Below are 229593 nucleotides of genomic sequence, written 5' to 3' on the forward strand. Positions count from 1 at the left end.
TTCTATCGCGTCGACCAGCCACGGCGCGGTGACATGATCGTGATGGAAGTGGGGCGGACGGTTTATCCGAATCATACCGGGATCTTTCTCGGCGCCGATCCGGCACTGCCAGGTGAGAATGCGGCGACGTTTGGCCCGGGCCATTCCTGTTGCAGCACCTGTACGGCAGGCCTTCAGAGGTCATTGTTTTCGGTGGACCGTGGCTTGATAGAACCCGCTTGATTCTGAGGCATAAAGAGATTCAACTAAATATAACTCGGAAAATCTTTAAGCGTCGCTAGGCTTCATCGCAGCACACCTTCTTACTTGTGTTGCTAGAGCAGCGAGGATTCCGCTGTAATCTGAGCCGTCCAATTTTTTGGATTGATTTAAATAATTATCGTACACAGCGTCATCTAGATAGGCAAACGCTTGAATTTTAAGTTTTGACGCTGATGTTGATCCAACGGCTTGCATCTCAAGGTTTCGATCTTTTGAGGTAATTACGGCGTCGCCAAGTTCTTTGTATAACGATTTTGCTTCATTGCAATACTGCGCTCGAACTTCGAGTGTTCTAACTCTTAAAGCGGCCTCCTTCTCCTGAGCGGACCTCACACTTTCCAATGCTATTAGATGATCCTGTTTGAGCTTTTCCACTGTGAGCAGGTGCTCTTGTTTTGTGTTTTCTAAGTCAATATTGGATTTGTTATTTGAATACGTTGCATAGCCCGTAGCCAGGGAAGTTGCGACTACAGACACGATTGCCACCCAGTTGGAGCTGCTCATTTGTTTTTCGGTACCGTGGGAATGAAGGGAAGGATGGTACCGAATGGACATGTTTAACGCACCTGGCAGATCCCAGTACAGCACGTCCAATTTTCCTTTTAAGTCCTCAGTGTTACAGTCCGCTCAAACTATAGAGAGGTCAGCATGCGGTTTTTATAGGAGAACTCGCGGAGTTTGACGCGCGCGATCGGATCACCGGCGGCCAGGTGCATCAGATCCGTGAACTGGTGATCAAGTACCAGATTCCCCGGGTGATCATCGAAACCAACGGGCCGGGCGGCATCAGCCAAACCCCTGTGCGCATTGGCCGAATAGTCGGGAAACCGACAGAGACAAGGCGGGACGATTGGCGCCCAGATGCGGGCGTGCATGAAGTGCAAGTTGACTATTAAGCCCGCCACCACCCAGGGGCGCAGCATGACAGTCCAAGCAGGTCCATCCGAAAAGCGTTACGCCGGCAACGGTGTTACATCCATCTACACCATCCCGTTCCTGCTGATCGAAGCCGGCGACCTTGAGGTCTTCCTCAATGGGGTAGAGATCACCACCGGTTTCACGCTTACCGGTATCGGAACCCCCGAAAGCACGGCGACCTTTTCGGCGGCGTATCCGCTTGGGGATCTGTATTTTGTCCTGAATGTCCCGGCGCAGCGGCTGGTGGACTATCAGGACAACGGCGACCTGCTCGCAACGACACTCAACCGGGATTTTGACCGCATCTGGCAGGCCATCAAACAGGCCTTCCGGAGCATCGGTCGCTCGCCTGTCCTTGGCGAAAGTGACGTAGACGGGGCAGGCGCCTATCAGGCAAAGGGAAACCGGCTCGCCCACCTCGGCGACCCAATCGATGACCAGGACGCGGCGACTAAACACTGGGCGCGTGAGTACCTGACGGCGCTGATCAGTGCCATTCAAGGCCCTATCAACAACGCGCTGAACATCTTCTACAAGGGGCCGGACAACCTGAACTACGTGGTTCAGGACTTGGCTGTAAAGCGCTGACCAGTAACGTCGTGAATATCGCGGTCGTGGCCGATAACGCCCTGTAAATACAGGTGTTTTAGGCTCAAATTAGGTTCCGGCTTCGGGCACCATGAATATCAAGGGCTTGCAAGAGATACCTCATGCAGGCCCTTTGTTTTTTCCGCAATCAAAAAGCAATTCGTGATCGTCAATCACTCTTGGGGTTTACCTTCCCCCTTTGCATTCGGATGTACTGTTCCGTCATCCCGATGGTTGTATGTTCCCTGACCTCTCGCAGACTCCCTGGCAATTCCTCCTTATCAATCTCCCGCTGTGATATGACAACCGTTCATCGCTCAACTACGCTGGCTTACGGGTCCGTCTCTGACACTTGGGCGTAAGGAAACAGGCGCATGCGAAGCAGGCTGCTGGCGGTATCGATGGTGGTGGCCGCGGCGCTGTGGAGCGGGCTGGGCTGGGCGCTCGATGAGGCGGCAAAACCGGCCGATGAAGCGGTCGAGTTGAAGGTCGCCAACCGCAGCATCATGCTGTTTCGCGCCACGATTCTGGGTGAGGCGCCGGCGTCGCGGGTCAAGCGGGCGAAAATGGTCATCAGCGAGGCGCTGGATGAAGACGGCTCGCTGGATATCACCACGGACTCGATCCAGAACAGCTACATGGTGCTGATCGGTGACAAGCGCGCGTTCATTGTCGCGCCGCTGGATGTCGACAGCCTGGCCTATTCCTCGGTGCAACAGGCGGCCGAGGGTGCAGCGGATAAACTCCGTCAGGTGGTCAGCGAAACCCGTGAAGCGCGCAACCTCGACATGATGCTGCGCTCGCTGGCGCTGGTCGCCGTGGCCACGCTGATTTACCTCGGTCTGCTCTGGTGCCTGGCATGGCTGCGGCACAAGTTGCTGGCCAGACTCCCGGCATTGATGGATCGCCACACCCAGGCACTGAAGGTCGGTCGCGTGCAGTTGTTCGACGCGAATTTTCTCTACCCGCTGGTCAGTCGCTTGTTGTTGCTGTTGCGCTGGTTGGTGATTCTGCTGCTGAGCTATGAATGGCTCGGCTTCGTGCTGTCGCGGTTTCCCTACACCCGGCCGTGGGGCGAAAGCCTCAATAATTACCTGTTCGAACTGGCCGGTCACTTGCTGCAAGGTATCGTCGGCGCGATACCCGGCCTCGGTGTAGCGCTGGCGATTTTCTTTATTGCCCGGGGCGTGACCGTGTTTGCCCGACGCATCCTGCGGCGCATGGCCATGCCGGGGACGTTCAGTTGGCTGAACCACGAAACCCTGCAACCGACCCAACGCCTGACGGCTCTGGCGATCTGGCTGTTTGCTCTGGCCATGGCCTATCCGTACCTGCCCGGAGCTGGCACCGATGCTTTCAAGGGCTTGTCGGTGTTGATCGGTTTGATGATTTCCCTGGGCGCGACCAGTGTGGTCGGGCAGGCTGCCGCCGGTTTGATCCTGACCTACACGCGCACCTTGCGCCCCGGTGAGTTCGTCAAGATTGGCGAATACGAAGGCACGGTCACCGAAATGGGCATGTTCACCACGCGTATCCGCACGGGGCTGGGGGAGGTGCTGACGCTGCCCAATTCGATGATCACCGGCACCGTTACCAAAAATTATTCGCGCACCGTGCAAGGCCCGGGGTACGTCGTCGACACGGTAGTGACCATCGGTTACGACACGCCGTGGCGCCAGGTCGAGGCGATGTTGCTGGAAGCGGCGCAACGTACACCGGGGATTCTCGAAGACCCGCCGGCGCAGGTATTCCAGACCGCGTTATCGGATTTCTATCCCGAATATCGTCTGGTGGCGCAGGCGATTCCGAGCCAGCCGCGACCGCGCGCGGTGCTGCTGAGCATGCTTCACGCCAATATTCAGGACGTGTTCAACGAGTACGGCGTGCAGATCATGTCGCCGCATTATCTGGGCGATCCGCAACACGAGAAGCGGGTGCCGAAAGAACAGTGGTACACCGCGCCCGCACAACCGCCGAAGGATCAGTGACCGCTGCAAGGAGTTCGCGACATGCTCGATTTCATTCTGCACGCGCTACGCACTGATCCGGAAATCGCCGTGTTCCTGGCGATCGCGCTGGGTGTGTTTGTCGGGCGTATTCACCTCGGCAGTTTTCACCTGGGTTCGGTGGCCGGCGCGTTGTTGATGGGCTTGCTGATCGGCCAGATTGGCCTGGAAGTCCCGGCGGGATTGAAGTCGGTGTTTTTCGTGATGTTCATCTATGCCGTCGGTTTCAAGAGCGGCCCGGAGTTTTTTGGCAGCCTCAATCGCGGCACGCTGAAACTGGTGCTGCTCTCGGTGGTGCTGTGCGCCACGGCGCTCGGGACGATTTTGCTGATGTACTCGGTGTTCGATTTCGACGCCGGTTTTACGGCAGGACTGGGTGCCGGAGCGCTGACCGACACGGCGATCATGGGCACCGCCACCAGCGCGATCAATCAACTGACCCTCGATGCGGCCGCCAAGGCGCAACTCAACAGCCACATGGCAATTGCCTACGCCATCACCTATTTGTTCGGCACCATTGGCCTGATCGTGTTCGTGGGCAGCATCGCGCCGAAACTGCTCGGCGTTAATTTGCGTGAATCCGCCCGCGAGCTGGAGCTTGAGCTGGGTATCGCCAAGGAGGAAGAGGCGATCACCGTGCCCTACACGCGTATCGTCGTCAGGGCCCATCAGGTGGCAAGCAACGGTCAGGCGAATGGCCTGCGCATCATCGACTTTGAACAGCTGCATGACTCACTGACGGTCGAGCGCGTGGTGCGTGCCGGGCAGGTCACCGAGCGCGATGAGAACCTGGTGCTGATGGCCGGCGATGTCGTCGGGGTGTATGCGTTACGCGAGGCGGTCGGCACGCTCAGCCATTGGGTGGGGCCTGAGATCGACCATCCCGAATCCTTGTCCTTCTCGACGCGCGAAGCGGACATTGTCCTGACCTCGGCGGAGTTTGCCGGCAAAACCATCCATCAGGCCAGGACCCGGCTGGCCAGCGACGGGCGACTGGGGTGTTTCGTCAATACCATCTCGCGGCAGGGCTACGAACTGCCGTTGCTGCCCAACACGGTGTTGCGCCGTGGCGACGTGCTGACCCTGACCGGGCGTACCGCCAGTGTCGAAGCGATTGCCAAACGCCTCGGACGCATCCGCAAAAACAACTACAAAAGCGATATCGCCCTGCACACCCTCGGCATGGTGCTCGGCTCACTGCTGGGATTGCTGTCGACCCACATCGGCATGATTCCGGTAGAGCTGGGCATTGGCGGTGGGGTCTTGGTCGCGGCGCTGGTGATCGGCTGGTACAACTCGCGTCACCCGGAAATCGGCTCTTTGCCGCCTGCGGCGCAATGGGCGTTTTCCGAGTTCGGGCTGACTGCGTTCGGCGCGGTGGTGGGTTTGCTCGCGGGGCCGGCGGCGTTTGCCGCGATGAAAGAGCAGGGCCTGGCGCTGTTGCTGTCCGGCGCGGTGGTGACGATTGTGCCGCCGCTGGTGGCGTTGTACTTCGGCCGCTACGTGCTGCGCCTGCATCCGATGATCCTGTTTGGCGCGTTGGCCGGGGCGCAGACCGAAGCGGCGTCGATGAACAAGATCATTGAACAGTCCGGCAGCAATACGCCGGTGATTGGTTTCACCGTGTGCTACGCGATTTCAAACGTGCTGCTGGCGGTGTGCGGACCGATCATCGTGTTTGTCGCCGCGGGTTGATCCGCCGCTCAGAAACCACTTTCGCGCATCAATACCGCCAGCACATGGGTCGCACCGTCGCCCAGCAAACTGCGCCGTTCGCCTTCGATTTTCAGATGCCCGCGGGTCTCGCGCAGACTCGGCAACGGCTCATCCAGTTGAATCAACACCTGAAACAACGCACTGCTGGGGATCAGCGAGTGTTCGGCATTGGTCGTCGGCACCGGGCCGCCGAAACGCGATGACAACATGCGGTGCGACAACTGACTGGCGCGGGTGCTGCCGATCTGCACGACACGACCGGCGCGCGGCGTGGTCTGGCCGTCCGGGTAGAAACGCACGCGATCGCCGGTGGCCATGCGGTGCACCTGATCCTGAGCGACATAAGCGTCGACCTGCCAGCTGCGCGGATCAATCAGCATGCCCAGGGATTCCTGGCGACCGACCCATTGCCCGGGTTTCCAGTCCGGATTGACGTCCAGCCACACCCCGGGAAACGGCGTTTGCAGATTCAGCCGGGCGATTTCCGAGCGGGCGGCGCGAGCTTCTTCGAACTGCACGTTGAGGCGCTGGCGGGTCACGGCGTCTTCGGCCAGGCCACCGGGATCGGCGATCAGCCCGGAAAGCCGCGCCTCGTAGCTGCGCGCACTGGCTTCACTGGTCTGCAGGCGCGAAGCGATGTCGGGTTCGTCGAGGGTAATCAGGGTTTCGCCAGCCTTGACCGGCCCGTCCGGGTGAATCGATTGCAGGCGCGCCGGGTAGGGCGCGTACACCCGCAACTGATGCTCGGCACGGGCCACGCCGACCGCATCGATCTGCGTGCGCCAGGGGATCGCCAACCCCACCAGAAGCGCCAGCAACACCGCGTAAAACGCTAATTTGCGTCGGCCCGGAATCGCCGCACGGTTTTTCCACCAGTGACCCAGTTCGCGCATCACCGGCATCGCGATAAACCACGACAGTTCGACCATGAACAGAAAAATCCCCAGGACTTTGAAGAAAAACAGGTAGACCGCCAGCGCGATCCCCAGAAACAGCACCAGCCGATACACCCAGGTGATGATCGCGAAGGTCACCAGCAAACGCCGTTGACCGGTTGGAAACGTTTCCGGCCAGTCTTCCCGCAATCCCAGCAGATTGCGTCGCAACGTCACCCGCGCGAGTGCCGAAGCGCGTTCGTGCAGGTTGGGAAAGTCCAGCAGGTCGGAGAGGATGAAGTAACCGTCGAAACGCATGAACGGGCTGGCATTCAGTGCCAGTGACAGCAACCAACTGGTGGTCGCCAGATACAGCAGCGCATTGCGTAACGCGCCCGGATCGCACAACGCCCAGCCCAGCGTCGACAAGCCGGCCAGCGACAGCTCGGTGACGATCCCCGCTGACGCAATCGCCAGACGTTGCCGTGAGCGACTGAGTTTCCAGCTTTCACCGGTGTCGGTGTAGAGCATCGGCCACATCACCACAAAGGCGATGCCCATGTGCCCGACGCGCAAGCCCAGGCGTGTGGCAACCAAGGCGTGCCCGAGTTCATGCAGGGTTTTGGCGACGATCAGCGCCAAGGCAAAACTGAACAGGCCTTCGGTGGAAAACGATTCGACCACCGCCGAGGTGAACACGTCCCACTGCTGCAACACCAGAATGATCCCGAGCAGGCTCAGGCTCAGCACGAGCATTCCTGTGAGCGGATGAAACAGCCAGGCCAATGCCCGCGCCAGCACTTGCAACGGTTGTTGCGGGCGCAGCAATGGAATGCGGAAAAACAGGTAATGGTGCAGCCACCAGCGCCAGGTCAGCCAACTGCCTTCTTCGCTTTTGCTTTTCAGGCGCTCAAGCGCGGCGGGGCCGGCACGCAGCAACTGGTGCTGTTCGAGAAACTGGCGGAAATCGAGAATCTGTTCGACATCCGGTTTCAGCGGCGTTCTCTCGGCAATCTGCTCGCTGATCGTGCGGGGTGACTGCCCCCAACGCAGCAGGCACTCGAACTCCAGCCAGCCGATGCGGTAGAAACGGTTGATCACCGTGTCCTGAATCACCCACGCCGGTTCGCCATTGCTGCCGTGGGCCGCTTCGCTCAGGCGCAAATCTTCGCGCAGCGGCGGCACCGGCAGGTCGGCTGGATCGAGCATCACCAGCCACTCCAGGCGCGCAGCGTCGCCAAGGGGCGGCGCAGCAGGTAATAACCGAGCATCACCCGCCCGCCGTAAATCTTCGCCGTGCCGTGGAGGCCGAGACGCGCATGTTCCGGGGCACCCTCGATGCTGGCGAGCAAGCGATAAGCCACAACCCCTTCATCGCTGGGCCGTGCCTGATAGCTGGTTTCGAGGATCTGCCCTTTGAGCGGCGTCAGCGGATACGCAGTGAGGAACAGCGTGACTTCGGCGCCCGGTTCAAGCGCAATGGCATCGGCCACCGCCAATTGAATGAGCATGGCCGGTTGTGTCGGGTCAGCCACTTGCAGGATGCGCTCGCCAGTCACCACCGGTTTGCCCAGCCAATCGTTGGGGTCGCTGAACACCGCGACACCGCCGCGCGGCGACAGGACTTGCGTGCGTTTGAGCTGCGCCTGCACCGCCGCCAGTTCTGCCCGCCGTTGCTGCGCCCGACCGGCCAGCAAGGTCAGTTCGCTTTTGCTTTGCGCATTGTCGAAGGCCCGTTGGCTGGCCGCTTGCAATTCCGCATCGGCCACAGCGACTTCCTTGCCGAGCACTTCGGCGCGGCTGCGCAGGGTGGTTTCGTCGAGCGAAAACAGCGGTGTACCGGCATCGACCGGCTGGTTGGGACGCACCTGGATCTTTTCGATCACGCCATCGATCGGCGAGCTGATGATCTGCGCCTGACGCGAGACGATCTCGGTCGGCGCCAGTGCGCTCTGCCGCACCGGCAACAACAGCAAAGCCGCGAGCACGATCGCTGCGAGCAGCAGTTGCTTGCGATTCGGCCGCCAGCGACTGAAACGCTTGCGCCGGGTCAGCGCCGACCAGCAATACGCCCACGTCGCGACCAGACCTTTGAGGTGCTGCCACAACACCGCCGGCGGTTCCTGCTCCAGCAAGAGGATCAGCAGGCCGAGGCGTTGATTGTCGCGATCCTGCACCGGCACGCACCACAGCCCCGACGGCCACCATTCGTTCCAGCCTTCGGCGATGTCGGCGGGCGGAGTGGCGCTGTCCTGAGCGATCCACACCGGCTCGGCATCGGGCACTTGTGCCGCCACCCAGCGACTGGCGCGACGCAGCCAGACCAGATAGGGCGAGTCCTCGCTGGGCCGCGACAGGCCCGAAACGTTGAGCAATTCCAGCGACGATTCACGCTGTGCAAACACCAGCGCCTGATGAAACGGCAGCAACGGGTACAAGTCGTTGGCCATGCTGAACGCCAGGCTGTTCAGCGAATCGGCGGCCATGGCTTTGTCACGCAGTGCATCGAGTTCGAGCAGCAGGTGAGGGTGCGGCAGCGGCTCGTTCATCGTCATGGGCGCGCGTCTTGATCGAACTGCGCTGTGCCGCTCATGCCGGCCATCAGGTCCGGGTATTTGTTGTCGAGCCGGGCTTCCAGTTCAACGGTTTGCGCCACCGCATCGACGCGGGAGTTGATGCCGCTGACATGCGCCGGGTAAGTCTTGCCGGTTTCATGAATGCTGACCTGCAGTGGCAGGCCGGGTTTGAGATTTTTCAGCAGGTTTGACGGCACGTTCAGGCGCACTTTCAACGCACCGTCGCTGACCAGATCGAACAGCGGCGTGCCCGCCGTGACGGTTTGATAGGGCTTGACGTAAACCTTGGCCACCCGCCCGGAGAACGGCGCCAGCACCTGACAATAACTGCTCTGCGCCGCACCCATGGCCCGCGCGCCGTCAGCTTTCTGGACTTCGGTATTGGCCATCGACACTTCGATATCGCCCACCGCGTTGAGCTGACGCAATTGCTGTTTTGCCTGCAGGTTCTGTTTGGCCATGGCCAGCTCCGCCGCTGCGACTTTCGAACGCGCTTCGGCTTCACTGCAGTTGAAACGCGCGAGCAATTCGGACTTGCCGACCTGCTCGCTGAACCCGGCTTTCAATTCACCCAGGGTGCCGGCCATCTGGCTGGAGAGGGTGGTTTCCAGTTCAGCGGCGAGCAACACACGAATCGCACTGGCACTTTCAAGCGCAGGCGCGGACGGGGTTTCTTCGGCGTGGACGGGCAGGATCAGACAGGCCAACAACAGGGCCCCGAAACGGGACTCAAGGGCGATTTTGCGCATTCGGCGTTCCTTGCGAAGTGGCGGCGAGCAGACGTTGCTGTTCCTGTTCATTGAGCGTGCGCTGGATTTCCCAGGCCAGGGTCTTGATGTCGTGTTGCGAAATTTCCTTGGGCAGCACGTCCAGACCCACCGAGTTGTACATCCGGCCCCACGCGGCCTGGGCGCTGGAAAACGCCGCTTCACGTTGATAGCGCGAGAGCAGGTAACGGCCCTCGGAGCGGATCACTTCCAGTTCCGAGCCCAGCGCGCCTGTCTTCGCCGCTTGCGCATAGTCGAGCAGACTGCGATCGACGCGCAGGCTGTCTTCGGCAAACTCCACTTCCTGGCGGGCCAGTTGATAGCGCAAGGTGCCAACGCGCACTTGCGTGAGAATCGCCATCGACAATGCCACGCGACGGGTGTCGTCGGTTTCGCTCTGGGATTTTTCGGCGGCGTTCAGCGACGGCAATTGCAGCAGGCGAATGAGGTTCATCGACACTTGCAGACCGGTGCTCATCCAGTCGTTGTTGTAGAGGTATTTGTTGGAATCGTACTTGTAGCCGAAATCGACGCTGACGTTCGGCCACAGCTGCGCCTTGGCGATCTCCAGATCCTTCTGGTTGACGCGTTTGCGGTACCACTCTTCCATGATTTCCGGGCGGTTCTCCAGCGACAGCTGTTCGAGCCGCGCCATGCTCTGGCGCACCTCCGGCAGCGGCGGATCGGGCATGTCGGCGAGGATCATTTTCGAGCCCGGCGGCAAGGACATCAGCGCCGACAGTTCGGCCTGAGCGAACTCCAGATCCTGACGGCGCACGGTGAGCAGGTAGATCGAGTCGAGCAGGGCGCGTTGATAGGCGAGGATTTCCTGACGCGGCAGCAAGCCTCGGGTTTCCGCCTCGCGGGCTGAGGTCAGGGCGGTGTGAGTACGCATCAACAGCTTGTCGACTTCCGGCATCAAACGCTGGGCCCCGAGCGCGCGCCAATAGGCGTTGCGCACGTCCTGCAGGACGTTTTGCGCGACTTTGCGCCGACGTTCTTCGGCCATCAGGATCTGATCGGATTTTTGCTGGGTGCGGTAATAGGCGACGCCAAAATCCAGCAGGCTCCAGCTCAGACCCAGGCCATACACTTCGCGATAACGCTCTTCAGAGGTCGATGGACGCAAGCTGACCTGGCGATCTTCGATGCCGATCGAGGTGCCACCGGAATCGTTGTCACGTCCGGCATAACCGGCCGAGGCCACCAGACGCGGAAGCATTTCGTGGCTGGAGACATCGCGCAGGTCCGAGGCCAATGCGCTTTCCATCAGTTTGAGGCGATAGTCGAGGTTGTATTTCAGCGCCCGTGCAGCCGCTTCGTAAAAGGTGATGGGGGCCGTGACCGGCTCCTGGCCGGAATACATGCGTGACTGGTCAGCGATGATGCGCTGGCGGTTTTCTTCATCGGTGGAAGGTTTCGGGTCCGTGGACGAACAAGCACTGAGCAACAGTGCAGAAGCGATGGCGGTACTGAGAAGCCGGGTCGCATGTATACGCATGTTCATTCCTTTGCATTCTTGGCATTTTTCAGTTCGACGGCGTTATCGCGGCGAGCGCCGTTGCGCGGCATCGCGCAATTGCGCGCTGAAGCCCTTGGCTCGCGGTTTTTCAGCGTGTTTTTCAACGTGTGCAGGGTTGTGCGTCAGGTCTGCCGGGTTGAGGGTGAACAACGAGGGATCGCTCAGCAGCCCGTCGGCGCTCAACCCGGTCCGCCCCTGACGCCCCTGAATCCACAACTGATCCAGCTCACTTTCCAGACGGCTGGTCCGCACGGCTTGTGACACGAACTGGCCCGGCACCAGGCCCAGGCCATTGCCCACCGATTCACTGCTGAACTCACCGACCGACGCCAGGCGCAGGTTGCTGCCATCGACGCTCCACGCCGACAGCTCGGAGACTTGCGCCGCACGCTCGACCACTGGCGTGACGAAGATCGCCGGTTGCGGGTCGGGGATGAGGAAGTTGCGATTCAGGGTGTTCGGGTCCCGTTCGAGGTTGTCGCCGTCCGGCGCCGGGATGAACGGCGTGGCGATGTCGAGGGTGATCGCCAGTTCTGCCTGATCGCTGGCGCCGTTGCGGTCGTTGATGGTGTAGGTGAACACATCGCGCAGAATCTGCCCGAGACCGGCGGCGGCCAGAACGGCGGGGTTGTTCTGGTCGATGGTGTAGGTGTAGCTGCCATCGGCGTTCAACACCAGGGTGCCGTAAAGGCCAATGACCGGCTGGCCGATTACCCCAGCGGTCCCGGAATCCGCCTCGGCGCCCGTGCGGATACCGACCACTGTCAGACCGTCGTTGTTGTCGACGTCGCCATCGTTGGGCAACACGTTGCCGGTGGTTTGCGGGGCAGGGGCCTGATCGCTGGCGAAGCCGCTGTCGTTCTGCGCCACCGGTGCATCGTTGGCACCCTGGATCACCACGGTCAGGCGAGCATCCGAGGTCGCCCCGGCGGTGTCGACCATGCGATAGGTGAAGGTTTCGCTGAGCGTTTCACCGGCGGTGCGCAAGGCCTGCACCACCGGATTGTTGTTGTCGATGACGTAGGTGTAGCTGCCGTCGGCGTTCAGGGTCAGTTGCCCGTAGAGCCCGATCAACACTTGCCCGGCGCCAGCGGACTGGCCGGCCTGGTTGCTCACGCTCTGCACGTGTTTGCTTTCACCGTTGGCCACGCTGTCGACGTCGGTGTCGTTGTCGAGCACGTTGCCATTGGCATTGTTGCCCGGGGTGCCGTTGTTGACGCCGCCAGCCTCGACCGCTGTGGCGCGGTCATCAACGGCGACCGGCGTGTCATTGCGGCCATCGACGGTGATACGCAACTCGGCGGTGCTGGTGTCGCCCCAACGGTCGACAATGGTGTAGGTGAACACTTCGTTGAGGGTCTGACCGCTCTGGCGCAGGGCCTGAACGGCGGCCAGATTGTTGTCGACCGTGTAGGTGTAGCTGCCGTCGGCATTGATCAGCAGATCCCCGTAAAGTCCGCGCAGCGATGTGCCGACGCGGCCCACGGTGCCGATATCGCTGACCGTGCCGGTGTGGATGCCGATCACCGACAACGGATCACTTTCGGCATCGGTGTCGTTGCTCAAGACATTGCCGCCGGGATTGATCCCCGGTTGAGTGTTGTTGCTGCCCCCGGCCTCGACGGCCGTTGCGGTGTCGGTGTTGGCCACCGGCGCCGAATTGCGCCCGCGAATGATGATGTGGATTTCCGCCAGATCGGTCTGCCCGCCACGGTCGCTGACCTGATAGGTGAAACGTTCGTTGAGAAACTGCAGCGGCCCCAACGCCAGAACCGCCGGATTGCTCGAGTCGAGGTTGTAGGTGTAGCTGCCGTCCGCACCGATGATCAATTGCCCGTAGAGCCCGTTGATCAGCGTGCCGTTGCTGTTGTCGGTGCCTGCCGGGACAGCGGACAAACTGCCGCCGGCCAGTTCGGTGCCGAAACGAATGCCGGTGACGGTCTTGCTGTCGCCCTGATCGACATCGGTGTCATTGGGCAACACGTTGCTGCTCGGATTGACGCCATTGCCGTTGCCGTTGTCCGCCACGGCCACCGAGGTGTCGTTGACCGCGACCGGCGCATCCCAGGCGCCATCGATGCGAATGCTCAATTGCGCGGTGTCGGTGGCACCGGCGATGTCGCGCATACGATAGGTGAAGGTTTCCACCAGCGAATCACCGACTTTCAACGCCTGCACCACGGCCAGATTGTTGTTGATCACGTAGCTGTAAGTGCCGTTGGCATTGATCGTCAAGGTGCCGTACAAACCGTTGAAGGTTTGCGCGGTGCCGACGTTGGTGAAGGTGCCGCCTGCCGCTTCGCTGCCACCGCGAATCCCGGTGACCAGTTTTGCATCGTTGGCATCGACGTCGTTGTCGTTGCTCAACACGTTGCCGCTCGGGTTGACCCCCGGCGTGCCGTTGAACGTCCCGCCGGCCTCGACCGCTACGGCGCTGTCATCACTGGCGATCGGGTTGTCGTTGGCCCCGCGAACGATAATGGTCAGCGTCGCTGTGCTGGTAGCGCCCGCCAAGTCACGGATCTGATAGGTGAAGGTTTCCGTCAGGGTGTCGGCATTGCTGCGCAAGGCCTGGACCTGCGGGTTGAAGTTGTCGACCACATAGCTGTAACTGCCGTCTGCATTCAACGTCAGGACGCCGTAGTTGCCTTTGAACCCGGCACCGATCAGCCCGACCGAAGAGCCTTGATTGACGCCGGTCACGCTGAGCACTTCGCCGTTGCGGTCGACATCCGTGTCATTGGCCAGCACGTTGCCGCCGGGATTGAGGCCCGGCGTGGCGTTGTTCGCGCCACCCGCTTCGACGGCGGTATTGCTGTCGTCCTGCGCGACGGGCGTGTCGTTGCGTCCTTGAATGCTGATATTCAACGTGGCACGGTCGGTGGCACCTGCAGCGTCCCGGACCTCATAACTGAACGAATCGAGCAGGCTGTTACCGGCGCGCAAGGCTTGAACCGCCGCCATGCTGTTGTCCAGACGATAGCTGTAGCTGCCGTCGGCATTCAGCGTCAGCCAGCCATAGGTCCCGCGCAGTTCCGTACCGAGTGTGCCGGCCGTTCCGGTTCCGGCTTCAGTCCCGGTGCGTACCGAGGACACGGCGCGGGTTTCGCCATAGTCGTGGTTGGGCAGATCGCCGGGGACTTCGCCGCCGTCGACGTCGGTGTCGTTGTCGAGCACATTGCCGGTGGGATCCTGCCCCGGCTGGCTGTTGTTCAATCCACCGGCCTCGATGGCTACGCCGGCGTCATCGTTGGCGACCGGATTGTCGTTCTGCCCGCGAATCAGCACGATGATTTCGGCGGTATCGGTTTCCGGCGTCGCACCCACGCCATCGCTGACGGTGTAGGTGAAGCGCTCCAACAGCAGATCAACGTTGCGGCGCAGGGCTTGCACGTCCGGATTGCTGTTATCGACTTCGTAGACGTAGCTGCCGTCGGGGAAAATCGTCAGTGTTCCGTACAGCCCGGCAATCACTGTGCCGCCGACGTTCACCGCGACCGGTGTGCCCGGATCAGCGGTGGCGCCGGATTTGATCAGTGTGACCGTCAGCGGGTCGCCGTCGGGGTCGGTGTCATTGGCGGTGACGTCACCGGCAGGGTTGACCCCCGGAGTGGCGTTGCCAAGGCCGCCAGCCTCGGTGGCCACAGCGATCACGTTTTGCGCCACGGGTGGGTCGTTGACGCCGCGCACGGTGATGACAAGTTGTGCGGTGTCGGTAAGGCCGGTGGTGTCGGTCACCCGATAGGTGAAGAACTCGGTCAGGGTCTGCCCGGTGGCCAAGGCCTGAACCGCTGCGTTGGTGCTGTCCACGTCATAGAAAAACGAGCCATCGGCACCGATGCGCAAGGTGCCGTAGAGGCCCACCACGACCGTGCCGTTGGCCGACGTGGTGCCCGTCGCGACGCCACTCAGGACATCGACGCCCGGGTTGTAGCTGGCCTCGCTTTTGTTGATCACGCCGTTGACCTGCAACTGGCTGCTCGGTTGATCATTGGCATCGACGTCCTGATCGACACCGTTGCCACCCGGCTGAGTGATCGGCCCCGGACGACTGGGGAACTGAATGACGTTACCGCTCGGGTTGCTTTCCGACGCCGTGCCATTGGTTGACGCGGCTTGCGCCGAAGCCGCGTCGTCGCTGGCCACCGGGTTGTCGTTGGCGCCCTGAATGACGATGCGCAGCTGCGCGACATCATCCAGCCCGCCGGTGTCGGTGAGCCGATAGCTGAAAAACTCGACCAATTGCTGACCAGCGCTCAAGCGCTGCACCGTGGCGTTGCTGTTGTTGACCACGTAGCTGTACGTGCCGTCGGGGTTGATGGTCAACGTGCCGTAAAGTCCGGAAACTGCCGTCGCGCCGCTGACCGCAGTGAAATTGCCGGTGCCGGTTTCAGCCACCGGGCGAATGCCGGTCACGGTGCGGGTTTCACCATTGGCGGCACTGTCGACGTCCTGGTCGTTGGTCAACACATTGCCGGTGGCATTGCTGCCGGGCGTGCCGTTGTTGACACCGCCGGCCTCGATGGCCACGCCATCGTCGTCGATGCCTTGGGGCGTGTCGTTGGCGCCGCGAATGGTCACGGTCAGCGTGGCGCTCGACGTGGCACCGGCAAGGTCGGTCAGGACGTAATTGAAGCTGTCCTGCAAGGTCTGGCCGGAGAGACGCAAGGCCTGCACGGTGGCGTTGTTGTTATCGACGACATATTGATAGGAGCCGTTGCTGCCGATGATCAACTGGCCGTACAGACCATTGATCACCGTGACGCCCAGCACGGGCGTTTGAATGCCGGCGCCGGGCCCGACCGAAACCACATGCAGTTGATCGCCATTGGTGGCGATGTCGACGTCGGTGTCGTTGCTCAGCACATTGCCGCGCGGGTCGACCCCGGCGGACGCGTTGTTGAGGCCACCGGCTTCCACCGCCGTCGCCGTATCGTTGACGCCGAGCGGGTTGTCGTTGACCGCTGCGAGGACGATTTGCAGGGTGTCGGTGTCGGTCAGTGCATCGGTCGCTGTACCGGGAATGCCGTCGCCATCGGCATCGCCGTAGTTGCCACGGTCGTTGCTGACGACGGTCAGGGTGTCGGTGCCATTGAAGTTGGCATTGCCCAGATATCGCAGGCCGGCCAGTGCGGTGTTGATGTCGGTGAGGTTGCCGGTCAGGGTCAGGCTCGCCGTGTTCGCCCCGCTGACGGTGACGCCGGGCACCGCGGCGCCGAGGAACAGCGTGCCGTGGGTGACCGTCAGAATCACGCTGATCGTGCGGTCGTTGACGTTCGGATCGCGGTTGGCATCGACATCGGCAACGCTGATGCCGCCGATGCTCAGCACGATGTCTTCCTGGCCGTTTTGCGTGCCGGGGAGGGTGTTCACCGGCGCGTCGTTCTGTTCGACATAACCGGCGTTGGCGCTTTGCGTGTCTGCGTCACCCAGGGTGATGGTGACCTGGCCCAGCGTGCCGGCATCGCTGTCGACCCTCACACGCAGATCGCCCAGGGGTTGCGGATAGCTGACCAGCCCGGCGGGCACGTCGATGCGGAACACGCCCAGCGGCAGCACGCCGAAACGGTACTGGCCGTTGGCGTCGGTGAGCTTGGTGAATTGCAGGTTGTCGGCAGTGGTTGCCAGCAAGCCGTCGGCACCGGCCCAGGTCAGGGTCACGGTTTGTCCGCTCAGACCCGCGCCGTCCGGTGTGGCGCTGGCGGTGGGGCTGGCGGTGTCGTTCCACAACGTGCCGCTGATCACGCCGAGCCCGGCGTTGTCGCGCAAAATGTACTGGTTCGGCCCGACGGCGCTGCCATCGCGCTCCCCGGTAATGGTGCCATCGACCCCGACGCTGTTGCCGCCCCAACTGGTGAAGTCTTCCGGCAGGCTGCTCCAGGTCAGCGTCGCGTTGCTGCTGGCAACGATGGTTGAGTTGGGCAGGTCCACCGAGTAGCGCACCTGAATCTGCGCGCCGACGTCCAGTTGATCGAAGTTGACACTCAAGCCGCCACTGGTGCTGAAGCTGATCCCGGCCGGCAGATTTCCCGGGCCATAGCTCACGCCGTTGATGCTGACGCTGAGCAAGGTGTAATTGCTGCCGCCGGCAAAGTTATCGCTGAGGCGTGCATCAAATGCCGGCAAGCCGCCGTTCTGGGTAAAACTCAGTTGCACCGTGGCATTGCCGACGGTGCCGCCCGGGTTCGGGTTGAAAGCGACGATCTGTTTATCAAGACCGCTGAAACTGGGTTCAACCACGCGTTCGAACACCGTGTCACTGACTGCGCGTCCGGCACCGTTGACGATTTCCTGCGCGGTCACGGCCAGTTGCGCACCGGCGACGTTGGCGGCGATGTTGGTGACGCGCACGTTGAATTCGATGGAAATGCCTTCCAGGTCGTCATCGTTGCCATTGCCGTTGACCACGTTGCCGAGGTTGAACGTCACCACCTGACTGCCGTCGGGGTTGGTGACGATGGTCAAACGGCTTGGATCGAACACGCCTTGTGGCGCCAGACCCGAAAGATTCGGGGTGATCGGCAGGGCCTCCGGGCTGTTCTCGTTGCCGTCGATGTTCAGCGTGCCGCCGACAATCAGGTTGGCGTCGCTGGTCAGCCCACCGTTGGAAATAAAGGCGATGCGCAAGGCATTGACCAGCGCATCCGGCGAGATGAACTGCAGACCATTGGCCAGGGTTATCTGCACTTGATAGTTGGGGTTGTTGCCCTCGGGCACCAGCACCACCACGCGGTAGCGAATCACTTCACCGACGGTCACTTGTTCGACGACAGCGGTGGTCGGGTTCGGTGCTGCGGTGTCCGGCAAACCGCCGACGCGGGAAATCTCGATGGCCTGGGCTACCGGAATCAACAGGGTCGACAGGTTGCGGTAATCATTGAGGGTGCCACCGTTGAGCGTGCCATCGACGCCGCTTCGCTCACCGGCGTTCGTACCGTCGAGACTGGTCCACTGCACGCTGGCGACGTTGGTGATATTCGACAGGGCTGCCGCACTGGCGTTGACCACGCCGCGCAGTTGCAAAACGATGGAGCCGCCCTTGGCGATGTCGATATTGGCGCCACTGGCGGTGCGCAACTGGCCACCGACGATTTCAAACCCCACGCCGCCGTTGTTGGTCGCGCCGTTCTGATAGAGCACGCCGACCAGCGTGACGTTGCTCAATTGGGTCGGCAGAGTGTCGAGGAAGCTGATGTCGAATGCACTGAAATCGGTGCTGCCATTGCCATTGGTGATGGTGATGTTGAAGGTCACCGTGTCGCCCTGATCATAACCGCCGAGGCCGGAGGACGAAGTGATCACCTGATTGACCTGCAAGGTCGGCTCGCGCACGGTCACGGTCGGTTGCCCGCCAGTGAGTGCGACGGTGCGGTCCACGGCCACCGCACCGTTCGGGGTGTCGCTGTCCGGGTCGCTGAAAATCAGCTGCGCGTTGTTTTGCAGCGAGACGTTGGCCTGGTTGGCGATGACGTTGTTGGCCACCAGTTGCAGGCGAATGACAAAGGTGTTGTTGCCGGTCTGGTTGTCCGCCGAGACGCTGGAAACGCTGAACGTCCAGCGCCCGTCGACGCCATCGCCACCCAGGGCGCCACCGATTCCGGCGAAACCGCCGACCAGCACACTGCCGGCGAAGTCTGCGCCCAGTGCGCCGCTGCCGGCGCGGGTGGTGATGATCTGGTAGCCGAGGCCACCGTTGAAACTGGTGTCCAGGCGCATGCCCGGTGGGATCAGGTCTTCGATGCGCAGGTTCTGCGTAGTGCCTTCGGGCAACGTGACGACGATGTCGTAGCGCATGCTTTCGCCAATCACCAGATTGCTGCCAGTGGTGTGGGCGGCGCTGGAGTCGCCATTGTCCAGCGTGCCGTCGGCGAACACTTTGCCGATCACCGGCGCGGCAACTTGCTGACTGGCCAGGTCGGTGAGGTCGGTGGGGGTGAAGTCGGTGCCACCGTTGACGCTGGCGTAATTGCTCAGGGTCGCCGTGGATTGCAGGGTGCGACTGGTTTCGATGGTGGCGCTGACCACCACGTCATAGCTGATCACCACGACATTGGCACCACTGCTGTCGGCGGCTGTGCCACTGCGCCCGGCGAGCAGCGAGGCCTGACCGCCGGCATCGAGGAAAGTGATCTGGTTGCCGCTGACGCTGTAATCGGTACCCAACACCAGCCGGGTGCCGTCGCCGCGATAAATCTGCAGATTGGCCGCCGCCAGACTGCCGCCGACAAAACTCAGGCCGGCGGGGAGGGTGATGCTGGTGCTGACGTCGAAAGCGCCGCCACCGCCGCTGTTTTCAATCGCGGTGACCAGACGCAAGCGGTCGGCACCGTCGATGTTGTTGATGTTGCCGTCGACAGCGGAAAGGTCGGTGACACGGCCATTGAACGGCACGCCGGTGCTGCCGGGCGGGTTCCAGCTGCCGGTGGTCCCGGTCACCGTGCCGTTGGAGCCGGAAACCACGCCGTGTTTGATGTTGAGCACCGGTTCCGCGACGGAAACAATCGCCACCACGTCGGAAGAAATCAGCGTGCGGTCGGTGAGGGTGGTTTGCTGGCTCGATTGCGCGAGCACGTCCAGCGAACGCTGGTCGGCAAACGGCTGATCGCCGACGCGCACGGTGAAGCGAATGACGATACGGCTGCCGGTGGTGGCGTTGGTCGCAAAGCTGCCGAAATCGAAGACCACCGAGTTGCCATCGGCACTGGTGACGCTGACCACGCCACCGGCATTGGTGTTGCCTGCGCCGAGTTGCCATTGGCCGACATCACTGCCCGTGCCCCAGGTAATCCCGCTGACATTGAACAGCGGCAACGGCAGGTACGCGGTGAGTTTAAATTGCTCGTAATCACCGGTCACCAGGTCGTAGCTCAGCTCGAAGGTCACTTCATCGCCGGGGCGTAACTCGCCATTGCCAGGCGGTGTGCCGTTATTGACCTCGACCAGGTTGATATCGACGGTGCTGGTGGGAATGACGCTGGTGGTCGTCGAACCATCGGTTTCGCTTTCGCCGGTGAGGTTGAACTGATCCTGCAACAACGTGCCATCCACCGTTGCCGTGTTGCCGACTTCGTCGCCTTCGTTGATGTCCGGGTGCGGGTTGCCCGAAGGCGGTTTGTAGGTCTGGCCGACGATCGCCGAATAGCTCAACACCGCGACCACCGCCCCTTGCAGGGTGTCGTCGAAGGCCAGGTCACCGTTGAGCCAGCCGCGAATATTGAAGAACGCATTGCGCAGCGATTGAGCGATATCGAACACCATCGAGGTGCTGCCGTCGGCATTGTTGACCACGCTGGTGACCAGGGTAATGGTCTGCACCACACCGTTGAGGGTGACGGTGAGCGTCGGTGTGCCGCTGAGGGTCTGACCGTCGCTGAGTTGATCACGAATGACCAGTTGGCCTTCGTTGAAGAAATCTTTGCCGAAGGCGAAGTAGTCGGAAATCGCCAGATTGAGGGTGTATTGCAACGTGTCGCCAGGGCTGATGCCGGTGTGGCCGACGTCGTTCTGCATCGTCGCGGTCTTGAGCAGGGTGATCGATTTGGCGATGAACTGTGTGGCCTGGCCGGTGCCAGTGAAGTCGATGGAGGTATTGGGTGCGGTGAGGTCACGCGGATCCAGTGGCACCCATTGGCCCGATGCGGTTGGCGCGCCCAGGCTTACGGTCACCGAATCGCCGGTCACCGGGTTGATCACTGGCTGGCCATCGGCATCCACTTCTGGCACATAGAACGCAACCACGGTATCGGTCTTGGCGGTGAGGCTGGCGTACTCGACGGTGAACGAATTGATGTAAACGTCGTTGGCGGCAATCAGCACGGCGATCTGCGTGGCATTGGTCACCACCGTGCCGTCGTGCAGCGTGATTGAAGTCACCCGTCCGCCCGGCCCGGGGGTGATGGAATTGACCTGAATATTGTCCGGCAACGGTTGGGTGATGACGACATTGGTCAGCGTCTGGCCCGGTGCGGGCGTGGCCGACAGGGTCAGCGTGCGCACATAGTTGGGGCCGGTGGCGGTTTCGCCTTCCGGGGTGTTGATCGTTTCGCTGACGGTAATCACCGTCGGGTGCACGACGAAAGCCGCGGTGCCGGCCTGAATCAGGCTCGGGTCGTTGGTCGGGTTGTCCAGCGCATCGTTGCCGAATTCGAAGCCGCCGCTGGCGCGAATGGTCAGGTCGGGAGTGCCATTGGAAAACGCGGTGTCGGCCAGATTGCTCAGGCTCGCGGTGACCTGCACGCCGATCACCGGCTGCTGATTGGTCACGCTGGCGAAGGGCAGCTCGATGACCACCAGTTTGTCACCGGCGCGCATGCCGTACGTCGCCGCGTTGATGATCAGAAAGTTGCCGTTGGCGTCCTTGGCCAGCGGGTGCGTGGCGTTGCCGTTGGCATCGAACGTCACCACATGGGAGATCAGGTTTTGCCCAAGATAGGTGGCCGAAATGAAATTCACGCCGTCGTCGCCATCCTTGCCGGTGGCGGGCATCGCCAGGTTGATGAACGGCGCGAAACCCACCTGGGTCGAGGTATTGCTGAAGTTCACGGTGAAGGTGAAACGATCGCCCAGCAGCACATCGCTGCCGCCGGTGGACACCGTGGCGGTCGGCGCCGCATCGGCCAGCAACCCGTCAAAATCCGCCATGGCAAGGCTGCTGATGGCGATGCTTTTGTCGATGTCGCCAACCTTGGTTTCCAGGGTCCAGTCGCCGCCGGCCTTGCTGCTGCCGGTGTCGTTGCTGGACGCGCCGACATCGGCGCCGGTCCAGCGTGCCAGTTCGCTGACCAGGGTTTTCCCGGCAGCCCCCGCGCCGACGTCGCAGCCGTACAGTTGAATGTCCGCGCCTTGGGTCAGGTTGCTGCGCCATTGTTCGAGGGTTTTGCCCAGTGAGTCGATGTTGTCCGAACTGACGGTGCGGTTGCCCAGAGTGAATTGCCCGGACGCGCCATGGGACATGATCTGGATCGAGTCGACTTTGCCCAGTTGCGCCAACGCGGCGGAGATCGCCGCCAAACCGTCCTCACCGGCATTCACCACTATTGCGGTGACATTGCCGGGCAATTGCGCGAGTAACTGGTCGCGGTTCTCGATGCGGCTGTCGATCACCAGCAGGCTGCGGGCCGCTGACGGTGCCTGTTCGGTGGCGGCACGACCTTCGGTCGGTGTGGCGTGGGGGACTTGTGCATCCACCGCAGCGGGCGGGGCGGCCGGATCGGTGTGATGCTGCTCAACAGTTGCCGACGCAGCGGCACCGTCGAACAGGATTCTCGGCTCCAGCGCCAATGCCTGACGTTGCGGACGCAAATGTGCACCGCCAAATCCACTCCGTGAACCTTGCATGACCGGCCCTCATACTGCTTGCTGAATCCTTCCATTGAGTGCCGACGCCAAGCGACGGACTAATTCAGCGTAGGACGTTTCCTTGGACTTTCCAGGTTCTAAGGCGTTTGCTGGATAGAGGGTGCTTAAACATTCCCGTGCTGGTTAGCGAAGGCTGTGTGAATACCGTTCGTCGCCTTGTGACAGCGCGTATACCTGGTATTCAAGTGTTTAGTTATCGATCATCGCGAAATGCGTGACAATTTCCTGTCGGTTATATAGGAGATTTTTAACTGGCTGATTTTTATAAAAATTGGAGTTTTCAGGGATCTTCTTTGAATGTTTGCCTCAGGCGGAATCTTGAACTTGCCATTACGGATGATCAGATTTGTTCCGCTTGATTCTTGAAGCCGGGCGACTTTGTTTCTGGCCAACTGCTAATCACCTACTACCTTGAAATGGGCTTGTTCTTTGCGCTTCTGATTTAACGCATTCCTGCCATGAGGGCGCGTAGAAGATGCACTCAAAAACCGGGCTAGTTCGAAGAACTGATGTCCTGCATGGATGACTTCGACGAGGACGCGTCATGCATACAAGCCGCTACGTTCGCCGACTCCATGTTACTTCCCTGGCACTCAGCCTGGGCCTGCTCACCGGCAATACCTGGGCCGGGGGCATTCTGATTTACGAGGCGGGTCAGGAAGGTAACGGCCTGGCCAATGCCGGGGCTGCCGCGCTGGCCACTGATCCCAGCGTGCTGATGAGCAATCCCGCTGGTCTCACAGAGCTCAAGGGCACTCAGATCAGCGCCAATGGGCAGGTGATCCTCGGTGACATACGGTTCTCCCGCGACAGCAACAACCAGTTCGACGGGAACGAAGGCGGCAATGCCTTGCAGTACCTGCCGGGTGCGAGTTTGTTCATCAGTCACCAGATCGATGAACGCTCTGCCGTCGGTTTTGGCATGTACGGCAACTTCGGCCTGGCCCTGGATTACGATGACGATTGGGCCGGCCGCTACTTCAACCAGGAAGCGGCAATCATTGGTGTTTCGTTCCAGCCGACACTGGCGCACAAGTTCACCGATGACCTGTCGATCGGCATCGGCCCGCGCATCATGTACGCCTATTACCGGAATGAAACGGCGGTCAACAATAACCTGCTCGGACTGCGCGATAGTCCTGATGGTCAACTCGAATACAAGGACACCGACGTTGGTGCAGGCATCAACCTTGGCCTGCTTTATCGCTTGAGCGAGCGCACGCAGGTCGGCCTGGCCTACACCAGCAAGATCGATCTGGAATTCAAGGACAGCCCCAGTGTGCGCAAGGTCGACAACCCGATCATCAATGCGGCATTACGTCGACTGGATGTCGACTCGCTGGAACTGGACATGTCGGTGCCGCAAACCGTTCTGCTCAGCATCGCCCACGATCTGAATCCGCAATGGAAACTTCTGGGCAGTCTCGGTTGGCAGGACTGGAGCGAGTTCGGCGAAATCGGCGTGGAGGTCGACGCCAATGCAACCGGCGTCAGCCGCACCGCTAACCGCCGATACAAGGACACCTGGCATGCCTCGATGGGGGCGCAATACCAGGTGACGTCGCGTCTGCGCTGGAGCATGGGCCTGGGCTATGACAGCTCGGCGGTGGATGACAAAGATCGCACGGTCGACAACCCCATGGGCGATGCCTGGCGTCTGGCTACGGGCGTCAATTACCAGCTCGATGAAGGACTGGATGTGCACGCGGCCTATACCCTTGTATGGCTCGGCGATATGGAGGTTGACCAGACGAAGGCCCGTTCCGGGGAAACGCTGTCTGGCACTTACCGAAACGCCGCCCTGCACATCATCGGCGGTGGTGCGACGTGGCGGTTCTGAAGGCACGATATCTGTGTCTTGGTGCAATCCGTTTTTCTTGACTTCTCAAGGACGCCAAAATGAGCGCGGTGTTGAACAAGATCAAACATGAATTCATGAAAGTGCTCCCACCCACGATCTTTTTTTTCGTTATTTTGCATATCGTCGCTTTGATTCGTTCGCTCATGATCAAAGGGTCGGGGGTCGATCTTCCGGTTTCAGCCTCAGTGCTGATAGCGTCCCTCATACTCGGAAAGTCTGTCCTGGTAGCGGATATGCTGCCTTTCATCAACCGTTTTCCCGATAAGCCGCTGATCTGGAACGTGATCTGGAAGACACTGATGTATAACCTGGTCGCTCTGATCGTCCATTATCTGGAACGGCTCTACGACTACTGGAAAGAAGCCCCGAGCCTCTTGGATGCGAACTCCCTGCTATGGACTTCGATGAACTGGCCTCGTTTTTGGGCGGTGCAGATATTGCTCATCACGCTGATATTCATGTACTGCGTTATCGCAGAGTTGGCACGTGTCATCGGACATGATCGGTTAAAGGTGATGTTCGTGGGGCCGCTTGCGCCAATACAACGCTAGTGTTTCTTTCTCGCTCAACCCGACACAGGACAATGATGATGAAACGACTGCTATTGGGCGTTTTGCTGATGTCTTCAGGCCTTGCTCAAGCGGGCATTCCGCTGTTGAACGCAACATGCCCTGGCAATATCGAGATCCACGCTGACAAGGGCGGCCCGATCTATATCAACGGTAAAGAAGGGAAGCTGAAGAAATTCAACGATAACGCCTTCGAAGCCAAAGGCAGTGGCGTGACCATCTCGCTGACGATCATGCCCGACGGCTCACCTGATGTTTCATACACCGGCAAGAACAAAGCCAATGGCGTTTGCCAAGTGAAGGAAACGAAGTAGGCCGGGTTATTCCATGTCGGGGCCTGGATCGTAAGGGCATTCAGCGAACAGCAAAAAGGGCCGATTCAATCGGCCCTTTTTTTGTTCAGACGAAGGCTTGCCCGGTAAATCCTCTAGGCAAACGCTGAAGTCCGGCCATCGCGGTCAACCGCTCGATCCACTCGGAACGCCAGTCGGACGCCGTGTGCGCATCCTTTGAATGGCGAGCCGCGCGCCGCGCCGCATTGCGCTGATCTTTGCGCGCATCCTTGTAAGCGTCGGTATTGCGGCAGCTGCGGCACTTCACTCGATTGAGTTCGTTGCTGGAGGAGAGGTTGTTGCCCTTGTGCCCACAGGCCAGGTGCCCGTCGACTTTGAAATGAATGACCATAAGACGTCTCCTTGGTGACGTGTAAAGGTATTGACCTCACACGACCAAGGACGTTCTTTTTTCGCGCACCGTGAATCGATGACCTACCTGAAGCGTGGCAACGGCCGGTCGATCGGTTTGAGCGATGACAGGGTGCTGCGAATCAGCGGGGTATCCTTTTCGATATCGTTCAGCCGGTCGCGGATGCGCAGGGCGGTGGGGTGCCCGCCTTGATGGTCGACCCAGTCGGCGATCTCTTTGCAGGCGGCAGCGAGGCGTGCTTCGCGGGCATCGAGCAAGGTGAGGAGAGTGGTGATGGACTCTCTTTCGGACATGGAACACCTCCGTTCATTAATCCGCTCGGTGGCAGCAAAAAGCCCGCGAAGGGCGAGCTTTCTGCCGTTGGGGCGCTGCTCCTTCAGCTGTTTTTGAGTATAGACCCGTAAATCACAGCTATCAGCCCGACGACTCGGGGGCGGTCACTCGCGAGCTGGCGGCGTTGAGCCGGTGACATTCCTTGCGGGCGTCTTCTTCCCGGTCGTAGCCATCGCCGATGAAACCGCCGGTTCGTGTATCGCAGATGCGATACCAGCCCAGGGCTTCGGCGGGCTCATGGAGAGTTTCTCCGGCGCGCCGGCCGTGGATGACGATCTTGTTGCAGCGCTTCACGACGAATATGTCTTCCATGGCGTCACCGCGGCTGATTCGTACCAGATCAACTATAGAAGCCCTGACCAATCGTGCAAAAAATACACAGGTCAGTTCGTCGGGTGCAGTTGCCAGCCTGATGGGTGCCAGCGCAAGTGGTGAGTCGGATTCAACGCCTTAAGGAAGTCCTGATCGTGGGAAACGGCGACAATGGCGCCCGGAAATGACTGCAACGCTTGTTCGAACGCTTCCACCGAAGGCAGATCCAGATGATTGGTCGGTTCATCCAGCAGCAACAACTGCGCAGGATCCGCTCGCCACAAGGCCAGCGCCAGCGCGGCTTTCAGGCGCTCGCCACCGCTCAACGAAGCGCAGGGAGCCGTGGCGCGGCTAGCATCCAGCTGCAGGTGGGCGAGATAGCTGCGCAGGGTGCCTTCGGTCAGCGCCGCCCCTTGCATCATCAACTGTTCGGTGATGGAACGCTGATCGTCCAGTTGCGCCAGTTGCTGATCCAGGAATGCGAAGGGCACGTGAGTCGTGGCGGCTCCATCGACGGGTGCCAGTTCCCCGGCGAGCACTTTCAACAGGGTTGATTTGCCACAGCCGTTGGGCCCGCTGACAGCAATCCGCATCGGGCCGTGGATAGTAAGGCTCAGTGCGCCGTTTGACAGCCAGGGCAGCCGAGCGTCGATCAGCGTGCAGATCTGACGGTTGTTCGGCACCGCGCTTCCGGGCAGGTTGATCAGCACGCTGTCCTCGGGTTGCACCTTGGCGTAAGCATCGCGCACCTGGGCATCCAGTTCGGACTTGCGTGCCTGATGACCCTGACGGACATGCCCCATGATTTCCCGGGCAGCGCCCTTGATCGCCACGTATTCGAAACTGGCAATGTTGGCGGTTTCGGCGTTGCGTCGCGAGTTGGCGGCGTGGCGCTGTATGGTGTCGTGCTCGCGCCGTAGCCGAATTCGCTCGCGCTGGCGTTCGCTTCTGGCGTGGTCGAGACGTGCCTGCGCCGCGGCTTGGTGGATTCGCTGATGCTCGCGGAATGCCGAATAATTGCCACCGAATTCGATAGCCCCCGAAGCGCTCAACTCGACGATCCGCTGCATCCGGTCGAGCAGTTGCCGATCATGGCTGACGACGATCAAACCGGTGTGCCAGCGTTCCAGCGAGTTCATCAGCCATTGATGTCCCGATGCATCCAGATGGTTGGTCGGCTCATCGAGGACCAGCAACGGAGCCTGACTCAAAAACGCGCCAATCAGGGCGATGCGCGCTTGCTGGCCGCCACTGAGGTTCCCGGTGTGATCGGTGAAGGCAACTTCTGTCAGGCCGGCGTCATCAAGCAAGCGCCGCAAACGGTCCGCCAGATCCCATTGTTCACCAATGAGGTCGAAATCCTCGACTGATCCGCAGCCCCGGTTCATTCGCTCCAGCGCCTGAAGAATCGCGGCGCTGCCGGTGGTCTCGGCGACCGTCTCGCCGGGTGCCGCGACAAAGGTTTGCGCCACGTAGTTTGTCGCCACGGCTCGCGTCACGCTGCCGCTGGTGGGTTGCCAGAGTCCGGCGATCAAGCGCGCCAGTACGCTTTTGCCAACGCCGTTGCGCCCGACAATGGCGGTCGGGGTGTGATCGAATTTCAGATTGAGTGCAGTGAAAATCGTCTCGCCATTGGCGAACTGAAAACCCAGTTGATTCAGGGAGACGAGAGCAGGCGTACGCGAGACGTGAGTCATCGGCACCTCCAGAAAATGTCGTGAACACTGACAAGCGCCATGAACGGCGTGTCGCGATTACATTTTTGAAGGCTTAGTTGTTCACTTCTGCGGTCGTCCCGGGGAGGTAGGAGGGCGTAGCCTAGTCGAGACGGCCGAAGGCTTCAAGGCGTGTTTGCCTGCTCGACCATCCGCTCAAGGAACAGCGCCAGCGCGACTTCTTCCTTGCGCAGGCCCTTGCGGATGCGCGGTTTCGGCAACTCGGCCAAGGCGCCGAGCATGAAGTGCTCGACCACTGCCGGGTGGATGTAGCACTTGCGGCAGACCGCCGGCGTGTTGCCCAGTTGGCGGGCGACGCCCTTCACCATTTCGACCACATGCCGTTTGGCCTCGGTCTCGGATTCCCATTGCAGCTCCCGCAGAACCGCCAAAGCCAGGGCGCTGCCGGCCCAGGTTCGGTAATCCTTCGCGGTGAAGTCAGCGCCGGTCAGGGTTTGCAGGTAGGTGTTGACGTCAGAAGAGCTGACGGTGTGCCGCTCGCCATTTTCATCCAGATACTGAAACAGGTTCTGCCCCGGAATTTCCAGGCAGCGCTTGATGATCCGCGCCAGGCGCCGGTCCTTCACCGTGATCTGATGTTCGATGCCGCTTTTGCCGCGAAACTGGAACAGGATCGCGCTGCCGTTGACCTCGACATGCCGGCTGCGCAGGGTGGTCAGGCCGTAGGAGCGATTGTCCCGCGCGTATTGCGTGTTGCCGACGCGGATCAGGGTGGCGTCGAGCAGCGTGATGACGGTTGCCATGACTTTGTCGCGGCTGAAGCCCGGCGATGCCAGCAGCGCTTCCAGCTGTTTACGCAGCTTGGGCAGCGCCAGGCCGAATTCACGAAGACGCGAATACTTGTCCGCGTCGCGCACTTCGCGCCAGCGCGCGTGATAGCGATATTGCTTGCGCCCACGGGCATCGCGGCCGGTGGCTTGCAGATGGCCGCGCGGGTCGGCGCAGATCCACACGTCGACGTAGGCCGGTGGAACGGCCAGTGCATTGATGCGTTTGATCTCATCAGGATCGGTGATGCGTAGGCCTGCGGGGTCGAAGTAGGCGAATTTTCCGCGCAGTTTTTTGCGGGTGATACCGGGCTGCGTGTCATCGACGTAATGCAGATCCGAAGGCAACACCTCGGTGAGCGCAGTATCGGGCATGGCGGACTTCCTTCGCGGCAAATCAGGCTGTTAAAGCCATTGACCGCGCGTCGTGACGGTCGTGCCCGCGGATTTACGCCAGTACCGCGACAGCCTTGATCTGCGCCCACAACGACTGGCCCGGATGCACGCCGAGCTGATCCCGTGAATAGCGAGTGATGCGCGCCAGCAACGGTGTCCCGCCGGCATCGAGGCGAATGAGCACGTGGGCGGCGTTATCGGCCGGCTGTTCGCTGACGACCGTGACCGGCAGGCGATTGAGAATGCTGCTGAACTCGCTGTTTTGCAGGGTCAGGCTGATGTCGCGCGCGTGCACCTTGCACCGCAGTCGCTGGCCCGTCGTCATCGGCGCGTGGGTTACGCGAATGCTCAGTGACGAGTCCGGCAGTTGCAGGGTGAGCAATTGATAGTCGGCATCGTAGCCGCTGACTTGGCCTTCGATGATCACGCCGGCGTCGTTGTCCATGGCCAGGGGCAGGTCGAGCCGCGCCAGGGTTTCGCCAATCGGACCGCTGGCCAGCGCTTTGCCGTCGCTGAGCAGCACCAGGTGGTCGGCGAGCCTGGCCACTTCGTCCTGAGCGTGGCTGACATACAGCACCGGGATTTCCAGTTCGTCGTGCAGGCGTTGCAGGTAGGGCAGGATTTCGCTTTTGCGCTGACTGTCGAGGGCCGCCAACGGCTCATCCATCAGCAGCAGTCTGGGGCTGGTCAACAGCGCGCGGGCGATGCCGACACGCTGACGCTCGCCACCGGACAGATGCTGCGGGTGACGATCCAGTAAATGGCCAATGCCCAGCAGTTCGGTGGCTTGGGTCATGTCGACCCGGCGATGCGCCTTGGGAATGCGCTTGAGGCCGAATTGCAGATTGGCCAGCACCGACAGGTGCGGAAACAGGCTGGCTTCCTGGAAGACATAGCCGAGCGCGCGTTTGTGCGGCGGCACGAAAATGCCTTTTTCGCTGTCCTGCCAGACCTCGTCATTGATGCGGATAAAGGCTTGCGGCGCGCGTTCGAGCCCGGCGATGCAGCGCAGGCATGTGGTCTTGCCCGAGCCGGACTGACCGAACAGCGCGGTCACGCCGCGACCGGGCATCTGCAGATCGACATCGAGGCTGAAGCCCGACCAGGCCAGTTTCAGACGTGCATCAATCATCGATCAGCTCCAGCCCGCGCGGGTCTTGCGGCTGGAATACAGCGCCAGCAACACCAGAAACGAAAACACCAGCATCGCCCCGGCCAGCCAGTGCGCCTGCGCGTACTCCATGGCTTCGACGTGGTCGTAGATTTGTACGGAAACCACCCGGGTCTTGTCAGGAATATTCCCGCCGATCATCAGCACCACACCGAATTCGCCGACGGTGTGGGCGAAGCCGAGGATTGCCGCAGTGATGAAGCCGGGACGGGCCAGGGGCAGAATCACGCTGAAAAAAGTGTCCCAGGGATTGGCGCGCAAGGTCGCGGCCACTTCCAGTGGGCGAGTACCGATCGCGGAGAAGGCGTTTTGCAACGGCTGCACCACGAACGGCATGGAATAGAGCACCGAACCGATCACCAGGCCGGTGAAGCTGAACGTCAAGGTGCCAAGCCCCAGCCATTGGGTGAAATGCCCAATGAAGCCATTGGGGCCGAGGGCCAACAGCAGATAGAAACCGATGACCGTCGGTGGCAACACCAGCGGCAACGCGACAATCGCGCCGATGGGGCCGCGCAGCCAGGAACGGCTGCGCGACAACCACAGGGCAATCGGGGTGCCGACGACCAGCAGGATCGCGGTGGTCAGGGACGCCAGTTTCAGGGTCAGCCAGATCGCCGCGAAATCGGCACTCGTCAGCGACATTTACAGCTGATAACCGTAGGACTTGATGACCGCAGCGGCTTTCGGGCCTTTGAGGTAATCAACCAGCGCCTTGGCAGCGGCGTTGTCCTTGCCCTTGTTGAGGATCACCGCGTCTTGCTTGATCGGGTCGTGCATGCTCGCCGGAACGATCCACGCCGAACCGCTGCTGACCTTGCCGTCCTTGTAGATCTGCGACAGCGCGACGAAGCCCAGCTCGGCGTTGCCGGTGGATACGAACTGGTAGGCCTGGGTGATGTTCTGGCCTTCGACGATTTTGGCTTTGGTAGCTTCAGTCAGTTTCAGTTTTTCCAGCACCTGGGTGGCTGCCAGACCATAAGGGGCGGCTTTCGGGTTGGCGATGGACAGGTGCTGGTACTCGTTTTTCTTCAGGACGTCGCCTTTGGCATCGACGTAACCTTCCTTGGCCGACCACAGCGCCAGGGTGCCGATGGCGTAGGTGAAGCGCGAACCCTTGACGGTGTCGCCTTCTTTCTCGAGTTTTTCCGGGGTGGTGTCATCGGCCGAGAGGAACACTTCGAACGGCGCGCCGTTTTTGATCTGGGTGTAGAACTGGCCGGTAGCGCCATAGGCTGCGACCAGTTTGTGCCCGGTGTCTTTTTCGAAATCGGCGGCAATCGCCTGGATCGGCGCGGTGAAGTTGGCCGCGACAGCGACTTGCACTTCGTCGGCCTGAGCGGCGCCGATGGCGAATACCGCGAGCAGGGCAGGGGCAAAACGTGAGGCACGATTGATCATGTAACGGCTCCGTGGGTGGCAAGTGCAGTGGGCAGTTGTTATTGGATAGGTAGACTGCGCCGATGCGAGGGGGTGAAACGCTATATAGCGAAATATATAGCGAAATGCCGCCAAACGGAAAGCACTGCTTTGAAACCGGGTGAGGGCGCCACGCTCCTCACCCGTTCGAGTTCATCATCGCGTCAGTTTTGCCAGTGCGCCTTCAGCCAGTTGCCGGGTCAGTTCAGCGGTGCCGAGATCTTTGCCGAGCGTGAACGCCTGGCCGGCCCAGAGGTTGCTGAACTCCGCTTCACCCTTCGCGCGCAACGGCATCAAGGCACCGCCCGCCAGCGGAAAGGCAGGGGCCTTGTCCGACATCGGGCCCAGCTCCCGCATCACCCGATTGAGAATCCCCCGCGCCGGGCGCCCGGTAAACAGGTTGGTCACCGCCGTCTCGCTTTCCTTGGCGGTGCGCAAGGCCTTGTGGTGAGAGGCACTGACTTTCGCTTCAGGAGTAAACAGATATGCCGTCCCGACCTGAACCGCCGAAGCACCGAGCAGGAACGCTGCCGCCACGCCGCGCGCATCGGCAATCGCACCGGCAGCGATCACCGGCACATTCACCGCGTCGACCACTTGCGGCACCAGGGCAAACGTACCGACCTGACTGCTCAGGTCAGCGCTGAGGAACATCCCGCGATGGCCACCGGCCTCGTAACCCATGGCGATGATCGCGTCGCAACCGTTCTGCTCCAGCCAGATCGCCTCGTCGACGGTGGTTGCCGACGAGATGATTTTCGCGCCGGTGGCCTTGACCCGATCCAGCAGGGATTTTTCCGGCAGGCCGAAGTGGAAGCTCACCACTTCAGGGCGAAACTCTTCCAGCACTTCGCAGGCGGCCGCATCGAAGGGCGCGCGGTTGGACACCGGCGTCGGCGCATCGAAATCGACACCCAGTTCGCGATAGTAGGGTTCCAGCAGGTTTTTCCAGTCGCGGGCCTTTTGCTCATCGGGGGCAGGCGGTTGATGGCAGAAGAAGTTGACGTTGAACGGCTTGTTTGTGCCCTGGCGAATGGTCTTCAGTTCTTCGCGCAGTTGCTCGATGGTCAGCATCGCGGCCGGCATCGAACCCAGGCCACCGGCGTTGCACGCTGCGATGACCATGGATGAGTTGGTGGCACCGGCCATGGGGCCCTGGATGATCGGCAGTTCGATGCCGAACAGGTCAAGAATGCGGGTATCAGGCCATTGGCTCATAAAATAGCTTCTCCGACGACAAAACAGGGCAGGGACGGTAGCAGCCGGTTTTTTAACGCAAAGCCACCCCCATGACCAGCACAGATTTGTAGCTTGAACAGCCGGCGCTGGCTCGGCGTTCGGGCCCGATTGGCTAAAGGTCAAGTGGGGCAAAATGTTGCAGTGTGCTATTCCAGTCCCTCGACATCCTGAATTCCACCCGTGAGAGGCAGTCATGTTCAAAGGCATTTTGATCGACAAAGACGACAGCGGTTATCGCGCCAACCTGCAGGAGATCAACGACGAGCAGTTGCCGGAGGGCGATGTGACGGTTCGCGTCGCGTACAGCACGCTGAACTTCAAGGACGGCCTGGCGATCACCGGCAGCAGCCCGGTGGTGCGCAAGTTTCCGATGGTGCCGGGGATCGATCTGGCGGGCACCGTTGAAGTCAGTTCGCACCCGGACTACAAGGTCGGCGATGCGGTTCTGCTCAACGGCTGGGGCGTCGGTGAAAGCCACTGGGGCGGTCTGGCGCAGAAGGCGCGATTGAACGGTGACTGGCTGATTCCGCTGCCCAAGGCATTCACCGCCGCGCAAGCCATGGCCATCGGCACGGCCGGCTATACGGCGATGCTGTGCGTCATGGCGCTGGAGCGCAACGGCGTGACCCCGCAACAGGGCGAAGTGCTGGTGACGGGGGCCAATGGCGGCGTCGGCAGTTTTGCCATCGCGTTGTTGAGCAAGCTGGGCTACCGCGTGGTCGCTTCGACCGGTCGGGTGTCGGAACACGAATACCTGAAACAACTGGGCGCCGACGAAATCATTGATCGCGCCACCCTGTCCGAACCCGGCAAGCCGCTGGCCAAGGAGCGCTGGGCGGGCGTCATCGATTCGGTCGGCAGCCACACGCTGGCCAATGCCTGCGCCAGCACCCGGGCCGAAGGCACCGTGGCCGCGTGCGGTCTGGCTCAGGGCATGGATTTTCCGGCATCCGTGGCGCCGTTCATTTTGCGCTGCGTGACGCTGGCCGGGATCAACAGCGTGACCCAGCCCAAGGCGCGCCGCATCGAGGCCTGGGATCGTCTGGCGAAGGATCTGGATTTCGCGCTGTTGCCACTGATCAGCCATGAAATCGGCCTCGGCGAAGCCCTCGAAGCGGCGCCGAAGTTGCTCGCCGGTCAGTTGCGCGGGCGGGTTGTGGTCGACGTCAATCGCTGACACATTAGCGCCACCGCGGCCCGCCCGGGCCGCACTTCGAGCTAATGGAGTGGCGTTTTCGATGGATTTACCACAGCAATACGTCGATTCATTCACGGTTTCCGGCCTGCGCGTGCGCACCACCAACGCAGCCGAACACAACCCTGAAACCGCGCAGATCGGTCCGATGTGGGGACAGTTTTTTGCCAAGGGGCTGGCCGAGGTGATTCCCGGCAAACTGACCGAGTCGTCCGTGTATGGCGTGTATTCGGCTTACGAGTCGGATGCCTCCGGGGCATTCGATGTCACCGCCGGGGTGGCGGTGGCCGAGCCGTCGGCAGACCTCGAGACGATCCGGATCGAAAGCGGCAATTATCTGGTGTTCGAAGGGCGCGGCCCGCTGCCGGGAGCGGTCATCGAGACCTGGAGCCGGATCTGGCAGCACTTTGAAGCCAATCCGCAGATCGAGCGTCGATACGCCACCGACTTCGAGGCCTATACCGGCCCCGAATCGGTGGCGATTTATATCGGCCTGCGTTAAGCCGGCGTTTCGCGCAGCAACAACTCACGCTTGCGCTCCACGCCCCAGCGGTAGCCACTGAGATTGCCGTCGCTGCGCACCACGCGGTGGCACGGAATGGCCACCGCGAGGCTGTTGGCGCCGCAAGCCTGAGCCACTGCGCGCACGGCTTTTGGCGAGCCGATCCGCAAGGCGATGTCCGCGTAGCTGGCGGTGCTGCCGACCGGTATTTCCCGCAGCGCCTGCCACACCCGTTCCTGAAACGCCGTGCCGCGCACATCCAGCGGCAAATCCAGGCCGATGGCAGGCGCTTCGATGAAGCCGACGACGCGTGCGATCAGTTGTTCGAACTCGGCATCGGCGCCGATCAGGTTGGCCCGGCGAAACTGGTCCTGCAGGTCGCACACCAATTGGTGCGGATCGTCCCCTAGCAGAATCGCGCAGATCCCGCGCTCGCTCTGTGCCACCAGAATGGCGCCGAGCGAGCACTGGCCGACGGCGAAGCGGATGTCGTTGTTCTGACCGGCAGCCCGGAAGTCGCCGGGTTTCATGCCCAGCACCTGATCGGCCGCCTCGTAGAAACGGCTGTTGGAATTGAAGCCGGCGTCATACAGCGCCTCGGTCACCGTGCCGCCGTCTGCCAGGCGCTGACGAACCCGGCGCGAGCGATGCGCGGCGGCGTAACCTTTGGGCGTCAGGCCCGTTGCGGCTTTGAACACGCGATGAAAATGGAAGGCGCTCAGGCCGGCGGTCTCGGCGAGATCGTTGAGCGCCGGCAGACTGTCCGATGCTTCGATCTGGCGACAGGCTGCCGCGACGGTCGCAGCGTGTTGCGCGGCGACTTCGGTCTGATCCTTGCCCGCCCGTTTGCTGGGGCGATAGCCCGCAGCCTCGGCGTCTTCGGCGGTGTCGAAGAACTCGACGTTCTGCGGTTTCGGCAAGCGCGCCAGGCTGCTGGGGCGGCAATAGATGCCGGTGGTTTTCACGGCATAGACAAACTGGCCGTCCGCCCGAGGGTCGCGTGCGACGACAGCGGCCCAGCGTGGATCGTCTTCAGTGTTCAGCGAGGTGGAAAGCGTTTTCATGATGGAGAGTCCGTTGACCTGTTGAATTTCAGGTTAACCAGTGCCACCGGCCGGAACACTCCGACCCTTGCGGTCAAACTTTGCAGGATTATCCAGCGGTGCGAAACGTCAGGTTGAAACGCTGTTCGCCCAGGCGCGGGTGCCGGCCAGGCTTGATCGGCAGAATGCCGTGATAGCGCAGTCGGTCGACGCCGCCCCAGATCACCATATCGCCGTGCAGCAGCGAAATCTTCTGGCTCCTGTCGCCACGCGCGAAACCGCCGAACAGGAACGTTGCCGGCAAGCCCAATGACAGGGAAACGATCGGCGCTTCGTAGGCGGTTTCGTCTTTGTCCTGATGCAACGACATCTTTGCGCCTGGGACATAACGATTGATCAGGCAGGAATCCGGTACGAAGTCGGCAAATCCGGCGCGTTTCGCTGCGGCCTGGGCCAGTTCGCGAAACACCTCGGGCATGGCTGGCCAGGGTTGATGGCTCACGGGATCTTCGGATGAATAGCGGTAGCCGCTTCGATCGGTGATCCAGCCCAGTGCGCCGCAACTGCTGGTGGCCACCGACATGCTGAAGCCCCCGGGCGTCATCATGTGGCGCAGCGGTGCGCAGGCGATGATCGATTCCAGGGCCGGCAACAGCTGCTCGATTTGTGGCAAGGCAAAGCCGCGCAGCACCCAGGATTGCTCGCCGATCTGTTCGGCGCGCCGGGGCTGCTCGGATTCTATGTCGGCGAACAGATCGAAGGTGGTTTGCATGATCGTCAGGTCGCGTCGTGGAAGATGATGCCCAGAGTATGACGTTTTCCACTGTGCAGTCGGCTGACGCCGTGGCGCATGGTCACCCGATAGTTGCCGCGCACGCCTTTGACCGGGCGCTGGTTGACGGCAAAGATCAGCGCGTCGCCTTTTCTCAGGTCCATCACCAGCGGGCGGGACTGCATTCTTGGACGTTGTTCGGTCATGACGAACTCACCGCCGGTGAAGTCTTCGCCAGGTTCTGACAGAAGAATCGCCACTTGCAGTGGAAAGACATGCTCGCCGTACAGATCCTGATGCAGACAGTTGTAGTCCTGCGGGCCGTATTGCAGCAAGAGCGGGGTAGGCCGCAGTTGACCGGCGGCGTGGCAGCGCTCGAGAAATTCGCGGTGTTGCGCTGGAAAGCGCGCTGGCAGGCCCATTCGTTCATGCCAGCGGTTGGCCAGCGGCACGAGTCGCGGGTAAAGCGCGCTGCGCAGGCGTTCCACCACGGGGGGAAGCGGATAGCGCAGGTATTTGTATTCCCCGCGCCCGAAACCGTGGCGGGCCATGATCACCTGGGATCGAAACGGTTCACTTTGTGGGTAAAGCGCACTCAACCGATCGCAGGTGTCCGGGCGCAGCAGCGTGCGGATGACGGCGCAACCGTCCTGGTCCAGTTGCTGCTCCAGAGCAATCCAGTCGAGCGCATCGAGCGGGGAGGCGGGTGAGGGTGAGGGTGACATGCTGATTCCTTGGCTTACATTCAGGTATCAGTCTGGGCCGTCCACCCGGCCGCAACACTCCGCCGCTTGCGGTCGAATTTCGTCCGGGTCTTACAGGGCCTTGCTGACGCTGATGTCGCTGATCACATCGTCGCTCTGGCCGTGCAGGGCATCCAGTGCGGCCTTGGCTTCTTCCGGCGTGCCGTTTTCCAGTTGGGCGAACTCGAAGCGGCGTTCACCGTTGAGTTTGTACTTGATCACGTATTTGGTCGTTTGGGCCACGTTGATGCTTACCTGTCTGCGTTGGCGGAACCGCTCAGCTGAGTTTGGAGCTCGAGCGGCGAATGATCTTGATCGAATGCGTCAGGGTCGGCTTGCGGGTCACGCTGATCGCGCGGCGGTTGACGGTGTCGATGGTGATGTTCCAGAAACCGGTGCTCGGCGCGGTGATACGGGCCGGGAACGTGTCGAAAGCACCGCCGTGATAGGTGTGACGGCCGCCATTCTTGAAGCTGCGGAAGTTGGCGTCGTTCATCAAGCGGATGTTGCAGGTTTGCGAGCATTGAATGACGACGATGTCGTCTTCGTTGAGGTGCTCGCGCTGGTGAATGAATTTCATGGGCGCCTCCAGAAGGGCTTTTTCTACAAAATCAAAACGATAGCATTGTCGATTGGCGCAGTTTATCAGCCCGGACAGGTTATTATCCGGCCGTCGGGCACCGCTTTGACAATTAAAAACAGATATTCACGATTCCATGTGGGTTAAATGCAGCAGGCCTCGGAGAAAAACGGCATTCGTGCTGTCGGAGGGTCTTTATCGGAGGTTTTGTATGAAGTGGGGTGTGGTGATTCTGCCGTTGGCATTGGCAATGGGTGGTTGCGCAAGCGTTTCGGAAATCAATGAAACGCTGCCCACCATGGCCGTTATTTCCGGCAAGAAACCCCATGAGTATGCTCAGTGCCTGGCCGAAAAGCTGTCCGATAGCCGTGGCGCCTTGCAGGTAGAGCGGCACAAGGACGAAGTTCGGGTCATCGTTCCGGGCAAACTGGGATCGGGTCCGGCCGCGGTATTCGACATCGAGGATCGTTCGGGTGGCAGCAGCATCAAGCTGCACGAGCGGATGTCCAATGTGCCGCTGCGTCCATGGGATGTGCGCAAAGCTGCCACGGCCTGTATTTCCGGCTGATAGACTGTCAGCCGTCAGCATTGATGCCGTCACAGCGTTGCTGTGGCGGCATTGTCATTTCTGGAGAGGTGAATGAAGAGAGAGCAGGTGCGGGAGCGACACAAGGAAGGGCTCATTGCGGCGACCCATGTGATCCAGAATCCGGCGAATCCGGGGGAGTGGATCGTGTTTTTCAAGAAAAGCGCCGGTCGCAGTTACTTCCTGGTCGACGATAACGACGAAGTCGAGTCCTTCAACCGGCTCGACGACCTGATCGAGGTCGTGCGCGGGCTGGGCATCAAGTTCGCCGAAATTCACATGTAAGGCTATTTGCAGACCACTACCACGCTGCGGGTTTTGTAGTTACCGACATCGACGCCCAGCGTCTTGTCGTCTTCCTTGGGCGCCGGTGTGCCGTCGGTCCCGACGATCCGATAACCCGTTCCAGCACAGGACGCGTCAGCTTTTTCATAACAGCTTGCCCAGGAGTTGGCTTCGCCGGAGCAGTCGATGCTCAACCCTTGTTCACCGTTGTTCAGGTAGGTGGTCTGTGAGGTGGCACAACCGGCCAGGGCCGCGAGCGCAATCAGGGGCAGGAAGCTGATGAAGGGGCGGTTGATCATGGCAATGTCGTCTTCGAGGAGGAGGGGGCTAGACGCTATGACAGCGCCGGCATGAAAAGGTTATAGCGATTGGCCACTTCTTTGTGTGCAGCCCAAAAAAAGCCCTGCGCGAAGGCAGGGCCGGGATTCGTCGTCGCCGATCAGTCTTGATCCTTGCCGCGACGCTTCGGTGCAGGAGGTGTGTAATCAAGCACCGCGGCCACTTCAATCGCCATTGCTTCGGTGGGCAATGGGCCGGACACATCTTCGCCGTTGGCAGCGGTGATATGCCACTGGCCATCTTTCGCCTTGTCGACGGTGTACCCGTTGATGATTTTTGCTGCGGACATCTAGCGGCCTCGTTGGCTGGTTCAAAGGCAGCATGATAACGGTAAATGGGCGAACGGGCGCAGGTCGATGAGGTGTTCCTGGATCTTTGGGCTACGCTGATTGCGCAGCCTCTGTGTGCGGATTGAACTATCCGCCAGATTATTTCTCTATGTTGACATCGGTTAGCCAGTGCGGGGCATTGTAAGGTGCACGCCGCCTGATTAGACTGCGCCGAAACTCGTACACACAGCCCTTTCAAGGACTTATATGATCAAGAAATGCTTGTTCCCAGCAGCCGGTTACGGTACTCGCTTCCTCCCAGCGACTAAGGCCATGCCCAAAGAAATGCTGCCGGTGGTAAACAAGCCACTGATCCAGTACGGCGTCGAAGAAGCTCTGGATGCTGGCCTGAACGAAATCTCCATCGTGACCGGCCGTGGCAAGCGCGCCCTGGAAGACCACTTCGACATCAGCTATGAGCTGGAAAACCAGATCAAAGGCACCGACAAGGAAAAATACCTGGTCGGTATTCGCAAGCTGCTGGACGAGTGCTCGTTCTCCTACACCCGTCAGACCGAAATGAAAGGCCTGGGTCACGCGATCCTGACCGGCCGCCCGCTGATCGGTGACGAACCGTTCGCCGTGGTGCTGGCAGACGACCTGTGCGTCAACCTCGAAGGCGACGGCGTACTGACCCAGATGGTCAAACTGTACAAGCAGTTCCGCTGCTCGATCATTGCCATCCAGGAAGTCGATCCGCAGGAAACCAGCAAGTACGGCGTCATCGCTGGCGAAATGATCCGCGACGACATCTACCGCGTACACAGCATGGTCGAGAAGCCAAAGCCGGAAGATGCACCGTCGAACCTGGCGATCATCGGCCGTTACATCCTGACCCCGGACATCTTCGACCTGATCGAACAGACCGAGCCAGGCAAGGGCGGTGAAATCCAGATCACCGACGCCCTGATGAAACAAGCCCAGAACGGCTGCGTGATGGCTTACAAGTTCAAGGGCAAGCGTTTCGACTGCGGTGGTGCTGAAGGCTACATCGAAGCAACCAACTTCTGCTTCGAGAACTTCTACAAGACTGGCAAGGCTTACTGATAGCGCCTGATCTGCCTGTACGAAAAAGCCACCCTCGGGTGGCTTTTTCATTTTCCGCCCCTATATCGGCAGGAGTGCTTGCCCAACGGACGACGGCGGGTATGCTGATCGCCTGCCGAGGAGATAGAAATGGCCTACGATTTTGACCTTTATGTGATTGGTGCCGGTTCCGGCGGTGTGCGGGCTGCGCGTTTTGCTGCCGGGTTTGGTGCGAAAGTGGCGGTGGCCGAGAGCCGTTATCTGGGCGGTACCTGCGTCAACGTCGGTTGCGTACCGAAAAAACTGTTGGTGTACGGCGCCCACTTTGCCGAAGATTTCGAACAGTCCTCCGGTTTCGGCTGGAATCTGGGCGAGGCGGATTTCGATTGGGCCACGCTGATTGCCAACAAGGATCGCGAGATCAATCGCCTGAACGGCATTTATCGCAATCTGCTGGTTAACAGCGGCGTGACCCTGCATGAAGCGCACGCCAAGATCGTTGGTCCGCACGAAGTTGAGGTCAACGGCGAGCGCTACACCGCGAAGAATATTCTGATCGCCACCGGTGGCTGGCCGCAGATCCCCGAGATTCCGGGGCATGAGCATGCGATCAGCTCGAACCAGGCGTTCTTCCTCAAAGAACTGCCCAAGCGCGTCCTGGTCGTTGGCGGCGGTTACATCGCCGTCGAATTTGCCGGAATCTTCCATGGCCTGGGCGCCAGCACGACGTTGCTGTATCGCGGGGATCTGTTCTTGCGTGGTTTCGACGGTTCGGTTCGCAAGCATCTGCAGGAAGAACTGACCAAGCGTGGTATGGATCTGCAATTCAATGCCGACATTGCCCGTATCGACAAGCAATCGGACGGCAGCCTGAAGGCCACTCTAAAGGATGGTCGCGTGCTGGAAGCGGATTGTGTGTTCTACGCCACCGGACGACGTCCGATGCTGGACAACCTTGGGCTGGAAAACACCGATGTGCAGCTCGACGACAAAGGCTTCATCAAGGTCGACGAGCAATACCAGACCACCGAGCCATCAATCCTTGCGCTGGGCGATGTCATTGGTCGTGTGCAGTTGACGCCAGTGGCGCTGGCTGAAGGCATGGCGGTGGCGCGGCGTCTGTTCAAGCCTGAGCAATACCGTCCGGTGGATTACAAGATGATCCCGACGGCAGTGTTCAGTCTGCCGAACATCGGCACCGTCGGCCTGACCGAAGAAGAGGCGAGGGAAGCGGGTCACGACGTCGTGATCTACGAAAGCCGCTTCCGGCCGATGAAGCTGACCCTGACTGACTGTCAGGAGCGCACGCTGATGAAACTGGTGGTCGATGGCAAGTCCGACAAGGTGCTGGGCTGTCACATGGTCGGGCCGGATGCCGGCGAGATCGTGCAAGGTCTGGCGATCGCGCTGAAGGCTGGCGCCACCAAGCGTGACTTCGACGACACCATCGGGGTGCACCCGACGGCGGCCGAAGAATTTGTCACGATGCGTACGCCGGTCGGCGCTTAAGTCTTTTTCGGTTCTGCTGCGTCTGGCACTGCCGCAACGGTGGTGGCCAGGCGCAGGCTGTCTTGCGCCTTGGTCAATTCCTTCTCCAATGACTGATTGAGCTGCGATTGCTCGTCGACGTTCTGCTTGAGCGTCTGACTTTCCAGCAGGGCCACGCGCAGGCGTTCCTGGAGGAGGGTGCGTTCGCTGTCGACGCGATTGGCTTGCTCCAGCAATTGATCCTGACGCTGATTGCTGTGCTTGAGCTGATCCTGCATCAGGCTCAGTTCGCGCACGGTGCCGCGATTTTCGGTCAGCAGGCGTTCGTTGTCGCGGTGCAGCTGGGTGATCTCGTCCTGACGTACCAGTGCGCTTTGCTGTGCCTGGCGCAGCTCCATCTGCAACTGCTGAACCTGGGTTTCGTGACGGCTTTGCTCCTGCTCGCGCTGTTCCTTGATGGCGTTGCGGTAGTGCTCAAGCGCATCGCGGGCGTGCAGGTGCTTTTCTTCCAGTGAGCGGATCTGCTCGTCTTTGTCCTGCAAGCGCAATTCAAAATCGGCCAACGCCTGATTCAGCCCGGCGTTGCGCGTCTGCTCGGTCTGCAGCATCGAGCGGGTGTCGCTCAGGGCTTCGGATTCCTTGGCCAGCGCGGCAGCCTGAATGTCGTGCTTCTTCTCCAGTTGCGCATGATCCTGACGAAGCTGATTCAGCTCGTCCTCCAGTGCCTGACGCTGTTGCTCGTACTGCTCGCGCGCCTGATCAATCGGCTCCTGCGCCTGCTCTTTCAGGCGTTGGGCAAGGCGCGTGACGAGGGCGAGGAGTTCGTCATCGATGGGCTCTGCCGAAGGATCGGCCGGTTCGCTGCCGTCATCCAGCTCCTTCAGATAACGATGAATCGTGGTTTTGGAACCCGTATTGCCCAATTCGATGCGTACTGCATCGATGCTGGGGTGTTCGCCACGGGCGAGGATCGCTGTGCGCGCGATCTGGACTACTGCTTTGTTAACGCCGCCACGGGCCATATCTGCTCCTACCATTTCGTACTGTGGTACATGCCACCAAGGTACGCAGTGTACCATGTTGAAAATAAAGTGAAACAAGTACAGATAAACGGGCGGGATATACTGGTATTACCCCATGTGAAACCCATAAAATCGGTTTTCGCACGAACCCTCAGTACGCCACGAGAAAATCAGCCCATGAGCGATATCGATCGCTACCTGCAAGCAGCAACTCGCGACAACACCCGCCGCAGTTATCGCGCGGCCGTCGAGCATTTCGAAACGGTATGGGGTGGGTTCCTGCCGGCGACAGCGGACAGCATCGCGCGGTATCTGGTGGCGCATGCGGGCGTGTTGTCGGTCAACACGCTGAAGTTGCGTCTGTCGGCGCTGGCGCAATGGCACAACAGTCAGGGCTTCGCCGATCCCACCAAGTCGCCGGTGGTGCGCAAAGTGTTCAAGGGTATTCGCGCCCTGCATCCCGCGCAGGAAAAACAGGCCGAGCCACTCCAGTTGCGCGATCTTGAGCAGACCGTCGCCTGGCTTGAGCAGGAAATGAAGGACGCTAGAGAGAATCAGGACCGGCCGTTATTGCTCAGGGCCTGCCGGGATCGGGCATTGATTCTGCTGGGCTTCTGGCGTGGCTTTCGTAGTGATGAACTGTGTCGAGTGCAGATCGAGCACGTCCAGGCCCACGCCGGCAGCGGTATTACCCTGTATCTGCCGCGCAGCAAGGGCGATCGGGAAAACCTCGGCCAGACCTATCAGGCCCCGGCGCTGCTGAAGCTGTGCCCGGTGCAGGCTTATATCGAATGGATCACCGAGGCGGCACTGGTGCGAGGCCCGGTATTTCGCGCCGTCGACCGCTGGGGCAATCTGAGCGAGGAGGGGTTGCACGCCAACAGCGTGATTCCGTTGTTGCGTCAGGCCCTGGAGCGCGCCGGGATCTCCGGCGAGCGCTACACCAGCCATTCCCTGCGTCGCGGCTTTGCAACGTGGGCCCATCAAAGCGGCTGGGATCTCAAATCGTTGATGAGTTACGTAGGCTGGAAGGATATGAAGTCCGCCATGCGCTATGTTGAAGCGAGCCCCTTTCACGGGATGGCCCGGATTACGGATAAGCCGCTGTCGCCGTAGATATCGTTTTCTTCTATTAATACCCTCAGCTAATAGCGAAAACAAATCAGCAGCATCAGGTTTGCCAATGAGCCATCCGTCGAGTGACTGGGTAGGATTCACCCATCGAATTCACAACCCTGACGGAGAGTCATCAATGCCTATCATCAACAGCCAAGTAAAACCGTTCAAAGCTACCGCGTTCAAAAACGGCGACTTCGTACAAGTCTCGGACGCTGACCTGAAAGGCAAATGGTCCGTAGTGTTCTTCTACCCGGCCGACTTCACCTTCGTTTGCCCAACCGAGCTCGAAGACCTGGCTGACAACTACGCCGCCTTCCAGAAACTGGGCGTAGAGATCTACAGCGTTTCGACCGACACCCACTTTGCCCACGCTGCCTGGCACAACACTTCGCCAGCCATCGGCAAAATCGAATACACCATGATCGGCGACCCGACCCACGTCATCTCCCGCAACTTCGACGTGCTGATCGAAGAAGCTGGCCTGGCGGATCGTGGCACCTTCGTGATCAACCCTGAAGGCCAGATCAAAATCGTTGAACTGAACGATGGCGGCGTTGGCCGTGACGCTTCCGAGCTGCTGCGCAAAATCAAGGCTGCTCAGTACGTCGCTGCTCACCCAGGCGAAGTTTGCCCGGCCAAGTGGAAAGAAGGCGAGGCCACGCTGGCTCCGTCCCTGGACCTGGTCGGCAAGATCTAAGTCTGTGACACGCGCAATGCAGGGCGGGACTCCGCACCTACTCAAGTAAGCTGCACCGCCCAATAGAAAAGCCCGGGCGAGATTCGCTCGGGCTTTTTTTCGCCTCAAATAAAGTCAGGAGATCGCCCGTATGTTGGACGCCAATCTTAAAGCCCAGTTGAAATCGTACCTGGAACGGGTCACCCAGCCGATCGAGATCGTTGCTTCACTCGACGACGGTGCGAAATCCCGTGAAATGCTCGACCTGCTGAAAGACGTTGCCAGTCTTTCGCATCAGATTACCTTGATCGACAGCGGCGACGATGCACGCAAACCGTCGTTCTCGATCAACCGCCCGGGTGCCGACATCAGCCTGCGTTTCGCCGGCATCCCGATGGGCCATGAATTCACTTCGCTGGTGCTGGCCCTGCTGCAAGTCGGCGGCCACCCTTCGAAGGCCAGTGTCGAAGTGATCGAACAGATCCGCTCGCTGAAGGGCGAGTTCACCTTCGAGACTTACTTCTCGCTGTCCTGCCAGAACTGCCCGGACGTCGTTCAGGCGCTGAACCTGATGGCCGTGCTGAACCCGAACATCCGCCACGTCGCCATCGACGGCGCGCTGTTCCAGGACGAAGTCAACGATCGCAAGATCATGGCCGTGCCGAGCATCTACCTGAACGGTGAAAACTTCGGTCAGGGCCGCATGGGCCTGGAAGAAATCCTCGCCAAGCTCGACACTGGCGCCATCGAGCGTCAGGCCGAGAAAATCAGCGCCAAGCAAGCCTTTGATGTGCTGGTGGTCGGCGGTGGCCCAGCCGGTGCGTCGGCGGCGATCTACGCCGCACGTAAAGGCATTCGCACCGGCGTAGCAGCCGAGCGCTTCGGCGGTCAGGTGCTGGACACCATGGCCATCGAGAACTTCATTTCCGTGCAGGAAACCGAAGGCCCGAAACTGGCGACTGCGCTGGAAGAACACGTCAAGCAATACGACGTCGACATCATGAACCTGCAGCGCGCCGACAAGTTGATCCCGGGCAAGAATGGCGAGCTGCATGAAGTTCGTTTCGCCAGCGGCGCGACCCTCAAGGCCAAGAGCGTGATTCTGGCGACCGGCGCGCGGTGGCGTGAAATGAACGTGCCGGGCGAGCAGGAATACCGCAACAAAGGCGTGGCGTACTGCCCGCACTGCGACGGCCCGCTGTTCAAAGGCAAGCGTGTGGCGGTGATTGGCGGCGGTAACTCCGGCGTCGAAGCGGCCATCGACCTGGCCGGTATCGTGTCCCACGTGACCCTGCTGGAGTTCGACGTTCAGTTGCGCGCCGACGCCGTATTGCAACGCAAGCTGCACAGCCTGCCGAACGTCACCGTGATCACTAGTGCGCTGACCACTGAAGTCACCGGCGATGGCCAGAAGGTCAATGGCCTGCGTTACAAGGATCGCAATACTGACGAGCTGCGCACGGTCGAGCTGGAAGGGATCTTCGTGCAGATCGGCCTGTTGCCCAACACCGATTGGCTCAAAGGCACCATCGAGCTGTCGCCGCGCGGCGAGATCATCGTCGACAACCGCGGTGAAACTTCGATCCCGGGCATCTTCGCTGCCGGCGACGTGACCACCGTGCCGTACAAGCAGATCGTGATCGCGGTGGGCGAGGGCGCCAAGGCTTCCCTCAGCGCTTTCGATCATCTGATCCGCACTTCGGCTCCGGCGTAAATCCCGGGCCTGAAAAAAGAAAACCCCCATCAGTGATGATGGGGGTTTTTCTTTGCGGGGTGCTTTCTACCCGGGTTCAGCTTTACAGCGGCGCTGGCTGGATGATCTCGACCCAGTAGCCATCCGGATCCTTGATGAACGCCAGGCTCTTCATGCGGCCATCGGTCAGGCGCTTCTGGAAATCGCAGCCCAGTTCTTCAAAGCGTGCGCAGGCGGCGACGATGTCCGGCACCGAAATGCAGATGTGGCCGAAACCGCGCGGATCGGTGTTGCCATTGTGGTAGGCGAAATCTGCGTCGTTTTCGGTGCCGTGGTTGTGGGTCAGTTCCAGAATGCCGGGAATCGACTTCATCCACTCGGTGCGGGCAGCGGCGTCGGCCGGGATCTGCGATTTGTCGACCAGGGCGAGGAAGTACAGGCTGAATTCCGCTTCCGGGAAATCACGCTTCTCTACCAGCGAGAAACCCAATACGCGGGTGTAGAAATCCAGCGACTTGGTGATGTCTTTGACGCGCAGCATGGTGTGGTTGAACACGAAGTTGCGGGTTGCGCTGTCCGGGGTGGCGGTGACGCCAGGGAAGGTGTTCAGTTCTTGCAGGCTCATGGGCCCTCCGTAACAAATTGGGGCGAGTGAATGGGCGCAATGATACGCATGCCTGGCAGCATCGCCAAACCGAAAGCGCGGGCTTGCCCTGCGAGCGGGCGGGCCTCAGACTTTACGGCTCAATCCGCGAGTGCCTCTGGTAATGATCCGACCGTTCAAATCGCTGTTCGTTTTCCTGGGTTTTTCCCTGCTTGCTCTGCCGGCCTTTGCCGAGGCGCCGAGCATCACTTGGCCCGCCGGCTGGGAAGTCGAGGCGCTGCCCGAAACCTCCCCGCAAGTCTCCCGTCAGCGCGCAGTGAAGACTGACGCCGATGGCAATCAGGTGATGGTGATGGAGTTGACGATGACCCGCGTGGAAAATGGTCATCAGGTCAACTTGCAAGGCGTGTTGCTGGAGATGCGCAAGTCGGTGCAGAAAGACTTTTTCCAGAGCGGTTATCAGAGTGTCTGCAACAAGGTTCACCCGAGTACGCTGGGCTCGCTGACCGCGCTTGAGACCACTTGTACGGTGACTGAAAACGGCCGTCATGTGTTGTCGCAAACATTGGTTGCAGCGGTCGAGGCGGATAAGGCTTACGTACTTTCGTATGCCGGGCAGGCAGAGGTTTATAAGGCGAGCGGCGACGACATAGTGGCTGCGCGAAACAGCTTGAAATTCTAATCGTCTGTTCGTGGTCAGCCTGATGTTAGATACCGGAACTGATTAAACATAAAGTTAATCTCCGGCTAACGGGGCAACATTCGGAAGCATAGTTTCAGCGCGACAGCGGTTCGAGACTCAACTTGCCCGCCAGAAAAATCGTTGCATTTGTTAAATATTGTCCGAAAAAAAGCCCTGCATATGCAGGGCTTTCATATTTGCGAGGGATTAACCGCGCAACCAGGAATCAACGGTGGCTGCACCGTATTGTTCCTTCCAGGCCTTCAGGCCACGGTGGTTGCCACCCTTGGTCTCGATCAGCTCGCCGGTGTGCGGGTTCTGATAGACCTTGACCACGCGAGCGCGGCGAGTTTTAGGTGCGGCGGTCGATTGCAGGCCGGATTTCGCCGGGTTCGGATCGAGAATGGCGATGATGTCTTTCAGGCCTTTGCCGTAGGTTTTCATCAGCCCCTGGAGCTTTTCTTCGAATTCGATTTCTTTCTTGAGCCCGGCATCGTTCTTCAGCGATTCCAGCTGCTTGAGCTGTTCCTGAAGGGCCTTTTCAGCTGCACGAAATTCAGCGAGTCTGGACAATATCTTTACTCCAATAGTGTGTTTGGCTGATACCAACCGCAAACAAAGCTATAAGCCAAGAGCCTTGAAGCGACTCGGTGATAATGGCTCACCTGCCCATCTTGCAACAGGTAAGAAAAATTGTAGTAGTTAATGCGGCAAGAGTAAATCCTGACTTTTTCTTCATGTAACAACAACGCTGTTTTGTATCAATTTGGTGCGAGCTGTCGGCGAGTCAGGATTTATCCCGCCAAGTTAATGATGAGTTAATGCTTCGATGAAGTCTGCAGCCGGCATCGGTTTGCCGAAAAGGTAGCCTTGCAGAAAGTTGACATGATGAGCGGCCAGGTAATCGCACTGGGCTTGCGTCTCGACACCTTCGGCCACAATGCCCAGATCCAGTTTGGTGGAGAGCTCGATGATGCTGTCCAGAATATGCCGGGACAGGGCATCTTTATCGATCATGGCCACGAATGTCTGGTCGATCTTGAGGAAGTCGACATTGAAAGTCCTCAAGTAGCCAAGGCTTGAATGGCCGGTACCAAAGTCGTCAATCGCGATCTTCACGCCCATCGCACGCAGTTGCGCGAACAGTTGATGGGTGATGTCGGACGGCTCGATCAGCTCGCGTTCGGTCAGCTCAAGAACCAGGCTGATGCTGCCGGGCTGGAACGCTGACAAAAATTCACGGCAATCCTCCACCAGCTCCAGATCGTGGCAGTGGCTCGCAGTGATGTTGATGCCGATGTGGAATGGCGCGGTAAAGGTCGATGACAGCGGACCCAGCACGACAGCGGTCTGCTGCATCAAGGCGCGGGTCATCGGTACGATCAGCCCGGAGTGTTCGGCAAAGGGTATGAACAGATCCGGACGCACCAGTCCCTCCTTGGGATGGTTCCAGCGCATCAGCACTTCCGTGCCCGACCAGCGCTTGCTGTCGCCGTGCACCACTGGTTGAAAATAGGGAATGAATTCACCTGCTTCCAATGCCCGAAGCATTTCGTGGCTGGGTGAGGTGGAGCGCCTCTGCAAGATGTAGCCGATCGCTCCCGATACTGCACCGAAGAACATCAGCAGACTGAACAGCGGCGGGTACTCGTCTTTCATGTAGCGCCAGGTTTCGCCTTCCGGAAAAGCGGCGCTGACCGAGAACGCATAGTGCGACGAGTGCAAGGTACTCTGCGCCACCGGCAACGCGGGCAGGGCGCCCTGATGCACTTTGCCGTCGGCGGAGAGCCAGTTGTTGCCGACTTGCAGCAACAACAATGTGTGCCGACCGATCAGGCGCAGGATGTTGCTCAGGTGATAGCCGTCCAGCGTGGTGAGTGCGCCGCCGCGCCCTTCGCTCAGGCGATAGACCAGCAGCGCGGTGTCAGGCGTGACCGGATTGCCGTTCATGAGCCACAACTTGCCCTGGGCGTAGTCGCCCGGATTCACGGCTTCCTTGAAGTCGCCGAACAGCGAACTGCAATAGAGATTGTCGTCCCACACCAGATTGGTCGAGCGCACAAACGGGCGCCGGGTGACTTGTTCGCGCAAGGCCAGTTTGACGGTTTCGCAGGTCTGGCCTGCCAAAGGCAACAGTTCGCGGGCGGCCTGGGCGGTGTTGTCGAGCATCAGTTCGAACTGCCGCAGGGCTTCATCGGCGGTGTGTTGCGAACTCTGCTGAAGGGCGCGTCCGGCCTGCATATAAAGAATCACGCTGCCGAGTACGATCGGCAGGAGGCCACACAGCAAAGTCACGATAATCCGGGTACTGCGCTTGCGGCGGGGCCTGACGGTCAGTGGCATGGGCGCATCCTGTCGCGATGGAGTGGGGCTCTTGATGGCAGGCGAAGCGTGCGCGCAAAGCCCGAGGTCTGAGCCCATGATAGATGGCCAATGACAGCTGCGCCGCTCAACGGTAATCCAGCCGTGTTGCCAGTTGAATGAATGCCAGCGTGGCGGGTGAAGCCTGACGTTGGTCCAGCACCGCCAGACCGACTTGCCGGGTAACGGCGGGGGACAGCGGTCGCTTGACATAGCGCGGGTCGGGATCGAGAGGCAACGAGCCTTCCGCCACCACAGTCATTGCATCGCCCCGGCCCACGGTGTCGAGCGTGCTGAGCAGTTGTGAGCAGCGATAGCGGATGTTAGGGCTCAACCGGGCGGCATTGAACAGGCGCGATACCAGCTCCGACGAACCGGCCTCGGTCAGCACGAACGGATCGTTGCACAGGTCGTTAAGGCTCACTGAGTCGTGAGTCGCCAACGGGTGACCGAGCGGGAGCAGGGCGACCATCTGATCTTCGATCAAGGCAAACGTGTCGAAGCGTTCCTCGGGCAGCACTACAAAACCGATATCGATCCGCCGCTCTTCCAGCCACTGAATGACCTGCCGATCCGGGCCTTCATCGATGTGCACTTCGATCCCCGGATGCGCCTCACGATACTGCTGCAAAATCCTGGGCAACAACTTGATCGAGGACGTCGGTCCGAACGAGCCGATGCGCAGCGTGCCGCGTTTCATGCCGCGCGCATCCGCCGCCTCCTGACGCAAGGTGTTGGCCAACCCGAGCATCGCTCGCGCCCGCAGCAGCAGTTGTTCGCCGATGTCGCTCAGTTCCACTTGCGATTGATGGCGGCGCAGCAGCTCGACGCCCAGTTCCTGCTCCAGAGATTTCAAGGCGTGGGACACCGCCGACTGGGAAATCCCCAGACGATGGGCGGCGAGGGTGAAACCGCGCAGCTCGGCCACCAGCGAGAAGATTTCGAGTTGGGTCAGGGTCATGAGTAAAGACTCATTTTACGATGATGAGGAATCAATCGAATGATACGTCATCCGTCAGTCTCATCGTTGGGAGCGTTATGAGTTGTCATGAACCTGTTCGTCCGGCCGCCTCGGACATGCCCGTGTATTTGAACCTGGCCCTGGTCACCATGATCTGGGGCGGAACGTGGGTGGCCGGGCGGTTTCTGGCCGGCAGCCTGAGCCCGGTGTTTGCCGCCAGCCTGCGGTTTCTGCTGGCCAGCGTGGCGTTGGTCGTGTGTTTAAGGCTCGCTCAAGTCCGGTTGGCACGGCCCACGCCCCGGCAATGGCTGCAACTTGTGTTGCTGGGGTTCTTCGGGATTTTCTTCTACAACCTGTGCTTCTTTTACGGGTTGCAATACATCAACGCTTCCCGGGCCTCGTTGATTGTGGCGCTGAACCCGGCGGTCATTGGTCTGGCGTCATGGCTGCTGTTCAAGGAGCGGCTGAGCCGGTTGAAGATGATCGGGATTGCGATCTGCATCGGCGGGGCGGGCGTGGTGATCGTCAGCCGGAATCCGCAGCTGTTGAGCGAAACGCCGGACGCGTGGATTGGCGATCTGCTGATCCTCGGCTGCGTTTTGAGCTGGGGCGTCTATTCGCTGTTCTCCCGCAGCCTCAACCAGAGCATCGGCCCGGTGCAGACCGTGACCTTTTCGATTCTGCTGGGCACCCTGATGTTGTGGGCGCTGGCCCTGACCCGGGGCGAAGTCGACGTTGCAGCGCTGGCCGCACTTGGCACGCACCAATGGCTGAGCCTGGCCTATCTGGGCGTGCTCGGCTCGGCGCTGGCCTACATCGGTTACTACGATGGCATCCGCAAAATCGGCGCCACGCGCTCCGGCGTGTTCATTGCGCTCAACCCGCTGACCGCCGTGCTGGCCGGTGCAATCCTGCTGGGCGAACAGCTGACGCTGGCCATGTGCCTGGGCGGCGTGCTGATTCTGGCGGGCATCTGGCTGTGCAACAAACCCCTTGCACCGGGCCGAAAAAAGCGGATTTTATAGAGAGGGCAGACAACCCTATTTACGCTGTGTAGAATCGGGTTACGCATACAATAATAATCGTCTTCTGGCAGCAGAAGCCTCGCCCGCAAGAGCCTTGGGTCGACAATGAAGATATTCGGGTTTCAACTGATCTACGGTGACTTCCTCGCCCGCAGTGTGCGTGGCATCTCCTGTGCGCCACCCACCGGTCTCAGCATTACTGACAAATAACTCTGGTTAATTGATAAGAATGATGAGGCGCCAACCATGGCAGATTTATACGAAAACCCAATGGGCCTGATGGGCTTCGAATTCATCGAGTTCGCATCGCCGACCCCTGGCACCCTGGAGCCGATCTTCGAGATCATGGGCTTCACCAAGGTCGCGACCCACCGTTCCAAGAACGTGCACCTGTATCGTCAGGGCGCGATCAACCTGATCCTCAACAACGAACCCCACAGCGTTGCTTCGTACTTCGCGGCCGAACACGGCCCGTCGGTGTGCGGCATGGCGTTCCGGGTCAAGGATTCGCAGAAGGCCTACAACCGCGCACTGGAACTGGGCGCACAGCCGATCCACATCGAAACCGGCCCGATGGAACTGAACCTGCCGGCGATCAAAGGCATTGGCGGCGCGCCGCTGTACCTGATCGACCGTTTCGGCGAAGGCAGCTCTATCTATGACATCGACTTCGTGTTCCTGGAAGGCGTTGACCGCAACCCGGTCGGTGCCGGCCTGAAGATCATCGACCACCTGACCCACAACGTGTATCGCGGCCGCATGGCTTACTGGGCGAACTTCTACGAGAAGCTGTTCAACTTCCGCGAAATCCGCTACTTCGACATCAAGGGCGAATACACCGGCCTGACCTCGAAAGCGATGACCGCACCGGACGGCATGATCCGCATCCCGCTCAACGAAGAATCGTCGAAGGGCGCCGGGCAGATCGAAGAGTTCCTGATGCAGTTCAACGGCGAAGGCATCCAGCACGTGGCGTTCCTCACCGACGACCTGGTCAAGACCTGGGATCAATTGAAGAAGATCGGCATGCGCTTCATGACCGCGCCGCCGGACACCTACTACGAAATGCTCGAAGGCCGCCTGCCGAACCACGGCGAGCCAGTCGATCAACTGCAATCGCGCGGCATCCTGCTCGACGGTGCATCGGATAAAGAAGACAAGCGTCTGCTGCTGCAGATCTTCTCGGAAACCCTGATGGGCCCGGTGTTCTTCGAATTCATCCAGCGCAAAGGCGACGATGGTTTCGGCGAAGGCAACTTCAAGGCACTGTTCGAATCGATCGAGCGTGACCAAGTGCGTCGTGGCGTGCTCGCCACCGAGTAATCCGCACCAGATGTAAAAAAGCCCGGCCTGCAATTGTGCAGGCCGGGCTTTTTATTGCGCGCCTTACGGGCGCCGTTGGCGCATCAGGTGCTTGAAGCCTTCAAACACCAGCACCACGACGGCGAGCCAGATCGGGATGTAGGTCAGCCATTCACCGGGCTTGATGCTCTCGCCAAGCAACAGCGCCACACCGAGCAACAGCACCGGCTCAACGTAACTCAACAAACCAAACAGGCTGAACGGCAGCAAGCGGCTGGCGATGATGTAGACCACCAGTGCCGAGGCACTGATCAGACCGAGCAGCGGAATCAGCCAGGTCAGCGCCGGGTACTGATCGAACACACCGAAACCCTGTTCGCCGCCGCGCACAAACCAGTACGCCACCGGCAGCATCAAAGTCATGTCGACCCACAAACCGCCGAGGTTGTCGGTCTTGAGGTATTTGCGCAGCACGAAGTACAGCGGATAACCGACGACCACCACCAGCGTCGCCCAGGAAAAACCGCCGACCTGATACAACTCGTTCAACACGCCGAGGCTGGCAAAAAACACTGCGACTTTTTGCAGGTACGACAGGCTTTCGCCATAAGCGATGCGGCCGGTCAGGACCATGGCCAGCGGCAACAGGAAGTAGCCCAGCGACACATCGAGGCTGTAGCCGTTGAGCGGCGCCCACATGAACAGCCACAACTGCACGCCGAGCAACGCGGACGAAACGATCAGACCACCGATCAACTTCGGCAGCGCAGGGATCCGGCGCAGCAGTTCGAGCACGCGCCGCCATTCGCCGGATACCAGCATGAACACGGTCATGCAGGGCACGGTCAGCAGCATCCGCCAACCGAAGATTTCCACGCCACTCAACGGGGTGAGCAACGAGGTGTAGTAATACATGACGGCAAACAGCGTCGAGGCTGTTACCGATAGAGCGATACCTTTAGACAAACTGTCCTCGCGGGGGTGATGGTGAAACGGGGCGCGCAGGATACGTGGTTTTTGTGGTGAATATTGGTCGGGGTGGGCAATATTTTCTACATGATCCAAAAAGCCCCTCACCCTAACCCTCTCCCGGAGGGAGAGGGGACTGACCGAGGTGTCTTAAGAACTACTGCGACCTGTGAGACCCAATTGATTTCGGATTCAGTCAGCACTATCAGGAAGAAGAATAGGCTGAATATCCCCGGATCGGTTCCCTCTCCCTCCGGGAGAGGGTTAGGGTGAGGGCAGCGATCTCAAGCCTGGCGCAATTTCCGGCCCGACACAAAATGGCTCACATCATTAAACCCCGGCGTCGACGCATGCCCCGGCGTCACCAGCGAATCGATAAACGCCTCATCCTCCGCCGTAATCTTCACCGCCTGCGCCTTGGTGTACGCATCCCACTGTTCCTCAGTACGCGGCCCGACAATCGCCGACGTCACCGCGCCGTTGTTCAGCACCCAGGCAATCGCAAACTCGACAATCCCGACCCCACGCTCTTTGGTGTATTGCTGAATCTGCTGGGCAATGCGCAACGACTCCACGCGCCACTCAGTCTCCAGAATCCGTTTGTCCTGACGCCCGGCGCGGCTGTTGGCGTCCGGGGTCACGTCCGGTGCGTACTTGCCGCTGAGCACGCCACGGGCCAGCGGGCTGTAAGGCACTACGCCGAGGCCGTAAGTCTGGGCGGCGGTGATCTGCTCGGTTTCGGCCTGACGGTTGACGATGTTGTACAGCGGCTGGCTGATCACCGGGCGATCAACGCCGAGTTTGTCCGCCACGCGAATCACCTCGGCAATCCGCCAGCCGCGATAGTTCGACAGGCCCCAATAACGGATCTTGCCTTGGCGAATCAGATCGCCAATCGCCGAAATCGTCACCTCCAGCGGCGTGCTGTGGTCTTCGCGGTGCAGGTAATAGATGTCGAGGTAGTCGGTGCCGAGCCGGGTCAGGCTGGCCTCCAAGCCATTGAAGATGTGTTTGCGGCTCAAACCTCTGCGGTTCGGAACGCCATCCACCGGGCCGAAGCCGACCTTGGTCGCCAGCACCCATTCATGCCGATGACGGGCGATGGCCTCACCGACGATCTCTTCCGAGCGGCCGTTGGTGTAGACGTCAGCCGTGTCGATGAAATTGATGCCCTGATCCCAGGCCTTGTCGATGATGCGCAGCGAGTCTTCTGCGCTGGTCTGCTCGCCGAACATCATCGTGCCGAGGGTGAGGGTGGACACCTGCAACCCCGAGTGCCCCAGTGTGCGATAGCTCATGCCGAAATCCTTTTGTCGGTGGGAAAGCTTCCATCAAATACCAGAAGCGCCCGGTGCGGCAAAGTGAATTTATCGGCGCAACGCCTCGCAACGTTCGCGCAAAAACGCCTGCAACACCTTGACCCGTTCCGACACCTGCACCCGATGCGGGCACAACAGATTGAACGGCACGCTCTCGCCATGCCAGTCATCGAACAGCGTCACCAGCCGCCCGGCGCGGACGTCTTCGGCCACGTCGAGCCAGGCCTTGTAGGCGATGCCGTGCCCGGCGAGGGCCCAACGGCGCGCGACTTCGCCGTCGTCGCTGAGGTAGTCGCCGCGTACTTCGACCTCAACCGTTTCGTTGTCGCGATGGAAACGCCAGGTGTTATAGGGCCGGCCATTTCGCAGGTAGAGCAGGGCACTGTGCTCGCTCAATTCCGCAGGATTTTGCGGCGTGCCGTGGCGTTCCAGATACGCGGGGCTGGCGCAGGCCACACGACGATGCTCAGGCAAAATCGGCAACGCCACCAGCGTCGAATCACTCGGCACGCCAAAGCGCAGCGCCACATCAACCGTCTCGCGAAACAGATCGGCATGCCGATCGTTGAGCAGCAATTGCAGCTGAATGTGCGGGTGCTCGCGCTTGAAATCGTCCAGCCACGGCAGCAACACATTGCGCCCGAAGTCCGACGGCGCCGCCAGTTGCAGCACGCCGCTCAGGCCTTCGGTCTGTTGCTTCAGCGCCTGTTCGCCCTCGGCCAGTGTCGCCAGCGCCAGGCGCACGCTTTCCAGATAACGCCGGCCTTCCTCGGTCAGGCGCATGCTGCGGGTGGAGCGGGCGAACAGGCGGATGCCGAGGCGGGTTTCCAGGCGTTTCAACGCGATGCTGGCGGCGGCCGGCGTCAGCTCCAGCGCCCGGGCGGCGGCGGAGATGCTGCCGGAGTCGGCGGTGCGGACGAAGATTTCCAGATCGAGGATTGAGCTCATTAGTAAAAATCCGTTGAAGATCCTTGGCGTTTTGCGGGATTTTTCCGGGATTGGCAAGCGCAGATACTGAAATCCTGAATAACCGCAGGAGACAGGCATGACGTGGACATTTGATCATCTGGCCTTCAACACCGCTGACGGTCAGGCGCTGCAGGACGCTTTTGGTGGGTTGTTGGGATTGACGCCGGGGCGCCGGCCGCCGTTTCCGTTTCCCGGGCGGTGGTTGTATCAGGAGGGGGAGGCGTTGGTGCATGTGATTGAGCAGCCCGCGCTGGATGAGGCCGCGTTAAGTCATATTGCGTTTCGTACCGATGAAGATGCGGCGGTGGTTTTGAAGCGGGTGCAGGGCAGTGGGTTGTCTTATCAGGTGGCGCAGGTGCCTGAGGAAAGGATCTGGCAGATTTTTGTGCAGATGCCGGGTGGGTTGGTGCTGGAGCTGGATGCGAAATCGGGGGCTTAGAATCAAGAGCTCCCTCACCCCAGCCCTCTCCCGGAGGGAGAGGGAGCCGACCGAGGTGTTCTCACGAGGTACATCGACCTGAAATATCGAGTCGAACTCAGGCTTTGAAAAGCACCGAGATCGGCTCCCTTTCCCCCTCGCCCCCCTGGGGGAGAGGGCTGGGGTGAGGGGGTGACGTTCTCAGTCACACCGGAGTGTTTAAGTGTGGTGTTTAAAGGACACGTTCAGACACGCACCCCAGGCTACACAACCTTGCGCCGTTGCCTACGACTAAGCCAGAATCCGCCGGCTTGTGCGCTCAAGGGCCGGGTTTTATCGTTGTCCCGTCGCTGAAATGCAGCGATCGGGTTTGGTAGCCCGGATCTGACTTGTTGCGCAATTCACCGTATTCGGACGCTCATCCGTCCGTGCTTTTATGGTGGCCATGCGTGGGGCGCTTTCGAGCGCGCCGGTTCTCCAAGTCACCGGTCTACCAACCCGTGTATGGCCACCACCTCTTCGTTTGGTAGCGAAGTTTGATGGCTCCATTTTTCTGATTTGGAGATTCAAACGTGATCAAACCAACACCCAACCCACCCGAAACCGACACCACTTCGCCCTACGAAACCCTCGACTCCAAGACATTCCACGAAGCCGCCGAGCGCGCCCTCGATCATTACCTCAATCCGCTTCTCCCCAGAAAACCGCTGCTCAAACCCAACACCCGCTACCTCATCGCCCCCGGTATCGACAGCGAAGAACTGCTGGCCGATGCCTCTGAAACCCTGACTTGCGCCAAAACCATGGCCACCGACTTCGCCGGACTGGTGGACGGATCGCAGCGGCATGTGCTGTTGGGCATTGCGCAACTGATCATGCTGAGTGAACTGGCGGTGAACCGGGCGCTGGATAATCTGGAAGTAGAGGGCTGAAAATCAAAAGCTCCCTCACCCCAGCCCTCTCCCGGAGGGAGAGGGAGCCGACTGCGGTGATCTCACGAGGTACATCGACCTGAAATATTGGGTCGAGCTCCGGCTTTGAAAAACACACCTTACCGCGTATATCGACGTGAAATATCGAGTCGAACTCCGATTTTGAAAAGCACCGAGATTGGCTCCCTTTCCCCCTCGCCCCCTTGGGGGAGAGGGCTGGGGTGAGGGGGTGACGTTTGCAGCGACACTACAAAACAGAAGTCATACACCCAGAATAGAAAACGGCCCGAAAGGGCCGTTTCTGTATTTCGACTAAGGCCTAAGCCCGCAACGTCCGCGTCATCCGCAACGCCAGCAAACTCCCGCCAACAATCACACCCGCCAACAGATACAACGCCGCATCCGTCGACCCGGTGCTGTCCTTGACCCAGCCCACAAGGTAAGGACTGAGGAACCCAGCCATCTGCCCCATCGAGTTGATCAATGCCAACCCACCCGCCGCAGCACCTGCGCTCAGCATCGCCGTCGGCACCGGCCAGAACATCGGCAGACCGGTCAGCGCCCCCATGGTCGCAATGGTCAGACCGAGAATCGCAATCGCCGGATTCGCCGCGAAGTTCACCGCAATCAGCAGGCCAACCGCGCCCATCAACATCGGCACCACCAAATGCCAGCGGCGTTCTTTACGCAAGTCCGCCGAACGGCCGACCACCAGCATGAACACCGCCGCCAGCAGATACGGAATAGCGCTCAACCAGCCAATCACCAGGTTATCGCTGAAGCCGAGGTTCTTGATGATCGACGGCAGCCAGAAGTTGATCGCGTACACGCCGCTCTGGATGCAGAAGTAGATCAGGCCGAAGGCCCAGATGGCCGGGTTCTTGAACACGGCAATCAACGAATCGGAAGTGGTTTTCGGCTTGTTCGCCAGGTCTTCGGCCTGATCGGCTTCCAGCACCGAACGCTCATGCGGGGTCAGCCATTTGGCGTTGGCGAAGTTGTCGCTGAGCAGGAAGTAGGCGAGTGCGCCCAGTACCACGGTCGGAATGCCTTGCAGCAGGAACATCCACTGCCAGCCGGCGAGGCCACCTTGCCCTGCGGCGAAGTGATTGAGGATCCAGCCGGAAAACGGGCTACCCAGCAGGCCGGACACCGGGATCGCCGACATGAACAGCGCCATGATCCGGCCACGGCGGAAGGTCGGAAACCACTGCGAGAGATACAGCACAACGCCCGGGAAGAACCCGGCTTCAGCAGCGCCGGTGAACAGGCGCAGGGTGTAGAACTCGGTCGGTGTGGTGACGAACAGCAGGCAGGTCGACAGCGTGCCCCAGGTGATCATCATCAGCGCGATCCAGCGCCGAGGGCCGAATTTGGTCAGGGCCAGGTTGCTCGGTACGCCGCACAGCACGTAGCCGATGAAGAAGATACCGGCCCCGAGGCCGTACACGGTTTCGCTGAATTTCAGCGCGTCGAGCATCTGCAGTTTGGCAAATCCAACGTTGACCCGGTCGAGGTAGTTGAACAGGTAGCAGATGAAGATGAAGGGGATCAAACGCAGGGTGATGCGTTTGTAGACGGCATTTTTATCGTCATCGATGGTCTGGGCGGCAGCGGCGCTCTGCGACATGGCGGCTCTCTCTTTATTATGATTTTTTGCGATGCAAAGGGTAACGTTGATCGCCCTGAGAGTCTCGGCCACCTTTGGCCGGATTGTCTTTGTGCCTGAGCACAGGGTTTGCTGCCAGACCCTGTGCGGGTGAACAACCGTCCGCGCCTGTTTTCAAGGATTCCAGCCCCTATGTTCGAACTCGATCACGACCTCGCCCAGGACATCGTCGACCGGGCCATGGCCATTTTGCCGTACAACGTCAACGTCATGGACAGTCAGGGCTTGATCCTCGGCAGTGGCGAGCCGGAGCGGATCAACACCCGTCACGAAGGCGCGCAACTGGTGCTGGCCAACGGGCGAGTGGTGGAGATCGACGCGCAGACCGCCGTGCATTTGAAGGGCGTGCAGCCGGGGATCAACCTGCCGCTATTGCTCGATCAGCGTTTGATCGGTGTGCTCGGCATTACCGGCGAGCCGGAGCAACTGCGCACTTACGCCGAACTGGTGCGCATGACCGCCGAGATGTTGGTCGGCCAGCGCAACCAGCAATCCGAGCAGCAATGGCGGCGGCAACGTTGCGATGACTTGCTCGCGTTGTTGCTGAGTGAAGCGGGGGATTCGCCGCGTTTGGTGGATGAAGCTCAGCAACTCGGGCTCAAGCCGCAACTGACGCGCGTGCCGTATCTGTTCGAGTTGGGTCTTGAGCATGGGCCGGGGCAAACCGTCGAGGCGCTGAGTGCCTGGCTGATGACGCGCTATCCGGACAGTTGGTGCGTGAGTTCGGCCAAGTCGTCGCTGCTGTGGTGTCGACCGGCGAGTCAGAACGTCGAGCATGATCGTTTGCTGGAAAAACTCGATGGCCTCGGCTGGAACATTCTGCGCATTGCGGTCGGCGGGCAAGCCGATGGGCTGGCCGGGTTGCGCCGTTGCTATCGGCGGGTCGGCGATTTACTCGCCTATGGCCGCGAAGTGCTGCCGCGTTCACGGCTGCTCACCCTCAATCGCTATCGCTTGCCGGTGATGCTCTGGCGCCATCGCAACGATGATGCGCTGGATGAACTGCTCAAGCCGTTGCGCAAGGTCATTGCCAAGGACAGCAACGGCCAGTTGCTCGCGACCCTGCGCAGCTGGTGCGATCACGACGGGCAGAGCCAGGCTTGCGCCGATGCCTTGGGGATTCACCGCAACAGCCTGCGTTACCGAATGGAGCGAATTGCCGAGTTGAGCGGGGTCGATCCGCTGAAACTCGATGGCATGCTGGCGTTGTACCTGGGGGTGCAATTGCTGCCACAGACTGACTGAGGTTTATTCGGCACCTCGGATAATGCTATCGCGAGCAGGCTCGCTCCCACATTTGGAATCCATTCCTCTGTGGGAGCGAGCCTGCTCCGGGCGGCGATCCGACGATGGCGGTGGAACATTCAGCACCGAAATCCCTGGCTTTGTGAAAATGAACAATAAACGCCAATCCAACTTGTGCAGCGGACAGGCGTCAACGCGCAAGGCGACTGGCAGCATGAGGGGCATTGGAACTGGAGAATTCGCATGAAAATCGTAATCGCCCCCGATTCGTTCAAGGACAGCCTGAGTGCCCAAGGCGTTGCAGAAGCCATCGCGCGGGGCCTGGCGCAGGTCTGGCCGCAGGCGACGCTGGTCAAATGCCCGATGGCCGACGGTGGCGAAGGGACGGTGGAGTCGATTCTCGCCGCGTGTGAAGGTGGACTGCACCGCACCCGCGTGCGCGGCCCGTTGGGCGCAGCGGTCGAAGCCGCATGGGGCTGGCTGCCGCACAACCACACCGCAATCATCGAGATGGCCGAGGCCAGCGGTCTGCAACTGGTGCCGCCGGGGCAGCGTGATGCGTGCATCAGCAGCACCTTCGGCACCGGTGAACTGATTCGCGCCGCGCTGGATGCCGGCGCACAACGCGTCATTCTGGCCATCGGCGGCAGCGCCACCAACGACGGTGGCGCCGGCGCGATGCAGGCGCTGGGCGTGAAACTGCTGGATGCTCAAGGGCAATCGTTGGTGCCGGGCGGTCTGGCGCTGGCGCAACTCGCACGTCTGGACCTGAGCGAACTCGACCCACGTCTGGCGCAAGTCCGCTTCGATATCGCCGCCGACGTCAACAATCCGCTGTGCGGCCCCCACGGCGCCTCGGCGATTTTCGGCCCGCAAAAGGGCGCATCACCCGCGCAAGTGCAACAACTGGATCAGGCCCTCGGTCACTTCGCCGAACTCTGCGCGCAAGCGCTGGGCAACGATGTTCGGGATGAACCGGGCAGCGGTGCAGCAGGCGGACTGGGTTTTGCCGCCAAGGCGTTTCTCGGCGCACGGTTCCAGGCCGGGGTCGAAGTGGTCGCGGAACTGGTCGGGCTGGCCGATGCGGTGAAGGGCGCAGATCTGGTCATCACCGGCGAAGGACGCTTCGATGCCCAGACCCTGCGCGGTAAAACCCCGTTCGGCGTAGCGCGAATCGCCAAGCAACACGACGTTCCCGTGATCGTCATCGCCGGCACCTTGGGCGAGGGTTATCAGGAACTCTACGATCACGGCATCGACGCCGCCTTCGCCGTCACCAGCGGCCCGATGACCCTTGAACAGGCCTGCGCCGAAGCACCCCGTCTATTGCGCGAACGTGCCACAGACATCGCTCGCGTCTGGCGCATGGCAACCCCGGCCTGACCTGCCGCCCATCATCTAAAGCTGCGGGTGTTTCACCGCTGAAACACCCGCAACACCTTGAAAAATATTTCATCTTTCCCCGCGAAATTCCTCAAGCCTGGCCGATACAGAAGTCAGGCGCGCACAAGACTTCCCAAAACAGTGACGCCGGACTGAAGCCCACTCCACGGGCCAGTGATCACGGCATGGACGCTCGTAGTTTCAATCATCCGAGAGTCCTCCTATGTCCTTGCGTAATCTGAATATCGCGCCTCGTGCCTTCCTCGGTTTTGCCTTCATCGCCTTGCTGGTGATCGTGCTCGGCGTGTTCGCCATCAACCGCATGTCGATCATCCGCCAGGCGTCGCTGGAGATGGAGTCGACGCAGTTGCCGAGCGTCACGCAACTTGCCGTGGTCACGGAAAACGTCCTGCGCCTGCGTATCCTCTCGTTCCGCATTCTGGTCAACCGCGACCCGGCCGGTTTGCAGGAAGCCCAGACCCGCATCGGCGTGCTGGTGGACAAGGTGCGCGCCGCCCAGGCCAGTTACGCGGCACTGCCGGCCGGTTCGGAAGAGCGCGCGCTGTATCAGACTTTCGCGACGACGCTCGACAACTACCTGCAAGCGCAAAACCAGATGATGGATCTGTCGCGTCAGGACAAGGTCGATGAGATGCGTACCCTGATCAACACAAAGATCAAGGACGGCACCGACAAAATGGGCGAACAACTCAACCAACTGATTGCGATCAACTCGGCTGATGCGAAAACCGCGTCGTCCCAGGCCGGTGACCAGTACAGCGGCGCGATCACCGGGATCATCGTGGTGGCCGTGATGGCTGCGTTGCTGACCGTGCTGCTGGCGTGGCTGCTGACCCGCAGCATCGTCACCCCGCTGAACCGCGCCGTCGCTGCCGCGCAAACCATCGCCGGCGGCAACCTGACCAAAGCCATTGAAGTCGACGGCAAGGACGAACCGGCGCGCCTGCTTGAAGCGCTGGCCGCGATGCAGACCAACCTGCGCAAGACCATCGAACAGATCGCCGGCTCCGCTACGCAACTGGGCGCCGCCGCTGAAGAACTCAGCGCCGTGACCGAAGAAGCGTCCCGTGGCCTGCAACAGCAGAATGATGAAATTGAACAAGCCGCCACCGCCGTCAACGAAATGACCGCTGCGGTGGAAGAGGTCGCACGCAACGCGGTGTCGACTTCCGAAGCCTCAAACCAGTCGACCCACGCCGCCCGCGAAGGTCGCGATCAAGTGGTGAAAACCGTCGACGCGATCCAGACCATGACCCACGACGTGCAGAACACCGCGCAAATGATCGAAGGCCTGGCCGCTCAGGGCCGCGACATCGGCAAGGTGCTGGACGTGATCCGCGCCATCGCCGAACAGACCAACCTGCTGGCGCTCAACGCCGCCATCGAAGCAGCCCGTGCCGGTGAAGCGGGACGCGGTTTCGCCGTGGTAGCGGACGAGGTTCGCGCTTTGGCTCATCGCACCGCGCAATCGACCCAGGAAATCGAAAAAATGGTCGCCGGCATTCAGAACGGCACCGGCGAAGCGGTCGAGTCGATGCAGCAAAGCAACCAGCGCACCCAGTCCACCCTGGAAATGGCCCGTGCCGCCGGCGTGGCGCTGGAGCAGATCACTCAATCGATTCACCAGATCAACGAACGCAACCTGGTGATCGCCAGCGCTTCTGAAGAGCAGGCGCAGGTGTCCCGCGAGGTTGACCGCAACCTGGTCAACATCCGCGACCTGGCCACCCAATCGGCTGCCGGCGCGAATCAAACCAGCGCCGCGACCCACGAACTGTCGCGCCTGGCGGTGGATTTGAATGCGATGGTGGCGCGGTTTGTGATTTGAGCGGCGGTTCAGGTCAAGCGATAGCTACCCTGATAAATTCCGCCATCGAATCCTTCGACGAGACGCCTGCGCGGCTCTTGATCCGATAATGCAACAGGTAAACGCCATTACCGATATTCACAAAGATCCAGCCCGGTAATGGCACCACTGTCTCTCCCCCGAGGTGATTGACCAGCACTTCAATCACTTCAGGTGCATTGGGTGGCCCGAAGAAGACTTGAACGGTGTCACCGTGTACATATCCGGGGTGCCCAGGAATCCTGATCTGGACAACATTGCAGTGTGCGTTCAGGTAACCGGTGGTCACACCGGGGCCAGTTGTCGTCTCTTCTGGCACTATCGGTTCGTCCGGGGTTGCGCCATCAAGCGGTACGCGATCTTCAATGGTGAATAAAGTCGGTTCTGACTCGTGCTGCGTTCCGTCGTGGTTGACCACCTTAAATTGAATTTCCGTGATGCCAACCGTCAGGTGTTTCTGGGGCAGTTTCAGTTTCAGAGGAAACGTGATCAGGCCAGGAAGCTTGTACTTTTCGGCCTCCGTCCAGGGTCCTCCGGGTAATTTCACCCACAGTGTCACCTCGTCAGTCTGTCCTCCAATAGCGGAACCGGGCCATGGACGGCTGACTTCCAGCTCAAGGTCGAATAGCCACGCCCAGAAGGGCAGCAGATTTTTCTGGGGGTAGACCGGATTGTTCGACTCACCGTGGCTGGCAAGCGCGCGTGTGATCTTCAATGCGGGAATCGTGGCCATGTCCTTATCTCCTGAACGTGTCGCCCGTGGCTCCAGCGCCTTACAGGCTCAGGACTATTAAGCGGTAGCCCGGTAATTCCCGATACTGTCAAACCTGACAGGTAGCAGCCCCGGAAAGTGGCGCGTTTCTTGATTTGAGATAGGGTGAAGGCTGGAGACCGCGCAATCAGGAGACGTACATGCGCTATTCAGCCTTGACCCAACGAATCGCCGGGGAGGGAGCAGCGGCCTGGCGGATTCACGACCGAGCGCTGGAGTTACGCGCCGAAGGGATCGATGTGTTGCTGCTGTCCGTGGGCGATCCGGATTTTGATACGCCGCTGCCGATCATCCACGGGGCCATCGACAGCCTGCTGGCCGGCGATACCCACTATTCCGAAGTGCGCGGCCGGCTGGAGCTGCGCAAGCGGATTGCCGAGCGCCATCGGCGCAACAGTGGCCAGGAAGTGGATGCCGAGCATGTGATCGTGCTGCCCGGCGCGCAATGCGCGGTGTATTCGGTAGCGCAGTGTCTGCTGGATCCGGACGATGAAGTGATCGTCGCCGAACCGATGTACGTGACTTATGAAGGTGTGTTCGGTGCTTGCGGAGCTACCGTGGTGCCTGTTCCGGTTCGTCCGGAAAACGGCTTTCGCGTCGACCCGGTGGATGTCGCGGCACGGATCACCCCGAAGACGCGGGCCATGCTGCTCAACAGTCCCAACAATCCCTCCGGTGCGAGCCTGTCGCTGCTGATCTGGCAGGAGCTGGCGGCGTTGTGCATCCGTCATGACCTGTGGCTGATCAGCGATGAGGTCTACAGCGAATTGTTATACGAAGGCGAGCACGTCAGCCCGGCGAGCCTGCCGGGCATGGCCGAGCGCACCGCGACCATCAACAGCCTGTCGAAATCCCATGCGATGACCGGGTGGCGGATTGGCTGGATGATCGGGCCGAAACCGTTGGCCGAGCATCTGGTGAATCTGTCGCTGAGCATGTTGTTCGGTCTGCCGGACTTTGTGCAGAAAGCGGCGCAAATCGCGCTGGAGAAGGATCTGCCGGAGGTGACGCAGATGCGCGAGGAATACCGGTTGCGTCGGGATCTGGTGTGCGAGCGCTTGCGCGGCTGTCCGGGGTTGTATCCGATCAAACCGGATGGCGGGATGTTCGTGATGGTCGATGTACGCCAGACCGGGCTCGGCGCGCAGGATTTTGCCGAGCGGTTGCTGGAGGGGTATGGGGTTTCGGTGCTGGCCGGTGAGGCGTTCGGACCGAGTGCGGCGGGGCATATTCGCATCGGGCTGGTGGTGGATCGGGTGAAGCTGGCGGACGCGTGTTCGCGGATTGCCTTGTGCGCTGCGCAACTTCTCCAGGTGCGCAGCGCCTGACCTCGATCAGAGTGGAGGATTCACCAGGTTGGCGGGCCTTTCTCCCGCCAGCGCCGCCAACAGATTCTCCACCGCACACTGCGCCATCGCTTCACGCGTTTCATGGGTCGCCGAACCCATGTGCGGCGTCGCCACCACATTGTTCAGCTGCAACAACGGCGAGTCATGATTCAGCGGCTCGCGTTCAAACACATCCAGCCCCGCCGCGCGAATCCGGTTATGTCGCAAAGTGTCGATCATCGCCGCCTCGTCCACCACCTTGCCCCGGGAAATATTGATGAAGATGCTTTCCGGGCGCATCAACGCGAACTGTTCGGCGCCAATCAGACCTTCAGTCTGCGCCGTCAGCGGCAAGGTCAGACAGATGAAATCCGCCTGCCGCAACAGATCCTCCAGACTGCGGTACTGCGCATCAAAACGTTCTTCGACCGCCGGTTTGCGCGACTGGCTGTGATAGATCACCGGCATCCCGAACCCGAAATGCCCGCGCTGCGCCAATGCCTCGCCGATACGCCCCATACCGATGATGCCCAGCGTCTTGCCATGCACATCGGTACCGAAATGCGCCGGGCCGATGCTGCGGTGCCAGTGGCCGCCGCGCACCATGTTCGCCAGTTCCACCACGCGCCGGGCGGTGGCCAGGATCAGCGCGAAACCGGTGTCAGCGGTGGTTTCGGTGAGCACGTCCGGGGTGTTGGTCAGCAGGATCCGGCGTCGGGTCAGGTAATCAATATCGTAGTTGTCGACACCCACCGAAACGCTGGAAATCGCTTCAAGCTTCGGCGCCAGATCGAGCAGCGCCGCGTCCAGTTTCAGGCTCGCGCCGAGCAAGCCGTGAGCAACCGGCAGGGCGTCGCGCAGTTTCATCAGGCCATCGGCGTCGAGGCTGTCGATCAGCGTCACATCGACCTGTTCCTCAAGACGCGCCATCAATTGCGGCGACAGTTTCTTGTACAGCACAACCTGCTTTTTCATCGCAGTCATCTCTCTATCAATTCAGGAATGAGCCGGCTGCGGACGCGGTGCGACGCGCTTGGCCGTCACCCGGTCGCTGGGGCCGGGCTTGAGGAAAATCGTCAGCACTACCGAGAGCATCAGCGCGCCGCTCATCAACAGATACGAAGCGCCGGGCGAACCGGTGGAGCTGTTCAGGTAACCGACCAGATACGAACCGCCAAACGAACCGAGGGCGCCCATGCTGTTGATCAGCGCCATGGCGCCACCGGCAACGTTGGCCGGCAGAATCTCCGGGACGATGGCGAAGAACGGCCCATACGGCGCGTACATGCAGGCGCCGGCAATCACCAGCAGCGTGTACGACCACCAGAAATGCTCCGCGCCCAAGGCGTAGGAGCCGTAGAACGCCACCGAGGCGATCAGCAGCGGTGGCCAGACGAAGCGTTTGCGCTTTTGCAGTTTGTCCGAGCCCCACGACACCAGCAGCATGCCGATCACTGCCGCCAGATAAGGTAGGGCCGACAGCCAGCCGGCCTCGATCATGTCCATCTGCGCGCCGGCCTTGAGGATCGATGGCAGCCACAACACGAAGCCGTAGACGCCGATGCTCCAGCAGAAGAATTGCAGCGCCAGAATGATCACCTTCGGCGAACGGAAGGCTTCGGCGTAGTTCTTCACCGCTTTGATCCCGACCTGTTCAGCGGCGAGCGCGCTTTCCAGATCGTGCTTTTCCTGGTCGTTGAGCCACTTGGCCTGGGCCGGACGATCATCGGCCAGCTTCCACCAGATGAATGCCCAGAGCACCGCCGGCAGACCTTCGATGATGAACATCCAGCGCCAGCTGAAATGCTGCACCAGATAGCCCGAAACCACCGACATCCACAGCATCGTTACCGGGTTGCCGAGGATCAGGAAGGTGTTGGCCCGAGAGCGTTCGGCGCGGGTGAACCAGTGACAGAGATAGACCAGCATCGCCGGCATCACCGCCGCTTCGACCACGCCGAGCATGAAGCGGATGACGATCAGCCAATAGGCGTTGGAGACCACGCCGGTCAACGTGGCGAGCCCGCCCCAGAGGATCAGGCTGACGAAGATCAGCTTCTTGACGCTGTGCTTCTGCGCGTAGATCGCGCCGGGCACCTGGAAGAAAAAGTAGCCGAGGAAGAACAGCGCGCCGAGCAGGGACGACAGGCCCGGGGTGATCATCAGGTCCTCAGCCATTCCGGACGCGGCAGCGAATCCGTAATTGGCGCGGTCCAGGTACGCCAGGCTGTAGGTGATGAACACGATCGGCATGATGTACCACCAGCGGCGGGTGGCGAGGGTTGCGGTTTTCATGGTCTTGCTCCTGAGCTTGTTGTTTTTGTCGCAGCAGGTTCAATGGTTTATTGCTTGCTCGTTCCCACGTCGAGGCGTCGAACCGTCCGCGTGGGAATGCCTCCGGGGACGCTCCGCGTCCCATGTGACGCAGAGCGTCACGGGCTGCATTCCCACGCAGGAGCGTGGGAACGATCAGCGGTGAGTTCGGATCGGGTCGGCAAACCCTCCATGTCACCACGGCTCTGCACCGCCCGGCTGCCAATCCAGTTGCCACGTCTGACCGCCTCGGGAAAGCTCTGGTGCTCCAGCAGGGCGCTGATCATCCCGACCGCAAATCCATCCCCGGCACCGACCGTATCGACCACGGTTTCGACCGGCACCCCGGCGACAAACCCCTGATCCAGATGCGTTCGGTAATACGCACCCTGCGGCCCGAGTTTGATCGCCACCGCTTCAGCGCCCTGATCCAGATAGAACGCGGCGATGTCAGCCGGGTCTTCAAACCCGGTCAGCAGCCGGCCTTCGCTCAACCCCGGCAATACCCAGTGGGCGAGGGCGGCGAGGCGGTTGATCTCGCGGATCATCTCCCGTTCGCTGGCCCACAGGCTCTGGCGCAGGTTCGGGTCGAACGACACGCTGCGTCCTGCGTTGCGCATGCGGGTCATCAGTTCATGGGACATTTCCCGGGCAGAGGCTGACAGCGCTGGCGGAATGCCGGTGGCGTGCAGATGCCGGGCACCAAATAGCGTCGAGGTGATTGATTGCGGCGACAGATGACTGGCCGCCGAGCCGCGACGGAAGTACTCGACCGTCGGATCGCTGCCGTCATCGTTGCGCGACTTGAGCTGGAAACCGGTTGGATGCGCGTTGTCGACTTCGACATGGCTGCAATCCAGGCCTTCGCGAGCCAGGGTTTCGACGACAAAGCGTCCCAGCGAATCGGCACCGACACGGCTAAGCCACGCCACCTTGAAGCCCAGTCGAGACAGCCCGATGGCGACGTTGCTGTCCGCCCCGGCAATCCGTTTGTGAAACTGCTCGACGGAGGCCAGATCACCGCTCTGTTCGGCGACAAACATCGCCATGGTTTCGCCGAACGACAGAATATCGATCTCAGACATGAGCAGGCTCCAGGCGGGACTGGCCGAGGCGGGCGAGGGTGGCGACGTGTTCGGTGGTGAGTTGCACCAGGTCTTCGCCCTGCAACGGGTATTCGGCGGCGCGCATGACCCCTTGGGCCATGTGCCGCAGCAGTTGTTCCCACAGATGCAGGTCAGTGGCAGCCGGCGGCACGGCCACCAGTTTCCCGTCGGCACGGCGGGCCACGGCTTTGCAATGCACGTAACCGACGTGGCGGCCCAACAGCCGTGCGGCGCTGGTGGCGGACTGGTCTTGCCACTGCCAGTTGCCGATGTCGAAGGTCATTTTGATCGGCAGGTTGTGTTGCTCGACGGCGGCGAAGAAACGTTGAAACGGTTCGATGCGACCGCCGTGCAGGGTCTGATCATTCTCTACCAGCAACTGCACAGGGCTTTGCGCAAGGATTTGCGCCAGCGTCTGCAGATCGTTGTTGTCGGTGAAGAAACCAAGGGAAACCTTCAGCCACTTCGAACCGAACGCTTCGGCGTTTTGCAGCGCAGTGATGAGTTCGGGATTGGACCGCGACTGACCGGCGAGCCACAGTTCGGTGGGCGAGGAATAGATGCTTTGCAGGCCTTGAGCTTGCGTGGCGGTGGAGAGTTGTTCCGGGACTTCGTTGGTCAGCAGCTCTTCGCGCCATTCGATGCGATTGGCGCCGGCAGCGGCCAGCACTTCGATGAACGAAGCCTGGCCATGGCGGCGAACAAGGTCGGCGCCGTAGCTGGAAAGGCTGATGGAAACGGCAGGTTTATTCATTGTTATCTACCTCTGAAACCGGTTTCATTTTTGTTCAAAAAAAATCATCAAGTTGTGCAGCGCTCTTTCGGGCCCCTTCGCGGGCAAGCCCGCTCCCACATTTGGAATGCGTTCCCCTGTGGGAGCGGCGGTGCGACGACTCGACTTGACCGCGAAGAGGCCATGTCAGTCACCACAAAATCCGCGCGTCGAGCCGCGCTCAATCAGCACCGGCGCAAAATCCAGCGTCCGCGCCGCTTCATCATCCCCGCGCAAACGCTTGAGCAAACACTCAAACGCCCGCGCACCCATCTCCTCAGTAGGCTGGGCAAGGGCAGTAATCCCGCTACCCACCAACGGATACCAGTCCAGATCATCCAGTGCGATCAGCCCGACATCCTCAAATAATCGGCAACCGATCTCGCGCAAGGCCAGAGTGCAAGCCAGCGCCGCCACGCCATTGGCGCAGAACAGGGCTTTCGGGCCCGAATCAGGTGTGTTCAAAAAGGTTTGAAGGTCGTTCGCAAGACTCAAGCCGGTTTCCAACACCGCGCCATGCATGTCTTCGCGCTGGCCAATCTGCTGCTGAAAGCTGCTGACCCGCTCGATCCGCGAACTGGTGCCGTCAAAAGGCTCCGTCACCAGCAGCACATCGCGATAACCGCGTTGCTCAAGATGTTCGAGCGCCATTTCGATCGCTTGCGGGTTGTTCAACCCGACCATGTCGCTGTCGAGTCCGTCGACCTTGCGATCCACCAGCACCAGCGGCATCTCCCGCTTCAACTCGTCCAGCTCATCCCGGTGATGACCCAGGGTGTTCACGATCAGCCCTTCGATGTTGTACGAGCGCAACAGCGCCAGGTGCTGGCGCTCCTGCTCGTCATCGCGGTCGGTGTTGCACACCACCAGACTGTATCCGTGTCGGCGGCAGGCGGTTTCCACCCCGTGCATCACGGCAATCGAATAAGGGTTGCGGATGTCGGCCACCAGCATGCCGATCAGGCGGGTGCGGCCACGCTTCAGGCCTCGGGCCATTTGATTGGGGCGGTAGCCAAGTTCGGCAATCGCTTGCTCGATGCGCTGGGCGATGGCATCGGAGAGCAGGGCACGGTCGTCGCCGATAAAGCGCGAGACGCTGGCCTTGGACACGCCAGCGTGTTCGGCGACGTCGAGCATGGTGACGCGGCTGCGCTGGGCGGCGGAGAAATCGTTCACGGTTGGATCTTCTTATTGTCTGAAACCGGTTTCAGGAAACACCAAACTCTTTAGTGGCGTCAAGTGAAGATGTTTTAAGTAGCGGGGTAGGCGCTGGATAAGTCCGACAGACGGTAGCAATACCTGTCAGATCTGACAGTAGGAAAATTCTCTATGGAGGCGCCTAATTTTCTCTACAAAACTGCAGAACAAAGTGCCTGTACCTCACGAACGTCTCGTATGAATCGGAGATGGAAAATGACTTCGATGCTACCCAGTCAAGCCCCCGGTACGCCCGTAGGCGTCTTGGCATTGCCGCTTTCAGTAGAGGGGATCGACGATAGTGATCTGGCAGGTCATGTTCCTCGCAAGATTTTGCAAAAGGGAACTCGGATTGCTATTCCGTACTGGTTACTACCAGAACCCAACGACAACCTGTTGGTGATCTTGCGTCGGAACGGTGTAGAACAAATACTTTATGATGTCTTTTATCCTGCCCCCCTGAATGTTCCTTTTCTTTATTTCGATTTGACGCCTCAGCACCTGGCGGCGGACGGCATTGCATTTCTCTATTACAAGATATGGAAAGGCTCTGGTGGCACTGATGATCTTTCACCGGAACGGCAACTCACTATCGATCACACACCACCTATAAAACTGCGGTTACCCTGGTTTGTTCATGCGACGCTTTGGGGATATCTGAACAATAACACCAAGCCTCCCTTGACCAGCGGCGCAACGGTCAGAATTCCAGATTTCAATAACATCGCTGTTCCCGGTGACATCGCAAAAATTACATGGCGAGGATATTCGTCCTTGAATGGCAGTGGGGCGGAGGTGGCCGGTACTTATGGCAGTTGGGATAAACCGCTCTCTGCGAACGAAATAGCCAATGGTTTCGATCATGTTGTGCCGTATCCGAAACATATACTCCCGCTGTTCGATAACGATTCCGCAACTGCTGTCTGTCAATTGTTGCGCGGTGGCCGGCTCATTGCCGAATCAGAAAAATCACTTGTGAAGATCGATCAGGTAACACCTGGTCAAAGTAGCCCGTCCGGGTTCAATGAAGGAGAAATGCAAATGACTGCTCAACAGCAAGTAACGTTTAAAGCAAGAGAAAATCCACCAAAGCTGGGTCCGAGCGTGAATGGTATTTATGCGACGGCGATTACGGTGGATACCGTTGCAGACAATTACATTGAAAAGACTCAGGTGGATACTGGATTCATTACATTTAAATTAGCTGCTTTTGCACAACCATTAGACGGCGATGAAGTGGATGTTTATGCAGCGGTCGTTGGCCAAGCGCTTGACATGATAATGAGCGCGATCCCGCTGGGGCCAGTTGCAACCCGTCCCGATCCGTTCCTGATTAAAGTGCCCGTAAATTTGTTACCAGAACTGGCTCAGCCTGCGGGTCCTACTTCATACGAAGTACAAGCACTGGTTTACAGGGATGGGGCGGGCAACGATGACCCTTCGAACGTATTAACGATAGTCAGGGATGACAATGCACCTTACGGCCTCAAGTTCCCCACCAAACGACTGACTACGCCAACCCCTAACGCCACGTTCACCAATGCACCGGGCGATGCGCAACGGCTCGTCAACGAAGCCTGGATGAATGACCGCCTCAACGAGTTTCTGGAACTGGTTTTCGGCGTTGCCTATCCGAATCGTCGAGCTGATGACGAGCTGGAACTCCATCTCGTGTCGGGTGTGGCTCCGAACATCGTGGATACCGTTGTATTTGATGATGTCGTCCCGGCCTCAGGCGCTATTAAGGTACCTAATACCGAACTGCGAAAACACAGGAACGGGCGGGTGATGGCTCACTTCTTCTGGACCGACCATGCTGGGAACAGAAGCGCCAGTTCCACCCCCACAGCCTTGTTGACACTTGGGCTCGCGCTGGATCCGGTTTTGCACAAAGCCCCGTTGGTGCCGGCCACTGATCCCAATGCCAACACGACGATCTACCTGGATAACTTCCTCAAGGCTGATGGCACTGAAGAGCCTATTTCCGCGATCGTTGAACGTGCGTTCATCGATAATCTGGAACCGGGCGACCAGGTCCAGGTGTACATCGAAGACGCCTCAGACCCTACAAATTTCAAGATGCTGGGCCCGGTGGCTATCACGAATGCGGACGTACCGTTCTCCTTGCCCTATACAGGATTTTTCGCAGACCTTTTCGGTGCGTACGAAGAGGCTTCGGAATTCAAGATCTGGGCCGAGGTTGTTCGTGGCACTAATACGTTCCCCTCTCCGGAGTTGTTCTTCTGGGCAGATCTTTATCCAGCAGGGGGGCTGTATCCGGAGTTGCCTGAACTGGTGAACCCGGCGTTTGCCTTGCCAGTGACTACGGGTGCTTCCAATGTACCCAACACCTTACAACCGGGGGATCGTGATAAACCGGGTAAAATTGAAGTGAAGTTGGCACTTGCGGACCCACCCCTGAACTCGACTGAAACGGCCAAGTTCTATCTGGATGGCAAGTATGTCGGTGAAGTTTCACCATTCGCAGACATGACGACGTTCAGCGTCCCCGTCCCGGCAACTACCATTGGCGCCTTGCCAACGCCAACCGTGAAAGCCCACTGGACACGTCAGAAAACCGGTATTGATAAAAACGTTGTCAGTTCTCCCTCACAAGATGTAGCGGTCAGTGGCAAGAAAATCGACTTGCTGCAACCAACCATCCGGATTCGTAATCCGCTAAAAGACCAGTGTGACTGTTTCGCGATGAACAATGCCGCCACTAACTGGACGTTGGCACTCGGCATCCCCAAGGATGCCGTCAATCTGCCGGCGGACACTGTCATCACTGTGCACATGGAAGCACACAGTAATGCGACGGCAACGGCCTTGATTCCCGGTACGGAGGACTCCCAGCCGTACACGATCCAGGCTGCTGGTACCCCTGATGTTGCAAGCGTTGGTACTGCTGCAATCTTCAAGCTCGCACAGCCTAAACAGAGTGCAGTTGCCTGGATCAAGTTGTGGTACACCGCAAACATCGGTGGGGTTCAAACATCGATTGAACTCATCAAAAAACTCGACACTATTACTTCGAGCGCAGAGTACTGCGACCGAACTCCTGTGCCGGCTACGTGATGGTTGGGGCTTGAGGGAAGTTTATCGCGGGAGAGATTCGTCTCTCCCGCGATATTGATTGCTTTCTGAGGGTGAGAGTCAGGTTTCCGTTTCTCTTTGCAGATAATTCCTACTGAATTGAGGATTATTCCTACATCCCGCAAGGAGATTGCTGATTAGTCTGTCGGACGTTTTTTGCGGCGTTTCTTTGACTGATTGTCAGAAAAATCGCTTTTAATTTTGTTCGCGGTTCGGAGTTTTCATGACCATACCTTTTCGTTTTAACCCTTTTGTAACTAACAGCTTTTTGTTTGCTGCGATTGTTTTCAGTGCCTCAAATACGCAAGCTCGAATACTGAACCCCGGAGAGAGCGAGACAGTCACCAATCCCCCGGCACCAGAAGCCTGGACGGTCTCCCAGGGCGGAACTCTGACAATCAACAACGCAGACACCCTTTCTATTACTTCGCAAGCGGCCAACGTTGTGTTCAATGGTGGTCAAAGCCAGCGTATCGACGCACGTGATGCTTCCAGGCTGACTTTGTCGGGTGCAACGGTTAACAGTTCGACCGGCAGGGGGGCGCTGGCCCTTAGCGACAGCTCTGCCACAATCGATAACAGCACTCTCACCAGTACCAACAGTTTCGGGCTTGTGCTGGGACGCAACATCAACACCCCTGCATCGTCCTCTGCAACCGTCACGGGCAATAGCTTCATCACCGGTGTTCCTGGCGGTGCGAGCGCGGTTGGTTTCGCTGTGCTGAATCTTACGGACTCGACAGTCGTCGGCACCGGCGCCACCAGTTACGGTGTGCAATTGGGCGGTGCAACGCTATCGGCGACGGGCAGCACGATTACCGGTGCACAGGACGGCCTGCAAATCGTGACGGACAACACGGGCGTCAACGCCAGCACCGTGACGCTCAACAACACTCGTGTGACCGGAGGCACGGGGTCGGCCATCGTGCTGGGCTCCTCCGGGAGTGCCGGGACTGTCGCCAACATCAATGTCAGTGGCAACTCCGAGCTTGTCGGCGGCGATGGCTCGGTGTTGAAGGCAATCAACCGCTCCACCGCCAACTTCAATGTCGATGGCAGTACCCTGAGAGGTCATGTGATTGCCGAAACCGGCAGCACGGTTGCATTGCTGATGAAGAACGGCGCCACGCTCAACGGCAATTTGCAGAACGTCACCCAGTCCCGGTTCGACACCGGCGCTACCTTGAACGGCAACGTGGAGGCCGTCGCGGGAACTGCGGCCACCGTCAGCCTGGACAACGGCTCGGCCATCAACGGCAACGTCGACAATGTCGCCAGCCTCTCGCTGAACAATTCCAGCCGGCTGACCGGCAACGTCACCACCGACACCAATGGCAGTGTCCTGCTGGACAACGGTTCAGTGCTCACCGGCCAGATCAACAACTCGGGCAAACTGGCCATCAACAATGCTGCACAGTGGGTCATGACCGTTGACAGCACCGTGCAGCAACTGGGCATGAACAACGGTGTCGTGCAGATGGGCACGAACGAGCAGTTTCTGCATCTGAAAGTCGGCAATCTCACGGGTAACGGCACCTTCGTGATGGGGACCGACCTGGGTAATGGCAATACTGATTTCATTGAGGCGGACAATGCCACCGGGCATCACCAATTGCTGATCTCGGCAACGGGTACTACACCGGTCACTGCGGATGCAGTAAAGGTCGGCAACATCAAGGAGGGCGATGGCAGTTTTGCGTTGGCCAATCGTCAAACGGTGGATGCCGGTACGTTCGTCTATCGACTGACCAGGGAAGGGCAGGGCCTGTACCTCACCCCGGACAAGGAAACCGTCAGCACCTCGACCAACACCGCCTTGGCTTTGGCCGGCAGTGCCCGCAGTGTATTGAATGCGGAAATGAACATGCTCAGCGACCAGATCGGTGATCGTGGATTGAGCCTCCAACCCGATGCTTCGCTTCGTGCAGCCAACGACAGTGACACCACAAAACTGAGCAACAGTGTCTGGGTGCGTACGTATGGCAATCAATACAACGTCAAAAATGCCTACGGCGACGGCTACACCCAAAACCAGAACGGCATCACCGGTGGTGCCGATACGACGGTGGACATCGCTGGCCGTGCGTGGGTCATCGGTGGTTTCGTGGGGGCCAGTCGCACCAATATGGACCTCAAATATGGCTCCAGCGCAACGGTCGACAGTCTGAATGCCGGCGTCTATGGCAGCACCTACGATGTTGAAAGTGGTGTGTTCGTCAACGTCATGGCCAAGATCAACCAGTTCGACAACAAGGCCAAGGTCACCATGAGCGACGGCACGCGGGCCAAAGGCGATTACAAGGCTTTGGGCGCCAGCGGTTCGGTGGCTGTGGGCAAGCACATTCGTTTGAAGGACAACTGGTTTATCGAGCCACAGGTCCGGGTATCGACCGGCGTGACCCAGAGCGACAACTATCGCCTGGACAACGGCCTTGAAGTCGAAGCCGACACCATGCGTTCGCTCCAGGGCAATATCGGTGTAAGGGGCGGCCGAGTCATTGCGCTTGAAAACGGCAGTGTGCTTGAGCCGAGTCTGTCGCTGGGGGCCAATCATGAATTTGTCAAAGCCAACCGGGTCAAGATCAACGATGACAGCTTCGATGATGATCGCGCCAGCAGCGGGGTCGAATATGGCGCAGGTCTGAAGTGGACACCGGCGCAGCGCAACTGGCAGGTTTCCGGTCAGGTTGGCGGCAGCAAGGGCAACACCGTCAACCAGGACTGGAGTGGCAGTCTGCGAGTCAGTTACTTCTTCTGATGCGCTGAAACAACAAACGCCCCGTGCAGCGATGCCGGGGCGTTTTTTTGTGCGCTCAGCCGAAGAGCCCCGCGGCGATGTTGATCGAGAAGCCCAGAATCGCCGTATTGAATACGAAACCGATCAGCGACTGCGCCAGCACGATCTTGCGTATCTCCCGCGTGGCCACGCCAACGTCCGCGGTCTGCACCGCCACGCCAATGGTGAACGAGAAGTACAGAAAGTCCCAATAGTTGGGCGTCGTCAGGCCTTCGGCGAAGCGCAGCGCCGGTTCCTTGCCGTCCCAGGTGTAAAACAGCCGGGCGTAGTGAACGCAGAAAATGACCCCGATCAGTAGCCATGAGCCAATCACCGTCAGTGCGGTAAAACCGTAGTGCATCAATTTGTGGTGGGTATCCAGATCCTTGCTTCCGACAAGTTCCAGGGTGATGGCCGCCAGACTGGCCAGCGCCGCAATACACACCACGAACAGCACCAGCCCGGCGTTTTCATCTTCGACGACGGCGATCTGCTTGACGTCCGGAGCCTTGGCCCGTGCGGTGAGCCAGAGCATCAGGGCGAGGTAGGTCCAGACCCCGGCGTTCCAGCCGATGAGGATTTTGCTGATGACGGAGTCGGCGGGGACCAGCAGACCGACGGCAAGGCCGAACAGGGCGGCGGCGGAGAGGCGAGGGTGGGTGCGGGCAAGAAAGCGCATGGGCGGCTCTTTGTTGACGGTGTCGAGCAAACCATAGCATGGGTGTGGGTTCTGGCTGGTGCGGGGGACTTCGAACAAAAAAACCTTGAGATTCTGTCTTCGTCGACAGGCGCTCAAGGTTTTTTCGTTTCAGAAGGACGGACGCGTAGCGGGATCAATTCTGGATATGAAGCGTGCCTTTGGAGACTGTCACCGTTTTTGGAACGGGGTCCCCGTTCTGGCCAATAAACTCGAAGTCGGCTTTTATTTGTCCCTTGTCCGAACCGGCAGTAGGGAAGCTGGAAAAAGTGACTTTGCCTTGCGTCGCTTCGTAGAAAGGATCAATGCCAATCGCGAGCATTTCCACGAAAACGGCTCTGACCAGACTGACATCCGTATTCAAGTCGTAGGTGGTATTCAAACTGGCGGTTTGCGCCACATTCAGAACAATACTCAGACTCCGTCGAGGACGACTCGGGCCATCAATCCACCATTCTCCCCTTGCCGTCCAGGCCTGTTGTTTGAATAGAACATCGTACTGCGCCGTGAGGTGGACTGTTTCTGCTGCGTAGCTATCCTTTACCGGCGGCTCCAGACCATCGACATCAGCGGTCAAAGTGCCTTCAGACATTGGTTGTGCAGCACTCATGGCTCGGCACTCCCTTGGTCGTTGGGCACCAGATCAAGTTCCCCTTTAACGGTTACGTGCTCTTTTCCGTTCTGCGACACGGCTACAAAGTTGAATGTTGCCTTGGCTTCATCGGTGGCGGCGCTCACGGTAACGGTGACTTTACCGCTTTGCGCAAAGAAAGGCGCTTCGCCAGAGCCTGAAGTACTTTTCCACCAGCTGGCTGACGCCTGGCGATCAGCATCGGCGAAATCGAAGGTCTGGTTGTAGATGTCGCCCTCATTCACGAATGTCAGGGAAATGTTTCTGTGTTCATTCGGCCAGTCCGGCAATGAGGCTCTCCCTTGCACGGAGCGTCCATTACCCGTTGAGTAGAACATTTCTTCTGCAACAAACTTTAGGAGTTCGGGATCGCTTGTGTCGGCTGTAAATGTGCCATCTGCATTGCCCTTTACATTCGTCATGAGTAGCTCCTGATTCAAGTCAAACCGGTAAGTCAAACGTGACAGGAGCTAGCCTAAGGGCTTGGAGTCATTGGCGAACCTGTCAACTTTGACAGGTGTAAAAACCGATCGGCTTATCGCGAAGTTTCATTTCTTGCTGGCCCATCGGGCTACCGCTTTAACCACGACCACAAAGAACACCGGCACAAATATCACCGCCAATGTCGCCGTAATCATCCCGCCAATCACCCCGGTACCAATCGCCTGCTGACTCGCCGAGCTCGCGCCGGTGGCAATCGCCAGCGGCACCACGCCCAGAATGAACGCCAGCGAAGTCATGACAATCGGCCGCAACCGCAGACGCGCGGCTTGCAACGTGGCGTCAATCAAGTCATGACCTTCGTCGTACAGGCTCTTGGCAAACTCGATGATCAGGATCGCGTTTTTCGCCGACAGGCCGATGATGGTGATCAGGCCGACCTTGAAGAACACATCGTTAGGCATCCCGCGCAAAGTCACCGCCAGTACCGCGCCGAGCACACCCAGCGGCACAACGAGCAACACAGACGTCGGAATCGACCAGCTCTCGTACAACGCCGCCAGACACAGGAACACGATCAGCAGCGACAGCCCGAGCAGAATCGGCGCCTGACTGCCGGACAAACGTTCCTGCAGCGACAGACCGGTCCATTCCTGACCCAGGCCTTTCGGCCCCTGAGCCACCAGCCGTTCGATCTCCGCCATGGCTTCGCCGGTGCTGTGGCCGGGTTTCGGCTCACCGGAAATCGAGATCGCCGGGTAGCCGTTGTAGCGGGTCAGCTGCGCCGGGCCCTGAGTCCACGTGGCTTTGACAAACGCCGACAGTGGCACCATTTTCCCGGCGTCATTGCGCACGTGCATTTTCAGCAGGTCATCGACCTGACTGCGGCGATCGCCTTCAGCTTGGACAACAACTCGTTGCATCCGCCCCTGATTGGGGAAGTCGTTGACGTACGAAGAGCCAATGGCAGTGGACAGCACGTTGCCGACGTCGGCGAACGAAATCCCAAGTGCATTGGCCTGCTTGCGGTCCACTTCCAGTTGCACCTGCGGCGCTTCGGCCAGCGCGCTTTCACGGACGTTCATCAGGATCGGGCTTTTCTCGGCAGCGGCGAGCAACTGCGTGCGCGCTTCCATCAAGGTCGCATGACCCAGGCCACCGCGATCCTGCAAGCGGAACTCGAAGCCGCTGGACGTGCCGAGACCGTCCACCGGCGGCGGCAGCACGGCGAAGGCTACGGCGTCCTTGATCTGACTGAGGGCGATGTTGGCGCGGTCGGCAATCGAACTTGCCGAGTCATCGCTGCCGCGATGCGACCAGTCCTTGAGTGTGGTGAACGCCAGCGCGGCGTTCTGCCCGCTGCCAGAGAAACTGAAACCGAGAATCACGGTGCTGTCGCCGACGCCCGGTTCGCCGGCGTTGTGCGCTTCGATCTGCTCGACCACCTGCACCGTGCGGTTCTTGCTCGCGCCGGGTGGCAGTTGAATGTCGGTGATGGTGTAACCCTGATCCTCGACCGGCAGGAACGAGGAGGGCAGGCGCGCGAAGCACAGACCCAGACCCACCAGCAGCACAACGTAGATCAGCAGATAACGCCCGGTGCGTTTCAGCGCGTAACCGACCCAGCCCTGATAGCGATTGGTCAGTTGTTCGAAGCGGCGGTTGAACCAGCCGAAGAACCCGGTTTTCTCGTGGTGTTCGCCCTTGGCAATCGGCTTGAGCAGTGTTGCGCACAGTGCCGGGGTCAAGGTCAGGGCGAGGAACGCCGAGAACAGGATCGAGGTGGCCATCGACAACGAGAACTGGCGATAGATAACGCCCACCGACCCCTGCATGAACGCCATCGGAATAAACACCGCCACCAGCACCAGCGTGATGCCGATGATCGCGCCGGTGATCTGGGTCATCGCCTTGCGTGTCGCCTCTTTCGGCGACAAACCTTCGGTGGCCATTATCCGCTCGACGTTCTCCACCACCACGATGGCATCGTCCACCAGAATGCCGATGGCCAGCACCATGCCGAACATGGTCAGCACGTTGATCGAGAACCCCAGCGCCAGCATGGTCGCGAAGGTGCCCATCAGCGCCACCGGCACCACCAGCGTCGGGATCAGGGTGTAGCGGATGTTCTGCAGGAACAGGAACATCACCGCAAACACCAGCAACATCGCCTCGCCGAGGGTGTAGACCACTTTGGTGATCGAGACCTTCACGAATGGCGAGGTGTCGTAGGGAATCTTGTATTCCACGCCGGCAGGGAAGTAGCGCGACAATTCATCCATTTTGGCGCGGATCAAAGTCGCGGTGCTGAGGGCGTTGGCGCCCGGCGACAGTTGCACGCCGACGGCGGTGGACGGCTTGCCGTTCAGACGGGTGCCGAACTGGTATTCCTGGCTGCCGATCTCGACCCGCGCCACATCCTTGATGCGTACCGTGGAGCCGTCCGGATTGGCCTTGAGCACGATGTCGGCAAACTCTTCCGGCGTCGAAAGCTGACCCTTGACCAGAATCGTCGCGGTGATTTCCTGAGTGCTCGGGTTCGGCAGATCGCCGATGCTGCCCGCCGAGACCTGGGCGTTCTGCGCGACGATGGCGGCGTTGACATCAGCTGGCGTCAGGTTAAAACCGATCAGCTTCTGCGGATCGACCCAGATCCGCATCGCCCGCTCGGCGCCATACAGCTGGGCCTTGCCGACGCCGTCGATGCGCTTGATCTCGTTCATCACGTTACGCGCCAGATAATCGCTGAGCGCTACGTCATCGAGCTTGCCGTCGCTGGAGGTGAGGGTGATCAGCAGCAGGAAACCGGCGGAGACTTTCTCCACCTGCAAGCCTTGCTGATTGACCGCTTGCGGCAGGCGCGACTCGACCACTTTGAGGCGGTTTTGCACGTCAACCTGCGCCAGTTCCGGGTTGGTGCCCGGCTGGAAAGTGGCCTTGATCGTGGCGCTGCCGAGGCTGCTCTGGGATTCGAAATACAGCAGGTGATCGGCGCCGTTGAGCTCTTCCTCGATCAGGCTGACCACGCTCTCGTCGACGGTCTGCGCCGAGGCGCCCGGGTACACGGCATAGATTTCGATCTGCGGCGGCGCGACGTCGGGGTATTGCGCCACCGGCAATTGCGGGATGGCCAGCGCACCGGCCAACAGGATGAACAACGCGACGACCCAGGCGAACACCGGGCGGTCGATAAAGAACTGCGGCATAGAAGAGCGTCCTGCTTACTGACCAGAGGTCTGGGCAAGTGGAAGAGGGGTGTCGTCGATCTGCACCACTTCGCCCGGACGGGCGTGTTGCAGACCTTCGATGACAATGCGGTCGCCGGCCTTCAGGCCACCGGTGACGATCCAGCGGTCGTTTTGCACCGCGCCCAGTTGCACTGGCTGCTGGGCGACGCGCATCTGATCGTCGACGGTCAGCACTTGCGCCACACCGGCGCTGTCGCGCTGCACCGCGCGTTGCGGCACGGTGAGGCCGTGTTGAATCACGCCTTGTTCCAGACGCACGCGAACGTAGCTGCCGGGCAACAGATCGAGATCCGGGTTGGGGAACTCGCTGCGCAGGATGATCTGACCGGTGCCCGGATCGACCGTGATGTCGCTGAACAGCAGTTTGCCCGGTAACGGATAGAGGCTGCCGTCGTCCTGAATCAGCGTGGCCTTGACCTGATCCTGACCGACCTGCTGCAACTGGCCGGAACGGAAGGACCGGCGCAATTCGTTGAGTTCGCGGGTCGACTGGGTCAGGTCGGCGTGGATCGGGTTCAGTTGCTGGATCAGCGCCATGGGCGTGGTTTCGTTCTGGCCGACCAGCGCGCCTTCGGTGACCAGAGCGCGGCCGACGCGCCCGGAGATCGGCGCGGTGACGGTGGCGTAACCCAGATTCAGCTTCGCGCGCTCGACGGCAGCCTTGTTGGCGGCCACGTCGGCGGCAGTCTGCCGGGCGTTGGCGCGGGCGTTGTCGTAGTCCTGAGCGCTGATGGCCTTGTCGTCGATCAACTGGGCGTAGCGCTGTTCCTGCAACTTCGCCTGGAATGCGTTGGCCTCGGCCTTGCGCAGGGCCGCTTCGGCGCTATCGAGGTCGGCCTTGAACGGTGCCGGGTCGATGCGGAACAGCACGTCGCCTTTTTTCACGTCGCTGCCTTCGCGGTAGGTGCGTTGCAGCACGACGCCGGCAACCCGGGCACGGACTTCGGCGATGCGCGGCGCGGCAATCCGCCCGCTCAGTTCGCTGCTGATCGACAGGGGGCGCGCCTCAAGGGTTTCGATCCGCACGGTGGCCGGCGGCGCCTGTTCCTCGGCGTTCGAGGATTTATCACAGGCACTCAGCGTCAGCGCCAATGCGATCAGGCCGAGCCCGGCCAGCAGATTCTTCGACATGTACAACCCCCAATATTGATCTGCGCATCCTACGGACAGTCGCCGAGGGTAGCGGTGAAGCTTTGTAGGCGCTGTGTGAAATTGTGTAAGGGTTTTGCTCAGGGACGAGTGAGGGCGTATATCCTTTAGGCCTTGAAATTTATTGCGACACAGCAGTCGCCACCGCCTGTTCTGGATCACCTCAATGCCCAACATTCTTCTGGTCGAAGACGACACCGCCCTCGCCGAACTGATTTCCAGCTACCTGGAGCGCAACGGTTACTCCGTCAGCGTGATCGGCCGTGGCGACCATGTGCGCGAACGGGCGCGGCTCAATCCTCCGGATCTGGTGATTCTCGACCTGATGCTGCCCGGCCTCGACGGTTTGCAGGTCTGTCGGCTGTTGCGCGCCGACTCGGCAACACTGCCGATCCTGATGCTCACCGCCCGCGACGACAGCCACGATCAGGTGCTGGGCCTGGAAATGGGCGCCGACGATTACGTCACCAAGCCCTGTGAGCCGCGCGTCCTGCTGGCGCGGGTGCGCACCTTGCTGCGGCGCAGCAGCCTCGGCGAGCCGATGACCGCCAACGACCGAATCCTGATGGGCAACCTGTGCATCGACCTGTCGGAACGCACGGTGACCTGGCGCGAGCAACCGGTCGAGCTGTCCAGCGGTGAATACAATCTGCTGGTGGTGCTGGCCCGTCATGCCGGTGAAGTGCTGAGCCGCGACCAGATCCTGCAACGCCTGCGCGGCATCGAATTCAACGGCACCGACCGCTCGGTGGATGTGGCGATTTCCAAGCTGCGACGCAAGTTCGATGATCACGCCGGGGAAGCGCGCAAGATCAAGACCGTGTGGGGCAAGGGGTATCTGTTCAGCCGTTCCGAGTGGGAATGCTGATTCGATGTTCAGAATCCTGTTTCGCCTCTATCTGGTGACGATCGTTTCCTACAGCGCGGCGATCTATCTGGTGCCGGACCTGGTGGTGATGGCGTTCAAGCAGCGATTCGTCACCTACAACCTCGACTATTCCCGTGGCCTGCAATCGCTGATCACCAAGCAGTTTCGCGCGGTGCCGCAGGATCAGTGGCCGGCGCTCGCGGCATCGATGGACAAGGATTTCCAGCCGCTGCACATCGTGCTCGCCCGTATCGATGACGCCGGCTTCACCGACATCGAGAAAGAACGTCTGCGGCGAGGCGAGAACATGGTGCGGGTAGGCGACTGGGGCTGGCGCACGCTGGCGGTCACGCCGCTGAACGACGAAATGGCGGTGCAGATGGTGGTGCCGCCGGATCCGATGGACGTGAATCTGTTGTACTGGAGCATCAACGTGCTGATCGGCGCGAGTCTGCTGGCGTGCCTGTTGCTCTGGTTTCGTCCGCACTGGCGCGATCTGGAACGCCTCAAGGGCACGGCCGAACGTTTCGGCAAGGGCCATTTGAGCGAGCGTACCCAGATTGGCGCAAGCTCCAACATCGGCAGTCTGGCCAATGTGTTCGACACCATGGCCGGCGATATCGAAAACCTGCTCAACCAGCAACGGGATCTGCTCAACGCGGTGTCCCACGAACTGCGCACGCCACTGACCCGCCTGGACTTCGGCCTGGCGCTGGCGCTGTCCGATGATCTGCCGCAAGCCAGTCGCGAACGCCTGCAAGGGCTGGTCGCGCACATTCGCGAACTCGATGAATTGGTGCTGGAGTTGCTGTCCTACAGCCGCCTGCAGAATCCGGCGAAGTTGCCGGAGCAGGTCGAAGTGTCGCTGGACGAGTTCATCGACAGTATTCTGGGCAGCGTCGACGAAGAACTGGAATCCCCGGAAATCGTCATCGATGTACTGCTGCACAATCAGCTGGAACGCTTCTCCCTCGACCCGCGCCTGACGGCCCGTGCGATTCAGAACCTGCTGCGCAACGCCATGCGCTACTGCGAAAAACGCATTCAGATTGGCGTGCAGGTTTGCCCGAAGGGCTGTGAAATCTGGGTGGATGACGATGGCATCGGCATACCGGAAGACGAGCGGGAGCGGATTTTCGAGCCGTTCTATCGACTGGATCGCAGCCGCGACCGGGCGACCGGCGGGTTTGGCCTGGGACTGGCGATCAGCCGGCGGGCGCTGGAAGCGCAGGGCGGGACGTTGACGGTGGAAAGTTCGCCGTTGGGCGGGGCGCGGTTCAGGCTCTGGCTGCCAACCCCGACCTCATGATCGTTCCCACGCAGAGCGTGGGAACGATCAGTTCTCTGGGTGGAAATTAGAGGATCTCAGTCGACTGGATCAATCCAACCCCGGCCACTTGCATCCGCTCGATCGCCGTCGCCAGCGAGCCATTCAAGTCAATCGCCCGGCATGCATCCAGCACCACAAACGCATTGAACCCCGCCGCCCGTGCATCCAGCGCGGAGAACATCACGCAGAAATCCAGCGCCAAACCGACCATGTACACCGTGTCGATCCCGCGTTCCTTCAGATACCCCGCAAGACCCGTGGTCGTGACGCGATCCGCTTCCAGAAACGCCGAATAACTGTCGATGTCCGGGTTGCAGCCCTTGCGGATGACCAACTGCGCGTGGGGCAGATCGAGTCCCGAGTGAAACTCGGCACCGCGCGAACCCTGAATGCAGTGATCCGGCCACAGCGTCTGCTCGCCGTACGGCAGTTGAATCACGTCGTACGGCTGATGCCCGGGATGGCTGGAAGCAAACGAAGCATGCCCGGCCGGGTGCCAGTCCTGGGCAATGACCACTTGCTTGAACTGCCCGGCGAGGCGGTTGATCAGCGGGACGATCAGATCACCTTCGGGCACGGCCAACTGGCCACCGGGAATGAAGTCGTTCTGCACGTCGATGACCAGCAGGGCAGTGCGTGGCGAAATCGGCATAAATCCATCCTTCTTGGAAAATCACCCGAGCAGCATAGTGACAAAATTCTTTAAACGTTCAGCCTGGTTTTAAACATTTTCGCCATGTCTTCCAGCTCGGAAGCCGGGTGATGGCCGATCAGCATCCAGGCGTGCTCGCGTTCGGTCCAGTACACCACGTTCATCCCGTGCCGGCGTTCATGGGCCAGCGGCTGGCTGCCGCTGTTGGTGCGCGTGACGCACAGCGCCAGCGGGCCGTGGGTGGCGTCGAGCCAGGTCATCTGGGCGATGGGTACGCCGTCATATTCAAGTAGCTGCGCGCGCTTGAACTGCGCGCCGGGCAGTTTCAGTTTCGCCGGCGACAGGCTCACGCCCAGCCGCGCATCGACGGTTCGCAACTGCGCCAGTTGCGAGGCTTCGTCGGTGGGCAGATGTTCGAGGGTCTGCGGCACATACAGCGCCATGTAATCGCCCACCAGTTCACGCCAGTTGTGCGATTGCTGCGCTTGCCAGGCCAGAAACAAGCGGTCCGCCGCGACACCCGCGACTGCCACGCCCGCTGCCGCCGCGCCGATGAACCAGCGCCGGCTGAAACCGGGTTTCTGCGGTGACGGCGCGGCATCGAGCCGTGCCTGCAAGCGATCGAGCGGCGCCTGTTGCGCCAGTTCGTCATAGGCAGCCTTGAATGGCAGGTTGCTGCGGCTCAGCCATTGCACCCGCAAACTCAGCAGCGGATCGTCGGCGATGAGGCTGTCGAGTTGGCTGCGCTGTTCGCGGTCCAGTTCATCGTCCAGATACGCCACCAGTTGCTCGTCGGAAGGCGTATTCATTGCCGGTCTCCTGCGGGGGTGTTCGGTACCGCTTGCAGCGGCGGGTATTCGGCCAGTTTCAGGCGCGCGGTGGCCAGCCGACTCATGACCGTGCCGATCGGCACTTGCAGGATCTCGGCCACTTCGCGGTAGGACAGGCCTTCTACGTAGGCGAGATACACCGTTTCGCGCTGGGTTTCCGGCAGCGCATCGACCCGTCGGATCACCTGCGCGGCCATCACGTGGGTCTGCGCGGCGTATTCGCCATCGAAGGTCAGCTGACTTTCGGCATCCGCCACACCCTGGCCCTGGCGCACCCGGCGGGCGCGCACTTCGTTGAGCCAGATCGAATGCAGGATGCTCAGCAGCCAGCGATCCATGCGCGTGCCGACCACGTACTGGCTCGAACGCTCGAGCGCCCGTACGCAGGTGGCTTGCACCAGATCCTCGGCCACGTGCCGATTGCGCGACAGCAGCAAGCCGTAACGCCACAGGCGCGCCAGGTGTTGCCCGAGTTCGGCTCTGAAGGCCTGATCGCTGAAAATGTTCGCCTCCGCGTGTCGTGTCAGGTTTTCGATGAATCGTTGATGGCTTCGGCCAGGTCCCGGTATTCCTCGCAGGTCGTGCCGCAAATCTTCTGGATGTGCTGCAACTGCTCCTGCGCCAGATCGACGCGGCCCTTGATCACATAGGCTTCGCCCAGGTATTCGCGGACCTGCGCGTACTGCGGATCGAGTTTCACCGATTGCAGGTAATAACCGATGCCTTCGTCAGTGCGTCCCAGTTTGCGCGTCGCGTAACCGCGATAGTTGAGGGCCTTGGCGGTGTTCGGTTGTTGCAGCGTGTCGAGCAGGGCCAGCGCTTCTTCATAACGGCCGGCCTTGGCCAGACGATAGGCGTAATCGGTCCGGTCGGCGTCGGGCACCAGATGGCTGGTCTGCATCACGCACTTCTGGGTTTTGGTGTCGAACACCTGGCCTTTGGGGCAGTTGGGTTTCTGAACGGGCGCCTCTTCATCGCCATTGGCGAGGGCGAGGGGGCTCGCGAAAACGGCGGCCACCAGCAACGGGGCGGCGAACATAACGGAACGGATAGTCATGGGCAAGGCTCCACAGGGGGTCATGTTTCACTTTGAACACCGCAGGGTGAAAATTTATTCATTGCTTTGTCAGGCTTTGTTAAAGGAAAGCCCTTTTTCCGGCGCTATGCTCGTCAGCATTCGTTGTCGATCTGCAGTTCTACCATGGGAGTTTGGCCATGAAAGATCAGGTTCACCACTCGGCCGCCAGCGGCTACAAAACCGCTGCCGACACCTACGTCAAAGGCCGGCCCGACTATCCGCCGGCCGTCAGCGAATGGCTGGCGGGCGCCTTGGGCCTCGATGCCCACAAGACTGTTATCGACCTCGGCGCCGGCACCGGCAAGTTCACCGGACGGCTGGTGGCGACCGGTGCCCAGGTAATCGCCGTGGAACCGGTGGCGCAGATGCTGGAAAAACTGTCACTGGCCTGGCCGCAAGTGCTGGCCGTCAGCGGTACGGCGACGGATTTGCCGCTGCCCGACGCCTCGGTGGATGCGGTGGTGTGCGCGCAGGCCTTTCACTGGTTTGCCAGCACCGAGGCGCTGGATGAAATCGCCCGTGTCCTCAAACCGGGCGGCAAACTGGGCTTGATCTGGAACCTGCGCGACACCCGGATTGACTGGGTGCCCAAGCTGGACGCCATCGTCAACGCGCTGGAAGGCGACACGCCGCGCTTCTACACCGGCGAATGGCGCAAGGCCTTTCCCCATCCGGCGTTCGGGCCGTTGCAGGCTCAGCACTTTCAGCACGGCCACACCGGCTCGCCGGAAGATGTGATCTTCAACCGGGTGCGCTCCACCAGTTTCATTGCGGCGCTGAGCGATCAGCAGCGCGCGAAGATCGACGAGCAGATTGCTCAACTGATTACCGGCGAGCCGCTGCTGCGGGGCAGGGAGGTGGTGACCGTGCCTTACGAGACCGCCGCCTTCGTCGCGGTGAAGAACGGCTAGAGTCCCGCATTTGGCCGAACCGCCGTGCTGATGCCTTGTTATAGTTCGGGCCTCATTTTCAGCCCGGTAAAGGATTTCTGCCATGACTCAATACACCGCCTTCAGCGTCGAACTGGCCGACAACATCGCCCATGTGCAGATCAATCGTCCGGAAAAGATCAACTCGATGAACGCCGCGTTCTGGAGCGAAATCGTCGAGGTGTTCCAGTGGATCGACGACACCGACGAAGTGCGGGTGGTGGTGCTCAGCGGCGCCGGCAAACACTTTTCCTCGGGCATCGACCTGATGATGCTGGCCGGCGTGGCCAATGAACTGGGCAAGGACGTCGGCCGCAATGCGCGCCTGCTGCGCAAGAAGATCCTGACCCTGCAAGCCTCATTCAATGCCGTGGACAATTGCCGCAAACCGGTACTCGCGGCGATCCAGGGTTACTGCCTGGGCGGCGCCATCGACCTGATCGCGGCCTGCGACATGCGCTACGCCGCCGAAGACGCGCAATTCTCGATCAAGGAAATCGACATCGGCATGGCGGCCGACGTCGGCACCCTGCAACGGTTGCCACGGATCATCGGTGACGGCATGCTGCGTGAGCTGGCTTACACCGGTCGCACCTTTGGCGCCGAAGAAGCGCGCAGCATTGGTCTGGTCAATCGCGTCTACAGCGACAAGGACGGCCTGATCGAAGGCGTGATGGACATTGCCCGGGACATCGCCGGCAAGTCGCCGATCGCGGTCACCGGCACCAAGGAAATGATCAGCTACATGCGTGACCATCGCATCGACGACGGTCTCGAGTACGTTGCCACCTGGAACGCCGCCATGCTGCAATCCAACGATTTGCGCGTGGCCATGGCCGCCCATATGAGCAAACAGAAACCCGAATTTCTGGATTGAGAAACCATGACATCTCGCTGGACCACTGCAGTACTGGACACCGATCAACCCGGCGGCTGGGCCGTGGCGCGCAGCCCCGAGGGTTTCCTGTTCGATGACAACGGCGCGCTGTTCCCCCGGGAATGGCTCAAGCGCCAGGACTTGTCGATCCTTGCCGAGCACGGTATCGGTCATCTCGATGGCGAACCGGTGTATCTGCTGGAACTGCGCAGCACCAGCGAGGTGCCGGGTTGCAACTGGAAAGGCCTGCGGGCGTTCATGCTCGATGGCGATCACACGATCTACAAAGTGCTGGGTTATGCGGCGCAGATCGGGACGTGGGCCCGCGAACACCGTTTCTGCGGCAATTGCGGTCAGGCCATGACCCAGGTGCCGCGCGAGCGGGCGATGTATTGCCAGCCGTGCGATCTGCGCAGTTATCCGCGGATTTCGCCGAGCATGATCGTGCTGGTGACCCGTGGCGATGAAGTGCTGCTGGCGCGTTCACCGCGTTTCGTCACTGGGGTCTACAGCACGCTGGCCGGGTTTGCCGAACCGGGTGAGTCGGCCGAGGATTGCCTGATTCGCGAAGTGCGCGAGGAAGTGCAGATCGAGGTGAAGAACATTCAGTACCTGGGCAGCCAGTGCTGGCCGTTTCCGCACTCGATGATGCTCGGCTTCCATGCCGAATACGCGGGTGGCGAGATTGTCTGTCAGGAAGACGAGATCGAAGACGCCCAGTGGTTCAACGTGCACGATCTGCCGCCGTTGCCGGCGTCCAAATCGATTGCCCGTTACCTGATCGACGTCTACGTGGCGCGGCGCTTAGGCCACACTGAACCAGTGCTGCCAGGCTAGACGCACGGTCAACCCCAGCACCACGGTGATGAACACCGGACGAATGAACTTGGCGCCGCCGCTGATCGCGGTGCGCGCCCCGAAGAACGCGCCGACCATCACCGACAGGCCCATGCTCAGGCCGATGATCCAGTCCACCTGCCCGGAAAACACGAACACCGACAGCGCCGCAATGTTGCTGACGAAGTTCATGCTGCGCGCCACGCCGCTGGCCTTGACCAGATCGATCGGGTAGAGCAACAAACTGCTGACGGTCCAGAACGCGCCAGTGCCGGGGCCGGCCACGCCGTCGTAGAAACCGAGGCTGAAGCCCTGGGTCGATTGCCACTTCTTCTTGATCGGTGCGTCGCTGTCCAGCGGCGCTTTCGGCGTGCCGCCAAACAACAGGTACAGGCCACAGGCGAAGACGATCACCGGCAGCATCTTGTTCAGCCATTCGGCGGGCAGGTAATGGGCGACGATGGCGCCGGTCAGCGCGCCGACCAGTGTGCCAACGATGGCGTGCATCCACTGCCGTGGGTGAAACAGCTTGCGTCGGTAGAAGGTGAAACTGGCGGTGGCCGAACCGAAGGTCGAACTCAACTTGTTGGTGCCCAGCACCAGGTGCGGCGGCAGGCCGGCGGTGAGCAACGCAGGCGTGGTCAACAGACCGCCACCGCCGGCGATGGCGTCGATGAATCCGGCAATGAAAGCGACAAGGGCCAGAACGGCCAGGGTGGTGAGGTCAACGCTGAGTTCGAAAGGCATGGAATCGGCTTATTCGGCAGGTTGCAGAGCTGGGCTGCGGGGAGGGCGTTCATGTTACTCATTTCCAAGTGTTGCGGCGACCCATAAGGCCTGGCCACCGACTGCTCAACTGTTGCCCAGCCAACACGCACACAACAAATCACCCTCTCACCATGCATGCCGATTGCCTGAAACTCCAATAAAACCGGGCTTCCCGCTGCTGGCACGCTTGCTGCTCTAGCTCACTCACCTTCATCAACTGTCCCGAGGACACGCCAATGAGTCAGCAAGCCGTGAAATTTGCCTACTGGGTGCCGAACGTCAGCGGTGGGCTGGTGGTCAGCAAGATCGAGCAACGCACCGATTGGGGCATCGACTACAACCGCAAACTGGCGCAACTGGCCGAGGCGGCGGGTTTCGAATACGCCCTGACGCAAATCCGCTTCACCGCCGGTTACGGCGCCGAGTTCCAGCATGAGTCGGTTGCCTTCAGCCATGCGCTGCTCGCGGCCACCAGCAAACTCAAAGTCATCGCCGCCATTCTGCCCGGTCCGTGGCAACCGGCACTGGCGGCCAAGCAGTTGGCGACCATAGATCAACTCACCAACGGCCGGATTGCGGTGAACATCGTCAGCGGCTGGTTCAAGGGCGAATTCCAGGCGATTGGCGAGCATTGGCTGGAGCACGACGAGCGCTATCGTCGTTCGGAAGAGTTCATCCGCTCATTGCGAGGGATATGGAGTCAGGACAATTTCACCTTCCGTGGCGATTTCTATCGCTTCGACAACTACAGCCTCAAGCCGAAACCACTGGGACGGCCGGAAATCTTTCAGGGTGGCAGCTCCCGTGCCGCGCGGGACATGGCGGCGCGGGTATCGGACTGGTATTTCACCAACGGCAACAGCGTCGAGGGCATCAAGGCGCAGGTCGATGATATTCGCGCCAAAGCGGCGGCGAACCATCATTCGGTGAAGGTCGGGGTGAATGCTTTTGTGATCGCCCGGGATACCGAAGAAGAAGCCAAAGCGGTGCTGGCGCAGATCATCGATCAGGCTGATCCGGAAGCGGTGAATGCGTTCGGTGATGCGGCGAAACAGGCGGGCAGGGCGTCGCCGGAAGGTGAGGGTAACTGGGCCAAATCGACCTTTGAAGATCTGGTGCAGTACAACGACGGCTTCAAGACCAATCTGATCGGTACGCCGCAGCAGATTGCCGAGCGGATCGTCGCGTTGAAAGCGGTGGGGGTTGATCTGGTATTGGCGGGGTTCCTACACTTTCAGGAAGAGGTGGAGTATTTCGGGCAGCGGGTGTTGCCGCTGGTGAGGGAACTGGAAGCCAAAGCGCATTCGGCACGGACTGCCGAAGTCGCCTGAAAATCCCTCCTGCACACTGTGCAGGAGGGATCGGCTACTTAATTACAGACCCAGCTCAGACAACCCCGGATGATCATCCGGGCGGCGGCCCAGCGGCCAGTGGAACTTGCGTTCGCTTTCCTTGATCGGCATGTCGTTGATGCAGGCGTAACGCTGGAACATCAGGCCGTGCTCGTCGAACTCCCAGTTTTCGTTGCCGTAGGAACGGAACCAGTTGCCCGAGTCGTCGTGCCACTCGTAGGCGTAGCGCACGGCGATGCGGGTGTCGGAGTAGGCCCAGAGTTCCTTGATCAGGCGGTAATCCAGTTCCTTGGCCCATTTGCGGGTCAGGAAACCCTTGGCTTCTTCGCGGTTGTGGGCGAATTCGGCGCGGTTACGCCATTTGGTGTCCAGGGTGTAGGCCAGCGACACGCGCTCCGGGTCGCGGGAGTTCCAGCCATCCTCGGCCAGACGAACTTTTTCAATGGCCGATTCACGGTTGAACGGTGGCAATGGCGGACGAACTTCGGCTGCAGTAGACATGTTTGTCTCCCGATCTATTAACAGTTAAACAACTTGTCAGGCTTATTAAGGCGTTACAGGTCCAATAACTTTCGCGCCATGCATTGCGCATTATCGGCGGCACTGTGATCACCCATCACAAGCGCTACGGTAATGGCGCCGTCAATCAGGATCAGCAGCTGCTTGGCCAACAGTTGCGGGTCCTCGGCTCCATGTTCGGTACACAGCTCGCACAGGTAGTCGAGCAGCTTCTGTTTGTGGTCTTTGGCGACCAGGCGGACCGGATCCTCGGGATCGCCGGTTTCGCCACTGGTATTGATGAAGGCGCAGCCCCGGAAGCCTTCCGAGGCGAACCAGCCCTTGAGCACGGTAAACAGGTTGAGCAGGCGGTCGGCCGGGGTTTCGGCCTGATCCACGGCGCTTCTGTACCAATGCATCCAGCGCACGTCGCGGCGTTGCAGGGCGGCGACGGTCAACTCCTCCTTGTTGGCGAAGTAGCGGTAGATACTCTTTCTGGAAACGCCGGCGGTTTTCACCAGAAGATCCATGCCGGTGGCCGCGATGCCACTTTTGTAGATCAACTTTTCGGTGACATCCAGAATGATGTCTCGGGTCGTGTCGTTGCTTGTGATTTCGTTCATGTGGCGAACAGTAGAACGATCGTTCTCCTTGGTCAAGCAGTTATTTCTATTGTTCTTGCTTTGATCGTTCCCACGCTCCGCGTGGGAATGCAGCCCGGGACGCTCCGCGTCCCTTCCAGAGCTGGAACGCGGAGCGTCCCTTGAGGCATTCCCACGCAGAGCGTGGGAACGATCAACGATCAGTCAAGTCATTACAGACACTCACAAGACCCGAAGGAGTTGATGGTGTAAGCTCTCGGGTTCTTCGGATTCGACCCATTGCGAGCCCTATGCCGTTGCTTTTCAAACGCTCTCTGCTGCCCAAACTGCGCAGCTTTCCGCTGACCGCCGAGGCCGTGACGATCCTGCCCGGCGCCGCCGATTTCCGCCGTTGCCTGCTGGAGAAAATCGCCCAGGCGACCCAGCGCATCTATCTCGTCGCGCTTTATCTGCAAAACGATGAAGCCGGCCAGGAAATCCTTGATGCATTGCACGCCGCCAAACTCAAGCGTCCCGAGCTTGAAATCGCGGTGGTCGTCGACTGGCTGCGGGCCCAGCGCGGCTTGATCGGTGCCGGCAAACAGCCGGGCAACTCGGCGTGGTATCAGGAAATGACCCGCACCCACCAGAGCGTGGTGCCGGTCTACGGCGTGCCGGTGCAGACCCGCGAGCTGTTCGGCGTGCTGCACCTCAAAGGCTTCGTGATCGACGATTGCGTGGTCTACAGCGGTGCGAGCCTGAACAACGTCTACCTGCACAAATTCGACAAGTACCGTTTCGACCGTTATCACGTGTTGCAGAGCCGCGAACTGGCAGACTCGATGCACCACCTGGTCAAACACGGCCTGATCGAATCGAAAGCAGTGCATCGCCTCGACCTGCCGAACCTGCCGACCACCCGCAGCCTGCGCAACGACATCGGCGACCTGCGCAGCCGCCTCAAATATGCGGCCTACGACACCAGTGCCGGCAGCACGGCGCATACCGGTCTGTCGGTGAGTCCGTTGCTCGGTGTGGGCAAGAACAATCCGCTGAACCGGGTGATTCTGGAGCTGATCGCCAGCGCGCAGAAGCAACTGACCATCTGCACGCCGTACTTCAACCTGCCGCTGGGGGTGATCCGCGAGATCAACCGGGCGCTGGCGCGCGGCGTGAAAATCGACATCGTGGTCGGCGACAAGACGGCCAACGACTTCTACATTCCGCCGACCGAGCCGTTCAAGGTGATCGCCGCGCTGCCGTATCTCTACGAGATCAGCCTGCGCCGTTTCGCCAAGCGCCATCAGCGCAACATCGACAGCGGCCAGTTGAACCTGCATTTGTGGCGTGAAGGCGACAACAGCTATCACCTCAAGGGCATGTGGATCGACCAGCGCTACACGCTGCTGACCGGCAACAACCTCAACCCACGGGCGTTCCGTCTCGATCTGGAAAACGCCTTGCTGATCGATGACCCGAAAGGCGAGTGGCTCGAGCCGCGCCGCGTGGAGCTGGAGAACATCTTCGTTCACACCACGCGGATCGCACGTTTCCAGGATCTGGAAGCCTTGCCAGACTATCCGGCGGGCGTGGCGAAATTCCTCAAGCGTGTGAGCCGGGTGCGGGTCGAGCGGTTGCTCTATCGCATCCTCTAAAACCGGCCCACAAAAAATCCCCCGAACGCAGCACGCGTCCGGGGGATTTTTTTATGCGCGCACTCAGTTCAGACCGAGTTTGCCACGCAATGTCGACAGGTCTTCAGCCAGAGTATTGACCGGGCCAACCAGCGCCTTGCGGTCGTTGTCCTTCACCTTGTCGTAAGTCTCGAAGCCACCGTCCTTGGTCTTGTACTTGGCCAGGATCTTGTCCACGGTGGCGAAGTTCTTGTCGACTTTGGCGACGAAGGCCTTGTCCTGCTTCTCGATCTGCGGACGGAACAGGTCGACGATTTTCTTCGCGCCGTCGATGTTGCCCTGGAAGTCGTACAGGTCGGTGTGGCTGTAGCGGTCTTCTTCACCGGAGATCTTGGTCGCGGCGACTTCTTCGAGCAGCGCAGCGGCGCCGCCGACGACTTTTTCCGGCGGGAAGGTCAGGCCGGCGACGCGGGTTTGCAGGTCCTTCACGTCCTTGTTCAGGCCATCGGCCAGGGTGTCCAGATCCTTGGTGCTCTTTTCCGAGAACAGCGAGTATTCGATGCGGTGGAAACCGGTGAAGTCTTCGGCTTTCACGCCTTGCTCGTGGTCGTCGACCCGGGAGTCGATGGAGGCGTCGAGGTCACTGAACAGCTCGGCAATCGGCTCGATCGACTCGTAAAAAACGCGGGTCGGCGCGTAGAGCTTCTGCGCGGTGGCCAGGTCGCCTTTTTTCACCGCGTCGGTGAACTGCTGGGTGTGGCTGGCCAGTTCATCCAGTTGCTCGGTGACGTAGATCTTGTAGTCCGACACCGGCCCCACCAGATCCAGAGGCGCGGTCGCGGCGAACGCCGACAGCGGGGTGTTGAGCAAACCAAGGGTCAGCAATAACGCGAGTGGCGTCTTTTTCATGGGGCGGCTCCTGATATGACTGTTGTTATGCAGTTGTTTTGGGTTGTGTGGCAGCCAGCAGCGAGCGACCGATGAAGTCCTTGTCGCCCGTGACACCCGGCAGGGTGAAGAAGTAACCGCCGCCGACCGGCTTGAGGTATTCCTCCAGCGGTTCGCCATTGAGGCGGGTCTGCACGGTGATGAAGCCTTTTTCCAGGTCGGCCTGGTAACAGATGAACAGCAGGCCCATGTCGAGCTGGCCGTTCTTGTTCACGCCGTTGGAGTAGTTGAACGGCCGGCGCAGGATCAGGTTGGCCTGGCTCGCGGCGGTGCGCGGATTGGCCAGGCGGATGTGCGCGTCGAGCTTGGTCAGCTTGCCTTCCGGGTCCTTGCTGTAATCCGGGACCTCGGTCTCATGGCTGGCGCCCATCGGCGCGCCGGTGGTTTTGACCCGGCCGATGATGCTTTCCTGTTCCTGCAACGGCGTGCGGTCCCAGCGTTCGACGAAATTGCGGATGATCCGCACCGCCTGATAACTGCCGTGGGCCGCCCAGGCCGGTTCGTCACTGCCCGGTTGCACCCAGACAATGCGATCCATGGCTTTGCCGTCGTTGGAATCCGGGTTGGCCGAACCGTCGCGGAAACCCAGAAAATTACGCGCCGATTGTGCCGGCACACCGGGCTTGGCCGGGGCTTGCGGCGGCACGCTGCCTTCCTGTTTCCAGCGCACCAGCAGCAGGTCCGGCAGGTTCTTCACGATGTCGCGCAGGGCGTGGATGTTGGTGTCGGCGGTGTTGGAGCAGAACTGCAGGCTCAGGTCACCGTGGCAGCAATCGGCTTCCAGCGCATCGTTGGGGAAACCGACCATGCGCACCAGGCGCTTGGGTTTGGCGGACGCGAGGCCAAAGCGCTCATCGAACAATGATTCGCCGACGGATACGGTGATGGTCAGGTTGTCCGGCGTCACTACCGGGCCGAGGATGCCGGAATCCGGCGGCGGCAGCTTCGGATCGATCTGCGCCACCGGGCCGCCCTTCATCAGGAACGCGATGCGCTCGTTGAGGGTGCGGAACAGACGCTCGAGGTCTTCGCGGTCGCTGGCCAGCACATCGAACGACACCAGCATGCCGGCCGCCGGGCGTGGGGTGACGATGCCGCTCTGATGCACGCCATGAAAGTCGTGGTGATCCTGGGTCTTGTCGCTGCTCGGCGCTTCGGTGACTTGCGCAGGGGCAGCGGCCATCGCCGGGCAGCTCAACGCCGTGCCGGCCAGTGCGACACCGGCGGCGCCCATGCCCATCAATACGCGGCGACGTTGCAGGTTGAAGTGTTCGGAATCGTTCATCGGTATTCGTCTTCTACTTACAGGCCGGAGAGGCCGAGGGCGGGATCAATGGCGTCGAGGGCGTCGGCCAGGGCCTTGGCCTTGTCGGCGATCTGCTTGCGTTGCTCACCGTTGACGGTGTCGTAGCTGGCGTAGCCGTCCTTGACCTTGAAGCCGTTCAGCGTGGTATCGAAATCAGCCAGTGCGCCGTCGATTTTCGGCAGCAGGTCGGCGGCGGATTTGCTCAGCAGCGGACGCAGCAGTTCGACGACTTTGTGCGCGGTTTCCTGATTGGCCGCGAAGCCGTTCAGATCGCTGTGGCTGTAGCGTTCCTCTTCGCCGCTGGCGGCGCGCACGTCAGCGAGGGTGTTGAGGTTGCGCACGACGATTTCCACCAGTTGCTCCGGCGGCAGCGACTGGGCCAGCAGCTGTTGTTTCAGCGTGGTGACGTTGTCGAGCAATCCTTGGGCAATGGGCGTCAGACCGTCGAGTTTGCGTTGCTGGAACAGCGCGTATTCGAGGCGGTGGAAACCGACGAAGGCCGAATCCTGCTCGCGTTTTTCGAAGTAATCGGCGCGGGCGTTGATGCTGTTGTCCAGTTCCGCCAGGCGTTGTGCGGCGGGGGCCAGACGCTGGTACGCGGCGCGGGCCGGCAAGTACAAAGCCTGGGCCTGGGCCAGATCGCCGCTGTCGATGGCTTGATTCAGCGCCGTCACGGCTTTGATCAGCGCGCTGCCCTGGCTGGCCAGATAGACGCGGAACTCCGACAGCGGCCCGACAAAGGCAACCATCGACGGCTTGGCCTTGGCGGCGGCATCCGAAGCGGCGGTTGGTGTCACGTGCAGGGTGCCGCGCGGGTTGCTCAGCAGGCCGCAGGTGATGGCGTAATCGCCGGGTTGCAGGTTGGCGTTGATCACCTGGCTCAGGCCCGGCGCGATGTTCTCGCGCTCTTCGATCACCAGCACGCCGTCGAGGATTTCCCATTCCACCGCCCGGTCGGAGCGGTTGACGATGCGGAAGCTGGCGCGGCCGGCCGGGACGGTGAGGGCGTTCGGTTCGCAACTGTGCGGATGGACGTTGACCACCACTTCGTCACGGTTGTGCTGACGTTTGGCGGCGGCCATTTTCGAGGCGTAGTAGAACAGGCCTCCGGCGGCGATCATCACGACCACCGAACCGGCCACCGCCCAGCGCAAGGCGCGGGGAGGCGAGGCCTGAGGAGTATTAGGCTTTGACATGAAGGCCCTTATTGGCTGGAAACGGAAGACGATTGAGCAGCGGGCCTGGGCGCCGGCATAAAGAACATCACCAGCGCCACCAGCAGATAAATCAGGTATGCGCCGAGGGTGCTGACGGTCGGTGCGTCCTGATAACCGAACATGCCGGCCAGCACCGAGCCCAGCGGGCCATCCATCGGCAGCGTCGCGCTGAAGTCAAAGAGCACGGTTTGCAGGTGATTCCATACCCCGGCTTCATGCAGCGCCTGCACCGAGTTGGCGAGAATCCCGGCGGCGACCACAAGGATGAACAGCCCGGTCCAGCGGAAGAACGCCGACAGGTTCAAACGCATGCTGCCGCTGTAGATCAGGAAGCCGACGATGATTGCCAGGATCAGGCCGAGCAGGGCGCCGATCGGCGCGGCCGGGCCTTCGCTCTGCTGGAACACGGCGAGCAGGAAGAACACGGTTTCCAGACCTTCCCGAGCCACGGCGAAAAACACCATGGCGATCAACGCGATGACCTGATGCTTCGAAGACGTCAGCGCATGATCGAGGGAGGCTTGCAGCGAATGCTTGATCGAACGCGCCACCTTGCGCATCCAGAACACCATCGAACTGAGAATGCCCACAGCGACGAGGCCGACCACGCCTTCGAACAGTTCCTGTTGCTTTTGCGGGAATTCGGCGCTGACCAGTTCCAGGCCACCGCCGACCAGCAACGCCAGCGCAGCGGCGAGAAACACCCCGATCCACACCGCCGGCATCCACTGGCCACGGCCGGTCTGTTGCAGGTAGCTGGCGATGATGCCAACGATCAGCGCGGCTTCGATGCCTTCGCGCAACATGATCAAAAAGGGAACGAGCATTCGACGATCACTGTGTAACGAAATGAGGTTACAAGTTGTAACATAATGAAAGTCATTCTCACATGGCATCCATTGACATTTACCTGAACCGGAGCTGAACGAGTCTGAACATCGGCGGCGTCAGGCCAGCTGCGCTAAGATGCCCGCCACTCGAACAACAACAGGATTGCGCGCGTTCCATGTCGGAAAAAGACACCATCGCCATTCAACTGGTGCGCGAAGCACTGCTGCAAAGTTGTGCCCCGGGCGTGGCCACGGAAGAAGTCTTGAGCAAGGTCGGGATCGATCCGGCGCTGCTGCCCACCGATGACGCGCGCGTCCCGGCCAGTCAGTACGCACGGTTGTGGCGGCTGTTGGCCCGGCGCGGCGATGACGAATTCTTTGGCATGGACCCACGCAAGCTGAAATCCGGCAGCCTGGAATTCCTCTGCCGCAGCGCCATGGCCCAGCCGAACCTGGCGGCCGGACTGGGCAGCGGTCTGAATTTCCTGTCGCTGATGCTCGAACGCATGCCGGCGCAACTGGTGCACCAGCAGAGTCTGGCGGAAATCGTCCTGCTGGAAGACGACCCGGAACCGCGCCGCGCCTTCACCTATTTCACTTACTGGATGATCGTCCACGGCGTGGCGTGCTGGCTGGCGGGGCGGCGGATCCCGATCCTGGCCATCGAGCTGCGCTGCCCGGCGCCGGATTTCTGCGATGACTATCGGGTGATGTTCTCGGAAAACCTGCGCTTTGACCGGCCGCGCACGCGGATGATCTTCGCCGCTGATGTGCTGGATCTGCCGATCAAGCGCAGCGCCGAAGAGTTGAAACGCTTCCTGGCCCATGCCCCGGCCAACATTCTGGTGAAGTACCGCGACCCGGAAAGCCTTGCGAGCCGGATCAAGCAGGATCTGCGGCAGTTGCCCGCCGAACACTGGCCGGAAACCGACACGCTGGCCCAGCAGTTGTGCATGTCGGCCTCGACCTTGCGTCGGCGTCTGGCTGAAGAAGGGCAGACCTATCAGGGTTTGAAGGACAGCGTGCGCAAGGAGCTGGCGATCACTTGGCTGGCGGAACCTTCGATCAGTTTTGCCGAGATCGCTACGCGGCTGGGCTTTGCCGATGCCAGCTCGTTCTACAAGGCGTTTCGCAAGTGGTCGGGGACTAATCCTGGGCATTACCGCAGCTTGATTCTCAACGAGGCGGTCTGATCCTCGATTCCACGCAAACCTTGGCCAAACCAGTCATCCACTTTGAGGGCTTTGACCATTGCCGCAGCCGGCGTGCGGCGCGAGTATTCCTCTGTTGTTTACGGTTCCCCAACCTAATAAGAACAGAGGGATTCTGGCAATGCGCGATTACTTGTCTGCCACCGCACAGTTTGATTATCAGCACACCGTGGACGCCGCGCTCAGCGGCACGCTCGAGGCGCTCAACGCCTGCGTCGAATGTTGTGACCGGCACGCGCTGCCGGGGCGCATCGCGCTGTTCTGGGAAGGCCGCGACGGCGCCAGTGCGACGTACACCTTCAGCGACCTGCAGGACAAAGCCGCGCGTTTCGCCAATTTCCTTCTCGCCCAGGGCGTGCAGAAGGGCGACAAGGTCGCCGGCCTGCTGCCACGCAATATCGAATTGCTGATCACCGTGTTCGCCACCTGGCGCATCGGCGCGGTGTATCAACCGCTGTTCACCGCGTTCGGCCCCAAAGCCCTCGAACATCGCCTGAACAGCTCCGGCGCCAAAGTCGTGGTGACCGATGCGGCCAACCGGCCAAAACTCAGCGAAGTCGCCGACTGCCCGACGCTGGTCACCGTCGGTGGCCCGAAAGGCCAGGGCATCGTCCGTGGCGATTTCAGTTTCTGGGCCGAACTGCCCAACCACTCCAATGTCTGCGAACCGGTGATGCTGACCGGCGAAGACCCGTTCCTGCTGATGTTCACCTCGGGCACCACCGGCCCGTCGAAAGCGTTGTCGGTGCCGCTCAAGGCAGTCGTGGCGTTCCAGAGCTATACCCGCGATGCCGTGGACCTGCGCCCGGAAGATGCGTTCTGGAACGTCGCCGATCCGGGCTGGGCCTACGGCATCTATTTCGGCGTCACCGGCCCGTTGTCGATGGGCCATCCGATCACGTTCTACGATGGCCCGTTTACCCTCGAAAGTACCTGCCGGGTGATCAACAAATACGGGATCACCAACCTCACCGGTTCGCCGACGGCCTATCGCCTGCTGATTGCCGGCGGCGATGAGTTCGCCAAGTCGATCAAGGGCAAGCTGCGCATCGTCAGCAGCGCTGGCGAGCCGTTGAACCCGGAAGTGATCCGCTGGTTCGCCGACAACCTCGGCGTGGTCATTCACGACCATTACGGCCAGACCGAACTGGGCATGGTCCTGTGCAACCACCACGGTCTCAAACACCCGATCCACCTCGGCGCCGCCGGTTTCGCTTCGCCGGGCCATCGCATCGTGGTGCTCGATGAGCAGAACAACGAACTCGGCGTCGGTCAGCCCGGCATCCTCGCCATCGACCGCACACAGTCGCCGATGTGCTGGTTCGCCGGTTACCAAGGCGCGCCGACCAAAGCCTTTATCGGTGATTACTACCTGAGCGGCGACACCGTGGAGTGGAACCCGGACGGCAGCATCAGCTTCGTCGGCCGCAGCGATGACGTGATCACCACTTCCGGCTACCGGGTCGGCCCGTTCGACGTGGAAAGCGCACTGATCGAACACCCGGCGGTGGTAGAAGCGGCGGTGGTCGGCAAGCCCGATCCGGAGCGCACCGAACTGGTGAAAGCTTTCGTCGTGCTCAACCCGCAATACCGAGCGGAACCTGCGCTGGCCGAAGAACTGCGCCAACACGTGCGCAAGCGTCTGGCCGCGCATTCGTACCCCCGTGAAATCGAATTTGTCAGCGAGTTGCCGAAAACCCCGAGCGGCAAATTGCAGCGCTTTATCTTGCGCAACCAGGAAATCGCCAAGGCTCAAGAGGCCGCGGCGCACAACGTTTCAGCTTGAATCAGGAAGTCAGTCATGCAGATCGAGAACAAGGTTTTTATCGTCACCGGCGGCGCATCCGGCCTGGGTGCCGCCACCGCTGAATTGCTGGTGAGCGCCGGCGCCAAAGTGATGCTGGTGGACATGAACGCCGACGCCGTCGCCGCTCAGGCCCAGCGCCTCGGCGCGCAGAGCGTGGTGGCCGACATCAGCAACGAAGCCGCCGCCGAAGCTGCTGTGCAGGCGACCGTGAAAGCCTTTGGCAGCCTGAATGGTCTGGTGAACTGCGCCGGCATCGTTCGCGGTGAGAAGATCCTCGGCAAGAACGGCCCGCACGCCTTGTCCAGTTTCGCTCAGGTAATCAACGTCAACCTGATCGGCAGCTTCAACATGCTGCGTCTGGCAGCGGCAGCGATTGCCGAAAGCGAAGCCAACGCCGACGGCGAGCGCGGCGTGATCATCAACACCGCATCGGTCGCTGCGTTCGACGGCCAGATCGGCCAGGCCGCGTACTCCGCATCCAAAGGCGCGATCGCCAGCCTGACCCTGCCTGCCGCCCGTGAACTGGCGCGCTTCGGCATCCGCGTGATGACCATCGCCCCGGGCATTTTCGAAACCCCGATGATGGCCGGCATGACCCCGGAAGTGCGCGACTCGCTGGCCGCCGGCGTACCGTTTCCGCCGCGCCTGGGCAAACCGGCTGAGTACGCCGCGCTGGTGCGGCATATCATTGAAAACAGCATGCTCAACGGCGAGGTGATCCGTCTCGACGGTGCCTTGCGCATGGCCGCCAAGTAAGGAGGATTTCCCATGACCATCTCCAACGATCCGATTGTCATCGTCAGCGCCGTCCGCACCCCGATGGGCGGTTTTCAGGGCGAGCTGAAAAGCCTGACCGCGCCACAACTCGGTGCGGCGGCGATCAAGGCGGCGGTCGAACGCGCCGGTGTCGCCGCTGATGCGGTCGATGAAGTGTTGTTCGGCTGCGTATTGCCGGCCGGTCTCGGCCAGGCGCCTGCGCGGCAGGCTGCACTGGGTGCCGGGCTGGACAAATCCACCCGCTGCACCACCGTCAACAAGATGTGCGGCTCGGGCATGGAAACCACCATTCTGGCCCACGACATGCTGCTGGCCGGCAGCGCCGATGTGGTGATCGCCGGCGGCATGGAAAGCATGTCCAACGCGCCGTATCTGCTGGACCGCGCCCGCGCCGGTTACCGCATGGGCCACGGCCGGGTGCTGGATTCGATGTTCCTCGACGGCCTCGAAGACGCCTACGACAAGGGTCGCCTGATGGGCACCTTCGCCGAGGATTGCGCTGAAACCAACAACTTCAGCCGTGAGGCTCAGGACGCTTTCGCCATCGCCTCGACCACCCGCGCCCAGCAGGCGATCAAGGACGGCAGCTTCAAGGCCGAGATCGTTCCGCTGACCGTGACCGTTGGCAAAGAACAAGTGGTGATCAGCAACGACGAGCAACCACCGAAGGCCAAACTGGACAAGATCGCCTCGCTGAAACCGGCGTTCCGCGAGGGCGGCACCGTGACCGCAGCCAACTCCAGTTCGATCTCCGACGGCGCCGCCGCACTGGTGCTGATGCGTCAGTCGCAAGCGCAAAAACAGGGTCTGAAACCGCTGGCGGTGATTCACGGCCACGCAGCCTTCGCTGACACCCCGGGCCTGTTCCCGGTGGCACCGATTGGCGCGATCAAGAAGCTGATGAAGAAAACCGGCTGGTCGCTGGATCAGGTCGATCTGTTCGAAGTCAACGAAGCCTTCGCCGTGGTCGGCATGGCGGCGATGACCCACCTGGAAATTCCCCACGAAAAGCTCAACATCCATGGCGGCGCCTGCGCCCTCGGTCATCCGATCGGTGCGTCCGGCGCGCGGATTCTGGTGACCTTGCTCTCGGCCCTGCGCCAGAAGGGCCTGAAACGAGGCGTCGCGGCGATCTGCATCGGCGGCGGCGAAGCCACGGCGATGGCCGTCGAGTGCGTCTGAACCCGAGTTAAGGATTTGCCATGATTCCCAATGACGACCAACAACAAATCCGCGACATGGCCCGGCAGTTTGCCGAGGAACGGCTGAAACCGTTCGCTGCCGAGTGGGATCGCGAGCACCGCTTCCCGAAAGAAGCCATCGGCGAAATGGCCGGGCTGGGCTTCTTCGGCATGCTGGTGCCGGAGCAGTGGGGCGGTTGCGACACCGGTTACCTGGCCTACGCCATGGCCCTGGAAGAAATCGCCGCCGGCGACGGCGCCTGTTCGACGATCATGAGCGTGCACAACTCGGTGGGTTGCGTGCCGATCCTCAAGTTCGGCAACGACGACCAGCGCGAGCGCTTCCTCAAGCCGCTGGCCAGCGGCGAGATGCTCGGTGCCTTCGCGTTGACCGAACCCCAGGCCGGTTCCGACGCCAGCAGCCTGAAAACCCGTGCTCGGCTGGAAGGCGATCACTACGTGCTCAACGGCTGCAAACAGTTCATCACCTCCGGGCAGAACGCCGGGATCGTGATCGTGTTTGCCGTCACCGATCCGAGCGCGGGCAAGCGCGGGATCAGCGCGTTCATCGTGCCGACCGACTCGCCGGGCTACAAAGTCGCGCGGGTCGAAGACAAGCTCGGCCAACACGCCTCGGACACCTGCCAGATTCTGTTCGAGGACGTGAAAGTGCCGGTGGCCAACCGTTTGGGCGAGGAGGGCGAGGGCTACAAGATCGCCCTGGCCAACCTCGAAGGCGGCCGCGTCGGCATCGCTTCGCAATCGGTGGGCATGGCCCGCGCCGCGTTCGAAGCGGCACGCGATTACGCCCGTGAACGTGACACCTTTGGCAAACCGATCATCGAGCATCAGGCCGTGGCGTTCCGTCTGGCGGACATGGCCACCCAGATCGCCGTGGCGCGGCAGATGGTGCATTACGCCGCCGCCCTGCGCGACAGCGGTCAGCCAGCGCTGGTCGAAGCGTCGATGGCCAAACTGTTCGCCTCGGAAATGGCCGAGAAGGTCTGCTCCATGGCATTGCAAACCCTTGGCGGTTACGGTTACCTCAACGACTTCCCGCTGGAGCGCATCTACCGCGACGTGCGGGTCTGCCAGATCTACGAAGGCACCAGCGACATTCAGCGCATGGTCATTTCGCGCAATCTTTGAGAAGGAATCTGCACATGAGTTACGAAACGATTTTGCTGGAAACCCATGGCCGCGTCGGCCTGATCACCCTCAATCGCCCGCAGGCGCTGAATGCCCTCAATGCGCAACTGGTCAGCGAAGTGAACCGCGCGCTCGATGGATTTGAAGCCGACGCGAACATCGGCTGTATCGTCATCACCGGCTCGGCCAAAGCCTTCGCCGCCGGCGCCGACATCAAGGAAATGGCCGATCTGACCTACCCGCAGATCTACATGGACGACCTGTTCAGCGACAGCGACCGCGTGGCCAACCGGCGCAAGCCGATCATCGCGGCGGTCAACGGTTTTGCCCTCGGCGGCGGCTGTGAACTGGCGCTGATGTGCGACTTCATCCTGGCCGGCGACAACGCCAAATTCGGCCAGCCGGAAATCAACCTCGGCGTGCTCCCAGGCATGGGCGGCACGCAGCGCCTGACCCGCGCCGTGGGCAAGGCCAAGGCCATGGAAATGTGCCTGAGCGGTCGTTTGATCGACGCGGTGGAAGCCGAGCGCTGCGGCATCGTCGCGCGGATCGTGCCGAGTGCCGAGTTGCTGGATGAAGCGCTGAAAGTGGCGGCGGTGATCGCCAGCAAATCGTTGCCGATTGCGATGATGGTCAAGGAAAGCGTCAATCGCGCGTTCGAAGTGAACCTGACTGAAGGTGTGCGCTTCGAGCGCCGGGTGTTCCATGCGGCGTTTGCGACGCAGGATCAGAAGGAAGGGATGGCGGCGTTTGTGGCCAAGCGGCCTGCCGAGTTCCAGGGCAAGTAATAGCGTTCGCCCCCACGCATTGCGTGGGGGCGATCAATCAGAGTTGGTAGTTCTTCAACTCCCGAGCAATCACCATCCGCTGTATCTCGCTCGACCCCTCATAAATCTGGGTAATCCGCGCATCCCGGTAGTACTTCTCAACCGGGTAATCCTCCAGATACCCATACCCGCCATGAATCTGAATCGCTGACGAACACACCTTCTCAGCCATTTCCGAAGCAAACAGCTTGGCCTGCGAAGCCTCCGACAGACACGGCTTACCCGCCGTCCTCAGCCGCGCCGCATGCAGGATCATCAAGCGCGCCGCGTTGATCTGCATCTGCATGTCCGCCAGCAGATTGGCAATACTCTGATGCTCGACAATCGCCTTACCGAACTGCACCCGATCACGGGCGTAACCCAGCGCCGCTTCAAACGCTGCACGGGCAATGCCCAGGGCTTGCGCCGCGATCCCGATGCGTCCGCCTTCCAGGTTGGAGAGGGCAATCGCCAAACCTTTACCGCGTTCACCCAGCAGATTCGCTTCAGGAATGCTGCAATTGCTCAGCGTCACCGCGCAGGTGTCGGAAGCACGAATGCCCATCTTGTGTTCGGTACGGTCAACGATGAACCCCGGCGTATCGGTCGGCACCAGAAACGCCGAGATCCCGCGCTTGCCCAGATCCGGATCGGTCACCGCAAATACGATCGCCAGTTTCGCCCGCTTGCCATTGCTGACAAATTGCTTGGCGCCGTTGATTACCCATTGCCCGTCGCGCAGTTCGGCGCGGGTGCGCAGGTTGTGCGCTTCGGAGCCGGCCTGGGGTTCGGTCAGGCAGAAGCAGCCGATCACCGCGCCGCTGGCGAGATCCGCCAGCCAGGTCTGTTTCTGTTCTTCGCTGCCGTAGTTGAGCACCGGCCCGCAGCCCACCGAGTTGTGAATGCTCATGAACGCGCCGGTGGCGCCGTCACCGGCGGAAATCTCTTCCACTGCCAGCGCATAGGCCACGTAGTCGACGTACGTGCCGCCCCATTCCTCCGGCACCACCATGCCCAGCAGGCCGAGTTCGCCCATCTTCGCCACCAGACCGTCATCGATCCAGCCGGCCTTTTCCCAGGCTTGTGCGTTGGGCGCGATTTCGCCGCGGGCAAAGTCCCGGGCCATGTCGCGGATCATTACCTGGTCTTCAGTCAATTCGAGATCGTGCATGACTCAGCTCCCGCTCTCTTCGAAACCGTGGAAGAAACTCTCGACCTGCTCGGCGTGCAGCGCAGCCAGGGTCGGCGGGTTCCAGCGCGGTGATTTGTCTTTGTCGATCAGCAGGGCGCGCACGCCTTCGATCAGGTCGCCGCGTTCGAACCACTGGCGATCCAGATGCAGTTCGAGGGCGAAGCAGTGTTCCAGGCTCAGGTGGCGGCCGCGACGGAGCATTTCCAGGGTCACGCCCATGGCCAGCGGCGAGCGGGTTTCCAGCAGGTCGGCGGTGGTGGTTGCCCATTCGTGGCTGTCGGCGACGGTCACGGCGCGCAGTTGCTCGACGATGCTCGGCACGTCAGGCAAGGCGAAGAAGTGGTCGATGGCCGGACGCAAGGCTTCAAGCGGCGCATCCGGCAGGGTTTGCACGGCGTGGCGGGCCAGCAGGCTTTGCAGGTCTTTGAGCGGTGTGTCGTGCCACTCCAAGTGATCGAGCTGCTCGTCGAGGATGCCGAGTTTGCTGCTGTCCAGATACCAGTCGGCGAGGCCGCAATACAGCGCATCTGCCGCCCGGATCTGCACGCCGCTGACGCCCAGGTAAATCCCCAGCTCGCCGGGAATCCGTGGCAGGAAATAACTGCCGCCGACATCCGGGAAATAGCCGATCGCCACTTCCGGCATCGCCAGACGGCTCTTCTCGGTGACCACCCGCAGATCGGCGCCTTGCACCAGACCCATGCCGCCGCCGAGAACGAAACCGTCCATCAGCGCGAGCACCGGTTTGCGGTAGTGGTGGATCGTCAGGTCGAGGGCGTATTCCTCGACGAAGAAATCTTCGTGCAGCGTGTCGCCGCTTTTGTGGCTGTCGTACAGGGATCGAATGTCGCCGCCGGCACAGAAGGCTTTCTCGCCGGCACCGCGCAGCACCACCGCGTGGATATCGGCATCGACGGCCCAGGCGTCCAGGTGTTGCTGGAGCTGGCGCACCATGTCGAGGGTCAGGGCATTGAGGCCGGCGGGGCGGTTGAGGGTCAGATGACCGATGTGATTGCGAACCTCGGCCAGCACTTCGTGCGGCGTGGCATCCATGGACGAAGTCCGCGGGGATGAAGCCTGAGCAGTCATCACTAACTCCCTGCTTTTATTGTCTTTATTCGAGAAGCTCGCGCGCGAGCGTTACCGGATCGTAACAGTGCAAATTTGCCGTGTACAACGGGGATATGTGCATGGGGTGTCTGCATTTTTGCCTGATCTTGGCCGGGGGAACTGCCGCGCAGAGCAGCACTGGCTGTCACTCCCCGCGAAACTGTGCCTGCAGCGAGCGGACGCATGACAACAGTGCCTGCCGAGCCTCATCATGCGCCGCGGGATGGTTCATGAAACCATGGCGCATGCCTTGAAATTCCAGGTGTTCGACGCTCACACCCGCTGCACGCAATCTCGCTGCATAGGCACGGCCTTCATCCCGCAAAATGTCGAGTTCGCTGGTGATGATCAGCGTCCGGGGCAGTCCGTGCAACGCGTTGTAGAGCAGGGGGGACAACCGCGGATCGGCGCGCGATGTGCCGGGCGGCAGATAGTGGCCGAGATACCATTCGAGCATCTGTGTGGTAAGGCCATGTCCTTGCGCGAATTGCTCGTGGGACGGGTATCGGGTGTGGCAATCAAGCAAAGGGTAAAGCAGCAGCTGAAAGCCGAGACACGGTCTTTGCTGCGCCGAATCGCGCTGACAGATGACAGCGGCCATTGCCCCTCCGGAGCCACCGCCGGCGACCGCGATTCTCGAAGTATCAAGACCATGCTCGAGACCCTGCCGTGCGACCCATTGCAAAGCTGTCCAGCAATCATCCAGGGCTGCCGGAAACAGGTGTTCCGGAGGGCGGGCGTAATCAACGGCGACTACCGCACAGCCAGCCCAGTCACACATCAGTCGGCAGAAACCATCATGGGTATCCAGGTCGCCCGTGACCCAGCCACCACCATGAAAGAACACCAGCACGGCAAAAGGCCCCTTGCCCGCAGGCCAGTAAAGGCGCAGCGGCAACCGGCGACCGTGACTTTCAATCGCCATGTCGTGAACGCGGGTCACTTGAGCCTGGCGCAACGTTGCTCTGGCGTCCTCCACGGTCAAAGAGGCGTCATTCATGACCGCGATCCCCGTTCGAGCGGGCCTCTGCCTCAATCTCGATAACGAATTCAGGGCTGATCAATCGTGCGACTTCCAGCAGCATGGTGGTGGGTGGGTGTTGGTCAAAGAATTCCTTGTGGGCCTGGGCGATTTTTGGCCAGAGATCCATATTGCTGGTGTACATGCGGGTTGCAATGATGCGCGTGCGATCCTCGCCCAGTTCTTTTAGCGCCTGTTCGATGATCTCCAGGCACCGTAGCGTCTGGGCATATGCATCGCCGGGTTTGAACGGCTTGCCGTCATCATCGAACGCCACCGTGCCGCCTACCAGAAGGGTATTGCCAGCCTTCAAGGCTCTGCAGTAGCCGGCGATGGATTCCCAAGGGGCGGCAGAAAACACGCGTTGAAACTCCATGGTTCAGACTCCTTTCCCAAGATTGATCGGAAGTGCCTTCAAGCCCCGGAATTGAAGGTTGCTGGTGCGCCAGGTCGCAGGGCTATCCGCGACAAGACCCAAATCGGGAAAGCGCTTTAGCAAGGACGTAAAAACGATCTCGGCCTCCAGGCGGAACAGCGCCGTACCCATGCAGAAGTGCTGTCCACGGCCAAATGCCAGATGGTCATGGTCCGCTCGACGAATATCGAAGGTGTCAGGGTCGGTGAATTTCGCCGGATCCCGGTTGGCGGAGGCTCGTATCAGATAGACCAGGTCTCCCGCCTTCATCGTGACGCCTTCGATCGTGACGTCTTCAGTCAGCACTCGATGGCTCAATGAACCGGCGGCATCGAAGCGCAGCATTTCCTCCACGGCCAGGTTCACCAGGGTCGGATCGTTTTTGAGGGCCGCATGCTGCGCAGGGTGTTCGAGCAAGTGCAGCAAGCCGATACAGAGTTGGTCAGCGCTGGTGGTGTAACCGGCAACCAGGATGAAGACAATTTGCGCCAGTACCTCGTCATCGCTTGCCGCACTTTCCATACTCGACTCAAGCACCCGACTGACCAGATCGTCCCGGGGCTGGCGGCGGCGCTTTTCAACGAGGTCGGCAAAGTAGGCGTACATTTCTTCAATCCCTGCCAGTGCCTGTTCAGGCCCATAGTCAGGATCGTGACTGCCGCCCACAAACATCACGATGTCCCTCGTCCAGCGCCGCAGTTTCAGGGCATCTTCGCGATCGATGCCGTAGAGCTCGGCGAGGATCAGCGCGGGAATCCGGTCGAAAAGGCTGGCCTTGAGGTCGACCTGGCCTTGCAGGCCGGACAGCTCTTGATCGGTGATGTCCTGAATGATCTGGCGCAACGACTCAATGGCGCGAGGTGTGAATGCCTTGCCTAGCAACTGACGACTTTTCTTGTGCGCGTCTCCATCCTGGTCATACATCCATTGCGAGGCCAGGCGGACGAAGACGTTCAGTTGCTCGCGTTGTTCTTTCGATACGCGGGTGTCCACCAATTGCCGCATACGGTTCGAGGAGTAACGTCGGGTATCGGCCTGGGCGGCGTGGACGTCGCCATAGCGGGTCAGAAACCAGGCATGCAAGTGATCGCACCAATAGACCGGTTGATGAATTCTCAGGTACGCGTAGGCCCGATAGGGGTCCTGGATCGTGTAGCGGTCGGAGAAGTCCGGAAAAGATTGATTGGCCATGCTCACGCTTCCTCGTAGAGTGCAGCCGTGAAACGCTCCATGTAATCGGCTGCGTCGATGGGGGCACTGACCAGCTCCGGCGGTGGCTTGAGCAGATCGTCGATCTCACCGAGCCGGGCTTCTGTAGCGTGCAGTTCCAGTTCGTCGCCAGCGACCGACTGCCCCCAAGGGTGCAACACCGGGGAAAAGACGTGGAGTATGTCCTGAAGCGTTCCGGGAGAAACGAGCCGGTTGCGTTCGCCTTCGACGAGGATCAGGTCCAGCGCACGGGCGTAGGTGAGTGCCACGGCCTGACGGTGAGAAAAGTCGGCACTATCGCGGCATTGATCAGCGATGAGCGACTCGATGCGCTGGGCGATGTTGTGGGAGGCAAACCGTGGTCGGGTGATGGCGTCCCTGGCGACCTGAGCGCACAGGATGCTGTTGTCACCGGCGAACGTAGTGCTGATCTCGTGATCCATGCACAAGGTGACGATCTGGTTGTGATGGTGAAAACCCTGCGAACCACAAAGCTCTCTGCACGCTCTCATGACCTCCAGTCCCAGCCATGTACCGACACTTTTGACGATGGCGGCGAGAATATGCAGTTCTGTTCGCCTGGCCGGTTGATGCCAGTCCGCTTCGAACCGCGACAGCACCGCCCGCTCCAGCATCTTCAGGGCCAGCACCTTGAGTTGTACGACATACAGTCGTTGTCGGAACAGTGCCTTGGTCAGAAGAGGCTGGTTGCCCTCGTTACTCTTGACCAAACGATGGGAGCCGAAACGATACGTCAGGTGAGCACACATACTGGCGCCACCACGAGCGGCAGCAATAAGGAAAAGGCGTTCCTGGATGAATGTCTGCATCGCGCTTTTCAAGCGTTCTTTTGGCGGGATGTCGCTGCTGAAATCACCTTGCGCAGAGAACCTGGCATAGCGTTGCATCAGCGCGTCCAGCGGCAGCTTCATTGTGCAAAAACGGATGCCGGCGACTTGATTGGCGTGAATGCCACCCTTGGGATCGCAGGTGGTCATCCTGACACCTGGCAGGAGCGGGCCATTCTCTTGCTCGCGAATTGGCACGCGGAACCAGTGCAACCCCACATCCACACCTTTGACGATCAGACGCCCCAGGACCATGACCACCACTGCTGCGTGCAGTGCGTTGCCGATCCAGAACTTGCAGGACTGCGCAGTGGGCGAGTTCAGAATCAGACAATGGTTGTGAGGGTCATGGGTGATCGTGGTTTGCAGGTTACCCACATCGGAGCCGCTGGCGATCTCCGTGCAGCCAAAGGCGTAAACCGCATCCAGCTGACAGATTTCCTGTTGATACTGCGCGATCTGGTTCTGACTGCCATGGGCAAAAAAAGCGTCACCGGCAATGAAGTGGTCGACGATGCAGGCAATCAATGAATAGTCCCAGGCGCCGATAAGCGCTGCACGTTCAAGCATCAACCGGAATTCAGACTGATGGGGTTGGCTCAGCCACATGGCATTGGTCATGAGCCCGTTGCCGATGATTGCGCGCATCCGATCGATATTCAGATCCATGTATTCGCGCAGAGACACGCGATGGCGCTTTTCGGGGTCGAACAGGGGCTCTTGCAGCAACTTCAGCAATGGGTCGCTCATGAAACGTTCCTCTCGCAGATTTCGAAACCAAGGATTCGAAAACCACCAGATTCACGGAGCTGGCGAAAAACACACGTGCCCGCATGCTACAGGCGGGGCATTTGGGCGGACTGCTGGTTACGCAGAAATGCGGTGTTTGAGGAAAGTAACGGTTCAGTCAAAGCGCAAAGCCAGCTCGCTTCTCAACAACGTTGAGCGTTTTTCCATAGCCAGACTACCGATGTCATCGCTACTGGACATTACAGCGGGCCAGACTTCCAAGTGAAAGGCAGACAAATCTGTGCGGTACAAAGCTGAAAGGTAGTCGTTGGTCATGTCTTGGCAAGGGCGTTCGACAACCTTCGGTCGGATCACGTATTACCTGCGACCACCCAGCACTTCACCAATGCTCCGCCGCTTGGCATGCAGTTCACTGGCATGAATCAACTGCTCCAGATCCTCCGGCGTGACGTCGATAAACGCCTCCATATCCGCCAGTGCCAATTTCAGATCCTCGGCCGTGATGGACTGAATATCGACCGGTGCCAAGGCCGGCGCTGGTTCGGCAGGGCGTTTCGGGTAGCGGATGCGGGTGAGGTTGTTGTAAGCCAGTGCGGCCAGCAGCAGGCACGCGGCACTGAGCATCACCGGCTCCAGGGCTTTCCAGTCCATGGCGATGGTCATCGGGTCGGCCAGCACCATGGTCAACGCGACGGCGCCGGCCGGTGGGTGCAGGCAGCGCAGCCAGCACATCAGGATCAGCGCCATGCCTGCGGCGAGGCACGCGCTGCCCAAGGTTCGGCCGAGGACGTGGGCCACCAGCAACGCGACGACGCCCGCGCACAGGTAGCCGCCGATGATCGACCATGGCTGGGCGAGGGCGCCGGATGACACCGCGAACAGCAACACCGCCGAAGCGCCCAGCGGGCCGATCAGGTGGTAGGCCACTTCAATGCCGAACACCTGACTGCACGCCCACACGCTGAACAACGTGCCCAGGGCCATGCCGATCGCGGCGCGGCTCCATTCGGTGGGGGGGGTGTTGATGGCGGCGGGCAACCAGCGAGCGAGCATGCAGAATCGATCCTTTGCGAAATTCAGGGCAAAAAAAAGGACTTGTCCGTAAACGCGGAAAGTCCTTCGAAGTGTTCCAACTATTGGGGGAGGAACGCGCACAGTGTGCCAATCATTCACGATGCTGACAAATTCATATAAATGCAGTTTCAGTGCATTATTTATGAAGTAAAGCTACGCGCCGCCCGCTCATGAAGCACAGGAACCCACCCATCGCGGTCAGTGCGCTGAGCGCGTAGAACATGGTCGGCGCTGGCGTATGCATCAGCAGGAAACCGCAGATAACCGGGCTCAGCGCGCCGCCAAGGGCCGCGAGGTTCTGCGCACCGTAATAGCTGCCGCGCAGTTCTTCCGGGGCCAGGGTGTCGACGAACAGGAACTCCGACGGATAAATGATCATCTCGCCGAGGGTGAAGATGAACATCGCGATGCACCACGTCACCAGGCTGTCGGCCAGGCTGAAGCCGATCAAACCGAGGATGAACAGGCTGGTGCCGGCGGCGATCCAGTAGCGCAGTTTTTCCCGGTTGAGGAAGCGGCCGATCTGGTACTGCAACAGGATCACCGCGATGGCGTTGCAGGCGAGCAGGGCGGCCATGGTTTGCAACGCGCGCTGCGAGTCTTCGACCACCAGCAGGTATTGCGACAGGTACAGGGTGAAGCGGCCATGGACCACGGTGCTGAGCAGACAGCCGCAGGTGAACATGATCAGCGTGCGGTCGTTTTTCAGGGTGATCAGGGTTTTCAGGAAGCTTTGCGGCTGGCCGATGGCGGCGACCGGGCTGGCGTCCTTCGGGATGCCGATCATCAGGAAGATGCTGCCGAAAGCGATGCCGGCGGCAATCAGAAACGGCGCAATCGGGTAGACCCCGGCGATTACCACGCCGAGCATCGGGCCCGTGGCGTAGCCAATGTTGGTCAGCGTATAGCGCAGGGAAAACGCCTTGGCCCGTTGGCCCATGGGCAGGTTTTCGCTGAGGATCGCCTTGGAGCCGATCAGGAACAGCGCCGAGGCGGTTTCGGTGATGACCAGGGTGGCGGTCGTCAGGTACAGGTCTTTGGCGAAGGTCAGCAGCACGAAGCCGATGGCACTGGAGAGCATCGCCAGAATCAACAACCGGCGCTTCTCCAGCCGATCAATGATGTAGCCGCCGTACAGCGCAAGCAGGGTGGCGATGAACACAGCGATGCCCAGCAGCAACCCGACGTCCTGTTGGTTGAGGCCGAGCTTGTTGCTCAAAAACAGGGTGAGCAACGGACTGGTGATGGCGCGGCTGACGACGATGGTCAGCGAAACGATCATCAGGCGGCGGATAACGAGCGAGTAGGTGGCCACGGAAAATCAAATGTCCTTATTCGGTTAACAGGTGCTCGAGATCGCGCACGGAATCCAGCGTTTGCAGTTGTCGCAGTTGCACCAATAAAGGCTCGGCCTTGACCGGTGAAATCACCCGCAACGCCAGACTGAAAAACTTCTCCTCCAGCGCCGCCTCGCTCAGCGGATTGCCCGGCGCCCCCAGCGGCACCTCGACACATAGACTCGCCTGACGCCCGTCGCGGGTTCGCACAACGACCACTGGCTCGCCATCCTCCGACAGTCGCTCATCCACTTCAAGGCGAATGCGCGCCAGCCAGTGAGCGATGCGCGGATCGTTGCGTGGCTGTTCGTCGTAAGCCTCGAGTCGGCAATGGCCATGCACCAGTCGCGCGGCGAGGGCGTAGGGCAGACTCATCTGCGCGGCGGCCAGACTTTGGATGTCGCGACCGCCGCACATGTCGAGCAGAAACCCGCACAGGTTCACCTGGACGTCTTCCACCTGATCGGCGCCGATCTGCAGTTGCTCCAGCAGCAGCCCGAGCGCATCGATAGCCGAATGGGTGCCACGGCAAGCGGCGTAGGGTTTGATCGAGCAGCGCGCGAGTTTCCACACACGCCCCAATTCGGCATCCAGCGCATCCGGTTGTGCGCTGCCCGGTGCGAGGGTCTTGAGAAAACCACCCCAGACATCCTCGAACAACACCGACGGCCCGCTGACGCCTTCGCGAGCAAAACGCGCAGCGAGCAATCCGCCCTCGGCCGCCCGGCCGCTGTGCAGTTTCTTGCTTTGCGAACCGTCATGAATGAACGCCCACAACCCGCCGCTGAAACTGCCGGCGATGCCCAGCGCCGACACGGTTTGCCCGACATCCAGCGCAAAGATCCGCGCACAGGCCGCCGCCGCGCCGAACACACCGCAGGTGGCGGTCGAGTGCCAGCCGGCGCCGTTGTGCGCCGAATAGCTGCCGCAAGCCTCCAGCACCCGCCGACCGATTTCGTAGCCGATCACCACGGCGGTGATGAGTTCGCGACCGTCCACCGACCGATCCACCAGCGACAGCGCGGCCATCACCGCCGGCAACACCACCGCGCCGGAATGATCGCACCCGCCGGTGTCGTCCAGCTCCAGCGCATGGGCGGCGATGCCGTTGAGCAACGCCGCATGTCCCGCGCCGACGCGCAATGACGAACCCCAGACCAGCGCGGTGCCCGGCTCGGCGCCGAACACTTGCCGCGCCTGAAGCGCCACCGCACTGTCGGCCCCGGCCAGCGCTGCGCCGAAGGTGTCGAGAATGTGCCGCTTGGCCTGTTCCTCCAACGCTGGCGGCAGATCTTCAAACCGCGTTTCGACGCAAAACTGCGCCAGCCGCTGCATGCGTTCCGTCATACGAGGTAGTCCCGATAATGGCGCTCATACACCGACGCCGGATGATCCTGCGCGACCGGCGCCGCCGTTTGCGCCCACCACTGCGCGACTTCGGCGCCGGTGGCGATCCACACGTCGTCATGCTGCTGAATGCCTTGCAGCAATTCCCGCAGCACACCGATGCGCCCCGGCGTGGCGATGATTTCCGGGTGCAGGCGCAGCACGTAGCACAGGCCGAAGCGGTGGAACCCGGCGAAGTCCATTTGCAGGTTACCCAGGGTGTGGCTGTAGGAGGCGATCCGCGATTGCGCCGGCGGCACGGCCGGGCTCAGGTTGAAGGCGAAGTAGGGTTCGTCTTCCAGTTCGTAATGCAGCGGCAACTCGACCACTTCGGGGGCGGTCGCGTGCAAGAACGGCAGATCATCGCCACGCCAAGATGACGACCAGAGAATGCCGTGATCTTTCAAGGCTTCAATGAAGCCCGGCGCGCCGTTACCCGCCGGAATCCGGAAACCGGTTGGAGGCACGCCGGTCAGTGCTTCCAGCGCTGCACAACCCTTGGCGACTTCCGCGCTCTGCGCCGCCAGATCCAGCGTGTCGTAATCCTGATGACGGTAACCGGCGCAGGCGATCTCATGGCCGTCAGCCAGAATCGCGGCGATGTGCTGCGGGTTTTCCTCGGCAACGACGCCGGGCACGAACCAGCTGCTGCGCACTCCGAGTTCCCTGAACAGGCCGAGCAATCGCTCGACGCCCCGTTGCGTGCCGTAGCGCCACACCGAAAGGGTCTTGTCGCGCCCGGCGACTTCCGGGGCCTGGGTGAGAATGCCGTGGATGTCGTTGTAGTCGACGGTCAGCACCACCGCGCAGCGTTTGCCGGCGGGCCAGAGGTTGTCAGCGTCAGCCATGGTGATGCTCCTTCAGCCACCAGCGGGCGACGTCGCGGCAGGTGGCGAACCACACGTCATCGCGCTGGCGCATGTGTTCGAAGAGTTTCTCCAGCAACAGGATGCGCCCCGGTTTGCCGGTGATTTTCGGGTGGAACAGGGTGGTCAGGCACAGGCCTTCGTCCATCGCGCCGTCGTATTCGCGTTGCCAGTTGTCGAGGGTCAGCTCGTAACTGGCGGTGCGGTCTAGCCCGGACGGGAAGTTCGGTGCGCGGGTGTAGGCGAGCGAGGCGTAGTCGTCCATTTCCCAGCGGCCGGGGATTTCCACCAGCGGCGTGTCGTGGCCGGGGACGTTGACCAGATACGGCCGATCATCGCCACGCATGCTGCTGGAATATATGACGCCGTTGTCGGCCAGCATCGCCGGGGTTTCGGCGCGCCAGTCACCCGACGGAGTGCGAAAGCCCTCGGCGCGGATGTGCAGGTATTGCCAGAAGACATCGCGGGATTTGTTCATCACGGCCTGCTGCTGGTCCAGCGTCAGGGCGTAGAAGGATTCGTGCTTGTAGCCGTGGTAGGCGACTTCATGACCGCGCTCGACGATGGCCTGGCATTGTTTCGGCCAGTTTTCCACGACCCAGGCGGGGACGAAGAAGGTGGTCGGGATCTTGAAGGTGTCGAGCAGATCCAGCAGGCGCGGCAGGGCGCGGTAGGGGCCGTAGCCGCCGAAGCCGAAGTATTCCGGTTTGTGCCAGATCGAGTTGTTGAGCATGGCATCGCCGGTCGGGCCGTCGAGGTCGAAGGCCAGGGCGAGGCAGGCTTTGTGCTGGTCGGGCCAGGTGGGTTGCAAGGAGGACATCAAGGGCGCTCCAGCTGTTCATGAAAAAGCGCCAACCGGTTGGGTCGGCGCTGACCGGATTACTTGCCCGCGTTAATGGTCACTTCCTTGATCGCACCCAACTCCAGATCCCACTTCTTCAGAATCGCGTTATAGCTGCCGTCATCCACCATGCTCTGCAGCGCCACCTTCACCGCTTCACTCAGCTCAGGCTTCTTCTTGCTCACCCCCAGCCCGGTGAACTGTACGGAGATCGGCTGGCCGACCGTTTTGTACATGTCCTTTTCCTGGGTCTTGAGGTACGACAGGGTTTCGCTGCCCTGCATCGCCGCATCAATGCGGCTCTGGCGCAATTGGGCGCGGGCGTCGGCCGAGCCTTCGGTGCCGATCACGTTGATCGCAGGTTTGCCGGCGGCTTCACAGTTTTCCTTGCTCCATGCGGCGATTTCCGCCGGGAAGGTGGTGCGACGGCTGGTGCCGACCTTCTTGCCGCACAGGTCGATGATCTCGTTGGTCGCGGCGTTCTTCTGCAAGGTGTAGAACTGCGGGCCGCTGGTGAAGTAGTCGACGAAGGTCACGCTGGCCTGACGCTCGGCGGTGTCGGTCATGCCCGACAGGACCATGTCCACGCGGTCGGTGGTCAGGGCGTTGATCATTTGCTCGAAGCCGGTTTCCTGCCATTTGATCTTCACCCCGAGGCGTTCGGCCAGGGCGTTGCCCAGGTCGTAGTCCAGGCCGGTGAGCTTGTTGGTGGCCGGGTCCTTGAAATCCATCGGCGGATAGTTGGGCATGATCGCGACGACGATCTCGCCTTTTTCCTTGATGCTGGCCGGCAACTCGGCGGCCACGGCGAAACCGCAAGACATGAGGGAGGTGAGTACTGCTGGAATGACGAAGTTCTTCATGGACGTTCTCTTATGAGTGTTGTGAAGGCCAAAGGGGCCTCAGGTTCGAACGGCAGAAATGAAGCTTTGGGTGCGCGGGTTTTGCGGACTTATTAGTATTTCTTCGGGGCTTCCAGCCTCCACGATCTGCCCGCCGTCCATGAACACCATGCGGTTGGAAACCTCCCGGGCGAAGCCCAGTTCATGGGTGACGACGATCATGGTCATGCCGGTCTGCGCCAGATCGCGCATCACCGACAGCACCTCACCGACCAGTTCCGGGTCGAGTGCCGAAGTGGGTTCATCGAACAGCATCAGCTTCGGTCGCATGGCCAGGGCGCGGGCAATCGCCACCCGTTGTTGCTGACCGCCCGACAGTTCGATCGGGTAGCTGTTGCGTTTGTCGGCCAGGCCGACCCGGGCCAGCAGTTCCAGGGCTTCTTCGTGCGCTTCCTTGGGCGAACGCTTGAGCACCTGGCACGGGCCTTCGATGATGTTTTGCAGCACGGTCATGTGCGGAAACAGGTTGAAGCGCTGGAACACCATGCCGGTGGCCAGGCGCTGGCGGGCGATCTGCGACTCGTTGAGTTCGTGCAGTTTGTGCCCGACCACGCGGTAGCCGACCAGTTCGCCGTCGACCCAGAGGCCGCCCTTGTCGATCTTTTCCAGCTGGTTGACGCAGCGCAGCAGGGTGCTCTTGCCCGAGCCGGACGGGCCGATGATGCACAGCACTTCGCCTTGCTCGACCTCGATGTTGATGTCCTTGAGCGCGTGGTACTGGTCGTAATATTTGTTCAGGCTCACGGCCTTGACGATGCTTCTCATGACGGATTCCTCAAGAACGCTTGCCGGCGCCGCGAGCGAAACGACGCTCCAGACGGCTTTGACCAAAGGACAGGACGGTGACGGTGGCCAGGTACCAGATACCGGCGACGATCAGCAGCTCCATGACCCGGGCGTTGGCGTAGTAGATGTTCTGGGCGTTGTAGAGCAGTTCCGAGTACTGGATGACGCTCGCCAGCGAGGTCATTTTCACCATGCCGATGAATTCGTTGCCGACCGGCGGAATGATGATCCGCATGGCCTGCGGCAGGATGATCCGGCGCAGCGCTTGCAGGCGAGGCATGCCGATCGACTTGGCGGCTTCGTACTGGCCGGTGTCCACCGACAGCAGGCCGGCGCGCACCACTTCGGCGGTGTAGGCGCCCTGGTTGATGCTCAAGCCGAGCAGGGCGGCCACGAACGGGGTCATCAGGCTCACGGTGTCGAGTTCGAACAGGCCGGGAATGCCGATGGTGGGGAAGATCAGCGCCAGGTTGAACCACAACAGCAGTTGCAGAATCAGCGGCGTACCGCGAAACAGCCAGGTGTAGGTCACGGCCACGTAACGCAGGATCGGGTTGGCCGACATGCGCATGATCGCGGTGATCACCCCGAACACGATGCCCAGCGCCATCGCCAGCACGGCCATGATGATCGTGTTGAACAGGCCCCACATGATCGCTTCGGAGGTGAGGAACTGGCCGATGTACGACCATTCGATCTTGCCTTCGGCGAAGGCCCGCACCAGGCCGATGATCGCGATGACGATCACGGTGGCGAAGAAGATCCGCCCGTAATAACGCCGTGGCACATGCTGGTACTGGGTAATGTCGAACTGGTTTTCCGCCAGTTTGCGCTCCGCCTGGAGTCGTTCTGCCTGAGTCTGGCTCATGGTGTTTCTCCGTACACTGTACTTTTCGATCAACCCCCTCCCGGTGGGAGGGGGACCCGGCTTAGAGGCGGAAGCCCTGGTAGTTTTCGGTCCACTGTTGCTGCGCGGCGAGGGCGGTTTTCAGGCGGCCGATCTGCTCGCGCACCTGTTGCGGCGCGGTGCCGCCCCAGCCGCTGCGGGCTGCGATGGCGGCTTCCAGGGTCAGGCTGTCACGCACGTCTGCCGTGAGGCGCGGGTCGATCTCGGCCAGCAGCGCCGGCGAGGCTTCCCACAATTCGAGGTCGTGTTTTTCGCAGGCCTGCACCAGTGCGCCGGTGATTTCGTGGGCTTCCTTGAACGGCACGCCGCGCACCGCCAGCCAGTCGGCGACTTCGGTGGCGAGGGTGAAACCCAGCGGTGCCTGACGGCGCAGCTCCTCGACGTTGACGGTCATGGTCGCGACCATCCCGGCCATGGCCGGCAGCACCAGCAGCAGGGTGTCGACGCTGTCGAGCACGCCGTTCTTGTCTTCGCTCAGGTCGCGGTTGTACGACAGCGGCAGGGATTTGAGCGTCGACAGCAGACCGGTCAGGTTGCCGATCAGACGCCCAGCCTTGCCTCGGGCCAGTTCGGCGATGTCGGGGTTTTTCTTCTGCGGCATGATCGAACTGCCGGTGGCGTAGGCGTCGTCCAGATCGACCCAGCGGAACTGGCGCGACGACCACAGGCAGAACTCTTCGGCCAGACGCGAGATGTTGATCCCGAGCATGCTGGCAATGAACAGGAATTCGGCGACGTGATCGCGACTGGCCACGGCGTCGATGGAGTTTTCGCAGACCCCGGCGTAACCCATTTCCTTGGCCGACTGCTGCGGCTGGCGAGCGATCGCGGAACCGGCCATGGCCGCAGCACCGAGGGGCGACAGCGAGGTGCGTGCGTCCCAGTCCACCAGGCGTTGTACGTCGCGCAGCATCGATTGGGCGTGGGCCAGCAGGTGATGGGCGAACACGATCGGTTGCGCCTGCTGCAAGTGGGTGAAACCCGGGCAGATGCTTTCGACGTGCTGCTCGGCCTGATCCACCAGCGCCGTTTGCAGGGCCAGCACTTCCACGGCCAGGGTGCGGACGTGATCACGCAGGAACAGGCGCAGGTCGTTGGCAGTCTGGTCGTTGCGTGAACGGCCGGCGCGCAGCTTGCCGCCCAGTGCGCCGAGGTGCTCGGTCAGCAGGCGTTCGATGAAGGTGTGAACGTCTTCGTCGTCCAGCGTCGGGGCGATGCGCCCGGCAGCGAAATCGGCACCGATGCCGTCCAGGGCTTCGATCATCGTGCGGGTTTCCTGCTCGTCGAGCAGACCGGCACGTTGCAGTTCCCCGGCGTGGGCCTTTGAGCCGGCCAGATCGTACGGTGTCAGGCGGAAATAGCGCTCGGGGCAACGGGACAGGGCCGCCAGGGCTGCGGACGGGCCGCTTTTGAAACGGGCACCCCAGAGACGGTCGGTGGTTTGAGACATTTGTTGTTTTCCTCGTCGGTAACGCGAACTGAAATCGGTGTGCATGACCCTAGAAAACCGTGCCGAACAATCAGCAGACGGAATCAGGCCAAAGCAGTTTTCAAGAGGGCAGTTGCAAAGAGACAAGAGCTGATCGAAGTGTCAGCTTTTAATGTTTGGCGATCAGTGAGTTGGCACTGATGTTCGGGATTTTTTGGCGGTTGCCAAGGCTTGTTTTCTGTGATCATTATTATTAGCCGGCGATGTTTTTGTTGTTGGACACAGATTGTTGAACATTGCGCCAGAGGTAAATCAGCATTATGGAAACCCCACTTTCCAATTCCGGAAACCCACCGGTCAAAACCGCTCACCGGGCACCTTTGGCCCTCAGCGGACTGGATTTCAAACTGCTCAAGGTGTTCAAGGCGGTGGTCGAGGCCGGCGGCTTCAGCGCGGCGCAGAACGAGCTGAACGTGGGCCTGGCCGCGATCAGCAAGCAGATCTCCGACCTGGAAATCCGCATCGGCATGCGCCTGTGTACCCGTGGCCGCGAGGGGTTTCACCTGACCGAAGAAGGGCGTCTGGTGTATCAGGCGTCGATTGATCTGTTTGCCTCGGTCGACAACTTTCGTGACCGGCTTAGTTCAGCGCAGAACGAACTTATCGGCGATCTCGGAGTGGGGGTGATCGATAATACGATCAGTGACGATAATTCACCGTTAGTTGCTGCGCTTAAAAAGATCAATGAGCACTCGCCGAAAGTAAGGTTTCAACTTCAGGCGACCCAGCTGGATGAAGTGGAAAGAGGCGTGGTAGAGGGGCGCTTAGTTGCCGGAATAGTCCCGGTTTATCAAAAGCGTGAAGAGTTCGATTATTACCCGCTCTACGAAGAACGCTCGCAGGCTTACTGCGCCGTCGGCCACCCATTGTTCGAAATGCCGGCGGAGCAGATGGGTGGCAACGTGCTGCAGGATTACGAATGCATCAACCACCGCTACGCGATCCATCGCGACAAGCTCAACTTCGCCCGCTACGACAGTTTTTCCGCCTCGGCGACCCAGGTCGAAGCGGTGGCGTTGCTGATCAAGACCGGGCGTTTCGTGGGCTTTCTGCCCCAGCACTACGCCGCCACGCTGGTGGCCGCCGGGCAGTTTCGCGCGGTGTGCCCGGAGTTGATCCACTTCGACACGCCGTTCAATCTGATCCTGCGCCACAACACCGTGCGCAGTCCGTTGGTCAAGGCGTTTGCCCAGGCGCTGGGGGTTGATCTCAAGCCGACGGCGTGAGTATCAGGCGCATGGCGCAACGTCGCTCGCCGGGCAATCCGTGAGCGATTTCATCGCGCAATACATGGTTCAGACGTGCGTCCGTGTCGTCGGCGTTCAATAGCGCAAAACCCATGCGTTGATAGAACGGCGCATTCCACGGCAGGTCGCGAAACGTCGTCAGCGTCACCGCCCGAAGTTGCCACAGACGCGCCTGTTCAATCGCCGCCAACAGCAACTTGCGACCGACGCCCCGGCCCTGAAAGTGTTGGCTGACGGACAGTTCCTCAATGTGCAACTGTTGGTCGACAGTCACCGCCCTTAAAAAACCTGCAAGTTGCCCGTCGTTGTTTTCCGCGACCCACAGTTCGCCCTGTTCAATGGCCGGTAAATGCGCCGAGGCCTGCGGTACGGCAGCCTCCGCCAGCCAGGCCAGTGACGGGTCGAGGCGAAACAGTTCGGCGGCCGAGCGCTCGATGGCGGGGAGGGCGATGGCATCGGCTGCCAGGGCCTGTCGCACGGTAAAGGTCATCAGTCAGCGGTCCCTGTCGAAATCACGTCGCGCAGGTTAAGGCGTCAGCCACAGCAACACATAATCGTTTTTGTCGAAACGCCCGCTCAGCACCGGCTGCAGCGTTCCGAGCGGCGTGCCTTGCAGAGCCTGCAAGTCGCTGCGATCCATCATCAGCCACGCCGGTCCCTTGAGTGCCTCGAGCGCTTGCGTGGTTTCAGTGAACAGCGGTTGCAGATCCTGCTCGACGTTGACCATGAACTTGATCGCCTTGGCGTCCTTGCCCATGCCGTGCAGCACCAGCGGCGCGGGTTGCTCGTGGATCCGCGCCAGTGCCGCCTGGCTGAAGGATCGCGTGTCATACAGCTGGCGTTCCACCGGTTCGAACACCAGCGCATACGCCGACCAGACCGCCAACACGGCGCTGAACGCGAGGACTTCGGTTCGCCAGCGCGGCAGCCACAACCGCGACAATGCGGCCAGTTGCAGCAATCCGAGCACGATCATTACCGGCGTCAGGTCGGTCAACGACTCGGGAAACCGTCGCTGCGCCACCCACAACAGGACGATCAACAAGGCAGGGATCAGCAACCACAATCCCTGCATGCCGACGCGCAGCCAGGCAAACACCCGACCATGCAACACCTGAAACGGATACGCCGCAATGATCGCCGCCATGGGCAGCATCGGCAGCAGGTAACGGGCCTTTTTCGCTTGGGGAATCGACAACCCGAGCATCACGATCAATCCCGCAGCGGCGCAATACTGCACCAGTCGCAAAGCCGGGCCGCGCTGGCGGGGCTTGCTCAGCCACGCCGCCGCGAGTGCCAGCAAGGCCAGCGGATACGCCAGCGCGTAGTTGCCCAGGGAGCTGGTGAAGTAATACAGCGAACCGCTGACGCCCTCGCTGCCGTCCATGCGCCCCATGAACTGCATGCGGATCACGTCCTGACGAAACGCTGGTCCACCGCTGACCTCCGCCAGCCACAACAACAGCCCGACGCAGGCCGCCAGCAACAGCGAAGCCAGCACCCCGAAGAGCAACAGGCGCGACCATTGGCGATCCAGCAGGTAATAACTGCACAGCATGCCGGTCGGCACCACCAGCCCGATCGGCCCGCGAATGCCGAACCCCAGCAGCAACAGAATGAACACCAGCGGCCAGCGTCGACCGGCAGCGAAATGGTCATGGGCATAGCCGAGGTAGAACACCGAAAACGCCACGGCGGCGAGCATCAGGTCCTGCGACACCGCGCGGGTCTCGGTGATGAAGGTGCTGGTGAGCATCAGCAGCGCGATGCTGACCACCGCCCAGCGCACGGATGAAGGCGCGAGCAAGCGATACATTAATGTCACGCTCACCGCGCCGGCCACTGCGCTCGGCAGCCACGCCGTCAGGCTGTTGACCGTCCCGAACGGCAACGACAACAGCCAGATGAACAAGGTCGAGAGCGACGAATAATCGGCGTAAGGCTCACCATAGGTGGTGGGAAACACACTGGGCCCGTGCCGCAGCATTTCCTGGGCGAACAACACGAAGCGCGAGTCAAAACCGATGGGCGCTTGTCCGTACACGCCGGCGATGAACAGCAAAAACGCCAGCAGCCCTGCGATCAGGGACTGCCGGCGCAGGGCAGGGGTTAAACCGATCAAGCCACGTCCGAGGCGTGCGGCCATTGCTGCAACGGAATCGGCAGGGTGCGCGATTCGCCACGGCCCATCGGGAAGTAATGGAAGCCGTTGCGGGCCAGGCGTTCGGCGTCGTACAGGTTGCGGCCGTCAAAGATCACCGGGGCCTTGAGGCGTTGCTGGATCAGATCGAAATCCGGCGCCTTGAACTGCTGCCATTCGGTGCAGATGATCAAAGCGTCGGAACCGGCGAGTACCGATTCCGGAGTGCCCATCAGCATCAGTTTCGATTCTTCCGGGTACAGATGCTGGGTTTCCTGCATCGCTTCCGGGTCGAACGCCCGCACGCTGGCGCCAGCGGCCCACAGCGATTCGAGCAGAACCCGGCTCGGCGCATCGCGCATGTCGTCGGTGTTCGGCTTGAAGGCCAGGCCCCACAGGGCGAAGGTCTTGCCGCGCAGTTCGCCCTTGTAGAACGCGTTGATGCGTTCGAACAGCTTGTGTTTCTGCCGCTGGTTGATCGCTTCCACCGCTTGCAGCAAATCACTGGAGCAGTGCGCCTCTTCGGCGCTATGGATCAGCGCGCGCATGTCTTTGGGGAAGCACGAGCCGCCGTAACCGCAACCGGGGTAGATGAAGTGGTAGCCGATGCGGCTGTCGGCGCCGATGCCCTGGCGCACCGATTCGATGTCCGCGCCCAGGTGTTCGGCCAGTTCGGCGATCTGGTTGATGAAGCTGATCTTGGTCGCCAGCATGCAGTTGGCGGCGTACTTGGTCAGCTCGGCGCTGCGCAGGTCCATGAACATGATGCGGTCGTGGTTGCGGTTGAACGGCGAGTACAGATCGCGCATCACGTCGCGCACTTCTTCGCGCTCGCAGCCAATGACGATCCGGTCTGGCCGACGGCAATCGGCGACCGCCGAACCTTCCTTGAGAAATTCCGGGTTGGAGACGATATCGAACTGCAACAGGCGCCCGCCCTTGACCAGCGCTTTGTCCAGGTGGGTGCGCAAGGTGTCACCGGTGCCGACCGGTACGGTGGATTTCTCCACCAGAATCAGCGGTTTCTCACGGTGCCGGGCCACGGCGTCGCCCACCGCCAGGACGTAACGCAAGTCGGCCGAACCATCCTCGTTCGACGGGGTGCCAACGGCAATGAATGCAACCTTGCCATGTTGCACCGCAAGTTTTTCATCGCAGGTGAATTGCAGGCGCCCGGCGTCCAGGCCTTCGCGGACCAGACTGGCCAGCCCCGGCTCGAAGATGCTGACGTGGCCCTGGCGCAACAGTTCGATTTTCTTCTCGTCGATGTCCATGCACACCACGTCGTGACCAACCTCGGCCAACACGGCAGCCTGCACCAGACCGACATAACCGCTACCAAATACTGTGATTTTCATGGCGAACTCCTCAATTCGGGCGCACGGGCCGGACGAGTGTTGATAGTGATGACCCCGAGCATGACCAGCGCCACGCCCAGTGATTTGGAGAAACTGAAGGATTCATTGAACAGCGGCAGGCTGGCGGCCAGCAGGTACACCAGCGCGTAGCTGATGCTCAGCAGCGAATAGGCCCGGCCCAGCGGCAGATCGCGCAGGGCGGCGAGCCAGCAGAGCATCGACAGCGCATAGGCGAAGATCGCCGCCAGCACCACGGCCAGCGCGGTTGAGTCAACGCTGGGCACCGCCAGCCACTGATCCGGCCGGGGCAGGCGCGTCATACTCCAGCGCATGCTCAGTTGCGCCACGCTGACCAGCAGCACGCTGGCCAGGGCGAAGAGGATTCCACGACGCCGGTTCATGACTGTTGCCCCAACAGCGCCACGCCACCGATGACCAGAAACACGCCGAACCAGTGTTGAACGTCGACGGGTTCCTTGAACACGAAGCGGGCGATCAGGGTGATGATCACGAAATTGAGGCTGAGCATCGGGTAAGCGATGCTGACTGGCAGGCGCTGCAACACCAGCAGCCACACCAGCAGGCCGGTGCCGAGGGCAAACAGCGCCAGCCACAGCCACGGCGAGCGCACTTTGCGCGACCATGAAAGGCTCGCGCCGCGCCAGCTCTCGACGGCGAATTTCTGCGCGACCTGGCCCAGGCAGGTCAGCAGGCAGGCGAGCAACAGCAGCCACAGGCTCATGACGCCTCCTTTGGAAGAATCATGATCACCAGGTTGCCTTGCTCATAACGAACGCCGTCCTTGGGCAGTCTGTCGAGTTCGTCCAGTTCGTCTTGCCCCTTGACCCGCATCACCACGCCGACCGAACCGGTCTTGCGGGCTTCGCGCATCCACTGTTGCACCTGATCGGGATCGACCCGTTGGTGAATGCCGTCAGGATAGGCAAGCCCATATTTCAATTCGCCTATCGTGTTGTACATCGCCACCTGCGGGCGTTTGACCCGCCAGGACAGGGCCGACGCAGCGCCCAGGTCGTTGCTCAACAGGTGCGTGGTGGCCGCCAGTTCCGTCTGGTGGGCGAGCACGAACTGGTCGGGCATCTTGTTCGCCACCACCGATTTGGGCAGTGCCGCCGGCAGCAATGCAATCAGCAGCAGACTGCCCACCGCCGGTGCCGCCCAGCATTGCAACGGGCGAAACGCCTGCAGCAGGTTGCTGATGATCCAGCCGGTCAGGGCGATGAACACCAGCACCAGACTGTGCAATTCGTGGTCGTACAGCGGACGCTTGAGCTGCACGTAAACCAGCGCGATCAGCGTGACCAGCCCCAGCAACAGGTTCAGCAGGCCATTGAGGCCCAGCGCCCGGCCTTGCTCCAGACGCAGGCGATCGGCCAGCGCATGGCCCAGCAGCAACGCCAGCGGCAGCAGGCACGGCAGGATGTAGGTCGGCAGCTTGCCGTTGCTCAGGCTGAAGAACAGCAGCGGCATCAGCAGCCACAGGCCGAGAAACGCGATGCCGGTTTCGCGGCGGGTCTGCCATGCCTGCTTGAATGCGACCGGCAACATCCCGACCCACGGCAGACTGAACGCCACCAGCAGCGGCAGATAGAACCACCACGGCGCGTCATGCTGGGCATCGTCCCCGGCAAAGCGGCGGATGTGTTCGTGCCAGAAGAAGAACCGCCAGTAATCCGGTTCCTGCCCGTGCACCGCCAACGCCCACGGCAGACTGACGATGATCGCCACCGCGATGGCCACCGGGCCGTACAGCAGCAATTCTTTCCAGCGCTTTTGCCAGAGCATCCACGGCAAGGCGACCAGCACCGGCAGCAGCCAGGCGAGAAAACCCTTGGTCATGAACCCCATGCCGCAGGCCAGGCCCAGCACCGCCCAACCGGCCAGGCGCTGACCGTTGGAGCGGCTGTCGAGGGCAAACCACAGCGCCACCAGACTCAGGTTGACCCAGAAGGTGAATTGCGGATCGAGGTTGGCGTAACCGGCCTGGCCGGCGACGATGACAAAGCTCATGTAGAGCAGGGCGCAGACGAAGCTTTTGCGCGGGTCATTCCACAAACGGCGAGCGATGAGGAAGCACAGCAGCACGCTCAGCCCGGTGCTCAGGGCCGAGGCAAACCGCACGCCGAACAGGTTCTGGCCGAACACGGCCTGCCCGAGGGCGATCATCCAGTAACCGGCCGCCGGTTTTTCGAAGTAACGCAGGTTCATGAAATGCGGCGACACCCAGTTGCCGCTCAGCAACATTTCCTGGCTGATCTGCGCATAACGGGTTTCATCGGGAATCCACAGACCATGACTGCCCAGCGGCAGCAGACAGGCCAGCAGGAAAATTCCCAGCAACAGCGGCAATGCCCAGCGTTTGCTCATGCGCCTTGCACTCCCAGCCAGCCTTCGCGGCCTTCGAGGGCACCGCGCTGCACCCGGCCGACGGGCAGGGTGTTGAGAAACTCGGGCAGCAAGTCGCCCAGCGGCTGAAAGTTGATATGTCGCTGGCGTGCGTCGGCCAGCAGTCGACGAAAATCTTCGGCCATCAGAATCCCTTCTACTTCGGCGTGAATGGTGTAGACGTTGAGGTTGTCCGGGCGGAACCGGTCGAGGATGTAGGCGTTGAAATCCTTCGCCGCCACACTCGGCCCGACCACTTCATCGAAGGTCGGCAAGTCCACGGGAATCTGCGGCGCACCGACCGAGCCGTCAGACAGCAACGGGCGGAACAGCCGCTGCCCACGGCAATCGCTGTTGTAGCGAAAGCCGAAGGCCTGTTTGGCTTCGATCACACGCTCGTCCGCACGCCAACCGGCGGCGGCCGAACACGTGACCTTTTCGCCGAGGATGTCGCTCAAGGTGTCGACGCCCTGACGGATCTGCTCGACCAGTTGCGCATCGCTCCAGCGCCCGGCATTGGCCTGCCAGCCATGGTGATCCCAGGCGTGCAGGCCGACCTCGTGGCCGGCGGCCCGGGCCTGACGCATCAGGTGCCCGAGGTCGCGACCGATCGGTTTGCCCGGCCAGGCGGTTCCGGCCAGCAGGATGTCCCAGCCGTACAGGCCGGCGGCGTTGGAGCGCAGCATTTTCCAGAGGAACTGCGGACGGATCAGGCGCCACAGATGCCGGCCCATGTTGTCCGGGCCGACACTGAAGAAAAACGTCGCCTTGATCTGCGCTTCATCGAGGATTTCCAGCAAGCGCGGCACACCTTCACGGGTGCCGCGAAAGGTGTCGACGTCGATGCGCAAACCGGCCTGCATCAACATGCCCCTTTATTGGAAGGCCTCTCGATTTCGAGCATCGCCTCACGCAAGAAGAAATCCAGCGTGTTGCCGATGGTCTCGCGCATTTCCACGGTCGGCGTCCAGTCCAGCAGGCGCTTGGCGTTGGCGATGCTCGGTTTGCGGTGCTCGACGTCCTGGTAACCGGGGCCGTAGAACGCCTTGCTTTCCACATCGCGGAAACCGGCGAACGGCGGGAAGTTGGAACGCAGCGGATGAGCCTCGAACTGGCGCAGCAGTTCTTCGCCCAACTGGCGAATGCTCGCTTCGTTGTCCGGGTTGCCGATGTTGATGATCTGGCCGTTGCAGACGTCGTTGTCGTTATCGATGATCCGCGCCAGCGCCTCGACGCCGTCGGCGATGTCGGTGAAGCAGCGTTTCTGCTCGCCGCCGTCGAACAGGCGGATCGGCGTGCCTTCCACCAGGTTGAGGATCAATTGGGTGATGGCGCGTGAGCTGCCGATACGCGCCGAATCGAGGCGATCAAGCCGTGGGCCCATCCAGTTGAAAGGGCGGAACAGGGTGAATTTCAGGCCTTTGGCGCCGTAGGCCCAGATCACCCGGTCCAGCAGTTGCTTGGACACCGAGTAGATCCAGCGCTGCTTGTTGATCGGGCCGACGACCAGGTTGGAGCTGTCTTCGTCGAAATGTTTGTCCTGGCTCATGCCATAGACTTCCGAGGTCGACGGGAAGATCACGCGCTTGTTGTATTTGACGCAGTAGCGCACCAGTTTCAGGTTTTCTTCGAAGTCGAGCTCGAATACCCGCAGCGGGTTGCGCGTGTATTCGATCGGGGTGGCGATGGCCACCAGCGGCAGGACCACGTCACATTTCTTGATGTGGTACTCGATCCACTCCGAGTGAATGCTGATGTCGCCTTCGACGAAGTGGAAACGCGGGTGGCTGCGCAGGCGGTCGATGGCGTCGGAACCGATGTCCAGGCCATAGACTTCGTAGCGCTCGTCACGCAGCAGGCGCTCGGACAAATGGTTGCCGATGAAACCGTTGACGCCGAGGATCAGCACCCGTGTACGGCGCGGGCCACGGCCGGATTCGGCACCGCGCAGCAGCGAGCCGTCCACCAGACCCAGTTCATTGGCCAGTTGCGGGCCGCTCAGGTACAGGCCGTTGTCGTTGCGCTGGCCGGCGTTGATCACCAGCGAGTCTTCACCGCAGGCGATGCGCAGCGGATCGACACTGATGACCCGGCCCGGCGCCTGGCCTTCGTTGCCCTTGACCACGTCGGCGCTCCAGACGATCAGCTTGTGCTCACCCACGGCGCAGAAGGCGCCGGGGTAAGGCTGAGTCACGGCCCGCACGAGGTTGAACAGTTGCTCTGCCGGTTGCGCCCAGACCAGTTTGCCGTCTGCCGCGGTTCGACGGCCGAACACCGTCGCTTTGGATTCGTCTTGCGGGGTTTCGCTGATTTTGCCCTGAAGCATCGCTGGCAGCGCATCGCGCAGCAGGTCGCTGGCGGCGATCCGCAGTTTGCCGTGCAGGCTCAGCGCGGTGTCGCTGCGTTCGATGGCCACGCGTTGCTGGGCGAGGATGGGGCCGGCGTCGGCGCGCTTGACCATGCGATGCAGGGTGACGCCGGTTTCGGTTTCGCCATTGACCAGCACCCAGTTGGCCGGAGCGCGGCCACGGTAGCGCGGCAGCAGGGAGCCGTGCAGGTTGAACGCGCCTTTTTTGGCGGTGGCCAGCAAGGGCTCGCTCAGCAGGTTGCGATAGTAGAAGGAGAAGATGTAATCCGGATCGAGCTTGGCAATCCGCTCGATCCACAGAGGGTGGTTGGCGTCTTCCGGTGCATGAACCGCGATGCCTTTATTGGCGCACAGTTGCGCGACCGAAGCGTAGAACGCATTTTCCTGCGGGTCATCGGCATGGGTGAACACCGCCGCAATGTCGTAGCCGCTGTCGAGCAGGGCTTGAATGCCGGCGCAGCCAATATCGTGGTAGGCGAAGACAACGGTTTTTGCGCTCATGAGAGAACCTGATCGGACGTGGAGTTGGAAGTGAGGCCGTCAACGGTGATGGCGGGGGCCGGCGAGGCGGGGTGCCCGCGCAGGACTTTTTCAATGAAGAAACGCGGGCGGGCGCGCACATCGCTGTACATGCGCCCCAGGTATTCGCCCAGCAGGCCCATGCCGATGAACTGGCCGCCGGTGAACACGAACAGCACGGCGAACAGCACGAACAGGCCATCGCCAGCCCATCCGGCGCCAAAGGCCAGGCGCAGAACGATCAACGCCGCCGCGAACAGCACGCCGAGCCCGGCCATGGCGAAACCGACGATGCTCAGCAGGCGCAGGGGCGTGGTGGTCATGCAGGTGATCAGGTCGAACATCAGGTTGATCAGGCGCATCGGGCTGTATTTCGAATCGCCGTGTTCGCGCTCGGCGTGGGCCACGGTGATTTCCGTGGTGTGGCGGGCGAAGCTGTTGGCGAGGATCGGAATGAACGTGCTGCGTTCGCGGCAGGCGAGCATCGCGTCGATGATGGTGCGGCGGTAGGCGCGCAGCATGCAGCCGTAGTCGCTCATGGCGACGCCGGTGGAGCGCTGCACGGCGAGGTTGATCAGTTTCGACGGATAGCGGCGCAGCGCCGAATCCTGGCGATTGCCGCGCACGGTGCCGACCACGTCAAAGCCCTTTTCGGCCTCGGCCACCAGGCGCGGGATTTCTTCCGGCGGATTCTGCAGGTCGGCGTCGAGGGTGATCACCACGTCGCCCTTGCACTGTTCGAAGCCGGCCATGATCGCCGCGTGCTGGCCGTAGTTGCGGTTGAGGATGACCGCCACGAACGGACTGTCCACGACGGACGCGGCGTCTTCGAGCAGTTGCGCGGAGGCGTCGCGGCTGCCGTCGTCGACCAGCACGATTTCGTAGTCATGCCGCAATTGCTGGCAGGCGGCCTGGGTGCGGCGCAACAGCTCCGGCAGGCTGTCCTCTTCGTTGTAGACCGGGATGACGATCGACACGCAATGAATCGGATAAGGTCTCACGGGCGTTTCCCCATCAGGTGTTCAATGGCCCCGACGACCCGGTCCAGATCCTGGTCGGTCATGTCGGGGAACAAGGGAATCGAGCACAGCCGCGCCGAGTTCCACTCGGTGTCGGGCAGGGACAGGTGCGGATCACGCTGGCGATACCAGGTGTGCAGGTGGGTGGCGATGAAGTGGATGCCGGTGCCGATGCCTTGCTCCTGCAAACCCTTCATGAAGGCTTCGCGGTCGATGCCGCAGCGCTCGCTGTCGATGCGCAGGATGAACAGGTGCCAGGCGTGCTGCTGGGCGTATGGCGGCACGGCCAGCGGTTGCACCGGCAGGCCTTCGAGTTTTTGCAGGTATTGCGTGGCCAGTTCGGTGCGGCGGGCGTTGATCGCGTCCAGACGCTCGAGTTGCACCAGCGCAATCGCGGCGTTGATGTCGGCCAGGTTGTATTTGAAACCGGGCTCGATCACCTGGGCCTGGGGTTTGCGGCCGTGGGTCAGGCGGTCGTAGGCATCGACGCCCAGGCCATGAAACTTGAGCATGCGCACACGGTTGGCCAAGGCTTCGTCGTCGGTGACGAACATCGCCCCTTCGGCGCAGGTCATGTTCTTGATCGCATGGAACGAGAAAATCGCGGTGCCTTGCGAACCCACATGGCGGCCCTTGTAGCGGGTGCCGGCGGCATGGGCGGCGTCTTCGATCACGGCGATGCCGTGCTTGTCGGCCAGCGCGTAGAGCGGATCGAGATCGAACGCGGCGCCGGCGTAATGCACGGGAATGATCGCTTTGGTGCGCGGGGTGATGGCGGCTTCGATGCGCGCGGCGTCGGTCATCAGGGTGTCGCGGTCGACATCGACGAACACCGGTGTGGCGCCGAGCAGGGAAATCATGTTGGCGGTGGACACCCAGGTCTGCGACGGGGTGATGACTTCATCGCCTGGGCCGATTCCCAGCGCCAGTAAAGTTACATGCATGGCACCGGTCGCGGAGGAAAGTGCCACGGCATAACGGCTACCGACGTACTGGGCAAACTGTTCTTCGAGGGCCTGGTTTTTCGGCCCGGTGGTGATCCAGCCGGAGCGCAGAACTTGCTCCACGGCGGCAATTTCTTCATCACCGATACTGGGGCGGGAGAAGGGGAGAAACGCCTGACTCATGCACACCTCATTGCAAAGAAAAAAGAAAAAGATCCATTGAGTAATTGGATCCAATCAAAGCGTAGACGCGAAAAAATCCTTTGCATCAATAAGTTGCCAAGACGACATAACGTCGGGTTCGGTTGACTTTTCAGGCATTGCCCGGCAGCTTGGGCAGTGCCGGCACAGGACTCAGTGGAATTAAGGTTATGCCCGTTTTTGTGAAAGGAACATGAAAAACCGGTCGGCGAATCGTTTATCTGAAACCCATACAGCCACTGTTCAGACTTCTACCGTTTATCGCGGTTTTTAGTAGAAAAGTCCTACGGAAGTGTTCCCCTTATATTAAGAATGTTGCAGTTGTTAGTTGCTGTGTTGAACTGCTTTTACTCAAGGCCCGACGTTTGATTGACTTACCCGTTGCATCCCCCGACACCCTGAAAACCAACCCGATGACCGTGTATCTGGCGCGTCTGGCTCCCTCCAGCCAGCTCACCATGCGTTACGTTCTACAAGATGCCGCCGACCGTCTCGGTTTCGAAGACATGAACGTCGAAGACATTCCCTGGCATGCGCTGCAACCGGAAGATGTCGTTGCGTTAGTCGCCGCATTGCGCGCCGACAATTACGCGCCGAATACGTCTTCGCTTTATGTAAACGCAATTCGCGGTGTGATGAATGAAGCCTGGCGCATGAGTCTTATCAGCCAGGAACATCTATTGAAGATGCGCTCGGTCAAAGGCATTGCCGGCACGCGACTGTCTCAGGGGCGCAATCTGAAGCGCACGCTGATTCATGAATTGATGGAAGTCTGCGCGGCCGATCCGCGACCACAGGGTTTGCGCGATGCTGCGGTGATTGCGCTGTTGTACGGCACCGGCATGCGCAAGTCGGAGTCGGTGGATCTGGACTTGAATCAGGTCGACTTTACAGAGCGCAGTCTGTGCGTCACCGCCAAGGGCAATAAACAACTGATCAAATACGCGCCGGCCTGGGCGTTCGCCAAACTGAATGCCTGGCTGGAGTTTCGCCGGTCAGAGCTCAAGGAAGGCGAGAGCGACGACGCGTTTCTGTTCAACCGTATTCGCCGTGGCAGCCACATCACCCGCGAGCGCATCACCAAGCATGCGATCTATTACATCGCCCGCCAGCGCGGCACCCAGGTCGGGGTGAAGATCATGCCCCATGATTTCCGGCGCTCGTTCATCACCCGGGTGATCGAAGAGCATGACCTGTCGATCGCCCAGAAGCTGGCCCACCACAGCAATATCCAGACGACTGCCAACTACGACGTGCGCGACGACAACGAGCGACGCCGTGCGGTGGATCGCTTCGACCTGTAGTCAGGTTGTCTCGAAGACGTGGGCCGCTCCCAAAATTGACAGTTGCACGGCGCTGCCGGCCGGTGGCGCGTGCATGCCGGAGCTGCGTACCAGCAGTGAGCGGCCGGGGCTGGCCTGGGAGCGAAGTTCCACGGTCAGCGTGCAGACGTTGCCGCCAAAGTCCCGATCAGTGACCACCGCGTGGCAGCCTTCCGGGTCGGCGGGGATGTCCGACAGTTGCAGCTGTTCGGGCCGCAGCATGATCTGCGCGGCGCCGGAAAAGCCGTTGGTGTTGACTGCCACCCGACCCAGATCGCAATGGGCCCAACCGGCTTCGATCCGGGCAGGCATGACCACGGCTTCGCCGAGAAAACGCGCGGTCTGCTCGTCATCGGGATAGCGATAAAGATCCATCGGATGCCCCGACTGCACCAGCCGACCGTCACGCATGACGGCCAACTGGTCGGCGAACGACAGGGCTTCGCCCTGATCGTGGGTCACCAGAATCGTGGTCACGCCGGCATCCTCCAGCAGGCGCGCGACCATTTTGCGCATGGCGCCGCGCAGGCCGGTGTCGAGGGCGGAAAAGGGCTCGTCGAGCAGCATCAGGCGTGGCCGCTGGGCCAGTGCCCGGGCGAGGGACACCCGCTGCTGTTGGCCGCCGGACAATTCGTGAGGCCAGCGCGCGGCCATGTCGGCGTTCAGGGCGACGCTGTCCATCAGCGCCTGAATGCGCTCGGTTCGGGTGCTGCCGGTTTCCGCCAGCCCGAAGCCGATGTTGTCGGCCACGGTCATGTGCGGGAACAGCGCGCCGTCCTGCGGCACGTAACCGATTTGCCGTTGATAGGCGGGCACGGCGTGGGTGCTGTCGACCAAGGTCTGGCCGTTCAGCGTCAGGCTGCCGGCGTCGGGGAATTCGAACCCGGCGATCATCCGCAACAGCGTGGTCTTGCCGGAGCCGGACGGGCCGACAATCACCGTGCGGCTGCCGGTCGGAACGGACAGGCAGATGTTGTCCAGCGCCGTTTGCGCGCCAAAGGATTTGCTTAAGGAAATGATGTCGAGAGCGTTCATCGGCCGGCACTGCGCCTGGATTGGTGATAGAGGATGGCCGTGAGCGGCAGCGACAGCAGCACCATCAGCAGCGCATAAGGCGCTGCGGCTGTGTAGTCGATTTCGCTGGTCATGGCCCAGAAACCGGTGGCCAGGGTGCGCGTGCCGTTGGGCGCGAGCAGCAGGGTCGCGGTCAGTTCATTGGTGATCGCCAGAAACACCAGCGCCGCACCCGCCGCCGCACCGGGCGCCGCCAGACGCAAGGTGATCAGCCACAGGGCGCGCAACGGTGAGCGGCCCAGGCTTTGCGCGATGTTTTCCAGCTCCACCGGCGCCTGTGCGAATCCTGCGCGCAGGCTGACCAGCGCCCGGGGCAGAAACATCAGCAGGTAGGCCAGCAGCACGGTGATCGTGGTCTGGTAGATCGGTCGGGCGAAGTGGATGGTCACGGTCACCAGCGCCAGCGCCACGACGATGCCCGGCAGTGCGCTGGTGATGTAGTTGCAGCCTTCGAGCAGGCGTTGCAGCTTGCCGGGAGCGCGGATCGACAGCCAGGCAATCGGGATCGCCGCGAGGCTGGTCAACAGCGCGCCGGCCACGCCGAACGACAGTGTCTGCAGCAACGCCGGCAGCAATTCGTTGCCTTGCCAGACCTCGGCACCGCCGGCGATCAGCCATTTGCCGAGGGTCAGCAACGGCACGCCGAGCGCCAGCAGGCATGTCAGCCCTTGCAGGCACAAGCCCAGCGCGGCGGTGCGTCTGTGCAGGCGCACGGTGCGTTGTTCGCGAGCGCTGCCGGAGCCGACACGGGCGTACCGCGCATGACCACGGGCGCCGGATTCCACCACCAGCATGGCCAGGCAACACAGCGCCAGAACGCTGGCGAGCATGTTGGCGGCGGGGCCGTTGAAGGTCGATTTGAACTGGTCGAAGATCGCCGTGGTGAAGGTGTCGAAGCGGATCATTGCGTACAGGCCATATTCCGCCAGCAAATGCAGGCCGACCAGCAACGCACCGCCGCAGATCGCCAGCCGTAGTTGCGGCAACACCACCCGGAAAAACACTGCCCATGGCTTGAGGCCGAGGGATTCGGCGACGTCTTCAATCGCCGGATCGAGACGACGCAACGTCGCCGCGATCGGCAGATAGAGGAACGGGAAATAGGCGATCACCGACACCAGCACCCCGGCCGGCAATCCATTGATCGACGGAATCAGACTGACCCACGCGTAGCTGTGCACGAACGCCGGCACCGCCAGCGGCGCGACCGCCAGCAGTGACCACAACCTTCGCCCCGGCAGGTCGGTGCGCTCGGTCAGCCAGGCCAGAGTGGTGCCGAGCACGATGCAGATCGGCAGCGTGATCAGCACCAGCAGCACGGTATTAATCAGCAGCTCGGCGACCCGAGGACGGAAGACCAGCGCTTCGATGGTCGCCCAGCCGGTGTACCACGACACCCCGATCACAAAACCGATCGGCACCAACGACAGCAGCGACACCGCGATGGCCAGCACGACCACCCACGGACTCCCGCGCCCATTGAGGGCGCGGGTCCGGCGTGACAAATGGGCGGAGGGCGCCGCAGCGATCTCCGCAGGCAGCGGTTCAGGCATCAATTACAGCAGTCCTGCCTGGGTCATCAGTTCGACGGCTTTCTTGCTGTCGAGCTTCGATGCATCGACTTTCGGCGCGTCCAGATCCTTCAACGGCACCAGTTTGGGGTTGGAGCCGGCGTCCTTGCCCACCGCGTATTCAAAGGATTTGCCGGTGCGGAGCACTTCCTGGCCTTGCTTGCCGGTGATGTACTGGAGGAATTTCTGCGCGTCCTCCTGGTGTTTGCTGGAAGCCAGCACGCCACCGCCGGAAATACTCACGAACGCCCCCGGATCCTGATGCTTGAAGTAGTGCAGGGCGGTGTTCTTGCTGTTTTCACCGGTCTTGGCCTGATCGACGAACGCGTAATAGTGGTAGATCACGCCACTGTCGACTTGCCCGGCGTTCACCGCTTTGAGCACCGAGCTGTTGCCACGGTAGGCGGTGAAATTGGCTTTCATGCCCTTGAGCCATTTGAGGGTGGCGGCTTCGCCTTTCTGTTCCAGCACGGCGGCGACGATGGCCTGGAAGTCCGCACCGGCCGGCGACGCGGCCCAGCGACCTTTCCAGGCCGGGTTCGCGAGATCCATCAGGGATTTTGGCAGGTCTTTTTCCGGCAGTTTGGCCGGGTTGTAGACGAACACCGTGGAGCGCGCGGCGATGCCGACCCATTGGCCGTGGGCTGGGCGATACGCCGCATCGACTTGCTCAAGAGTCGCCGGGGCCACGGGCGCGAACAGCTTGGCGTTGTCCACCAGCACCATGGCCGGGGAGTTTTCCGTCAGGAACACATCCGCCGGCGACGCCGCGCCTTCCTGCACGATCTGATTGCCCATTTCCGTGTCATCGCCGTTGCGCACCGTGACCGGAATCCCGGTTTCCTCGGTGAAGCCGGCGACCCAGGCCTTGGTCAGGGTTTCGTGCTGGGCGTTGTAGACCACCAGGCCAACGGAATCGGCGGCAAACGCCTGCCCGGCAGCGAGCAGCGCAGTCGCCAGCGCGGCCTGTTTCAGAAAGGACGGAACGGATGGACTCATGACGGGGCAGCTCCTGTTTTTTAGACGTTATGGGCAAGCATTCGCGGGCGTTTCAATGCGAATGATTTGCATATGTTGGCTGGCTGGCAATGTAGAGAGGCAAATGAGAAAAAAACGTCAAACAAACCGTTAATACATGTCATTGCCATTCAGGTTAGCAGTCACTTGGCGAGGACGCCGGGCAATGCCCGGCGTTGTTTTTCTGAAGTTTTGAGGGAGGTACGCCACGCATTTACCGTCGCGTGGCGGTTGAACGGGCCCGGCAGCAGGGCGCTGCGGTCAGGGCTGGCTCTGGGGGAAGATGAAAATCTGCAGATTGCCACGCCGATAATGCTTGCCGTCTATCGGCAGCAGTTCGACTTCCTGTTCTTCAAGCGTGCTGTTGATGCGCATGACCACGCCCACCGAGCCTTTGCGACGAGCGTCGGTCATCCATTGGCTGACGCTTTCAAGGCTGACTTTGCGCGCCGCCATGGCCGGGTCTTCGAGGCCATATTTCAATTCACCCTCGGTGTTGAACAGATCGACTTGCGGCCGTTTCAGTCGCCAGGACAGTGCCGAGGCCGCGCCGAGGTCGTTGCTCAGCAAAGAGCGCGTCCCCTCGAGCTCTGGCTGATGTTCGGCAATGAACTGGTCAGGCATCTTGCTATCGACGATTTGCGCCGGCATGGCAGCAGGCAACAGCGCCACGAGCAGGCCGATGCCCAGCGCCGGCGTCGCCCACAACGTCAATGGCCGCAGCACTTGCAGGGCATTGGCGATGATCCAGCCGACCAGCACGATAAAGGCCAGCGAGAGGCTGAACATCTCGGTGTTTTCGTAGATTTCCTTTGTTGTCTGCAAATAGAGCAGGGCCACCAAGGCAACGCTGGCCAATGCGGTGTTGATCACACCGTTCAGGCGCAGCACACGGGCGCTGCGTTGATCCAGCCAGTTCACCACGGTGTGGCCCATCAACAGGGCGAGCGGCAGCAGGCACGGCATGATGTAGGTCGGCAGTTTGCCGCTGCTCAGGCTGAAAAAGGCCAGAGGCAACAAGAACCACAAGGCCAGGTAGGCAGTTTTTGCCTCGCGCCTCTTGCGCCAGGTGCGGATGAACGTGGAAGGCAGCAACACGGCCCACGGCAGACTGGCAGCCACCAGCAACGGCAGATAGAACCACCATGGACGCGCATGCTGGGCATCATCACCGGCCGCAAAGCGGCGGATGTGTTCATGCCAGAAGAAGAACCGCCAGAAGTCCGGTTCCCGGTAATGAATGGCCAGCACCCACGGCAGACTGACCAGAGCGCAGACCAACACGGCCAACGGCCCGTACCGCAACAGTTCGCCGAAGCGGCGTTGCCAGATCATGTAGGGCAGGGCGATCAGCACCGGCAGCAGCAGTGCCAGAAAGCCCTTGGTCATCAGGCCCATGCCGCACGCCACACCCAACAGCGCCCAACTGCCCAGCCGGGCACGAGGTGTACGACTGTCGATGGCAAACCACAGGGCCACCAGACTCAGGTTGACCCACAAAGTGAATTGCGGGTCGAGGTTGGCATACCCGGCCTGACCGGCAATCAAACCGAAACTCATGAACAGCAGGGCACTGGCGACGCTGATTCGCGGGTTGCTCCATAACCTGCGCGCCAACAGGTAGGCCAGCCAGACACTGGCCCCGGTACTCAGGGCCGAAGCGATGCGTACGCCAAACAGGTTGTCACCGAAAATCGCCTGGCCGAGCGCAATCATCCAGTACCCGGCGATCGGCTTTTCAAAGTAGCGGATGCCCATGAAATGCGGGGCGACCCAATTGCCGCTCAGCAACATCTCCTGGCTGATCTGGCCGTAGCGGGTTTCATCGGGAATCCACAGGCCGTGAGTCATCAATGGCAGCAGGTAAAACACGACGAAGGCGAGGATCAGGCCGGGAATGGCCCAGCGTTCGAAAGGGGTGGTTTGTCGGGGCGGGGGGAAATCACGGGCAGCGTGTCGCAACGGATTATGTTCAGTCGTCATGACTTGATCCTGGTAAAGACGAAAGTGTTTATTTCTGCGGGTCAGAAAGTGCACGACCACTTACAAAAAAACCGAAGTTTCCGGGCTTCAATAGAGTTGGGTTCAGGGATTATTCAGTTGATGGCGTCCATGCATCGGTATTCATGACGCCCAATACTTTTAGTTGTTTCTTTTCATTGATACGCACAAACAATGTACTGCCATATTCAGCGCTGGCCGCGTGAGGGAATCCGGTCTGCTTTTCAAAGTCGCTGATGCAGCCGCTGTGAGTGACCAGTACCAGATTGCGTTGTGCAACTTTATGATGCGCCACCACCTCGTCGCGCAGGGTGGGGCCGCAGGTCGCCAGCCAGTCCTGGGTGTCGGCGTCCTGGCCAAACATGAAGTGCGCCGTTTGCGTGGTACGAGTCAACGGGCTGCTGAGCACCTGTGCATGCTGCATGCCCAGGGTCACGAAACCCTGACCGACCTTGGCCGCTGCAGCCGTGCCCACGCGGGTGATGCCGTCGGCCGGGCCCAGGCAGGCGTTGTCTGAACGGTCACAACGCTCGGTGTGGCGTACCAGCGCCACGACTTCGCCGGCCTGCCAGGCCTGCGCCCATTCGGCCCTGGCGGTTTTGCCGGCGTGCCCCAGATCGACAGGCGAGCGCGGCCACCAGACGAAGCCACTGACCAGAACGACCACCAGTGCTGAACCGAGCATTGTCAGCAGTTTTCCAGGTCGGGACCTGCGGCGTTGTTTACCGGCGGCAGTCAATTGCATTTGTACTTCCACAACTTGCCCCTTGAATTCACCGACAGGAATGGCCGGCGATTTAATCAACCGGCAGAGTTGGTTACTTGAATACTTCCTGAACATTACGTTTGTGCTCGTCGGGGCGCAGTGAAGAACATGTGAAAAAATTGCCAGCGGATAAATCGGTCAACTAAACGAGCAATTGATAAACAAACTCAAATCCTTGTTTTGTTTTGAACAGGGCTTAACAAGTGTTGACGATTGCCCTGAAGCTTCCTGTACTCGGTCAGTTCGAAAACAGCTGTGGAGTCATTGAAACGAATGGATCTCAAGCAGAGCCTGACAAAACGGATCGTGACCGTATTCGCCTTGATGAGCGCGCTGGTGGCCGGGGTGTTTGCGCTGGGAATCGTTGCCACCGTGCATGTGGTTGAACACCGGTTGACGACCACCACCTTGAGCGGCGGTCTGCATCGTTTGCTGGCGATGGATGACATCGCTCGCTGGAGCCATCGGCCGGAAAAGAGCGAGCTGTTTTTCTTCGAAGGCGGACCGGGTTCGATGGCGCTGGTCCCGTCACTGGCGGCGCTGTCGCCGGGGTTTCAGGAGGTCATGTTCGAGGGTGACGGATTTTTTGCCATGGTCGAGGTGGTGGGCGGACGCAAATACGTGCTGTTGCGTGACCAGGAAAGCCTCGAACAGCGTGAGCATTTGTTGTTCATCGTGGTTGCGGTGGGTTTCATCCTGAGCATTCTGCTGGCGATCGTGCTGGGTCGATTGCTGGCGCGACGGGTCATGGCCCCGGTCATTCGCCTGGCACGCCAGGTTCGTCACCGCGACCAATTACTGGTACTCGCGCCGCCCCTGCATCCGGACTACGCGGCGGACGAAGTCGGGGAACTGGCGCTCTCGTTCGATCAGACACTGGGCCGGCTGCGCGATACCCTGAGCCGCGAAAAACTCTTCACCAGCGATGTGAGTCATGAGCTTCGTACACCGTTGATGGTGCTCGGCGGTGCCTGCGAGTTGTTGCTCGCCAATCCGTCGCTCGATGTGCGCTCGGCCGCGCAGGTCAACCGCATCGCCCGGGCCAGCCATGAAATGCGTCAGTTGGTGGACACTTTCCTCATGCTCGCCCGCTCGCAGGAGGATACCGGTGGTGACATTTGCGTCACGCTCGAGGAGGTTGCGCGGGTTCAGGGGGAAATCTGGGGGCGGTTGATCCGCGAAAAAGGTCTCGATTTTTTCTGCGAGATCAGTCCGGCCGGCACGGCTCGCTACAACCAGACCTTCCTGCAGTCCGTGATGGGCAATCTGCTGCGTAATGCCTGGCACTACACCGATCAGGGTTTTGTCAGGCTTAGCGTCGGGGAAAACGGATTTGTGGTCGAAGACAGCGGCATCGGCATTCCGGAGGAGCAGCGCCAAGCGATGTTCCAGCCGTTCGTGCGCGGTGACGAGCGTCGAGGAGAGGGGCTTGGACTGGGGTTGTCACTGGTGCAGCGGATCTGTAACCGGGAGCACTGGCGGGTCCGGCTCACCACGCGTGAGCCCAACGGTTGTCGTTTTGCCGTCTCGCTGAGCCCGGTCCCTCAAGAGGACGGTGGACAGCCACGCGAAGTGCCCGCCGCCTGACTGATCAACGCAGCCAGGCGCTTGACGTTGTTCTGCTGGGCCACCACCAGATCATCGATGGTCGGCCCGGACGGGGTTTGCAGCAGCGAGCGGCAGGCGAGCAAGGCGTCGTCACCGGCATTGGCCTGGCGCAGGCGCCATTTGACGTCGATCAGCCCGTATTGCCCGGGAATCGAATCGAAGCGTTGCACATCGATGCGCACCGAGGTTTTGCGCGTACCGCCGGCATTACTCAGTTGATCCACCAGTGCGCTGCGCAATTCATCACTGAGGCTTGCGCCCCACCATTCGGTCTCGAGGATCGCCAGGCCGCTGTTGCCCTGGCGGATGACGATCTGCGGCCGGTCGACCTGCGGCGGCACGCTGATGCCTTCGATGGCGATTTCCGAACCGGCGCGGCCGGCCATTGGTTGCGTCGGCGTCAAGGTGTGAAAGCTGATCGGGGCGCTGCTGCAGGCGCCCAGCAGCAGGCCGATCGCGAGCACGGTGAACTTCAGCTTTAAAGCCATGGGACAGCTCCTGTGCTCAATTGCGCGGCGGCCCTTTGAGGTCCAGCGGCGCGGCGTTGTCGGGGCGGCCGCGAATCAACGATTCCGGATGCCGGCCCAGATAATCGGAAAGCTCACGCAACGAACGGGACATGCGCCCGAGTTCGTCGAGGGTCTCGGTCAGTTGTTCGCGTTGCGGCGAGTCTTCGGCCAGGGTCGAACTGGCCGATTGCAAGGTCTTGCTCACGTCGGCGAGGGTGTTCTGCACGCCGGGCAGGGTCTTGGCGTTGAACTGGGTCAGGCCTTTGCGCAATTCCACGAGGTTGCTGTCGAGGTTGCCGGCAATCCGTTCCACCGGCAGCTTGTTGAGCTTGTCGATCATCGCTTCGAGTTTTTCCTGCAACTGTTCGAGGCTGCCGGGAATGGTCGGAATGCTGATCGGGCGGGCGGTCGGGTCAAACGCGACTTTCTCGGCTTTCGGGTAGAAATCCAGCGCGATGTACAGCTGGCCGGTCAGCAGGTTGCCGCTGCGGGCCTGGGCGCGCAGGCCGTTGTCGATAAAGGTGCCGATCAGACGCACGGCGGCGGCTTCGTCATCCGGGTTGTGATTGAGCACCTTGAGCATCTTCACGTGAGCCTGGCCGAGGCGTGCCGGGTAGATCACGATGCCGACGTTGAGCGGGAAGCTGCGTTTTTTCGCATCGAAATCGAGGTTGATGCTGACCACCCGGCCGATTTCCATGCCGAGAAATTCAACCGGCGCATCGACTTTCAGCCCGCGCAACGCCTGATCGAAACGCAGGCTCAGGTACTGCGCCTTGCCGTTGGGCGGGGCGAGGGCGGTTTGCTGGTCGTCGAACAGGTCGTAAGTCCTTTCTTCGGCGGCGGCAACGTCGTTGGGGCTGTACTCCGGCGCGCGGAAGGCAATGCCGCCCACCAGCAAGGTCGACAACGATTCGGTTTTCACCGCAAAACCGTTGGCGCCGACGTTGACGTCAATGCCGCTGGCGTTCCAGAACCGGGTGTTTTCGGTGACGTAAGCGTCGTTGGGCGCATGGATGAACACTTCGATGTTCACCCCTTTGCCATCAGCGTCCAGCGCGTAGGCCACCACCTGTCCCACCGGGATCTTGCGGTAATAGACCGGCGAGCCGATGTCCAGCGAACCGAGGTCCGAAGCGTGCAGATTGAAGCGTTTGCCCGGCTCGCCGTAGGTGATCGGCGGCGGGTTTTCCAGGCCTTTGAAGTGTTTGGCGCGCGAGTTGGACTGACCGATGTCGGCGCCGATGTAGTCACCGGACAACAGTGTGTCGATGCCCGAGACACCGCCCGCACCGATGCGCGGCCGCACGACCCAGAACTGCGAATCTTCGCGGGTGAAGGTTTCGGCCTGCTTGGCCAGTTTGATCGTGGCGTTGACGCTTTTCTGATCGTCGCTCAACTCGACGTCCGTGACCTGGCCGATGACCACGTTGCGGTATTTGACTTCGGTCTTGTTGGCGGTCAGGCCGCTGCCGGTCTTGAAGGTGACGATGATGCTGGGGCCTTCCTGCATCAGGTTGTGCACCACCAGCGAGATGCCCACCAGCACCGCGATGATCGGCACGATCCACACCAGCGAAATGCTGAAACGCCGGGTCTTGACCGGCGCCTGGCCGGGCGCTCGCGGTTGATCGGCGGCTGACGACTCCATCCATGACCTCCAGGGTGTGTTGGGCACTGAGCGTCAGGAACGCAAAAGCACTTCATCAATATAGAAGTGCTTCGCGATAGAGCAAATGTGCAGGACGCATTAACCGCAAAGCGTCAGCCCAGCAGTTCCCGCAGGCGATACCAGAACATGCCCAGTGCCAGCAGTGGCGAACGCAGCGCCGGGCCACCGGGGAAGGTCATGTGCGGCACATTGCTGAACACATCCATGCCCTGACTGTGACCGGCATGAATCGCCTCGCCCAGCAGTTTGGCGCACCAGTGGGTGACGTTCAGACCGTGGCCGGAATAGCCCTGGGCATAGAACACGTTCGGGTGCTGCTTCAGTCGGCCGACCTGCGGGAAACGGTTGGCGGTGATGCCGATCTTGCCGCCCCACTGATAGTCGATGCGCACATCCGCCAGCTGCGGGAAGACCTTGAGCATCTTCGGTCGCATGTAGGCGGCGATGTCCGCCGGATCCCGTCCCGAATAATGGCAGGCGCCGCCGAACAGCAGGCGCCGGTCCGCCGAGAGCCGGTAGTAATCGAGGCCGACTTTCTGGTCGCACAGTGCCAGGTTCTGCGGAATCAGCTCGGCGGCGCGTTCCGCCGACAATGGTTCGGTGGCGAGGATGTAACTGCCGGCGGGCAGTACCTTGCCGCTGAGTTGCTGTTCGAGTTCGTCCAGGTGCGCGTTGCAGCCGAGCACCAGACTGCCGGCGCGCACCGTGCCGCTCTGGGTGCGCACCTGAACGGTTGGGCCGTGGACGATTTCCAGCACCGGGCTCTGCTCGAAAATCCGCACCCCGAGGGAGGCTGCCAGCCGCGCTTCGCCCTGCACCAGATCCAATGGGTGCAGGTGCCCAGAGCCCATGTCGATCAGGCCGCCCTTGTAGACACCCGCGTTCACCACTTGCCGGCGGATGTCTTCGGGGGCGACCAGCCGCGTTTCATGGCGGTAACCCAGCTGCGCCAGGCTGTCCTGCTCGGCCTTGAAGGCGTCGAACTGCGCCGGCGTGTTGGCCAGCTCACAGAAACCCCAGCGCAGGTCGCATTCGATGGCGTTGTCAGTGATGCGCTGGCGCACCAGCTCCACCGAGTCGATCCCGGCCCGGTGCAGGTAGCGCACGCCTTCGCTGCCGACATGCCGGGCAAAACCTTCGACGTCATGACCGATCCCGCGAATCAGTTGCCCGCCATTGCGCCCGCTGGCGCCCCAGCCGATGCGCCGGGCTTCGAGCAGAATTACCGAAAGCCCGCGCTGCGCCAGTTCAATGGCCGTGTTAACGCCGGTGAAACCGCCACCGATCACGCAGACATCGGCGATCAGGTCACCCGCCAGTTCGGGATAAGGTGTGCTGGCCCGGGCCGACGCGGCGTAATAGGAGAGGGCGTGTTCCTGGGTGTACTGATTCATTTGTTCGACTTCACTTTGCTCCAGGACCGGGTCATCAGACGCATGATCGACTGGGGCGGGGTAGAGGAGATGTAGAGCTTGTCGAGGACTTCCTGGGACGGATAGACCTCGGGATTGTTGACCAGCTCCGGATCCATGTATTGCTTGGCCGCCGGGTTCGGGTTGGCGTAGCCGACCGAGGCGCTGACCTTGGCGATCACTTGCGGATCGAGCAGGTAATTGATGAAGGCGTGGGCTTCCTTGGTATTGCCGGCGTCGGCGGGAATCGCCAGCAGGTCGAACCACAGGTTCGCGCCTTCCTTGGGAATCGAGTAGGCGATGTTCACGCCGTTCTTGGCTTCCTTGGCACGGTTGGCGGCCTGGAACACGTCGCCGGAATAACCGAAGGCCACGCAGATGTCGCCGTTGGCCAGGTCGGACACGTATTTCGAGGAATGGAAATAGGTGATGTACGGCCGGATGCTCAGCAGTTTCTCTTCGGCCTTCTTGTAGTCTTCGGGTTTCTCGCTGCGCGGGTCCATGCCCATGTAGTTGAGGATGGCCGGGAACACTTCATCGGCCGAGTCCATCATCGACACGCCGCACTGGGTGAGTTTTTTCAGGTTCTCCGGTTCGAACAACACGGCCCAGGAATCGATGTGATCGATGCCCAGCACTTGCTTGACCTTGTCGACGTTATAGCCGATGCCGTTGGTGCCCCACAGGTACGGCACCGAGTGCTCGTTGCCCGGATCGTTTTTCTCAAGCAGGGCCAGCAGTTTCGGGTCGAGGTTTTTCCAGTTCGGCAGTTGCGAGCGGTCCAGCTTGAGGAACGCACCGGCCTTTACCTGACGGGCGAGGAAGTGATTGGACGGTACCACCACGTCATACCCGGTGCGGCCGGCGAGCAGTTTGCCTTCGAGGGTTTCGTTAGAGTCGAAGACGTCGTAGATCACCTTGATCCCGCTGGAGGACTGGAAGTCGGCGAGGGTGGTTTCGCCAATGTAATCGGTCCAGTTGTAGACGCTGACCTGGGGTTGGGCGAGGGCACCGGCACTGCACGCCAGGGCCAGCGCGGCGGGGATCATGGATTTCAACAGACGCATATCGACACCTCTTCGAGTTGGATTTTTTATGCTCGTAAAGTCGGTAGGGATCGCTCCCGGACAGTGTCCGGGAGCGATCAGGTCTCAGGCTTAAACGCTCAGCAACAGGAACTCCCGCTCCCAGGAACTGATCACGCGCTTGAAGTTTTCATGCTCGGCGCGTTTCACCGCGACGTAGCCGCGCACGAACTTGCTGCCCAGGTATCCGGCGACGGTGTCGCACTCTTCCATCTGGGTCAGCGCTTCTTCGATCGTGATCGGCAGGCGCAGGTTGCGGCGCTCATAGGCGCGGCCTTCGACGGCGGCGCTCGGTTCGATGCCTTCGACCATGCCGATGTAGCCGCACAGCAGGCTCGCGGCGATGGCCAGGTACGGGTTGGCGTCGGCGCCCGGCAGACGGTTTTCAACCCGCATCGCCTCAGGCCCGGAGGTCGGCACCCGCAGGCCGACGGTGCGGTTTTCTTCGCCCCATTCGACGTTGACCGGTGCCGAAGTGTCCGGCAGGAAGCGGCGGAACGAGTTCACGTTCGGCGCGAACATCGGCAGCACTTTCGGGATGTACTTCTGCAGGCCGCCGATGTGATGGCGGAACAGGTCACTCATACTGCCGTCGGCATTGGCGAAAATCGGCTGGCCGCTGTCGATCTCGACCACGCTCTGGTGCAGGTGCATGGCGCTGCCGGGCTCATCGCCGATCGGCTTGGCCATGAAGGTCGCGGTCACGTTGTGCTTGAGCGCCGCCTCACGCAGGGTGCGTTTGAACACGGTGATCTGGTCGGCCAGATCCAGCGCGTCGCCGTGGCGGAAGTTGATCTCCATCTGCGCCGGGCCGTCTTCGTGGATCAGTGTGTCCAGGTCCAGGCCTTGCAGTTCGCACCAGTCGTAGACGTCTTCGAACAGCGGATCGAATTCGTTGGCGGCGTCGATGGAGAACGACTGACGACCGCTTTCGGCGCGACCGGAACGGCCCAGCGGTGCCTTCAATGGCAAGTCCGGGTCTTCGCAACGCTGGGTCAGGTAGAACTCCATTTCCGGCGCCACGATCGGCTTCCAGCCTTTGTCGGTATACAGCTGCAGGACTTTCTTCAGCACGTTGCGCGGCGACAGTTCGATCGGGTTGCCGAACTTGTCGAAGGTGTCGTGGATGACGATCGCGGTCGGCTCGATGGCCCACGGGATCACGTACACCGCATCGCTCACCGGCTTGCAGACCATGTCGATGTCGGCCGGGTCGAGCAGGTCGTAGTAGATGTCGTCGTCGACAAAATCCCCGGTTACCGTTTGCAGCAGCACACTTTCCGGCAGGCGCATGCCTCGCTCATGCAGGAACTTGTTGGTCGGTGCGATCTTGCCGCGGGCGATGCCGGTCAGGTCGCTGACCACGCATTCCACTTCGGTAATCTTGTGATCTTTCAGCCACGTGAACAGCTGATCGAAAGGGGCATTCATAAAGACCTCGTCGTTGGTTTTATTGACGCGGGGGAAAGCGATTTCATCTTTCGCAGACTTCCCCTGAGGCGCGTTGACGACTATCTTGGGCGGGCCTTGACGTTCCATCTATCCACTTTCAGCAGCACCAAAGCGCACCAAAAGAGTGCGCAAGGTCTCCCATGACAACGTGTAATCCGCTACAGGTTCAAGCTTTCAACACCGCCGATGTCACCGAACAGATCCGCGCCACGCCGGGTTGGGTTCAGCATTACCAGCAGATGTCGCCGGGGCATTTCGCCGGGCAGATCCGCTATCTGGATTTGCAGGGTGTGGAGGTTTACGAAGAACAGATGAACACCCGGGTCGAGCAGAATTTCAGCGCGCCGGAAGGCTCGCTGGCGTTCTGTTTCGATCGCAGCGACAACGCGCTCTATCTGCTCAATGAAGAGAGCCGCAACATCTGGATCACCCCGGAGAACTACCAGGAAATCGCCGTGGTGTTCGGCCCGGACTTCGTCCGGCGCAACGGCCTGGACGTGGCCAGGCTGGAAGGCCTGTTCATGGCGCCGCTCAATGGCGCGCAGAACGGATTGTTCAGTCGCTGGTTAAGTTCCACTCTCACGAAGTTGTCGCAAACCCTTGATCAGCCAAGCAAAGAAGCACTGACCCAGCAGTTGCTGGAGGACTGTCTGTTCATCCTCGACAACGCGAGCGTGTGCCTGGACGGTGGTGGTTTACAGCGTCGCGCTGAAGAGCGAATCACCCTCAAGCGCGTGGGCGAGTGGGCGGCGGATTCACCGGAAGAAACCCTCAATCTGCTGGAACTGTCGAGGGTCGCCGGGGTTTCCCTGCGCCAGTTGCAACAGACCTTCAAGGCGTACACCGGGATGTCGCCGAGCCATTGGCTGCGTTTGCGCCGGCTCAACAGCGCGCGGCGGGAATTGCTCAAACGTTCACCGGCAGACACCACCGTGGCGGAGGTCGCGATGAACTGGTCGTTCTGGCATTTGGGTCGTTTTTCAAGCAGTTACCGGGCGATGTTCAAGGAGTTGCCGAGCGAGACATTGAAGCGCTCGGCGTCCTTGTGACGGGCACTCTGCGCCACAAACAAAAAAAGACGGGAGAGGTTTCGGTATTTACCGAAACCTCTCCCGTCTTTTTCACCTGCCGATATTGCCAAGCCTGTTGCGCTGCCGACTAATCGACTCTGAGACGATTGAAGGAGGATGAAAGGGATCTTTTCATCAGTCTGGCCATCGGGGTTTCTATTTTTTCATGGATGACGTGGGAGGCACCTATCATCAAAGCGATGGTGCCCCACAGCAGCAGATGTGAATTGATGGCCGGATAAGCCATATTGAAGATCATGAAGCCGATCATTTGATGCAGCAGGTAAAGCGGGTAAGTCAGGGCTCCCAATGCAGTCCAGTCGAACCTTCCGATGGCTGACGTTTTATGCGTCGAGATAAAAAGAAATGTCATGAAAAACAGGGCAATGACACCGCAGATGATCAAGGAATCGTATTCGGTCGAATATTTCACCTCGATCGACTCGGCCCAGGTGATCGCGTTGTAGCTGGCCAATGCCTGTGCAGCCGCCAACAGGGAAATACGAGCTTTGGTAAAACCCTTGTCCCAGATGATGTAGAACGTAGCGCCGGCAATGAAATAGGCCGCGTAGTCGGTGATCAATACCGAGCGCAGCTTTTCGAAAGCAAAGACTTCCGCTGTGGCTGAGACCAGCAGCCAGAGTACAAGGAACGTTTCTATTTTCTCTATCTTCTTGAACGCCAACAGAACGGCGATCATCAGGTAGAACTTTATTTCGACGAAAAGTGACCAGTAGACCCCGTCTATGGGCGGCACACCGAGCACGTCACCCAGGAATGTCAGGTTGATCACGTACTGATAAAGGTCAGCCGAAAATCTTGGCTGCCCAATGGCCAGCGTGACGATGAAAGTGATCGTGCAGCACACCCAGAAAGCCGGGCAGAGGCGGATGACGCGGGAAATGAAGAACACTTTGAGGTTGTTGCTCGAAGCCGTCATCAGGATCACGAATCCGCTGATCATGAAAAACAGCTCGACCCCCAGATATCCGTATTTGGCAACTTCAGCCAATAGTGGGTAGGGCATTACAGACATATCGCCCCTCGCATACCCGCGAAACGCATAGTGAAAAATCACCACGGAGAACGCCGCAAGAAAGCGCAGCAGATCCAGTTCTGTCAGCCGTCGGTTGTTCATGTACATGCGCTCCGGACTTGTTAGCGCGAATCGAGAACTGACGACTGTGTCGAGTGAAATTCGACTCAAGGCGAAAGCTATGACAGCAGAGGGGGCCTCATCGGCTCCCCAGGCTTCGTGTGACGGTCAAGGGCTGCGTAGCCACATGCGGATGTAATCGACTTCGAACGTGGAGGGCAGGTCAGCATCGTCGACCACGCCGAACCATTTCCACATGGCCTCACTGTCAAAGACGATCTGCATGGGAAAGAAGAAGTGGTGGTTCTTCGACTCCCTGACCAGCACGCCATCGACGTACCAGCGCAGGGTGTCGGGTTGCCAGTCGAAGCCGTAGACATGAAAGTCACTGGCCAGTCGCCAGGGGCTGGTCCAGGTGCTGCCGTTGGCGATGTGTTCGGTGCTCTGCGGCGTGGCCCAAAGGTGGGCGTTCATGTTGTAGGCGCGGTCTGAGACCGCGTCTTTGGTCTTGCCGCCGATTTCAAAGATGTCGATTTCGGTGGCGTTGTCAGCCATGCCCGTCCACGCCAGCCAGAATGCGCTGGAACCCGCAGAGTTCATGGGTTTGGCGCGTGCTTCGTAATAGCCGTAAAAACCACGTTCAAGGGTACGAACCATCGCCGAGGTGTAATCCTTGAAACCGAGCTGGACGTACTTCGGTGGCAAGGTTTCCTTGCGAAAGACAATCTTCAGATGGCCGTTGCTGACGCTGGCATTGCGCTCGGTGAACAACGCCGGCTTGCGTCCCAGCGACTCGTTGCCGATAGCATTGTTGACGTGCCAGCGCGTGCGATCGAGGGTGGTGCCATCGAACTCGTCGGACAGAGTCGTGTTGAGCAACCAGCGGCCGGCATTGGCCTGGTCGGACAACGGCAGATCGGTATGGATGTGGGACGGCAGAGCGTCCAGGGGACCGACACGTGTCCAGGTATCGGCCTGAACCGGTATGGCCACGGTCCACTTGTCTGCCAGGTATCGAAATACGCGCTGGCGCTCCGCGAGCGAGGCAAGCGGGCGGTCATACACCAGGACTTCGGCGATGTCGCCGCGAAAGTTTTCGGCATTGCCGACGGCATTGCGCCCCACGCCATACGGTCCCAGTGGCACGTCCTGCAGTTCAAGGACAGAAACCGTCGGTTCATAGGCACCGGTTTGCGGCAGGCTGACAGCGAAATTCGGCAGCACGTTATCGTTGCTGGCGGCTTGCGGCCGCGAACTGAACAACCGTTGCCAAGGATCGACGCCGGCCTGCTCAGGCAACCGACGGGACACGATCAGTACGGTCGCAGACCCTTTGGCCGTGCGCAGTGCCCGGCCCAGTAATCCCGAGTTACCGCTCAAACGCACCACCGCCTGGCCATTGAGGCTGTTCTCCATCCGTTGTGGCGGCGAAGAAGCGCCATCGACTGTCGCATCGTTGGCCTTGCCTGATTTGTCGCTCCAGCGCTGGAGACGGTTCTGCGCATCCAGGCTCATCGTCGACGCGTCGGCGGCGTCCAGCCACAACACGAGGCCGGTGCTCGGCACAGCAGGAGGCGCCTGCGCGGCGTTGCTTGCCAGCGAAACCGAAAACAGCGCGGCCAGCAGACATTCCTTGAACATCGGCATCACTTCACCGCAACGGGTGCCGGAATCTTGAATGGAGATTGATACCCCTGCGGATTGCACGACTGCCAGCGCCAGGCATCGGTGATCATTTGTTCCAGGCCGCGCTGCGCGCTCCAGCCCAGTTCGCGTCCTGCCTTGCCCGGATCGGCCCAGCATTTGGCGATGTCACCGAGACGTCGAGGCGCGAAGCGGTAGGGAATGCTGACGCCGGTGATGTCTTCGAAACTGTGAATGATCTGCAGCACGCTGTAGCCAACGCCTGTGCCGAGGTTCCAGAAGCGAATGCCGTTGTTGTGCTGCAGCACTTGCAGTGCCTTGAGGTGACCGATGGCCAGGTCTACCACGTGGATGTAATCACGAACGCAGGTTCCGTCTACGGTGGGATAGTCGCTGCCGTACACCGTGAGTTCGGGGATCCGGCCTATGGCAACCTGCGTCAGGCACGGCAACAGGTTGTTGGGACGGCCCCTCGGGTCTTCGCCGATCATTCCGCTTTCGTGGGCGCCGATCGGGTTGAAGTAGCGCAACAGTCCAATGCTCCAGCGCGGATCGGAGTCGCACAGATCCGTCAGCAGCTCTTCGATCATGAGCTTGGTGCGGCCATAGGGGTTGACCGGTTTGCCGGTGCCGACATCTTCGGCAATCGGTGTATGTGTCGGCTCCCCATACACCGTGGCCGAAGAGCTGAACACCAGTTGGAAGACGTTGTTGCGAGCCATCGCCTGGCACAGGTCGAGCGTGCCGGCGACATTGTTGGCGTAGTAGTCCAGCGGCTTGCGCACGCTTTCCTCGACGGATTTGAGACTGGCAAAATGCACCACGGCCTCAATGTCGTACCGGCTGAAGATATCGTCGAGCAGCACCGGATCGCGAATATCGCCCTTGATGAAGTCGACGCGGGTCAGGGTCAGTTGTTCAAGGCGCCGGATGCACTCTCGACAGCTGTTGCACAGGTTGTCGAGCACCAGCACCTTGTGGCCGGCGTTAATGAGGGCCAGAGCCGTATGCGAGCCGATGTAGCCGGCCCCGCCAGTAATCAACGTGGTTTTGCGCATGATGAGGTCTTCCTGTCTCGGGGACTGAACTCAGCGGGAGGTGAAAACCGATTTGAATTCCTGTGGCCAGTGCGGGTGCATGACGCTGTAGCCCACGGCATAACTCAGCGCGCCGATCACGATGCTGCCGATCAGGTGCAGGTAGCCCTGAAGACCCAGCTGCGGTAGCACGACCAGCACGGTTGCCGCCATGACCAGTGAAGCGATCACGCTGCGGTAACTGGCTTCGAAAAAGCCGCGCCAGCTGTAACCGATCGCGGTGTTGAGGCCACGGATCTGCAGCGGAGTGATGACCAGCATTCGCGCAAGCAGAGCAGCGGCTGCGGCCATGCCGCCATACAGGTCGCCGAGGGTGTAGACCAGCGCCAGGGCCAGCGCGGTGGTCAGCACTTCCGCCTTGATCGTGAGGTGGCTGCGGTTGACCGCCACCAGTGCGGTGGTGGCGTACATGGCGGTGTTGCCGATGGCTGCGGTGCAGGCCAGCACTTGCAGCAGAGGAATGGCTTCGGCCCACTTGGCGCCGAAGATCAACAGGATCAGATCGTTTGCCGTGAGTGCGATGCCGATGAACAGCGGCGTCAGCAGAAAACCGCTGACAGCGGTTGAATCGCCGATGATCCCGATCAGTCGCCTGGGCTCTGCGCTGCGTCGGGAGAACGCCGGCAGCGCATAGCTCAGCAGGCCGTTGTAGATCGCGGTGCGTGGCAGTTCGATGATGCGCATCGCCATGTTGAACATGCCGACCGCGTTCGCGCCGGCGGTGATGCCCAGAACCACGTTGACCCCGCGCTGCAGGGTTTGCGAGCTCAGCGCGTTGATGGCCACCGGTGCGCCTGACCTCAACAACTCGCGCAGGATCGGACCGTCGATGTGGAACGGGATGCGCCGCGGGTCTGCACGCATCAACACAATGATCGACACCAGTTCCATGATCAGCGCCTGGGCAATGACCGCCCAGGCACCCAGTCCCCAAAGCGCAACGGCAATGCCGCCAACGCCACCCGCCACTTTGCCCAGCAACGTGCGCGACGCCAGCATCCTGAAGTTGCTGCTGCGGCGCATCTGCGCCACATAGACCCGCGCCATCATGGTGAACAGGATCTTCAGCGAGGCTACCGCCGTCATCCATTGCAGCACCGGATCCGGGGTGTACAGCATGACTGCGCCCGAGATGACGCCGATGCTCACCAGACTGACGAGCACCGCCGCCCAGTAGGCTGTGCTGATGTGTTTGTCTTCCAGCCGTTCAAGCCGTACCAGCGGATCTTCGAGCACCGACGAATACACCAGACCGATCAATTCGACGATGGCAATGATCACCGTGCCCACACCCAGCTCGGCAGGCGACAGCAGCCTGGCGTAGGCGACGAAGGTAATCATCGACAGCAGGATCAGGCCGAATTTCTCGGTGAAGATCCAGGTCAATGTCATCAGACGGTGGTTGGCCATGGCGGATACCGGTTCAATGGGCCGTGGTTGACGCCGTTGCCTTGCGCAAGGTTCTGGCGCGGGCATACAGGTAGCGCAAGGTCGGTTTGCCATTGGCGAAGATCAGGGCTTGCCAGGAACACTCCAGCATTCGCCGGTACACGCCGAGGACCTGGTCATGCTCGCCACGTCGGGAAAACGCTTCGAGAAAATCGGTGTGGTTGCCCAGCTCGAAATCGATCCGCTGCTGCCGGGTCAGCTGTGCGCCGTAGCGGGCGAGGTACACCTCGATGAAGCGGATTTTGTTCTGGTAGTACTTTTTCGGATTCGCGGTCATGTTGCCGCCATTGACCGTGCGCTCCAGCAGCACCTCCGGCACCGTGTGGATCTCCCAGTGCTCGGCGATCCGGGTCCACATGAAGCGGTCTTCGGAATAACGCAGGCTGGCATCGAAGCCGCCGAGTTGCATGATCACGTCACGTTTGACCAGCGCGGTGGAGACGCCATTGACGACGTTGGCGTGGATGAAATCGTAGAAATGCCTGCCGTGCTTGAGCCGGTCATCCAGCTGGCGCCTGCCGTTGCTGTAATTGACTTGCGCGTAGCAGTCGATCAGCCCCACCGGTCGGCCCTGACGCGTGAGCTCGTCATACAGTGCCAGCTGTAATTCCAGCTTTCGCGGATGCCATTGATCATCGGCATCGAGCATCGCCACAAACGTCTCTTCAGAGTGGCGCATCCCATGATTTCGGGCGCTGGCCTGGCCTTCGTTGGCTTGCTGCAACAGGGTCAGGCGAAACGGCGCGACGAAATCTCTGACCCGTTGTGGTCCATCATCGGTGGAACCGTCGTCGATGACGATCACGTGATCGGGCAGTCGGGTTTGTCCGGCCAGGGATGCCAGTGTCTGCTCGATGCTGTCGGCGCCGTTGTACATCGGAATGACGACGCACACTGAATCTGCTGAACGGGGAGCTTGGTTTGGCACGGTGATTCTCCTTGGGTTACGCGCTGGCGGAATCGCGCGGTAGTGCGCGGCCCGGCGAACGCTGACGCAGCGCTGCCGGTGAGGATTCGGGGAAGGTCGCGTGGTGGTGCCGGAAGGTCAGGGCCAGTGTGCAGAACACCAGAAACTCGGCGGAGCGGTAGTTGGGAATCACATACGCCACATAGTTGGTGACGGCGAACAGGCCAATGATGACCAGCGCACTGGCGCGAAACCGCGCTGCCTGATTCGCCGTCACGGCACGGTATTGCTTGAACAGTGCTTCACCGAACATCAGCGCCAGCGCCGTCAGCTGGATGAGACCGCCGTTGAGCAGGGTCTCCATGTAGCCACTGTGGGCGTTGCCGATATAACCCCAGCGGGTGATGAACGCATCGGCATCGGGGCTTGCCCAGAAGGCGCCGAAGCCATAGCCCTTGAGAAACTGGCTGTCGATGAAAGGCGCGAGCAGTTCCCAGATCAGGGTGCGATCGGTCAGTGACGGGTCACGCCCGGCCATTTCCAGCAGTACCGCAAAGTTGCTGTACAGAAACAGGCAAACCAGCAGGTAAAGGAGGGTGCATCCGAGGAACATCAGCTGCGAGCGATTGATGCCCAGGCGGATCATTGTGAGGAAGTACCAGTAGCTGATCGTGCCGGAAATGATCAGCGCCACGCCGGTGGCTGACTGGGCAAGCAGGATCGCGACCAGCGAAAAGAACGAACAGAAGAGCGCCCAGCGATTGCGCTGCCGGATCATCGGCAGCAACAGCATGATGGCGATCGCGTTGAGCCGGGCGCCGGCATTCTTTTCGGCGAAAACGCCTTTGAATGCGCCATCGCGAATGCCCCCGGAGAGGAACGCCACTTCGGGCATGACCACGGCGAGCAACAACCCGATCAGCGCCGCTATACCGATGGCGCAGCCGAGCATGAAGGTGATTTTTTCAAGGGAGTAGTTATAGGCAAGGAAACCGGCAAAAAACACCACGCCGAGCAGGGCGATGAACCGCTTGAGACTGAGCATCGGGTCGTGGGACCAGCCGATCGATGCGATGACACAGAGCAGGAACACCAGCAGGAAGAAGTTGCTGCGATAAAAGGTCTTGCTGAGGAATACCTTGTTGCGGATAAAAAAGAACAGCGGCACCAGCAGCGTGATGAGACCGCAGACCTGATTGGCGACGTTGCCTTCGAGGTCTTTATTGATATCGCCAAAGCTCGCGGCACTGCCCAGACCGAGCACAAAAGTGATCACCTGAATGTAAAACAGGATGCCGAACAAGGTGAAACCGTCGCGTAACGTCGAATACCTGATCGTCAGTGTGCTCATGATGACGGGCTCCCGATCAGCGCTTTGAGGTAGGTCTGCACCGCGCTGGCACTCATGAATCGTGCGGCCGCATCAAGGCGTGACTGACGCTGCAGATCGCGCGGTATGGACAGTTGCTCGGCGATGGCCTGCGCCAGGGCGATCGGATCATCGACAGCGACCAGCGGCGCCACCAGACCACCGACGAGGATGTCTTGCGGACCATGGGGGCAGCGGGTCGCCACCACCGGCGTGCCGGTGGATAACGCCTCGACCAGCGCGTTGGGACTGCCCTCGAAACGCGACGAGAGTACGAAGCAATCGGCAGCGGCCACTTCTGCCAGGGGATCATTGGCATAACCCGGCAGATCGAAGCGCTCCGCCACCCCCAGCTGTTTCGCCTGTTCCAGCAGTGCGGCCCTGAGGGCACCTTCGCCAAATATGATCAGTCGGGCACGGCGATCAGGCAGTGCCGCGAACGCTGTGATCAGCGTGTCGAAACCTTTTTGCGGCGCCAGGCGCCCCACGGCGACAATCACCGTGCCGGACTTTTCCAGCAGCCAGTGGTGGCGGGGCAGTCCCGGCGTCTTCTCGCGAAAGTCGTTGTCGAGCACCGGATTGTCGGCAATGGTCACGTCCTGCCGCCGGGCGATGGTGGTATCGACCAGATCCTGGGCGACACCGCGCGAAACACAGATCACCGGGTTGGGAATCAGCCGGTACAGCAGCGGCGCCACCCGATAAGCGGTCCGCACCATGAAATCGGGGTTCACGTGCCGGTCATGGGAAAAGGCATTGCGCTCGCTGACGTGCAGCCGAGCCAGCGTACCGGACAGGGCCGCCGCGACGATCGCCACCACGTTGACGTGGGTGAGGGCCGCCAGTTGAGCGTCAAAGCGATTGGCACGCAGAAATCGCGTAAGAGCCGGCACCGCACGGACGCTGCGCGGGCTGTGCAATTCAACCTTTTTCACCCGCGGATCGAGCTGCGCTGCGTGAATGCCGCCGCCGGTGAGCATCAGCAACGTCACATCATTGCCCGCATCCACCAGCGCTTTGGCCAGGCGCGCCATCATTTTTTCAGCGCCGCCGGCGCTGAGGTCATGGAGGATGATCAGTAATTTTTTCATTGATTCCAGACCTGGTAATACGCCTGCGCCGCGTGCTGGCTGGTGTATGGACGCAGGGTGTCAGTGAGCGTCTTGTCGCTGCAGGCAATGTCATTGCACGGGGTCAGGTTGCGCAGCATGCCGTCGGCCAGCGCCTGTACATCGTTCACGATAACCAGCTGGCCAAGCCGGCCGTGGTCCAGCAGTTCTCTTGGCCCGGTTTCGCAATCGCACGCCAGCACCGGCGTGCCCAGCGCCAACGCCTCGATCAGCACGGTCGGCATGCCTTCTTGCAGGGAGCTCAAAATGAACAGCCGGGCGTGTCTGAGCACGGGATAGGGATTGCTGAGGAAGCCGCTGAAATGCACCCGTTGCGCGATACCCAATTGATTGGCCTGAGTGACCAGTGCTTCGCGCAACGGGCCATCGCCGACGATCACCAGATCCGGCAACGCAGCGCTGCGCAGCGCCAAAGCGTAGGCGTCCAGCAGCAGGTGAAATCCTTTGGGCTCCACCAGACGCCCCAGGCCCAACCAGTAGTTGCGGGGGAAACCGGCGGGTTGCGGTGCCCGGGCAGCCTGAAACAGTTGATCGGTGACGACGGCATTGGGGCAATAACGGATGCGCTGTCGACCCCACGGCACCAAGTCGGTGAGGGTCTGGCGCAGGGCCGATGAAACCGTCACCACCTTGCCGCTGCCACACAGGTACAAGGTGTAGAGCAGGCGCAGGCTTGAGGGGCCGGTTTTCTGTTCGCTGCAATCGAGTGTCGCGTGACGGCTGTAGATGACTTTGCAGGCACTGCCCAGGGTGGCGAACCACGTGCAGAGGTTCGCCTGTTCCTTGGCGGAAATGAGGTGGGTGACACCTTCACGCTGGATGAGCCGGCGCAACAGTACGATGGACTTGAACAGGCCGGCGATGCCGCTGCCGCCACCGCTGAAGCATTGAATATCCGGGGTGTCGGGCATGTCCGCGTTCATGACGAAAAAACTCACGCGCCGGCCGTCCTTGAGAAACTGTTCGGACAACCGTTGCTGAACGCGCTCGACGCCACCGCCCAATTTGAAATCCTTGAGGATAAACAGGATGTGCATGGTCATTCCCCGACGCTGATGGCGACTTTGTGTCGAACGATCATGTTCAGCAGGTGCAGGAAGTTGGTGGGGTAATCGATGAGGTAGCGCTTGATCGTGTGGGGCTCGCGGTACATGCGATAGAACGCGCGCAGGTGCAGACGATTGATCAGCGCCGGGTAGTACTGCTGCGTCGCCAGCGCTTCTTGCCGGATGAACCCGCCGCAGGTGAAGGCAACCCCGCGAAAGCCTGCGCGCAGGGCATCCTGCTCGAACTGCTCTTGCAGTCCGGCGCCCAGTCCGACGATCAGAATGTCCGCTGCGCTGCGACAGATGTCAGCCCGAATACCTTCGGCCTGGGCGGCGTCGAAATAGCCGTTGTGATAGCCAGCGATGCTCAATTGCGGATAGAGGGTCTTGATCTTGACGATGAACAGGTCGAGTTCAGCTTGCCGGGCGCCGACGAAATAGACGCGTTTGCCCAGTTGTTCGGCGCTGCGCAGCACGACGTCGGCTATCGAGGTGAAGTCGAAGCTGACGCGGCCAATCGTTCTGCCGGTGACGCGAGACATGAATGTAGACATCAGCATGCCGTCGCAAAAATAGGCAACGGTGCTCGGGTTCTGCTCGAAAAAGCTGCCGATCGAGGCAAAGTTGATAAAGGAATAGGCCTGGTTGGCCTCCAGTAATTTCGCCGAGTAATGCCCGACTATTTCCAGTTTGAACATGGCGCGGCTCCTTTCAGAGGACTGAAGGGGTCTGCCGACCCACGGAGACGTAGGTGAAACCACGTTTGCTCAATCGCTGCGGATCGAACAGATTGCGTCCGTCGAAAATCAACGGCTGTTTGAGCAACTGGCTGAGCCGGTCGAAGTCCGGAGCACGGAACGATTGCCACTCGGTGACGATGATCAGGGCGTCGGCATTTTTCAGCGCCGCTTCCTTGGTGCCTGTCAGGGTCAGGTCATCGCGCGAGCCGTACAGGCGCTGAGCCTCTTCCATGGCTTTGGGATCGAACGCCTGCACGCTGGCGCCGGCTTGCCACAACGCCTCCATCAGCACGCGGCTGGGGGCTTCGCGCATGTCGTCGGTGTTGGGTTTGAAACTCAACCCCCACAGGGCAAACGTCTTGCCGCGCAGGTGACCGTCGTAGTGATCGAACACTTTGCGGAACAGGCTGGCTTTCTGCTCCTGATTGCGCGCCTCCACGGCCTTCAGCACCCGGGCGTCAATGTCGACACCGTTGGCCGCCTGAATCAGCGCCTTCACGTCTTTGGGAAAACACGAGCCGCCGTAGCCGAGACCGGGGTAGATAAACTGGTAACCGATGCGCGGGTCGGCGCCGATGCCATGGCGCACCTTTTCGATGTCGGCGCCGAGCTTTTCGGCGAGGCAGGCCATTTCGTTCATGAAGCTGATCTTGGTTGCCAGCATGCAATTGGCGGCGTACTTGGTCAGTTCAGCGCTGCGAACGTCCATGACGATGATCTTTTCGCGGCTGCGATTGAACGGTTCATACAGTTCGCGCATGACCTCTTCGGCCCGCGGGCTGTCGGTGCCGATGATGATCCGGTCCGGGCGCATGCAGTCTTCGACCGCGCAGCCTTCCTTGAGAAATTCCGGGTTGGAAACCACATCGAAGGTCAGGTCGCTGCGACCGTTGTCGGCCAGCACCTGTTCGATGCATGCGCGCACCCGATCGCCGGTACCGACGGGCACGGTGGATTTGTCGACGATGATCTGGTGCCGATCCAGGTTCAACGCGATGGTCCGCGCCACGCTCAACACGTATTTGAGGTCTGCCGAACCGTCTTCGTCGGGCGGCGTGCCGACGGCGATCAACAGCACATCACCATGGTGAACGGCGTCCGCCAGATCTGTGCCGAACCGCAGCCGGCCGCTTTGATAATTGTCGCGCACCAGGCTTTTCAGGCCGGGCTCGTAGATCGGCAGCGTGCCTTCTTTCAGCGCCTCGACCCTGCCGACGTCGACGTCGACGCAGAGCACGTTGTGCCCGACTTCGGCCAATGCAGCACCCTGGACAAGGCCTACGTAACCAATACCGAATACGCTCACATTCATGGTCGAACCTCAGGTCGTCGTGACGGTTATCAACGGTCGGGCAGGGGAGTGGCAGACGCGGGAAAGGGGCTCAGTAGATGTTTTTCGAGAACAGCGTGAAGGGGGTCTTGATAAGGATTTTGATGTCGAGCCACAGCGACCACTGGTTGATGTAGTTGAGGTCCTGGGCGACGCGCAGCTGCATTTTTTCCACGGTCTCGGTTTCGCCACGATGGCCGGTGATCTGGGCCAGCCCGGTGATCCCCGGCTTGAGACGATGCCGGGCCATGTAGGCGCGCACCTTGCCGGTGTAATAAATGTTGTGGGTGACGGCATGCGGACGCGGGCCGACCAGGGCCATCCGGCCGGACAGGACATTGAACAGCTGTGGCAATTCGTCGATGGAACTGCGGCGCAGGAAACCGCCGATCGGCGTGAGGCGGTCATCGTTGCGGGTGGCCTGGCGAACCTCGTGGTCGTCGTGAACGTGCATGGAGCGAAACTTCCAGACCTTGATCACTTCACCGTTGCAACCATGACGGTTCTGCTTGAACAACACCGGGCCTGCGGAGGTCAGCTTGACGGCAACGGCCACCACCAGCAGCAAGGGGCTGAGCAGAGCAATGGCCAGGCCGGCGAGGCTGCGTTCAAACAGATCCTTGCAAAAAAGGCTGGCTGGATGCGAGCTGATCAGGCTCTCGTTGAGGTAGATGGCCGGCATTCGCTCGATTTCCGAGATCGAATGGTTGAGCAACACCATGCTGCCGAAATCCGGAATCCACACCACGTCGACGTTCATGTCCAGCAGGTCGATGTAGAGCGCTTCGATGGTCGCTGCATGGGCCATCGGCAGCACGATATAGACGCGGCGCACTTCCAGGCCCGTGATGATCTCGCGGATGGCGGAAACGTGGCCGAGCAACGGCAGAATGCTGGGTGCAGGGCCGCAGCTGTCCTCGGCGGCGATGAAACCCAGCACCAGCGCGCGGTTCGGTCGGGACAGTTTTTTCGCCAGTTCATGGGCCGTCGGGCAGGTGCCGATGATCACCGAGCGGCGCCCGTTGCAGACCTTGCGCGAGTGCAATCGAGCCAGGTAATGCAGAGGCAGAAAACTCGCGGTCTGGACCACGAAACCCAGCACCGCCCACACGATGATCACCTGGCGTGAGTAAATCGCGCTGGTCTGGGTAATGAAGGCAATCGCCGCCAGTACGGCCAGCAGGATCAACCAACCGGCCAGCAATCTGCCCAACCCGACCAGCAAGCCATGGCGCTTGTGGTAGACCTGCATCACGCTGTAGATCGGCACCGAGCCGAGCACCGTCAGAATGATCAGGATGCGGTATTCACTGGTCAGACTGCCGACGCGCCAATGCACGAGCAGCATCAACAGCGCCGTCACCAGCGACAGCGCGCACAGCCACTGGCCCCAGAACGTCAGGCCTCGGCGGTGTGTCATGTGAGCGGTATAGAGCGAAGTCATGGGCTTAACCTCAAGGCAGCATTCATGCATCAGCGCGAATCGAGCAGGCACAACGTGCCTCCCGATGGCTTTTCCGTAGCTCGGCGGAGGTGAAGCGAGTGGTGCGTTGGCAGAAGAGGGTGTAGCGGCGGGCGTATGCGCCCGATGGTTACCTGGGCGCGAAATCGTAGTTATAGAACGCCCGGGAATGGTGGTAGCCGTACTTGCGCGCCTTGCGCAGGTCGACCTGGTTGAGCACCGTGCCAAAGACCGGCACATGGCTTTGTTGCAACATGGCAATCCCTCGCTGAACCTGGCTGATCGAGGTGCTGTCAGCCTTGACGACATAGATCACCGCATCGGAATGTCTGGCCAGCAACAGCGCGTCACTGATCATCTCTGCCGGGGGGGAGTCGATAATGATGTGGCGATAGCGTGATCTGAGCGCCTCGAGCATGCGCGCCATGCGGGGCGAGCTGAGCAAGTCCTGTGGCGGTGGCTGAACGGGATTGAGCGGATCGCCTGGGGACGGCAGGCGCGGCGCGGTGAACATATCCAGAGAAGGCGGCAAGACCTTCCCGGCCGGCAGCATGTCCAGATTGCCCACTGAAACAATGCAGTCTTCAAGCCTGGCCGTGCCGGCGATGACATTCGCCAGTCCGGGGCTGTCCGGTGGGAAATCGAAGTTCAGCGACAGGGTTGGCTGACGCATGTCGGCATCGATCAGCAACACGCGTTCCAGCGGTGTCAGCGAACTGGCCAGATTGGTGGCGATGGTGCTTTTACCCTCGCCGGCAACCGTCGAGGTCACGAGCACCACCTGTGAGGGCTTTTCGCTGCTTTGCAGCATCAGCCAGGTACGCAGGTTGCGAATGGTCTCGGAAAAGCGCGGGTTGTCGTTGTCCTCGAAAAGGCGTGCCAATTGCCGGCGACTTTTCTTCATCACCAACGGCACGACGCTGAGCAGAGGAACATTCAACAGACTCTCGACCGATTCGTCGGTTTTGAAGGTGTTGCTCAGACTGTCGAAGAGCAGTGCCAGCCCGACGCCGATGACCGCAGCGATCAACCCGACAATCCCGACAATCAGTGTCTTGCGGGGTTTGCTCGCGTCGACAGGTACGATGGCCGGGTCGACGATGCGCACTTTCGTCGAGTCCATGTCGGCGGTGGCCGTGGCTTCTTTCAGCCGAGTGACGAAGGTTTCATAGAGCGCGCGCGTGCTGTCGACTTCTCTCTGGAATTCGCGCAACTGGAACTCTTTGCGCGCGATGTCCTGGATTTGCGCCTTGTTGGTATTGAAGGATTGACGCAGCGACGCTTCACTTGCTGTGGCGAGCTGGTATTGCCGTTCGATACCGGCCACCACTTGCTGTACTTGCAATTGCAGGCTGGTGGTGGCGGTGCGTAACTCCGTCTGCGCAGAAAGCAGGCTCGGGTGTTTGGGACCATAGCGGCCCGCCAGCTCATCAACCTTGGCCTGGGCAACAGCCCTGTCAGCCTGGAATTTCTGCACCAAGGGGTTGCTCAAGACCGCAGGCACGCTGGAGAGCCGGCTCAAATCTCCGTTGCCCAGCGCCTTCGCCTGCCGGTACTCACTCTCGGCTTCAGCGCGGTTGCGACGGGCGTCGACCATGCGATTGCCGGTCATTTCCAGTTCGTTGGCGCTGATGGTGGCAACGCCGCCGACGTCAACCAGACCTTGTTCTTCGCGATAACCCTGAAGCTTTTTTTCGGCAACACGCAAGTTGTCGCGCAGCTTGATCAGACGTGTGTTCATCCAGGCCGTGGTGGTTTGCGACGATTTCTCGCTGGTATCGAGCTGACTGTCGGTGAAGCCCTGAGCCAGCGCATTGGCCGCCGCCGCAGCCAGAGCAGGGTCTGGCAGCTCGACTTCGATTTCGAGCAACTGGCTTTTGCCAACGAACTTGACGCTGGTGTGCAGCATGAGGTTCTGCGTGACCTGATTGAAAACGTCTGCTTCAGTGAGCTCCTCTTTCTTCGGCGGTAAAAATCGACCCAATCCCGGGATCCATTGATCCAGGTCCAGATTGGCCAGCCACTGGCGCGGAGCAAACCAGGGCTTGGGCTGCTGGCGCGGATCGGTGACCGGGTGGGTCGTCAGGCCGAGTTTTTTTACAGCGCGTTCGGCAAGGTCCCGCGATTGCAGGAGTGCCTGCTGGGTCTGCAAGTAATCGGTGCCGTTGGTGCCTGATTCCTTGACTTGCTGGAAGGACATCAGCGGAGGTGTCTTGTCGTTGAACAGCAGGGTGGTGCTGCCGATGTATTGCGGCGTGATGCTGGAAACCACCACGGCCGCCAGCAAGCAGCTCAGCAGAACCAGCCACCCGATGCTCCATTTGGCGCGCCAGATGACCCTCCACAGATTGAGCAGATCAAGGGTGTCCTTGTCTTCGCCATGCTGCTGATGCAGATGTGCTTGAAGGGGACGTTCGACGTAGTTGCTAGGGCTGTTGTCCATGATCAGAAAAAGCCTTGTGCAATGGAAATGGTGTCGCCGGGGGCGATGGTGGTGCTTCGCGTCACGTTATCGATAACGGTGGCGCCACCATCGCCGCGCAAGATGGTCACTCGTTTCATCGAGGCCCGCTCGGTCAGGCCACCACCCAGCGCGATGGCTTTCTCCAGTGTCAGCCCGGGCACGAATGGATAACTGCCGGGCTTTTTCACTTCGCCATTGATGTAGAACGAGCGGTATTCAATCTGGCTGAGACTGACTTTCGGGTCGATCAGATAACCCTGCTTGAGCCCGTCGACGATGATTTTTTCGACCTGGCCGGGCGTCAGTCCCTTGGCGGAAATCTCGCCCAGAAACGGATAGGAAAAGGTGCCGGCGTCACTGAGCCGGATCTTTTTCATGCTCAGCTCCGGCTCACCGAAAACGATGATTCGCAACACGTCACCGGCAGCCAGTTTGTATTGCGTACCGGGATCTTCCGCATTGACATGAGGTAAGAAAAACAACGCGAACAAAAGGAAAAACATGCGAGCGTTCATGTCGAAACCCTCTTAAAGGCTGACGTTGAAGCTGATCTGGAACACGTTGCGGGTGAAGCTTTCGTTGTCGGCATCGGAATCGTTGTCGCGATATCGATAACCCAGTTCGATATCCAGCCAACGGCGCATGGCGTACACCACGGCCAGGTTGTAGTCCTGAAGATTGTCGGTACGGCTTTGGCCTTCGTAGACATAGCGGCCGTAACCGGCCTGTGCCACCGTGGTGATCCGTTCGGTCCAGCCGTGACGCCAACCCACCTGGGTGAATGTCGACTTCACGGCATCAGCGCCATCGTCACCCTCGGCGAGGGCCTGGCGAGCGACGAAGGTGAATGTCGAATAGGTTCGCGGTTTCCATTGCAAATCCACTTGCCAGGTCGGGTTATCGAGGTCTTTGGATTCGCTGTTGTCGAAGTTCTTTTTCTCATAACCAATGCGAACCTTGCCCGTCGTGCGTGCCGTGAAATCCCATACGGCACCGGCCATGACGGCATCGGATTTGCTGCTGCGCGGGCTGTTGGCCTGCTGGTAATCAAAGTCGGTGTGGTTATATTCCACCAGGCCCCGGGTGTTACTGCCGATGCGGTGATACCAGGTGCTAGTGAGGGCCGTGGTATTGCGTTCCTTGTCGTCATTGATGCCATCGGCATTGTCGTAGCGAAGTTGGGCGTAACTGGCCCCGAGATCGATCTGATTGTCAGCGCTTTTCGCACCGAAGGTGTAGAGACCACCCACGCGTTTGTTGTTGAGTTTGTCGTTGATGCCTTCGACCGCCGTCGATTCAGTGCGCTCCCATTTCCGATACTCGGCGTCTAGTTTCAGACGATGCCGGTCGGTGAACTCCATGATGCTGTCCGCACGCACGCGTTGTGCGGTGTTCGAGGCATCCGACTCATCGTGATAAATGTAGCGAGTGGGTTGCCAGATGAGCCGGGTGGCGCTGTTGCGATCCTCGGCCTTGAGCTCGAAAGAGGGCGCCAACTTGGTCACCATGGAGGACTGCTTACTGTTTTCCAACTCGCGAAAGTTATCGTCATAACTTTCTGAAAACAGGAAGGATGGCGTGAAGTCGAATCCGTAAACATCAATGGCTTGCGGATTAATGCTCCAGGCCATTTCCGGATAGAGACAGGCCATCATCAGTGCGACAGGGCATCGTGACTTTAAAGCCATGTTAGAGCTCCTGAGCAAAGGCATGTAAGGCAAAGTCGTTAGTTATAGGTGTGAAAACCGGCTTGTTGACGTTCAATCACGCTGAGTGGCAAACAGACAGGCTGCTCACGGTTAAGAAACTGCAGGAGGATCATCACGCGGTCGGTACCGTGCAACCCCAGGAACACGCCTTCCAGTGGCGCGAGCGGGCCGCTGACGATCTGCAGGTTCTCTCCGGGTTTCAGCGCTTCATCCGGTTCCGACAACGTTGATTCAAGGCAACGTGCACGCAGGTGTTCGATGACGTGCTCTGCCACTGTTGCGGGACCATGGTTGAATTCGACGAAACGACTGACCCCACGAGTAGAGCGCAAGGGTGCCCAGTTGTCGTCACGACTGAGTTGGATGAACAAGTATCCGGGGAAGAGGGATTCCTGGACTCGCTGTCGTTTCCCGCGAATGACGCGCTCACTGACGAGTTGAGGGTGAAAGACCACGTAGTTCTGTTGAAGCAGGTTGAGGTGGGCACGCTCATCCTGACGTGGCTTGCATTGTAAAAGGTACCAATTAGGTTGGTCCGAGCTGATGACTGGCATGCTTGTAAACTCTTTGATGATCGAAAGTTTATGGCAGGCAGAAGCTCTAAAGAGGGCTAAGTAAGGGCAGGTAGTGAAATGATGTTTTTATTATTGGGCGATGTGGTGTTTCAATCTTGAAGCACAATGTGTTTCATTGGCGTGCATTGAACGGCGAAGTTGTGCGCTGTTGTGCGGCGTATCTGGACGAGTGGCCGGCTAAACTTTTTAGAAGGCAAAGCTACCGCACGGTCTGTTCAATGCAGCCTTAATGATAGGTAACTAAGTAGTTGTCTCTTAAGCGACAGGGCGCGAGTAAATGATTGCTCGCGCCCTGTAAAAAGTGACCTTGGTAGTTATCGGCCAGTCTTTGCGGTCTGTCAAACGTTACCAGTCAAAAAACACGCCATCCATCCAGTAATGATTTTGCCATCACTCAGGCTACTGTTTTTTAATAGGTTTTCCTTTTGTCTGATAGGTAAAAACTTTTTTCCCTTATAAAGGTCGCGTCTCTCCTTCAGATCAAAAACTTTCCCCGATATTGGGTGTTGTTATAAACCCCCGCCATCAATAAGTCGTTCAGCGCGATAACTAATTGCCTGACGGCTCAAGTGGAGCGAGGGATTATGTCCGTTCTCGTTACAGGTGCTGCGACTTCATCGGGTATCCCACGGTCAAACTATTCGCTCGACAACCCGAATGCGTGTTCATGAGCCAAAACCCGATCGGTTATTGCGCATGATCGAAAAATTCAGCGCCGCGGCGACACACAGCCAGGCCAGATAAGGAAACAGGATCAACCCGGTGATCACATCCAGGCGCAAGGCCAGGACCACCATCGTCGCGACGACCAGCCACAGCAGCACGAGAATGACCATCGCGGCAACAATCCGCTGCGCACCGAAAAACACCGGCGTCCACAGCGTGTTCAGGGCAATCTGCGCCGCCCACAACGCCAGGACCATTTCGCTGCCGGGAATCATCGTCAAGCGGTAGCCAACCCAGGCCAGCAGCAGATAGATCGTCGTCCACGCCACCGGGAACACCCAGTTGGGTGGGGTGAATTTCGGTTTGTTGAGCTCTGCGTACCATTGGCCGGGCTTGAAAACCATGCCGGTGGTTGCGGCTGCACCGCAGGCGATCAGGAAAATCAGGAAAGTCACCATGTGTTGCTCCTTGTGGCTGCTGATCCGTTGACCGATGGCGTCGTCGGTAAGTTTCACTGGCGGAGCATGGCACCCAAGACGAACGCTGATTTCAGAACGACTCCCCGTTATCCAGGCGGGCCAAAAGCATCTGGCCGCGTTGCCACAGTGCTTCTTGCTTGGCCTGCGGTATGCGGTCGAGGTTCTTGTACATCATGGCCATGCGCTGATTGCCGCGCAGCAGCTCGCCGTGGCGCATCAGGAAATGCCAGTACAGCGAGTTGAACGGGCAGGCATTGTCTGCCGTGCTTTCGCTGACCTTGTACGCGCAGCCGCGGCAGTAATCGGACATGCGATTGATGTACTGGCCGCTGGCGCAATAGGGTTTGGAGCCGAGATAACCGCCATCGGCGTGCATGACCATGCCCAGCGTGTTGGGCAGCTCGACCCAGTCGAAGGCGTCCATGTAGATCGCCAGATACCACTCGCAGATCTGGCTCGGCGCGATGCCGGCGAGCAGGGCGAAATTGCCGGTGACCATCAGCCGCTGAATGTGATGCGCGTAGGCGTGTTGCAGGCTTTGCCCGATGGCGTGGCGCATGCAGTTCATCTGCGTATCGCCGGTCCAGTAGAACTCGGGCAATGCCTGGCTGTTGCCGAACGCGTTGCCCAGCGCGTAATCAGGCATTTTCAGCCAGTACACGCCCCGCACATATTCACGCCAGCCAATCAGCTGCCGAATGAAGCCTTCGGCGGCATTGAGCGCAACGCTGCCGGCCCAGTACGCCGACTCCACGTCGCTGCACAGCTGCCGCAGATCCAGCAGGCCGATGTTGAGCGCCGCGCTGATGCGCGCATGAAACAGGAACGGCTCATCACTGGCCATGGCGTCCTGATAGTCACCAAACCCGGCCAGACCGTAATCGAGAAAGTACGCCCAAAGAGCCTGTGCATCGGCATGGGTGACGGGATAGTTGAAGTCATCGAGCGCGCCGTAGTGCTGGCTGAAACGCGCTTTGACCAGTGCCAGTACTTCGTTGGTGATGGCGTCGTTACTGAAGCGCGCCGGGTAGGGCGCTTTCACGTTTTTGGGCAGGGCCTTGCGATTCTCCGCATCGAAGTTCCATGCGCCACCCACCGGCGAGCCGTCGCCATTGAGCAACAACCGGCTCTTGCGGCGCATCTCCCGGTAGAAAAACTCCATGCGCAGCTGTTTCTTGCCCTCGGCCCATGCAGCGAACTCTTCGCGACTGCAGAGAAAACGCGTATCGGCGTGCCAGTGAATCGGCAAGCCGCATTCCTTCATCGATTGCTCCAGCCGCCAGTCGCCACACTCGGTGACGTGCACTTCCTCGGCCTGCAACAGCGCTTGCCAGCGATGTAATTCACCCGGCACCGAACCGCTGTTATCCGGATCATCCAGCCTGACGTATTCAACACGCACACCCTGGTCTTGCAGCGCTTGGGCGAAGTGGCGCATGGCGCTGAAGATCAGGGCAATCTTCTGTGGATGGTGGGGCACGTGGCTGGCTTCTTCCATGACCTCAACCAGCAACACCGTGTCGCGCTCGGCATCGAGTGCCTGCAAGGAAGCCAGGTCGAAGGACAACTGGTCGCCCAGTACCAGGCACAAGCGGCGGGTAACGTTCATTCAATCAAGCTCTGGGTTGGCCGGTTCATTTTCTTATACACCAGGCAGGGCGTGTACAGGGTTACGGCCTTCTCACATTCCCCTCCGACAACCTCCATTCGGACTAGGCAAGCCTGACGATTCTGCCGCGCACCGCCCGGACCAGACTGGCGACTCGAAGGGGCACCACTTCACGGGTGCTCCGCCAGACGAGTAGAAGGCGCCGCGATGGAGTTTGCATTCAGCGACGAACAGGAAATGATCCGCGAATCGGCCGAAGGTTTTCTGGCCAATGTCTCGGATTCCGCCGCCGTGCGCGCGGCGATGGTCAGTGAGCGGGGTTTCGACGAGGCGTTGTGGCAGCGTCTGTGCCGCGAAATGTACTGGCCGGCGATTCACATTCCCGAAGCCTATGGCGGTCTGGGACTCGGGTTTGTCGAACTGGGCATCCTGCTGGAACAGATGGGCCGGCGCTTGCTGTGTTCTCCCTTCTTCGCCACGGCCTGCATGGCCACGCCGGCGCTGTTGCTGGCCGCTGACGATCAGCAGAAACAACGCTGGCTGCCGTTGATTGCTGACGGCAGTGTGACCGCAGCGTTGGCGTTCAGCAGCGCCAACGGCCGGGCCGCCGAAGACGTGCAGGCCACGGTTGTGCAGGAGGGCGACGGTTTTGTGCTCGACGGCACCCTCAATCATGTACTCGACGGGCATGGCGCTGACCTGCTGATCATTGCTGCGCGACTGCCCGGATCGGTGGGCGAGTCCGGCATCAGCCTGTTCGCCGTAGAAGCCGATCAGCCTGGCATCGAGCGTCAGATGTTGCCGACGATGGATCAGACCCGTCGTCAGGCACGCGTTCGGCTCAACGGTCTTTACGTTGACGCGCAATGCCTGCTCGGCGAATTCGGCGCGGGCTGGCCGCACCTTGAGCGCGTGCTGCAACTGGCCTGCATCGCCCTGGCCTGCGAACAGACCGGTGGCGCACAACAGGTGCTGGATCTGAGCGTGGCCTACATGCAGGAACGCCAGCAATTCGGGCGTCCGATTGCCAGTTTCCAGGCCCTCAAACACCGCGCCGCCGACATGATGCTGCAAGTGGAATGCGCGCGTTCGGCCAGTTATTACGCGGCGTGCGTTGCCCAGGAAGTGCTCAATCCCGACGGTGATTCGCAGGTGGCCGGCGAGTTACCGACAGCCGCGGCGCTGGCCAAGGCCCATTGCTCGGAAACCTTCTTCCACTGCGCGTCGGAGGCGATCCAGTTGCACGGCGGGGTCGGGTTCACCTGGGAATACGACGTGCATCTCTATTTCAAACGCGCCCGCGCCAGCGAGAGTTTTCTCGGGCTGCCGGCCTGGCATCTGGAGCGTATCGCCGAGGCGATTCTGGGGGAGCAGCCATGAAAATCAGTTTCAGCGAACACGATGAACGTTTCCGCCAGGAAGTGGCCGACTGGTTGCGCGTCAACCTCAGCGGTGAGTTCGAAGCCCTGCGTTTTCGCGGCGGGCCGGGCGACGAACACATGTTCCCCGAGGAGCGCAAAGCCTGGGAACGCAAACTCGCCGAAGGCGGCTGGACCTGTGTGGGCTGGGCCCCGGAGCACGGTGGCCGTGGTCTGTCGATCACTCAGCAAGTGATTTTCCACGAAGAATACGCCCGCGCCGGCGGCCCCGGCCGCATGGGCCATATCGGCGAAGGCCTGGCCGGCCCGACCATCGCCGCGTTCGGCAGCGCCGAACAGCAGCAGCGTTTTTTGCCGGGCATCGTCAATGGCACGGCGTTCTGGTGTCAGGGTTACTCGGAACCGGGCGCAGGGTCGGACCTGGCCAACGTCAAGACCCGGGCCACGCTGGATCAGGACAGTGGCAGCTGGATCATCAACGGGCAGAAAGTCTGGACTTCGCTGGCCCATGAGTCGGACTGGTGTTTTGTGCTGGCCCGCACCGAGCCCGGCAGTGTCGGCCATCGCGGTCTGTCATTCCTGTTGGTGCCGATGGCGCAGGCTGAAATCACGGTGCGGCCGATCGAGCAACTGACCGGCACTTCGGAATTCAATGAAGTGTTCTTCGACGACGCCCGCACCGACGCCGCAAATATCGTCGGCCTGCCGGGCGAAGGCTGGAAGATCGCCATGGCGCTGCTCGGTTTCGAGCGCGGGGTGTCGACCCTCGGCCAGCAAATGCAATTTCACAATGAGCTGAACGAGATCATCGGCATCGCCCGGGCCAACGGCGCCGCACGCGATCCGATCCTGCGTCAGCGTCTGGCCCAGGCCTGGAGCGGCCTGCGGATCATGCGCTACAACTCGCTGCGCATGCTGTCGGGTGCGCAGGACGGTTCGCTGCGCAAGGAAGCGACCATCTACAAACTGTTCTGGTCCACCTGGCACGCCAGCCTCGGCAAGCTGGCGATGGACGTGCTCGGCGCCGACGCTGAACTGCTCGAGGCCGCGCCTTATCAGCTCACGCGCCTGCAATCGCTCTACCTGTTCAGCCGCGCCGACACCCTCTACGGCGGCAGCAACGAGATCCAGCGCAACATCATCGCCGAGCGTGCCTTGGGCATGCCCAAAGAGCCACGCCTTCCTGTGTGATCAAGGAGTTTTCCATGTCTGTTCCTCACTATGTTGCCGGTCACGGCCTGTTGCGTGGCAAGTCGGTGCTGATCACCGCCGCAGCCGGGGCCGGTATCGGTTTTTCCGCCGCGCTGCGGGCTGCCGAGGAAGGCTGTCGCGCCTTGATGATCAGCGATATCCATGAAGGCCGGCTGGCCGAAGCGGTGCTGAAAATTCGCGAAGCCACCGGTCTGCAACAGGTCTTCGGGCAAGTCTGCAACGTCGCCGACGAAGCCCAGGTGCAGCAGTTGATCGCCTGCGCCGAGCGTGACCTGGTAGGCGTCGATGTGCTGATCAATAACGCCGGTCTCGGTGGTTCGGCGTTGCTGGTGGAAATGACCGATGAGCAATGGAACCGGGTCCTCGATGTGACGCTGACCGGCACCATGCGCATGACCCGCGCCATGCTGCCGAAGATGATGGAGCGCCGCGCCGGAGTCATCGTCAATAACGCGTCGGTGCTCGGCTGGCGGGCGCAGAAAGAGCAGGCGCACTACGCCGCCGCCAAGGCCGGGGTGATGGCGTTGACCCGTTGCGCAGCGGTCGAGGCCGCCGACTACGGAATCCGCATCAACGCGGTGAGCCCGAGCATTGCCTTGCACGATTTCCTGCGCAAATCCGCGCCGCAGGCCGTGCTCGATCAACTGGCGGCCAACGAAGCCTTCGGCCGCGCTGCCGAGGTCTGGGAAGTGGCCAACGTGATGATGTTCCTGGCCAGCGACTACAGCTCCTACATGACCGGCGAAGTGTTGTCGGTTTCCAGCCAGAGGGCGTGACATGCCGCGTATTTTCGACACGCCTTTCGCCCTGCGCGACGCGGTGGGAGAAGAGCTGGGCGTCAGCGACTGGCTGTTGCTGGCGCAAGACCGGATCAATCAGTTCGCGGACGCCACCGGCGATCATCAGTGGATTCACGTCGATCCGCTCAAGGCCGCCAGCGGCCCGTTTGGCGGCTGCATTGCCCACGGCTACCTGAGCCTTTCGCTGGTCAACCTGTTTCTGCCGCAGATCGTCGAAGTTCGCGGTATCGCCATGGGCGTCAACTATGGCTGCGAGCGCGTGCGCTTTCCCACGGTGGTGCCGGTGGGTTCCCGTGTGCGCGGTCGTGCGCAGTTGATGGCCGTCGACGAGGTCAAGGGCGGTGTTCAGGCAACGATCCGCGTCAGCGTCGAGATTGACGGCGAAGAACGCCCCGGCTGCGTGGTGGACACCATCAGCCGCTACTACCCGCAAGATTCAGCAGCACCTTCGAGGAGTCCCGCATGAAAGAAGCCGTCATTGTTTCGACCGCCCGTACCCCGATCGGCAAAGCCTTTCGCGGCGCGTTCAACGACACCGAAGCGCCGCTGCTCGGCGGCCATGTGGTGCGCGAAGCCGTGCGCCGGGCCGGCATCGAGCCCGGCGAAGTGGACGACGTGATCATCGGCGCGGCGGCGCAACAGGGTACGCAGTCCTACAACCTCGGTCGCCAGTGCGCGATTGCCGCCGGCTTACCGTTTTCCGTTTCCGGCATGGCGGTCGAACGCCAATGCTCGTCGGGTTTGATGAGCATCGCCATGGCCGCGAAAAGCATCATGTGCGACGAAATCGACATCGCGGTAGCCGGTGGCCTGGAATCGATTTCGCTGGTGCAGAACAAGCACAAGAATCTCTATCGCAATCAGTCCGGCGCAGTGCTCGAACGCGATCCGCATGCTTACATTCCGATGATCGAAACCGCCGAGATCGTCGCCGCCCGCTATGGCATCAGTCGCGAGGAACAGGACGAATACAGCTACCAGAGCCAGGTACGCACCGCGCTGGCCCAGAGTGCCGGGCTGTTCGACCGGGAACTGGCGCCGATGACCAGCCGTAAGGCGATCTTCGACAAGGCCACCGGCGAAACCCGCTTCGAAACCCTCAGCCTGCAACGCGACGAGTGCAACCGCGTCGACACCACCCGCGAAAATCTCGCCGCACTGGAGCCGGTCTGGGCCGGCGGCGAATGGACCGAAAAGGGCCGTTTCATCACCGCCGGCAATGCCTCGCAGTTGTCCGACGGCGCGTCGGCCTCGGTGTTGATGAGCGCCAAACTGGCCGAGAAACGCGGGCTGGAACCCCTGGGAATCTATCGCGGCATGGCCGTCGCAGGCTGCAACTCCGATGAAATGGGCATCGGCCCGATCTACGCCATTCCGAAGTTGCTCAAGCGTCAGGGCCTGACCATGGACCACATCGGCCTCTGGGAGCTGAACGAGGCGTTTGCCTGTCAGGTGCTGTACTGCCGCGATACACTGGGCATTCCTCAGGAGCGATTGAACGTCAACGGCGGGGCGATTGCGCTGGGGCATCCGTTCGGCATGTCCGGTGCGCGGATGGTTGGCCACGCCTTGATCGAAGGTCAGCGCCGTGGCTTGCGTTACGTCGTGGTGAGCATGTGCATCGGCGGCGGCATGGGCGCTGCGGCCCTGTTCGAGGTGGTCTGAATGATCAGCGCACAGCAGATTCAAACCACCATGGCCCGCTACGTGGAGTTGGTGGATGCTGGCGACATCGACGGGATTCTTGCGCTCTACAGCGAGGATGCGACGGTCGAAGACCCGGTCGGTCAGTCGCCGATTCACGGCCTCGCTGACATCGAGCGTTTCTACCGTCAGGGCCTGGGCGCGAGCAAGGTGTCGGCCACGCTGACCGGCCCGGTTCGCGCGACGTTGAACGGGTGTGGGGCGATGCCGTTTCGGGTCGACATGCAGTGGGCAGGGCAGCCCTGCTCGCTGCATGTGATCGACGTGATGGAATTCGATGACGACGGCAAGATCCGCTCGATGAAAGCCTATTGGAGCGAAGCCAACATCGGGCCGCAGTCCTGATGGCGGTTGCAGGCTGCGCAATATCGCAGCCTGCAACCCGATTCATTTCGCAATGCCGTTCTCGTAATAGACCTTCAAATTCTCGGCGATCTGCCGCACGACCTTGTTGAACGCCTTGCCCAGCAGTTTTTCCATCAGCCTGCCACCGCGCAGGCTGTAGTGCATCTGGGTGGTCATACGGCTGAATTCGCCTTCGCGCTGCAAGGCATAACTGAAACTGGCTTCGCGAAACGGGAAAGGCGCACCGGCGCTCGCCTTGTGCAGCACCAGGACAAAACCGACCCCGTCCTGCCATTGCACCACGCTTTCATCCAGCCATTGACCACCCTTGCGAAACACCCGGCGACTGGCGCCGAGCCCTTCGATCGGCCCGGGATGCAGCTGGCAGCCGGTGAGTCCCGGCACATAGTGGGGCGCAAGGCGCAGGTCCCGCAGCTTGGCCCAGGCGGCGGGCGGGGTCAGTTCGAGCAGGACGCTGTGACGGGCAATCGCCGGCATGCTGGATTTCCTTGTTTTTAAGATTTAGTGGGGCTGGGCGGCGTCGAGAAACGCCGGGCGTTCGCCACCGCCGTGCACGGTGATGTCCGCACCGCTGACATAACGCGCCAGGGGCGAGGCGAGGTACAGGCAGGTGTCGCCGATGTCTTCCGGCGCGGCCAGGCGTTGCAGCGGAATGGTAGCTGCCACACGGGCAAGGCCCGCTTGATCGCCGTAATGCAGGGCGGCCTGTTCGGTAAGGATCAGTCCGGCCGTGACCGCGTTGACCCGCACTTTCGGCGCCCATTCCACGGCAAGCGAGCGGGTCAGATTCAACAATCCAGCCTTGGCCGCGCCATAAGCCGCCGTGCCCGGTGACGGACGAACCGCACTGACGCTGCAGATATTGATGATCGCACCGCCGCCGTCCTGCGCCTGCATCACCCGATTGGCTTGCTGACATAGATTCAGCGGCGCCAGCAGATTCAGGCGAATGATCGCTTCGCTGAAACGCGGCGAGGCGTTGGCCGCGTCGGCATTGGGCGAGCCGCCGGCATTGTTGACCAGCACGTCGAGCCGGCCGAAACGCTCGACGATGGTGTCGATCAGCCGCGCGGACTGCTCGACATCACGCAGATCGCACGGCAGGAACACCGCCTCGCGTCCTGCGCTGGTCGGCAGTGACGACGGGGCCTCGCGACCGCAGATCACCACCTCGGCGCCGCCATCGAGGAAACGCTGACTGATGCCCCGGCCAGCCCCTTTGCCGCCCCCGGTGACCAGCACCACTTTGCCGCGAAAATCCAGCGCATCCAGCATGGAAAAGCCTCGTTCAGTCACAGATGAATGCCCTCGATGCTAGGTGTGAAGGCGCGTACGGCCAACGTCCGAAAAGACTAGAGCGGCTAGTCCTGTCGGACGATGTTGCAGGGCCTGCCTGCGCAAATAATCCGGGCACAACAATAGCCGGGAGCACACCTTATGAGCGCAATGGCGCAAGGGCACTTCGTTACGTTGCCGCAGGGGTTGCGGCTGCATTATCTGGACATCGGCGGGCAGGGCGCCGGCAGCGGCGAGACAGTGGTGTTCATCCACGGCAGCGGGCCCGGGGCCAGCGGCCACAGCAATTTCAAACAGAACTACCCGCTGTTCGTCACCGCCGGTTACCGGGTGATCGTGCCCGACCTGCCGGGTTATGGCGCGTCCGGCAAACCGGACACCCTCTACACCCTGGACTTTTTCGTCAATGCGCTGAGCGGTCTGCTCGATGCCCTGGATATCCAGCGCTGCATTCTGGTGGGCAACTCGCTGGGCGGCGCCATCGCGATCAAACTGGCCCTGGACCAGCCGCAGCGGGTCAGCCGACTGGTGCTGATGGCGCCGGGCGGGTTGATGGAAAAGGAACAGTATTACTTGCAGATGGAAGGCATCCAGAAAATGGGCGCGGCGTTTGCCCGAGGTGAACTGCACGACGCGGACGGCATGCGCCGCTTGCTGAGCCTGCAATTGTTCGACGAGTCGTTGATCAGCGCCGAAACGGTCAATGAACGGGTCGCCGTGGTGCGCGAGCAGCCGGTCTGCGTGCTGTCGACCATGCAAGTGCCGAACATGACCGAACGCCTGAAGGAATTGCAGTGCCCGATCCTCGGCTTCTGGGGCATGGACGACAAGTTCTGCCCGGTCTCGGGTGCGCAAACGATGATGCAGCACTGCCAGAACATTCGTTTTGTGCTGCTCAGCGAGTGCGGGCATTGGGTGATGGTCGAATACCGCGAGCTGTTCAATCGCGAATGCCTGTTCTTCTTTCAGGAAGGCCAGCGATGAGCGCGCAATTGCGTCGCCAGTTCGGCGAAGAGTTGTATCAGGCGCTGCTTGCGGGCAACACCGTGGCCCCGCTGACCGAGCGCTGGCCGTCGATCAGCATCGAAGACGCCTACCATGTTTCGCTTTATTGCATCGAGCGCCGTGTGGCGGCGGGTGACCGGATCGTCGGTAAGAAGATCGGCGTGACCTCGGCGGCGGTCCAGCGAATGCTCAACGTGCATCAGCCGGATTTCGGCTTCATCACCCAACAGATGTCGTTCGCCAATGACGCAAACATTTCCCTGTCGGCGAACCGGCTGATCCAGCCCCGTGCCGAGGGCGAAATCGCCTTCAGGCTCAAGCACGACCTGATCGGCCCCGGCGTGACCGAAGCCGATGTGCTGGCGGCGACCGAATACGTGACGCCGTGCTTCGAGATCGTTGACTCGCGGATCCACGACTGGCGCATCCGCATCCAGGACACCGTCGCCGATAACGCCTCCTGCGGCGTGTTTGTGCTCGGCGATGTGCAAGCCGATCCGCGAGCGCTGGACCTGCCGAACCTGCACATGCGGGTATTCAAGAACGACGAACCACTGAGCGAAGGGCTGGGCTCGGCGGTGCAGGGCAACCCGTTGACGGCCGTCGCCTGGCTGGCCAACACCCTGGGCGCCTTCGGCATTCCGTTCAAGGCTGGGGAGCTGATTCTCTCGGGCTCTCTGGTTCCGCTTGAGCCTGCCCGTGCGGGCGACCGTTTTTCTCTGACCATTGATGGCCTGGGCTCTGCCCGGGTGTCTTTCTGCGCCTGACCCGTGGGGTTTAACCGGATGAACAAGAAACTCAGAGCGGCCATTATCGGCCCGGGAAACATTGGCACTGACCTGCTGATGAAAATGCACCGATCAGAATGGATCGAACCGGTGTGGATGGTCGGCGTCGACCCCGAGTCCGAGGGCCTCAAACGCGCCCGCGAACTGGGAGTGAAAACCACCGCCGGCGGCGTCGACGGATTGCTGCCCCATGTGCTCGACGATGACATTCGCATCGCCTTCGATGCGACCTCGGCCTACGTCCACGAACAGAACAGCCGCAAGCTCAACGAGCTCGGGGTGATCATGATCGACCTGACGCCGGCGGCCATCGGCCCGTTCTGCGTGCCGCCGGTGAACCTCAAGGAACACGCGGCGTCGCTGGCGATGAACGTCAACATGGTCACCTGCGGTGGCCAGGCAACCATCCCGATGGTGGCGGCGGTGTCGCGGGTGCAATCGGTCAGTTACGGCGAGATTGTCGCCACGGTTTCGTCCGGCTCCGTCGGGCCGGGCACTCGGCAGAACATCGACGAGTTCACCCGGACCACGGCCGGCGCGGTCGAGAAGATCGGCGGCGCCCGGCGCGGCAAGGCGATTATCGTCATCAACCCGGCCGAACCGCCGCTGATGATGCGCGACACCATCCATTGCCTGACGGACGACGAGCCGGATCAGCATCGGATTCGCGCCTCGGTGTTGCAGATGGTCGAGGAAGTGCAGCGCTATGTGCCCGGCTACAAGCTGATCAACGGCCCGGTGTTCGATGGCCGCAAGGTTTCGATCTTCATCGAGGTGGAAGGCCTCGGGGATTTCCTGCCCAAGTCCGCCGGCAACCTCGACATCATGACCGCCGCCGGCCTGCGCACCGCTGAAATGTTCGCCGAAGAAGCCCACAAGGGCGCCCTGCAACTGCCCGCCCGTTAAGTGGAGAATGACCATGAATCTGCAAGGTAAACGCGTTCGTCTGCACGACATGAGCCTGCGCGACGGCATGCACGCCAAACAGCATCAGATCAGCCTGGACCAGATGATCGCCGTGGCCACCGGCCTCGATGCGGCCGGCGTGCCGCTGATCGAAATCACCCATGGCGACGGCCTCGGCGGTGCGTCGCTGAACTACGGCATGCCGGCCCACAGCGACGAGGAATACTTCTCGGCGGTGATTCCACGGCTGCGCCAGGCGAAAGTCTCGGCGCTGCTGTTGCCCGGTATCGGCACCCTCGATCACCTGCGCATGGCCCATGAACACGGGGTGTCGACCATCCGCGTCGCCACCCACTGCACCGAGGCCGACGTTTCCGGTCAGCACATCGGCATGTCGGCGAAAATGGGCCTCGACACGGTAGGTTTCCTGATGATGGCCCACATGGTCAGCGCGGAAAAACTGCTGGAACAGGCGCGGCTGATGGAGAGTTACGGCGCCAACTGCATCTACTGCACCGACTCGGCGGGCTACATGCTTCCGGACGAGGTCAGCGAGAAAATCGGCGTACTGCGCGCCGGCCTGAACGCCGCCACCGAAGTGGGCTTTCACGGTCACCACAACCTGGGCATGTCGATTGCGAACTCCCTGGCCGCGATCGAGGCGGGCGCCGCGCGTATCGACGGTTCGGCGGCGGGGCTGGGCGCCGGTGCGGGCAACACGCCGCTGGAAGTGTTCGTGGCGGTGCTGGAGCGGATGGGCGTTGAAAGCGGCGTCAATCTGTACGGGATCATGGACGTCGCCGAAGACCTGATCGTGCCGATGATGGACCAGCCGATCCGCCTCGACCGCGATGCCCTGACGCTGGGGTACGCCGGGGTCTACAGCTCGTTCCTGCTGTTTGCCAAACGTGCCGAGAAAAAGTACCTGGTGGCCGCCCGCGAGCTGTTGGTGGAGCTGGGGCGGCGCGGCACGGTTGGCGGTCAGGAAGACATGATCGAAGACCTGGCGCTGACCCTGTCCCGGGCGCGGGGCTTCCTGCCGACCTGATCTTCGGCTGGCAACAAAAAGCACCGGCGCTGCTAGCAGGCCGGTGCTTTTCTATATGTACAGGTCTAGGGGCGCAGGTTTATGGCAACAGATTGCGCACCAGCGGCGGGTAGCAGTTGACCGCCGTGCTCGAACAGCCGAGTAGCGCGGTGCTCGGTCGATAGGCTTCGTTTCTGAACAATTGACACAGGCTGACGGAACTGCCGACGCAGACGATCAGGAGCAGGGCGCAGGTGGAATGACGCATCGCGGGCCTCATACGGATTTTTATTGTTGTAGAGGCAAGGTAGGGCGACGGGAGATATTCGGCGTCGTCTGAATGGACTAGTTGTTTGCAAAAGCCATCGCCCGGGCAGGCGATGGCGCTGGAGGCGTGTCAGCCCAGTGTCGCCACGCTGCGCAGGATCAGGCGCACGAGCATGGTCTGGCGGGTTACGCCGGTCTTGGAGAAGGTCGAACGCAGGTGGGCACGCGCGGTGTTGCGGCTGATGCCCAGTTCTTCCGAGGCTTCATCGAGGGTCAGCCCGTTGGCCAGCAGCATGGCGAGCTGGGTTTCGGCGGGGGTGAAGTCAAACAGCGCGCGGACGATCTCCTGAGGCGCGGTGGACTGTTGCTCCGGGTCGCTGATGAAGATCACCACCGTCGGGCACTGTTTGCCTTCGCTCCACTCCGACAGCGGCACCGAGCGCACGATGATGCCCAGGTCGGCGCGCCCGGACGGCCGCTGCACGCGCAGCGCTTCGACCATCGACGGGTTGCTGCTTTTCTGCGAGAGCAGCGACTGCTTCACCAAGCGGCGAAATTCCTGGGTGTCACGGTCGGTGCCGACCTGCAGGCCGTCGTTGACCAGTTTGATGCCGTCCTTTTCCTGGATCAGCCGGTCGGCCACCTGGTTGGTCTGCAGCACTTTGCCGGCCTCGTCGAGGATGATCGTGCCGACTGCCATCTGATTTACCGCACCGGCGTAGAGGTTGCGTTCGACCTCGATCCGGTTGAGCTGCATGTGAACCTTGATCGAGCGTTCGAGGTGCGGAATGAAATGCGCCAGCAGGGTTTTCTCTTCATCGCCAAACGGTTTGTCATCGCGGCCACGGCTGATGCGGATCCGGCACTGGGCGCCGTCGCAGGTGTTGATGTCGGCACCGAGGATATGGAACACGTCCACCGCTTCGAGGAAGTTCTTGTAGAACTCGGATTTCTGCCAGTCATCACTGGAGACGAATTCGGCGAGGGTCACCACCTGACGGTTGGGCAGGCCGACGAAGGGGTCGAGGGTGAAAAAGTGCGTGTTGTACGAGGCGACCGCCTCGGTCGAGGTGCCGGTGGTGTTGACCATCAGTCCGTCCACATGGGTGCTGGGCGGCCGCAGGATGAAGGTCACATATTTGCTTTTCAGGTAAACGTTGAGCTGGTTGAGAAAGGTGGCCCAGGGAATGGTTTCCAGCGGCCCCTGATACAGGTTGCCGATGAGATCGCTGAACGTGTCGAGGCTGAGGCTCTGCTGCATGGGGAACCCGTTCTTATTATTAGTGGTTTGCGGTGCCCGAGAATAAGCGCCTGTATCGACCACTTGCAACGCCCGGGCACGAGGCCTGACCGGCGGCGGCCGACCAGGCGCAAAAACGCGACAGCCCCGTGATCAGGCCTGTTCGCGGGCCCGCACGATGAACTCTTTCTGATCCTGCACATCCGCTGAAAGCAGCCCGACGTCGGTGTAGAACTGCTCGTACCAGCGCCGCAATTGATAGACCGGGCCATCGCCATCGCACAGCAACGGGTTATCGACGCGGGTCTTGCTGTGCCAGATCGACACGTCTTCGTAAAAGGCAGCCTGGGCCTGTTGCACATAGGCCCTGGCCATCGCCTGATTCTGTTCTTCGCTCAGGCCCGGGATCTTTTTCACCAGCACGCCGTAGCGCAGGGTGAAGCTGCCGAGGTCGATCGGCACATGGCAGTTGAGCAGGATTGAATGGATCGGCTGGCCGTTCATGGCGCCGGTCATTTCGGTGATCTGGTAGGCCGGCCCGTAGTAGGTGGCGACGGTGGTCAACGCGCTGTCGCCGGACAGCCGCTCGCTGCGGGCGCTCATGATCTGAGTGGCGAGGTGGCCTTCGAACACGTTGCTGAAGGCTTCGACCGGTGCGCCGTGTACCGTGCCGAAGTGCGCCATGTCGGCGACGTTGTCGATCAGTTCGCGGCAGTTGGTGTCGATCTGCAACTCGGCGACTTCCCACTCGGCCCAATCGTCGCTGAAGCAGGCGTCGATGCGCGGGATGCGTTGCTCGGGCAGCGGCGGGTTGCCTTCCGGGTCGTTCCACACGAACAGCAGATGGTTTTCCTCCATCAGCGGCCAGCTTTTCAGCTTGGCCCGTGGCGGAATGCGCTTGGCGTAGGGAATGTCATCGCACACACCGTCGGCGCCCCAGCGCCAGGCATGGAAAGGGCAGCGAATGGAATTGCCTTCGACGCAACCGGTACTGAGGTCGGCGCCCATGTGCGGGCAATACCCGTCGAGAATGTGCAGCTCGCCGTCCTCGCCCTGAAACGCCACCAACCGGGTGCCGAACACGTCCAGGCGGTGGGCGTTGCCGTCGCGGTAGCGGGCGGCCAGACCCAGGCAGTGCCAGCCGCGTGCGTAGCGGTCTTCCAGCAGTTTGGCTTCGATGCGGTGCAGGGTACTCATCTTGTTATTCTCCCAGGTTCACGGGTTTGAGCTTGCTGGAGATTCTGCCGCCCCTGTAGAAGCAGGCATCGTCTGAATGGACGATGGCCGGCCGACCGGCGCCCGCTCTACTGACGCTATCGGACTTTTGTCAGGAGCAGGCAATGAATGAGCAATCAGGGCCGGTCGCGGTCATTACCGGTGCCGCCAGCGGCATCGGCCGCGGGCTGGCCGAGCATGCGACGAAACTGGGGATGCGCCTGGTATTGGCCGATCTCGATGGGTTGCGGCTGGAAAAGCTTTGCGAAGAACTGCGAAGCGGCGGAACGCAGGCAGTCGCCTGTGTCACCGATGTCGGCGATCTGGAACAGGTGGAGCGTTTGCGCGATGTCGCCCTCGATCACTTTGGCGGGGTCGATCTGCTGTTCAACAATGCCGGGGTGATGCAGACCGGCCACAGCTGGGAAATCACCGCGCAGCAATGGCAACGGATGCTCGACGTCAACCTCAGTGGGGTCATCAACGGCATTCGCTGTTTCGTGCCGCTGTTTCTGCGTCAGGGCCGCGCGGCCCATGTGATCAACACCGCTTCACTGGCCGGTCTGCTCAGCAGTCCGTTGATGGCGCCTTACAACGTGACCAAGCAGGCGGTGGTGGCGCTGTCGGAAACCCTGCACTACGAATTGACCCAGCTCGGTGCGCCCGTGTCGGTTTCAGTCGTGTGTCCGGGGCCGGTGGCCAGTGAAATCATGGCCTCCAACCAGGTGGTGGACGGCGCCGGTTCGTCCTTCAGCCAATTGCTCGACAACAGCATTCGTCAGGGCATGACACCCGCACAACTGGCAGAGCAAGTGTTCGCCGCCATCGCCGAAAAGCGCTTCTGGGTCTTTCCCCACAAAGGCTTCAAAGTGGCGCTGCAGCGCCGGGTGCAGAGCATCCTGGAAGAGTCCAACCCACAATTCAAAATGTCCGATGTAGAGGAAGATGCCCATGCCGCTCGATAAACAGATCGCGCTGATACTCCAGCAATTCAGCGACCTGCCGGCACCCGATTACAGCCAGCTCGATGCCGCACACTATCGGCAGTTCTGCGACAACATGCAGCCGGCGATACCGGGCGTGCCGATGGCTGAAGTGCGCAACTTGCGGGTCGAAGGTGCGGTGGGCGAACTGGATGCGCGTCTGTATCGGCCGTCGGAAGAGAGCAATCTGCCGTTGCTGGTGTATTTCCATGGCGGCGGTTTCGTCGTCGGCAACCTCGACACCCACGACAACCTGTGCCGTTCGCTGGCCCACCTGACTGACGCCGTGGTGGTGTCGGTGGCCTATCGGCTGGCGCCGGAGCACCCGTTCCCGGCCGCGCCTCTGGATTGTTACCGGGCGACCTGCTGGCTGGTGGAACACGCGGCGCAACTGGGCGTCGATGGCAGTCGGCTCGCGGTGGCGGGCGACAGCGCTGGCGGCAATCTGGCGCTGGCGGTCAGTCAGTTGGCGGAGCAACGGCAAGGGCCGAAAATCCGCTATCAATGCCTGTTCTATCCGGTCACCGACGCCGGTTGCGACAGCCATTCCTACCGGGAATTTGCCGATGGCTTCTTCCTCACCGGCGCGATGATGAATTGGTTCTGGCAGCAGTATTTACAGGAAGACGGGCAGGGCGATGATCCGCTGGCTTCGCCATTGCGCGCCGGTAGCGTGGCGCATTTGCCGCCGACGACCCTGATCACCGCCGAATTCGACCCGCTGCGCGACGAAGGCGAGGCGTTCGCCGAGCGTCTGCGTCAAGCCGAAGTCCCCGTGCGGGTGCAGCGTTGTGAAGGGATGATTCACGGTTTTATCAGCATGGCGCCGTTTGTCGAGGGCGCTGCCCAGGTGTTGTCCGAAGCCGCTGCCGATCTGCGCGAGGCGCTGCAATGAGTCTGGTGTTCGACAGCGTGCCGCAACTGCTCGAAGCCATCGCGGCGGGGCAGATGGTGGTCATCACCGATGACGAAAACAACGCCGAAGGCTCACTGCTGATGGCCGCCGAGCGGGCCGGTGCCGAAGCAGTGACGTTCATGGCGGTGCAGGCGCGCGGTTTGATCTGCCTGGCACTGACCGAACAGCGTTGTCGCGAGCTGGGGCTGGACCTGATGGTGCCGCATTCGCGGGCCCAGCATGGCGTGGGCTTTACCCGGTCGATCGAGGCGGCTACCGGTGTGTCCACTGGGATCAGCGCGGCCGACCGGGCGCGCTCGATCCAGGTGGCGGTCGACCCGGCCAGCGGCCCGGCGGATCTGGTGCAACCGGGGCATATCTTTCCGGTGCAGGCCTTGCCCGGTGGCGTCATGCAGCGGGCCGGACATGTCGAGGCCGCGTGTGACCTGACCCGTCTCGCAGGCTTGCAACCGGCGGCGACGCTGGTGGGGATTCTCGACGAGGACGGCGAACTGGCTCGTGGCGAGCAGTTGCACGAATTCGCCCGCCGCCATGGCCTGCGCATCGGCAGCATTGCCGAGCTGATTCACTACCGCATTCTTCACGAAGGCACGATCGAGCGCGGCGAGGCCTATCCCTTGCTGACCCGCCACGGCGAGTTTCAGGTGACGGCTTATCAGGACACTTATCAAGGCGCGTTGCATCTGGCACTGGTCAAAGGCCGGATCGACAGCGCTCAACCGGTGTTGGTGCGGGTGCAAGGCATCGAAACCCTGCGCGATGCACTTGGATGTGAAAGCGAAAATGGACCACAGCAATGGACCCTTGAACGTTCGCTGGCGTGTATCGCGGCGGCCGGCAACGGCGTGCTGGTTTTATTGGCGCAGAAGGAAACCGCTGAAGGTGTGCTTGAGCAATTGCGCCAACGCAGCGGCGGAAAATCGCGGCCGCCGCATTTTCCGCACCGTACGCTGGGCATTGGCGCGCAGATCCTGCGCGATCAGAACGTGCGCAAGATGCGTCTGATGAGTTCGCCGGTGCCCTACAAAGCGGTGTCGGGATTCGATCTCGAAGTCACCGAGTTCATCCCTTTCCAGCCCGCCGTCTGAAACCGTTCAACCCCTGCGGGTGAATACCTGCAGGGGTTGTGTCGGTTCAAGGCTGGATGCTTTTGAGCATTTTCTTCGCCTGATCCTGCACCGCCTGCGGCGCGCTCATATTGCCGGCGATCACCGTGATCACTGCATGCCCTTGCCACAGCTGATACGCATCGGCCTGTTGCTGAGTGGCCGTGGGTGTCGGCGGTGCAACCAGGTTGACGTGAACCGTACCGTCGGCGCCGCGCTGGGAGGTGAAGTTCACCCGGTCCCAATTGCCGATCGGGGCAAAGCTCACGCCTTTGACCTGATTGGCAGGCAACGCCGGGTAATTGAGGTTCAGCCCGTTGACGCCCGGCAGCCCGAGCACATTCAGTTTGCAGTTGTGTTTGGCGCAGCTCCGATGGGCCTGTTCGATGACTTTCACTGCAAACTTCGCCGTGTCGTCCATGGCGCCCAGGGTCTTGCGGTAGCCGGCCTGCTGGTCGCGCATGATCAGGTCCATGTCGATGGCCGTCGATACCGCCACCGCCGGAACGCCCTTGAACATGGCCCGAATCGCAGCGTTGAGGGTGCCGGACATCTGCGTCAGCGGGCCGACGTTTTCACCGAAGTTGATGCCCGACACCACCAGATCCGGCGGGGTGTCCTTAAGCAACACATCCAGCCCGACGTTGACCGCATCCACCGGGGTGCCGATGGCCGAAGTCTTGCCGGTCGGCGCGGTGTAGCCCTCGGGCGGGCCGACGCAGAATCTGCCGGGCGCAAGCTCGGTCACTGCCAACGCCTGACCGGGCACCACAACACTGGCGGCGCTGATGCCGCTGCTGTCGTTCAGCGGGCCGACCAGGGTCACGGTGTGCCCGGCGGCGGTCAGTGCGCGGTACATCGCGTCGATGCCGGGGGCGCGGCAGCCGTCGTCGTTGGTCAGCAGAATGTTCAGGGCGCTGGCCTGCATCGACAAACCGAGGCCGGCCACGGCAAGGCCCGCAGTGAGTAATCTGTTCATGGGCAGTTTCCGTCAAAAGTACAAAGTGAAAAAAGCACAACGCCCCGACCGAATGAATCGGTCAGGGCGTCATGGGTTCAGCGGGTTCCGAGTTTGCGCAGGTTGCCAGGGGTGAATTCGTCTTCGGAGAAGGCGGTGGCATTCAGCTTCGCAGGCTTCTGATCGACCAGCAGACGGTCAACCAGATAGGAGCCGGCAATCAAGTCATGGTAGATGCCGAGGCGGGCGTGGTAGCGCTCGATGTCGTAGGCATAGATCGAGGTCTGCATGTTGGTGCGCCACAACTGGCCACGGGAATCGTAGTTATCGGCCATGGTTGCGGACCAGGTGTCTTCGTCGAGGTACAACACGCGTTTGGCATAGACGTGGCGGGCGCCTTCCTTGAGCGTTGCCTGCAGCACCCAGACCCGGTGTTTTTCGTAACGCATGTACTGCGGATCGACGTGGCCGGTGGTCGAGAGGATCTGGTCGGCCGTCACGCTCGGGTCGTCGATCTTGTAGTTGTGATACGGAATGTAGAGTTCCTTTTTGCCGACGATGGTCCAGTTGTAGCGGTCCGGCGCACCGTTGAACAAACGGTCTTCGTCGTACACCCGGAAGCCGCCGGCACCGGTCGGCGAATCATAGCCGACGGTAGGCGCACGACGAACACGGCGTTGGCCGGGGCTGTACTGCCAGGCCTGACGCGGCGAGGCCGTCGGGTTGATGAACTCGTGACCGACCACGATTTCACCTTTCTTGCGCACCGGTTCCAGAGTGGTGATCAGGAAGTTGGTCAGGATGCCGTTGGCGCTGTCCAGGTTCTTGTCCGGGCTGGACCAGATCGAGAAGATTTTGTAATTGACCTCTTCGAGGACTTTTTCCTTGTTGGCGTACACCACGGCCTGGCCGTAGTTGGCCTCTTCGGTGTTGGCGCGCCCTTGCAGGGTGTGGTTGAACATCAACTCGCTGCCGTTTTTCGGAATCGGAAACGGCGAGGCGCCCCAGGCGTTTTTGGTGTCGTTGTTGTCGTTGTCGAGTTCGGCGGTCACCGCGTTTTTCTTGATCAGGTCTTCCAGACGCTGATCGGCGCGGAAGTCGCGATGGCTCGGGTACACCGGGATCTTGAAGGTGTCCGGGTAGCGTTTGAGCAGCGCTTTCTGGCCGTCGGACAGGTTCTCGGCGTACTTGTCCATGTTCTTCGAATCGATCACGAACAGCGGCTTTTCCGCCGCGTACGGGTCCGGATAAGGCGTGCCGGCGCCGGCAAACTTCAGACCCGGCGGCAGACCGCGCCACTTGCCGCTCCACGCCGGAATGCTGCCGTCGGCGTTGCCGGCCTTTTCGGCGCCCATCGGGGTCAGGTCCTGGCCCAGTCGCGCGGCTTCTTCGGGGCTGACCTTGGCGTAGGCCAGGCCACTGCCGAGCAGGCCGACGGTCAGCGCCGTGCTCAATAACGTTTGGGTGAATCGAGACATGCTGTGCTCCTCCGACAGGGGAATCAGAACCGGTATTTGAAGTTGAGGGCGACGTTGTCACGGTCGGCCAACGGGCTGTTGTTGGCGTTGCCCAGGTAGGCGTTGTAACGGGCTTCGACGGTGAAGTTGCCCAGATAGCGCCACGAGCTGCCGATGCTGGCGCGGTCGTCGCCTTCGCCCTGGTTGATCGAGCCGACAATCGAGCTGTCGCCGTGGGATGCGGTGCTGTAAGTGATCGGCAAGGACATGTCCCAACCGCTGAACACGTCGTTGTAGTCGAAGCTGACTTGCGCGGTATAACCCCAGGCTTCGCGGTCGTAGACCAGGCTGTCGGTGCCCGGCAACGTGAAGCCCGGCGCCAGGGTCACGGGTGCCGACTTGTCGTTGCTGATCACGGTGTTGTAGACGACCTCGCCGGTCAGGGTGGTGTTGTCGGCGAACGAGGTCGGGCCGAGCACGTAGATCATCGACGACTGCGCTTGCATCGTTTTGCCGCGTACCGCGCTGGAGAAACCGTTGTTGACCATCACCGGCGCGCCGTCGCGGAAGCTGACTTCACCGGCCCAGCTGACGTCGCCGATCACCGTGGAGAAACTGGCGCCGAACAGGTCGATGTTGTCGAAGTACACCGCACGGTAGCGACCGAGTTCGGACTGGAAGTCCAGCGACGGCGTCTTGTCGTGATAACGCGAGTAGTAAATGCCGAACTCGGTGTTGTTCAGCGACTCGGCGGCGTAGGTGAAGGCCACGCCGTACTGGCCCTGATTGCTCGGCTTGTCGTTGGCCAGGCGCGTGACGAAACCGCTGGCGTCGTTGTAGCCGCCCTCGTCGATGTAGTCGGTGGTGGAGAAGTAGCTGCCGACCCCGAACAACTGGGTCTTTTCCCATTTGTATTGGTAGTAGGCCTGGATATCGAGGCTGTCGGTCAGGCTGAACTGGGTGAACAGTTGCCCAACTGGCAGGAGGATTTCCTTGACCTCGACACCCGGCGTGGTCGATTTGGTCGCGTCCACCGGACTTTGCGCCGCAGAGATGCCGGGGTAGAACAGGCTTTCACCCCAGCTCACCACCTGATTACCCAGCCGCGCATTGAGGTTGTGCCCGCCCAGATCCCAGGTGCCATAGGCGTAGTAATCGAGCATGCGCAGTTCGTTACGATGCTGATCGATGGTGTCCTGGGAGAAACGATCCGGCCGGTTGCAATGACCGCCGGTAAAGCAGTTCGAGGTGCCGGTGTTGTTGTCGTTGTCCTGATCGTAGACGTTGTCGTAGAAGCCCGTGGCCCGCACGAACACGCCGTAATCGTCCTGCCATTTGATGTTGGCTTCGGTGAGGAAACCGGCGCGGTTGTTGATCAGGCTGCCTTTGGAAAACGCATTGTCGCCGTCATTGCCATCGGCGTTGGCGGTCAACTTGTGATCGCGGCCTTCGGTGCGCCAGGCGAGGCTGTAGGTCAGCGTGGTGTCCCAGTCGACGCTCAGATCTTCGCTCGGCTGGAAGGTCATCGCGCTGGCCTGGCTGCCCAGTCCACCGGCCAGCAACAACACGGCCAGCTGTACGCGAGGGTGTAGCGATTGTGGGGCGATTATTGTTTTTATCATGTCGTCCTCATGCCCAGGTCGGACCTGCCCGACCTGCATTTCAGGGGGGAAGTGGTGCCGTGGGCGACTATGCGGTCAGGCACAGGGCGCAACATCGTCCAAGCGGACTAAGCGATTTGCACGGGGCGATTTGCACAGGATCGGAGGGCACAAGCCTTAGTCCCATCGGACGATGACCACCCGGCACACGCGCCCAACAATCCCGAGACCGACTGCGCCGGACGAAGATCCGGCCAGCGGTTTTTGCCTTGAAGGCGCTGAGCAAAGGGTGATCGCATGAAAGCTGCCGAGATCAAATGGGATGAGTGCTGCGATGTGCTGGTGGTGGGTTCCGGAGCAGGCGGCATGACCGCGGCGCTGCGCGCTCACGACCTGGGACTGAACGTGTTGCTGATCGAGAAGAGCAACGAATACGGCGGCACCTCGGCGGTGTCCGGTGGCGGCATCTGGATCCCCGGCAACCACCGGATCGAGGCCCTGGGCGGCAGTGACAGCGACGCCGAAGCGATTGCCTATATCCGCGCAGTGACCCACGGCGAGATCGACGACGGGCGCATCGAAGCCTACGTCGAGCACGGCAAGCAAATGGTTGAATACCTCGAACAAAAGACCCGTGTGCGCTTCGAGGCCCAGGCGCGTTACGCCGATTACTACCCGGAAGTCGAAGGCGGCAAACCCGGCTATCGCTCCATGGACCCGCAACCGTTCGACGCTGCCGAGCTGGGTGACGAGTTTCTGCGCATGCGTGCGCCATCCCCCGGCACGTTGATGATGGGGCGCATGGCGATGACCATGAAAGAGGCGCAGGTGTTGCTGTGTCGTGGCCCCGGCTGGTTGCGCCTGACGCTGAAGGTCATGTGGCGTTACTGGCGCGACCGCGAGGGCCGGCGTCTGTCGAAGCGCGATCGTTACCTGACTCTGGGCAATGCCTTGATCGGCGCCTTGCGCTGTTCGTTGCAGGATCGCGGCAAATCGTTGTGGCTGAACTGTGGGCTGGAAGAACTGCTGATTGTCGGCGACCGGGTTGGCGGTGCGCGGGTCTGTCGCGAAGGGCAACGTCTGAACGTCAAGGCGCGCTACGGCGTGATCATCGCCGCCGGCGGTTTCGAACGTAATCAAGAGATGCGCACGCGGTATCTGCCGCAACCCTCGCTGACCAGCTGGAGCGCCACGCCGCCGCACAATACCGGCGACGGCATTCGCGCAGGGCAAGCCATCGGCGCGCGCACTGCGCTGATGGAACACAGCTGGTGGGCGCCGACCACCCATGTTCGCGACGAGGAAAAACAACGGGCGATGTTCGTCGAGCGAACGTTGCCCGGTTGCGTATTGGTCAACTCGGCGGGCGAGCGCTTCGTCAACGAGGCCGCGCCCTACACCGATATCGTCGAGGCGATGTACGCCAACAACCGCGAAGGTGCGGTCAGCGTGCCGTGCTGGATGGTGTTCGATGCCGAATTTCGCCGTAAATACCCGTGCGGCGCGCTGTTGCCGGGGTATGCCCAGCGTGACTGGCAACTGCCCGAACACCTGCGTGACTACTTTTTCAAGGCGCCGGATCTGCAAACCCTGGCGGCGAACATCGGAGTCGATGTGGCCGGGCTGCTGCGAACCGTGCAGCGTTTCAACGGCATGGCGGTGCGCGGCTATGACGAAGACTTCCACAAGGGTGAGTCGTTGTTCGACCGCTATTACGGCGATCCCCATGTAAGGCCCAATCCGTGTCTGGCGCCGTTGTTCAAAGGGCCGTTCTATGCCGTGCGTATCGATGCCGGCGACATCGGCACCAAGGGCGGTTTGCTCACCGATGTTCACGCCCGCGTCCTGCACGAGGACGGCAAACCGATCAAGGGCCTGTACGCCATCGGCAACAGTGCGGCGTCGATGATGGGTCGCACCTATCCGGGAGCCGGTTCCACCATCGGCCCGGCGATGACCTTCGGTTACCTGGCGGCCAATCACATCCATCGTCAGAGCCAGAAAAGCGGCTCGCTGATCAGTCAGTTCGGGAGCGTCAAATGAATCGGCAAGTTGCAGTGGTGACCGGCGCCAGTCGCGGTGTCGGCCATGGTATTGCCCTGGCACTCGGTGCGGCGGGCATGCGGGTTTACGTCACCGGGCGTGCGCCGGAATCGGCAGGCGCGCATCTGTACGGGCAGGCCTTGAACAGCTCGCTGGCCGACACGGCCGCCGCAATTACAGCGGCGGGCGGAGAGGGCGTCGCGGTGGTCTGTGATCATGCCGATGATGGGCAGGTGGCGGCGCTGTTTGCCCAAGTCGAACGAGAATGCGGGCGGCTGGATCTGCTGGTGAACAATGCCGCGTTCATTCATGACCAGTTGATCGAACCGGGGCCGTTCTGGGAGAAGCCGCTGGACCTGGTGCGCATCCTCGACGTCGGCCTTCGCTCGGCGTATATCGCCAGTTACCACGCCGCGCCGCTGTTGTTGAACAGCGCACAGGGGCTGATCTGCTTTACCTCGTCATTTGGCGGCGGTTGCTACATGCACGGCCCGGCGTACGGTGCGCAAAAGGCCGGTTGCGACAAACTGGCAGCGGACATGGCCATCGATTTCGAGGACTGTGGCGTGGCGGCGTTATCGCTGTGGCTCGGGCCACAATTGACCGAGCGCACGCGAATTGCCGGCGAACAGCATGGCGAGCAGTACCAGGCTTTTCTGGCGCACGCCGAAACCCCGCAATTCAATGGCCGGGTGATTCACGCCTTGCTCAATGATCCGCAGTTGATGGCGCTCTCGGGGCAGACGGTGATCACCGCCGAAATTGCCGCCGGTTACGGCATCAGTGAAGACGGCGGTCGTCAGCCGCCGTCCCATCGCGCCCTGCTGGGCGACCCGCGCCAACAACATCCGGCCCGGGTGATTTGAAGGTCATTCCCCCAGTGGATTTCCACTGGGGGAGGGAAGTCAGCTCAACGCCCACTCGCGCAACACATTCTTGGTCACCTTGCCCGCCGCGTTCAGCGGCATGCTCTCCAGCACCTGCACCCGGCGTGGCACCTTGTAGTTGGCCATTTGCTCACGGCACCAGGCGAGTAATCGGGTCTGCTCGATCTCGACACCCGGCGCCGGCAGCAGAAAAGCCATGGCCACTTCGCCCAGACGCTCATCCGGAATGCCGATCACCGCCACCTGCGCCACGCCGGGATAGCCCAGCAGGCAGTGTTCGATTTCCGCCGGATAAACGTTAAAGCCGCCGGTGATGAACATGTCCTTGAGGCGATCGGTGATGCGCAGGTAACCCTGTTCGTCGAGCACGCCGATGTCGCCGGTGTGCAGCCAGCCGTCAGCATCGAGGACTTCCTGACTGGCCTGCGGATCATTGAAATAACCCTGCATCAGGTTGTAGCCGCGCACCTGGATTTCGCCGGGGACATTCACCGGTTGGCTGCGACCGTTGGCGCCGATGCAGCGCACTTCCACCCCGGGCATGGCCCGGCCGCTGGTGGACGCGAGCAATTCCAGCGAATCTCCCGGCCGGCAGATCGTCGCAAAACCGCAGGTTTCGGTGAGGCCGTAAGCGGTGACGATGGTGGCAAAACCCAGTTCATCGCGCATGCGGCGGATCATCTCCACCGGAATCGTCGCAGCGCCGGTGACGGCAATGCGCAGGGACGTCAGGTCGAACGCATCACGCTGCGGGTGGGCGAGCAAGGATTGATAAAGGGTCGGTGGGCCGGGCAGCACGGTGATCCGCTCGCGCTGCACGCATTCGAGCACCGCCTGCACGTCGAAGATCTGCTGCGGCACGATGGTGCAGCCGCGCATCAGCGCCGCCAGCCAGCCGGCCTTGTAACCGAACGAATGGAAGAACGGATTGACGATCAGGTAGCGATCGCCCTCGCGCAAACCGACCACTTCACTCCAGTCGCGCACCACGCGCAGGGATTGCCCGTGGCTGCTCATCACGCCTTTCGGTTTGCCGGTGGTGCCCGAGGTGAACAGCAGGTCGGAGAGGTCTTGCGGGTCGAGAGCCTGTTCGCGTGTTTGCAGAGTTTGCGGTGATACATCGCTGGCCAGCGCCAGAAACGCGTCCCAGCTCAGCGCGCTTGAGTCATCGCTGCGCAAGGTGACGATGTGGCGCAGCGCCGGCAGGTCTTCGGCGGCGAGCATGCGCGGATAGTCGGCGCCAAGGAACTCGCCGATGGCAAACAGCACGCAGGCGCCGCTCTGACGGAGGATGAAACCGGCTTCGCTGCCTTTCATGCGCGTATTGAGCGGCACCAGTGCGGCGCCGACGCTTTGCAGCGCACCGGCAGCGACAATCCATTCCCAGATATTCGGCGCCCAGATCGCCACGCGGTCACCGGGCTGGACGTTCAACGCCAACAGCGCCCGGGCAGCCTGAGCGCGCAGTTGATCGAGTTGCCGGTAGCTGATCGAGCGTCCGTCATCCTCGATGGCCGGGCGGTCGCCATAGTGGCGGGCAGCGTTGGCGAACAGTTGGACGATGGTCAGTGCGTTTTCGACAGGCAGCATGGGGCCTCCTCGGCCAGAGGACAGGTGCGGAAGAAAGGGGTGTGCCGGGCAGGCGCCCGGCAAGGCAAATCAGGCGGCGGGCGGGGCGAAGCGGCGGCCGGCGGAGAAACCGCCGTCCACGGCGATCATCTGGCCGCTGACAAAGGACGCTTCGTCCGAGGCCAGGAACAGGGCGACATTGGCCACTTCTTCCGGCTGCCCGGAGCGATTGAGCATGTGTTGCGAGGCGAAGAAGGCGTGGAAGGCTTCGTGTTCGCGGACCATGCTGGTCATCGGGGTTTCGATCAGGCCCGGGCACAGGCCGTTGACGCGAATATTGGCGTACCCGAAGTCGATCGCCATCGAGCGCGTCAGCTGGTTGATGCCGCCCTTGGACACGTTGTACGCAACGTTGCCGTCGCAACCCTGGAGGCCGAAGATCGAGCCGATGTTGATGATCGAACCGCTGCGCCGGGGCTCCATCGACGCCAACGCATATTTGCTGGTGAGCATGGTGCCGGTCAGGTTGATGTCCAGCACCCGCTGCCAGTTGGCGGTGCTGGTCTGGGTGACGCTGCCCTGGTCGGCCACGCCTGCCGCGTTGACCAGCACGTCGATGTGGCCGAAGTGATTGACGACTTCCTGCATGACCTGTTGCACCTGCGCTTCATCGCGCACGTCCAGGGTCATGAACAGGCCCGGAAAATCCGCCGGGGCGTTGCCGATGTCCAGGCCGACAACCTGCGCGCCTTCGGCGGCAAAGCGCCGCACGCAGGCCAGGCCGATCCCCGATGCGCCGCCGGTAACCACCGCGACCTTGTTTTGCAAACGAGCCATAACTGCACCTCTTTTATTGTTTTTGGGCCAATGGGCTGGCCGAGTCTAACTGCAGATCGCGCCTGGGAGATCGTCCGTTGAGACTATTCCCGACCGCCGCTCAATCCGGGAACTTCAAGCGCACCCGCGCACCGGCCGGGCGGCTTTGGCAGGCCAGGGTCCAGCCTTCGGCCAGTTCTCTGGGGCTGAGCACGTCGTTGCGGGCCATCCGGGTTTCGCCTTCCTCGACGACGCACATGCAGGCGCCGCAAAAACCTTCTTCGCAGGAGGAGGGCACGTCGAGGCCGGCGGCCTTGCAGCTTTGCAGCAGGGTGTCGCCGGGCTGACAGGCAATTTCGTGTGATTGACCGTCGAGCACGACTACCAGCGATTCGCAGTGCGAGCCGAGGGCGGCTTGCCGGGCGGCGGCTTCTTCAGCCAGCAATTCGTCGGGATCGGGCGGCGAAACGAAGCGTTCGACGTGGATGCGTTCAGCGGCTTCACCAAGTTCCAGCAAGGTTCGTTCGACGGTGTCCATGAACGGCCCCGGGCCGCAGATGAAGTAATCGCCGCCGGCAGAACCTTTCAGCAAATGCCGCACCTGGGCGGCGGTCAGAAAACCTTGCACCGAGTCGAGCGCATGTACCACTTGCAGTTGTTCCGGATGGGCCTGGGCCAGTTGGCGCAGCTCATCCTTGAAAATCACCGACGCTTCATCGCGATTGGCGTAGATCAATTTGATCGGCCGCCGGCTGCGTTGCAGCGTCGATTTGAGAATGGAAAACACCGGGGTGATGCCCGATCCGCCGCCGAACAGCACCAAGGGTTTGTCGTCATCCGGCTGATGCTCATCGAGGCAGAAATGCCCGGCCGGCGGCAGTACTTCCAGCCAGTCACCGACCTGCACCTCGTTCATCCGGTTCGACACCCGGCCGCCCTCGACCCGCTTCACCGTGACTTTCGGCAGCTCATCGGTCAGCGGCGAACTGGCCATGGAATAACAGCGGGTCAGCAGTTTGCCGGCACAGGGCACGCGAAACGTCAGGAACTGCCCCGGTCTGTAGCCAAAGCGCTCACGCAGGTCTGGCGGGATGTCCAGCACCAGCGAGCGCGCATCGGCGGTTTCGTCGATCACCGAGCAAACCTGCAAGGAATAGCTGGCTGCCGTGGCCTGGGCCGGTGTCAGGTTCTGTTGTTGCGTGCCCATGTTCACCTCGGCTTCAGAGCCCGCTGATCAGTTGGGCGTTGTCGACGCGGATCTCGGCACCGTTGACGAAACGCGACTCATCGGTGGCGAGAAACAGCACCACGTTGGCAATGTCGGCCGGCGCGCACATGCGGTTCATCGGGTCCTGGTCGAGGTCTTGCTGATTGACCGCCACGCCGCCGGTGAGGGCCTGGGTCATCGGCGTGTTGACGCCGTCCGGGTGTACGCTGTTGCAGCGAATGCGGTAACCCTGTTGTTTGCAATGCAGGGCAATCGAGCGGGTCATCGCAGCCACCGCGCCCTTGGATGCCGAGTAGGCACAGAACATCGGCATCGCGCCCAGTGCGGCCACCGAGGACATGTTGATGATCGAACCACCGCCGGTTTCCTTCATCGCCTGGATTGCGTACTTGCAGCCGAGGAAGTAGCCGTCGCCGTTGATTTTCTGCACCTTCTGCCACAGCTCCAGCGTGGTGTCTTCGATGCTGCCCAATGCCAGAATCGCGGCGTTGTTGACCAGCACGTCGAGGCGGCCGAAGTGTTCCAGGGTGGTTTTGATCACGTTCTGCCAGTCGCTTTCGCTGGTGATGTCGTGACGGATGAACAGCGCGTTGCTGCCGATTTGCGCGGCGACTTCACGGCCGGCGCTGTCGTTGAGATCGGTCAGCACCACCTTGGCGCCTTCGCGGGCCAGCAGCAGGGCGTCTTCGCGACCGATGCCGCTGGCGGCGCCGGTGATGATGCAGACTTTGCCTTCTACACGTTGCATTGTTGTTCTCCTGAGCGTGTGGTTTGAGCAGCAAGTTGTTCGGCCACATGGGCGGCGGCGCGCCGGCCTGAATAAATGCAATCGGCCAGGGACAGGCCCGAGACATACAGATTTGAAGCGACCCCGATCGCGTTGCGCCCGGCGCTGTACAGGCCGGTGATCGGCTGGTCGGCGTGGTTCAGCACCTGACCGCTGGTTTCGCAGACCTTCAGCCCGCCGAGGGTGATGACGGGGCAGGGGAAGAGGTGGCTGGCGAAGGACAGATCGAGGGCATACCACGGGCCTTGATCCATGTCGGCGAGCATCGCTTGCGACTTGCCGAACGGATCGACGATTTCTCCGCGAGCGGCGCAGCTGTAGGTATTCACGGTGCGTTGCAGGTTGTCGGGTGGTAATCCGCAGCGCCTGGCCAGATCAGCAAGACTGCGGCTGCGTCTGGCGTTGAACAGCAGATTGAGCAGCACCGGCAAACGCTGGAAGGCCCAGACTTTGCCGGGGCCGACCTGACGCAGCGCTTCGCGCACCAGCGCCCGGTCGAGAATCAGGATGGCGCGGCCTTCCTGTTCTTCCACCATCGCGTGGCCGAGGGTCGCGCCGTAGATCTCTTCGTTGGCGTAGCGCTCGCCGCGTGCATTGACGATCAGGCCGCGGGCCCAGGCCAGCGGCGGGTTGATGAAACGCCAGGCGCTGACTTTGTCCATCCGCGCCACACGGCCGCCGGCACTCTGGCCGAGGGCGATGCCGCTGCCGTTGCAACCGGTGGTGCCCAGCGGCAAACCCGGTAGATAACGCGGCGCATGCTGACCGACCCATTCGCGGTTGAAGATGAAACCGCCGCTGCTCAGCAATACGGCCTGGTCGGCGCGAATCAACTGGCGTTCGGCACTGGCGAGTTCGATACCCCGCAAGCGATTGCGCAGTCGATCCGCCACTGCCGGCGCGTACATGTGAATCGCCGTGGCCCAGCGCGACAACCGGGCATGTTGCCTCGCTGCACGACTGCCGATTGGCAACTGCCACGCTTCGACGCCCACCACCCGATCATTGGCATCGATTACCAGACGCCGGACTTCGCACTGGCTTTGCAGGCGTACCCCAAGGCGCAAGGCGCTGGCTTTCAGCGGCGCAAACAGGCTCGCGCCCGACAGGCCGGGGCCTTTGGTGCGATGCCCGCGCGGTGCCGGTTTGGCGATAGCGGCATAGGCCGGGACGGCTTCGTTGCCGGAGTAATAAAGGTAGAACCGGTCGCTCGGGTAGGACGTCTTGTGCGGCGGCACGCTGGATTCGAACGCCACGCCCTGGCGTTCGAGCCAGGCCAGTTGCTCGCAACTGCCTTCGCAGAATTCGCGCAGGGTCTGCGGGCTAACGGCTTCGCCGACTTCCTGACGCAGGTAGTTGAACATTGCGTCGCGGCTGTCTTCGTAACCGGCCTGACGCTGATACGGCGTGCCGCCCCCGGCATACACCACGCCGCCGCTGATGGCCGTGGCACCGCCGCCGGCGAAGCGATCCAGTGCCAGCACCGACAATCCGCGACTGGCCGCCTCGATCGCCGCGCAGGCGCCGGCGCCGCCAAAACCGACCACCAGCAAATCGCAGCGATCGTTCCAGTCCAACTGATCGGCGCTGTTCACGCGCAATGCCGACAACTGTTGTTGAGCGTCCATGGCCCGGCCTCAGCCCGCAGCAGCGAAGGCAGATGCCGGGTTGGCGGTGGTGGTGTAGCTGCCGTCGAGATAGACCAGCGGGGTAATGGTGTCGCTGGTGTGGATTTGCAGGATGCGCCCGATGAACACGGTGTGGGTGCCATAGCTGAAGTGCCCGTCCTGACGGCAAAGGATCGCCGACTGAGCGTCACTCAGGTACGGAATGCCGCCGGGGCTAGTCAGCCAGTTGCCCTGATCGAAGCGTGCCTCGCCCTTGATCGAACCGCTGCAGCGATGGGCCAGACCTTGTTGTTCGACGCCGAGGATGTTCACGCAGAAGTCCGCGCCGGTGGCCAGCGCCGCGTGGGAAGAGGCGGTCTTGTTCACGCAGATCAGCAGCGACGGCGGCTCGGTGCTGAGGGAGTCGACCGCTGTGGCGGCCATGGCGAAACGCTCGGAGCCGTTGCTGGTACTGATGATGGTGACTGACTTGGCCAGACGGCGCATGGCCTGGAGCATGTCGGCTTTCAGATTGACGTCGTTCATCGCACTCGTCCTGTGGTTGTACTGGAGTGCGATGGATTTTTGCGCTGGTGTGCCTGCGCAGCATCGTCCGAGGGGACTAGGCGTTTGGGTGGTCTGCGTACGTGCTTCGGGTCATCGTCGACATGGTCCGTTTGAGGGATGTCCGGCGCTTTTCACATTGTTTGAATGCCGCACAGGAGGCAGGCACCGCAAGTGCGGCACGTGCCTCGCTGCACGCGCGCCCCGGCGGACGGGGTGAACAATGGAGAACAATAAAAATGCTCAACCAAGACCTGATTCGCCAGCGTCTGAGCCAGCGTGCCCGCGAGCTGGTACCGATTCTGCGTGAGCGCGCCCTGGACGCCGCGCAAACCGGCCGGTTGCCGGAAGAGACCCTGAAGGATTTTCAGGACGCGGGGTTCTTTCGCATCCTGCAACCGGCACGCTGGGAAGGCTACGAGCTGGAACCCAAGGACTTTTTCGAAGTGCAGATGACCCTCGCCGAGGGCTGCATGTCGTCAGCCTGGGTGCTCGGCGTCGTGGCGATTCATAACTGGCAGATGGCGCTGTTCGATGACCGCGCGGCGCAGGATGTCTGGGGCAACGACTCCAGCGTGCTGATCTCTTCTTCCTATATGCCGGTGGGCAAGGTCGAACGGGTGGAGGGCGGTTTCAGGCTCAGCGGGCGCTGGGGGTTCTCGTCCGGCAGCAAGCATTGCGAGTGGGCGTTTCTCGGGGCGTTGGTACCGGCGGAAGAGGCCGGTGGTGCGCCGGATTACCGGACGTTCCTGGTGCCGCGCAGTGACTACCGGATCCTTGATAACTGGAATGTGATGGGGCTCGAAGCCACCGGCTCCCACGACATCCTGGTCGAGAACGCCTTCGTTCCTGAATACCGCACCCATCGGGCGTTCGACGGTTTCATGCAGAACAGCCCAGGGAATGCGGTGAACACCGCGCCGCTGTTTCGCCTGCCGTTTGGGCAGATCTTTGTGCGGGCGGTGTCGTCGGCGGCCATCGGTGCGCTGCAAGGCGCGGTGGATCAGTTTGTCGAACACAACCGCGCACGGGTCGGAGTCAACGACGGACGCAAAATGGTCCAGGACCCGGCCGCACAATCGGCGCTGGCCAACGCCATGGTCTGTGTCGACGAATGCAAGACCGTGCTCTATCGCAACTTCGCCTTGATGCTGGAGCGGGCACAAAAAGCCGAGCCGCTGAGCATGCCCGAGCGAGTGAAGATGCGTTACGACTCCGCGCTGGTCGCCGACAAGTGCGCGAAAGCGGTGGGCGAGCTGATGTTCAACAGCGGCGCCTCGACGATCTTCCGCAGCCACCCGATCAACCGCGCCTTCCGCGACATTCACACCGGTCGCGCCCACGTTGCCAACAGCCCGGCGAAGTACGCCTGGAACCTCGGTGCTGTGAGCATGGGCCAGGACAGCAACGACTTTTTCCTCTGAGAGCATTGCGCTGAATCGGCTAGTCCGTTTGCAGGATTCGAGCGCTGCGGCGATGCCCGAGCATTAGCGCGAAGGCGTGGTTCTCCGGCGCCGGCTGCGCATCCAACAAGTACAAGGATCAACCATGAAATTTTCCCTGATTTACGAAGCCCAGACGGTGGATTCCAGCCGTGAAGGCGATCGCAAGATTTTCGAAGACACCGTTGAACAGGCCGTGCTGGCCGACAAACTGGGTTTCGATACGTTCTGGTGCGTGGAGCACACGGCGCTGAGCAACTATTCGCACATGTCCGCGCCGGAAACCATGCTGGCGTTCGTCGCCGGTAAAACCGAGCGCATCGGCATCGGCCACGGCGTGGTCTGCCTGCCGCCGGCGATGAACCACCCGGTCAAAGTCGCCGAGCGCATCGCCACCCTTGACCTGTTGTCCAAGGGCCGGGTGCATTTCGGCGTCGGCAAGGGCGGCACCCAGCAGGAAGCCGGCACCTTCGGCTACGACCTGACGACGTTGCAGCCGCAGATCGACGAGATGATGTACCTGATCCCGAAAATGTTCGTGTTCGACGAAATCGAGCATCAGGGCGATTTTGTGCAGATCCCGAAACGGCCGATCCATCCCAAGCCTTACCAGGACCCGCACCCGCCGATGTACCTGGCCTGCACCAACACCGATTCGCTGAAAAAGGCTGGTAGTCGCGGAATGGGCGCGCTGGTGCTGGGCTTTGGCGGTCCGGAAGAGATCGCGAAGAAGGTCGAGGTTTATCACCAGGCCTGGGACAACCGTGACGTGAAACATCAGGTGGGCTTCCGTCCCAACCGTCACATCGCCGCGCTGTGCCCGGCGATCGTGCTGGAAAACAACGAAGAAGCGCGGCGCATCGGTATCCGTGGCCAGCGGTATTTCATGGAGTCGCTGGGTTACTGGTACGGCGGCGGCGAGCGTCCGGATCCGGAGAAATGGAAGGACGACACCTTCGTCGATGGCAACGGGCAGAGCGTGATCAAGTCGCGGTTTGCCTCGGAAGAGGTCAGCGTCGATTTCTCCGACCCGACCATGGCGATGATGAACCCGAACCATGCTTACGGCACTGTTGAGGATTGCATCGGCTATGTGCAGCGGCTGATCGATGCAGGTGCTGACGAGATTCTGTTTATCTGCCAGATGGGCACCGTGCCGCAGTGGGCGCAGCTGGAGACGTTGAAGAATATTGGCGAGAAGGTGATTCCGCATTTTCGTAAGGGTTGAAATTGATTGATCGTTCCCACGCTCTGCGTGGGAATGCCTCAATGGACGCTCTGCGTCCGCTGTTGAATGGGACGCGGAGCGTCCCGGGCTGCATTCCCACGCGGAGCGTGGGAACGATCATTCACGCCGCGCATAAGGTCTGGAACGGAATCCAGTCCCCATTTCCAACGGGTCCCCAAGGCCCGTTTTTTTATGCCTGCGTTGCGCATGTGCGCTAGTCCCATTGGACGATGTTTCCCCCCGGCGAACCCGTTTGAATAGGCCTCAATACAGTCTCCCCGGCAATCGCCGTCGGGCGGCTCGGCCTGAGAACAACGAGGAGTGCATCCATGGATATCCGTGGTCTGGGTTACGTCACCCTGTTATCCAGCGATCTGGCGCAATGGCGGCAGTACGCAAGTCAGGTGCTCGGCATGATGGTTGCCGGCAGCGATGACGATGAGCGCCTGTACCTGAAAATGGACGAGCGCCACCACCGGATTCTGGTGGAGAAAAGCACCGAAAACGGCTTCGGCGCCTGCGGTTGGGAAGTTTCCGGCAAAGCGGCACTTGAACAGGCTGTCAGCGAGCTGGAACGCGCCGATGTGCAAGTCACCCGTGGTACCGAGGCTCAGGCCCGGGACCGTAAAGTCCAGGAACTGGTGCACTTCAGCGATCCGGACGGCAATCGTCACGAACTGTTCTGGGGCCCGTTGCAGGACTTCGCGCGCTTCGTGTCGCCGGTCGGCGTGAAGGGTTTCGTCACCAATGAACTGGGCATGGGCCATGTGGTGCTGCCGGCGCCGAGCTTTGATCGTTGCCGGGATTTCTACGAGCAGGTGCTCGGTTTCGGCCTGTCGGACCTGATGAAAGTCCGCTTCACACCGGACCCGGCCGAACCGCAAAAACGCATTCACTTCCTGCACTGCAATAACGGCCGCCACCATTCACTGGCGATCTTCGAGTGCCCGATGCCCCACGGTTGCGTGCACATGATGGTCGAGGTCAACGCCCTGGATGAAGTCGGCCGGGCCCTCGACCGGGTGCAGGCCAACGGCGTGAAGATGTCCGCCACCCTCGGCCAGCACACCAACGACCAGATGATCTCGTTCTACATCAAGACCCCGTCCGGGTTTGACCTGGAGTACGGCTGCGATGGCCTGGTGGTCGATTGGGAGCAGCACACGCCTTTCGAAAGCACCGTGGTCAGCCACTGGGGCCATGACTTCAGTGTCGGTCGCCAATGAGGAATACGACGATGGACAAGCGAATGACCACGGCCGAAATGGTCGGCCAACTGCGTGACGGCATGACCATCGGCATCGGTGGCTGGGGCCCGCGACGCAAGCCCATGGCACTGGTGCGCGAGATTCTGCGCTCGGACCTCAAGGACCTGACCGTGGTCGCCTATGGCGGCGCGGATGTCGGCATGCTTTGCGCAGCCGGCAAGATCCGCAAACTGGTGTTTGCCTTCGTGTCGCTGGATTTCATTCCACTCGAACCGTACTTCCGCAAGGCACGCCAGGACGCGGCACTGCAAGTGATGGAAATCGACGAAGGCATGCTGTTGCTCGGTCTGCGTGCCGCTGCGATGAAGGTGCCGTTCATTCCTACGGCGGTGGGGCTGGGCACTGATGTGCTGCGGCACAACCCGCAGATCAAGTTGATCGACTCGCCCTATGCCGACAACAAGCAATGGGTCGCGATGCCGGCGCTCAAACTCGATGCGGCGTTGATTCACGTCGACCGTGCCGATGCGCGTGGCGTGTGCCAGATCAGCGGCCCCGATCACTACATGGATGACTTGCTCGTCCGGGCCGCGACCCACAGCTATGTGACGTGCGACGAACTGGTCGACAGCGACTACTTCCATGCCGATCCGGCGCGGGCGCATCAAGTGTTCTGGGAACGCAACCTGACCACCGCCGTGGCGCACGTGCCGGGCGGTGCGCACCCGTCTTCCTGCGCGCCGCTGTACGGCTTCGATGTCGCGCATTTCAAGGCCTACAACGCTTCGGCCCAGGTTGGCGAGGGCTGGCAGGACTACGTCCGCGCCTATGTCGACTGCACCCACGAACAGTATCTGGACAAGGTCGGCGGCCTGAACGCCATCCGCCAGCTCCCTCTGCCGGTCTACTAAGCGAGCCTTGATATGACGACTTCTGCAACGACTTACAGCCTCGCCGAGTTGATGATCTGCGCGGCTTCCGAAGCCTGGCGCGATGACGGCGAGGTGCTCGCCACCGGGATCGGAGTGATTCCGCGACTGGCGACTTCATTGAGCATGCTGACCAGCAATCCGCAGCTGCTGATGACCGATTCCGAGGCGTACATGGTCGCCGAACCGGTGCCGCTCGGCGCACGCAACGGCTACGAACCAAAGCGCGACAGCTGGATGGGCTTCTCGCGGATTTTCGACAACGTCTGGGGCGGCAAGCGCCATGCGCTGGTGGGCCCGACGCAGATCGATCGCTTCGGTCAGGCCAACATTTCCTGCATCGGCGATTACGCCAAGCCGAAAGCACAAATGCTCGGCGTGCGGGGCTTTCCCGGCAACTCGATCAGTCATGCCAACTCCTTCTGCGTGCCCAGCCACAACCGTCGGGTGTTCGTCGAAGGCGAGGTCGATATGGTCGCCTCGGTCGGCTACAACCCGGCGCGCCTGGCCCGGGGCTGGTCGCTGGACGAGATCGATATCCGCCTGATCGTGACTGATCTGTGCGTGCTGGATTTTCTCGGCCCGCAACGGCAAGTGCGGATCCGTTCGCTGCACCCCGGCGTGACCGTGGAGCAGGTGCAGGACAACACCGGGTTCGAGCTGCATGTGCCGCAGGATTGCCCGACCACAGCGCCGCCCACCGCCGCGCAGTTGCAACTGATCGAGCGTCTGGACCCGCACAACCTGCGCGCCAGTCAGCTCAAAGACAACCCGCCGGGCCAGCGCTGAGTCGCACCGTTTCGGAGAAAAGTGATGGCTGAACATAACGATAATAATGCCGCCGACGTGGTGCTCTACGAAGTGCGCGGGGCGGTGGCGCTGGTCACCATGAATCGCCCCGAGTATCACAATGCCCAGAACTCGCAGATGACCTACGCGCTGGACGCGGCGTTTCGCCGGGCCTGCGATGACGACGAGGTGAAAGTCATCGTGCTGCGCGGGGCCGGCAAGCACTTTTCCGCCGGGCATGACATCGGCACGCCGGGGCGGGACGTTCACAAGACGTTCGACCGTGCAAGCCTTTGGTACGACCACACCAACAAGCCCGGCGGCGAGTTTCTCTATGCCCGTGAGCAGGAAGTCTATCTGGGCATGTGCCGGCGCTGGCGCGAGATGCCCAAGCCGACCATCGCCATGGTCCAGGGCGCGTGCATTGCCGGCGGGCTGATGCTGGCCTGGGTTTGTGACCTGATTGTCGCCAGTGAGGATGCGTACTTTGCCGATCCGGTGGTGCGCATGGGCATTCCCGGGGTCGAGTATTTTGCCCACGCGCATGAACTCAATCCGCGCATCGCCAAGGAGTTTCTGTTCCTCGGCGAACGCATGCCGGCGGCGCGCGCCTATCAGATGGGCATGCTCAATCGGGTTGTCGCTCGCGAATCCCTCGAACAGGAAACCCTCGACATCGCCGGGCGCATCGCCCAGATGCCGCGCCTGGGCCTGCAATTGAGCAAGCAGGCGGTCAACAACGCCGAAGACCTGATGGGCAAGCGCGCGACCATGGACATGGTCTTCGGCCTGCACCATTTCGCCCATGCCCACAATGAACTGGTGTCCGGCGACCGGCTCGGCGGCTACGACGCCAAAGCCATGGCGAGTTCGCAACGCTCGACGGGCGGGGCGTGAACATGGCGATCTCATTGAATACCCGGCTGACCGAGTTGCTCGGTTGCCGTTATCCGATCATTCAGACCGCGATGGGCTGGGTGGCTGACCCGAAACTGGTCGCGGCCACGAGCAATGCCGGCGCCTTCGGTTTTCTCGCCGGCGCGACCATCGAGCCGCAGCACATGGAAGCCGCGATCCTCGAAACCCGGCGCCTGACCAATCAGCCGTTCGGGGTCAATTTCCATATGTACCAGCCCAACGCCGACGACATCGTCGAGTTGGTGCTGCGCCACAATGTGCGGGCGGTCAGTTACAGCCGCTCACCCGGCAAACAGATGATCCAGCGCCTGAAGAATGCCGGTGTCGTGTGCATTCCCACGGTTGGCGCGCTTAAGCACGCGCAGAAAGCCGTGGAAATGGGCGCTGATGCCGTGACCGTACAGGGCGGCGAGGGCGGGGGGCATACCGGTTCGGTGCCGACGTCGTTGTTGCTCGATCAGGTGGTCAACGCGGTGTCGGTTCCGGTGGTCGCGGCCGGCGGTTTCAAGGACGGCAGGGGACTGGTGTCGGCCCTGGCTTATGGCGCCGAAGGCATTGCCATGGGCACGCGGTTTCTGATGTGTGCCGAAAGCCCGGTGCCGGCGCAGACCCTGGCGCGTTACCTGGCGATCAAGGACCCGGCAGCGATCATCGTCAGCCGCGCCATCGACGGCATGCCGCAACGCATGATCCGCAACGAACTGCTCGACCAACTGGAAACCAGCGGCGTGTTCAAACGCTGGTTGCTGGCGGTGCGCAGTGGTCTGGCTTACCGCCGCCTTAGCGGCATGAGCTTGAGTCAGTTGCTTTCCAGTGCACTGAAGATGCGCAGCAGCGGAGACCTGACTGCCGCGCAAAGCATCATGGCCGCCAATGCGCCGATGGTGATTCAGAAAGCCATGGTCGACGGGCTGCCGGCCGAAGGCGTGTTGCCTTCGGGGCAAGTCGCGGCCTCCATCGACAGCCTGCCCAGCTGTGCCCAATTGATCGAGCAGATCGTTCGTGACGCCGAGTTGCGTCTGGACGAACTCTGCCGTCGCGTGTCGTGAAAGGAAAAAACATGCAGCCATTCAGCGTCAGTATCGATAACGGCATTGCCGAACTGGTGTTCAACCAGCCGCCGGTCAACGCCTTCAATTGCCGTACCTGGGCCGATATCGCCCGTGAAATCGAAGGCCTGGGAACCGACAACCGGGTGCGGGTCATCGTGATTCGCGCCGAAGGTCGCGGCTTCTGCGCCGGGGTCGACATCAAAGAACTGGCCGCCGACGGCAACCTGATCGTGGCGGTCAACAAGGGCAACTACGACAGCTTCAAGGCCATTCACCGTAATCCGAAGCCGGTGATCGTGGCGGTGCACGGTTTCGTGCTCGGCGGTGGCATTGGTCTGTGCGGCGCTGCCGACATTGTCGTGGCCTCCGAGTGCGCCACCTTCGGCGTGCCCGAAGTCGACCGTGGCGCCATGGGCGGTGGCGCGCATTTGCAGCGTCTGTTTCCGGTGCAGAAAGTCCGGCACATGTATTTCACCGGTGAAGCCATCAATGCGGCGGAAGCCTGGCGCCTCGGGGCGGTGGAACGCGTGGTCAAGCGCGAAGACTTGCGCGAAGCCGCGTTGCAGATCGCTCGCACCATCGCCGCCAAGAGCCCGGCCATGATCAGCCTCGCCAAGGAAGCGCTGAACGGCATCGAGGACGGCAATCTGGAAGACAAGTATCGCTGGGAGCAGGGCTTCACGCTTGAAGCCTATCGCTCACTGGATTCACAGGAAGCACGCGACTCGTTCATCGAGAAACGTGATGCTCACTTCAACGGCTGAAGGCTCTCTCATGGATCTGACCTATACCCCGGCCCAACAGGCCTTTCGCGCCGAAGCACGGGCGTGGCTGACGGCCAACGTGCCTCGCGAGCCGCTGCAATCATTCGACACCGAACAAGGTTTTGCTCAACACCGGGCCTGGGAAAACCGCCTCAACGACGGGCGCTGGGGCATGGTCACCTGGCCGGTCGAGCTGGGCGGGCGCGGTTGCGACTTGATCGAGTGGCTGATTTTCGAGGAGGAGTACTATCGTGCCGAAGCCCCGGCACGGGTCAACCAGAACGGGATCTTCCTGCTCGGCCCGACGCTGATGGAGTACGGCAGCGAGGCCCAGAAAGCGCGTTTTCTGCCGCGCATGGCCACTGGTGAAGATATCTGGGCGCAGGCCTGGTCCGAGCCGGGGGCGGGCTCCGACATGGCGGCGATCCGTTCGCGAGCCGAGCGGGTTGGCGATCACTACGTCATCAACGGCCAGAAGACCTGGTCGACCCGCGCCGTTTGGGCCGACTGGGTGTTCGGGATCTTCCGCACCGACCCGAACTCGCAGCGTCATCATGGCCTGACGTTCATTCTTCTGCCGCTGGATACGCCGGGGATCACGGTGCGGCCGATTCCTCAGCTCAACGGTTTGCCCGGGTTCGCCGAAATCTTCTTCGACGACGTCAAGGTCCCGGTGGAAAACGCGCTGGGCGGCGAGGGCATGGGCTGGCATGTGGCTATGTCCACCGCCGGTTTCGAGCGCGGCTTGCTGCTGCGTTCACCCGCACGCTTTCAGGAAACCGCCCGGCGTCTGGTGCAGTTGTATCAGGCCAATCGCGAGCAGGCCGACCGTGATCCGGCGATTGGCGAGGCGGTGATGCGCGCCTGGCTGGACGCCGAGGCTTACACCCTCAACACCTACCGCACCGCCTCGCAACTGGTGCAGGGCGGCAAGATCGGGCCGGAATCCTCGACCAACAAAATCTTCTGGTCGGAACTCGATCAGCGCATGCACGACACCGCCATGAGCATTCTCGGCCTGCGTGGCGAGTTGCTGCCCGAGGCGCCGGCGGCGGGCGATGTCGGCCATTGGCTGGAAGGTTTTCTGTTTGCCCAGGCCGGGCCGATCTACGCCGGCACCAACGAGATCCAGCGCAACATCATTGCCGAACGCATGCTCGGCATGCCGCGTGCTTGAGGAAGAGACCATGGACTTTAATTTCAGCCGCGACCAACTGCTGTTCCAGGACAACGTCAGGCATTTTCTGATCAACGAGGTGACGCCGGAGCGCATTCGCGAACTCTGGCAGACCGAGAGCGGGCGCAGCGATGAGCTCTGGGCGCAATTGGTCGAGCTGGGGCTGACCGCGCTGACCGTTCCCGAAGCGTATGGCGGGATGGGCATGAACGAGCTGGATTTTGTGCTGCTCGCTCAGGAGTGCGGGTATGCCGGACTGCCCGAGCCGTTGGTGGAGACGATGCTGATCGGCGTGCCATTGCTGGCTGCTCTGGATGATCGCCATGCGGCACTCAAGCAGGACTGGCTCGGACGTATCGCGGAAGGCAGTGCGCGACTTGCAGTCGCCGAACCGGGCAATCCGCTGGTCAGCGATGCGCATGTCGCCGATCTGCTGTTGCTGGCCCATGGCGATGAGGTGCATGCGGTTGAACCGGGTGCGGTGCAGTTGACCCGCAATGTGTCGGTCGATCCGGCTCGGCAGTTGTTTCAAGTTTCGTGGACACCGTCTCCCGCCACGTGCGTGGCTTCCGGCGAACAAGGGCAGCGTCTGTGGGCGGATGCGGTTGATCGTGGCGCGCTGGCCAGTGCAGCGCAGTTGTTGGGGCTGGCCAAACGCATGGTCGATCTGGCGGTGGATTACACCTTCGAGCGCAAACAGTTCGGCAAACCGGTGGGCTCGTTTCAGGCGGTCAAGCATCTGATGGCCAATGTCGCGGTGCAGATCGAGTTCGCCAAGGGGCCGTTGTATCGCGCGGCCTATGCCGTCGCCGAGCAGCAGCCGAACCGCTCGGTGCTGGTTTCCCACGCGAAACTGGCGACCTCGGAAGCCGCCATGCTTGCCGCAAAAAACACCATTCAGGCCCACGGTGCCATGGGCTACACGTGGGAAGTCGATCTGCATCTGTTCATGAAACGCGCCTGGGCGCTGGACAAGGTCTGGGGCGATCGGGGCGCTCACAAAGAGCGGATCCGCACAGCCTTGTTCGACGGACGTTTTGCACTGGGCGCCGGCCAGACGTTCTGACGGCACCACTTACCGAGAAAAATCATGCCTGAAGCTTATATTGTCGACGCCCTGCGCACGCCCACCGGGCGGCGCAAGGGTGGTTTGAGCCATATTCACGCGGCCGATCTGGGCGCCCACGTGTTGCGTGCGCTGGTCGAACGCAATGGCATCCCCGATGAGGATTACGACGACGTGATCTTTGGCTGCGTGGATACGATCGGCCCGCTGGCCGGGGACATTGCGCGCACCAGTTGGCTGGCTGCCGGGTTGTCGCAATCCGTCCCCGGCACCACGATTGATCGCCAGTGCGGTTCATCCCAGCAAGCGGTGCACTTTGCCGCGCAAGCGGTGATGAGCGGCACCCAGGACGTGGTCATCGCCGGTGGTGTGCAGACCATGACGCAGATCCCGATTTCTTCGGCGATGATCGCGGCCGAGCCTTTGGGCTTCAGTGACCCGTTCAGCGGCTCCGAAGGCTGGGTACGGCGCTACGGCGCGCAACCGCCGACCCAGTTTCGTTCGGCGCAGATGATTGCCGAAAAGTGGGGATTGTCTCGCCAGCAGCTGGAAGCGTATTCGCTGGAGTCCCATCAGCGGGCATTGCGGGCCATCGAACAGGGCCGCTTCCTGCGGGAAATCGTGCCCCTGGCCGACGTTGTTCACGACGAAACGCCGCGCCACACCAGTCTCGAGAAAATGGCTGAACTGGAGTTTCTGTTTGGCTGTGACCGGGTGACGGCGGCGGTGTCCAGTCAGACCTGCGATGCGGCGAGCGCGATGCTGATCGTTTCCGAAGCGGCGCTCAAACGCTACGGGCTTACGCCGCGTGCGCGAATCCATCACCTCAGCGTACGTGCCGAAGATCCGATCTGGATGCTCACTGCGCCGATTCCGGCCACTGCTTACGCACTGAAACGAGCGGGCATGAAGCTGGAAGACATTGATCGGGTCGAGATCAACGAAGCCTTTGCCTCCGTCGCCATAGCCTGGTTGAAAGAGACCGGCTATCCCCACGAGCAGACCAACGTCAACGGCGGCGCGATTGCCCTCGGTCACCCGTTGGGCGCCACCGGAACGCGCTTGATGTGCAGCCTGTTGCATGAACTGGAACGTAGCGGTGGCCGCTTTGGTTTACAGACCATGTGCGAAGGCGGCGGTCAGGCCAACGTGACGATCATCGAACGTTTGTGAATGAAGTTTTGAAGGGAGCAGGACCATGCAGATCTGTAAAAACCGCGTCGTGATCATCACCGGTGCCGGGGGAGGGCTGGGGAGGGCGTATGCGCTGGCATTCGCCGCCGAGGGCGCGAAAGTGCTGGTCAACGACATCAACCGCGAGGCCGCACTGGCGGTGGTGGATGCCATCGAGTCGCAGGGCGGCATGGCGGTGGCCAACAGTAATGACATCACCCGCTATGACGATGCGGCGTTGATCGTGCGCCAGGCGATTGAGACTTTTGGTGGGCTGGATGTAGTGGTCAACAACGCCGGCATCTGTCGTGATCGGATGTTCACAAGCCTTAGCGAATCTGATTGGGATGCGGTGATGGCCGTGCACCTCAAAGGGCATTTCTGCATTTCCAGTCATGCCGCGCGTTACTGGCGTGAGCAGGTCAAGGGTGGGCAGCCCGTGAGTGCGCGGATCATCAACACCAGCTCCGGTGCCGGTTTGCAGGGGTCTATCGGTCAGTCCAACTACGCGGCAGCCAAGGCTGGGATCGCCGCGCTGACACTGGTGCAAGCGGCGGAACTCGGGCGTTACGGGATTACCGTCAACGCCCTGGCCCCGGCGGCACGTACGGGCATGACCGAGGGAGTGTTTGCCGACGTCATGAAAAAACCGGAGGAGGGGTTCGACTACTTTGCGCCGGAGAACGTCGCGCCATTGGTGGTGTGGCTGGGTTCGCAGGAATCCGCGGCGGTGAACGGGCAGATGTTTGAAGTGGAAGGCGGCAAGTTGTCGATTGCCGATGGCTGGCGTCGCGGGCCGGAACTGGACCGGCAAGGCCGCTGGGCCGTGGGTGAAGTTGGCGATGCGGTGGCGCAGTTGATGGATCGGGTGGTGCCGGCTGCGAAGGTTTATGGGAGCTGAGATTGGGGCGGCAGGAAGGCTGATTTGAGCTGCTATCGTTGTGCATGCAGCTGGGTTGCATCTCTGCGAGGTTATTCATGCCGCCGGTTTTTTAAAGGAATGATGCTGTTTCCAAATGAGGCTAACGTCTTCGATTGTGCTGCTATTTTAGGTTAACTACACTAAATGACCGTTTAGTCGAGTTATTACACTCTGTATTGAAAATCGCTGGAGAGCAGGTCATGAATCCATCCCCGATTACAGCGTCAAACCTTATCGCATCACTGGATCTTGAACCTCACGTCGAAGGCGGATTCTTTCGCAGAACCTATCAGGCAGACCACCGCGACATGCTCGAAACCACCGGCGGGCCGCGTTATCTGATGACGTCGATTTACTACCTGTTGACCGAAGATTCACCGGTTGGCCAGTTTCATTTCAACCAATCGGACATCCTGCATTATTTCCACCTGGGCGACGCCATCGAGTACAGCCTGATTCATGCCGACGGCTCGCTGCAGACGCTGGTGATGGGCAGCGATGTTCTGGCCGGTCAACAACTGCAATTGCACGTACCGGGCGGAATCTGGAAAGCATCCAGACTGCTGGATGGCGAGAACGGATTTGGTTTGATCAGCGAAGCGGTTTCGCCAGGGTTTGATTTCGCGGATATGGAAATGGGGAATCGGCAGAAACTCACGGCGCATTATCCGCAGCATCGAGTGCTGATTGAAAAGCTGACGCGTGACGAGGATTGAGCGCAGCACATTTCAAATGGAGCGATCCGCAGGCCTCAAGGATCAGGTCGTATCAGAGCCACGCAGGAGATTGAAATGGTGTGCGCAACCGGGCTGACTCCGTAATACTTTGTTACGTGTAATGTATATTATGTTAAACCAGATGCCATGTTAGAAATGTTCATGAGGCTCATAAGACACTGATTCGACAAACCTGCTTCTGACGTCCACTCTGTTAACGGGCCATGTACTCCGTGTTCATGGCTAATCCTTAACTGAGGTGGCTGCCGATGAAGCTGATTCAGTGCCGGTTCTCTTCAGGTCAGCGGATACCGTTGCTGGTGCAAGCTGGTCACGCAGCGCCGTTGCCCATACTCATTCCGTTCATCTACGTTCAACTCAAACTCAGGCACCGCGCTTACAACACGGCGGCGGCACATCTGCGCGCGATTCAGGCTTTCTACAGCTATGCCGAAAGCCGAGACCTGGATATCGATGAGGCCATATTGGCCTGCCACTTTGAGGCGATTCTGGCTGTGCTGGACGGTTATGCCATTTGGCTTCAAAGCGGCCGTCAAGCCGATAATCTGATCGCCCGAATTGGCACAGCTGCAACAGCACCTTTTCCTCAGATCGATCCGCGCACCCGTGACCAATACTTGCAGTTGCTGAAGCAGTACCTTTCCTGGTGTGTCACCCGTTATCAACCCCAAAACTTGAGATCAAATACCTTCGAGAACCTGCGAATCATCCCCGGTGAATCATTATCAGTGCCGTCGAACATCATCTTGAAAAAACACCGCAAGTCAGTGGCGCGCCCCAAAGGATCATGCTCACCAGGGCGACCATTCAACAGTACCTCGGCAATTACCCCGGCAGTGCAACCACTGATTTCCCGCGCCCCCTCCCCCAACAACCGAAGATCCCCACCCTCCATCCATAGGCCGTCTTCCGGTAGGAAGACGTCTACCGCCCGCCCACCATCGCGCACGAACCTGCCGACGATCAATAGATACCGGTACTGAAGCAGGACGCTGCCACTCGCACCCGCAAAAGGTGCCGTGGCCACTTGACTGGCCTCGAAAGAGATGTTCCCTGCGGCTGACGTGGTGATGAGCAGCGGGCCGTCCTGCGGGTTGAGGTCATCACTGTCAGGCAAGGTGTAGAGGGGGATTGCATCGCTGATTGCACTGGCGAGCGGCACTGTTACCTTGCCATCCTTTTGCGTCCCGGACGGTATATCCAGCAAGCGACTGAACTCCACGAAAAGGTTGTAGTGCGCGGGCGTCCCCTCCGGGGGGTAGACCACGAACCCGGTCGCATTCGCCATCGCCTGGCTGCTTCCCCTGTCGAGAGAGAAACCGAATGGGCCGAAACAGTCGAGATCTTCAGCCAACAACCGCTTGAGCTCCGGACTCTTGAGAGGTTCTACGCTGTGGTCCGGCAACGGACCGAAGCGAAGCTCGGCAGGTTCGGTCTGATCGCTGACCTCTGCTTTGACATGTGCCACCCTCGCCCGCAGACGCTCGCCCATGCCGTACTCCCTGAACCAGGGCTCATCGAGAATGACCAGGAAGGCAGAACCCTCGTTGCGTCCAGTCTTGCGAGGACTGTCGCTCATCCCTCGAACCAGCGGCAATACCGCCAGCACCCTGGGCGGTTTGATCTGCGCGGCATTGCCACGGAATGCCATGGCAATGCGCCGCGGGCCAATCGACTTGCCCTCTTTTTCCGCCAGCACACCCTGATAGCGGGAACTCAGTGTGAGGTGATAGCGCAGGTAATCGGCAGCCGTGATGCCGTCGCGCCGGTCGATGTGCAGAGCGATGTTGTCGCTGCGCTGCCGCGGGAACCGAAGGATCACCTCCTCACGCCGCACAAAGCCCTGGTCAAGCCCGGCCAGTTCATCAAAGTAGCTGACGAGTTCAGAGCTGGCTGCATCCCTGGCCGCCGGGTCGACGATTTCCGGTGGTGGACCGCTCGCCAGCCGTCGACGCTGCTCGGAAGGTGATGACGGAAGGTCTTTCGCAGGCACCGGCAAGTTGCGCCAGACCCAGCGCTGGCAGGAGATCCGCATCTGGTGGACATGTCGCAAATGACCCTGCTGGAGAGCGTCCAGTGCCGAAAAGGCGTAGCGGACCTCGACATTGCCGGCGTCATCCTCCTTGACTGTCAGATGGTCGACGTTCAGTGCCGGGAGATCCCGGCTTGCGCTTTCTGCGAAAATGACACTTTCGGCGAATGCCCGGTACGCAGTGCCGTCTTCCGCACGCCAGGGATCGGGATCGAGTAGCCCGCTCAACGCTTGTTCGTCCATGCGCTTGAAGTCATCCGGCGCAATCAGCGGGACCAGTCCGAGCCGCACATGGCTGCCCGGTGCGATAACCACAAGCAGTTGGTTTGGGGTCGTCTGCTTGAGCTGCAGCTCGTCTGTCTCGCCACATTCGAGCGTGATGCTCATACCCCGGTCCTGGATGATGTGACGGCCTTTGGTACCGCTGTCGAAGTGATAGCTGACGCCCAGCGCCGTCACCGCAGGATCAAATGGAAATCCGCCACCGGGAGCATTGAGCGTGGCGTCAGTGGCAAGCAACCTGTCCCGGACTCGGTAGATCTCGGTCAACGCTTCCTTCAGCGCCGTCACAGCGGCTTTCTGATCATCTGGCCCCAGGGTCGTCGCAGGCATGTTCCAACGCAGCAGCGTGTGCTCGTCCAGACGCGGTGCTTCCACGGCGAAGGACACCGAGGACGGCCATTCGCTCGCGTTATCACGACTGCTTTTCCTGTGAAATACGCCTGGCGCGGACGGCACCAGCAAGACCGAGGTAGGCTGCGCGCCATATTCAGGTGAAGGCGGAGCCTCCTCCAGGCAGCGGAGCCATACGTCGGCGGGTGTCTGCGGCCAACCGTGTTCAGGCGGCAGGATGTTGCAATTCCCGACCGGGACCCGCCGAAGAAAGTGCACACCGCACCTTTGTGGCGGCGAGAGACGAGCGATACTGGTCGGATCGAATTCCCAGGGCTCGGTGGCCTTGCACAGCTCGGCCGCCTGGCCTCCCGCCCGGTCGATCACGCTCGCCGCGAACTCATAGTGGTCACCATAGCGCAGCGGCAGGGCTCGCAGTTCCCAGGTCGGGCTGGCGAATCTGTTCAATTGCATCAGGCCGAACCCGTCATCTTCAGCCGGATCCTTCTCCAGACGCTCCCGGTGCACGCGTTGCATCGGGTTCTCGCAGACCAGATTGGCACCGCTGTAGGTCAGCTCCCGGCACAACACTTGATCGACGTAGCCGGCGGTCACACCGAGCACCCGGTCAGACGAATGACTCCAATCGGCTTTATCGGCATCAGCATCGATGGCCTTCACTGCGTATCGCCCGCCACTCAACGCATGCCAGCCAGCGGTCGAGGCGTTACGCGGAGCATTGAGCTGAGCAACGTCGGAGCTGCGACGTCCGAACAACTGGATTGCGGCAACGCTGTCCACCGCATGGACCGATGGCTTGCCCGTCAGCTGGAATTCCGCTCGCAGACGCATGAGCTCGTCGCCCAGTACCAGCTCGATGCCCTCGCCTGGCCGGCAGGGTGCGGGGTCGCGCTCGCCGAATCCAGGCAAGAGTCGATCGCGCAGCTGGATCACTAAGCCTGGCATGGCATCCTCCGGGATCTCCGTGAAAATGTCCTTGGACTGGGCCTCCTTCAGGGTCGACAAGGTCGCCTTCACCTCCTCCAGATACCGTTGACGAATGATGTCCTCCCAGTTGAGCGGATCGACCAGAGCCTCGCTGATAATCCTTCGACGCTGGTTCGGCACCCAATCGACCAGTTCCGTGGCCCGCTTTTTCCAGCGTGTCAGAGCGTCCTTGGTTTCGTTGACGGTCGCAGCTCTGGGAGGCTGGTCCGCGCCGCTGGATAGACAGGCGCGGGTCAATTCTTCGATGTTCAGGGCGCTCAGAATCGACTGAGGATCCAGTGCCGTTTCAAGCCGCGTGGCCAAGTCCAGCAGCGAGTGGTCACGGCTGTCGCGGATGCTCAGCCAATAGTTGTCGAGCTCGTCCAGCTCGGTAGCCAGCTCATCATTGAGGGCCAGCAACTTACAGTACGCCTGGATGCCACCGATATCGTAGGAATGGACGTGCACCGTTGAGTCGTCCGTGACCTTGGTACCTGAGTAGCTCGCGCCTTTTACGCTCGCTGGAGCAGCAGAAATCGCCTTCAATTGCCAAGTGCCCTCGCCGTCCTGAGTCGCCACTCGATCCCTGTCGACGTAGAAGAACCACGTGCACTTGAGTGCCGACGGAGTCGGTTGGGCGAGAGTGTTCAAGGTCATCATCAGCCCGGGCCATGACACCGGCTGCTGGTCACCGGTGTCGTTGAACTCCTGATCCTTGCCATCGAAGGTAAATATCAGGCGCTTCTTCTTGGCCAGATCCATACCGCGATCGCGTACAGCCGCCTTGAGAGACAACAGGAAGGGCGTCTCGTCTGACATCGGCGCCTCTGGAATGCAGCGCATGATTTCCTGGCCGCTCTCATCGACGATGACGACTTCGGGAAGTGCGTCGGGCCATACCTCCCACGGCAGTGTTGATACGATCCAGTCCAGGAGTGAGTCGTCCGTTGAGTTCGAGCCAATGGAGACGCGCAGTGCCATCAGCCATTTCGGTTTTTCCAGAAGATCCTGCCGGGGGCCGACGATTGACAGGGTCAAGCCCAGATTCAGAGAATTCATGGTTCGCTCCTGTACACGGCCAGGGTTTCAAAGTAGTCGTTAACGGCGCCCGCCATATCGGTGGCAGCCAGCACGCCGTAATCAGGTGCATCTACCAAACCGGTTGCGCCAGGTCCGGCGGACGTGACGTCGGATAACCGCCTGTTCAAAGCACGGTTGCTGTTACCCCGAGTGCCGGAGTCATTGTTGGTGCCCGAACCGGAAAAGACCTTCTGCGCCTGGCGGGAGACCCGCAGCGTGTAGCACCAGCAAATGCGGATGCTCACGTTGAAGGTTCCCTTGCCGGTCATTCCACCGCCGTCGTAGGTGATGCGTAGCGTCAGTCGAACCGATGCCGAAGCGATACCCATCACGGAAAACTCGCCCCAGACGAGGATGCCAACAGACAGGGCGGAACTTCCGGTGCCGCTTTGCCAATCCCGGTAGAAATCCACCCCGCCGGTAAAGAGAATGCCGGCGCTTCCCTGGGCGAAGCCGAAATTGACCGCGACGAAAGCCCCCGCCGAGACGCCCACCGAGACCCGGGTAACAAAGCGTGATGGTGGCTTGTACGACGCGTCGATTCCGAACCAGCCTCCGCCGCCAAGGAACAGCACGGCGAGGGCAAAGGGGCGGTCCGGTTTGCTTAGCCAGAGACCGGTGCTGATCTCGAAGCCATCGCCGATAAGCAGGTCCAGGTGCGTGTTGAGCGTGATGCCGGTCAGCGTGAAAGCGCCGGTGCCGATGTCGGGAAGTGGCAGGCTCAGGCTTGCGCTCACTCCGGAGGGCAGCAATGGAGTAATCGTTGCACCCTCCATCTTCGGCATCATGGCCTTCAATGCGTCGGTGATGAACTGCAGCTCAGGCGCCAGCTCCAGTTTCTCGCCATCGAAGTCGAACTTGAGCTCGCCCTGCTCGTTGAAGTTGAGGCTGGCCTCACGCAGCGTCACCATCGGCTTGTCGTTCAGCGACAGCTGGAAATCGGCATTGAGCGCAGCAGCCGTACGCTGCCAGCGTGTGCCGTCCTTCGCCACGCTGAGGTCGCTGTCAGCAATGAAGTGTGGATTGATCAGGCGCAGCTTGACCGGGCCCAGGTCGAACAGTGTGGCAGGCTCGTCGAACTGTTTATTGATCGACACCTTGGCCCAGGCACGCAGCCTGTCTTTGTCAAAGCCATGCTGCAGCTTGATCCATTCGAACTCGTAGGAGCCGTCCAGCGGGACGTCGAGGTCAGGGAGGAAATAAGTGAGCTTTATCCCGCAGAAATCGGGGAACAGGTCGCGGATCGCCAGGCCGCCGATTTTTGGCAGCAGACGATCGCGAATGCGGTCGAACGGCATGCTCGCACTCAGCGAGTTAAGCATGTCTTGCCCGAGGTGGTTGAAATAGGCACTGGCGCGTGTGAGGCCCAGAGTCTGGTTTGCCTGTTCGAAGTAATAGCCGACCAGCTCGCGGCTGGTTTGCAGTGCCTCGGTGACGGGTCCCTGCGCCAGCATGCGCAGGGTCTCCAGGCCCGCGTCCAGATTCTGCCTGGCGATCTCGACCTCGGGGCCCAGTGAGGTACGGGCCCAGTCTTCCAGTTGCCGGCCGCCAGCCTGGACGTAGTCTTGAACGGTTTCCGCCTGTTCCCGGACTGCCCGCTCAAGATCGCCCAAGGTGCCGGACAGTTGATTTTCTATCGCTTGTAGCGCGTCACTGGTCTCACATTTGAAGTCTTTCAAGACATCCATGGAGCCTTGAAGGTCGCCGAAGGACAATTGGTTAAACTCGGCCAACAGGTCTGTGCTTACTTTTTCTGCCACCCTACCAAGCTCACCGATCAACCCGTTTGCCCCGGCTAGCAGTGCATCGCGCAAATCGTCTACCGACAGTGCGCCCTGTATCTTCTTCTCCAGACCCTTCGCCCAGGCATCAATGTCTGCAACGGCCGCTTTCGTGATCTCCGTGACGCCCGCCATTTGCTCCCACATCTTCTTGAACGGCTCAGAAGCCGAGCTCACCAGGGATGCGGCGAACGACTTGCCAATGCTCGAAGATAGCGTGCTCTGCATAGCTTCGAAGTCGGGGGGCACGACATCGAACGGAGGCAGGCTGTCGTTCCAGCGATCGAGCCAATCGATGGCTGCATCAAGCTGGCTTGCGATGCTCTCGCCAAGGCGCTTATAGACCGTGGGATTGCTGCTGACACGTGAGAACCATTCACCCAGGGCGCCATCGGCGAGTTGATCCAGTACCTCGACAAGATGGCGCAGTTGAACAGGCAGGCCGGCAAACGTCATGCGCCACCGGGCGTCCAGGTCAGCGGCATTATCGGGATCGACCTCGTAGGCCTTTTCGATGCGCTGGATTTCGAGCATCAAGTCGCCCACCAGGCGCGAGAGGCGGGTTTCAAAACCGTCCTTCAGCGACTCGAGCAGGCGGCGCACCGCTGCCAACGCCTGTTGCGGCACAAACCCGACCTCACCCACCCGTTGCCTGGCCTGCTGGCTGATCGTATCGACGATGGCGCTCGCCTGATTGCGCGCCGGCTCGAGGTCCTGGACCACAGCATTGCCCAACACCCTGCTTGCAAGGACTTCCATCTGCTGGCCGAGGCGAACCGCATCGCCCACGTTGCTGTCAACGCCCTTGATGGCATTGATGTACTGGCGATTGCGTTCACTCTGTTGTTCCAGCCACCCGCGTGTGTTGCCAGACGTTGGCTGCGGGACGTCGCTTACCGCCGCACGCAATCGTTGAAGGAGCTTGCTGACGTCCTCCTTGAGCTGGGGTTCCTTGTCCAGCGATGGGTTTTCCCCCGCCGCAACCCGCTCACGCAACACCGCACGCAACTCGGCGAGCCCATCGACCAGTTGTGCCTGGACATTGCCGAAAGGCTCGGCGATCGTCTCGACCTCGAGTGTCTGCTTGCGCTCGTCCTTCGGCAGGCCTCGGGCCAGGTTGATGTTGGTGACCTTGGCCTCGAGGCCAGGCACGTTACGCCCGTGCATCAGGTCAACCGCCTCCTCGGCAGGGTCGAGGGTGAAGGTGAACCTGGCCATGCCCAGTTCAATCGCAGCGGCATCAGGCTGCCGGATACGTCCCTGGAAGCTGCTGTTAAAAGGCAAATCCGGGGAGCGAGGACGTTTCAGCAGAGGAAAATCGACATCCGGCCAGGCTGGCCATGCGTCGGTGTCGCCGCCGTCCTGGTCCCGGGTGCTGCTGAAGAAAACCAGGCGTTCCGTGCTGTTGATACGGTGGGCAATGGCGCCCTCGCCCTTTCCAGGCGCACGCGCCAGATCGAGAAATGCATGGGGATCCGGGAATTCCAGCTCACGGCCGGCGGGTATCGGGCCACGCAGCGAGATGATGAAACCGTCGGGGATGTCCTGCCCCCAATCGGACCGCACCGGAATCTGGATACTGCCGAAAACGCTCTGCACCAGCGGTCCGCCGCTGGGCAGGGTCGTTTTGTGGTCGGGGTACAGCCGTCGCGGCTCGGTGATCTCGACGTATTCGCGCACCTTGCGCAAAGCTGCAATGCCGGCGAACTCCGGTTGTGCTTCGAGGGTGTCCTGCTGGCCCGGAGGACACTCTCCCGTGTATCGCGGTGCGCAGCGGGTCGTTCGTTCGTAAACGATCACATGGCGGGCCTTGTTCCACAGCATCGCGATACGGCCAACGCGAATCAGGGTGAAGGAGTCGAGTCGTCCCTGGCGGGTGTTGGTGATGATCAGTGTCTTGCCGTTGTTGAAGGCCGCCGTCTGTGTTCCCTCGCCACCCAGGGTGCCGAATACCAGGCCCTCGATCGAAGCGGCACTGGAGAACGGCTTGGCACGCAGTTCTTCATAGATATTGCGGGACTGGAATGGCCAGTCCACACCTCCACGCAAAGGCTCGCGCGCGGTCGTGGTGTAGTCGTGGCGATGTCCAATGTCGAACGGATGCGCGGTATCACGTGTAGCGCGCAATCTGTAGGAGAGTCCTTGATCGACCAGAACCCGCCCGCGCTGGGCAATGTCCCGGTAGACACGCCACCAGGAGGGTCGCGCCCAAAGGCCGCTCAACCAGTGCCTGACCCTTTCTGCATATAGCTGTTTAACAGAAGCATCGCCGCCACGCGGCACGACTTGAAGCTCGTCCGGGAACGGAACGCGGCCGATGAATCCATCGAGTTCGGCAATACGTAGCCCCTCGGTCTCCAGATGCGCAGCCAGGCCATACAGCAACTCGAAATCCGCCGATTCCAGCTTGACGCCGACCGCTCCCAGTCGCCGCGCCAGCAGACGCCGCAGCGACCAGGGTGCTTCGGAGCGAGCCATGTCGACATCGGTTCGGTCCAGCCGCAGAACGGCCGGTGGCGTGAGACGGAAGTCGAACAACTCGTTTTCGCCGGGCACGCGCGTTCTGATCCTGTTATTCGGGTTGGCCGGGTCGTCGCGGTCCAGGTGCAGGTAGCCCTTGATCATCTCCTCGCCAATGCCCTGTGGCGGCAAGATCACCGTCATCTCGCCCCGGGTCGAGTAGAACCGCCACTCGGGTGCCTGATCGGCGTCATCCAGGTACTCGGCGAGGATCTCGTCGCCTTTTGGCCGTTCCAACGACTGAACACGCGCCACCGTCAGCGGGCCAGGATCGACCAGAATGACATCGATCTTGTGTTCTTTGACCGCATCAAGCTGGAGTGCAATGCGCAATAACCGACTTTGCTGCTGGTTTGCACGCTCTTCGATAGTGAGTTTGCAGGACTCGGCTGGCTCCAGGTCGAAAGCCCAGGGCCGTTTGCGCTCGACCGCGTCGGAGAGGGTTTCAAACCCCAGCTCCGGGTCCATGCTCAGCGCCGTGTAATTGGCCTTGTCGAATTCGAGTTCCAGCACGCTTTCAAGTGGTGCACGGCGGTAAGCCGCACCCTCGTCTGCGATACTGAGCGTCAGGCTCCCCCCTTTGAATGAAGCCATTGACAGCAGGACGGAACCTATCCCCAGCCTGTAGGGCGGCTGAGTAACGTCGTCGTTGCGAAGTGTCCAGGACAGCAGCGGATCGAGTTTCGACGGGGCTTGCTCAGCCCACCCACGGAGCACCAGGGGCTGGCCGTCGATGTCGAGTGCTCCACCACAGTGGAGTGCAATGTTTGTCCGCTGCGTCAGCTGGATCGACTCCAGGCGGGTATCGGTCAGCTTCTGCTGTGCATCCGCCAGCAGCCGGAAGACGAGCGTGACGTGATCGTCCGCAGAATCGCTGCTGATCCAGGTCGGGACCAGACTCAGGCGGTTACGTGAGCGGGTTGTCGCAAGACCCAGTGCGTGGCCTTCAAGCAATCCTTGGGTGATGGATTCGAGTGTCAGCGTTTCGGCCGGTCGCAGCCCCCGGCCGCCAGGGATCTTCGACCATTCCAGCCACCAGCCCTGGTGTTTCGTCCCGGGTATACAGAGCAGTCTCAGACCATTCGCCACCAGCGGCGCGCTAGCCCGTTCGGCGAAGTCCAGTCGCAAGGCATAGCCGCTGACCTGGGCCGCAGAAATGAACGAGGAGTCGAGCAGCAATTCAGTGCAAACGTTGTAGATGTCTTGGTCGAACGCCCTAACAAGGACGAAGGCCAACGAATAGTGGTTTGGATTCTGTGCCTTGAGGCTGGCATCGATATGCACCAGGTTCTCGCGCCCTGGTTGGCCCGCGACAGTTGCACACAACAAGGCATTGCCACGACTCGGCTGGCGCTGCTGGTCGACGACCCAGCGGTAGCGTTCATCGGAGAACCACTTGCTGAGGCCCTTCTCCAGGTCGGAGGCGTCGGCAATGTAAGTCCCGCCTGACTCGGTCGGCATGTGTACGAATTGCAGGTTACCGTCGACGACCTTCAACCACAGGCGGACCCAGATCCCCCTTTCCCGCGGACTCAGCGGCGAACTGACGTGGAATTCAAGCTTGAGGTGCCCGTTCTTGGGTATGGTCTCGGATTTTGGGGGGAACGAGCCTCGAGCCGTGGATACACGCCCGAAGCCAGGCGCGTCACCGGCACCCGTGGGCGTACGAGGATCCAGGCGCCAGCGGATATGGGTCTTGCCAACAACGATATCCAACTGGTCGAACGCCGTTGCATTGAACTCCTCACCCTTTCCCTCGACGAGATCCTTCCCCGACAGTTCGATGTATTGATCCGGCCTCGGCGTCTTGATTTTCATAGGGTCACCACCTTCATGGCCGCCTCGCCGGTGGCCCCGTACATGGGGTTGGCGTGCCAGACACGGCCATCCTGGCCGATCGCCGCAGCACCACTGAGGCTCAGGCCCAGCGCCTCGATGGGTTGGTCCCGCCACAAGTACTTCTGGGCACCGGCATGGAATGCGTCATGGCAGGCCTCACCCCATTTCTGGACGATGGCATCGGGGTGGTTGGCGCAGAGTGTGTGAAAATCGGCCCCGGGCTGGAGCGCGACAATGCGCGTGAGGAAGTCGCTGGCAACCACCTGCCGCGCGGCATCGCGGGGCAAGCGGACATTACCGAACCAGCCGAGCACGATCGGCGAGGCCTTGAACGGCGCTAGCCACTCGCGCCAGCGCACGCCACTGCCCGGCAAGGCATTGCCAGGAACCCCGAACCCCGCGTAGAGCATCAATATCCGGCACTCGGCCAACTGCGGTCGGATTTCGGTAATGTCGAGCAATGACTCTTCCCGGGTTTTCCCTCGCGTTCGCTGGCGTACCAGGTGCAACTCATCGGTTTTCCGGAGGTTCAGCCCGATGTAGTGACGATCTTCACGTCCCACCAGCAGATGGTCTGTCGGAACATCCCCGGGCAAAGGCGTCGATTGCCCCATCACCGCCAGTATCCCGACGGGCTCGCGAAACATGAGATTGATCCCGTGGAGCAGTGCATCACCCTTGGGGCCGATCCAGGTCTTGCCTCGGTCTGCGAGCAGCCCCCTGAGACTGAGTGACTTCACCTTCCTGGCGTTCACCACCTCGATCTCATTCCCGCCGGGCCAGACGCCGCTTTCCAGAAGCTCGACACCTGGCTCGATCCATCCCAGGTTCTTGGCGCTGACAACGAGATCGATCTGCTCGGCCTGCTGTACCGGCTCGAGACTGAGCATGCCCAGGTAAATCCTGAGAGGTTTGGCAGGCGGTGACGGAGTTGGGGATGGCACAGGTGGCTCGGGTACCGCAACAGGCGCCGCATCAATTTCGATTCCCCACCCGTCCAGGCGGTAATCCTTGCCGTGGACACGGCCGAAGCCGTTGGAAATCGTGCCCTTGCGTTCGAGGATGTCCTTGGCGAAGCGGGGCCGCGACTTCGCGAGGACTTGCGTGATGGCGTTCAGTTTTTCGGTCAGCGTCGCCTTTGCCGGCAACGCCTTCAGGGCCGCCTTGACGTTTGGCCTTTCCTGCTTGCGCCCGAGCCCGCCATTGTTCACCTGGATGTCGAAGAACAACTGCACGGTGCGCTCGGACGCCATGTCGAACTCCTCGCCGAACTCCATGGCCTCCTTGAGCGCAGGCTCGTAGTAAAGCCGCCTCGCGAACTCACGCTGCAACTCGCGGATCGCGGGGTCCTGGCCCAACTGCGCAAAGGCTTTCTGCCACTCGGGCAGCAGCGCATGGTCCTGCTTGCCATCCGAGACCTGGACGGCGAATTGGTAAAGATCCTCAGGCGTGGCATCGAGTATCGACTTAAGGGTCTTCGCGCGTTCCTCTCCAAAGGCTGAAATCAGCGTCGGCCCGGATTTGGTGAATGCCTCTTTCAGCAGTTCCCGAAGTGGACCGAACTTCAGCACAGGCTTGTCATTGACCTTGTCATGGGTGATCAAGGTAAATCCGATAACGCCCCAGGTGATCCCGGCCTTGTCCCAATTCCCGGCCGCCTTGGTGTACCCGTGCCCTTCAAACGCCGCCAGCAGCCCGAGGTGCCGCTCGAAACTACCGGGCCATTCTGTGCGAGTGATGATTTTCCAGAGTGCCTGATCGACGGTTCCGGTGATGGGGAGCGCCAGTTGGGACTGGACTTTCTGTACCGCTAGCTGCGTGGATCGACCGTAGTCTCCATCGACCCTGGAAAGCGCTGGCCCGGGTTTTCCGTCAGGCCCGGGAACCTGGATTTTGGTCAATGCCGCTTGCAGTTGCTCGACAAGATCACCGCGTACACCACGTGCCAGAACCGCTGCCATATCGATTCCTCCCTGGACCTTCGCGACCGGTTCAGCACCCGGCCGAACGATTGACGGCATACGAAAGCTTCGGAAGGTATAGCAGACCATTGGCAATTGGCCACCAATGACATTGAAACGTAATTCAGCGCCTCAGGCGGTTGCCCTCAACGCAATCGTCGCCAAGGTGATTTATACCCAATTCCAGTAATATCCAAGTGCCATTACCCGTGCAAGGCTGGCCTTCTTCACCCAACGCCGCGAAGGCTGCATAGCCTTTTCACCCAGTTTGCCTGTACCGAAAACACCGCTTTCAAGCGCAGCCATAGGAACGCTTACTTCCACCGGCCCGCGTTAACGCAACGGATGGCAGTTGCCGTCCCCACTAAAGAAGCAACCTATGCAGAGCAAGGATATTTCCGTTCCGGTCGGCGCTGTTCTGCCTTATACCGGCAACCTCGGCAACAATCAGCTCAACGAAATGGGGTGGTCCATTTATGACGACAGCGAGTTGCAGATTTCAGACTACACGACACTGTTCGCGGCCATCGGCACCTGCAATGGTGGCAACGGCAATACCCGCTTCAATCTGCCGGACTATGCCAGCGAGATCGTCATCGTTGACACCCAGGAGCTGGCTGATCAGCTGCATGGTGACCATGGCGTCGTCAAGCTGTTCTACGAGCAGCACTACAAATACGGGTGCTACTCGCAGAACTGGGGGGCCAGTAAAGGGCAAGATCACTACCAGGACGTCTGCGTCGTCTTGGGCGCCAAGGCCTGGAAGCAGTACCAAGAAGGGACGTTGCACGA

General features: G+C 60.9%; 195 protein-coding genes and 1 pseudogene (2 of these 196 only partly in view). 73 read left to right on the forward strand and 123 right to left on the reverse strand.

Going from position 1 to position 229593, the window contains the following annotated elements; genetic code table 11:
- Positions 1–281: pseudogene (locus tag AC1RT4_RS04195) on the forward strand (C40 family peptidase) (its annotated part extends 9 nt beyond the left edge of the window); the annotation flags it as partial.
- On the opposite strand, the gene AC1RT4_RS04200 reads toward AC1RT4_RS04195, so the two are convergent.
- Both AC1RT4_RS04200 and AC1RT4_RS04205 read right to left on the reverse strand, forming a co-directional pair.
- Entirely contained in the window at positions 268–765 is a 498-nt protein-coding gene (locus AC1RT4_RS04200) for a hypothetical protein (RefSeq protein WP_493083722.1), read from the reverse strand. The pseudogene AC1RT4_RS04195 and the gene AC1RT4_RS04200 overlap by 14 nt on opposite strands.
- 128 nt (positions 766–893) lie before the next feature.
- Complete coding sequence (locus AC1RT4_RS04205) at positions 894–1184, reverse strand: hypothetical protein (RefSeq protein ID WP_493083724.1); 291 nt, start codon at positions 1182–1184, stop codon at positions 894–896.
- On the opposite strand from AC1RT4_RS04205, the gene AC1RT4_RS04210 reads away from it, so the two are divergent.
- From AC1RT4_RS04210 to aspT, 3 genes are all read left to right on the forward strand, one after another.
- Positions 1183–1767, forward strand: coding sequence for a hypothetical protein (locus AC1RT4_RS04210; protein WP_493083726.1), 585 nt, complete (start codon positions 1183–1185; stop codon positions 1765–1767). The two genes, AC1RT4_RS04205 and AC1RT4_RS04210, sit on opposite strands and share 2 nt — an antisense overlap.
- Before the next feature lie 374 nt (positions 1768–2141).
- Positions 2142–3755: a mechanosensitive ion channel family protein gene (locus AC1RT4_RS04215; RefSeq protein ID WP_493083727.1), complete on the forward strand. Its 1614-nt coding sequence runs from the start codon at positions 2142–2144 to the stop codon at positions 3753–3755.
- Positions 3756–3776: 21 nt separating this feature from the next.
- Positions 3777–5468 (forward strand): aspartate-alanine antiporter, encoded by a 1692-nt coding sequence (gene aspT / locus AC1RT4_RS04220; RefSeq protein ID WP_493083729.1) that lies wholly within the window; start codon positions 3777–3779, stop codon positions 5466–5468.
- 8 nt (positions 5469–5476) lie between these two features.
- Here the strand turns inward: aspT and AC1RT4_RS04225 are convergent, their stop codons facing one another.
- The 5 genes from AC1RT4_RS04225 to AC1RT4_RS04245 are packed head-to-tail and all read right to left on the reverse strand — an operon-like array spanning position 5477 to position 22566.
- On the reverse strand, positions 5477–7573 hold the full coding sequence (locus AC1RT4_RS04225) for a site-2 protease family protein (protein WP_493083730.1): 2097 nt from the start codon (positions 7571–7573) through the stop codon (positions 5477–5479).
- Complete coding sequence (locus AC1RT4_RS04230) at positions 7573–8919, reverse strand: efflux RND transporter periplasmic adaptor subunit (protein WP_493083732.1); 1347 nt, start codon at positions 8917–8919, stop codon at positions 7573–7575. The genes AC1RT4_RS04225 and AC1RT4_RS04230 overlap by 1 nt, the downstream gene beginning before the upstream one ends.
- Complete coding sequence (locus AC1RT4_RS04235; RefSeq protein ID WP_493083733.1) at positions 8916–9689, reverse strand: efflux RND transporter periplasmic adaptor subunit; 774 nt, start codon at positions 9687–9689, stop codon at positions 8916–8918. The genes AC1RT4_RS04230 and AC1RT4_RS04235 overlap by 4 nt, the downstream gene beginning before the upstream one ends.
- A complete protein-coding gene (locus AC1RT4_RS04240; RefSeq protein WP_493083734.1) occupies positions 9670–11208 on the reverse strand; it encodes a TolC family protein in 1539 nt (512 codons plus the stop codon). Before AC1RT4_RS04240 ends, AC1RT4_RS04235 begins: the two co-directional genes overlap by 20 nt.
- A 42-nt stretch (positions 11209–11250) precedes the next feature.
- Positions 11251–22566, reverse strand: a complete 11316-nt coding sequence (locus AC1RT4_RS04245; RefSeq protein ID WP_493083736.1) for a cadherin-like domain-containing protein — start codon at positions 22564–22566, stop codon at positions 11251–11253.
- Positions 22567–23131: 565 nt separating this feature from the next.
- Between AC1RT4_RS04245 and AC1RT4_RS04250 the strand changes: the two genes are divergently transcribed.
- Genes AC1RT4_RS04250 through AC1RT4_RS04260 form a run of 3 tightly spaced genes read left to right on the forward strand, consistent with a single transcriptional unit; the run spans position 23132 to position 25331 of the window.
- Positions 23132–24427 carry an OmpP1/FadL family transporter gene (locus tag AC1RT4_RS04250; RefSeq protein WP_493083738.1) on the forward strand — a complete coding sequence of 432 codons (1296 nt, stop codon included), beginning with the start codon at positions 23132–23134 and terminating at the stop codon, positions 24425–24427.
- A 59-nt stretch (positions 24428–24486) separates the two neighbouring features.
- A complete protein-coding gene (locus AC1RT4_RS04255) occupies positions 24487–24999 on the forward strand; it encodes a hypothetical protein (protein WP_493083740.1) in 513 nt (170 codons plus the stop codon).
- Between the two features lie 38 nt (positions 25000–25037).
- On the forward strand, positions 25038–25331 hold the full coding sequence (locus AC1RT4_RS04260; protein WP_493083742.1) for a hypothetical protein: 294 nt from the start codon (positions 25038–25040) through the stop codon (positions 25329–25331).
- Positions 25332–25416: 85 nt separating this feature from the next.
- Here AC1RT4_RS04260 and AC1RT4_RS04265 read toward each other — a convergent pair whose 3' ends face one another.
- The 9 genes from AC1RT4_RS04265 to AC1RT4_RS04305 all read right to left on the reverse strand — a co-directional run bounded on the left by AC1RT4_RS04265 (position 25417) and on the right by AC1RT4_RS04305 (position 33074).
- Complete coding sequence (locus tag AC1RT4_RS04265; protein ID WP_493083744.1) at positions 25417–25701, reverse strand: hypothetical protein; 285 nt, start codon at positions 25699–25701, stop codon at positions 25417–25419.
- A gap of 83 nt (positions 25702–25784) precedes the next feature.
- Positions 25785–26015 (reverse strand): hypothetical protein, encoded by a 231-nt coding sequence (locus AC1RT4_RS04270; protein ID WP_007958902.1) that lies wholly within the window; start codon positions 26013–26015, stop codon positions 25785–25787.
- A gap of 121 nt (positions 26016–26136) precedes the next feature.
- Positions 26137–26367, reverse strand: coding sequence for a hypothetical protein (locus AC1RT4_RS04275; protein WP_007958903.1), 231 nt, complete (start codon positions 26365–26367; stop codon positions 26137–26139).
- A gap of 71 nt (positions 26368–26438) precedes the next feature.
- A complete protein-coding gene (locus AC1RT4_RS04280; RefSeq protein WP_493083747.1) occupies positions 26439–28064 on the reverse strand; it encodes an ABC-F family ATP-binding cassette domain-containing protein in 1626 nt (541 codons plus the stop codon).
- Between the two features lie 143 nt (positions 28065–28207).
- A complete protein-coding gene (locus AC1RT4_RS04285) occupies positions 28208–29245 on the reverse strand; it encodes a DNA topoisomerase IB (RefSeq protein WP_493083749.1) in 1038 nt (345 codons plus the stop codon).
- Positions 29246–29318: 73 nt separating this feature from the next.
- Positions 29319–30398, reverse strand: a complete 1080-nt coding sequence (modC, locus tag AC1RT4_RS04290) for a molybdenum ABC transporter ATP-binding protein (RefSeq protein WP_493083751.1) — start codon at positions 30396–30398, stop codon at positions 29319–29321.
- A gap of 3 nt (positions 30399–30401) precedes the next feature.
- Positions 30402–31082 (reverse strand): molybdate ABC transporter permease subunit, encoded by a 681-nt coding sequence (modB, locus tag AC1RT4_RS04295; RefSeq protein ID WP_007958914.1) that lies wholly within the window; start codon positions 31080–31082, stop codon positions 30402–30404.
- A complete protein-coding gene (modA, locus tag AC1RT4_RS04300) occupies positions 31083–31838 on the reverse strand; it encodes a molybdate ABC transporter substrate-binding protein (protein ID WP_102688025.1) in 756 nt (251 codons plus the stop codon). It lies immediately after the preceding gene.
- A 174-nt stretch (positions 31839–32012) separates the two neighbouring features.
- The gene (locus tag AC1RT4_RS04305) at positions 32013–33074 is read right to left on the reverse strand and encodes an NAD(P)H-dependent flavin oxidoreductase (protein WP_493083753.1); all 1062 of its coding nucleotides are present in this window, start codon (positions 33072–33074) and stop codon (positions 32013–32015) included.
- Positions 33075–33288: 214 nt separating this feature from the next.
- Here AC1RT4_RS04305 and acuI point away from each other — a divergent pair, with 214 nt between their 5' ends.
- Complete coding sequence (gene acuI, locus AC1RT4_RS04310) at positions 33289–34272, forward strand: acrylyl-CoA reductase (NADPH) (protein WP_493083755.1); 984 nt, start codon at positions 33289–33291, stop codon at positions 34270–34272.
- Between the two features lie 61 nt (positions 34273–34333).
- Positions 34334–34792, forward strand: a complete 459-nt coding sequence (locus AC1RT4_RS04315; protein ID WP_493083757.1) for a GyrI-like domain-containing protein — start codon at positions 34334–34336, stop codon at positions 34790–34792.
- Here AC1RT4_RS04315 and ada read toward each other — a convergent pair.
- From ada to AC1RT4_RS04340, 5 genes are all read right to left on the reverse strand, one after another.
- Positions 34789–35856, reverse strand: coding sequence for a bifunctional DNA-binding transcriptional regulator/O6-methylguanine-DNA methyltransferase Ada (gene ada / locus AC1RT4_RS04320; protein ID WP_493083759.1), 1068 nt, complete (start codon positions 35854–35856; stop codon positions 34789–34791). The two genes, AC1RT4_RS04315 and ada, sit on opposite strands and share 4 nt — an antisense overlap.
- Positions 35857–35944: 88 nt before the next feature.
- Positions 35945–36607: a DNA oxidative demethylase AlkB gene (gene alkB / locus AC1RT4_RS04325; protein WP_493083761.1), complete on the reverse strand. Its 663-nt coding sequence runs from the start codon at positions 36605–36607 to the stop codon at positions 35945–35947.
- 5 nt (positions 36608–36612) lie between these two features.
- Positions 36613–37332: a 2OG-Fe(II) oxygenase gene (locus AC1RT4_RS04330; protein ID WP_493083763.1), complete on the reverse strand. Its 720-nt coding sequence runs from the start codon at positions 37330–37332 to the stop codon at positions 36613–36615.
- Positions 37333–37422: 90 nt separating this feature from the next.
- Positions 37423–37593 carry a hypothetical protein gene (locus AC1RT4_RS04335; protein ID WP_007958927.1) on the reverse strand — a complete coding sequence of 57 codons (171 nt, stop codon included), beginning with the start codon at positions 37591–37593 and terminating at the stop codon, positions 37423–37425.
- A gap of 34 nt (positions 37594–37627) precedes the next feature.
- On the reverse strand, positions 37628–37930 hold the full coding sequence (locus AC1RT4_RS04340) for a DUF1883 domain-containing protein (protein ID WP_007958929.1): 303 nt from the start codon (positions 37928–37930) through the stop codon (positions 37628–37630).
- Positions 37931–38141: 211 nt separating this feature from the next.
- Here AC1RT4_RS04340 and AC1RT4_RS04345 point away from each other — a divergent pair, with 211 nt between their 5' ends.
- Both AC1RT4_RS04345 and AC1RT4_RS04350 read left to right on the forward strand, forming a co-directional pair.
- The gene (locus tag AC1RT4_RS04345; RefSeq protein WP_493083765.1) at positions 38142–38498 is read left to right on the forward strand and encodes a hypothetical protein; all 357 of its coding nucleotides are present in this window, start codon (positions 38142–38144) and stop codon (positions 38496–38498) included.
- A gap of 72 nt (positions 38499–38570) precedes the next feature.
- Positions 38571–38801, forward strand: coding sequence for a hypothetical protein (locus tag AC1RT4_RS04350; protein ID WP_011334337.1), 231 nt, complete (start codon positions 38571–38573; stop codon positions 38799–38801).
- 2 nt (positions 38802–38803) lie between these two features.
- Here the strand turns inward: AC1RT4_RS04350 and AC1RT4_RS04355 are convergent, their stop codons facing one another.
- Both AC1RT4_RS04355 and AC1RT4_RS04360 read right to left on the reverse strand, forming a co-directional pair.
- Entirely contained in the window at positions 38804–39100 is a 297-nt protein-coding gene (locus AC1RT4_RS04355; protein ID WP_007958935.1) for a hypothetical protein, read from the reverse strand.
- 140 nt (positions 39101–39240) lie between these two features.
- The gene (locus AC1RT4_RS04360) at positions 39241–39429 is read right to left on the reverse strand and encodes a hypothetical protein (RefSeq protein WP_192561193.1); all 189 of its coding nucleotides are present in this window, start codon (positions 39427–39429) and stop codon (positions 39241–39243) included.
- A 247-nt stretch (positions 39430–39676) separates the two neighbouring features.
- Between AC1RT4_RS04360 and galU the strand changes: the two genes are divergently transcribed.
- The gene (galU, locus tag AC1RT4_RS04365) at positions 39677–40516 is read left to right on the forward strand and encodes a UTP--glucose-1-phosphate uridylyltransferase GalU (RefSeq protein WP_007958937.1); all 840 of its coding nucleotides are present in this window, start codon (positions 39677–39679) and stop codon (positions 40514–40516) included.
- A 129-nt stretch (positions 40517–40645) separates the two neighbouring features.
- Complete coding sequence (gene gorA, locus AC1RT4_RS04370) at positions 40646–42004, forward strand: glutathione-disulfide reductase (RefSeq protein ID WP_493083769.1); 1359 nt, start codon at positions 40646–40648, stop codon at positions 42002–42004.
- On the opposite strand, the gene AC1RT4_RS04375 is transcribed toward gorA, so the two are convergent.
- Positions 42001–43005 carry a DNA-binding protein gene (locus tag AC1RT4_RS04375; RefSeq protein WP_493083771.1) on the reverse strand — a complete coding sequence of 335 codons (1005 nt, stop codon included), beginning with the start codon at positions 43003–43005 and terminating at the stop codon, positions 42001–42003. The genes gorA and AC1RT4_RS04375 overlap by 4 nt on opposite strands.
- 177 nt (positions 43006–43182) lie before the next feature.
- On the opposite strand from AC1RT4_RS04375, the gene AC1RT4_RS04380 reads away from it, so the two are divergent.
- The 3 genes from AC1RT4_RS04380 to ahpF all read left to right on the forward strand — a co-directional run bounded on the left by AC1RT4_RS04380 (position 43183) and on the right by ahpF (position 46514).
- Positions 43183–44121: a site-specific integrase gene (locus AC1RT4_RS04380; RefSeq protein WP_493083773.1), complete on the forward strand. Its 939-nt coding sequence runs from the start codon at positions 43183–43185 to the stop codon at positions 44119–44121.
- Between the two features lie 136 nt (positions 44122–44257).
- Positions 44258–44821: an alkyl hydroperoxide reductase subunit C gene (ahpC, locus tag AC1RT4_RS04385; protein WP_003224621.1), complete on the forward strand. Its 564-nt coding sequence runs from the start codon at positions 44258–44260 to the stop codon at positions 44819–44821.
- Between the two features lie 130 nt (positions 44822–44951).
- Complete coding sequence (gene ahpF / locus AC1RT4_RS04390; RefSeq protein ID WP_493083775.1) at positions 44952–46514, forward strand: alkyl hydroperoxide reductase subunit F; 1563 nt, start codon at positions 44952–44954, stop codon at positions 46512–46514.
- 82 nt (positions 46515–46596) lie between these two features.
- Here ahpF and gloA read toward each other — a convergent pair whose 3' ends face one another.
- Complete coding sequence (gene gloA / locus AC1RT4_RS04395; protein ID WP_065260490.1) at positions 46597–47118, reverse strand: lactoylglutathione lyase; 522 nt, start codon at positions 47116–47118, stop codon at positions 46597–46599.
- Between the two features lie 142 nt (positions 47119–47260).
- Here gloA and AC1RT4_RS04400 point away from each other — a divergent pair, with 142 nt between their 5' ends.
- Positions 47261–47779, forward strand: coding sequence for a DUF4946 domain-containing protein (locus AC1RT4_RS04400; protein ID WP_493083777.1), 519 nt, complete (start codon positions 47261–47263; stop codon positions 47777–47779).
- 207 nt (positions 47780–47986) lie between these two features.
- Here the strand turns inward: AC1RT4_RS04400 and AC1RT4_RS04405 are convergent, their stop codons facing one another.
- The 3 genes from AC1RT4_RS04405 to AC1RT4_RS04415 form a co-directional block, all read right to left on the reverse strand.
- Positions 47987–48352 carry a histone-like nucleoid-structuring protein, MvaT/MvaU family gene (locus AC1RT4_RS04405; protein ID WP_011334329.1) on the reverse strand — a complete coding sequence of 122 codons (366 nt, stop codon included), beginning with the start codon at positions 48350–48352 and terminating at the stop codon, positions 47987–47989.
- Positions 48353–48586: 234 nt separating this feature from the next.
- Positions 48587–50122 carry an EAL domain-containing protein gene (locus AC1RT4_RS04410; protein WP_493083780.1) on the reverse strand — a complete coding sequence of 512 codons (1536 nt, stop codon included), beginning with the start codon at positions 50120–50122 and terminating at the stop codon, positions 48587–48589.
- 106 nt (positions 50123–50228) lie between these two features.
- Entirely contained in the window at positions 50229–51101 is an 873-nt protein-coding gene (locus AC1RT4_RS04415) for a LysR family transcriptional regulator (protein WP_493083782.1), read from the reverse strand.
- Between the two features lie 77 nt (positions 51102–51178).
- On the opposite strand from AC1RT4_RS04415, the gene AC1RT4_RS04420 reads away from it, so the two are divergent.
- Together AC1RT4_RS04420 and hppD are read left to right on the forward strand one after the other, a co-directional pair.
- Positions 51179–52126, forward strand: coding sequence for a DMT family transporter (locus AC1RT4_RS04420; RefSeq protein ID WP_493083784.1), 948 nt, complete (start codon positions 51179–51181; stop codon positions 52124–52126).
- Between the two features lie 246 nt (positions 52127–52372).
- On the forward strand, positions 52373–53449 hold the full coding sequence (gene hppD, locus AC1RT4_RS04425) for a 4-hydroxyphenylpyruvate dioxygenase (protein WP_007958955.1): 1077 nt from the start codon (positions 52373–52375) through the stop codon (positions 53447–53449).
- Positions 53450–53512: 63 nt separating this feature from the next.
- On the opposite strand, the gene rarD is transcribed toward hppD, so the two are convergent.
- From rarD to AC1RT4_RS04440, 3 genes are all read right to left on the reverse strand, one after another.
- A complete protein-coding gene (gene rarD / locus AC1RT4_RS04430; RefSeq protein WP_493083786.1) occupies positions 53513–54394 on the reverse strand; it encodes an EamA family transporter RarD in 882 nt (293 codons plus the stop codon).
- A 287-nt stretch (positions 54395–54681) separates the two neighbouring features.
- On the reverse strand, positions 54682–55695 hold the full coding sequence (locus tag AC1RT4_RS04435; protein WP_493083788.1) for an aldo/keto reductase: 1014 nt from the start codon (positions 55693–55695) through the stop codon (positions 54682–54684).
- Positions 55696–55764: 69 nt separating this feature from the next.
- A complete protein-coding gene (locus AC1RT4_RS04440; RefSeq protein ID WP_493083790.1) occupies positions 55765–56664 on the reverse strand; it encodes a LysR family transcriptional regulator in 900 nt (299 codons plus the stop codon).
- 97 nt (positions 56665–56761) lie between these two features.
- Between AC1RT4_RS04440 and AC1RT4_RS04445 the strand changes: the two genes are divergently transcribed.
- Complete coding sequence (locus AC1RT4_RS04445) at positions 56762–57124, forward strand: VOC family protein (protein WP_493083792.1); 363 nt, start codon at positions 56762–56764, stop codon at positions 57122–57124.
- A 551-nt stretch (positions 57125–57675) separates the two neighbouring features.
- A complete protein-coding gene (locus tag AC1RT4_RS04450) occupies positions 57676–58035 on the forward strand; it encodes a DUF6124 family protein (protein ID WP_493083794.1) in 360 nt (119 codons plus the stop codon).
- Between the two features lie 319 nt (positions 58036–58354).
- On the opposite strand, the gene AC1RT4_RS04455 is transcribed toward AC1RT4_RS04450, so the two are convergent.
- A complete protein-coding gene (locus AC1RT4_RS04455) occupies positions 58355–59665 on the reverse strand; it encodes an MFS transporter (RefSeq protein ID WP_085603380.1) in 1311 nt (436 codons plus the stop codon).
- A 171-nt stretch (positions 59666–59836) separates the two neighbouring features.
- Between AC1RT4_RS04455 and AC1RT4_RS04460 the strand changes: the two genes are divergently transcribed.
- The 3 genes from AC1RT4_RS04460 (at position 59837) to AC1RT4_RS04470 (ending at position 64181) form a co-directional block, all read left to right on the forward strand.
- On the forward strand, positions 59837–60949 hold the full coding sequence (locus AC1RT4_RS04460; protein WP_493083797.1) for a sugar diacid recognition domain-containing protein: 1113 nt from the start codon (positions 59837–59839) through the stop codon (positions 60947–60949).
- Positions 60950–61192: 243 nt separating this feature from the next.
- Entirely contained in the window at positions 61193–62332 is a 1140-nt protein-coding gene (locus tag AC1RT4_RS04465; protein ID WP_493083799.1) for a glycerate kinase, read from the forward strand.
- Positions 62333–62555: 223 nt separating this feature from the next.
- The gene (locus tag AC1RT4_RS04470; RefSeq protein ID WP_493083801.1) at positions 62556–64181 is read left to right on the forward strand and encodes a methyl-accepting chemotaxis protein; all 1626 of its coding nucleotides are present in this window, start codon (positions 62556–62558) and stop codon (positions 64179–64181) included.
- Between the two features lie 13 nt (positions 64182–64194).
- Here the strand turns inward: AC1RT4_RS04470 and AC1RT4_RS04475 are convergent, their stop codons facing one another.
- On the reverse strand, positions 64195–64932 hold the full coding sequence (locus AC1RT4_RS04475) for a hypothetical protein (protein WP_493083803.1): 738 nt from the start codon (positions 64930–64932) through the stop codon (positions 64195–64197).
- Between the two features lie 179 nt (positions 64933–65111).
- On the opposite strand from AC1RT4_RS04475, the gene AC1RT4_RS04480 reads away from it, so the two are divergent.
- The gene (locus AC1RT4_RS04480; RefSeq protein WP_493083805.1) at positions 65112–66299 is read left to right on the forward strand and encodes a pyridoxal phosphate-dependent aminotransferase; all 1188 of its coding nucleotides are present in this window, start codon (positions 65112–65114) and stop codon (positions 66297–66299) included.
- Between the two features lie 6 nt (positions 66300–66305).
- On the opposite strand, the gene AC1RT4_RS04485 is transcribed toward AC1RT4_RS04480, so the two are convergent.
- The 5 genes from AC1RT4_RS04485 to AC1RT4_RS04505 all read right to left on the reverse strand — a co-directional run bounded on the left by AC1RT4_RS04485 (position 66306) and on the right by AC1RT4_RS04505 (position 71666).
- Positions 66306–67274 carry a 2-hydroxyacid dehydrogenase gene (locus AC1RT4_RS04485; protein ID WP_493083807.1) on the reverse strand — a complete coding sequence of 323 codons (969 nt, stop codon included), beginning with the start codon at positions 67272–67274 and terminating at the stop codon, positions 66306–66308.
- 21 nt (positions 67275–67295) lie between these two features.
- On the reverse strand, positions 67296–68594 hold the full coding sequence (locus AC1RT4_RS04490) for an MFS transporter (protein ID WP_493083809.1): 1299 nt from the start codon (positions 68592–68594) through the stop codon (positions 67296–67298).
- 137 nt (positions 68595–68731) lie between these two features.
- Positions 68732–69697, reverse strand: a complete 966-nt coding sequence (locus tag AC1RT4_RS04495) for a sugar kinase (RefSeq protein ID WP_493083811.1) — start codon at positions 69695–69697, stop codon at positions 68732–68734.
- Positions 69690–70472, reverse strand: a complete 783-nt coding sequence (locus AC1RT4_RS04500; protein WP_493083813.1) for a sugar phosphate isomerase/epimerase family protein — start codon at positions 70470–70472, stop codon at positions 69690–69692. The genes AC1RT4_RS04495 and AC1RT4_RS04500 overlap by 8 nt, the downstream gene beginning before the upstream one ends.
- Before the next feature lie 165 nt (positions 70473–70637).
- Entirely contained in the window at positions 70638–71666 is a 1029-nt protein-coding gene (locus AC1RT4_RS04505; protein WP_493083815.1) for a LacI family DNA-binding transcriptional regulator, read from the reverse strand.
- A gap of 237 nt (positions 71667–71903) precedes the next feature.
- Here AC1RT4_RS04505 and AC1RT4_RS04510 point away from each other — a divergent pair, with 237 nt between their 5' ends.
- Both AC1RT4_RS04510 and AC1RT4_RS04515 read left to right on the forward strand, forming a co-directional pair.
- Positions 71904–74765 carry a hypothetical protein gene (locus tag AC1RT4_RS04510; RefSeq protein WP_493083817.1) on the forward strand — a complete coding sequence of 954 codons (2862 nt, stop codon included), beginning with the start codon at positions 71904–71906 and terminating at the stop codon, positions 74763–74765.
- 241 nt (positions 74766–75006) lie between these two features.
- Positions 75007–77541 carry an autotransporter outer membrane beta-barrel domain-containing protein gene (locus AC1RT4_RS04515; RefSeq protein WP_493083819.1) on the forward strand — a complete coding sequence of 845 codons (2535 nt, stop codon included), beginning with the start codon at positions 75007–75009 and terminating at the stop codon, positions 77539–77541.
- A gap of 55 nt (positions 77542–77596) precedes the next feature.
- On the opposite strand, the gene AC1RT4_RS04520 is transcribed toward AC1RT4_RS04515, so the two are convergent.
- The 5 genes from AC1RT4_RS04520 to AC1RT4_RS04540 form a co-directional block, all read right to left on the reverse strand.
- The gene (locus tag AC1RT4_RS04520; protein WP_493083821.1) at positions 77597–78238 is read right to left on the reverse strand and encodes a DUF1345 domain-containing protein; all 642 of its coding nucleotides are present in this window, start codon (positions 78236–78238) and stop codon (positions 77597–77599) included.
- Positions 78239–78392: 154 nt separating this feature from the next.
- On the reverse strand, positions 78393–78866 hold the full coding sequence (locus AC1RT4_RS04525; protein WP_493083823.1) for a hypothetical protein: 474 nt from the start codon (positions 78864–78866) through the stop codon (positions 78393–78395).
- Complete coding sequence (locus tag AC1RT4_RS04530; RefSeq protein ID WP_493083825.1) at positions 78863–79309, reverse strand: hypothetical protein; 447 nt, start codon at positions 79307–79309, stop codon at positions 78863–78865. The genes AC1RT4_RS04525 and AC1RT4_RS04530 overlap by 4 nt, the downstream gene beginning before the upstream one ends.
- A 126-nt stretch (positions 79310–79435) precedes the next feature.
- Positions 79436–82534: a multidrug efflux RND transporter permease subunit gene (locus AC1RT4_RS04535; RefSeq protein WP_493083827.1), complete on the reverse strand. Its 3099-nt coding sequence runs from the start codon at positions 82532–82534 to the stop codon at positions 79436–79438.
- Between the two features lie 15 nt (positions 82535–82549).
- On the reverse strand, positions 82550–83707 hold the full coding sequence (locus AC1RT4_RS04540) for an efflux RND transporter periplasmic adaptor subunit (protein WP_493083829.1): 1158 nt from the start codon (positions 83705–83707) through the stop codon (positions 82550–82552).
- Positions 83708–83891: 184 nt separating this feature from the next.
- Between AC1RT4_RS04540 and AC1RT4_RS04545 the strand changes: the two genes are divergently transcribed.
- Both AC1RT4_RS04545 and AC1RT4_RS04550 read left to right on the forward strand, forming a co-directional pair.
- On the forward strand, positions 83892–84593 hold the full coding sequence (locus AC1RT4_RS04545; protein WP_007960391.1) for a response regulator: 702 nt from the start codon (positions 83892–83894) through the stop codon (positions 84591–84593).
- A 4-nt stretch (positions 84594–84597) separates the two neighbouring features.
- Complete coding sequence (locus AC1RT4_RS04550) at positions 84598–85902, forward strand: ATP-binding protein (RefSeq protein WP_493083831.1); 1305 nt, start codon at positions 84598–84600, stop codon at positions 85900–85902.
- A gap of 46 nt (positions 85903–85948) precedes the next feature.
- Here AC1RT4_RS04550 and pncA read toward each other — a convergent pair whose 3' ends face one another.
- From pncA to AC1RT4_RS04570, 4 genes are all read right to left on the reverse strand, one after another.
- Entirely contained in the window at positions 85949–86575 is a 627-nt protein-coding gene (gene pncA / locus AC1RT4_RS04555; protein ID WP_493083833.1) for a bifunctional nicotinamidase/pyrazinamidase, read from the reverse strand.
- A 50-nt stretch (positions 86576–86625) separates the two neighbouring features.
- Positions 86626–87384 (reverse strand): anti-sigma factor family protein, encoded by a 759-nt coding sequence (locus tag AC1RT4_RS04560; RefSeq protein ID WP_493083835.1) that lies wholly within the window; start codon positions 87382–87384, stop codon positions 86626–86628.
- Positions 87381–87866, reverse strand: a complete 486-nt coding sequence (locus AC1RT4_RS04565; protein ID WP_493084458.1) for an RNA polymerase sigma factor — start codon at positions 87864–87866, stop codon at positions 87381–87383. The genes AC1RT4_RS04560 and AC1RT4_RS04565 overlap by 4 nt, the downstream gene beginning before the upstream one ends.
- Positions 87867–87928: 62 nt before the next feature.
- Positions 87929–88462 (reverse strand): tetratricopeptide repeat protein, encoded by a 534-nt coding sequence (locus AC1RT4_RS04570; protein ID WP_493083837.1) that lies wholly within the window; start codon positions 88460–88462, stop codon positions 87929–87931.
- A 158-nt stretch (positions 88463–88620) separates the two neighbouring features.
- Between AC1RT4_RS04570 and AC1RT4_RS04575 the strand changes: the two genes are divergently transcribed.
- The 3 genes from AC1RT4_RS04575 (at position 88621) to nudC (ending at position 91126) form a co-directional block, all read left to right on the forward strand.
- Complete coding sequence (locus AC1RT4_RS04575; protein WP_493083839.1) at positions 88621–89394, forward strand: class I SAM-dependent methyltransferase; 774 nt, start codon at positions 88621–88623, stop codon at positions 89392–89394.
- An 82-nt stretch (positions 89395–89476) separates the two neighbouring features.
- Complete coding sequence (locus AC1RT4_RS04580) at positions 89477–90289, forward strand: crotonase/enoyl-CoA hydratase family protein (protein ID WP_011334292.1); 813 nt, start codon at positions 89477–89479, stop codon at positions 90287–90289.
- A gap of 6 nt (positions 90290–90295) precedes the next feature.
- Complete coding sequence (gene nudC, locus AC1RT4_RS04585; RefSeq protein ID WP_493083842.1) at positions 90296–91126, forward strand: NAD(+) diphosphatase; 831 nt, start codon at positions 90296–90298, stop codon at positions 91124–91126.
- Here nudC and AC1RT4_RS04590 read toward each other — a convergent pair.
- On the reverse strand, positions 91094–91873 hold the full coding sequence (locus AC1RT4_RS04590; RefSeq protein WP_027611974.1) for a TSUP family transporter: 780 nt from the start codon (positions 91871–91873) through the stop codon (positions 91094–91096). The genes nudC and AC1RT4_RS04590 overlap by 33 nt on opposite strands.
- Before the next feature lie 257 nt (positions 91874–92130).
- Between AC1RT4_RS04590 and sfnG the strand changes: the two genes are divergently transcribed.
- Entirely contained in the window at positions 92131–93225 is a 1095-nt protein-coding gene (gene sfnG, locus AC1RT4_RS04595; protein WP_493083844.1) for a dimethylsulfone monooxygenase SfnG, read from the forward strand.
- Between the two features lie 42 nt (positions 93226–93267).
- On the opposite strand, the gene AC1RT4_RS04600 is transcribed toward sfnG, so the two are convergent.
- Together AC1RT4_RS04600 and AC1RT4_RS04605 are read right to left on the reverse strand one after the other, a co-directional pair.
- Positions 93268–93747 carry a nuclear transport factor 2 family protein gene (locus tag AC1RT4_RS04600; RefSeq protein WP_493083846.1) on the reverse strand — a complete coding sequence of 160 codons (480 nt, stop codon included), beginning with the start codon at positions 93745–93747 and terminating at the stop codon, positions 93268–93270.
- A gap of 53 nt (positions 93748–93800) precedes the next feature.
- Positions 93801–94367, reverse strand: coding sequence for a TetR/AcrR family transcriptional regulator (locus tag AC1RT4_RS04605; protein ID WP_007951264.1), 567 nt, complete (start codon positions 94365–94367; stop codon positions 93801–93803).
- Between the two features lie 269 nt (positions 94368–94636).
- Here AC1RT4_RS04605 and pssA point away from each other — a divergent pair, with 269 nt between their 5' ends.
- Positions 94637–95980: a CDP-diacylglycerol--serine O-phosphatidyltransferase gene (pssA, locus tag AC1RT4_RS04610; protein WP_041475284.1), complete on the forward strand. Its 1344-nt coding sequence runs from the start codon at positions 94637–94639 to the stop codon at positions 95978–95980.
- A 63-nt stretch (positions 95981–96043) separates the two neighbouring features.
- On the opposite strand, the gene efeO (AC1RT4_RS04615) is transcribed toward pssA, so the two are convergent.
- Genes efeO (AC1RT4_RS04615) through efeU form a run of 4 tightly spaced genes read right to left on the reverse strand, consistent with a single transcriptional unit; the run spans position 96044 to position 100257 of the window.
- Positions 96044–96868 (reverse strand): iron uptake system protein EfeO, encoded by an 825-nt coding sequence (gene efeO / locus AC1RT4_RS04615; protein WP_493083848.1) that lies wholly within the window; start codon positions 96866–96868, stop codon positions 96044–96046.
- A 25-nt stretch (positions 96869–96893) separates the two neighbouring features.
- Positions 96894–98192, reverse strand: coding sequence for an iron uptake transporter deferrochelatase/peroxidase subunit (gene efeB / locus AC1RT4_RS04620; protein ID WP_493083850.1), 1299 nt, complete (start codon positions 98190–98192; stop codon positions 96894–96896).
- Between the two features lie 17 nt (positions 98193–98209).
- On the reverse strand, positions 98210–99409 hold the full coding sequence (efeO, locus tag AC1RT4_RS04625; protein WP_493083852.1) for an iron uptake system protein EfeO: 1200 nt from the start codon (positions 99407–99409) through the stop codon (positions 98210–98212).
- Between the two features lie 8 nt (positions 99410–99417).
- Entirely contained in the window at positions 99418–100257 is an 840-nt protein-coding gene (gene efeU / locus AC1RT4_RS04630; protein WP_493083854.1) for an iron uptake transporter permease EfeU, read from the reverse strand.
- Between the two features lie 179 nt (positions 100258–100436).
- Here efeU and AC1RT4_RS04635 point away from each other — a divergent pair, with 179 nt between their 5' ends.
- The 6 genes from AC1RT4_RS04635 to AC1RT4_RS04660 all read left to right on the forward strand — a co-directional run bounded on the left by AC1RT4_RS04635 (position 100437) and on the right by AC1RT4_RS04660 (position 107173).
- Positions 100437–101453 carry an AraC family transcriptional regulator gene (locus tag AC1RT4_RS04635; protein ID WP_493083857.1) on the forward strand — a complete coding sequence of 339 codons (1017 nt, stop codon included), beginning with the start codon at positions 100437–100439 and terminating at the stop codon, positions 101451–101453.
- Positions 101454–101592: 139 nt separating this feature from the next.
- A complete protein-coding gene (locus AC1RT4_RS04640; RefSeq protein ID WP_493083859.1) occupies positions 101593–103257 on the forward strand; it encodes an AMP-binding protein in 1665 nt (554 codons plus the stop codon).
- A 15-nt stretch (positions 103258–103272) separates the two neighbouring features.
- Positions 103273–104034 (forward strand): SDR family NAD(P)-dependent oxidoreductase, encoded by a 762-nt coding sequence (locus AC1RT4_RS04645; protein WP_085603435.1) that lies wholly within the window; start codon positions 103273–103275, stop codon positions 104032–104034.
- Between the two features lie 12 nt (positions 104035–104046).
- Positions 104047–105237, forward strand: a complete 1191-nt coding sequence (locus tag AC1RT4_RS04650; protein WP_493083861.1) for an acetyl-CoA C-acyltransferase — start codon at positions 104047–104049, stop codon at positions 105235–105237.
- A 20-nt stretch (positions 105238–105257) separates the two neighbouring features.
- Positions 105258–106385: an acyl-CoA dehydrogenase gene (locus AC1RT4_RS04655; RefSeq protein ID WP_011334278.1), complete on the forward strand. Its 1128-nt coding sequence runs from the start codon at positions 105258–105260 to the stop codon at positions 106383–106385.
- A 14-nt stretch (positions 106386–106399) separates the two neighbouring features.
- Positions 106400–107173 carry an enoyl-CoA hydratase gene (locus AC1RT4_RS04660; RefSeq protein WP_273902775.1) on the forward strand — a complete coding sequence of 258 codons (774 nt, stop codon included), beginning with the start codon at positions 106400–106402 and terminating at the stop codon, positions 107171–107173.
- 37 nt (positions 107174–107210) lie between these two features.
- Here the strand turns inward: AC1RT4_RS04660 and AC1RT4_RS04665 are convergent, their stop codons facing one another.
- The 15 genes from AC1RT4_RS04665 to argH all read right to left on the reverse strand — a co-directional run bounded on the left by AC1RT4_RS04665 (position 107211) and on the right by argH (position 123285).
- Positions 107211–108362: an acyl-CoA dehydrogenase family protein gene (locus AC1RT4_RS04665; protein WP_493083864.1), complete on the reverse strand. Its 1152-nt coding sequence runs from the start codon at positions 108360–108362 to the stop codon at positions 107211–107213.
- Positions 108363–108365: 3 nt separating this feature from the next.
- Positions 108366–109472: an enoyl-CoA hydratase/isomerase family protein gene (locus tag AC1RT4_RS04670; protein ID WP_493083866.1), complete on the reverse strand. Its 1107-nt coding sequence runs from the start codon at positions 109470–109472 to the stop codon at positions 108366–108368.
- Positions 109473–109638: 166 nt separating this feature from the next.
- On the reverse strand, positions 109639–110493 hold the full coding sequence (locus AC1RT4_RS04675) for an alpha/beta hydrolase (RefSeq protein WP_493083868.1): 855 nt from the start codon (positions 110491–110493) through the stop codon (positions 109639–109641).
- Entirely contained in the window at positions 110486–110890 is a 405-nt protein-coding gene (locus AC1RT4_RS04680) for a RidA family protein (RefSeq protein ID WP_493083869.1), read from the reverse strand. The genes AC1RT4_RS04675 and AC1RT4_RS04680 overlap by 8 nt, the downstream gene beginning before the upstream one ends.
- A gap of 3 nt (positions 110891–110893) precedes the next feature.
- Positions 110894–112120: a cytochrome P450 gene (locus AC1RT4_RS04685; RefSeq protein ID WP_493083870.1), complete on the reverse strand. Its 1227-nt coding sequence runs from the start codon at positions 112118–112120 to the stop codon at positions 110894–110896.
- A gap of 2 nt (positions 112121–112122) precedes the next feature.
- Positions 112123–113736 (reverse strand): acyl-CoA dehydrogenase family protein, encoded by a 1614-nt coding sequence (locus tag AC1RT4_RS04690; RefSeq protein ID WP_493083872.1) that lies wholly within the window; start codon positions 113734–113736, stop codon positions 112123–112125.
- A 357-nt stretch (positions 113737–114093) separates the two neighbouring features.
- Positions 114094–114789, reverse strand: a complete 696-nt coding sequence (locus AC1RT4_RS04695; RefSeq protein WP_493083874.1) for an HPP family protein — start codon at positions 114787–114789, stop codon at positions 114094–114096.
- A 157-nt stretch (positions 114790–114946) separates the two neighbouring features.
- Complete coding sequence (locus AC1RT4_RS04700) at positions 114947–116125, reverse strand: MFS transporter (protein ID WP_064596823.1); 1179 nt, start codon at positions 116123–116125, stop codon at positions 114947–114949.
- 16 nt (positions 116126–116141) lie between these two features.
- Positions 116142–117494 carry an MmgE/PrpD family protein gene (locus tag AC1RT4_RS04705; protein ID WP_493083877.1) on the reverse strand — a complete coding sequence of 451 codons (1353 nt, stop codon included), beginning with the start codon at positions 117492–117494 and terminating at the stop codon, positions 116142–116144.
- Positions 117491–118381 (reverse strand): polysaccharide deacetylase family protein, encoded by an 891-nt coding sequence (locus AC1RT4_RS04710; RefSeq protein WP_493083879.1) that lies wholly within the window; start codon positions 118379–118381, stop codon positions 117491–117493. The genes AC1RT4_RS04705 and AC1RT4_RS04710 overlap by 4 nt, the downstream gene beginning before the upstream one ends.
- Positions 118374–119222, reverse strand: coding sequence for a polysaccharide deacetylase family protein (locus tag AC1RT4_RS04715; protein WP_170929564.1), 849 nt, complete (start codon positions 119220–119222; stop codon positions 118374–118376). The genes AC1RT4_RS04710 and AC1RT4_RS04715 overlap by 8 nt, the downstream gene beginning before the upstream one ends.
- A gap of 56 nt (positions 119223–119278) precedes the next feature.
- Positions 119279–120103 (reverse strand): ABC transporter substrate-binding protein, encoded by an 825-nt coding sequence (locus tag AC1RT4_RS04720; RefSeq protein WP_493083881.1) that lies wholly within the window; start codon positions 120101–120103, stop codon positions 119279–119281.
- A 39-nt stretch (positions 120104–120142) separates the two neighbouring features.
- A complete protein-coding gene (locus tag AC1RT4_RS04725) occupies positions 120143–120907 on the reverse strand; it encodes an amino acid ABC transporter ATP-binding protein (RefSeq protein WP_007951284.1) in 765 nt (254 codons plus the stop codon).
- 10 nt (positions 120908–120917) lie between these two features.
- A complete protein-coding gene (locus AC1RT4_RS04730; RefSeq protein ID WP_011334265.1) occupies positions 120918–121796 on the reverse strand; it encodes an amino acid ABC transporter permease in 879 nt (292 codons plus the stop codon).
- A 61-nt stretch (positions 121797–121857) separates the two neighbouring features.
- The gene (gene argH / locus AC1RT4_RS04735; protein WP_493083884.1) at positions 121858–123285 is read right to left on the reverse strand and encodes an argininosuccinate lyase; all 1428 of its coding nucleotides are present in this window, start codon (positions 123283–123285) and stop codon (positions 121858–121860) included.
- A gap of 299 nt (positions 123286–123584) precedes the next feature.
- Between argH and AC1RT4_RS04740 the strand changes: the two genes are divergently transcribed.
- Positions 123585–124550 carry a LysR family transcriptional regulator gene (locus AC1RT4_RS04740; RefSeq protein WP_262159533.1) on the forward strand — a complete coding sequence of 322 codons (966 nt, stop codon included), beginning with the start codon at positions 123585–123587 and terminating at the stop codon, positions 124548–124550.
- Here the strand turns inward: AC1RT4_RS04740 and AC1RT4_RS04745 are convergent.
- The 10 genes from AC1RT4_RS04745 to arnB are packed head-to-tail and all read right to left on the reverse strand — an operon-like array spanning position 124534 to position 135508.
- The gene (locus AC1RT4_RS04745) at positions 124534–125061 is read right to left on the reverse strand and encodes a GNAT family N-acetyltransferase (protein ID WP_493083886.1); all 528 of its coding nucleotides are present in this window, start codon (positions 125059–125061) and stop codon (positions 124534–124536) included. The genes AC1RT4_RS04740 and AC1RT4_RS04745 overlap by 17 nt on opposite strands.
- A 36-nt stretch (positions 125062–125097) precedes the next feature.
- Entirely contained in the window at positions 125098–126717 is a 1620-nt protein-coding gene (locus tag AC1RT4_RS04750; protein ID WP_493083888.1) for an ArnT family glycosyltransferase, read from the reverse strand.
- Positions 126690–128069, reverse strand: coding sequence for a UDP-glucose dehydrogenase family protein (locus tag AC1RT4_RS04755; protein WP_493083890.1), 1380 nt, complete (start codon positions 128067–128069; stop codon positions 126690–126692). Before AC1RT4_RS04755 ends, AC1RT4_RS04750 begins: the two co-directional genes overlap by 28 nt.
- Positions 128066–128470, reverse strand: a complete 405-nt coding sequence (gene arnF, locus AC1RT4_RS04760) for a 4-amino-4-deoxy-L-arabinose-phosphoundecaprenol flippase subunit ArnF (RefSeq protein WP_493083892.1) — start codon at positions 128468–128470, stop codon at positions 128066–128068. Before arnF ends, AC1RT4_RS04755 begins: the two co-directional genes overlap by 4 nt.
- Positions 128467–128811, reverse strand: a complete 345-nt coding sequence (gene arnE, locus AC1RT4_RS04765) for a 4-amino-4-deoxy-L-arabinose-phosphoundecaprenol flippase subunit ArnE (RefSeq protein WP_262159537.1) — start codon at positions 128809–128811, stop codon at positions 128467–128469. The genes arnF and arnE overlap by 4 nt, the downstream gene beginning before the upstream one ends.
- Positions 128808–130457, reverse strand: a complete 1650-nt coding sequence (arnT, locus tag AC1RT4_RS04770; RefSeq protein WP_493083895.1) for a lipid IV(A) 4-amino-4-deoxy-L-arabinosyltransferase — start codon at positions 130455–130457, stop codon at positions 128808–128810. The genes arnE and arnT (AC1RT4_RS04770) overlap by 4 nt, the downstream gene beginning before the upstream one ends.
- Positions 130454–131338: a 4-deoxy-4-formamido-L-arabinose-phosphoundecaprenol deformylase gene (gene arnD / locus AC1RT4_RS04775; RefSeq protein WP_493083897.1), complete on the reverse strand. Its 885-nt coding sequence runs from the start codon at positions 131336–131338 to the stop codon at positions 130454–130456. The genes arnT (AC1RT4_RS04770) and arnD overlap by 4 nt, the downstream gene beginning before the upstream one ends.
- Positions 131338–133344, reverse strand: a complete 2007-nt coding sequence (gene arnA, locus AC1RT4_RS04780) for a bifunctional UDP-4-amino-4-deoxy-L-arabinose formyltransferase/UDP-glucuronic acid oxidase ArnA (protein ID WP_493083899.1) — start codon at positions 133342–133344, stop codon at positions 131338–131340. Before arnA ends, arnD begins: the two co-directional genes overlap by 1 nt.
- Entirely contained in the window at positions 133341–134363 is a 1023-nt protein-coding gene (gene arnC, locus AC1RT4_RS04785) for an undecaprenyl-phosphate 4-deoxy-4-formamido-L-arabinose transferase (protein ID WP_493083901.1), read from the reverse strand. The genes arnA and arnC overlap by 4 nt, the downstream gene beginning before the upstream one ends.
- Positions 134360–135508, reverse strand: a complete 1149-nt coding sequence (arnB, locus tag AC1RT4_RS04790) for a UDP-4-amino-4-deoxy-L-arabinose aminotransferase (RefSeq protein WP_493083903.1) — start codon at positions 135506–135508, stop codon at positions 134360–134362. Before arnB ends, arnC begins: the two co-directional genes overlap by 4 nt.
- A gap of 431 nt (positions 135509–135939) precedes the next feature.
- Here arnB and AC1RT4_RS04795 point away from each other — a divergent pair, with 431 nt between their 5' ends.
- The gene (locus AC1RT4_RS04795; protein WP_179695775.1) at positions 135940–136830 is read left to right on the forward strand and encodes a site-specific integrase; all 891 of its coding nucleotides are present in this window, start codon (positions 135940–135942) and stop codon (positions 136828–136830) included.
- Here AC1RT4_RS04795 and AC1RT4_RS04800 read toward each other — a convergent pair whose 3' ends face one another.
- The 5 genes from AC1RT4_RS04800 to pmrG all read right to left on the reverse strand — a co-directional run bounded on the left by AC1RT4_RS04800 (position 136831) and on the right by pmrG (position 143256).
- Complete coding sequence (locus AC1RT4_RS04800) at positions 136831–137883, reverse strand: ABC transporter ATP-binding protein (protein ID WP_493083905.1); 1053 nt, start codon at positions 137881–137883, stop codon at positions 136831–136833.
- Positions 137880–139475: an ABC transporter permease gene (locus tag AC1RT4_RS04805; protein WP_493083907.1), complete on the reverse strand. Its 1596-nt coding sequence runs from the start codon at positions 139473–139475 to the stop codon at positions 137880–137882. Before AC1RT4_RS04805 ends, AC1RT4_RS04800 begins: the two co-directional genes overlap by 4 nt.
- A gap of 3 nt (positions 139476–139478) precedes the next feature.
- Positions 139479–140492: an iron ABC transporter substrate-binding protein gene (locus AC1RT4_RS04810; protein WP_493083910.1), complete on the reverse strand. Its 1014-nt coding sequence runs from the start codon at positions 140490–140492 to the stop codon at positions 139479–139481.
- 279 nt (positions 140493–140771) lie between these two features.
- On the reverse strand, positions 140772–142493 hold the full coding sequence (arnT, locus tag AC1RT4_RS04815; RefSeq protein WP_493083912.1) for a lipid IV(A) 4-amino-4-deoxy-L-arabinosyltransferase: 1722 nt from the start codon (positions 142491–142493) through the stop codon (positions 140772–140774).
- A gap of 109 nt (positions 142494–142602) precedes the next feature.
- On the reverse strand, positions 142603–143256 hold the full coding sequence (gene pmrG / locus AC1RT4_RS04820) for a lipopolysaccharide core heptose(II)-phosphate phosphatase PmrG (RefSeq protein WP_493084461.1): 654 nt from the start codon (positions 143254–143256) through the stop codon (positions 142603–142605).
- Positions 143257–143550: 294 nt separating this feature from the next.
- On the opposite strand from pmrG, the gene AC1RT4_RS04825 reads away from it, so the two are divergent.
- Complete coding sequence (locus AC1RT4_RS04825; RefSeq protein ID WP_493083914.1) at positions 143551–144864, forward strand: sensor histidine kinase; 1314 nt, start codon at positions 143551–143553, stop codon at positions 144862–144864.
- Here AC1RT4_RS04825 and AC1RT4_RS04830 read toward each other — a convergent pair.
- From AC1RT4_RS04830 to AC1RT4_RS04850, 5 genes are all read right to left on the reverse strand, one after another.
- The gene (locus AC1RT4_RS04830; protein ID WP_493083916.1) at positions 144822–145373 is read right to left on the reverse strand and encodes a PqiC family protein; all 552 of its coding nucleotides are present in this window, start codon (positions 145371–145373) and stop codon (positions 144822–144824) included. The genes AC1RT4_RS04825 and AC1RT4_RS04830 overlap by 43 nt on opposite strands.
- A gap of 16 nt (positions 145374–145389) precedes the next feature.
- Complete coding sequence (locus tag AC1RT4_RS04835) at positions 145390–147045, reverse strand: PqiB family protein (RefSeq protein WP_273899523.1); 1656 nt, start codon at positions 147043–147045, stop codon at positions 145390–145392.
- A 113-nt stretch (positions 147046–147158) separates the two neighbouring features.
- Positions 147159–148460 (reverse strand): NAD(P)/FAD-dependent oxidoreductase, encoded by a 1302-nt coding sequence (locus tag AC1RT4_RS04840; protein WP_493083919.1) that lies wholly within the window; start codon positions 148458–148460, stop codon positions 147159–147161.
- Positions 148457–149545, reverse strand: coding sequence for a polyamine ABC transporter substrate-binding protein (locus tag AC1RT4_RS04845; RefSeq protein ID WP_007951305.1), 1089 nt, complete (start codon positions 149543–149545; stop codon positions 148457–148459). The genes AC1RT4_RS04840 and AC1RT4_RS04845 overlap by 4 nt, the downstream gene beginning before the upstream one ends.
- A gap of 90 nt (positions 149546–149635) precedes the next feature.
- The gene (locus tag AC1RT4_RS04850; RefSeq protein ID WP_493083921.1) at positions 149636–150994 is read right to left on the reverse strand and encodes a glutamine synthetase family protein; all 1359 of its coding nucleotides are present in this window, start codon (positions 150992–150994) and stop codon (positions 149636–149638) included.
- Positions 150995–151155: 161 nt separating this feature from the next.
- Here AC1RT4_RS04850 and AC1RT4_RS04855 point away from each other — a divergent pair, with 161 nt between their 5' ends.
- Positions 151156–152064: a helix-turn-helix domain-containing protein gene (locus AC1RT4_RS04855; RefSeq protein WP_493083923.1), complete on the forward strand. Its 909-nt coding sequence runs from the start codon at positions 151156–151158 to the stop codon at positions 152062–152064.
- Between the two features lie 109 nt (positions 152065–152173).
- Here AC1RT4_RS04855 and AC1RT4_RS04860 read toward each other — a convergent pair whose 3' ends face one another.
- The 17 genes from AC1RT4_RS04860 to AC1RT4_RS04940 all read right to left on the reverse strand — a co-directional run bounded on the left by AC1RT4_RS04860 (position 152174) and on the right by AC1RT4_RS04940 (position 172857).
- Positions 152174–153223: an acyltransferase family protein gene (locus tag AC1RT4_RS04860; protein WP_493083925.1), complete on the reverse strand. Its 1050-nt coding sequence runs from the start codon at positions 153221–153223 to the stop codon at positions 152174–152176.
- Between the two features lie 126 nt (positions 153224–153349).
- Positions 153350–154828 carry a family 16 glycosylhydrolase gene (locus AC1RT4_RS04865; RefSeq protein WP_493083927.1) on the reverse strand — a complete coding sequence of 493 codons (1479 nt, stop codon included), beginning with the start codon at positions 154826–154828 and terminating at the stop codon, positions 153350–153352.
- Entirely contained in the window at positions 154828–155883 is a 1056-nt protein-coding gene (gene galE / locus AC1RT4_RS04870) for a UDP-glucose 4-epimerase GalE (protein WP_493083929.1), read from the reverse strand. Before galE ends, AC1RT4_RS04865 begins: the two co-directional genes overlap by 1 nt.
- 30 nt (positions 155884–155913) lie before the next feature.
- Positions 155914–157332, reverse strand: coding sequence for an oligosaccharide flippase family protein (locus AC1RT4_RS04875; protein ID WP_493083931.1), 1419 nt, complete (start codon positions 157330–157332; stop codon positions 155914–155916).
- Positions 157333–157345: 13 nt separating this feature from the next.
- The gene (locus AC1RT4_RS04880) at positions 157346–158299 is read right to left on the reverse strand and encodes a glycosyltransferase family 2 protein (RefSeq protein ID WP_493083933.1); all 954 of its coding nucleotides are present in this window, start codon (positions 158297–158299) and stop codon (positions 157346–157348) included.
- Positions 158300–158315: 16 nt separating this feature from the next.
- Positions 158316–159629 carry an O-antigen ligase family protein gene (locus AC1RT4_RS04885; RefSeq protein ID WP_493083935.1) on the reverse strand — a complete coding sequence of 438 codons (1314 nt, stop codon included), beginning with the start codon at positions 159627–159629 and terminating at the stop codon, positions 158316–158318.
- Positions 159626–160738, reverse strand: coding sequence for a glycosyltransferase (locus tag AC1RT4_RS04890; protein ID WP_493083937.1), 1113 nt, complete (start codon positions 160736–160738; stop codon positions 159626–159628). The genes AC1RT4_RS04885 and AC1RT4_RS04890 overlap by 4 nt, the downstream gene beginning before the upstream one ends.
- The gene (locus tag AC1RT4_RS04895; RefSeq protein ID WP_493083939.1) at positions 160735–161814 is read right to left on the reverse strand and encodes a glycosyltransferase; all 1080 of its coding nucleotides are present in this window, start codon (positions 161812–161814) and stop codon (positions 160735–160737) included. The genes AC1RT4_RS04890 and AC1RT4_RS04895 overlap by 4 nt, the downstream gene beginning before the upstream one ends.
- A gap of 2 nt (positions 161815–161816) precedes the next feature.
- Complete coding sequence (locus AC1RT4_RS04900) at positions 161817–162521, reverse strand: WecB/TagA/CpsF family glycosyltransferase (protein WP_493083941.1); 705 nt, start codon at positions 162519–162521, stop codon at positions 161817–161819.
- A 13-nt stretch (positions 162522–162534) separates the two neighbouring features.
- Complete coding sequence (locus AC1RT4_RS04905) at positions 162535–163875, reverse strand: UDP-glucose dehydrogenase family protein (protein WP_493083943.1); 1341 nt, start codon at positions 163873–163875, stop codon at positions 162535–162537.
- A 70-nt stretch (positions 163876–163945) separates the two neighbouring features.
- Positions 163946–165337: an undecaprenyl-phosphate glucose phosphotransferase gene (locus tag AC1RT4_RS04910; RefSeq protein WP_493083945.1), complete on the reverse strand. Its 1392-nt coding sequence runs from the start codon at positions 165335–165337 to the stop codon at positions 163946–163948.
- Between the two features lie 148 nt (positions 165338–165485).
- Complete coding sequence (locus AC1RT4_RS04915) at positions 165486–167798, reverse strand: GumC family protein (protein ID WP_493083947.1); 2313 nt, start codon at positions 167796–167798, stop codon at positions 165486–165488.
- Positions 167799–167800: 2 nt separating this feature from the next.
- Complete coding sequence (locus AC1RT4_RS04920; protein ID WP_493083949.1) at positions 167801–168334, reverse strand: polysaccharide biosynthesis/export family protein; 534 nt, start codon at positions 168332–168334, stop codon at positions 167801–167803.
- A gap of 12 nt (positions 168335–168346) precedes the next feature.
- Positions 168347–169507, reverse strand: coding sequence for an outer membrane beta-barrel protein (locus AC1RT4_RS04925; protein WP_007951325.1), 1161 nt, complete (start codon positions 169505–169507; stop codon positions 168347–168349).
- 38 nt (positions 169508–169545) lie between these two features.
- On the reverse strand, positions 169546–170082 hold the full coding sequence (gene rfaH / locus AC1RT4_RS04930) for a transcription/translation regulatory transformer protein RfaH (protein WP_007951327.1): 537 nt from the start codon (positions 170080–170082) through the stop codon (positions 169546–169548).
- A gap of 686 nt (positions 170083–170768) precedes the next feature.
- Complete coding sequence (gene tspO, locus AC1RT4_RS04935) at positions 170769–171224, reverse strand: tryptophan-rich sensory protein TspO (protein WP_493084463.1); 456 nt, start codon at positions 171222–171224, stop codon at positions 170769–170771.
- Between the two features lie 94 nt (positions 171225–171318).
- A complete protein-coding gene (locus tag AC1RT4_RS04940; RefSeq protein WP_493083952.1) occupies positions 171319–172857 on the reverse strand; it encodes a cryptochrome/photolyase family protein in 1539 nt (512 codons plus the stop codon).
- A 207-nt stretch (positions 172858–173064) separates the two neighbouring features.
- On the opposite strand from AC1RT4_RS04940, the gene AC1RT4_RS04945 reads away from it, so the two are divergent.
- From AC1RT4_RS04945 to AC1RT4_RS04970, 6 genes are read left to right on the forward strand one after another with little or no spacing between them, the layout of a single operon-like run.
- The gene (locus AC1RT4_RS04945) at positions 173065–174237 is read left to right on the forward strand and encodes an acyl-CoA dehydrogenase family protein (protein ID WP_493083954.1); all 1173 of its coding nucleotides are present in this window, start codon (positions 173065–173067) and stop codon (positions 174235–174237) included.
- On the forward strand, positions 174234–175427 hold the full coding sequence (locus AC1RT4_RS04950; RefSeq protein ID WP_493083956.1) for an acyl-CoA dehydrogenase family protein: 1194 nt from the start codon (positions 174234–174236) through the stop codon (positions 175425–175427). Before AC1RT4_RS04945 ends, AC1RT4_RS04950 begins: the two co-directional genes overlap by 4 nt.
- 14 nt (positions 175428–175441) lie before the next feature.
- Positions 175442–176224 (forward strand): SDR family oxidoreductase, encoded by a 783-nt coding sequence (locus AC1RT4_RS04955; RefSeq protein WP_493083958.1) that lies wholly within the window; start codon positions 175442–175444, stop codon positions 176222–176224.
- A gap of 1 nt (position 176225) precedes the next feature.
- Complete coding sequence (locus AC1RT4_RS04960; RefSeq protein ID WP_007951338.1) at positions 176226–176714, forward strand: MaoC family dehydratase; 489 nt, start codon at positions 176226–176228, stop codon at positions 176712–176714.
- Complete coding sequence (locus AC1RT4_RS04965; RefSeq protein ID WP_192558033.1) at positions 176711–177913, forward strand: acetyl-CoA C-acyltransferase; 1203 nt, start codon at positions 176711–176713, stop codon at positions 177911–177913. Before AC1RT4_RS04960 ends, AC1RT4_RS04965 begins: the two co-directional genes overlap by 4 nt.
- Positions 177914–178297 carry a steroid Delta-isomerase gene (locus tag AC1RT4_RS04970; RefSeq protein WP_493083960.1) on the forward strand — a complete coding sequence of 128 codons (384 nt, stop codon included), beginning with the start codon at positions 177914–177916 and terminating at the stop codon, positions 178295–178297.
- A gap of 42 nt (positions 178298–178339) precedes the next feature.
- Here AC1RT4_RS04970 and AC1RT4_RS04975 read toward each other — a convergent pair whose 3' ends face one another.
- Positions 178340–178795 (reverse strand): SRPBCC family protein, encoded by a 456-nt coding sequence (locus tag AC1RT4_RS04975; RefSeq protein WP_493083962.1) that lies wholly within the window; start codon positions 178793–178795, stop codon positions 178340–178342.
- Positions 178796–178819: 24 nt separating this feature from the next.
- Positions 178820–179593 (reverse strand): SDR family oxidoreductase, encoded by a 774-nt coding sequence (locus tag AC1RT4_RS04980; protein ID WP_493083964.1) that lies wholly within the window; start codon positions 179591–179593, stop codon positions 178820–178822.
- Positions 179594–179755: 162 nt separating this feature from the next.
- Here AC1RT4_RS04980 and AC1RT4_RS04985 point away from each other — a divergent pair, with 162 nt between their 5' ends.
- From AC1RT4_RS04985 to dmpG, 4 genes are read left to right on the forward strand one after another with little or no spacing between them, the layout of a single operon-like run.
- Positions 179756–180598 (forward strand): alpha/beta fold hydrolase, encoded by an 843-nt coding sequence (locus AC1RT4_RS04985; RefSeq protein WP_493083966.1) that lies wholly within the window; start codon positions 179756–179758, stop codon positions 180596–180598.
- Complete coding sequence (locus AC1RT4_RS04990; RefSeq protein WP_493083968.1) at positions 180595–181386, forward strand: fumarylacetoacetate hydrolase family protein; 792 nt, start codon at positions 180595–180597, stop codon at positions 181384–181386. Before AC1RT4_RS04985 ends, AC1RT4_RS04990 begins: the two co-directional genes overlap by 4 nt.
- Positions 181387–181404: 18 nt before the next feature.
- Positions 181405–182313: an acetaldehyde dehydrogenase (acetylating) gene (locus AC1RT4_RS04995; RefSeq protein WP_493083970.1), complete on the forward strand. Its 909-nt coding sequence runs from the start codon at positions 181405–181407 to the stop codon at positions 182311–182313.
- Between the two features lie 13 nt (positions 182314–182326).
- Positions 182327–183361 carry a 4-hydroxy-2-oxovalerate aldolase gene (gene dmpG / locus AC1RT4_RS05000; RefSeq protein WP_096821416.1) on the forward strand — a complete coding sequence of 345 codons (1035 nt, stop codon included), beginning with the start codon at positions 182327–182329 and terminating at the stop codon, positions 183359–183361.
- Between the two features lie 79 nt (positions 183362–183440).
- On the opposite strand, the gene AC1RT4_RS05005 is transcribed toward dmpG, so the two are convergent.
- From AC1RT4_RS05005 to AC1RT4_RS05015, 3 genes are all read right to left on the reverse strand, one after another.
- Positions 183441–183608 carry a hypothetical protein gene (locus AC1RT4_RS05005; protein WP_207982783.1) on the reverse strand — a complete coding sequence of 56 codons (168 nt, stop codon included), beginning with the start codon at positions 183606–183608 and terminating at the stop codon, positions 183441–183443.
- Positions 183609–183737: 129 nt separating this feature from the next.
- Positions 183738–184868, reverse strand: a complete 1131-nt coding sequence (locus AC1RT4_RS05010; RefSeq protein ID WP_007951349.1) for a helix-turn-helix transcriptional regulator — start codon at positions 184866–184868, stop codon at positions 183738–183740.
- 132 nt (positions 184869–185000) lie between these two features.
- On the reverse strand, positions 185001–186044 hold the full coding sequence (locus AC1RT4_RS05015; protein WP_493083973.1) for a 3-ketosteroid-9-alpha-monooxygenase, oxygenase component: 1044 nt from the start codon (positions 186042–186044) through the stop codon (positions 185001–185003).
- A 143-nt stretch (positions 186045–186187) separates the two neighbouring features.
- Between AC1RT4_RS05015 and AC1RT4_RS05020 the strand changes: the two genes are divergently transcribed.
- The 3 genes from AC1RT4_RS05020 to AC1RT4_RS05030 are packed head-to-tail and all read left to right on the forward strand — an operon-like array spanning position 186188 to position 189049.
- The gene (locus AC1RT4_RS05020; RefSeq protein ID WP_493083975.1) at positions 186188–187027 is read left to right on the forward strand and encodes an SDR family NAD(P)-dependent oxidoreductase; all 840 of its coding nucleotides are present in this window, start codon (positions 186188–186190) and stop codon (positions 187025–187027) included.
- Entirely contained in the window at positions 187014–187940 is a 927-nt protein-coding gene (gene lipP1, locus AC1RT4_RS05025; protein ID WP_493083977.1) for a LipP1 family hormone-sensitive lipase, read from the forward strand. The genes AC1RT4_RS05020 and lipP1 overlap by 14 nt, the downstream gene beginning before the upstream one ends.
- Positions 187937–189049 (forward strand): 3,4-dihydroxy-2-butanone-4-phosphate synthase, encoded by a 1113-nt coding sequence (locus AC1RT4_RS05030; RefSeq protein ID WP_493083979.1) that lies wholly within the window; start codon positions 187937–187939, stop codon positions 189047–189049. The genes lipP1 and AC1RT4_RS05030 overlap by 4 nt, the downstream gene beginning before the upstream one ends.
- Positions 189050–189095: 46 nt before the next feature.
- Here AC1RT4_RS05030 and surE read toward each other — a convergent pair whose 3' ends face one another.
- The 3 genes from surE to AC1RT4_RS05045 form a co-directional block, all read right to left on the reverse strand.
- Positions 189096–190046 carry a 5'/3'-nucleotidase SurE gene (surE, locus tag AC1RT4_RS05035; RefSeq protein ID WP_493083981.1) on the reverse strand — a complete coding sequence of 317 codons (951 nt, stop codon included), beginning with the start codon at positions 190044–190046 and terminating at the stop codon, positions 189096–189098.
- Positions 190047–190123: 77 nt separating this feature from the next.
- Entirely contained in the window at positions 190124–191503 is a 1380-nt protein-coding gene (locus tag AC1RT4_RS05040) for a DUF1329 domain-containing protein (RefSeq protein ID WP_493083983.1), read from the reverse strand.
- Between the two features lie 23 nt (positions 191504–191526).
- Positions 191527–193104, reverse strand: coding sequence for a DUF1302 domain-containing protein (locus AC1RT4_RS05045; RefSeq protein ID WP_493083985.1), 1578 nt, complete (start codon positions 193102–193104; stop codon positions 191527–191529).
- Positions 193105–193380: 276 nt separating this feature from the next.
- On the opposite strand from AC1RT4_RS05045, the gene AC1RT4_RS05050 reads away from it, so the two are divergent.
- Together AC1RT4_RS05050 and AC1RT4_RS05055 are read left to right on the forward strand one after the other, a co-directional pair.
- Positions 193381–195126 carry an FAD-dependent oxidoreductase gene (locus AC1RT4_RS05050; RefSeq protein ID WP_493083987.1) on the forward strand — a complete coding sequence of 582 codons (1746 nt, stop codon included), beginning with the start codon at positions 193381–193383 and terminating at the stop codon, positions 195124–195126.
- The gene (locus AC1RT4_RS05055; RefSeq protein ID WP_493083989.1) at positions 195123–195992 is read left to right on the forward strand and encodes an SDR family NAD(P)-dependent oxidoreductase; all 870 of its coding nucleotides are present in this window, start codon (positions 195123–195125) and stop codon (positions 195990–195992) included. The genes AC1RT4_RS05050 and AC1RT4_RS05055 overlap by 4 nt, the downstream gene beginning before the upstream one ends.
- Positions 195993–196031: 39 nt before the next feature.
- Here the strand turns inward: AC1RT4_RS05055 and AC1RT4_RS05060 are convergent, their stop codons facing one another.
- The 6 genes from AC1RT4_RS05060 to AC1RT4_RS05085 all read right to left on the reverse strand — a co-directional run bounded on the left by AC1RT4_RS05060 (position 196032) and on the right by AC1RT4_RS05085 (position 202566).
- Positions 196032–197603 (reverse strand): FadD3 family acyl-CoA ligase, encoded by a 1572-nt coding sequence (locus AC1RT4_RS05060; RefSeq protein WP_493083991.1) that lies wholly within the window; start codon positions 197601–197603, stop codon positions 196032–196034.
- Positions 197604–197672: 69 nt separating this feature from the next.
- Positions 197673–198419: an SDR family NAD(P)-dependent oxidoreductase gene (locus tag AC1RT4_RS05065; protein ID WP_085709913.1), complete on the reverse strand. Its 747-nt coding sequence runs from the start codon at positions 198417–198419 to the stop codon at positions 197673–197675.
- A gap of 100 nt (positions 198420–198519) precedes the next feature.
- Complete coding sequence (locus AC1RT4_RS05070) at positions 198520–199605, reverse strand: 2Fe-2S iron-sulfur cluster-binding protein (RefSeq protein WP_493083994.1); 1086 nt, start codon at positions 199603–199605, stop codon at positions 198520–198522.
- A gap of 13 nt (positions 199606–199618) precedes the next feature.
- Complete coding sequence (locus tag AC1RT4_RS05075; protein WP_493083996.1) at positions 199619–200374, reverse strand: glucose 1-dehydrogenase; 756 nt, start codon at positions 200372–200374, stop codon at positions 199619–199621.
- On the reverse strand, positions 200362–202041 hold the full coding sequence (locus AC1RT4_RS05080) for an FAD-binding protein (RefSeq protein ID WP_493083998.1): 1680 nt from the start codon (positions 202039–202041) through the stop codon (positions 200362–200364). The genes AC1RT4_RS05075 and AC1RT4_RS05080 overlap by 13 nt, the downstream gene beginning before the upstream one ends.
- 9 nt (positions 202042–202050) lie before the next feature.
- Positions 202051–202566 carry a flavin reductase family protein gene (locus AC1RT4_RS05085; protein ID WP_096821402.1) on the reverse strand — a complete coding sequence of 172 codons (516 nt, stop codon included), beginning with the start codon at positions 202564–202566 and terminating at the stop codon, positions 202051–202053.
- Between the two features lie 257 nt (positions 202567–202823).
- On the opposite strand from AC1RT4_RS05085, the gene AC1RT4_RS05090 reads away from it, so the two are divergent.
- From AC1RT4_RS05090 to AC1RT4_RS05150, 13 genes are all read left to right on the forward strand, one after another.
- A complete protein-coding gene (locus AC1RT4_RS05090; RefSeq protein WP_493084000.1) occupies positions 202824–204008 on the forward strand; it encodes an acyl-CoA dehydrogenase family protein in 1185 nt (394 codons plus the stop codon).
- 124 nt (positions 204009–204132) lie between these two features.
- The gene (locus AC1RT4_RS05095) at positions 204133–205254 is read left to right on the forward strand and encodes an LLM class flavin-dependent oxidoreductase (protein WP_179694919.1); all 1122 of its coding nucleotides are present in this window, start codon (positions 204133–204135) and stop codon (positions 205252–205254) included.
- Between the two features lie 329 nt (positions 205255–205583).
- Positions 205584–206480 (forward strand): VOC family protein, encoded by an 897-nt coding sequence (locus AC1RT4_RS05100; RefSeq protein ID WP_493084002.1) that lies wholly within the window; start codon positions 205584–205586, stop codon positions 206478–206480.
- Positions 206481–206491: 11 nt separating this feature from the next.
- The gene (locus tag AC1RT4_RS05105; RefSeq protein ID WP_493084004.1) at positions 206492–207373 is read left to right on the forward strand and encodes a CoA transferase subunit A; all 882 of its coding nucleotides are present in this window, start codon (positions 206492–206494) and stop codon (positions 207371–207373) included.
- Between the two features lie 12 nt (positions 207374–207385).
- Positions 207386–208180: a CoA-transferase subunit beta gene (locus AC1RT4_RS05110; RefSeq protein ID WP_493084006.1), complete on the forward strand. Its 795-nt coding sequence runs from the start codon at positions 207386–207388 to the stop codon at positions 208178–208180.
- A gap of 24 nt (positions 208181–208204) precedes the next feature.
- Positions 208205–209077 carry an enoyl-CoA hydratase gene (locus tag AC1RT4_RS05115; protein WP_493084008.1) on the forward strand — a complete coding sequence of 291 codons (873 nt, stop codon included), beginning with the start codon at positions 208205–208207 and terminating at the stop codon, positions 209075–209077.
- 2 nt (positions 209078–209079) lie between these two features.
- A complete protein-coding gene (locus AC1RT4_RS05120; RefSeq protein ID WP_493084010.1) occupies positions 209080–210147 on the forward strand; it encodes an NAD(P)H-dependent flavin oxidoreductase in 1068 nt (355 codons plus the stop codon).
- Positions 210148–210158: 11 nt separating this feature from the next.
- Positions 210159–210914, forward strand: coding sequence for an enoyl-CoA hydratase family protein (locus tag AC1RT4_RS05125; RefSeq protein ID WP_179694925.1), 756 nt, complete (start codon positions 210159–210161; stop codon positions 210912–210914).
- Positions 210915–210924: 10 nt separating this feature from the next.
- Positions 210925–212091: an acyl-CoA dehydrogenase family protein gene (locus tag AC1RT4_RS05130; RefSeq protein WP_007951376.1), complete on the forward strand. Its 1167-nt coding sequence runs from the start codon at positions 210925–210927 to the stop codon at positions 212089–212091.
- 10 nt (positions 212092–212101) lie between these two features.
- Positions 212102–213157, forward strand: coding sequence for an acyl-CoA dehydrogenase family protein (locus AC1RT4_RS05135; RefSeq protein WP_493084013.1), 1056 nt, complete (start codon positions 212102–212104; stop codon positions 213155–213157).
- 24 nt (positions 213158–213181) lie between these two features.
- A complete protein-coding gene (locus AC1RT4_RS05140; RefSeq protein WP_493084015.1) occupies positions 213182–214330 on the forward strand; it encodes an acetyl-CoA C-acetyltransferase in 1149 nt (382 codons plus the stop codon).
- A gap of 25 nt (positions 214331–214355) precedes the next feature.
- Positions 214356–215231: an SDR family oxidoreductase gene (locus AC1RT4_RS05145; protein ID WP_493084018.1), complete on the forward strand. Its 876-nt coding sequence runs from the start codon at positions 214356–214358 to the stop codon at positions 215229–215231.
- 221 nt (positions 215232–215452) lie between these two features.
- The gene (locus tag AC1RT4_RS05150; RefSeq protein ID WP_493084020.1) at positions 215453–215968 is read left to right on the forward strand and encodes a cupin domain-containing protein; all 516 of its coding nucleotides are present in this window, start codon (positions 215453–215455) and stop codon (positions 215966–215968) included.
- Between the two features lie 682 nt (positions 215969–216650).
- Here the strand turns inward: AC1RT4_RS05150 and AC1RT4_RS05155 are convergent.
- From AC1RT4_RS05155 to AC1RT4_RS05165, 3 genes are read right to left on the reverse strand one after another with little or no spacing between them, the layout of a single operon-like run.
- Positions 216651–220679: a hypothetical protein gene (locus tag AC1RT4_RS05155; RefSeq protein WP_493084022.1), complete on the reverse strand. Its 4029-nt coding sequence runs from the start codon at positions 220677–220679 to the stop codon at positions 216651–216653.
- On the reverse strand, positions 220676–226819 hold the full coding sequence (locus AC1RT4_RS05160; protein WP_493084024.1) for a hypothetical protein: 6144 nt from the start codon (positions 226817–226819) through the stop codon (positions 220676–220678). The genes AC1RT4_RS05155 and AC1RT4_RS05160 overlap by 4 nt, the downstream gene beginning before the upstream one ends.
- Positions 226816–228801 (reverse strand): peptidoglycan-binding protein, encoded by a 1986-nt coding sequence (locus tag AC1RT4_RS05165; RefSeq protein ID WP_493084026.1) that lies wholly within the window; start codon positions 228799–228801, stop codon positions 226816–226818. Before AC1RT4_RS05165 ends, AC1RT4_RS05160 begins: the two co-directional genes overlap by 4 nt.
- A 379-nt stretch (positions 228802–229180) precedes the next feature.
- Between AC1RT4_RS05165 and AC1RT4_RS05170 the strand changes: the two genes are divergently transcribed.
- Positions 229181–229593, forward strand: partial view of a phage tail protein gene (locus AC1RT4_RS05170; RefSeq protein ID WP_493084028.1) — the 5' portion only. The gene runs 46 nt beyond the window's last position; only the first 413 of its 459 coding nucleotides appear in the window; the start codon lies at positions 229181–229183; the stop codon falls past the right edge of the window.

Source organism: Pseudomonas sp. GW821-FHT11D10, from assembly GCF_058808435.1.

Excerpts from the sequence above, each read along its gene's own strand:
- AC1RT4_RS04465 (WP_493083799.1), top strand. The coding sequence starts at position 61,193 with ATGAAAATCGTAATCGCCCCCGATTCGTTCAAGGACAGCCTGAGTGCC.
- AC1RT4_RS05080 (WP_493083998.1), bottom strand. The coding sequence starts at position 202,041 with ATGGACGCTCAACAACAGTTGTCGGCATTGCGCGTGAACAGCGCCGAT.
- AC1RT4_RS04710 (WP_493083879.1), bottom strand. The coding sequence starts at position 118,381 with ATGGCTGACGCTGACAACCTCTGGCCCGCCGGCAAACGCTGCGCGGTG.
- AC1RT4_RS04230 (WP_493083732.1), bottom strand. The coding sequence starts at position 8,919 with ATGACGATGAACGAGCCGCTGCCGCACCCTCACCTGCTGCTCGAACTC.
- surE (WP_493083981.1), bottom strand. The coding sequence starts at position 190,046 with ATGAACAGATTACTCACTGCGGGCCTTGCCGTGGCCGGCCTCGGTTTG.
- AC1RT4_RS04920 (WP_493083949.1), bottom strand. The coding sequence starts at position 168,334 with ATGAACGCTCGCATGTTTTTCCTTTTGTTCGCGTTGTTTTTCTTACCT.
- nudC (WP_493083842.1), top strand. The coding sequence starts at position 90,296 with ATGACATCTCGCTGGACCACTGCAGTACTGGACACCGATCAACCCGGC.
- AC1RT4_RS04650 (WP_493083861.1), top strand. The coding sequence starts at position 104,047 with ATGACCATCTCCAACGATCCGATTGTCATCGTCAGCGCCGTCCGCACC.
- arnE (WP_262159537.1), bottom strand. The coding sequence starts at position 128,811 with ATGAGCCTGTGGCTGCTGTTGCTCGCCTGCCTGCTGACCTGCCTGGGC.
- AC1RT4_RS05095 (WP_179694919.1), top strand. The coding sequence starts at position 204,133 with ATGAAATTTTCCCTGATTTACGAAGCCCAGACGGTGGATTCCAGCCGT.
- AC1RT4_RS04265 (WP_493083744.1), bottom strand. The coding sequence starts at position 25,701 with ATGGTCATTCATTTCAAAGTCGACGGGCACCTGGCCTGTGGGCACAAG.
- AC1RT4_RS04485 (WP_493083807.1), bottom strand. The coding sequence starts at position 67,274 with ATGAAAAAGCAGGTTGTGCTGTACAAGAAACTGTCGCCGCAATTGATG.
- AC1RT4_RS04825 (WP_493083914.1), top strand. The coding sequence starts at position 143,551 with ATGGATCTCAAGCAGAGCCTGACAAAACGGATCGTGACCGTATTCGCC.
- AC1RT4_RS04445 (WP_493083792.1), top strand. The coding sequence starts at position 56,762 with ATGACGTGGACATTTGATCATCTGGCCTTCAACACCGCTGACGGTCAG.
- AC1RT4_RS04480 (WP_493083805.1), top strand. The coding sequence starts at position 65,112 with ATGCGCTATTCAGCCTTGACCCAACGAATCGCCGGGGAGGGAGCAGCG.
- AC1RT4_RS04475 (WP_493083803.1), bottom strand. The coding sequence starts at position 64,932 with ATGGCCACGATTCCCGCATTGAAGATCACACGCGCGCTTGCCAGCCAC.
- AC1RT4_RS04420 (WP_493083784.1), top strand. The coding sequence starts at position 51,179 with ATGAGTTGTCATGAACCTGTTCGTCCGGCCGCCTCGGACATGCCCGTG.
- pncA (WP_493083833.1), bottom strand. The coding sequence starts at position 86,575 with ATGCCGATTTCGCCACGCACTGCCCTGCTGGTCATCGACGTGCAGAAC.
- AC1RT4_RS04705 (WP_493083877.1), bottom strand. The coding sequence starts at position 117,494 with ATGACGGAACGCATGCAGCGGCTGGCGCAGTTTTGCGTCGAAACGCGG.
- AC1RT4_RS04360 (WP_192561193.1), bottom strand. The coding sequence starts at position 39,429 with ATGTCCGCAGCAAAAATCATCAACGGGTACACCGTCGACAAGGCGAAA.
- AC1RT4_RS04455 (WP_085603380.1), bottom strand. The coding sequence starts at position 59,665 with ATGTCGCAGAGCGCCGCTGCCGCCCAGACCATCGATGACGATAAAAAT.
- AC1RT4_RS05040 (WP_493083983.1), bottom strand. The coding sequence starts at position 191,503 with ATGTCTCGATTCACCCAAACGTTATTGAGCACGGCGCTGACCGTCGGC.
- AC1RT4_RS04830 (WP_493083916.1), bottom strand. The coding sequence starts at position 145,373 with ATGGCTTTAAAGCTGAAGTTCACCGTGCTCGCGATCGGCCTGCTGCTG.
- ada (WP_493083759.1), bottom strand. The coding sequence starts at position 35,856 with ATGAAAACGCTTTCCACCTCGCTGAACACTGAAGACGATCCACGCTGG.
- AC1RT4_RS05125 (WP_179694925.1), top strand. The coding sequence starts at position 210,159 with ATGCAGCCATTCAGCGTCAGTATCGATAACGGCATTGCCGAACTGGTG.
- AC1RT4_RS04530 (WP_493083825.1), bottom strand. The coding sequence starts at position 79,309 with ATGACGAATGTAAAGGGCAATGCAGATGGCACATTTACAGCCGACACA.
- AC1RT4_RS04510 (WP_493083817.1), top strand. The coding sequence starts at position 71,904 with ATGACTTCGATGCTACCCAGTCAAGCCCCCGGTACGCCCGTAGGCGTC.
- AC1RT4_RS05055 (WP_493083989.1), top strand. The coding sequence starts at position 195,123 with ATGAATCGGCAAGTTGCAGTGGTGACCGGCGCCAGTCGCGGTGTCGGC.
- AC1RT4_RS04410 (WP_493083780.1), bottom strand. The coding sequence starts at position 50,122 with ATGCCACTGACCGTCAGGCCCCGCCGCAAGCGCAGTACCCGGATTATC.
- AC1RT4_RS05015 (WP_493083973.1), bottom strand. The coding sequence starts at position 186,044 with ATGAGTACCCTGCACCGCATCGAAGCCAAACTGCTGGAAGACCGCTAC.
- AC1RT4_RS04660 (WP_273902775.1), top strand. The coding sequence starts at position 106,400 with ATGAGTTACGAAACGATTTTGCTGGAAACCCATGGCCGCGTCGGCCTG.
- AC1RT4_RS04490 (WP_493083809.1), bottom strand. The coding sequence starts at position 68,594 with ATGAAAACCGCAACCCTCGCCACCCGCCGCTGGTGGTACATCATGCCG.
- arnB (WP_493083903.1), bottom strand. The coding sequence starts at position 135,508 with ATGAGTCAGGCGTTTCTCCCCTTCTCCCGCCCCAGTATCGGTGATGAA.
- AC1RT4_RS04470 (WP_493083801.1), top strand. The coding sequence starts at position 62,556 with ATGTCCTTGCGTAATCTGAATATCGCGCCTCGTGCCTTCCTCGGTTTT.
- pssA (WP_041475284.1), top strand. The coding sequence starts at position 94,637 with ATGCCGTTGCTTTTCAAACGCTCTCTGCTGCCCAAACTGCGCAGCTTT.
- efeO (WP_493083848.1), bottom strand. The coding sequence starts at position 96,868 with ATGAAAAAGACGCCACTCGCGTTATTGCTGACCCTTGGTTTGCTCAAC.
- acuI (WP_493083755.1), top strand. The coding sequence starts at position 33,289 with ATGTTCAAAGGCATTTTGATCGACAAAGACGACAGCGGTTATCGCGCC.
- AC1RT4_RS04800 (WP_493083905.1), bottom strand. The coding sequence starts at position 137,883 with ATGAACGCTCTCGACATCATTTCCTTAAGCAAATCCTTTGGCGCGCAA.
- AC1RT4_RS04415 (WP_493083782.1), bottom strand. The coding sequence starts at position 51,101 with ATGACCCTGACCCAACTCGAAATCTTCTCGCTGGTGGCCGAGCTGCGC.
- AC1RT4_RS04750 (WP_493083888.1), bottom strand. The coding sequence starts at position 126,717 with ATGGCCGCACGCCTCGGACGTGGCTTGATCGGTTTAACCCCTGCCCTG.
- AC1RT4_RS04535 (WP_493083827.1), bottom strand. The coding sequence starts at position 82,534 with ATGCCGCAGTTCTTTATCGACCGCCCGGTGTTCGCCTGGGTCGTCGCG.
- AC1RT4_RS04340 (WP_007958929.1), bottom strand. The coding sequence starts at position 37,930 with ATGAAATTCATTCACCAGCGCGAGCACCTCAACGAAGACGACATCGTC.
- AC1RT4_RS05005 (WP_207982783.1), bottom strand. The coding sequence starts at position 183,608 with ATGCGTCATTCCACCTGCGCCCTGCTCCTGATCGTCTGCGTCGGCAGT.
- ahpC (WP_003224621.1), top strand. The coding sequence starts at position 44,258 with ATGCCTATCATCAACAGCCAAGTAAAACCGTTCAAAGCTACCGCGTTC.
- AC1RT4_RS04640 (WP_493083859.1), top strand. The coding sequence starts at position 101,593 with ATGCGCGATTACTTGTCTGCCACCGCACAGTTTGATTATCAGCACACC.
- AC1RT4_RS05050 (WP_493083987.1), top strand. The coding sequence starts at position 193,381 with ATGAAAGCTGCCGAGATCAAATGGGATGAGTGCTGCGATGTGCTGGTG.
- AC1RT4_RS04580 (WP_011334292.1), top strand. The coding sequence starts at position 89,477 with ATGACTCAATACACCGCCTTCAGCGTCGAACTGGCCGACAACATCGCC.
- AC1RT4_RS04850 (WP_493083921.1), bottom strand. The coding sequence starts at position 150,994 with ATGAATGCCCCTTTCGATCAGCTGTTCACGTGGCTGAAAGATCACAAG.
- AC1RT4_RS04985 (WP_493083966.1), top strand. The coding sequence starts at position 179,756 with ATGAGCGCAATGGCGCAAGGGCACTTCGTTACGTTGCCGCAGGGGTTG.
- AC1RT4_RS04745 (WP_493083886.1), bottom strand. The coding sequence starts at position 125,061 with ATGACCTTTACCGTGCGACAGGCCCTGGCAGCCGATGCCATCGCCCTC.
- AC1RT4_RS04590 (WP_027611974.1), bottom strand. The coding sequence starts at position 91,873 with ATGCCTTTCGAACTCAGCGTTGACCTCACCACCCTGGCCGTTCTGGCC.
- AC1RT4_RS04990 (WP_493083968.1), top strand. The coding sequence starts at position 180,595 with ATGAGCGCGCAATTGCGTCGCCAGTTCGGCGAAGAGTTGTATCAGGCG.
- AC1RT4_RS05070 (WP_493083994.1), bottom strand. The coding sequence starts at position 199,605 with ATGGGCACGCAACAACAGAACCTGACACCGGCCCAGGCCACGGCAGCC.
- AC1RT4_RS04275 (WP_007958903.1), bottom strand. The coding sequence starts at position 26,367 with ATGGAAGACATATTCGTCGTGAAGCGCTGCAACAAGATCGTCATCCAC.
- AC1RT4_RS04250 (WP_493083738.1), top strand. The coding sequence starts at position 23,132 with ATGCATACAAGCCGCTACGTTCGCCGACTCCATGTTACTTCCCTGGCA.
- AC1RT4_RS05165 (WP_493084026.1), bottom strand. The coding sequence starts at position 228,801 with ATGGCAGCGGTTCTGGCACGTGGTGTACGCGGTGATCTTGTCGAGCAA.
- AC1RT4_RS05135 (WP_493084013.1), top strand. The coding sequence starts at position 212,102 with ATGGACTTTAATTTCAGCCGCGACCAACTGCTGTTCCAGGACAACGTC.
- AC1RT4_RS04975 (WP_493083962.1), bottom strand. The coding sequence starts at position 178,795 with ATGCCGGCGATTGCCCGTCACAGCGTCCTGCTCGAACTGACCCCGCCC.
- AC1RT4_RS04270 (WP_007958902.1), bottom strand. The coding sequence starts at position 26,015 with ATGTCCGAAAGAGAGTCCATCACCACTCTCCTCACCTTGCTCGATGCC.
- AC1RT4_RS04810 (WP_493083910.1), bottom strand. The coding sequence starts at position 140,492 with ATGAGTCCATCCGTTCCGTCCTTTCTGAAACAGGCCGCGCTGGCGACT.
- AC1RT4_RS04380 (WP_493083773.1), top strand. The coding sequence starts at position 43,183 with ATGAGCGATATCGATCGCTACCTGCAAGCAGCAACTCGCGACAACACC.
- AC1RT4_RS05030 (WP_493083979.1), top strand. The coding sequence starts at position 187,937 with ATGAGTCTGGTGTTCGACAGCGTGCCGCAACTGCTCGAAGCCATCGCG.
- AC1RT4_RS04895 (WP_493083939.1), bottom strand. The coding sequence starts at position 161,814 with ATGCACATCCTGTTTATCCTCAAGGATTTCAAATTGGGCGGTGGCGTC.
- AC1RT4_RS04245 (WP_493083736.1), bottom strand. The coding sequence starts at position 22,566 with ATGCAAGGTTCACGGAGTGGATTTGGCGGTGCACATTTGCGTCCGCAA.
- AC1RT4_RS04285 (WP_493083749.1), bottom strand. The coding sequence starts at position 29,245 with ATGCCCGATACTGCGCTCACCGAGGTGTTGCCTTCGGATCTGCATTAC.
- AC1RT4_RS04350 (WP_011334337.1), top strand. The coding sequence starts at position 38,571 with ATGAAGAGAGAGCAGGTGCGGGAGCGACACAAGGAAGGGCTCATTGCG.
- AC1RT4_RS04865 (WP_493083927.1), bottom strand. The coding sequence starts at position 154,828 with ATGCCGATGTTCAAGGAATGTCTGCTGGCCGCGCTGTTTTCGGTTTCG.
- galU (WP_007958937.1), top strand. The coding sequence starts at position 39,677 with ATGATCAAGAAATGCTTGTTCCCAGCAGCCGGTTACGGTACTCGCTTC.
- modC (WP_493083751.1), bottom strand. The coding sequence starts at position 30,398 with ATGATTGATGCACGTCTGAAACTGGCCTGGTCGGGCTTCAGCCTCGAT.
- efeU (WP_493083854.1), bottom strand. The coding sequence starts at position 100,257 with ATGCTCGTTCCCTTTTTGATCATGTTGCGCGAAGGCATCGAAGCCGCG.
- AC1RT4_RS04305 (WP_493083753.1), bottom strand. The coding sequence starts at position 33,074 with ATGAGCCAATGGCCTGATACCCGCATTCTTGACCTGTTCGGCATCGAA.
- AC1RT4_RS04520 (WP_493083821.1), bottom strand. The coding sequence starts at position 78,238 with ATGCGCTTTCTTGCCCGCACCCACCCTCGCCTCTCCGCCGCCGCCCTG.
- AC1RT4_RS04755 (WP_493083890.1), bottom strand. The coding sequence starts at position 128,069 with ATGAAAATCACAGTATTTGGTAGCGGTTATGTCGGTCTGGTGCAGGCT.
- AC1RT4_RS04315 (WP_493083757.1), top strand. The coding sequence starts at position 34,334 with ATGGATTTACCACAGCAATACGTCGATTCATTCACGGTTTCCGGCCTG.
- AC1RT4_RS04575 (WP_493083839.1), top strand. The coding sequence starts at position 88,621 with ATGAAAGATCAGGTTCACCACTCGGCCGCCAGCGGCTACAAAACCGCT.
- AC1RT4_RS04255 (WP_493083740.1), top strand. The coding sequence starts at position 24,487 with ATGAGCGCGGTGTTGAACAAGATCAAACATGAATTCATGAAAGTGCTC.
- AC1RT4_RS04970 (WP_493083960.1), top strand. The coding sequence starts at position 177,914 with ATGATCAGCGCACAGCAGATTCAAACCACCATGGCCCGCTACGTGGAG.
- AC1RT4_RS04890 (WP_493083937.1), bottom strand. The coding sequence starts at position 160,738 with ATGAAAAAATTACTGATCATCCTCCATGACCTCAGCGCCGGCGGCGCT.
- AC1RT4_RS04375 (WP_493083771.1), bottom strand. The coding sequence starts at position 43,005 with ATGGCCCGTGGCGGCGTTAACAAAGCAGTAGTCCAGATCGCGCGCACA.
- AC1RT4_RS05160 (WP_493084024.1), bottom strand. The coding sequence starts at position 226,819 with ATGAAAATCAAGACGCCGAGGCCGGATCAATACATCGAACTGTCGGGG.
- AC1RT4_RS04655 (WP_011334278.1), top strand. The coding sequence starts at position 105,258 with ATGATTCCCAATGACGACCAACAACAAATCCGCGACATGGCCCGGCAG.
- AC1RT4_RS04725 (WP_007951284.1), bottom strand. The coding sequence starts at position 120,907 with ATGAGAAGCATCGTCAAGGCCGTGAGCCTGAACAAATATTACGACCAG.
- AC1RT4_RS05155 (WP_493084022.1), bottom strand. The coding sequence starts at position 220,679 with ATGAATTCTCTGAATCTGGGCTTGACCCTGTCAATCGTCGGCCCCCGG.
- AC1RT4_RS04440 (WP_493083790.1), bottom strand. The coding sequence starts at position 56,664 with ATGAGCTCAATCCTCGATCTGGAAATCTTCGTCCGCACCGCCGACTCC.
- AC1RT4_RS04635 (WP_493083857.1), top strand. The coding sequence starts at position 100,437 with ATGTCGGAAAAAGACACCATCGCCATTCAACTGGTGCGCGAAGCACTG.
- AC1RT4_RS04905 (WP_493083943.1), bottom strand. The coding sequence starts at position 163,875 with ATGAATGTGAGCGTATTCGGTATTGGTTACGTAGGCCTTGTCCAGGGT.
- AC1RT4_RS04855 (WP_493083923.1), top strand. The coding sequence starts at position 151,156 with ATGACAACGTGTAATCCGCTACAGGTTCAAGCTTTCAACACCGCCGAT.
- AC1RT4_RS04840 (WP_493083919.1), bottom strand. The coding sequence starts at position 148,460 with ATGAATCAGTACACCCAGGAACACGCCCTCTCCTATTACGCCGCGTCG.
- arnT (WP_493083895.1), bottom strand. The coding sequence starts at position 130,457 with ATGAGCAAACGCTGGGCATTGCCGCTGTTGCTGGGAATTTTCCTGCTG.
- AC1RT4_RS04550 (WP_493083831.1), top strand. The coding sequence starts at position 84,598 with ATGTTCAGAATCCTGTTTCGCCTCTATCTGGTGACGATCGTTTCCTAC.
- alkB (WP_493083761.1), bottom strand. The coding sequence starts at position 36,607 with ATGCAAACCACCTTCGATCTGTTCGCCGACATAGAATCCGAGCAGCCC.
- efeO (WP_493083852.1), bottom strand. The coding sequence starts at position 99,409 with ATGTCAAAGCCTAATACTCCTCAGGCCTCGCCTCCCCGCGCCTTGCGC.
- AC1RT4_RS05110 (WP_493084006.1), top strand. The coding sequence starts at position 207,386 with ATGACGACTTCTGCAACGACTTACAGCCTCGCCGAGTTGATGATCTGC.
- AC1RT4_RS04910 (WP_493083945.1), bottom strand. The coding sequence starts at position 165,337 with ATGACTTCGCTCTATACCGCTCACATGACACACCGCCGAGGCCTGACG.
- AC1RT4_RS04860 (WP_493083925.1), bottom strand. The coding sequence starts at position 153,223 with ATGAACAACCGACGGCTGACAGAACTGGATCTGCTGCGCTTTCTTGCG.
- efeB (WP_493083850.1), bottom strand. The coding sequence starts at position 98,192 with ATGAACGATTCCGAACACTTCAACCTGCAACGTCGCCGCGTATTGATG.
- AC1RT4_RS04515 (WP_493083819.1), top strand. The coding sequence starts at position 75,007 with ATGACCATACCTTTTCGTTTTAACCCTTTTGTAACTAACAGCTTTTTG.
- arnA (WP_493083899.1), bottom strand. The coding sequence starts at position 133,344 with ATGAGCGCAAAAACCGTTGTCTTCGCCTACCACGATATTGGCTGCGCC.
- AC1RT4_RS04345 (WP_493083765.1), top strand. The coding sequence starts at position 38,142 with ATGAAGTGGGGTGTGGTGATTCTGCCGTTGGCATTGGCAATGGGTGGT.
- AC1RT4_RS05060 (WP_493083991.1), bottom strand. The coding sequence starts at position 197,603 with ATGCTGCCTGTCGAAAACGCACTGACCATCGTCCAACTGTTCGCCAAC.
- AC1RT4_RS04545 (WP_007960391.1), top strand. The coding sequence starts at position 83,892 with ATGCCCAACATTCTTCTGGTCGAAGACGACACCGCCCTCGCCGAACTG.
- AC1RT4_RS05090 (WP_493084000.1), top strand. The coding sequence starts at position 202,824 with ATGCTCAACCAAGACCTGATTCGCCAGCGTCTGAGCCAGCGTGCCCGC.
- AC1RT4_RS04675 (WP_493083868.1), bottom strand. The coding sequence starts at position 110,493 with ATGAATGACGCCTCTTTGACCGTGGAGGACGCCAGAGCAACGTTGCGC.
- lipP1 (WP_493083977.1), top strand. The coding sequence starts at position 187,014 with ATGCCGCTCGATAAACAGATCGCGCTGATACTCCAGCAATTCAGCGAC.
- aspT (WP_493083729.1), top strand. The coding sequence starts at position 3,777 with ATGCTCGATTTCATTCTGCACGCGCTACGCACTGATCCGGAAATCGCC.
- modA (WP_102688025.1), bottom strand. The coding sequence starts at position 31,838 with ATGATCAATCGTGCCTCACGTTTTGCCCCTGCCCTGCTCGCGGTATTC.
- AC1RT4_RS04685 (WP_493083870.1), bottom strand. The coding sequence starts at position 112,120 with ATGGCCAATCAATCTTTTCCGGACTTCTCCGACCGCTACACGATCCAG.
- AC1RT4_RS05130 (WP_007951376.1), top strand. The coding sequence starts at position 210,925 with ATGGATCTGACCTATACCCCGGCCCAACAGGCCTTTCGCGCCGAAGCA.
- ahpF (WP_493083775.1), top strand. The coding sequence starts at position 44,952 with ATGTTGGACGCCAATCTTAAAGCCCAGTTGAAATCGTACCTGGAACGG.
- arnD (WP_493083897.1), bottom strand. The coding sequence starts at position 131,338 with ATGCAGGCCGGTTTGCGCATCGACGTCGACACCTTTCGCGGCACCCGT.
- AC1RT4_RS05115 (WP_493084008.1), top strand. The coding sequence starts at position 208,205 with ATGGCTGAACATAACGATAATAATGCCGCCGACGTGGTGCTCTACGAA.
- AC1RT4_RS05150 (WP_493084020.1), top strand. The coding sequence starts at position 215,453 with ATGAATCCATCCCCGATTACAGCGTCAAACCTTATCGCATCACTGGAT.
- AC1RT4_RS04570 (WP_493083837.1), bottom strand. The coding sequence starts at position 88,462 with ATGACTATCCGTTCCGTTATGTTCGCCGCCCCGTTGCTGGTGGCCGCC.
- AC1RT4_RS04500 (WP_493083813.1), bottom strand. The coding sequence starts at position 70,472 with ATGAATAAACCTGCCGTTTCCATCAGCCTTTCCAGCTACGGCGCCGAC.
- AC1RT4_RS04690 (WP_493083872.1), bottom strand. The coding sequence starts at position 113,736 with ATGAGCGACCCATTGCTGAAGTTGCTGCAAGAGCCCCTGTTCGACCCC.
- AC1RT4_RS04925 (WP_007951325.1), bottom strand. The coding sequence starts at position 169,507 with ATGGCTTTAAAGTCACGATGCCCTGTCGCACTGATGATGGCCTGTCTC.
- AC1RT4_RS04845 (WP_007951305.1), bottom strand. The coding sequence starts at position 149,545 with ATGCGTCTGTTGAAATCCATGATCCCCGCCGCGCTGGCCCTGGCGTGC.
- AC1RT4_RS04670 (WP_493083866.1), bottom strand. The coding sequence starts at position 109,472 with ATGACTGCTCAGGCTTCATCCCCGCGGACTTCGTCCATGGATGCCACG.
- AC1RT4_RS04240 (WP_493083734.1), bottom strand. The coding sequence starts at position 11,208 with ATGCGTATACATGCGACCCGGCTTCTCAGTACCGCCATCGCTTCTGCA.
- AC1RT4_RS04995 (WP_493083970.1), top strand. The coding sequence starts at position 181,405 with ATGAACAAGAAACTCAGAGCGGCCATTATCGGCCCGGGAAACATTGGC.
- AC1RT4_RS04225 (WP_493083730.1), bottom strand. The coding sequence starts at position 7,573 with ATGCTCGATCCAGCCGACCTGCCGGTGCCGCCGCTGCGCGAAGATTTG.
- AC1RT4_RS04960 (WP_007951338.1), top strand. The coding sequence starts at position 176,226 with ATGCCGCGTATTTTCGACACGCCTTTCGCCCTGCGCGACGCGGTGGGA.
- AC1RT4_RS04435 (WP_493083788.1), bottom strand. The coding sequence starts at position 55,695 with ATGAGCTATCGCACACTGGGGCACTCGGGGTTGCAGGTGTCCACCCTC.
- AC1RT4_RS04525 (WP_493083823.1), bottom strand. The coding sequence starts at position 78,866 with ATGAGTGCTGCACAACCAATGTCTGAAGGCACTTTGACCGCTGATGTC.
- AC1RT4_RS04215 (WP_493083727.1), top strand. The coding sequence starts at position 2,142 with ATGCGAAGCAGGCTGCTGGCGGTATCGATGGTGGTGGCCGCGGCGCTG.
- AC1RT4_RS04645 (WP_085603435.1), top strand. The coding sequence starts at position 103,273 with ATGCAGATCGAGAACAAGGTTTTTATCGTCACCGGCGGCGCATCCGGC.
- AC1RT4_RS04260 (WP_493083742.1), top strand. The coding sequence starts at position 25,038 with ATGAAACGACTGCTATTGGGCGTTTTGCTGATGTCTTCAGGCCTTGCT.
- AC1RT4_RS04950 (WP_493083956.1), top strand. The coding sequence starts at position 174,234 with ATGAAAATCAGTTTCAGCGAACACGATGAACGTTTCCGCCAGGAAGTG.
- AC1RT4_RS04885 (WP_493083935.1), bottom strand. The coding sequence starts at position 159,629 with ATGAGCACACTGACGATCAGGTATTCGACGTTACGCGACGGTTTCACC.
- AC1RT4_RS04460 (WP_493083797.1), top strand. The coding sequence starts at position 59,837 with ATGTTCGAACTCGATCACGACCTCGCCCAGGACATCGTCGACCGGGCC.
- hppD (WP_007958955.1), top strand. The coding sequence starts at position 52,373 with ATGGCAGATTTATACGAAAACCCAATGGGCCTGATGGGCTTCGAATTC.
- AC1RT4_RS04940 (WP_493083952.1), bottom strand. The coding sequence starts at position 172,857 with ATGAACGTTACCCGCCGCTTGTGCCTGGTACTGGGCGACCAGTTGTCC.
- AC1RT4_RS04965 (WP_192558033.1), top strand. The coding sequence starts at position 176,711 with ATGAAAGAAGCCGTCATTGTTTCGACCGCCCGTACCCCGATCGGCAAA.
- AC1RT4_RS04805 (WP_493083907.1), bottom strand. The coding sequence starts at position 139,475 with ATGCCTGAACCGCTGCCTGCGGAGATCGCTGCGGCGCCCTCCGCCCAT.
- AC1RT4_RS04955 (WP_493083958.1), top strand. The coding sequence starts at position 175,442 with ATGTCTGTTCCTCACTATGTTGCCGGTCACGGCCTGTTGCGTGGCAAG.
- AC1RT4_RS04495 (WP_493083811.1), bottom strand. The coding sequence starts at position 69,697 with ATGTCTGAGATCGATATTCTGTCGTTCGGCGAAACCATGGCGATGTTT.
- AC1RT4_RS04280 (WP_493083747.1), bottom strand. The coding sequence starts at position 28,064 with ATGACTCACGTCTCGCGTACGCCTGCTCTCGTCTCCCTGAATCAACTG.
- AC1RT4_RS04605 (WP_007951264.1), bottom strand. The coding sequence starts at position 94,367 with ATGAACGAAATCACAAGCAACGACACGACCCGAGACATCATTCTGGAT.
- AC1RT4_RS04665 (WP_493083864.1), bottom strand. The coding sequence starts at position 108,362 with ATGCACGATCTCGAATTGACTGAAGACCAGGTAATGATCCGCGACATG.
- AC1RT4_RS04915 (WP_493083947.1), bottom strand. The coding sequence starts at position 167,798 with ATGGACAACAGCCCTAGCAACTACGTCGAACGTCCCCTTCAAGCACAT.
- arnF (WP_493083892.1), bottom strand. The coding sequence starts at position 128,470 with ATGAACCGGCGTCGTGGAATCCTCTTCGCCCTGGCCAGCGTGCTGCTG.
- modB (WP_007958914.1), bottom strand. The coding sequence starts at position 31,082 with ATGTCGCTGACGAGTGCCGATTTCGCGGCGATCTGGCTGACCCTGAAA.
- AC1RT4_RS05010 (WP_007951349.1), bottom strand. The coding sequence starts at position 184,868 with ATGCAGCAGAGCCTCAGCCTCGACACGTTCAGCGATCTCATCGGCAAC.
- AC1RT4_RS05045 (WP_493083985.1), bottom strand. The coding sequence starts at position 193,104 with ATGATAAAAACAATAATCGCCCCACAATCGCTACACCCTCGCGTACAG.
- AC1RT4_RS04900 (WP_493083941.1), bottom strand. The coding sequence starts at position 162,521 with ATGTTCAAACTGGAAATAGTCGGGCATTACTCGGCGAAATTACTGGAG.
- AC1RT4_RS04945 (WP_493083954.1), top strand. The coding sequence starts at position 173,065 with ATGGAGTTTGCATTCAGCGACGAACAGGAAATGATCCGCGAATCGGCC.
- gloA (WP_065260490.1), bottom strand. The coding sequence starts at position 47,118 with ATGAGCCTGCAAGAACTGAACACCTTCCCTGGCGTCACCGCCACCCCG.
- AC1RT4_RS04355 (WP_007958935.1), bottom strand. The coding sequence starts at position 39,100 with ATGATCAACCGCCCCTTCATCAGCTTCCTGCCCCTGATTGCGCTCGCG.
- AC1RT4_RS04600 (WP_493083846.1), bottom strand. The coding sequence starts at position 93,747 with ATGTCTACTGCAGCCGAAGTTCGTCCGCCATTGCCACCGTTCAACCGT.
- galE (WP_493083929.1), bottom strand. The coding sequence starts at position 155,883 with ATGCGCAAAACCACGTTGATTACTGGCGGGGCCGGCTACATCGGCTCG.
- AC1RT4_RS05065 (WP_085709913.1), bottom strand. The coding sequence starts at position 198,419 with ATGGCTCGTTTGCAAAACAAGGTCGCGGTGGTTACCGGCGGCGCATCG.
- gorA (WP_493083769.1), top strand. The coding sequence starts at position 40,646 with ATGGCCTACGATTTTGACCTTTATGTGATTGGTGCCGGTTCCGGCGGT.
- AC1RT4_RS04720 (WP_493083881.1), bottom strand. The coding sequence starts at position 120,103 with ATGAAGAACTTCGTCATTCCAGCAGTACTCACCTCCCTCATGTCTTGC.
- AC1RT4_RS04980 (WP_493083964.1), bottom strand. The coding sequence starts at position 179,593 with ATGCTGGATGCGCTGGATTTTCGCGGCAAAGTGGTGCTGGTCACCGGG.
- argH (WP_493083884.1), bottom strand. The coding sequence starts at position 123,285 with ATGTCTCAAACCACCGACCGTCTCTGGGGTGCCCGTTTCAAAAGCGGC.
- AC1RT4_RS04695 (WP_493083874.1), bottom strand. The coding sequence starts at position 114,789 with ATGCTCGCTCGCTGGTTGCCCGCCGCCATCAACACCCCCCCCACCGAA.
- AC1RT4_RS04200 (WP_493083722.1), bottom strand. The coding sequence starts at position 765 with ATGAGCAGCTCCAACTGGGTGGCAATCGTGTCTGTAGTCGCAACTTCC.
- AC1RT4_RS04210 (WP_493083726.1), top strand. The coding sequence starts at position 1,183 with ATGACAGTCCAAGCAGGTCCATCCGAAAAGCGTTACGCCGGCAACGGT.
- dmpG (WP_096821416.1), top strand. The coding sequence starts at position 182,327 with ATGAATCTGCAAGGTAAACGCGTTCGTCTGCACGACATGAGCCTGCGC.
- pmrG (WP_493084461.1), bottom strand. The coding sequence starts at position 143,256 with ATGCAATTGACTGCCGCCGGTAAACAACGCCGCAGGTCCCGACCTGGA.
- AC1RT4_RS05140 (WP_493084015.1), top strand. The coding sequence starts at position 213,182 with ATGCCTGAAGCTTATATTGTCGACGCCCTGCGCACGCCCACCGGGCGG.
- AC1RT4_RS04560 (WP_493083835.1), bottom strand. The coding sequence starts at position 87,384 with ATGAATACGCCTTCCGACGAGCAACTGGTGGCGTATCTGGACGATGAA.
- arnT (WP_493083912.1), bottom strand. The coding sequence starts at position 142,493 with ATGACGACTGAACATAATCCGTTGCGACACGCTGCCCGTGATTTCCCC.
- AC1RT4_RS04400 (WP_493083777.1), top strand. The coding sequence starts at position 47,261 with ATGATCCGACCGTTCAAATCGCTGTTCGTTTTCCTGGGTTTTTCCCTG.
- AC1RT4_RS05085 (WP_096821402.1), bottom strand. The coding sequence starts at position 202,566 with ATGAACGACGTCAATCTGAAAGCCGACATGCTCCAGGCCATGCGCCGT.
- rfaH (WP_007951327.1), bottom strand. The coding sequence starts at position 170,082 with ATGCCAGTCATCAGCTCGGACCAACCTAATTGGTACCTTTTACAATGC.
- AC1RT4_RS04795 (WP_179695775.1), top strand. The coding sequence starts at position 135,940 with ATGACCGTGTATCTGGCGCGTCTGGCTCCCTCCAGCCAGCTCACCATG.
- AC1RT4_RS04730 (WP_011334265.1), bottom strand. The coding sequence starts at position 121,796 with ATGAGCCAGACTCAGGCAGAACGACTCCAGGCGGAGCGCAAACTGGCG.
- AC1RT4_RS04330 (WP_493083763.1), bottom strand. The coding sequence starts at position 37,332 with ATGTCACCCTCACCCTCACCCGCCTCCCCGCTCGATGCGCTCGACTGG.
- AC1RT4_RS05105 (WP_493084004.1), top strand. The coding sequence starts at position 206,492 with ATGGACAAGCGAATGACCACGGCCGAAATGGTCGGCCAACTGCGTGAC.
- AC1RT4_RS04540 (WP_493083829.1), bottom strand. The coding sequence starts at position 83,707 with ATGTCGAAGAATCTGCTGGCCGGGCTCGGCCTGATCGCATTGGCGCTG.
- AC1RT4_RS04835 (WP_273899523.1), bottom strand. The coding sequence starts at position 147,045 with ATGGAGTCGTCAGCCGCCGATCAACCGCGAGCGCCCGGCCAGGCGCCG.
- AC1RT4_RS04235 (WP_493083733.1), bottom strand. The coding sequence starts at position 9,689 with ATGCGCAAAATCGCCCTTGAGTCCCGTTTCGGGGCCCTGTTGTTGGCC.
- AC1RT4_RS05020 (WP_493083975.1), top strand. The coding sequence starts at position 186,188 with ATGAATGAGCAATCAGGGCCGGTCGCGGTCATTACCGGTGCCGCCAGC.
- AC1RT4_RS04875 (WP_493083931.1), bottom strand. The coding sequence starts at position 157,332 with ATGGCCAACCACCGTCTGATGACATTGACCTGGATCTTCACCGAGAAA.
- AC1RT4_RS05075 (WP_493083996.1), bottom strand. The coding sequence starts at position 200,374 with ATGCAACGTGTAGAAGGCAAAGTCTGCATCATCACCGGCGCCGCCAGC.
- AC1RT4_RS05120 (WP_493084010.1), top strand. The coding sequence starts at position 209,080 with ATGGCGATCTCATTGAATACCCGGCTGACCGAGTTGCTCGGTTGCCGT.
- sfnG (WP_493083844.1), top strand. The coding sequence starts at position 92,131 with ATGAGTCAGCAAGCCGTGAAATTTGCCTACTGGGTGCCGAACGTCAGC.
- AC1RT4_RS05100 (WP_493084002.1), top strand. The coding sequence starts at position 205,584 with ATGGATATCCGTGGTCTGGGTTACGTCACCCTGTTATCCAGCGATCTG.
- AC1RT4_RS04205 (WP_493083724.1), bottom strand. The coding sequence starts at position 1,184 with ATGCTGCGCCCCTGGGTGGTGGCGGGCTTAATAGTCAACTTGCACTTC.
- AC1RT4_RS04740 (WP_262159533.1), top strand. The coding sequence starts at position 123,585 with ATGGAAACCCCACTTTCCAATTCCGGAAACCCACCGGTCAAAACCGCT.
- AC1RT4_RS04680 (WP_493083869.1), bottom strand. The coding sequence starts at position 110,890 with ATGGAGTTTCAACGCGTGTTTTCTGCCGCCCCTTGGGAATCCATCGCC.
- AC1RT4_RS05145 (WP_493084018.1), top strand. The coding sequence starts at position 214,356 with ATGCAGATCTGTAAAAACCGCGTCGTGATCATCACCGGTGCCGGGGGA.